The sequence below is a fragment of the Acinetobacter sp. DL27 genome (assembly GCF_055810995.1).
Genome location: NZ_CM147947.1, coordinates 807,402 through 1,038,087 on the forward strand (window position 1 = coordinate 807,402; position 230,686 = coordinate 1,038,087).

At 41.5% G+C, this 230,686-nt stretch carries 211 protein-coding genes, 14 tRNA genes, 1 other RNA gene, 4 pseudogenes and 1 riboswitch (2 of these 231 only partly in view); of the genes and pseudogenes, 117 read left to right on the forward strand and 113 right to left on the reverse strand.

The features are described from left to right. A protein-coding gene (locus AC0KVP_RS03865) for a cold shock domain-containing protein (protein ID WP_094148760.1) crosses the window boundary here: on the forward strand, nucleotides 1–516 show its 3' portion. Its footprint begins 216 nt before the window's first position; the window shows 516 of its 732 coding nt (coding positions 217–732); its start codon lies off the left edge, out of view; the stop codon is at nucleotides 514–516. A 30-nt stretch (nucleotides 517–546) separates the two neighbouring features. Here the strand turns inward: AC0KVP_RS03865 and gigC are convergent, their stop codons facing one another. Beyond that, entirely contained in the window at nucleotides 547–1,425 is an 879-nt protein-coding gene (gigC, locus tag AC0KVP_RS03870; protein ID WP_094148759.1) for a LysR family transcriptional regulator GigC, read from the reverse strand. 85 nt (nucleotides 1,426–1,510) lie between these two features. Here gigC and AC0KVP_RS03875 point away from each other — a divergent pair, with 85 nt between their 5' ends. The 4 genes from AC0KVP_RS03875 to AC0KVP_RS03890 all read left to right on the forward strand — a co-directional run bounded on the left by AC0KVP_RS03875 (nucleotide 1,511) and on the right by AC0KVP_RS03890 (nucleotide 5,685). Further along, a complete protein-coding gene (locus AC0KVP_RS03875) occupies nucleotides 1,511–2,272 on the forward strand; it encodes a ferredoxin--NADP reductase (RefSeq protein ID WP_094148758.1) in 762 nt (253 codons plus the stop codon). Nucleotides 2,273–2,404: 132 nt separating this feature from the next. Then, nucleotides 2,405–4,072, forward strand: a complete 1,668-nt coding sequence (locus AC0KVP_RS03880) for a sensor domain-containing diguanylate cyclase (protein ID WP_473339114.1) — start codon at nucleotides 2,405–2,407, stop codon at nucleotides 4,070–4,072. Between the two features lie 77 nt (nucleotides 4,073–4,149). Continuing rightward, complete coding sequence (locus tag AC0KVP_RS03885; protein WP_473339117.1) at nucleotides 4,150–5,172, forward strand: molecular chaperone DnaJ; 1,023 nt, start codon at nucleotides 4,150–4,152, stop codon at nucleotides 5,170–5,172. A 144-nt stretch (nucleotides 5,173–5,316) separates the two neighbouring features. After that, complete coding sequence (locus tag AC0KVP_RS03890; RefSeq protein WP_473339119.1) at nucleotides 5,317–5,685, forward strand: endonuclease domain-containing protein; 369 nt, start codon at nucleotides 5,317–5,319, stop codon at nucleotides 5,683–5,685. A gap of 99 nt (nucleotides 5,686–5,784) precedes the next feature. On the opposite strand, the gene AC0KVP_RS03895 is transcribed toward AC0KVP_RS03890, so the two are convergent. From AC0KVP_RS03895 to AC0KVP_RS03905, 3 genes are all read right to left on the reverse strand, one after another. Beyond that, a complete protein-coding gene (locus AC0KVP_RS03895; RefSeq protein ID WP_473339121.1) occupies nucleotides 5,785–6,780 on the reverse strand; it encodes a 5'-nucleotidase in 996 nt (331 codons plus the stop codon). Nucleotides 6,781–6,783: 3 nt separating this feature from the next. Beyond that, nucleotides 6,784–7,635, reverse strand: a complete 852-nt coding sequence (locus AC0KVP_RS03900) for a RipA family octameric membrane protein (protein ID WP_473339123.1) — start codon at nucleotides 7,633–7,635, stop codon at nucleotides 6,784–6,786. A gap of 64 nt (nucleotides 7,636–7,699) precedes the next feature. Continuing rightward, a complete protein-coding gene (locus AC0KVP_RS03905) occupies nucleotides 7,700–10,594 on the reverse strand; it encodes a valine--tRNA ligase (protein WP_473339126.1) in 2,895 nt (964 codons plus the stop codon). A gap of 183 nt (nucleotides 10,595–10,777) precedes the next feature. Between AC0KVP_RS03905 and AC0KVP_RS03910 the strand changes: the two genes are divergently transcribed. Together AC0KVP_RS03910 and AC0KVP_RS03915 are read left to right on the forward strand one after the other, a co-directional pair. Further along, the gene (locus AC0KVP_RS03910) at nucleotides 10,778–11,452 is read left to right on the forward strand and encodes a hypothetical protein (protein ID WP_473339128.1); all 675 of its coding nucleotides are present in this window, start codon (nucleotides 10,778–10,780) and stop codon (nucleotides 11,450–11,452) included. A gap of 12 nt (nucleotides 11,453–11,464) precedes the next feature. Further along, nucleotides 11,465–12,271: an SDR family NAD(P)-dependent oxidoreductase gene (locus tag AC0KVP_RS03915; protein ID WP_148825618.1), complete on the forward strand. Its 807-nt coding sequence runs from the start codon at nucleotides 11,465–11,467 to the stop codon at nucleotides 12,269–12,271. Nucleotides 12,272–12,366: 95 nt separating this feature from the next. Here the strand turns inward: AC0KVP_RS03915 and AC0KVP_RS03920 are convergent. The 9 genes and pseudogenes from AC0KVP_RS03920 to sdsA form a co-directional block, all read right to left on the reverse strand. Beyond that, nucleotides 12,367–13,402, reverse strand: a pseudogene (locus tag AC0KVP_RS03920) (agmatine deiminase family protein). Between the two features lie 180 nt (nucleotides 13,403–13,582). Then, the gene (locus AC0KVP_RS03925) at nucleotides 13,583–14,020 is read right to left on the reverse strand and encodes a YbjQ family protein (protein WP_473339131.1); all 438 of its coding nucleotides are present in this window, start codon (nucleotides 14,018–14,020) and stop codon (nucleotides 13,583–13,585) included. Between the two features lie 3 nt (nucleotides 14,021–14,023). After that, a complete protein-coding gene (locus AC0KVP_RS03930) occupies nucleotides 14,024–14,380 on the reverse strand; it encodes a YbjQ family protein (protein ID WP_094148967.1) in 357 nt (118 codons plus the stop codon). A 103-nt stretch (nucleotides 14,381–14,483) separates the two neighbouring features. Then, the gene (gene adeK / locus AC0KVP_RS03935; protein ID WP_004695429.1) at nucleotides 14,484–15,941 is read right to left on the reverse strand and encodes a multidrug efflux RND transporter AdeIJK outer membrane channel subunit AdeK; all 1,458 of its coding nucleotides are present in this window, start codon (nucleotides 15,939–15,941) and stop codon (nucleotides 14,484–14,486) included. Next, the gene (locus AC0KVP_RS03940) at nucleotides 15,941–19,120 is read right to left on the reverse strand and encodes an efflux RND transporter permease subunit (protein WP_473339133.1); all 3,180 of its coding nucleotides are present in this window, start codon (nucleotides 19,118–19,120) and stop codon (nucleotides 15,941–15,943) included. Before AC0KVP_RS03940 ends, adeK begins: the two co-directional genes overlap by 1 nt. 13 nt (nucleotides 19,121–19,133) lie before the next feature. Next, complete coding sequence (locus AC0KVP_RS03945) at nucleotides 19,134–20,378, reverse strand: efflux RND transporter periplasmic adaptor subunit (RefSeq protein ID WP_005400363.1); 1,245 nt, start codon at nucleotides 20,376–20,378, stop codon at nucleotides 19,134–19,136. Between the two features lie 25 nt (nucleotides 20,379–20,403). After that, nucleotides 20,404–21,015, reverse strand: coding sequence for a phosphatase PAP2 family protein (locus AC0KVP_RS03950; protein ID WP_005400364.1), 612 nt, complete (start codon nucleotides 21,013–21,015; stop codon nucleotides 20,404–20,406). 146 nt (nucleotides 21,016–21,161) lie between these two features. Beyond that, nucleotides 21,162–23,216, reverse strand: coding sequence for a site-specific recombinase (locus AC0KVP_RS03955; RefSeq protein WP_029575090.1), 2,055 nt, complete (start codon nucleotides 23,214–23,216; stop codon nucleotides 21,162–21,164). A gap of 33 nt (nucleotides 23,217–23,249) precedes the next feature. Next, nucleotides 23,250–24,227: an All-trans-nonaprenyl-diphosphate synthase gene (gene sdsA / locus AC0KVP_RS03960; RefSeq protein ID WP_473339136.1), complete on the reverse strand. Its 978-nt coding sequence runs from the start codon at nucleotides 24,225–24,227 to the stop codon at nucleotides 23,250–23,252. Between the two features lie 467 nt (nucleotides 24,228–24,694). Between sdsA and rplU the strand changes: the two genes are divergently transcribed. The 9 genes from rplU (at nucleotide 24,695) to AC0KVP_RS04005 (ending at nucleotide 31,985) form a co-directional block, all read left to right on the forward strand. Then, complete coding sequence (gene rplU / locus AC0KVP_RS03965) at nucleotides 24,695–25,006, forward strand: 50S ribosomal protein L21 (protein WP_004695441.1); 312 nt, start codon at nucleotides 24,695–24,697, stop codon at nucleotides 25,004–25,006. Between the two features lie 19 nt (nucleotides 25,007–25,025). Next, a complete protein-coding gene (gene rpmA, locus AC0KVP_RS03970) occupies nucleotides 25,026–25,280 on the forward strand; it encodes a 50S ribosomal protein L27 (protein ID WP_004695443.1) in 255 nt (84 codons plus the stop codon). Nucleotides 25,281–25,547: 267 nt separating this feature from the next. Next, on the forward strand, nucleotides 25,548–26,261 hold the full coding sequence (locus AC0KVP_RS03975; RefSeq protein WP_473339138.1) for a hypothetical protein: 714 nt from the start codon (nucleotides 25,548–25,550) through the stop codon (nucleotides 26,259–26,261). Between the two features lie 8 nt (nucleotides 26,262–26,269). Beyond that, nucleotides 26,270–26,785, forward strand: coding sequence for a YadA C-terminal domain-containing protein (locus tag AC0KVP_RS03980; protein ID WP_473339140.1), 516 nt, complete (start codon nucleotides 26,270–26,272; stop codon nucleotides 26,783–26,785). 220 nt (nucleotides 26,786–27,005) lie between these two features. Then, entirely contained in the window at nucleotides 27,006–27,704 is a 699-nt protein-coding gene (gene lolA, locus AC0KVP_RS03985; protein WP_325086322.1) for an outer membrane lipoprotein periplasmic chaperone LolA, read from the forward strand. 131 nt (nucleotides 27,705–27,835) lie between these two features. After that, complete coding sequence (locus tag AC0KVP_RS03990; RefSeq protein ID WP_473339143.1) at nucleotides 27,836–28,648, forward strand: RsiV family protein; 813 nt, start codon at nucleotides 27,836–27,838, stop codon at nucleotides 28,646–28,648. A gap of 100 nt (nucleotides 28,649–28,748) precedes the next feature. Continuing rightward, nucleotides 28,749–30,020, forward strand: a complete 1,272-nt coding sequence (serS, locus tag AC0KVP_RS03995; protein ID WP_004695457.1) for a serine--tRNA ligase — start codon at nucleotides 28,749–28,751, stop codon at nucleotides 30,018–30,020. Nucleotides 30,021–30,096: 76 nt separating this feature from the next. Beyond that, entirely contained in the window at nucleotides 30,097–31,473 is a 1,377-nt protein-coding gene (gene cysG, locus AC0KVP_RS04000; RefSeq protein WP_234964733.1) for a siroheme synthase CysG, read from the forward strand. A gap of 32 nt (nucleotides 31,474–31,505) precedes the next feature. Next, nucleotides 31,506–31,985: a tRNA (cytidine(34)-2'-O)-methyltransferase gene (locus AC0KVP_RS04005; RefSeq protein WP_005400372.1), complete on the forward strand. Its 480-nt coding sequence runs from the start codon at nucleotides 31,506–31,508 to the stop codon at nucleotides 31,983–31,985. Nucleotides 31,986–32,009: 24 nt separating this feature from the next. Here AC0KVP_RS04005 and AC0KVP_RS04010 read toward each other — a convergent pair whose 3' ends face one another. Beyond that, nucleotides 32,010–32,396, reverse strand: a complete 387-nt coding sequence (locus AC0KVP_RS04010; protein ID WP_004695464.1) for a winged helix-turn-helix transcriptional regulator — start codon at nucleotides 32,394–32,396, stop codon at nucleotides 32,010–32,012. Nucleotides 32,397–32,510: 114 nt separating this feature from the next. Here AC0KVP_RS04010 and AC0KVP_RS04015 point away from each other — a divergent pair. Together AC0KVP_RS04015 and AC0KVP_RS04020 are read left to right on the forward strand one after the other, a co-directional pair. Next, nucleotides 32,511–33,292 (forward strand): annotated as a pseudogene (locus AC0KVP_RS04015) (SDR family NAD(P)-dependent oxidoreductase). Nucleotides 33,293–33,382: 90 nt separating this feature from the next. Next, the gene (locus tag AC0KVP_RS04020) at nucleotides 33,383–33,937 is read left to right on the forward strand and encodes a flavodoxin family protein (RefSeq protein ID WP_005400374.1); all 555 of its coding nucleotides are present in this window, start codon (nucleotides 33,383–33,385) and stop codon (nucleotides 33,935–33,937) included. 65 nt (nucleotides 33,938–34,002) lie between these two features. On the opposite strand, the gene AC0KVP_RS04025 is transcribed toward AC0KVP_RS04020, so the two are convergent. The 6 genes from AC0KVP_RS04025 to rpoD form a co-directional block, all read right to left on the reverse strand. Next, on the reverse strand, nucleotides 34,003–35,397 hold the full coding sequence (locus AC0KVP_RS04025; protein WP_005400375.1) for an APC family permease: 1,395 nt from the start codon (nucleotides 35,395–35,397) through the stop codon (nucleotides 34,003–34,005). Between the two features lie 265 nt (nucleotides 35,398–35,662). Further along, entirely contained in the window at nucleotides 35,663–36,847 is a 1,185-nt protein-coding gene (locus AC0KVP_RS04030) for an iron-containing alcohol dehydrogenase (protein WP_087526362.1), read from the reverse strand. Between the two features lies 1 nt (nucleotide 36,848). Continuing rightward, the gene (locus tag AC0KVP_RS04035) at nucleotides 36,849–37,328 is read right to left on the reverse strand and encodes a hypothetical protein (RefSeq protein ID WP_216076700.1); all 480 of its coding nucleotides are present in this window, start codon (nucleotides 37,326–37,328) and stop codon (nucleotides 36,849–36,851) included. Nucleotides 37,329–37,460: 132 nt separating this feature from the next. Beyond that, nucleotides 37,461–38,120, reverse strand: coding sequence for a lipoyl(octanoyl) transferase LipB (gene lipB / locus AC0KVP_RS04040; RefSeq protein WP_411370424.1), 660 nt, complete (start codon nucleotides 38,118–38,120; stop codon nucleotides 37,461–37,463). Nucleotides 38,121–38,283: 163 nt separating this feature from the next. Beyond that, the gene (locus AC0KVP_RS04045; RefSeq protein WP_010327321.1) at nucleotides 38,284–38,571 is read right to left on the reverse strand and encodes a YbeD family protein; all 288 of its coding nucleotides are present in this window, start codon (nucleotides 38,569–38,571) and stop codon (nucleotides 38,284–38,286) included. Between the two features lie 122 nt (nucleotides 38,572–38,693). After that, a complete protein-coding gene (gene rpoD, locus AC0KVP_RS04050) occupies nucleotides 38,694–40,580 on the reverse strand; it encodes an RNA polymerase sigma factor RpoD (RefSeq protein WP_004695479.1) in 1,887 nt (628 codons plus the stop codon). Between the two features lie 433 nt (nucleotides 40,581–41,013). Between rpoD and AC0KVP_RS04055 the strand changes: the two genes are divergently transcribed. After that, on the forward strand, nucleotides 41,014–41,223 hold the full coding sequence (locus AC0KVP_RS04055; protein ID WP_004982817.1) for a PA3496 family putative envelope integrity protein: 210 nt from the start codon (nucleotides 41,014–41,016) through the stop codon (nucleotides 41,221–41,223). A 70-nt stretch (nucleotides 41,224–41,293) separates the two neighbouring features. Beyond that, nucleotides 41,294–41,818, forward strand: a complete 525-nt coding sequence (locus AC0KVP_RS04060) for a YecA/YgfB family protein (RefSeq protein ID WP_062033954.1) — start codon at nucleotides 41,294–41,296, stop codon at nucleotides 41,816–41,818. Nucleotides 41,819–41,935: 117 nt separating this feature from the next. Here the strand turns inward: AC0KVP_RS04060 and AC0KVP_RS04065 are convergent, their stop codons facing one another. Beyond that, nucleotides 41,936–42,538, reverse strand: coding sequence for a LysE family translocator (locus tag AC0KVP_RS04065; RefSeq protein WP_125273201.1), 603 nt, complete (start codon nucleotides 42,536–42,538; stop codon nucleotides 41,936–41,938). Nucleotides 42,539–42,642: 104 nt separating this feature from the next. On the opposite strand from AC0KVP_RS04065, the gene AC0KVP_RS04070 reads away from it, so the two are divergent. Then, a complete protein-coding gene (locus AC0KVP_RS04070; RefSeq protein ID WP_279663810.1) occupies nucleotides 42,643–43,536 on the forward strand; it encodes a LysR family transcriptional regulator in 894 nt (297 codons plus the stop codon). 65 nt (nucleotides 43,537–43,601) lie between these two features. Here the strand turns inward: AC0KVP_RS04070 and AC0KVP_RS04075 are convergent, their stop codons facing one another. The 4 genes from AC0KVP_RS04075 to trhO all read right to left on the reverse strand — a co-directional run bounded on the left by AC0KVP_RS04075 (nucleotide 43,602) and on the right by trhO (nucleotide 46,177). Beyond that, complete coding sequence (locus AC0KVP_RS04075) at nucleotides 43,602–44,015, reverse strand: ABZJ_00895 family protein (protein ID WP_473339160.1); 414 nt, start codon at nucleotides 44,013–44,015, stop codon at nucleotides 43,602–43,604. Between the two features lie 22 nt (nucleotides 44,016–44,037). Further along, nucleotides 44,038–44,652: a DedA family protein gene (locus tag AC0KVP_RS04080; RefSeq protein ID WP_473340413.1), complete on the reverse strand. Its 615-nt coding sequence runs from the start codon at nucleotides 44,650–44,652 to the stop codon at nucleotides 44,038–44,040. 78 nt (nucleotides 44,653–44,730) lie between these two features. After that, the gene (locus tag AC0KVP_RS04085; protein WP_039890017.1) at nucleotides 44,731–45,030 is read right to left on the reverse strand and encodes a hypothetical protein; all 300 of its coding nucleotides are present in this window, start codon (nucleotides 45,028–45,030) and stop codon (nucleotides 44,731–44,733) included. 214 nt (nucleotides 45,031–45,244) lie between these two features. After that, complete coding sequence (trhO, locus tag AC0KVP_RS04090; RefSeq protein WP_062033958.1) at nucleotides 45,245–46,177, reverse strand: oxygen-dependent tRNA uridine(34) hydroxylase TrhO; 933 nt, start codon at nucleotides 46,175–46,177, stop codon at nucleotides 45,245–45,247. Nucleotides 46,178–46,357: 180 nt separating this feature from the next. Between trhO and AC0KVP_RS04095 the strand changes: the two genes are divergently transcribed. Together AC0KVP_RS04095 and AC0KVP_RS04100 are read left to right on the forward strand one after the other, a co-directional pair. Further along, complete coding sequence (locus tag AC0KVP_RS04095; RefSeq protein ID WP_473339165.1) at nucleotides 46,358–46,843, forward strand: DUF1289 domain-containing protein; 486 nt, start codon at nucleotides 46,358–46,360, stop codon at nucleotides 46,841–46,843. A gap of 82 nt (nucleotides 46,844–46,925) precedes the next feature. Next, nucleotides 46,926–47,540: a LysE family translocator gene (locus AC0KVP_RS04100; protein ID WP_428854099.1), complete on the forward strand. Its 615-nt coding sequence runs from the start codon at nucleotides 46,926–46,928 to the stop codon at nucleotides 47,538–47,540. Nucleotides 47,541–47,602: 62 nt separating this feature from the next. Here AC0KVP_RS04100 and ribB read toward each other — a convergent pair whose 3' ends face one another. After that, nucleotides 47,603–48,262 (reverse strand): 3,4-dihydroxy-2-butanone-4-phosphate synthase, encoded by a 660-nt coding sequence (ribB, locus tag AC0KVP_RS04105; RefSeq protein ID WP_473339168.1) that lies wholly within the window; start codon nucleotides 48,260–48,262, stop codon nucleotides 47,603–47,605. A gap of 105 nt (nucleotides 48,263–48,367) precedes the next feature. Next, nucleotides 48,368–48,530: riboswitch (FMN riboswitch) on the reverse strand. Between the two features lie 264 nt (nucleotides 48,531–48,794). Here ribB and AC0KVP_RS04110 point away from each other — a divergent pair. Together AC0KVP_RS04110 and AC0KVP_RS04115 are read left to right on the forward strand one after the other, a co-directional pair. Further along, a complete protein-coding gene (locus AC0KVP_RS04110; protein ID WP_473339170.1) occupies nucleotides 48,795–50,579 on the forward strand; it encodes a DUF2157 domain-containing protein in 1,785 nt (594 codons plus the stop codon). Further along, entirely contained in the window at nucleotides 50,576–51,178 is a 603-nt protein-coding gene (locus AC0KVP_RS04115) for a GDYXXLXY domain-containing protein (protein WP_473339172.1), read from the forward strand. Before AC0KVP_RS04110 ends, AC0KVP_RS04115 begins: the two co-directional genes overlap by 4 nt. 64 nt (nucleotides 51,179–51,242) lie before the next feature. Here AC0KVP_RS04115 and panD read toward each other — a convergent pair whose 3' ends face one another. The 11 genes from panD to AC0KVP_RS04170 all read right to left on the reverse strand — a co-directional run bounded on the left by panD (nucleotide 51,243) and on the right by AC0KVP_RS04170 (nucleotide 57,331). Beyond that, nucleotides 51,243–51,623, reverse strand: coding sequence for an aspartate 1-decarboxylase (gene panD, locus AC0KVP_RS04120; RefSeq protein ID WP_004695506.1), 381 nt, complete (start codon nucleotides 51,621–51,623; stop codon nucleotides 51,243–51,245). A gap of 143 nt (nucleotides 51,624–51,766) precedes the next feature. Then, complete coding sequence (pth, locus tag AC0KVP_RS04125) at nucleotides 51,767–52,348, reverse strand: aminoacyl-tRNA hydrolase (RefSeq protein ID WP_004695508.1); 582 nt, start codon at nucleotides 52,346–52,348, stop codon at nucleotides 51,767–51,769. A gap of 18 nt (nucleotides 52,349–52,366) precedes the next feature. Continuing rightward, nucleotides 52,367–52,663 (reverse strand): 50S ribosomal protein L25, encoded by a 297-nt coding sequence (rplY, locus tag AC0KVP_RS04130; RefSeq protein ID WP_004695511.1) that lies wholly within the window; start codon nucleotides 52,661–52,663, stop codon nucleotides 52,367–52,369. A 101-nt stretch (nucleotides 52,664–52,764) separates the two neighbouring features. Beyond that, nucleotides 52,765–53,718 (reverse strand): ribose-phosphate pyrophosphokinase, encoded by a 954-nt coding sequence (locus tag AC0KVP_RS04135; RefSeq protein WP_004695513.1) that lies wholly within the window; start codon nucleotides 53,716–53,718, stop codon nucleotides 52,765–52,767. A gap of 36 nt (nucleotides 53,719–53,754) precedes the next feature. After that, nucleotides 53,755–53,829: transfer RNA gene (locus AC0KVP_RS04140), tRNA-Gln, on the reverse strand. 90 nt (nucleotides 53,830–53,919) lie between these two features. Continuing rightward, nucleotides 53,920–53,994 (reverse strand) — tRNA-Gln (locus AC0KVP_RS04145). Between the two features lie 19 nt (nucleotides 53,995–54,013). Next, nucleotides 54,014–54,088, reverse strand: a tRNA-Gln gene (locus tag AC0KVP_RS04150). A gap of 28 nt (nucleotides 54,089–54,116) precedes the next feature. Further along, nucleotides 54,117–54,191 (reverse strand) — tRNA-Gln (locus AC0KVP_RS04155). A 1-nt stretch (nucleotide 54,192) separates the two neighbouring features. Then, the gene (ispE, locus tag AC0KVP_RS04160; RefSeq protein WP_473339179.1) at nucleotides 54,193–55,023 is read right to left on the reverse strand and encodes a 4-(cytidine 5'-diphospho)-2-C-methyl-D-erythritol kinase; all 831 of its coding nucleotides are present in this window, start codon (nucleotides 55,021–55,023) and stop codon (nucleotides 54,193–54,195) included. Nucleotides 55,024–55,034: 11 nt separating this feature from the next. Next, nucleotides 55,035–55,616 carry a lipoprotein insertase outer membrane protein LolB gene (lolB, locus tag AC0KVP_RS04165; RefSeq protein ID WP_473339181.1) on the reverse strand — a complete coding sequence of 194 codons (582 nt, stop codon included), beginning with the start codon at nucleotides 55,614–55,616 and terminating at the stop codon, nucleotides 55,035–55,037. A gap of 5 nt (nucleotides 55,617–55,621) precedes the next feature. Then, nucleotides 55,622–57,331, reverse strand: coding sequence for a tetratricopeptide repeat protein (locus AC0KVP_RS04170; protein ID WP_473339183.1), 1,710 nt, complete (start codon nucleotides 57,329–57,331; stop codon nucleotides 55,622–55,624). A gap of 78 nt (nucleotides 57,332–57,409) precedes the next feature. Here AC0KVP_RS04170 and hemA point away from each other — a divergent pair, with 78 nt between their 5' ends. After that, nucleotides 57,410–58,693, forward strand: a complete 1,284-nt coding sequence (hemA, locus tag AC0KVP_RS04175) for a glutamyl-tRNA reductase (RefSeq protein WP_473339185.1) — start codon at nucleotides 57,410–57,412, stop codon at nucleotides 58,691–58,693. A 26-nt stretch (nucleotides 58,694–58,719) separates the two neighbouring features. Here hemA and AC0KVP_RS04180 read toward each other — a convergent pair whose 3' ends face one another. Together AC0KVP_RS04180 and AC0KVP_RS04185 are read right to left on the reverse strand one after the other, a co-directional pair. Beyond that, the gene (locus AC0KVP_RS04180; protein ID WP_473339188.1) at nucleotides 58,720–60,615 is read right to left on the reverse strand and encodes a DNA primase; all 1,896 of its coding nucleotides are present in this window, start codon (nucleotides 60,613–60,615) and stop codon (nucleotides 58,720–58,722) included. Between the two features lie 194 nt (nucleotides 60,616–60,809). Beyond that, nucleotides 60,810–61,793 (reverse strand): outer membrane protein assembly factor BamD, encoded by a 984-nt coding sequence (locus tag AC0KVP_RS04185; RefSeq protein ID WP_473339190.1) that lies wholly within the window; start codon nucleotides 61,791–61,793, stop codon nucleotides 60,810–60,812. 71 nt (nucleotides 61,794–61,864) lie between these two features. Between AC0KVP_RS04185 and rluD the strand changes: the two genes are divergently transcribed. The 3 genes from rluD (at nucleotide 61,865) to AC0KVP_RS04200 (ending at nucleotide 64,361) form a co-directional block, all read left to right on the forward strand. Then, on the forward strand, nucleotides 61,865–62,917 hold the full coding sequence (gene rluD, locus AC0KVP_RS04190; RefSeq protein ID WP_087012731.1) for a 23S rRNA pseudouridine(1911/1915/1917) synthase RluD: 1,053 nt from the start codon (nucleotides 61,865–61,867) through the stop codon (nucleotides 62,915–62,917). Nucleotides 62,918–62,947: 30 nt separating this feature from the next. Beyond that, nucleotides 62,948–63,688: a peptidoglycan editing factor PgeF gene (pgeF, locus tag AC0KVP_RS04195; RefSeq protein ID WP_218289311.1), complete on the forward strand. Its 741-nt coding sequence runs from the start codon at nucleotides 62,948–62,950 to the stop codon at nucleotides 63,686–63,688. 106 nt (nucleotides 63,689–63,794) lie between these two features. Further along, nucleotides 63,795–64,361 (forward strand): flavodoxin family protein, encoded by a 567-nt coding sequence (locus tag AC0KVP_RS04200; protein ID WP_004695530.1) that lies wholly within the window; start codon nucleotides 63,795–63,797, stop codon nucleotides 64,359–64,361. A 41-nt stretch (nucleotides 64,362–64,402) separates the two neighbouring features. On the opposite strand, the gene smpB is transcribed toward AC0KVP_RS04200, so the two are convergent. Further along, nucleotides 64,403–64,879, reverse strand: coding sequence for an SsrA-binding protein SmpB (gene smpB / locus AC0KVP_RS04205; RefSeq protein ID WP_004695532.1), 477 nt, complete (start codon nucleotides 64,877–64,879; stop codon nucleotides 64,403–64,405). Nucleotides 64,880–65,020: 141 nt separating this feature from the next. On the opposite strand from smpB, the gene coaD reads away from it, so the two are divergent. The 4 genes from coaD to AC0KVP_RS04225 all read left to right on the forward strand — a co-directional run bounded on the left by coaD (nucleotide 65,021) and on the right by AC0KVP_RS04225 (nucleotide 66,331). Next, the gene (gene coaD / locus AC0KVP_RS04210) at nucleotides 65,021–65,512 is read left to right on the forward strand and encodes a pantetheine-phosphate adenylyltransferase (RefSeq protein ID WP_004695534.1); all 492 of its coding nucleotides are present in this window, start codon (nucleotides 65,021–65,023) and stop codon (nucleotides 65,510–65,512) included. 1 nt (nucleotide 65,513) lies between these two features. Next, nucleotides 65,514–65,777 (forward strand): YfhL family 4Fe-4S dicluster ferredoxin, encoded by a 264-nt coding sequence (locus AC0KVP_RS04215; RefSeq protein ID WP_004695536.1) that lies wholly within the window; start codon nucleotides 65,514–65,516, stop codon nucleotides 65,775–65,777. A gap of 26 nt (nucleotides 65,778–65,803) precedes the next feature. Continuing rightward, nucleotides 65,804–66,181: RNase P RNA component class A (gene rnpB, locus AC0KVP_RS04220), an RNA gene on the forward strand. 73 nt (nucleotides 66,182–66,254) lie between these two features. Next, nucleotides 66,255–66,331: transfer RNA gene (locus tag AC0KVP_RS04225), tRNA-Met, on the forward strand. A gap of 52 nt (nucleotides 66,332–66,383) precedes the next feature. On the opposite strand, the gene AC0KVP_RS04230 is transcribed toward AC0KVP_RS04225, so the two are convergent. Beyond that, nucleotides 66,384–67,376 (reverse strand): RDD family protein, encoded by a 993-nt coding sequence (locus AC0KVP_RS04230; protein WP_010327298.1) that lies wholly within the window; start codon nucleotides 67,374–67,376, stop codon nucleotides 66,384–66,386. An 826-nt stretch (nucleotides 67,377–68,202) separates the two neighbouring features. Between AC0KVP_RS04230 and AC0KVP_RS04235 the strand changes: the two genes are divergently transcribed. Next, nucleotides 68,203–68,279, forward strand: a tRNA-Met gene (locus tag AC0KVP_RS04235). A gap of 117 nt (nucleotides 68,280–68,396) precedes the next feature. Here AC0KVP_RS04235 and AC0KVP_RS04240 read toward each other — a convergent pair. Further along, nucleotides 68,397–70,022, reverse strand: coding sequence for an NAD+ synthase (locus AC0KVP_RS04240; RefSeq protein ID WP_010327297.1), 1,626 nt, complete (start codon nucleotides 70,020–70,022; stop codon nucleotides 68,397–68,399). 219 nt (nucleotides 70,023–70,241) lie between these two features. On the opposite strand from AC0KVP_RS04240, the gene AC0KVP_RS04245 reads away from it, so the two are divergent. The 4 genes and pseudogenes from AC0KVP_RS04245 (at nucleotide 70,242) to AC0KVP_RS04260 (ending at nucleotide 74,350) form a co-directional block, all read left to right on the forward strand. Next, complete coding sequence (locus AC0KVP_RS04245; protein ID WP_125280003.1) at nucleotides 70,242–70,733, forward strand: type IV secretion protein Rhs; 492 nt, start codon at nucleotides 70,242–70,244, stop codon at nucleotides 70,731–70,733. Nucleotides 70,734–70,916: 183 nt separating this feature from the next. Further along, nucleotides 70,917–71,872, forward strand: a pseudogene (locus AC0KVP_RS04250) (metal-dependent hydrolase). Between the two features lie 15 nt (nucleotides 71,873–71,887). Next, complete coding sequence (locus AC0KVP_RS04255; RefSeq protein ID WP_473339202.1) at nucleotides 71,888–72,733, forward strand: SDR family NAD(P)-dependent oxidoreductase; 846 nt, start codon at nucleotides 71,888–71,890, stop codon at nucleotides 72,731–72,733. A gap of 18 nt (nucleotides 72,734–72,751) precedes the next feature. After that, the gene (locus AC0KVP_RS04260; RefSeq protein ID WP_473339204.1) at nucleotides 72,752–74,350 is read left to right on the forward strand and encodes a flavin-containing monooxygenase; all 1,599 of its coding nucleotides are present in this window, start codon (nucleotides 72,752–72,754) and stop codon (nucleotides 74,348–74,350) included. 148 nt (nucleotides 74,351–74,498) lie between these two features. Here the strand turns inward: AC0KVP_RS04260 and gltA are convergent, their stop codons facing one another. Beyond that, nucleotides 74,499–75,773 carry a citrate synthase gene (gene gltA / locus AC0KVP_RS04265; protein ID WP_004695551.1) on the reverse strand — a complete coding sequence of 425 codons (1,275 nt, stop codon included), beginning with the start codon at nucleotides 75,771–75,773 and terminating at the stop codon, nucleotides 74,499–74,501. A 1,027-nt stretch (nucleotides 75,774–76,800) separates the two neighbouring features. Here gltA and sdhC point away from each other — a divergent pair. From sdhC to pgaD, 13 genes are all read left to right on the forward strand, one after another. Then, on the forward strand, nucleotides 76,801–77,199 hold the full coding sequence (gene sdhC, locus AC0KVP_RS04270; RefSeq protein ID WP_005400408.1) for a succinate dehydrogenase, cytochrome b556 subunit: 399 nt from the start codon (nucleotides 76,801–76,803) through the stop codon (nucleotides 77,197–77,199). Next, complete coding sequence (gene sdhD, locus AC0KVP_RS04275) at nucleotides 77,199–77,564, forward strand: succinate dehydrogenase, hydrophobic membrane anchor protein (protein WP_004695554.1); 366 nt, start codon at nucleotides 77,199–77,201, stop codon at nucleotides 77,562–77,564. The genes sdhC and sdhD overlap by 1 nt, the downstream gene beginning before the upstream one ends. Before the next feature lie 12 nt (nucleotides 77,565–77,576). After that, on the forward strand, nucleotides 77,577–79,475 hold the full coding sequence (locus AC0KVP_RS04280; RefSeq protein ID WP_004695556.1) for an FAD-binding protein: 1,899 nt from the start codon (nucleotides 77,577–77,579) through the stop codon (nucleotides 79,473–79,475). Between the two features lie 14 nt (nucleotides 79,476–79,489). Next, a complete protein-coding gene (locus AC0KVP_RS04285) occupies nucleotides 79,490–80,200 on the forward strand; it encodes a succinate dehydrogenase iron-sulfur subunit (protein ID WP_004982744.1) in 711 nt (236 codons plus the stop codon). An 804-nt stretch (nucleotides 80,201–81,004) separates the two neighbouring features. Next, nucleotides 81,005–83,827 carry a 2-oxoglutarate dehydrogenase E1 component gene (locus tag AC0KVP_RS04290; RefSeq protein WP_126039290.1) on the forward strand — a complete coding sequence of 941 codons (2,823 nt, stop codon included), beginning with the start codon at nucleotides 81,005–81,007 and terminating at the stop codon, nucleotides 83,825–83,827. A 16-nt stretch (nucleotides 83,828–83,843) separates the two neighbouring features. After that, nucleotides 83,844–85,058 (forward strand): 2-oxoglutarate dehydrogenase complex dihydrolipoyllysine-residue succinyltransferase, encoded by a 1,215-nt coding sequence (gene odhB, locus AC0KVP_RS04295; RefSeq protein WP_062033969.1) that lies wholly within the window; start codon nucleotides 83,844–83,846, stop codon nucleotides 85,056–85,058. 59 nt (nucleotides 85,059–85,117) lie between these two features. Continuing rightward, nucleotides 85,118–86,551 carry a dihydrolipoyl dehydrogenase gene (gene lpdA, locus AC0KVP_RS04300; RefSeq protein WP_473339209.1) on the forward strand — a complete coding sequence of 478 codons (1,434 nt, stop codon included), beginning with the start codon at nucleotides 85,118–85,120 and terminating at the stop codon, nucleotides 86,549–86,551. Nucleotides 86,552–86,723: 172 nt separating this feature from the next. Beyond that, on the forward strand, nucleotides 86,724–87,890 hold the full coding sequence (gene sucC, locus AC0KVP_RS04305; protein WP_005400414.1) for an ADP-forming succinate--CoA ligase subunit beta: 1,167 nt from the start codon (nucleotides 86,724–86,726) through the stop codon (nucleotides 87,888–87,890). A gap of 11 nt (nucleotides 87,891–87,901) precedes the next feature. After that, complete coding sequence (sucD, locus tag AC0KVP_RS04310; protein WP_473339211.1) at nucleotides 87,902–88,792, forward strand: succinate--CoA ligase subunit alpha; 891 nt, start codon at nucleotides 87,902–87,904, stop codon at nucleotides 88,790–88,792. Between the two features lie 215 nt (nucleotides 88,793–89,007). Next, on the forward strand, nucleotides 89,008–91,464 hold the full coding sequence (gene pgaA / locus AC0KVP_RS04315) for a poly-beta-1,6 N-acetyl-D-glucosamine export porin PgaA (protein WP_473339212.1): 2,457 nt from the start codon (nucleotides 89,008–89,010) through the stop codon (nucleotides 91,462–91,464). Next, complete coding sequence (gene pgaB / locus AC0KVP_RS04320) at nucleotides 91,464–93,299, forward strand: poly-beta-1,6-N-acetyl-D-glucosamine N-deacetylase PgaB (protein ID WP_473339214.1); 1,836 nt, start codon at nucleotides 91,464–91,466, stop codon at nucleotides 93,297–93,299. The genes pgaA and pgaB (AC0KVP_RS04320) overlap by 1 nt, the downstream gene beginning before the upstream one ends. Next, nucleotides 93,299–94,573 carry a poly-beta-1,6-N-acetyl-D-glucosamine synthase gene (gene pgaC, locus AC0KVP_RS04325; protein WP_473339216.1) on the forward strand — a complete coding sequence of 425 codons (1,275 nt, stop codon included), beginning with the start codon at nucleotides 93,299–93,301 and terminating at the stop codon, nucleotides 94,571–94,573. The genes pgaB (AC0KVP_RS04320) and pgaC overlap by 1 nt, the downstream gene beginning before the upstream one ends. Continuing rightward, the gene (pgaD, locus tag AC0KVP_RS04330; RefSeq protein ID WP_473339218.1) at nucleotides 94,560–95,120 is read left to right on the forward strand and encodes a poly-beta-1,6-N-acetyl-D-glucosamine biosynthesis protein PgaD; all 561 of its coding nucleotides are present in this window, start codon (nucleotides 94,560–94,562) and stop codon (nucleotides 95,118–95,120) included. Before pgaC ends, pgaD begins: the two co-directional genes overlap by 14 nt. Here pgaD and pgaB (AC0KVP_RS04335) read toward each other — a convergent pair. Beyond that, complete coding sequence (gene pgaB / locus AC0KVP_RS04335; RefSeq protein WP_473339220.1) at nucleotides 95,017–96,177, reverse strand: poly-beta-1,6-N-acetyl-D-glucosamine N-deacetylase PgaB; 1,161 nt, start codon at nucleotides 96,175–96,177, stop codon at nucleotides 95,017–95,019. The genes pgaD and pgaB (AC0KVP_RS04335) overlap by 104 nt on opposite strands. Before the next feature lie 434 nt (nucleotides 96,178–96,611). Here pgaB (AC0KVP_RS04335) and AC0KVP_RS04340 point away from each other — a divergent pair, with 434 nt between their 5' ends. Further along, nucleotides 96,612–96,986 carry a hypothetical protein gene (locus tag AC0KVP_RS04340; protein WP_473339223.1) on the forward strand — a complete coding sequence of 125 codons (375 nt, stop codon included), beginning with the start codon at nucleotides 96,612–96,614 and terminating at the stop codon, nucleotides 96,984–96,986. A 296-nt stretch (nucleotides 96,987–97,282) separates the two neighbouring features. On the opposite strand, the gene AC0KVP_RS04345 is transcribed toward AC0KVP_RS04340, so the two are convergent. The 3 genes from AC0KVP_RS04345 to trpS form a co-directional block, all read right to left on the reverse strand. Beyond that, the gene (locus tag AC0KVP_RS04345; protein WP_473339226.1) at nucleotides 97,283–98,998 is read right to left on the reverse strand and encodes a flotillin family protein; all 1,716 of its coding nucleotides are present in this window, start codon (nucleotides 98,996–98,998) and stop codon (nucleotides 97,283–97,285) included. 45 nt (nucleotides 98,999–99,043) lie between these two features. Beyond that, nucleotides 99,044–99,691: a YqiJ family protein gene (locus tag AC0KVP_RS04350; RefSeq protein ID WP_473339229.1), complete on the reverse strand. Its 648-nt coding sequence runs from the start codon at nucleotides 99,689–99,691 to the stop codon at nucleotides 99,044–99,046. Nucleotides 99,692–100,150: 459 nt separating this feature from the next. Beyond that, nucleotides 100,151–101,164: a tryptophan--tRNA ligase gene (gene trpS, locus AC0KVP_RS04355; RefSeq protein ID WP_473339231.1), complete on the reverse strand. Its 1,014-nt coding sequence runs from the start codon at nucleotides 101,162–101,164 to the stop codon at nucleotides 100,151–100,153. Between the two features lie 197 nt (nucleotides 101,165–101,361). On the opposite strand from trpS, the gene AC0KVP_RS04360 reads away from it, so the two are divergent. Together AC0KVP_RS04360 and ypfJ are read left to right on the forward strand one after the other, a co-directional pair. Then, nucleotides 101,362–102,288: a DUF808 domain-containing protein gene (locus AC0KVP_RS04360; RefSeq protein WP_473339234.1), complete on the forward strand. Its 927-nt coding sequence runs from the start codon at nucleotides 101,362–101,364 to the stop codon at nucleotides 102,286–102,288. A gap of 41 nt (nucleotides 102,289–102,329) precedes the next feature. Then, the gene (gene ypfJ, locus AC0KVP_RS04365; RefSeq protein WP_004695581.1) at nucleotides 102,330–103,235 is read left to right on the forward strand and encodes a KPN_02809 family neutral zinc metallopeptidase; all 906 of its coding nucleotides are present in this window, start codon (nucleotides 102,330–102,332) and stop codon (nucleotides 103,233–103,235) included. 51 nt (nucleotides 103,236–103,286) lie between these two features. Here the strand turns inward: ypfJ and AC0KVP_RS04370 are convergent, their stop codons facing one another. Continuing rightward, the gene (locus AC0KVP_RS04370) at nucleotides 103,287–103,844 is read right to left on the reverse strand and encodes a hypothetical protein (protein ID WP_473339236.1); all 558 of its coding nucleotides are present in this window, start codon (nucleotides 103,842–103,844) and stop codon (nucleotides 103,287–103,289) included. A 223-nt stretch (nucleotides 103,845–104,067) separates the two neighbouring features. On the opposite strand from AC0KVP_RS04370, the gene AC0KVP_RS04375 reads away from it, so the two are divergent. Further along, nucleotides 104,068–105,567, forward strand: coding sequence for a cation:proton antiporter (locus AC0KVP_RS04375; RefSeq protein ID WP_004695584.1), 1,500 nt, complete (start codon nucleotides 104,068–104,070; stop codon nucleotides 105,565–105,567). A 114-nt stretch (nucleotides 105,568–105,681) separates the two neighbouring features. Continuing rightward, on the forward strand, nucleotides 105,682–106,005 hold the full coding sequence (locus AC0KVP_RS04380) for an MGMT family protein (protein WP_473339240.1): 324 nt from the start codon (nucleotides 105,682–105,684) through the stop codon (nucleotides 106,003–106,005). Nucleotides 106,006–106,048: 43 nt separating this feature from the next. Here AC0KVP_RS04380 and AC0KVP_RS04385 read toward each other — a convergent pair whose 3' ends face one another. Beyond that, a complete protein-coding gene (locus AC0KVP_RS04385) occupies nucleotides 106,049–106,489 on the reverse strand; it encodes a universal stress protein (protein WP_473339242.1) in 441 nt (146 codons plus the stop codon). 347 nt (nucleotides 106,490–106,836) lie between these two features. Here AC0KVP_RS04385 and AC0KVP_RS04390 point away from each other — a divergent pair, with 347 nt between their 5' ends. Then, a complete protein-coding gene (locus AC0KVP_RS04390) occupies nucleotides 106,837–107,769 on the forward strand; it encodes an IS5 family transposase (RefSeq protein ID WP_473339245.1) in 933 nt (310 codons plus the stop codon). A gap of 248 nt (nucleotides 107,770–108,017) precedes the next feature. On the opposite strand, the gene AC0KVP_RS04395 is transcribed toward AC0KVP_RS04390, so the two are convergent. From AC0KVP_RS04395 to carA, 4 genes are all read right to left on the reverse strand, one after another. Continuing rightward, nucleotides 108,018–108,638, reverse strand: coding sequence for a CatB-related O-acetyltransferase (locus AC0KVP_RS04395; protein WP_473339246.1), 621 nt, complete (start codon nucleotides 108,636–108,638; stop codon nucleotides 108,018–108,020). A 214-nt stretch (nucleotides 108,639–108,852) separates the two neighbouring features. Continuing rightward, nucleotides 108,853–109,329, reverse strand: coding sequence for a transcription elongation factor GreA (greA, locus tag AC0KVP_RS04400; RefSeq protein ID WP_005400425.1), 477 nt, complete (start codon nucleotides 109,327–109,329; stop codon nucleotides 108,853–108,855). A 93-nt stretch (nucleotides 109,330–109,422) separates the two neighbouring features. Continuing rightward, the gene (gene carB, locus AC0KVP_RS04405; protein WP_473339248.1) at nucleotides 109,423–112,656 is read right to left on the reverse strand and encodes a carbamoyl-phosphate synthase large subunit; all 3,234 of its coding nucleotides are present in this window, start codon (nucleotides 112,654–112,656) and stop codon (nucleotides 109,423–109,425) included. Between the two features lie 14 nt (nucleotides 112,657–112,670). Beyond that, nucleotides 112,671–113,813, reverse strand: a complete 1,143-nt coding sequence (carA, locus tag AC0KVP_RS04410) for a glutamine-hydrolyzing carbamoyl-phosphate synthase small subunit (RefSeq protein ID WP_473339250.1) — start codon at nucleotides 113,811–113,813, stop codon at nucleotides 112,671–112,673. Nucleotides 113,814–114,121: 308 nt separating this feature from the next. Here carA and AC0KVP_RS04415 point away from each other — a divergent pair, with 308 nt between their 5' ends. Then, nucleotides 114,122–114,568 carry a hypothetical protein gene (locus AC0KVP_RS04415; protein ID WP_010327273.1) on the forward strand — a complete coding sequence of 149 codons (447 nt, stop codon included), beginning with the start codon at nucleotides 114,122–114,124 and terminating at the stop codon, nucleotides 114,566–114,568. Between the two features lie 86 nt (nucleotides 114,569–114,654). Here the strand turns inward: AC0KVP_RS04415 and AC0KVP_RS04420 are convergent, their stop codons facing one another. Next, nucleotides 114,655–115,194, reverse strand: coding sequence for a DOMON-like domain-containing protein (locus AC0KVP_RS04420; protein ID WP_005400429.1), 540 nt, complete (start codon nucleotides 115,192–115,194; stop codon nucleotides 114,655–114,657). Between the two features lie 13 nt (nucleotides 115,195–115,207). Next, entirely contained in the window at nucleotides 115,208–115,531 is a 324-nt protein-coding gene (gene yhbY / locus AC0KVP_RS04425) for a ribosome assembly RNA-binding protein YhbY (RefSeq protein WP_004982701.1), read from the reverse strand. 194 nt (nucleotides 115,532–115,725) lie between these two features. Here yhbY and rlmE point away from each other — a divergent pair, with 194 nt between their 5' ends. From rlmE to AC0KVP_RS04445, 4 genes are all read left to right on the forward strand, one after another. Continuing rightward, nucleotides 115,726–116,376 (forward strand): 23S rRNA (uridine(2552)-2'-O)-methyltransferase RlmE, encoded by a 651-nt coding sequence (gene rlmE, locus AC0KVP_RS04430; RefSeq protein WP_004695608.1) that lies wholly within the window; start codon nucleotides 115,726–115,728, stop codon nucleotides 116,374–116,376. Between the two features lie 132 nt (nucleotides 116,377–116,508). Beyond that, nucleotides 116,509–118,401 (forward strand): ATP-dependent zinc metalloprotease FtsH, encoded by a 1,893-nt coding sequence (gene ftsH, locus AC0KVP_RS04435; RefSeq protein WP_004695609.1) that lies wholly within the window; start codon nucleotides 116,509–116,511, stop codon nucleotides 118,399–118,401. A 134-nt stretch (nucleotides 118,402–118,535) separates the two neighbouring features. Further along, nucleotides 118,536–119,387, forward strand: a complete 852-nt coding sequence (gene folP, locus AC0KVP_RS04440; RefSeq protein WP_473339257.1) for a dihydropteroate synthase — start codon at nucleotides 118,536–118,538, stop codon at nucleotides 119,385–119,387. 160 nt (nucleotides 119,388–119,547) lie between these two features. Continuing rightward, nucleotides 119,548–119,859, forward strand: coding sequence for a DUF5713 family protein (locus tag AC0KVP_RS04445; RefSeq protein WP_004982696.1), 312 nt, complete (start codon nucleotides 119,548–119,550; stop codon nucleotides 119,857–119,859). A 54-nt stretch (nucleotides 119,860–119,913) separates the two neighbouring features. Here AC0KVP_RS04445 and AC0KVP_RS04450 read toward each other — a convergent pair whose 3' ends face one another. Together AC0KVP_RS04450 and AC0KVP_RS04455 are read right to left on the reverse strand one after the other, a co-directional pair. Further along, nucleotides 119,914–120,282, reverse strand: a complete 369-nt coding sequence (locus AC0KVP_RS04450; RefSeq protein ID WP_473339258.1) for a hypothetical protein — start codon at nucleotides 120,280–120,282, stop codon at nucleotides 119,914–119,916. Between the two features lie 97 nt (nucleotides 120,283–120,379). Next, a tRNA-Leu gene (locus AC0KVP_RS04455) sits at nucleotides 120,380–120,465 on the reverse strand. A gap of 213 nt (nucleotides 120,466–120,678) precedes the next feature. Here AC0KVP_RS04455 and AC0KVP_RS04460 point away from each other — a divergent pair. After that, nucleotides 120,679–122,445, forward strand: a pseudogene (locus AC0KVP_RS04460) (alkaline phosphatase D family protein). A 40-nt stretch (nucleotides 122,446–122,485) separates the two neighbouring features. Here AC0KVP_RS04460 and AC0KVP_RS04465 read toward each other — a convergent pair. Beyond that, on the reverse strand, nucleotides 122,486–123,214 hold the full coding sequence (locus AC0KVP_RS04465) for a hypothetical protein (protein WP_473339260.1): 729 nt from the start codon (nucleotides 123,212–123,214) through the stop codon (nucleotides 122,486–122,488). A gap of 173 nt (nucleotides 123,215–123,387) precedes the next feature. On the opposite strand from AC0KVP_RS04465, the gene AC0KVP_RS04470 reads away from it, so the two are divergent. Further along, a complete protein-coding gene (locus tag AC0KVP_RS04470; protein ID WP_004982687.1) occupies nucleotides 123,388–123,900 on the forward strand; it encodes a hypothetical protein in 513 nt (170 codons plus the stop codon). 47 nt (nucleotides 123,901–123,947) lie between these two features. Here the strand turns inward: AC0KVP_RS04470 and AC0KVP_RS04475 are convergent, their stop codons facing one another. The 4 genes from AC0KVP_RS04475 to AC0KVP_RS04490 all read right to left on the reverse strand — a co-directional run bounded on the left by AC0KVP_RS04475 (nucleotide 123,948) and on the right by AC0KVP_RS04490 (nucleotide 128,378). Then, the gene (locus AC0KVP_RS04475) at nucleotides 123,948–124,232 is read right to left on the reverse strand and encodes a hypothetical protein (protein ID WP_473339262.1); all 285 of its coding nucleotides are present in this window, start codon (nucleotides 124,230–124,232) and stop codon (nucleotides 123,948–123,950) included. Nucleotides 124,233–124,353: 121 nt separating this feature from the next. Continuing rightward, nucleotides 124,354–125,694: a CitMHS family transporter gene (locus AC0KVP_RS04480; protein ID WP_473339264.1), complete on the reverse strand. Its 1,341-nt coding sequence runs from the start codon at nucleotides 125,692–125,694 to the stop codon at nucleotides 124,354–124,356. Nucleotides 125,695–125,930: 236 nt separating this feature from the next. Then, entirely contained in the window at nucleotides 125,931–127,259 is a 1,329-nt protein-coding gene (paeA, locus tag AC0KVP_RS04485; RefSeq protein ID WP_058870077.1) for a polyamine export protein PaeA, read from the reverse strand. Nucleotides 127,260–127,388: 129 nt separating this feature from the next. Further along, nucleotides 127,389–128,378, reverse strand: coding sequence for a LysR family transcriptional regulator (locus AC0KVP_RS04490; RefSeq protein ID WP_004982677.1), 990 nt, complete (start codon nucleotides 128,376–128,378; stop codon nucleotides 127,389–127,391). 646 nt (nucleotides 128,379–129,024) lie between these two features. Here AC0KVP_RS04490 and AC0KVP_RS04495 point away from each other — a divergent pair. Then, entirely contained in the window at nucleotides 129,025–130,629 is a 1,605-nt protein-coding gene (locus tag AC0KVP_RS04495; RefSeq protein WP_473339267.1) for an isocitrate lyase, read from the forward strand. A 102-nt stretch (nucleotides 130,630–130,731) separates the two neighbouring features. On the opposite strand, the gene AC0KVP_RS04500 is transcribed toward AC0KVP_RS04495, so the two are convergent. Both AC0KVP_RS04500 and AC0KVP_RS04505 read right to left on the reverse strand, forming a co-directional pair. Next, a complete protein-coding gene (locus AC0KVP_RS04500) occupies nucleotides 130,732–131,106 on the reverse strand; it encodes a diacylglycerol kinase (protein ID WP_125273237.1) in 375 nt (124 codons plus the stop codon). Between the two features lie 215 nt (nucleotides 131,107–131,321). After that, nucleotides 131,322–132,461 (reverse strand): glycerophosphodiester phosphodiesterase, encoded by a 1,140-nt coding sequence (locus AC0KVP_RS04505; protein ID WP_473339268.1) that lies wholly within the window; start codon nucleotides 132,459–132,461, stop codon nucleotides 131,322–131,324. Between the two features lie 256 nt (nucleotides 132,462–132,717). Between AC0KVP_RS04505 and AC0KVP_RS04510 the strand changes: the two genes are divergently transcribed. The 4 genes from AC0KVP_RS04510 (at nucleotide 132,718) to AC0KVP_RS04525 (ending at nucleotide 138,383) form a co-directional block, all read left to right on the forward strand. Then, nucleotides 132,718–135,822 (forward strand): multidrug efflux RND transporter permease subunit, encoded by a 3,105-nt coding sequence (locus AC0KVP_RS04510; protein ID WP_473339269.1) that lies wholly within the window; start codon nucleotides 132,718–132,720, stop codon nucleotides 135,820–135,822. 133 nt (nucleotides 135,823–135,955) lie between these two features. Beyond that, nucleotides 135,956–137,302, forward strand: coding sequence for a magnesium transporter (gene mgtE / locus AC0KVP_RS04515; protein ID WP_473339271.1), 1,347 nt, complete (start codon nucleotides 135,956–135,958; stop codon nucleotides 137,300–137,302). Nucleotides 137,303–137,417: 115 nt separating this feature from the next. Continuing rightward, a complete protein-coding gene (locus AC0KVP_RS04520; protein WP_473340415.1) occupies nucleotides 137,418–138,011 on the forward strand; it encodes a DUF4112 domain-containing protein in 594 nt (197 codons plus the stop codon). 6 nt (nucleotides 138,012–138,017) lie between these two features. Continuing rightward, the gene (locus AC0KVP_RS04525) at nucleotides 138,018–138,383 is read left to right on the forward strand and encodes a bleomycin resistance protein (protein ID WP_473339272.1); all 366 of its coding nucleotides are present in this window, start codon (nucleotides 138,018–138,020) and stop codon (nucleotides 138,381–138,383) included. A 71-nt stretch (nucleotides 138,384–138,454) separates the two neighbouring features. Here the strand turns inward: AC0KVP_RS04525 and htpX are convergent, their stop codons facing one another. Together htpX and AC0KVP_RS04535 are read right to left on the reverse strand one after the other, a co-directional pair. Beyond that, on the reverse strand, nucleotides 138,455–139,360 hold the full coding sequence (gene htpX, locus AC0KVP_RS04530) for a protease HtpX (RefSeq protein WP_004695643.1): 906 nt from the start codon (nucleotides 139,358–139,360) through the stop codon (nucleotides 138,455–138,457). Nucleotides 139,361–139,477: 117 nt separating this feature from the next. Next, the gene (locus tag AC0KVP_RS04535) at nucleotides 139,478–140,350 is read right to left on the reverse strand and encodes a lytic transglycosylase domain-containing protein (protein WP_062033993.1); all 873 of its coding nucleotides are present in this window, start codon (nucleotides 140,348–140,350) and stop codon (nucleotides 139,478–139,480) included. Nucleotides 140,351–140,852: 502 nt separating this feature from the next. Here AC0KVP_RS04535 and ttcA point away from each other — a divergent pair. Next, nucleotides 140,853–141,776 carry a tRNA 2-thiocytidine(32) synthetase TtcA gene (ttcA, locus tag AC0KVP_RS04540; protein ID WP_004695645.1) on the forward strand — a complete coding sequence of 308 codons (924 nt, stop codon included), beginning with the start codon at nucleotides 140,853–140,855 and terminating at the stop codon, nucleotides 141,774–141,776. A 227-nt stretch (nucleotides 141,777–142,003) separates the two neighbouring features. Then, nucleotides 142,004–142,387: an SCP2 sterol-binding domain-containing protein gene (locus AC0KVP_RS04545; protein WP_004695646.1), complete on the forward strand. Its 384-nt coding sequence runs from the start codon at nucleotides 142,004–142,006 to the stop codon at nucleotides 142,385–142,387. Between the two features lie 67 nt (nucleotides 142,388–142,454). Here AC0KVP_RS04545 and AC0KVP_RS04550 read toward each other — a convergent pair whose 3' ends face one another. Continuing rightward, a complete protein-coding gene (locus AC0KVP_RS04550) occupies nucleotides 142,455–143,567 on the reverse strand; it encodes an MltF family protein (RefSeq protein ID WP_339422351.1) in 1,113 nt (370 codons plus the stop codon). A gap of 365 nt (nucleotides 143,568–143,932) precedes the next feature. On the opposite strand from AC0KVP_RS04550, the gene greB reads away from it, so the two are divergent. From greB to AC0KVP_RS04580, 6 genes are all read left to right on the forward strand, one after another. Then, entirely contained in the window at nucleotides 143,933–144,427 is a 495-nt protein-coding gene (gene greB / locus AC0KVP_RS04555) for a transcription elongation factor GreB (protein WP_078425340.1), read from the forward strand. Between the two features lie 89 nt (nucleotides 144,428–144,516). Further along, nucleotides 144,517–144,606 (forward strand) — tRNA-Ser (locus tag AC0KVP_RS04560). Between the two features lie 220 nt (nucleotides 144,607–144,826). After that, nucleotides 144,827–144,916: transfer RNA gene (locus AC0KVP_RS04565), tRNA-Ser, on the forward strand. 584 nt (nucleotides 144,917–145,500) lie between these two features. Then, nucleotides 145,501–146,079, forward strand: coding sequence for a TetR/AcrR family transcriptional regulator (locus AC0KVP_RS04570; protein ID WP_473339275.1), 579 nt, complete (start codon nucleotides 145,501–145,503; stop codon nucleotides 146,077–146,079). After that, on the forward strand, nucleotides 146,076–146,981 hold the full coding sequence (locus AC0KVP_RS04575) for a DMT family transporter (protein WP_473339276.1): 906 nt from the start codon (nucleotides 146,076–146,078) through the stop codon (nucleotides 146,979–146,981). Before AC0KVP_RS04570 ends, AC0KVP_RS04575 begins: the two co-directional genes overlap by 4 nt. 25 nt (nucleotides 146,982–147,006) lie before the next feature. After that, nucleotides 147,007–147,879 carry an EamA family transporter gene (locus AC0KVP_RS04580; RefSeq protein WP_473339277.1) on the forward strand — a complete coding sequence of 291 codons (873 nt, stop codon included), beginning with the start codon at nucleotides 147,007–147,009 and terminating at the stop codon, nucleotides 147,877–147,879. A gap of 139 nt (nucleotides 147,880–148,018) precedes the next feature. Here the strand turns inward: AC0KVP_RS04580 and AC0KVP_RS04585 are convergent, their stop codons facing one another. After that, complete coding sequence (locus tag AC0KVP_RS04585; RefSeq protein ID WP_473339279.1) at nucleotides 148,019–149,167, reverse strand: acetyltransferase domain-containing protein; 1,149 nt, start codon at nucleotides 149,165–149,167, stop codon at nucleotides 148,019–148,021. A gap of 169 nt (nucleotides 149,168–149,336) precedes the next feature. Between AC0KVP_RS04585 and AC0KVP_RS04590 the strand changes: the two genes are divergently transcribed. The 3 genes from AC0KVP_RS04590 to AC0KVP_RS04600 all read left to right on the forward strand — a co-directional run bounded on the left by AC0KVP_RS04590 (nucleotide 149,337) and on the right by AC0KVP_RS04600 (nucleotide 151,370). After that, a complete protein-coding gene (locus AC0KVP_RS04590) occupies nucleotides 149,337–149,969 on the forward strand; it encodes a TetR/AcrR family transcriptional regulator (RefSeq protein ID WP_473339281.1) in 633 nt (210 codons plus the stop codon). Nucleotides 149,970–149,972: 3 nt separating this feature from the next. Further along, nucleotides 149,973–150,950, forward strand: coding sequence for a zinc-binding dehydrogenase (locus tag AC0KVP_RS04595; protein ID WP_125279968.1), 978 nt, complete (start codon nucleotides 149,973–149,975; stop codon nucleotides 150,948–150,950). 66 nt (nucleotides 150,951–151,016) lie between these two features. Then, nucleotides 151,017–151,370, forward strand: coding sequence for a DUF1304 domain-containing protein (locus tag AC0KVP_RS04600; protein WP_473339286.1), 354 nt, complete (start codon nucleotides 151,017–151,019; stop codon nucleotides 151,368–151,370). Nucleotides 151,371–151,449: 79 nt separating this feature from the next. On the opposite strand, the gene AC0KVP_RS04605 is transcribed toward AC0KVP_RS04600, so the two are convergent. The 4 genes from AC0KVP_RS04605 to AC0KVP_RS04620 form a co-directional block, all read right to left on the reverse strand. Further along, a complete protein-coding gene (locus AC0KVP_RS04605) occupies nucleotides 151,450–152,145 on the reverse strand; it encodes a pirin family protein (protein ID WP_473339289.1) in 696 nt (231 codons plus the stop codon). 122 nt (nucleotides 152,146–152,267) lie between these two features. Continuing rightward, the gene (locus tag AC0KVP_RS04610) at nucleotides 152,268–152,912 is read right to left on the reverse strand and encodes a hypothetical protein (RefSeq protein ID WP_473339292.1); all 645 of its coding nucleotides are present in this window, start codon (nucleotides 152,910–152,912) and stop codon (nucleotides 152,268–152,270) included. Nucleotides 152,913–153,042: 130 nt separating this feature from the next. Beyond that, nucleotides 153,043–153,336, reverse strand: a complete 294-nt coding sequence (locus tag AC0KVP_RS04615) for a hypothetical protein (protein ID WP_473339294.1) — start codon at nucleotides 153,334–153,336, stop codon at nucleotides 153,043–153,045. Between the two features lie 77 nt (nucleotides 153,337–153,413). Then, the gene (locus AC0KVP_RS04620) at nucleotides 153,414–154,655 is read right to left on the reverse strand and encodes a L,D-transpeptidase family protein (protein WP_087013235.1); all 1,242 of its coding nucleotides are present in this window, start codon (nucleotides 154,653–154,655) and stop codon (nucleotides 153,414–153,416) included. Nucleotides 154,656–154,857: 202 nt separating this feature from the next. Here AC0KVP_RS04620 and hemE point away from each other — a divergent pair, with 202 nt between their 5' ends. From hemE to AC0KVP_RS04645, 5 genes are all read left to right on the forward strand, one after another. Further along, nucleotides 154,858–155,928 carry a uroporphyrinogen decarboxylase gene (hemE, locus tag AC0KVP_RS04625; RefSeq protein ID WP_473339298.1) on the forward strand — a complete coding sequence of 357 codons (1,071 nt, stop codon included), beginning with the start codon at nucleotides 154,858–154,860 and terminating at the stop codon, nucleotides 155,926–155,928. Nucleotides 155,929–155,964: 36 nt separating this feature from the next. Beyond that, the gene (locus AC0KVP_RS04630; RefSeq protein ID WP_473340419.1) at nucleotides 155,965–156,762 is read left to right on the forward strand and encodes a DUF817 family protein; all 798 of its coding nucleotides are present in this window, start codon (nucleotides 155,965–155,967) and stop codon (nucleotides 156,760–156,762) included. A gap of 146 nt (nucleotides 156,763–156,908) precedes the next feature. Continuing rightward, nucleotides 156,909–157,379, forward strand: coding sequence for a DUF3015 domain-containing protein (locus tag AC0KVP_RS04635; RefSeq protein WP_259233069.1), 471 nt, complete (start codon nucleotides 156,909–156,911; stop codon nucleotides 157,377–157,379). 69 nt (nucleotides 157,380–157,448) lie between these two features. Continuing rightward, entirely contained in the window at nucleotides 157,449–159,332 is a 1,884-nt protein-coding gene (locus AC0KVP_RS04640) for an Lnb N-terminal periplasmic domain-containing protein (RefSeq protein WP_473339304.1), read from the forward strand. Between the two features lie 196 nt (nucleotides 159,333–159,528). Further along, the gene (locus AC0KVP_RS04645) at nucleotides 159,529–160,905 is read left to right on the forward strand and encodes a diguanylate cyclase (RefSeq protein WP_348922574.1); all 1,377 of its coding nucleotides are present in this window, start codon (nucleotides 159,529–159,531) and stop codon (nucleotides 160,903–160,905) included. Between the two features lie 56 nt (nucleotides 160,906–160,961). Here AC0KVP_RS04645 and AC0KVP_RS04650 read toward each other — a convergent pair whose 3' ends face one another. The 6 genes from AC0KVP_RS04650 to AC0KVP_RS04675 form a co-directional block, all read right to left on the reverse strand. Continuing rightward, nucleotides 160,962–161,321: a cupin domain-containing protein gene (locus AC0KVP_RS04650; RefSeq protein ID WP_010327244.1), complete on the reverse strand. Its 360-nt coding sequence runs from the start codon at nucleotides 161,319–161,321 to the stop codon at nucleotides 160,962–160,964. 86 nt (nucleotides 161,322–161,407) lie between these two features. Beyond that, nucleotides 161,408–161,956 carry a GTP cyclohydrolase I FolE gene (gene folE, locus AC0KVP_RS04655; protein WP_171054237.1) on the reverse strand — a complete coding sequence of 183 codons (549 nt, stop codon included), beginning with the start codon at nucleotides 161,954–161,956 and terminating at the stop codon, nucleotides 161,408–161,410. Between the two features lie 93 nt (nucleotides 161,957–162,049). Further along, on the reverse strand, nucleotides 162,050–162,736 hold the full coding sequence (locus AC0KVP_RS04660; protein ID WP_062034007.1) for a Smr/MutS family protein: 687 nt from the start codon (nucleotides 162,734–162,736) through the stop codon (nucleotides 162,050–162,052). 252 nt (nucleotides 162,737–162,988) lie between these two features. After that, on the reverse strand, nucleotides 162,989–163,810 hold the full coding sequence (locus AC0KVP_RS04665; RefSeq protein ID WP_473339308.1) for an SDR family NAD(P)-dependent oxidoreductase: 822 nt from the start codon (nucleotides 163,808–163,810) through the stop codon (nucleotides 162,989–162,991). Nucleotides 163,811–163,842: 32 nt separating this feature from the next. Beyond that, the gene (locus AC0KVP_RS04670; RefSeq protein WP_473339311.1) at nucleotides 163,843–165,477 is read right to left on the reverse strand and encodes a long-chain fatty acid--CoA ligase; all 1,635 of its coding nucleotides are present in this window, start codon (nucleotides 165,475–165,477) and stop codon (nucleotides 163,843–163,845) included. A 74-nt stretch (nucleotides 165,478–165,551) separates the two neighbouring features. After that, nucleotides 165,552–166,046, reverse strand: coding sequence for a 2,4'-dihydroxyacetophenone dioxygenase family protein (locus tag AC0KVP_RS04675; RefSeq protein ID WP_473339314.1), 495 nt, complete (start codon nucleotides 166,044–166,046; stop codon nucleotides 165,552–165,554). Between the two features lie 345 nt (nucleotides 166,047–166,391). On the opposite strand from AC0KVP_RS04675, the gene AC0KVP_RS04680 reads away from it, so the two are divergent. Beyond that, nucleotides 166,392–166,703 (forward strand): P-loop domain-containing protein, encoded by a 312-nt coding sequence (locus AC0KVP_RS04680; RefSeq protein ID WP_227509220.1) that lies wholly within the window; start codon nucleotides 166,392–166,394, stop codon nucleotides 166,701–166,703. A gap of 147 nt (nucleotides 166,704–166,850) precedes the next feature. Continuing rightward, a complete protein-coding gene (locus tag AC0KVP_RS04685; RefSeq protein ID WP_473339317.1) occupies nucleotides 166,851–169,046 on the forward strand; it encodes a winged helix-turn-helix domain-containing protein in 2,196 nt (731 codons plus the stop codon). A gap of 115 nt (nucleotides 169,047–169,161) precedes the next feature. Here AC0KVP_RS04685 and trpC read toward each other — a convergent pair whose 3' ends face one another. Genes trpC through AC0KVP_RS04700 form a run of 3 tightly spaced genes read right to left on the reverse strand, consistent with a single transcriptional unit; the run spans nucleotide 169,162 to nucleotide 171,632 of the window. After that, on the reverse strand, nucleotides 169,162–169,968 hold the full coding sequence (trpC, locus tag AC0KVP_RS04690; protein WP_473339321.1) for an indole-3-glycerol phosphate synthase TrpC: 807 nt from the start codon (nucleotides 169,966–169,968) through the stop codon (nucleotides 169,162–169,164). 16 nt (nucleotides 169,969–169,984) lie between these two features. After that, nucleotides 169,985–171,031: an anthranilate phosphoribosyltransferase gene (gene trpD, locus AC0KVP_RS04695; RefSeq protein ID WP_005400478.1), complete on the reverse strand. Its 1,047-nt coding sequence runs from the start codon at nucleotides 171,029–171,031 to the stop codon at nucleotides 169,985–169,987. Nucleotides 171,032–171,047: 16 nt separating this feature from the next. Beyond that, nucleotides 171,048–171,632 carry an anthranilate synthase component II gene (locus AC0KVP_RS04700; protein WP_004695699.1) on the reverse strand — a complete coding sequence of 195 codons (585 nt, stop codon included), beginning with the start codon at nucleotides 171,630–171,632 and terminating at the stop codon, nucleotides 171,048–171,050. A gap of 842 nt (nucleotides 171,633–172,474) precedes the next feature. On the opposite strand from AC0KVP_RS04700, the gene glnA reads away from it, so the two are divergent. The 6 genes from glnA (at nucleotide 172,475) to AC0KVP_RS04730 (ending at nucleotide 177,480) form a co-directional block, all read left to right on the forward strand. Next, on the forward strand, nucleotides 172,475–173,890 hold the full coding sequence (gene glnA / locus AC0KVP_RS04705; protein ID WP_005400480.1) for a type I glutamate--ammonia ligase: 1,416 nt from the start codon (nucleotides 172,475–172,477) through the stop codon (nucleotides 173,888–173,890). 90 nt (nucleotides 173,891–173,980) lie between these two features. After that, nucleotides 173,981–174,256 carry a hypothetical protein gene (locus AC0KVP_RS04710; protein ID WP_201953687.1) on the forward strand — a complete coding sequence of 92 codons (276 nt, stop codon included), beginning with the start codon at nucleotides 173,981–173,983 and terminating at the stop codon, nucleotides 174,254–174,256. An 82-nt stretch (nucleotides 174,257–174,338) separates the two neighbouring features. After that, on the forward strand, nucleotides 174,339–174,824 hold the full coding sequence (locus AC0KVP_RS04715; protein WP_473339326.1) for a chorismate--pyruvate lyase family protein: 486 nt from the start codon (nucleotides 174,339–174,341) through the stop codon (nucleotides 174,822–174,824). After that, on the forward strand, nucleotides 174,821–175,702 hold the full coding sequence (ubiA, locus tag AC0KVP_RS04720) for a 4-hydroxybenzoate octaprenyltransferase (protein WP_473339328.1): 882 nt from the start codon (nucleotides 174,821–174,823) through the stop codon (nucleotides 175,700–175,702). Before AC0KVP_RS04715 ends, ubiA begins: the two co-directional genes overlap by 4 nt. Nucleotides 175,703–175,809: 107 nt before the next feature. Next, complete coding sequence (locus AC0KVP_RS04725) at nucleotides 175,810–177,150, forward strand: alpha/beta hydrolase family protein (RefSeq protein ID WP_224468630.1); 1,341 nt, start codon at nucleotides 175,810–175,812, stop codon at nucleotides 177,148–177,150. A 99-nt stretch (nucleotides 177,151–177,249) separates the two neighbouring features. After that, nucleotides 177,250–177,480: a hypothetical protein gene (locus tag AC0KVP_RS04730; protein ID WP_473339332.1), complete on the forward strand. Its 231-nt coding sequence runs from the start codon at nucleotides 177,250–177,252 to the stop codon at nucleotides 177,478–177,480. Nucleotide 177,481: 1 nt separating this feature from the next. On the opposite strand, the gene AC0KVP_RS04735 is transcribed toward AC0KVP_RS04730, so the two are convergent. The 8 genes from AC0KVP_RS04735 to AC0KVP_RS04770 form a co-directional block, all read right to left on the reverse strand. Then, nucleotides 177,482–177,961: a DUF2726 domain-containing protein gene (locus AC0KVP_RS04735; RefSeq protein WP_473339335.1), complete on the reverse strand. Its 480-nt coding sequence runs from the start codon at nucleotides 177,959–177,961 to the stop codon at nucleotides 177,482–177,484. A gap of 41 nt (nucleotides 177,962–178,002) precedes the next feature. Then, nucleotides 178,003–178,078 (reverse strand) — tRNA-Asn (locus AC0KVP_RS04740). Nucleotides 178,079–178,366: 288 nt separating this feature from the next. Then, nucleotides 178,367–178,442 (reverse strand) — tRNA-Asn (locus AC0KVP_RS04745). A 194-nt stretch (nucleotides 178,443–178,636) separates the two neighbouring features. Further along, nucleotides 178,637–178,712: transfer RNA gene (locus AC0KVP_RS04750), tRNA-Asn, on the reverse strand. Between the two features lie 4 nt (nucleotides 178,713–178,716). Next, nucleotides 178,717–178,792: transfer RNA gene (locus AC0KVP_RS04755), tRNA-Asn, on the reverse strand. Between the two features lie 144 nt (nucleotides 178,793–178,936). After that, the gene (locus AC0KVP_RS04760; protein WP_010327236.1) at nucleotides 178,937–179,563 is read right to left on the reverse strand and encodes a superoxide dismutase; all 627 of its coding nucleotides are present in this window, start codon (nucleotides 179,561–179,563) and stop codon (nucleotides 178,937–178,939) included. A 209-nt stretch (nucleotides 179,564–179,772) separates the two neighbouring features. Next, a complete protein-coding gene (locus AC0KVP_RS04765; protein WP_473339338.1) occupies nucleotides 179,773–180,393 on the reverse strand; it encodes a superoxide dismutase in 621 nt (206 codons plus the stop codon). A 345-nt stretch (nucleotides 180,394–180,738) separates the two neighbouring features. Next, complete coding sequence (locus AC0KVP_RS04770) at nucleotides 180,739–181,497, reverse strand: Nif3-like dinuclear metal center hexameric protein (RefSeq protein WP_473339341.1); 759 nt, start codon at nucleotides 181,495–181,497, stop codon at nucleotides 180,739–180,741. A 168-nt stretch (nucleotides 181,498–181,665) separates the two neighbouring features. On the opposite strand from AC0KVP_RS04770, the gene AC0KVP_RS04775 reads away from it, so the two are divergent. After that, complete coding sequence (locus AC0KVP_RS04775; protein ID WP_473339342.1) at nucleotides 181,666–182,844, forward strand: S1C family serine protease; 1,179 nt, start codon at nucleotides 181,666–181,668, stop codon at nucleotides 182,842–182,844. Between the two features lie 491 nt (nucleotides 182,845–183,335). Here AC0KVP_RS04775 and AC0KVP_RS04780 read toward each other — a convergent pair whose 3' ends face one another. The 3 genes from AC0KVP_RS04780 to AC0KVP_RS04790 form a co-directional block, all read right to left on the reverse strand. Next, nucleotides 183,336–184,298, reverse strand: coding sequence for a Tim44 domain-containing protein (locus AC0KVP_RS04780; protein ID WP_004982589.1), 963 nt, complete (start codon nucleotides 184,296–184,298; stop codon nucleotides 183,336–183,338). A 118-nt stretch (nucleotides 184,299–184,416) separates the two neighbouring features. Next, nucleotides 184,417–185,808, reverse strand: a complete 1,392-nt coding sequence (radA, locus tag AC0KVP_RS04785) for a DNA repair protein RadA (RefSeq protein ID WP_195728162.1) — start codon at nucleotides 185,806–185,808, stop codon at nucleotides 184,417–184,419. A gap of 144 nt (nucleotides 185,809–185,952) precedes the next feature. Continuing rightward, nucleotides 185,953–187,314 (reverse strand): alanine/glycine:cation symporter family protein, encoded by a 1,362-nt coding sequence (locus AC0KVP_RS04790; protein ID WP_178928171.1) that lies wholly within the window; start codon nucleotides 187,312–187,314, stop codon nucleotides 185,953–185,955. Between the two features lie 331 nt (nucleotides 187,315–187,645). On the opposite strand from AC0KVP_RS04790, the gene AC0KVP_RS04795 reads away from it, so the two are divergent. From AC0KVP_RS04795 to AC0KVP_RS04820, 6 genes are all read left to right on the forward strand, one after another. Next, on the forward strand, nucleotides 187,646–189,049 hold the full coding sequence (locus AC0KVP_RS04795) for an amino acid permease (protein ID WP_004695775.1): 1,404 nt from the start codon (nucleotides 187,646–187,648) through the stop codon (nucleotides 189,047–189,049). 133 nt (nucleotides 189,050–189,182) lie between these two features. Beyond that, nucleotides 189,183–189,407 (forward strand): hypothetical protein, encoded by a 225-nt coding sequence (locus AC0KVP_RS04800; protein ID WP_004982578.1) that lies wholly within the window; start codon nucleotides 189,183–189,185, stop codon nucleotides 189,405–189,407. Nucleotides 189,408–189,439: 32 nt separating this feature from the next. Next, nucleotides 189,440–190,690: a diaminopimelate decarboxylase gene (lysA, locus tag AC0KVP_RS04805; protein WP_473339346.1), complete on the forward strand. Its 1,251-nt coding sequence runs from the start codon at nucleotides 189,440–189,442 to the stop codon at nucleotides 190,688–190,690. Between the two features lie 6 nt (nucleotides 190,691–190,696). Further along, nucleotides 190,697–191,542 carry a diaminopimelate epimerase gene (gene dapF / locus AC0KVP_RS04810; protein WP_148825688.1) on the forward strand — a complete coding sequence of 282 codons (846 nt, stop codon included), beginning with the start codon at nucleotides 190,697–190,699 and terminating at the stop codon, nucleotides 191,540–191,542. A gap of 153 nt (nucleotides 191,543–191,695) precedes the next feature. Beyond that, nucleotides 191,696–192,607, forward strand: a complete 912-nt coding sequence (locus tag AC0KVP_RS04815) for a tyrosine recombinase XerC (protein WP_473340421.1) — start codon at nucleotides 191,696–191,698, stop codon at nucleotides 192,605–192,607. 339 nt (nucleotides 192,608–192,946) lie between these two features. Then, nucleotides 192,947–193,345 carry a hypothetical protein gene (locus AC0KVP_RS04820; RefSeq protein ID WP_017397046.1) on the forward strand — a complete coding sequence of 133 codons (399 nt, stop codon included), beginning with the start codon at nucleotides 192,947–192,949 and terminating at the stop codon, nucleotides 193,343–193,345. Here AC0KVP_RS04820 and AC0KVP_RS04825 read toward each other — a convergent pair. Next, nucleotides 193,272–193,877, reverse strand: coding sequence for a GNAT family N-acetyltransferase (locus AC0KVP_RS04825; RefSeq protein WP_473339348.1), 606 nt, complete (start codon nucleotides 193,875–193,877; stop codon nucleotides 193,272–193,274). The two genes, AC0KVP_RS04820 and AC0KVP_RS04825, sit on opposite strands and share 74 nt — an antisense overlap. After that, on the reverse strand, nucleotides 193,877–194,371 hold the full coding sequence (locus AC0KVP_RS04830) for an Lrp/AsnC family transcriptional regulator (RefSeq protein ID WP_004695793.1): 495 nt from the start codon (nucleotides 194,369–194,371) through the stop codon (nucleotides 193,877–193,879). Before AC0KVP_RS04830 ends, AC0KVP_RS04825 begins: the two co-directional genes overlap by 1 nt. Before the next feature lie 114 nt (nucleotides 194,372–194,485). On the opposite strand from AC0KVP_RS04830, the gene AC0KVP_RS04835 reads away from it, so the two are divergent. The 6 genes from AC0KVP_RS04835 to AC0KVP_RS04860 all read left to right on the forward strand — a co-directional run bounded on the left by AC0KVP_RS04835 (nucleotide 194,486) and on the right by AC0KVP_RS04860 (nucleotide 201,889). Then, complete coding sequence (locus AC0KVP_RS04835; RefSeq protein WP_234964680.1) at nucleotides 194,486–195,091, forward strand: LysE family translocator; 606 nt, start codon at nucleotides 194,486–194,488, stop codon at nucleotides 195,089–195,091. Between the two features lie 482 nt (nucleotides 195,092–195,573). Then, nucleotides 195,574–196,326 (forward strand): electron transfer flavoprotein subunit beta/FixA family protein, encoded by a 753-nt coding sequence (locus AC0KVP_RS04840; protein WP_005400499.1) that lies wholly within the window; start codon nucleotides 195,574–195,576, stop codon nucleotides 196,324–196,326. A gap of 17 nt (nucleotides 196,327–196,343) precedes the next feature. Beyond that, nucleotides 196,344–197,279 carry an FAD-binding protein gene (locus AC0KVP_RS04845; RefSeq protein ID WP_473339350.1) on the forward strand — a complete coding sequence of 312 codons (936 nt, stop codon included), beginning with the start codon at nucleotides 196,344–196,346 and terminating at the stop codon, nucleotides 197,277–197,279. A 442-nt stretch (nucleotides 197,280–197,721) separates the two neighbouring features. Further along, nucleotides 197,722–198,084 carry a hypothetical protein gene (locus tag AC0KVP_RS04850; protein WP_473339351.1) on the forward strand — a complete coding sequence of 121 codons (363 nt, stop codon included), beginning with the start codon at nucleotides 197,722–197,724 and terminating at the stop codon, nucleotides 198,082–198,084. A 306-nt stretch (nucleotides 198,085–198,390) separates the two neighbouring features. Next, nucleotides 198,391–201,372, forward strand: a complete 2,982-nt coding sequence (gene gyrA / locus AC0KVP_RS04855; protein WP_473339353.1) for a DNA gyrase subunit A — start codon at nucleotides 198,391–198,393, stop codon at nucleotides 201,370–201,372. Nucleotides 201,373–201,445: 73 nt separating this feature from the next. Next, entirely contained in the window at nucleotides 201,446–201,889 is a 444-nt protein-coding gene (locus tag AC0KVP_RS04860; RefSeq protein WP_184118058.1) for a DUF3887 domain-containing protein, read from the forward strand. A 33-nt stretch (nucleotides 201,890–201,922) separates the two neighbouring features. Here the strand turns inward: AC0KVP_RS04860 and AC0KVP_RS04865 are convergent, their stop codons facing one another. From AC0KVP_RS04865 to AC0KVP_RS04880, 4 genes are read right to left on the reverse strand one after another with little or no spacing between them, the layout of a single operon-like run. Next, complete coding sequence (locus AC0KVP_RS04865; RefSeq protein WP_279669805.1) at nucleotides 201,923–203,011, reverse strand: ABC transporter permease; 1,089 nt, start codon at nucleotides 203,009–203,011, stop codon at nucleotides 201,923–201,925. Next, on the reverse strand, nucleotides 203,008–204,138 hold the full coding sequence (locus AC0KVP_RS04870; protein WP_473339355.1) for an ABC transporter permease: 1,131 nt from the start codon (nucleotides 204,136–204,138) through the stop codon (nucleotides 203,008–203,010). Before AC0KVP_RS04870 ends, AC0KVP_RS04865 begins: the two co-directional genes overlap by 4 nt. Continuing rightward, the gene (locus AC0KVP_RS04875) at nucleotides 204,138–205,286 is read right to left on the reverse strand and encodes an HlyD family secretion protein (protein WP_473339357.1); all 1,149 of its coding nucleotides are present in this window, start codon (nucleotides 205,284–205,286) and stop codon (nucleotides 204,138–204,140) included. The genes AC0KVP_RS04870 and AC0KVP_RS04875 overlap by 1 nt, the downstream gene beginning before the upstream one ends. 21 nt (nucleotides 205,287–205,307) lie before the next feature. Then, a complete protein-coding gene (locus AC0KVP_RS04880; RefSeq protein ID WP_428840979.1) occupies nucleotides 205,308–206,816 on the reverse strand; it encodes a TolC family protein in 1,509 nt (502 codons plus the stop codon). A gap of 341 nt (nucleotides 206,817–207,157) precedes the next feature. Between AC0KVP_RS04880 and serC the strand changes: the two genes are divergently transcribed. Further along, the gene (gene serC, locus AC0KVP_RS04885; RefSeq protein WP_325086462.1) at nucleotides 207,158–208,237 is read left to right on the forward strand and encodes a 3-phosphoserine/phosphohydroxythreonine transaminase; all 1,080 of its coding nucleotides are present in this window, start codon (nucleotides 207,158–207,160) and stop codon (nucleotides 208,235–208,237) included. A 120-nt stretch (nucleotides 208,238–208,357) separates the two neighbouring features. Here the strand turns inward: serC and AC0KVP_RS04890 are convergent, their stop codons facing one another. The 5 genes from AC0KVP_RS04890 to map form a co-directional block, all read right to left on the reverse strand. Further along, entirely contained in the window at nucleotides 208,358–209,314 is a 957-nt protein-coding gene (locus AC0KVP_RS04890) for a TauD/TfdA dioxygenase family protein (RefSeq protein ID WP_473339363.1), read from the reverse strand. Nucleotides 209,315–209,481: 167 nt separating this feature from the next. After that, nucleotides 209,482–209,616 (reverse strand): hypothetical protein, encoded by a 135-nt coding sequence (locus AC0KVP_RS04895; protein WP_004982541.1) that lies wholly within the window; start codon nucleotides 209,614–209,616, stop codon nucleotides 209,482–209,484. Beyond that, complete coding sequence (locus tag AC0KVP_RS04900; RefSeq protein WP_473339366.1) at nucleotides 209,609–210,817, reverse strand: MFS transporter; 1,209 nt, start codon at nucleotides 210,815–210,817, stop codon at nucleotides 209,609–209,611. The genes AC0KVP_RS04895 and AC0KVP_RS04900 overlap by 8 nt, the downstream gene beginning before the upstream one ends. A 152-nt stretch (nucleotides 210,818–210,969) precedes the next feature. Continuing rightward, nucleotides 210,970–212,040 (reverse strand): OmpW/AlkL family protein, encoded by a 1,071-nt coding sequence (locus AC0KVP_RS04905; protein WP_473339369.1) that lies wholly within the window; start codon nucleotides 212,038–212,040, stop codon nucleotides 210,970–210,972. A gap of 329 nt (nucleotides 212,041–212,369) precedes the next feature. Continuing rightward, on the reverse strand, nucleotides 212,370–213,197 hold the full coding sequence (gene map / locus AC0KVP_RS04910; RefSeq protein WP_004695821.1) for a type I methionyl aminopeptidase: 828 nt from the start codon (nucleotides 213,195–213,197) through the stop codon (nucleotides 212,370–212,372). Nucleotides 213,198–213,404: 207 nt separating this feature from the next. Here map and rpsB point away from each other — a divergent pair, with 207 nt between their 5' ends. The 6 genes from rpsB (at nucleotide 213,405) to AC0KVP_RS04940 (ending at nucleotide 217,741) form a co-directional block, all read left to right on the forward strand. Then, nucleotides 213,405–214,154 carry a 30S ribosomal protein S2 gene (gene rpsB / locus AC0KVP_RS04915; RefSeq protein WP_004982536.1) on the forward strand — a complete coding sequence of 250 codons (750 nt, stop codon included), beginning with the start codon at nucleotides 213,405–213,407 and terminating at the stop codon, nucleotides 214,152–214,154. Nucleotides 214,155–214,295: 141 nt separating this feature from the next. Continuing rightward, entirely contained in the window at nucleotides 214,296–215,171 is an 876-nt protein-coding gene (tsf, locus tag AC0KVP_RS04920) for a translation elongation factor Ts (RefSeq protein WP_004695824.1), read from the forward strand. A gap of 82 nt (nucleotides 215,172–215,253) precedes the next feature. Beyond that, a complete protein-coding gene (locus tag AC0KVP_RS04925; RefSeq protein WP_473339373.1) occupies nucleotides 215,254–215,748 on the forward strand; it encodes a DUF3465 domain-containing protein in 495 nt (164 codons plus the stop codon). Nucleotides 215,749–215,815: 67 nt separating this feature from the next. Further along, nucleotides 215,816–216,649 carry an AraC family transcriptional regulator gene (locus tag AC0KVP_RS04930; protein ID WP_473339375.1) on the forward strand — a complete coding sequence of 278 codons (834 nt, stop codon included), beginning with the start codon at nucleotides 215,816–215,818 and terminating at the stop codon, nucleotides 216,647–216,649. A gap of 138 nt (nucleotides 216,650–216,787) precedes the next feature. Further along, entirely contained in the window at nucleotides 216,788–217,420 is a 633-nt protein-coding gene (locus AC0KVP_RS04935; RefSeq protein ID WP_473340423.1) for an AzlC family ABC transporter permease, read from the forward strand. Between the two features lie 3 nt (nucleotides 217,421–217,423). After that, nucleotides 217,424–217,741, forward strand: a complete 318-nt coding sequence (locus AC0KVP_RS04940; protein ID WP_473339376.1) for an AzlD domain-containing protein — start codon at nucleotides 217,424–217,426, stop codon at nucleotides 217,739–217,741. Nucleotides 217,742–218,376: 635 nt separating this feature from the next. On the opposite strand, the gene AC0KVP_RS04945 is transcribed toward AC0KVP_RS04940, so the two are convergent. The 6 genes from AC0KVP_RS04945 to AC0KVP_RS04970 form a co-directional block, all read right to left on the reverse strand. Then, nucleotides 218,377–218,985, reverse strand: coding sequence for a septal ring lytic transglycosylase RlpA family protein (locus AC0KVP_RS04945; RefSeq protein WP_004695839.1), 609 nt, complete (start codon nucleotides 218,983–218,985; stop codon nucleotides 218,377–218,379). A gap of 287 nt (nucleotides 218,986–219,272) precedes the next feature. Then, nucleotides 219,273–220,274 carry a lytic murein transglycosylase B gene (gene mltB, locus AC0KVP_RS04950; RefSeq protein ID WP_348922552.1) on the reverse strand — a complete coding sequence of 334 codons (1,002 nt, stop codon included), beginning with the start codon at nucleotides 220,272–220,274 and terminating at the stop codon, nucleotides 219,273–219,275. A gap of 458 nt (nucleotides 220,275–220,732) precedes the next feature. Beyond that, entirely contained in the window at nucleotides 220,733–221,383 is a 651-nt protein-coding gene (locus AC0KVP_RS04955) for a hypothetical protein (RefSeq protein ID WP_004695843.1), read from the reverse strand. Between the two features lie 27 nt (nucleotides 221,384–221,410). Further along, nucleotides 221,411–222,223, reverse strand: a complete 813-nt coding sequence (gene queF / locus AC0KVP_RS04960) for an NADPH-dependent 7-cyano-7-deazaguanine reductase QueF (protein ID WP_473339378.1) — start codon at nucleotides 222,221–222,223, stop codon at nucleotides 221,411–221,413. Continuing rightward, nucleotides 222,223–222,996 carry an ABC transporter permease gene (locus AC0KVP_RS04965; protein WP_004982514.1) on the reverse strand — a complete coding sequence of 258 codons (774 nt, stop codon included), beginning with the start codon at nucleotides 222,994–222,996 and terminating at the stop codon, nucleotides 222,223–222,225. The genes queF and AC0KVP_RS04965 overlap by 1 nt, the downstream gene beginning before the upstream one ends. Further along, the gene (locus AC0KVP_RS04970) at nucleotides 222,993–223,928 is read right to left on the reverse strand and encodes an ABC transporter ATP-binding protein (protein WP_473339381.1); all 936 of its coding nucleotides are present in this window, start codon (nucleotides 223,926–223,928) and stop codon (nucleotides 222,993–222,995) included. The genes AC0KVP_RS04965 and AC0KVP_RS04970 overlap by 4 nt, the downstream gene beginning before the upstream one ends. A gap of 178 nt (nucleotides 223,929–224,106) precedes the next feature. On the opposite strand from AC0KVP_RS04970, the gene AC0KVP_RS04975 reads away from it, so the two are divergent. Then, nucleotides 224,107–224,182, forward strand: a tRNA-Arg gene (locus AC0KVP_RS04975). Nucleotides 224,183–224,450: 268 nt separating this feature from the next. Here AC0KVP_RS04975 and AC0KVP_RS04980 read toward each other — a convergent pair. Continuing rightward, nucleotides 224,451–226,028, reverse strand: coding sequence for a sensor domain-containing diguanylate cyclase (locus AC0KVP_RS04980; protein ID WP_473339383.1), 1,578 nt, complete (start codon nucleotides 226,026–226,028; stop codon nucleotides 224,451–224,453). A 290-nt stretch (nucleotides 226,029–226,318) separates the two neighbouring features. Here AC0KVP_RS04980 and AC0KVP_RS04985 point away from each other — a divergent pair, with 290 nt between their 5' ends. Both AC0KVP_RS04985 and AC0KVP_RS04990 read left to right on the forward strand, forming a co-directional pair. Continuing rightward, entirely contained in the window at nucleotides 226,319–227,344 is a 1,026-nt protein-coding gene (locus AC0KVP_RS04985) for an IS30-like element ISAba125 family transposase (RefSeq protein ID WP_004994718.1), read from the forward strand. Nucleotides 227,345–227,441: 97 nt separating this feature from the next. Beyond that, nucleotides 227,442–227,621 carry a hypothetical protein gene (locus AC0KVP_RS04990; RefSeq protein ID WP_473339386.1) on the forward strand — a complete coding sequence of 60 codons (180 nt, stop codon included), beginning with the start codon at nucleotides 227,442–227,444 and terminating at the stop codon, nucleotides 227,619–227,621. Nucleotides 227,622–227,776: 155 nt separating this feature from the next. Here the strand turns inward: AC0KVP_RS04990 and AC0KVP_RS04995 are convergent, their stop codons facing one another. Both AC0KVP_RS04995 and AC0KVP_RS05000 read right to left on the reverse strand, forming a co-directional pair. Beyond that, a complete protein-coding gene (locus AC0KVP_RS04995; protein WP_473339388.1) occupies nucleotides 227,777–228,007 on the reverse strand; it encodes a DUF2171 domain-containing protein in 231 nt (76 codons plus the stop codon). A gap of 183 nt (nucleotides 228,008–228,190) precedes the next feature. Continuing rightward, on the reverse strand, nucleotides 228,191–228,733 hold the full coding sequence (locus AC0KVP_RS05000) for a serine O-acetyltransferase (RefSeq protein WP_473339390.1): 543 nt from the start codon (nucleotides 228,731–228,733) through the stop codon (nucleotides 228,191–228,193). 515 nt (nucleotides 228,734–229,248) lie between these two features. Between AC0KVP_RS05000 and AC0KVP_RS05005 the strand changes: the two genes are divergently transcribed. Then, nucleotides 229,249–229,467: a hypothetical protein gene (locus tag AC0KVP_RS05005; protein ID WP_004696033.1), complete on the forward strand. Its 219-nt coding sequence runs from the start codon at nucleotides 229,249–229,251 to the stop codon at nucleotides 229,465–229,467. 349 nt (nucleotides 229,468–229,816) lie between these two features. Here AC0KVP_RS05005 and AC0KVP_RS05010 read toward each other — a convergent pair whose 3' ends face one another. Further along, a protein-coding gene (locus AC0KVP_RS05010) for an IS5 family transposase (RefSeq protein WP_473336427.1) crosses the window boundary here: on the reverse strand, nucleotides 229,817–230,686 show its 3' portion. 63 nt of this gene lie beyond the right edge of the window; the window shows 870 of its 933 coding nt (coding positions 64–933); its start codon lies off the right edge, out of view; the stop codon is at nucleotides 229,817–229,819.

Consider the following 230,686-nt stretch of genomic DNA (forward strand, 5'->3'; position numbering starts at 1 on the left):
AGTAAAGCAACGACATCATCAAATAAGAAAAAAGCGCGTACCCAAACTTCACCACGTTACCATGAGGCGGGGCATAAAAGTACCATCATCACCGTGATTGGCATCATTATCGTCGCGGTACTGGGCTTTTTGACCTATGGGAAATATCAAAGTTATAGTGCAGAAAAACAGCGTAAAGCTGAACAGTTGATGCTCGAGCAGCAACAGATTGTAGAAGAACAGCGTAAAGCTTTAGGAAAGTTGCCCGATCAAATCTTATCTGAGCAAGGTAAGCGTAATTTAGAGACAGGTCTGCATCAGACCAATCAACCACGCTCTGAACGTGTAACGGAAAGTATTGATAAACAAAATGGTCGTTTACCTGTCAGCACTGGACAGTTTAAATGCGATGGACGAACCCATTGCTCCCAAATGCGTTCTTATGAAGAAGCGGTTTACTTCTTAAGGAATTGTCCAAATACCCAAATGGATGGGAACAATGATGGTGAGCCTTGTGAGCGCCAATTTGGGAAATAAAAAAAGCACCCTTGGGTGCTTTTTACTTACTTATTTTTCGCAGAATTTCATAAAGGCTTTGAGTCCTGGGCCTTGGTACTTCTGACGATGCACCAACATGAACAGTGGACGCGTGAGAGACCAAAACGGAGTATCAAGCACCACTAACTGGCCTTTTTCGCGCAAAGGTTCTGTTGCCAGTTTTGAAATACATGACATCCCTAAACCACCCGCCACGATTTTTAAAATCGCTTCATTATGACCCAAGGTTAGACGGATATTGGCATCAGGCAAGTCTTTTAAAATAGCGTTATCAAACACTTCACGCGTACCTGAACCTTCTTCGCGCAAGATCCACTCGACAGATTTAAAGTCATCAGGCGTTAATGTGCGATTTAACTGCGCCAAAGGATGGTCTGGTGCACAGCAGACGGCCAATTCATCGTCACGCCAGTGAATACATTGTAGCTGTGGTAAGTGACAAGAGCCTTCAATCAAAGCCAAATCTAGTTGGAACTGATTCACCGCCTCAATCATTTGACGGGTGTTACCAACTTGCAGTTGTAAATGGGCTTGAGGCTGAATTTGTAAGAAATCAGCCATTAGGTCAGGCATGAGGTAGTCACTGATGGTCAGGGTTGCACCCAAACGCAAATCAATGCTTTGTAACTCACCTTTAGCGGCTTGCTCGAAAGCATCACAGCGACCCAAAATTTCTAAAGCTTGTGGCAGCAGGAAACGACCCAGATCATTGAGCTGAAGACGCTTACCTAGACGGTCAAACAGAGGAGCCCCCAAACCGTCTTCTAGATCTGCTAAAGCCATACTCGCAGCACTCTGGGTGAGTCGAACCGCATCACTGGCTTTGGTTACTGTGCCTTCTTGAGCAACTGCTACAAAAACCGCCAACTGGCGTAAAGTCATGCGCATGAATATAGCCTTAACATTTAAAAAATATTAACAAATTATGTGGTCATGCTAACATGAGCAACGTCTTTGATGCCACGCTGAAATCATGTCAATTGAAAAATTTAGCCTAGAAAAGGTTTTATCCGTACACCGTTGGACCAATACACTTTTTAGCTTCACTATGACGCGACCTGCACATTTTAAGTTTACCGCAGGACAATTTGCCCGTATTGGCATCAAAGTGGGTGATGAATTGGTGGTTCGAGCGTATTCGGTGGTGTCCTCTCCCTTTGATGAAACTTTAGAGTTTTTCTCGATTGTGGTGCCTGAAGGTGCATTTACCTCGAATTTACAACACTTAAAAGTCGATGATGAGATCTACCTCGAAAAGATTCCGTACGGCTTTTTGACTTTGGCGCGTTATCAGTTGCCGTTACCAAAAGACTTATGGCTACTTGGCACAGGGACAGGGCTGGCACCTTTTATTTCGATGTTACAAGACTTTGAAACGTGGTCGAAGTACGAGAGCATTACACTGGTCTATAGTGTACGTACAGCCTCTGAACTGGCCTATGCAACACGTATTCAGGAAATTGCAGAGACCTTTGGTGAAGGCCATACAGGCTTTAAATTTGTGCCAATTGTTACCCGTGATCCGCATGCGCCACTGCATGACCGCTTACCTGTACTGATTGAAAATGGTGAGCTTGAAAAAGCAGTCGGTTTGAGCCTAAACCCAGAAACCAGCCATGTGATGCTGTGTGGTAACCCGCAAATGGTTGAAGACACCAAAGAAGCCCTGAAAGCACGTGGTCTGACCATGAACCGCCGTGGTGAAGGAAATATCGCGGTCGAAAACTATTGGTAAGCTTCAAAAGCTCACATGGATAGCGATAGCAAAGTATTGCTTAAACACTGCTTTAGCACAGAGAAAGAGACGAAATATCGCGCAGGTTTTGTTGTTGACTGAAACACTTTAAACTGAGGAGCAGTGGGGTAAATGCTAAAAATGGATTCATTTCGTAATCGGTTGATGGTGTTATTTGCTGGTTTGGCGTTTACTTTGGGGCTCTGTATTACCTTATATATCGGTAAAACTGCTTCGGCTCAAATGAGTAAATCCAGCGGTCAAACCTTATATATTGCTGCGAAGAGTATCAGTAATACTTTGGCAAATTCGTTGACAGAACGTGAACGGGAAATGGTGCTTTTGAGTCAATCGCCGTTTATTGCTGAGGCAGACTTTAATAATCCACGTGTTCAACAGCAACTCGACCAAGTTAAAAAATCATATCAATATTATGCATGGCTTGGGATTGCGAACCCCGAAGGTAAAGTCGAAGTTGCAGCAAATCATTTATTGCAAGGTGCAGATGTATCTGAGCGAGATTGGTTTATTCACGGTTCCAAGCGAGTATATTTGGGCGATGTACACAAGGCTGTTCTACTCGCCAAAAAAATCAAGGCCATTAACCCGAATGAACCGATGCGTTTTATTGATTTTGCGACTCCCATTTATGACCCTACGACGCATAAAATAAAAGGCGTTTTGGCTGCGCATGCAGACTGGAGCTGGGCAAGCCATGTGCTGAAAAGTTCATTATCTGAAAATGCTGCACAACGTGGAATTGAAGTGTTTATTGTGAACCAAGCGGGTGAAATTCTATATCCGTTTAAAAGTATTGGTCAGGTGAACCCTCCGAGTTTTAGCAAACAACATGGCAATTACTTTGTGCATGACTGGGGAGAGGGACAAAACTACCTCACCACGGATGTTCCTGTGTTTTCACAGACACAGATGAACTTGGGTTGGCATGTCATGATTCGCCAGCCAGTTTCGATAGCCTTGGTAGAAGTTCGGTCACTGCAACATCAAATCTTAGCTATTGGTTTTGTGATTTCATTACTGCTACTTTTTGTGACTTATCACTTAGCGAATCGTTTTAGCCGTCCAATTGAAAACTTGGCAAAAAGTGCGCATGCAGTCGAGCAGGGACGTGAAGATGTTTACTTTGAGGCGAATACCAGTATTCGAGAAATCAAAGGCTTGTTACAGTCATTAAATCGTATGACCGACACACTGTTGACCCAAAAACATCAGCTAATGGATGCCAATACAACGCTTGAACAAAAGGTTCAGGAGCGCACACAGGAACTAAAAACGGCCAATATAGAGTTGGAAAAGTTGGCACGGCATGATGCACTGACAGGACTATATAACCGCCGTGCATTGACCGATTATCTGGACTATTTATACGCTCAGTTTACACGTAGTCATGTGGGCTATGCGGTGCTGTTGTTGGATGTAGATTACTTTAAAAAAGTGAATGATCAGTATGGGCATGAGGTGGGTGATCGAGTCTTAAAAGGAGTGGCGCAGGTGTTGTCCTCGAACATCCGTGAGTCGGACTTTGTTGCTCGTTATGGTGGTGAAGAGTTTGTGGTGCTGTTACCCACGACCACGCTTGAAGGTGCAATGATTTTGGCTGAAAATCTACGCCAAACTGTCGAACAAGCGCAGATTTTGGATCAGCATCCCATCAGTATTAGTATTGGGGTGAGTGTGGTTCAGGTTACTGATAGCGATGCACAGACTGCCATGCGCCGTGCCGACCAGCATTTGTACCAAGCCAAAGCGCAAGGGCGTAACCGTGTGGTTGCACTTTAACATTTAGGCTTTGACTGTGGCAGATTGGGGTGATCTGCTACACTGAAGTATCTTCTGCTTTACTGTGCATTATTGTGATGTCTTACGATATAAAAATGAGCCAACTGCCTAAGGTTGAGCGCTCCCCGCAGCAGAAAAAATTAAATCGTTTGATTGAGCGTATTGAACAGCAAAAAAAAGAATTGGCAGCATGGCAAAATGCGCAAGCCGATATTCAAAACTATACGCGCAGCAAGCTTTTACTTGTTTATAGCGAGTTACACACGGTTTTATTTACGCAGCTCGAGACCCTGTGGAATCATTTGGCCGGCGATGCCTTTAGCAAAGCAGATTTGGTGCAGATTGACACCAAAATAGCCGCTTTAGCCAAGATGCTGAAAAAATCACAGATGCTAACTTCCGAGCAAAAAGAACAGGTAGAGAAAGTGGATACTTTCTATATGCAGCATGCAGAGCATATACGCGCGAAGAAAACCAAAGCAAACTCAATACAAAGTCATGACCTCGCAGAAACTGTAGAACAAAACGTGGATGTGGACTGGGAAAATTATGAATACGATTCTGCCCAATATAAAGCAGAACGAGAACGTGCCAAGCTGTTAAAACAACAAGAAAAACGTGAGCAAGCAGCCAAAATGGCAGAGCAGTCACTGAAAACCGTGTATTTAAAAATTACTGCGATGATTCACCCTGACCGTGAGCCTGATGAAGCGAAGAAGTTAGATAAGACTGAACTTTTGCAGAAGGTAAATGATGCTTATGCAGAGCAGGATTTATTTTATTTACTGAAACTCCAGTTACAGCTAGAGACCAATAAAGGCCTAAGCTCAAAAGCTTTAAGTTCGGAACAAGTGAAGTTTTATCAGTTGTCTTTAGAAGCACAGAGTCAGAATTTGCAAAGCCAGTTAGAGGAGATCTTTGCATCTTTTCACTTGAGTAGTCATGTTAATACCAAGCAACTTAAAATGAATGATGTGTATAAGGTGATAGATAAGGATGCTGCTGAGTTAAAGCAGCAGTTGAAGTGGGAAAAAGAGCGGTTAAAGCATATGAAAAAGGTGAGTGGGGTAGAAATGTTGTTGGGGCATGGGGTACTGTAACTCCCCTTGCGCAGCAGTGCTGCTCATCTCCTAGAAGGAGAGGGAACTTCATTGCGTATCGAATAACTATTAAATTAATAAAGAATGCTCCCTCTCCCTCAGGGAGAGGGCTGGGGTGAGGGTAATTAAAATGGAAAATAAAAAATGAAACTAGACCTACAATTATTAGAATTCGCCAAAACCATGCGAAGCAATGCTACTGATGCAGAAAACCTCATGTGGCAATTAATTCGTGCTAAACGATTTATGAATTTGAAATTTCGCAGACAGCATGTGATTGCTCCCTATATTGTGGATTTTTACTGTCATGAGTTGGGTTTGGTCATTGAGTTAGATGGAAGTCAGCATGGCACAAACGATGCGATTAAGTATGATGCTGAACGAACTAAGTTTTTAGAGGCTTTGGATTTGAAAGTTGTACGATATTGGAATGATGATGTGTTAAGTCGGACGGATATCGTGTTGAAGGATTTGTGGTGGAAATGTTCTGAATTAAAACAGACCTCTCCCTAACCCTCTCCTAAAAGGAGAGGGAACATCCATTGTTAAATTCATGCGTAATCTTTAGGTCAGATGATGCTCCCTCCCCCTATGGGATAGGGGGTGTAAAAATTAGCCACCTTCTGTAGCTGCTTTTTTCTGGTTAGTTGATGCAGTAGATTGTTGAAGTTCAGCTTTTTTATTAGCGATCCCAAATGGGATGTGTACTGATGCAATACTTTCAGCAGTTTTTTCGACATGAGTTACTTGGTCATCGAAGAAAATGTGTGGTTTTAGAATTTCTAAAACTTTACGTTTTTCGATACCTCCCAAGAAAAAAGCTTCATTGATAGTATCAATTCCCCAAGCACGTAAACTTGTAATTACACGCTTATGAGCTGGAGCATTACGAGCAGTTACAATAGAAACTCTTAAACGGCTCTCATATGTAGGATTATCTTCCAAATACTTTAATTCAGCTGTTTGAAGTGTAGATAATTGTTGAAGTAGTTTATGTAAAGGCCCTGTATTTGCTGGCTGATCAGCAAGTTTAGATTCATTTTCAATAAATGCATTTAAGTCTTTTTCTTTAAATATTTTTTCAGATGAGTCATCTGCTATTACTCCATCAAAGTCAAATGCAATGCGTAGTTCTTCATCATTTTCAATATCAAATATATTGCCCTTGAGAATTAGCCCTGCAGGATAGCCAGCTGTGATTGCTTGGTTTACATCAATTTCATTTGCTGATAAAAATAGACTTATATTTAAAGCATTAATATATTTATGAGGAGTGCGTCCTTGTAAAAATATTGCTCGCTTAATGTTTAGTTTGTGATACTCAATAGAGTTCATTACACGTAGCCCCGTATTTGGGTCATTGCGTGATAATAAAATTACTTCAACAAAAGGTTTATCTGTCGGGAAAATATTATTAAGACTTAATAACCTTTGGATAAATGGAAAGGCGACACCTTGTTCAAGAGGGATATTTTCATGATCTTGCTGATATTTTCTATAGGCTAACTCACCTTCGGTTCTAAAGACTGTGTCAGATTCTTCTAAGTTGAATAAAGCACTAGATGCTAAACCAATTACTAATTTTTGATCTAAGTTGTATCCACTCATAACTTATTGGCTCACTTTATTCAAATTTTTAATTTCATTGGAATCATCAAAACCATCTTGACGATCAGGGATTTTTTGATTCCGAATGTCTATATTGGTAATAGATTTACCTGGTAGCCCATTAATTAGCCCCAATTCTTTTAAATAATTATAGCTGATAGCTCCCCAATTTGTTGTTGAGAAAATGGTTAAGAGCCAAATGCAAAGAAGGAACCTTCCAACTTGAATTGGAATTTTACTCACAGAAGGTTTTGATAAAATACGAGTTTTTGTTGGTGTAAATGGGAAGTATTTAATTAGGCTATCATAGTAAAAATCTTTAGCCCAAAACTTAGAGTCAGCTTTAAATGTATTATTCTCCCAAAAATGAGGATTGAGTTTATTTTTATCATTTTTATAAAATTTTGTATAAATATTATTCTTAACTTCTTCGATATTTTTATTAAAAAGCTTATGAAAATCATTAACACCTTTTGCTTTGTAAAAAAACTCTAATCTATTTTCTGCTTCGCCTACCTCTGTTTCCCAATGTTCTTGCCAGAATTTTGCACCAGAAGCAGCTTGCATTTGATAAAAAGAAACTCCTATTCCTACTAGACAAATAATAGTATGAATTAATGGAACAGTATTGTTAGAGTTAATAATACAAGCTATTAATACACCTTGAAAAATCATAAAGAAGTTATTACGTTGAACAAGTTGAGTAATTTCAAAATTACGAGTTTTTACAGCAATATAATAGAGCTTTTTAAGGCGTTCTTCCTCTTCTTCTTTGCGGATTTCTATCGTAGGGGCAGGAGTAGATATTTTCTCAAATAAATTTCTAATTTGGATTTTTAAATTAAATAATTTCACTAGAGCTATAAAGGGCCGAATAATCAGCCCTTTATACAATATATTAGATTAAATTACCAACACCTTAAAGCGCTGCAATCTGCTCCATATTCGCTTGAATCTTCACTAACTGATCAGCAAACTCAGCCAATTTCACTTTTTCGCCTTCAACTACAGCCGCAGGTGCTTTTGCCACAAAACCTTCATTCGAAAGTTTGCCTGCAATGACGTCATGCTGCTTTTGCACTTTGTCTAAGTCTTTCTGTAAACGACCAAGTTCCGCTTTCGGGTCAATCAAGCCCTTCATAGGAACAAAGACAGACACGTGACCCACAACAGAAGAAGAAGACAATGGTGGTTGTTCAGCATCCGCCAAGAACGTAATGCTTTCTACTTTCGCCAATGCTTTAAACAACGCTTCAATACGTGTGATCTGTGCTTTCTCAGCTTCCGTCGTGTTTTGAAGCAACACTGGTAATAAACGCGCATTACCTAAGCCCATTTCACCACGGATGTTACGTACTGCACCAATCAAACCTTGGAGCCATTGCATATCGGCTTCAGCCTGTTCGTTTACACGCTCAGGGTTGGCAACAGGGTACTGCGCCAACATAATGGTTTCACCAGAAATACCGAGTTTCGGTGCAAGTGTCTGCCAAATTTCTTCAGTCAAATACGGCATGATTGGGTGTGCAAGACGTAAAGATGCTTCCATTACCGCTAGGAGTACACGACGAACTTCAGCTTTACGCTCAACCGATACATTTTCATCATTCAGAACAGGTTTGGTCAGTTCGACATACCAGTCACAGTATTCATTCCAAATGAACTCATAAATCGCTTGTGCAGCCAAGTCTAAACGGTAAGTTGCAAAGGCTTGTTGTACCGCAGCTTCTGCTTTTTGCAGACGGCTTACGATCCACTGTTCAGGCAATTCCCACAGGTCCTGACGAACTTCAGTACCAATCACTTGCTCTTCACAGTTCATCATCACGAAACGGGTTGCGTTCCAGATTTTGTTGGCAAAGTTACGGTAGCCTTCAACACGCTTCATGTCGAACTTAATGTCACGACCTGTGTTGGCAAGCGCACAGAAGGTGAAACGAACTGCATCTGTACCATAGGCTTGAATGCCTTCTGGGAATTCTTTACGGGTTGATTTTTCAATCTTCGCCGCTTGTTTCGGGTTCATTAGACCCGTGGTACGTTTTTGTACCAAGGTCTCAAGGTCAACACCGTCAATGAGGTCTAAAGGATCAAGTACGTTGCCCTTAGACTTCGACATTTTTTGACCTTCGCCATCACGGACTAAACCGTGAACGTATACCGTTTTAAACGGTACTTGTGGCGTACCATCTTCATTCTTCATGAAGTGCATCGTAAACATAATCATACGAGCAACCCAGAAGAAGATGATGTCAAAACCTGTCACCAATACATCCGTTGGGTGGAAGGTGTTGAGGAAATAGTTTTCCGCATCTTTCTTGGCATCGCCAGTCCAACCCAAAGTTGAGAACGTCCACAGCGCAGAAGAGAACCATGTGTCGAGTACGTCTTCGTCTTGGCTAAGCGCAACATCGGCAGGGATGTTGTTTTTGGCACGGACTTCAGCTTCGTCACGACCCACATAGATGTTGCCTTCAGCATCGTACCAAGCTGGGATACGGTGACCCCACCAAAGTTGACGAGAGATACACCAGTCTTGAATGTTGTTCATCCACGCCATGTACATGTTGCTGTACTGTTCAGGAACAAATTTGATACGACCATCTTGAACCGCTTCAATGGCAGGTTGCGCCAATGGTGCAATTTTCACATACCATTGGTCGGTCAAAAGTGGTTCAACGATCACACCTGAACGGTCACCGCGAGGTGGTTTCAAGGTATAAGGTTGGATTTGATCTAACCAACCTTCAGCCTCTGCTTGTTCAACCAGTTTTTTACGTGCTTCAAAACGCTCTAAACCAATATAGTCCGCAGGGGCAGCAATGGTTTTCGAGATTTGTTCGCCCGCTTTTGAAATGTATTCAAACTCAGCCAATACTTCTGCATTTTTATTGAAGATATTGATGATAGGCAGTTCACAACGCTTACCAACTTCATAGTCGTTAAAGTCGTGCGCAGGGGTGATTTTTACACAGCCTGTACCGAATTCTTTATCGACATATTCATCTTTAACGATTGGAACAGCACGACCTGTAATTGGCAGGATAATGTTCTGACCAACGAGGTGTGTATAGCGTTCATCATCCAGTGCGACTGCAACAGCGGTATCACCTAACAATGTTTCAGGACGTGTGGTCGCGACAACGATGTGGTCTTTACCATCATGCGTACGTAGGTTTTTATCTTCAAAGAAATATTTGAAGTGCCACAATGAACCTGCTTCTTCTTTATCCGACTCAACTTCGAGGTCAGAAAGCGCAGTTTGCAGTTTTGGATCCCAGTTCACCAAACGTTTGCCACGGTAAATCAAGCCATCTTCGTGCAGTTTAACGAACACTTCTTTTACGGCATTGGATAGACCTTCATCCATCGTAAAGCGTTCACGCGACCAATCGACTGATGAACCTAAACGACGGATTTGACGGGTGATGGTGTCGCCTGATTGCTCTTTCCATTCCCAGATTTTTTCGATGAATTTTTCACGACCAAGGTCATGACGACTGACACCTTGAGCACCCAACTGACGCTCAACCACCATTTGCGTGGCAATACCCGCATGGTCTGTACCCGGTTGCCATAAGGTGTTTTTACCTGACATACGGTTGTAGCGTGTTAAGGCATCCATAATGGCATTGTTAAAACCATGACCCATGTGCAAGCTACCGGTGACGTTTGGCGGCGGAATCATGATACAAAATGACTCACCTTTTTCAGAGGGCTTGAAATAGCCACGTTCTTCCCAAGTTTGGTACCATTTTTTCTCGATCTCGGTCGGATCGTAAGTTGTAGCGATATTTTGCGCTGAATCAGTCATAGTTCAAACAGTTCAAAAGTAGATAAAAAATTGCATCTATTGTAGCAAAGAAATCGCAAATGGGGGCATGTAAAGCAAATGCGTTGATCTAGCAATTGCGACATGATGCAGAGCGCTTTATGATGTGTCTAAACCTAGAGTGCGCTTTGTTCGCAGTAAAAATCAAAAAAAGGGGGGATCATTATGACTTATCAAATATCATTAAAATTAAAACCTGAAACTCACAAACGCTTTGCCCACATTCATCAACAGCTTAATGCCGGCGAAAGCCAAAGCCTTGCCAAACCTTTGGGTGAGGTTTTAGCGGATATTTCATGTGAAGTGATTGATCAAGTCTTTGGTGATCTTGCACGCTTGTCTACCTCAGGCGATGGGGAGTCTGAAAAAATTATTCAGCACATTGTGGACACTATGCGTAAGTACATGCCGTGGTCCGTGTCGTTTTTTTCAAATGACCGTCTAATTCCAATGGTGAATTATCTAGAGCAAATGATGTATGACACCGAGAGCATGCATTTTTTAAGCTACCCAGTCGAAAAAACTTTAGTCACCGAACTTTTGGGATGTGCGGAACAGATGGAAAAGGGCAATAACAGCTATGTTGCTCCAGCTTTGAAGGTGTTTACGCAAATTGTCGATCAAGGGGTGACCAGTCTGGTTCGTGAACCCAAAAAAATGCTTAAATTTAATCTGGTGGTCGATAAAACACTGAATGGGGTGATTAACTTGACGACCCAGTTGGGCTATAAACGTTTTGATAAATTAGGGCGTATCTATGATGCGCAGATGATGAGTCAATATTTCGATCATTTCCTGACTTTTTTAAATGATCAATCCGCAAATAAAACTTCGGTATGAGGCAATAAGGACATGGCACAGTTAAACAGTTTAGACGCTAAGGTGGTGTGGATTACGGGGGCATCTTCAGGGTTAGGTGAAGCACTAGCCAAAGAGTGTGCTTTACAAGGGGCAGAGGTCGTACTCACGGCAAGACGTTTTGACGAACTCGAAAAAGTTCGTGTCGGACTGCTCAATCCGGATCAACACATTTCCATTTGTGCCGACATTACCGACGAAGCTCAAGTTCGTCATGCCTATGAGCAAGTACTACAGAAAAAAGGTCGGATTGACTGGTTAATTAATAATGCGGGTTTAAGCCAACGTGCCTTGATTGCTGACACCAGCATGCAGACTGAACGTGCGATTATGGAAGTGGATTATTTCTCACAAGTGTTTTTAACCAAAACTGTTCTACCAACATTTTTAGCGCAAAAATCAGGTCGTATTGCCTTTGTTTCGAGTGTTGCGGGGCTATTGGGGACGCAGTACCGTGCCAGCTATTCAGCAGCCAAGGCTGCCATTCATATGTGGGCAAATAGCCTGCGTGCCGAAGTGGCCAATGAGGGCGTGGATGTATCGGTGATTTTCCCGGGCTTTGTTAAAACCAATGTTTCGTTTAATGCTTTAAATGGCGCGGGCAAACCGCAAGGTCATCAAGACGAAGCGATTGAAAATGGTTTAGAACCCGATATTTTTGCGCAAACGGTGGTGAGTGCATTGCTTAAAGGTGAAGAGTACATCGTAGTGGGTGGACGGAAGGAGAAAATGGGGGTTCTGGTGTCTCGTTTATCGCCTACAACGTTGTATAAAATGATTCGTAAGATGAAAGTGAAGTAAATTTAAAAAGGCAGGAGGAAACTAACTTCCACCTGCCTTTTAGGATCATATTGTTTCCATATCCCCCTATGCTTTGATAAGGGGACAGAGTTGCACTACTTACTGATTTTATTTAAATAATTTAAGAACAATTCCGCATTTTTCCCACGCACTTGCCAAGACATACAACGCACACCACCGCCCATATGACAGACATTAGAAGACTGTACTGGAACAACAGTACGTTTGGTTATGCTACGAATTTGCTGTAAAGCGACAGCATCCTCTTTAATCCCAAATTGCGGGAAGTAAATCCGTTCAGGCGTGACCAGCATATTGGTGTATAGGCCACATGCAGAACCAAATTTTTCATCGTAGATTTCGCTGCCATCATAAGGGGTGATGATTTCACGAATTTTAACATTGGGAATGCCGCGCTTTAAATCTGCTTTGAGTTGCTTGGCATAGTCGGGATCTTCAGGGTAAGAGTTAATCACTAAGGTATTTTGGTCGACAAAGCTGACTACGCCATCGGCATGCTCCAAGCCCCCTTGTTCATCGGCTTCAATGAACGCAATCTGCTTTGCACCTGTTAAAGCGATGAGTTTCTTGCGGGCTTCGCTTTCGGTGAGCTTGTTATCCGCTAGAAATTTAGTGCTGAGGACGACATTGCCATAACCATCTTCAACCCAGTTTCCGCCATCATTCAATAGTTTGCTTTGAGTAAACTGTAAGCCTGCTTTTTGACTATAGTATTTAAACTCGTCTTGCACTTCATCTGAAATGGCCTGACCTTTTTTAGCGCCACCTTGTCCTGCCGCCGTGTAGCGGAACATGACGGGTTGAGCAGGATTGGCGCTGGTGAAGTCGCGCATCCAAATGTCATGCATCGGTGCGATTGCCACATGCTTTTTGCCCAAGGCTTTGACATAGTCGGGGTAGAGGCCCTTGTCCGTCAGAACAACGACATTGTCTCCATTTTTAATAATTTTTTTTTGCATAATCGACGTGAAAATCAAAAATATCATCAATCATTTTTGCATAGTACGCATCATTACTTTGAGGGGATGCCAGTACAATTAATTCAGCTTTGGCTACAAGTGGAATCATGCTGAGTACAGCCATACTTATTTTTAGTGCTAAAGATTTCATTATCTGTGACCTATTTACAGTGTAGGTAATGTCCATTTTTATTGTGTTCAGTGTAGAGAATTATGCTCTAGTGAGCAATCTACCATCCGAATGTACGATAGAAGGTGAGCGAGCATGAGCTATTTTGAACGCTCATGCTATTTGAGTTTAGTGAATGGATGATTGGTCAATAGTCGCTGTTTAAGGACTTTGAATGGCAGTCCCATAAGCAAAGACTTCGACCATACCGCCTTGCATGCCCATTTCTGTGGTCGCCAGTCGCATACAAGCAATATGCGTTGCGCCGTGCTTTTCCGCTTCAAGTTTGAGTCGAACGATGGCTTCACGACGGGCGCGATCGATAACACTTTCATAGCTGGTGAGTCTACCCCCCAAAAAGTTTTGCACGGTCGCCAGTACATATTTGAAATAATCATGAGAAATCACAACATTGCTACTGATCATGTGCCCAGACTGCTCGAAGCTTACTTTGCGTAAATTACCCACAGTAATGTAAGCAAGACGCTTCTCATTTTGTTCAAGCTCCGCCAAATGTTTGCGTTCGTTATAACGACCAAAGCCAAAACCGACGCTAAAGAGCACGGCAAAGATCAGCAGTTGGAAAACTAAACTTTCCATGGCTTAGGCCTGTGTTGGAAATGGATCGGGGAGATGGTTGTCTAACGGTGTGACACGGACTGCAGTGCCATAAACAAATAACTCAGATGCACCTTGGGCAATATTTGAGGTTGAAAAACGAATACCTACAATGGCATTGGCCCCTAGGCCTTGTGCTTTCGCAATCATACGATTCATGGCTTCTTGGCGTGATTCTTCTAAAAGCTCGGTATAGGCAGTGAGTTCACCACCGACAATATTTTTTAACCCTGCCAAAAAGTCGCGCCCGACATGTTTACTTCGAACCGTACTGCCATAGACCACATCCAGTTGTTGGGAAATGCGATGTCCAGGAACAGACTCAAGGTTACTTAAAAGCATAATGTTCAATATTCAAATGATTTGATTATCTTTGAAGATAGGAAAAAGCCCAGCAAAAAGCAATAAAAAAGCCCACCGAAGTGAGCTTTTGATGTTGCAAACCTTAGTTTGCTGTTTTGTTGTATTTCACATCTGAAGATGAAGGTTGTTTCACCACTTGATCCGTCGTGTTGGCTTTTACACCGCCACCGAGGGTTTTATACACTTCAACTTGGTTGTTTAAGTTTGCTTGTTCAAGCAATAACAACCCTTGTTCCGCTGAGTACGATGTACGCTGTGCATCAAGTACAGTCAGGTAGTTATCGATACCTGCACGGAAGCGAGCAGTTGAAAGTTTATAAGTGGTGTTGGTTGCATCTACCAGACGACGTTGCGCTGCTAGACGGTCACCAATATTTTCACGTACTGCCAAGGCATCATTCACTTCACGGAAAGCGGTTTGAATGGTTTTTTCATAATCTGACAACGCAATTTTTTGGTCAGTTTCTGAAATCTTCACATTGGCACGACGTGTGCCCCAGTCAAAGATTGGAATATCCAAGCTTGGGCCAAGTGACCATACAAAGGCACCTGATTTAAACAAATCGCTTAAATCTGTCGATGCATAACCCGCTGTGCCTGTTAAGCTGATGGTTGGGTATAACTGTGCTTTTGCCGCACCAATGTTGGCACCCGCAGCAGACAATTGATATTCCGCAGCACGGACATCAGGACGATTATTTAACAAGTCGCTTGGCAAGCCCGCTGTCAACGCCGTACTTTGGGTAATACGTTTCACAGGTTGAGGAGACAATAAGTTTGCAGGAACAGGCTGACCCACCAACAGGTTGAGTAAGTTCTGTGCTTGTGCAAGTTGAGTCTTGTAGTTCGCAACGTCATTACGTGCAGTTTCAACCGAAATTTGCGCTTGACGCACAGGGACTTCGCTATCGATACCTACATCAAAACGTTTTTTGTTTAGATTGTACGACTCAAGCTGTGCTTTTAAGGTTTGGTCTGCCAGTTTTAAGTTGGCATTAGCAAACGAATAGCTCAGCCATGCTTGTGCAACCTGACCAATCAACGAAATTTGTGTTGCATCACGTGCACTTTGAGTCGCCAAATAGCTGTCTAAAGCATTGTCTTTTAAGCTACGAACACGCCCCCAAAAGTCTAACTCATACGCAGTTACGCCAAGGCCAACATTATAGGTTGTCATGGGTTTGTTGCTGCTGAGTGTATCTTGGCGAAGCACACTACCACTTGCACCAATGGTTGGCAGTTGGTTGTTTTCGCTAATTTGATACGCTTGCTGAGCACGTTGAATATTTAAAGTCGCCGTACGGAGGTCACGGTTATTGGCTAGTGCTAACTCGATGACTTGGACTAAACGCTGATCAGCAAAAAAGTCTTTATAGCCTTGTTCTGCAACAGATGGACCTGTCGTTGAACCAATATATCCTGTTGGGATATCCGCTTGAGCGACGGGTTCTGGACCACGCATGCTTTGACATGCAGTCAAAGCAAGCGCAAGTGCAGATACCGCAATGCTACGACCTGAAATAGACCATACTTTTTGCATCACGATGTTTGCTCCTGATTATTTTGTTTCTTAGGTTTGTATTTGAAAATACTACGAATCCAAACAAAGAATACTGGAATGAAGAAAATACCCAACAGTGTAGAACTAATTACACCACCAAGGACACCAAAGCCTACCGAGTGTTGACTACCTGCACCAGCACCTGTTGAAAGGGCAAGCGGAAGGACACCAAAACCGAAAGCAAGGGTGGTCATGATAATTGGGCGTAAACGCATTTTTGCAGCATGAAGGGTTGCATCAAACAAGTCTTCACCTTGTTCTTGCAACTCTTTTGCAAACTCTACGATCAAGATTGCATTTTTCGCAGAAAGACCAATCACGGCAACAATTGCGACTTGGAAGTAGATGTTAAATGACAGATTTGGATCGCCTTTGATGATCATACCTAACCACGTTAAAGTAAATGCACCAATAATACCAAGTGGTACAACCAGCAATACTGAAACAGGGATAGACCAACTTTCATACAATGCGGCAAGACATAAGAAGACGATAAGCATTGAAAGAACAAGCAGCGGAGCTGTTTGATTGCCCGAATCACGTTCTTCTAAAGATAAACCCGTCCATTCATAGTCGAAACCATCTAAGCCCATAGATGGTAACTTGCCAATGATTTCTTCCATCGCGAGCATTGCATCACCCGAACTAACGCCTGGTGCTGGAGTACCTTGGATGTTAGCCGAAGCAATACCGTTATAGCGCTCTAGACGAGGTGAACCATAAGTCCATTCACCCGATGCAAATGCAGAGAAAGGAACCATCGTACCTACGTTGTTACGTACATACCATTTGTTTAGGTCTTCCGGCATCATACGTGTATTTGAGTCGCCTTGAACATAAACTTTTTTCACACGACCACGGTCAACGAAGTCATTGATATAAGAACCGCCCCACGCCATGTTCATGGTTGAATTAATATCGGCAATACTTACACCCATTGCTCCTGCTTGCGCTTGATCAATGTTGATTTGATATTGCGGAGTATCTTCTTGACCATTTGGACGAACACCAGCAAGACGTTTGTCTTGTGCAGCCATGCCTAACACAGCATTACGTGCTGCAATCAGTTTATCGTGACCTTGACCACTAGCATCTTTTAACTGGATGTCAAAACCTGAAGAAACACCTAATTCTGGCATTGCAGGTAATTGCAATGGCATGATGTAAGAGGCGTCTTTCACAATCATATTCAATGCCATACCACGTTGGATGATGGCACCAATTTGCGACTCAGGTGTCGTACGCTCACTCCAGTCCTTCAATTTGATAAATGCAAGACCAGCATTTTGGCCAACCCCTGTGAATGAGAAACCAGAAACAGTAAAGATCGACTCTACATTTTCTTTTTCCTTGTTCAAGAAGTAATCAGTCATAGTTGTGATGACTTTATCCGTTCGTTCAAGGCTCGCACTTGGTGGAAGCTGAACTAAAGTCATGACGACGCCTTGGTCTTCATCTGGTAAGAATGAAGAAGGTAAGGCTTTATACAGACCGAATAAACCTGCAAGCACCAGTAGATAAACCACACCAGAGAATATTTTATGGTGCGTCATGCGGTTGACACCGCCTTGGTATTTCACGGCAACTTTTTCAAAGCTACTGTTAAACCAACGGAAGAAACGCGCAAAAATATTATTACTTTCTGGCTTGTTTGCATCATGTTGTTTTAACAAGGTTGCACACAGGGCAGGGGTGAAGGTTAATGCCACGATCAGTGACAAAATCATTGCGGTAACAAGCGTAATCGAGAACTGACGGTAAATAACACCTGTTGTCCCCGCAAAGAATGCCATCGGTACGAATACTGCGGTTAACACGCTCGTAATACCGACCAAGGCACCAGAAATCTGTTTCATGGACTTTTCAGTTGCCGCTACAGGGTCAAGATGTTCTTCGACCATGACACGTTCTACGTTTTCCACCACGACAATTGCGTCATCAACCAATAAACCAATCGCTAAGACCATCGCAAACATGGTGAGCGTGTTGATTGAGAAACCGAAGATGTTAATGACAGCAAATGTGCCCAATACAACCACTGGAACAGCCAATGTTGGAATAATTGTGGCACGCCAATTCTGTAAGAACAGGAACATCACAATAAAGACCAAAATGATCGCTTCAATTAAGGTTTTAACAACACTCTTAATCGAAAGTTCAATAAACGGTGTGGTGTCATAAGCCAGTTGATCTTTTAAACCATTTGGGTAGTTTTTACGAAGTTCACTGAGGCGCTTTTCTACAGCCGCTGCTGTATCTAGTGCATTTGCACCAGTTGCCAGTTTAATCGCAACACCGCCAGCAGCCTTACCATTAAATTTAGAGTCGAACTGATAGTTATCTGACCCGAGTTCAACACGCGCAACATCACTCAAACGGACTTGAGCACCAGAAGATGTATTTTTTAGAAATATATTCTTAAATTGTTCAGGTGTTTGCAACATACTTTGCGCATTGACAGTCGCATTCAGCACTTGACCTTGTACAGAAGGTGCACCGCCTAACTGACCTACAGCCACTTGAGCGTTTTGAGCACGAATTGCAGCAGCAATGTCACTTGGTGTCACTTGCAAACTGTTCATTTTCGCTGGATCTAGCCAAATACGCATCGCATATTGACCACCAAAGACTTGAATTTCACCTACACCAGCAACACGGCTCAGTGGTTCAGAAATATTTGAGTTTACATAGTCTTTAATGTCCGCCCCAGAAAGACTTCCATCTGGAGAGTAAAATGCAAGTACTTGCATAAAACTCGCACCAGACTTGGTCACTTTCACACCTTGACGTTGTACATCTTCAGGTAAAAGCGCTGTTGCAGATTGTAATTTGTTCTGAACTTGAACCTGTGCAATGTCTGGATCAACCCCTTGTTCAAAGTTCAAGTTGATTGACGCTTGACCATTACCCGCACTGTTAGATGAAATGTAACGTAAACCATCTAAACCATTCATTTGTTGTTCAATGATTTGCGTTACAGTATTTTCAACAGTTTGTGCAGAAGCACCTGGATAAGTTGCAGCAATTGTCACCACTGGTGGTGCAATTGTTGGATATTGAGCAACAGGCATTGTAGTTAGCGAAAGAACCCCCGCCAACATAACCACCAGTGCAATCACCCAAGCAAAAATAGGGCGATGAATGAAAAATTGAGCCATATTCGTCTACCCCTTATGTATTTGAAGTAGCTTTTTGTTCAGTTTTTGCACCAGCTTCTGTCTTTTTAGCATCCGTTGTTGGAGCTTGAGGTGCTGCTGCTTTAGGTTGATACGGTTTCGCAACAACTTTCTGTTCAGCTTTAACTTTTGCTATTCCGTCAACAATAACTTTTTCACCTGTTTTAAGGCCTTCAGTCACAATCCAGTCTTGGCCTTGAATACCAACTGTGGTGATTTGACGAGGCTCTACTACGCCTTTGTCATTCACAATCATTGCCATCGCTTGACCTGTTGGTGTGCGAGTCACTGCAATTTGCGGCACTAACATCGCATTCGGGATTACGCCTTGAACGATTTGTGCATTGGCAAACATACCTGGAAGCAGCAAGTGATTCGGGTTCGGGAACACCGCACGAATCGTCACAGTCCCTGTATCTGGATTGACACTGGCATCAGAGAACGCTAAGCGGCCTTCGATTGGATAGTCACTACCATCTTCAAGTTTCAGCTTCACACGCGTGTTGTTACTGCTGTCTAAGCTACCTTTACTCAATTGTTGACGTAAACGAAGAAGTTCAGAGCTTGATTGGTTGATATCAACATAGATCGGGTCTAAACGTTGAATCGTCACCAATGGCTCTGTTTGGTTTGCAGTCACCAAAGCACCAGCAGTAACTGTAGAGCGGTTGGTTTGACCTGAAATTGGAGAGCGGATGGTTGAGTAACCTAAGTCCACTTCAGCATTTTTAACTTGAGCACGTGCTGCTGCCACTTGTGCTTCAGCGACATTTACTTGACCCACTAAGTCGTCATAGTCTTGCTTCGCAACAGCGTTGCTTGAAACCAGTTGCTGATAACGATTCAATTTGGTTCTGAGTGTGCTTAAATTCGCTTCTTGTTGTAATAATGCTGCTTTGGCATTATCAAATGTTGCGCGGTTAGTACGAGAGTCAAGTTCATAAAGTGCCTGGCCTTCACGTACATAACTGCCTTCCGCAAACAAACGTTTTAGAATGATTCCACTCGTTTGTGGGCGAACTTCAGAGATTTCAAATGCCGTGGTTCTGCCAGATAACTCTACAGATTGTTCTACATTTTGCGGTTGTGCAACAATGACACCGACTTCAGTAGGTGGCATTTGTTGAGAAGCGCCAGCTTGCTGCGCATCCTTTGGATCTTTGCTACAACCAACAAGTGCAATACTCGTTGCTAATGCGCAAGCGGTAAGGGCTGGGGCCCAAAGCTTTGCCGATATCATTGTTCCACCTCGATTAGATTCTTATCTAAAAATAATGTGTATTTAATTGGGTATATCTGCCACACAAGATGTAAAGCAGTGAAATCCAGATAATACTAATGCTCCAACCTGCGAGAACGTCGGATGGGAAGTGTACTCCAAGATAGACTCTTGAAATTCCCATCATCAGCATCCATAAAATAGCAATGCATACAACATAACGATGTGCAGGAAATGGTCGACTTAAGAAAATGGCAAGACACGCCAAAGTGGCAGCATACATACTGTGCGCACTCGGAAAGGAAGCACCATAGCTCGTCACTAGGTGAAACATTTCTGGTGGGCGTGGTCTTGAAATTAGAAATTTAAGTAGCCAAGCAGAAGCAATACTTCCAACAACGCCTAAACCAATAAAAACAACATCTCTATACTTTTTATACCATGCACGATGGAAACACCATAGAGTGGTTAGAAATAATACAAACGGCATGCCACCGAGTGCCGATAAAAGTATTGCAAGTTTATCTATAGGCTCAGTTCTTAATGTGCTGAAACATTCGACCATCGCCAGATCTAAAGCGGTGAGTGGTTGAATGCTTAGAGCTAATACACTGATTATAAATAAAATAATACCGATAAAAAGCAACAAGTAAGGCATGCTGGAACTCGTGTCATTTCAACCGATTTAAGCGCGGTTATTTACTGGGTTAAAGTGTACTCATCAGTACACTTTAATTCAAGTGTTGATTAATCATGTATAAAATTTTGTTTACAGTGTAACAAGAGCTCAAAATGGGTACAAAATCATTTTGTATGGTGTTTTGTATTGTTCGAACTTTCATCAACTTCAAGAGGTACTTTGGGTGGCCAAAAGAAGTCACTTGGTCGCGTTAGAAAATGGGTTAAAACCAATTTTGCTAACGGTTTCCACTGTTCAAAACGGACCCGACGTGCACGTAAAGCCACAATAATCGTGAGAGTAAAACTAACAAATAAGTTCGTCAGACCAATAGCGAGTACTCCGAGGAAAGATACAATAATCAAGCCAATCTCAGGACTACCATTAATATTCATCAGGCCTTGAATGAAGTTTGCTGAAGCAAAGGCAATATGGCGAATATCTAGGGGTAAACCCAAAATATAACCAATGGTTCCCATACTTCCTAACATAATCCCGAACAGAAAATTACCCGCCAACGCACCTAAGTTACGTTCTATATAACCTGCAAATTTATCGAGCCGTTCTTGTCCCATGATGGTTTTGAGACGAGGGTGTGCTTTTAAACGAGGGCCAACTTTGCGATAAACCGCCATATTGTCAAAATAACCCGCCAAAAGTCCCGATAAAAACAAACAGACACCCGCAATCGCGGCGTGCGGAATGGCCAAAGAGGTAAAAGGGTTTAAGTCATGTAAGACTTTCGCCGCTTTTGCATGGTTGAGTAGCGGTTCATGCATGCCAGTTGCCCATGCCCACGTAATAAACGCGGCAACAGGAATGGCAATTGAGATATTGCCCAAAATAGCAATAAATTGGGTGCGAATAATATTAATAATCAGCGCTGCTAATTCAGCAATTTGCGCTGTTTTTGAACCTTTGCGCTGTTGTACTGTTGCCGCGAGTGCCGCCGCTGTCATTGCTGGTTGTTTGGTTGCCACGGTAAAGTGCAACACATGAATCAACATAAACCCCAATGAGTAATTCATGCTGTAAACAAAGGCTTGCATGAGCGGTGCCATGATCATCCGTGCAGACAATATTTTCAGGGTGGCCATGGTTGCAATGATGACACCGGCACCGGCTGCGGACTTATACATGGCTAAAAAGCCTTGTTTGTCTGTACTTACATAGTGTTCGCCCGTTTTACTGGCATTTTCAGTCACCTGTAAAGCAATCAATTCACTATTGGTCGTCAGTAAAGAGCGTACACTCCGTTCACTATAAATCGCAGCGGTAATGTCGACCAAGAGCAGGCTCACCGCTTCATAGTGTGCTTCGCCTTCTTCTACAATTAAATTGAGCAACAGTTCGACGCGGTCTAAGCATTGCTCAAGTAAGGAAATCAGATAGGTTAAACTGACACTGACCCCAATACGTTTGGTCGCACGGCGAATTTTCAATACCACATCACGACACTGCTCAATCATGACCAGTGCTTGAGAGGCGTCGGGTGGGGCAACCACACTCGAGGTTTCAGCTTCTTGATGTGCCTTTTTATACTGTTGAATGAATTCGACAATTTCGCGGTTCTGCACTAAAAAAGGCGATTCATATTCGGTCAGCTCAGGATGCGCATTAATAAACTCTGGATATAAACCAATACCACTAATCCGATAAGACAACACCGTAATGGCTTTAATCACTTCACTGCGAATTTTGACTTTTTCTTTTTGATTGGCATGCCCGTGATTGAGCAGGTTCAGCAGTTGTAGCCAGTCACTGTCTCGGATGTTATCGAGCCAATATTTATCACTTCGGTTGGGGAAAACGCGACGGACTAAATCTTGCAGTTGAGTTTCATCATTAATCAGTGGGAGAAAATGTGCCCCTAAACGCTGTGACAATTGGTTCCAAAACCCATCTAAAGACAAGATGCCTGTATCGGCATAAAGACTGGTTTGTTTATATTGGGAAATAAGCCGCAGAACAAAGCTTTGTAAGGTCGATGCGGCATCGGGAGTGATGAGTAATGCTTGAATGAGCGCTTGAAATTTTTGATGGATTTCATCGGTTTGATACGCATCTATTGGACGAATACGCTCCACCAACTCAATTAAAAGTTGATCATTTAAAACAGCTTGAGGTTGTTCAAGCTGTTGCTGCATTTGAGAGAAAAGATCATTAAATTTTATATGCATAGGCAAGTTAAAAACATTTTAAAGCATCATTTGTTATTGAATTCGATGTAAAGCCAGTTTGGTTAAATTGACCAGTGCTTGACGATATTGGCTGTCAGGTAAAGCCTGTAATGCTTGAAGTGCGGCTTCGGTTTCTTCATGCGCCCGTTGTCGGCAGTAATCTAGTGCGCCAGAACTGTTTACGATAGCAATGACTTGATCAAGATCTGTTGTTCCACCTGTCGCAATACTTCGACGAACAATGTCATGTTCTTCACCCGTTGTATTTTTCAATGCTGAGATTAACGGTAAAGTCGGTTTACCTTCCATTAAATCATCGCCAATATTTTTACCTAATGTTTCCGCATCTGAGGTGTAATCCAAAATATCATCAATGATTTGAAAGGCATTGCCAAAGTGGCCTGCAAATAAACGCAGCGGTTCACGGTACTGCGGTGCCCCAGAAAGAATGGCAGCCCCTTCAGTTGCCAGTTCAAATAAACGTGACGTTTTACCGTGAATAATATCTAAATAAGTTTGTTCTGTGGTTTCAGGCTGGTGCTGTGCTTGAAGTTGTAGCACTTCACCTTCGGCAATTTCACAAGTCCCTGTCGAAAAATCTTTGAGTAAGGTCATATCACCGAGATCGACCAATAAATCAAAGGCACGTGAAATTAGAAAGTCACCCACCAGTACTGCGGTCTGATTGTTCCAAGTCGCGTTGGCCGTTGGGCGACCACGACGTAAGCCAGATTCATCAACCACATCATCATGGACTAAGGTTGCGGTATGCAGCATTTCAATGATTGCAGCAAGTTTACGTTGGCGTTCCAAGTCTTCTGCACCACAGGCTTTGGCAGCCAATAAACACATAATGGGACGCATGCGTTTGCCACCTGCTTCAACCACATGTTTACTCACCGCCATGACTAATGCCACTTTAGAGGTAATGCCTTCATTAATAAATGTGTCCATCGTGGCAAAGTCTTGAGCTACAGGGGCGAGAATATCTTGCTTAAAGTCGATGGTCATTTGAAGAGCGGCCTCATCTATATAAAGTGATAAAAATCAGCATTACCAGTATTGTGTAAATAGGGATACATGTCTAAATGATTCATTTCAATCATAAATAAGACTCGCTAGCGTGCGAGGCTATATTTTACGAAAGACAGTTCCTTATTTCCCCAATGTATAAGCGTACTGCATTTGTAGGCTTATTTACATTTTAAAAATCAATTCATCCATACTATAGCGGATTGATTTTAAAAATCTATTTCATTGTAAGCAAAGTCAAGCAAGAGTTGAACTGTAATTTGTTGATTGAGTTTTTCTCGATTATTAAATAATCGTTAATTTAGTCTAATAAGTTCGGCAAATCTCTTGTTGTTTGAGTCAATATCACTTAAAATCCTTGCCCTTGATTAACCCCAGTGGCGTTCGTATTAAGATCGATATATTCCTTTATCGGCACGACGACACGGGCATGTTTGGAGTACATTATGTACGCAGTAATCCAAAGCGGTGGTAAACAGCACCGTGTTGTAGAGGGTGAAACCCTTAAAGTTGAATTGTTGAAAGCTGAAACTGGCGCAACTATTACGTTTGATGACGTATTAATGCTAGTAAATGGTGACAGCATTCAAATCGGTGCTCCAGTTGTTGCTGGTGCTACTGTAACTGCTGAAGTAGTTAGCCATGGTCGTCACGACAAAATCCGTATTGTAAAAATGCGTCGTCGTAAACACTACCGTAAACAACAAGGTCACCGTCAATGGTTCACTGAGTTGAAAATTACAGCTATTTCAGGCTAATCACGAGGAGTAATGAGACATGGCAACTAAAAAAGCCGGTGGTTCGACTAAGAACGGTCGTGATTCGAACCCTAAAATGCTTGGTGTTAAAATTTACGGTGGTCAATCTGTGACTGCTGGTAACATCATCGTTCGTCAACGTGGTACAGAATTCCACGCAGGTCAAAACGTTGGTATGGGCCGTGACCATACTTTGTTTGCAACCGCTGACGGCGTAGTAAAATTCGAAGTGAAAGGTCAGTTTGGCCGTCGCTACGTAACTGTTGAAGCGTAAGTTTTAATAGTAAAAAAACCCACAGTTTTGTGGGTTTTTTTTCGTCTATTCATATTGTTAGCTTATTTTTCTTGTGTTTTTATATTTTGATTAAAGCACTAAATACCAATAAATAGTGATATACATCACAAAAAATAGGAGTGTAGTAAAAAAACAAAACTAAAAGAAAGGTAGACAGATATGAACAGAATATTCACAAAAGTCTTGGAAAAATCCTGCTGCTATATGGTTGTTACAAAACAAAACAGTCAAATTGAAAAAAACCATATGATGAAAGAGACAGCGTTGCGTATTTCTTATAGATCAAACACTGAGAATAGCGGCGTTGTTACGAATCTAAGACTTACTCCGAAATTATTGTTGTTGAGTATTTTATTGGCCATGGGGAATGCAGCATGGGCAACTCAGGGAGATAATCATCAAGGGCAGGGACAAGGACACGAGTCACATGGGAACGGAAATGGGTATGGTCATGGTTCGCATGGAAATGGTAACGGACATGGAAATGGTAACGGACATGGACACGGTTCTGGAACTTCAGGTTCTATGGGACCACAAGGACCAATAGTTCCAGAGGAACCACAGGGCATCCCAGGAGAAAAAGGCGACACAGGAGCCAAGGGCGATAAGGGTGAGCAAGGTATCCAAGGTGTGAAAGGCGATACTGGAGCAACTGGCGCCAAAGGAGATAAGGGCGACAAAGGCGATAAAGGAGACAGGGGTTATACTGGTGCAACAGGTGCAACAGGTGCAACAGGTGCAACAGGTGCTACAGGAGCCAAAGGTGATAAAGGAGACAGAGGCGATACTGGAGCAACGGGTGCACAAGGTATCCAAGGTGCCACAGGTGAGACAGGGGCAACTGGAGCACAAGGCGAACAAGGTATCCAAGGTGAAACGGGAGCGACAGGATATAATGCTTATCAAGTTGCGCAAGTTAATGTTTTGACGGTACTATCACCGAATGGCTCGCTAGCTTAAAAGGCGATATGGGTAACACAGGGATGACTGGTGCAACAGGTTTTAGTGCTTATGATGTTGCAGTTGGTAATGGTTTTGAGGGCAGCATTACTCAATGGTTAGCAAGTCTTAAAGGTACAAACGGTACCAATGGGATCTCTAAAGAAGTGATGGATGCTGCTGACACCTACATCCTGAATGAAGCAAAAACTTATGTGAACCAAGTTGGGCAACAAACCCTCAATCAAGCAAATGCTTATACGGATAGTCGTGTAAATGCCTTGAACCGAGACATGCGAAAACTCGAAGATCGAACCTATGCAGCAGTTGCATCAAGTATTGCGATAGCATCTTTACCGCAACCGACAGATGCTGGCTACACTATGTTTAGTGCCGGTGTGGGTACATGGGAAGGTGAGCAAGGTTATGTTTTTGGTCTCAGTGGTGTGACTGAAAGTAACAAATATGTATACAAAGTAGCTGTGACAACCAATAGCGAAGGTGATTTCGGTGCAGGTGCAGCAATTGGTTGGCAATGGAAATGACAGTGATAATTCTTAACCTCAGTTAGAAAAGCCTCTATTGATTTAGGGGCTTTTCTATGTATAAAGGACACATCTCATCTTCATCATGATGGATATTTCACAACATTAAGCACCAATAAATATACAAATCTTCTTATATTCTCAATTATTAGCCATAAAATTTGATTTAAGATAGCTCATCTAACAAATTGCGACTGCGCAAATTATAAAAGGTGAGATTATGAAAATGCTTCGTAAGACTTTATGTGCAATGACAGTAGGTGTAGTAACACTTGGCCCTGTTATGAGCAGTACAGTATTTGCAGCTCCGGTTGCAGCATCGGAGCAACAAGCCACGACGAGTTTAGTGAAACAGTTGAGTGGTATTCAAAGTATCAGTTCTAACTTTGAGCAAACCACCAAAGTCACAAATTCATCTAAAGCACCGAAGAAACAAGGTTTATCTGCTCAGCACATGAATCAGACCTTTAAAGGGGTGATGAAAGTTGAGCGTCCAGGGAAATTCTATTGGGAAACCACAAGCCCTGCAAAACAAACCATTGTGACTTCGGGCAAAACGGTTTGGATTTATGATCCAGACTTACAGCAAGCAGTTCGTCAGACTTTAGATGAACAGGTGGCGAATACCCCTGCACTATTATTGTCAGGGAATACGGAACAGATTCGTAAGTCATACCGTATTACGCAACCAAATCAGAGCAAAACTTACTATACCCTGTACCCAAAAAGCGATGATGGTGCGTTTCAAAGTTTAACGATCAGTTTTGGTGCGAAAAATGCGCCGACGTTAATGATCTTAGAAGATTCTTTGGGACAAACCACCTATGTGCGTTTTAATAACACCAAGGTAAATACCAATATTCCACCTTCAACCTTTAATTTTACTCCGCCTAAAGGCACAGATATTATTGACCAATAAAATGAGTCTGTTGTTTAAAACCACCTTCGGGTGGTTTTTTATTGGGTCACGTTCAGTTACATAACGTGGTGGGAAGTTATGGCTGTGCTTTGTATAGTCTGAGCTATTGAATACGTAACTGCGGGTAAATCATGATATTACTTCATAACAATAAAATTGGATCTGTCTTCGCAATGATGTTGTGCGCGGGATTGCTCAGCGCATGCCAGCCACAAAATGACAGTAACGCTGCAAAAAGTGAAGAGACAACTAAACCAGCTCATGTCGCGCAGACCTTGCCATTGATAGAGGCAAAAGTTCGACCATTACAATTGGCGCGTTCTATTGCTTGTGATGAAGAAGGGTGCACCAAATACCAGCTGTACAGCGTGGAAACTAATGTTCCATGGATCAATCAATATTTTGATGAGCGGATGAAAAAAGCCAATCCTGTGGCGTTTGAAAGCTCAAAGCAGGCTAAGCCACAGATTGATGAAAACATGCTCAGTGAAACTTTGTCTGATGTCCGTTATGTGGCGCAGCGTGGTAAATATGCTGATTTTGTTTTGATGTATTATCACTACCCAGCGCGTGCCGCACATGGCATGTATCACAACGAATACATCACCTTAGATTTGGCAAAGAAAAAACGTGTTGCACTGAGTGAGATCGTGGTAGACAAGACTGAATCGCAATTATTAGATGCATTATATAGTGCCAATAGTATGTGGCTGTCCGATCATAATATTTCACGAGAGCAATTGAAGCTGACAGATAATTATTATATGAGTGCCAAAGGTGTGGTGTTTGTCTATCCATTATATGAATTAGCATCTTATGCAGAAGGGATGTCTGAATTGGTTTTACCGTATCAACAAGCCAGCGGCTTAATTAAGGCGGAATATTTGCCAAGTTTTGTCGATTATGCAGCTGAACGAGAAAAAGCGAGCAAAGAAAAGCCATGAAAATTGCTGTAATAAGCCACAGCTAGTGATCGCGTGACTGTATTTTTCGGCCTGAAGCGCTTACACTATAGCCAGTTTTTTTCTTTGCAAAAGATTGGCTATGATCGACCCGAAATTACTCAGAAATAATATTGAGGCTGTAAATTTAGCCTTAGCAAAACGTGGTGTACAACTGAATGTTGAAGAATGGGCATCACTAGAAGCTCGCCGTAAAGAGATTCAATCCAAAACTGAATCTCTTCAGGCTGAACGTAATTCGGGTGCAAAACAAGTTGGCCAAATTAAAAAAGCTGGTGGTGATGCATCTGAAATTATGACGCGCATGTCAGCGATTGGTGATGAAATCAAAGCCGCAGAAGTCGCTTTGTCTGAATTACAAGCTGAACTTGAAGCAAAATCACTCAGCATTCCAAACTTGCCAGATGAGTCTGTTCCTGAAGGAAAAGACGAAAGCGATAACGTGGAAATCCTCACATGGGGTACCCCGCGTACGTTTGACTTCGAAATTAAAGATCACACTGACTTAGGTGAGTGGATGGGTGGTCTTGAGTTTGAAACTGCGACCAAATTGACAGGTTCTCGTTTCAGCGTGCTCAAAGGGCCACTTGCTCGTTTACAACGTGCGATTACCCAGTTCATGTTGAATACGCATACCTTAGAAAATGGTTATACCGAAGCTTATGTGCCGTATTTAGTCAATGCTGACTCACTCCGTGGTACAGGCCAATTGCCTAAATTTGAAGAAGATTTATTCAAATTACAAGGTGAAAAAGAGTATTACCTCATTCCAACTGCGGAAGTGCCTGTAACCAACTTTGTGCGTGATGAAATCATTGATGCAGACCGTTTACCATTGAAATATGCAGCGCATACGCCATGTTTCCGTAGTGAAGCAGGTTCATACGGTCGTGATACGCGTGGTTTGATTCGTCAACACCAATTCGACAAAGTTGAAATGGTGCAAATTGTTAAACCTGAAGACTCAATGCAAGCGCTTGAAGAGCTTACAGGTCATGCTGAAGGGATCTTGAAAGCACTTGGTTTGCCGTACCGTAAGATCATTCTTTGTGGTGGTGATATGGGCTTCGGTGCAACTAAAACTTATGATCTTGAAGTTTGGGTACCAAGTCAAAATACATACCGCGAAATATCTTCATGTTCAAACATGGGTGACTTCCAAGCGCGTCGTATGAAAGCACGCTACCGTGCAGACCAAAAGAAAACTGAATTTGTGCATACGCTGAATGGTTCAGGTTTGGCTGTGGGCCGTACTTTACTTGCGGTCATGGAAAACTACCAACGTGCTGATGGTTCGATAGAAATTCCAACTGTGCTTCGTCCTTATATGGGCGGTGCTGAGTACATCGACTAATAAAGTCGATGTATGGCACAATTTTGTGCACAATAATTGCTTTAAGACAGTCAGATAAAACTCATTGAGGTCGTGTGTGGATATTTTTCCAATCTCTTTAAAGTTGCAACAGCAACCTTGTCTGATTGTCGGTGGTGGGCATATTGCTTACCGTAAGGCAGTGTTGTTACATAAAGCAGGGGCAGTGATTCATATCATTGCTCCTGATATTGATGCAAATTTATTGCAACTGGTTGAAGAAAGCCAAGGGCAATATATCCAAGCGCTATATCCTGCGCAGATTCAACTCAATGACTATCGTTTAGTGATTGCTGCGACAGATGATTATGCGGTGAATACCCAAGTCTTTGAGGACTGTGAAGCGCTGAAAATACTGGTCAACAGTGTTGATGATCCACCACATTGCCGTTTTATGGTTCCTGCTATTGTCGATCGTTCACCTTTGGTGATTTCAGTGGCCAGCAATGGTACATCCCCCGTTTTATCTCGCCAAATTCGTACCCAGCTTGAAACCAGCATTCCACATGGGATGGGTAAGCTGGCTGAGTTTTCAGGAAAATGGCGTGCAGCGGTGAAAGCGAAGATTTCCAATCCTGACGAGCGCCGTGTTTTTTGGGAAGACTTATATGCAAGCCCCCTGAAAGAACAGGTTTTTCATGACAATCTTGCAGAAGCAGATCGTTTAATCGAGCAAGCGCTGTTGGAGTGGAAAACGCCGAAAGGTGAGGTATATTTGGTTGGTGCAGGTCCAGGTGATCCTGAGTTGCTGACCCTCAAAGCATTGCGTTTGATGCAACAAGCCGATGTGGTGATTTATGATCGTTTGGTTTCTCCTGCGATTATGGAACTCTGCCGTCGCGATGCAACAAAAATTTATGTGGGTAAAGCCCGTTCTAACCATGCTGTACCGCAAGAAGGCATCAATGCCTTACTGGTGGAATATGCCTCAAAAGGTCAACGTGTTTGCCGTTTAAAAGGTGGTGATCCTTTCATCTTTGGTCGTGGTGGTGAAGAAATTCAAGAGCTTTTTGCAGCAGGTGTACCATTTCAAGTAGTGCCAGGAATTACGGCAGCTTCGGGTTGTTCGGCTTATGCAGGCATTCCGTTGACACATCGCGATTATGCGCAAAGTGTGCGTTTCCTTACGGGCCATTTAAAAGAAGGTTCGCCTGAGTTACCGTGGGATGAGTTGGTTTATCAGAATCAAACGCTTGTGCTGTACATGGGCTTAGTTGGTTTAGAGAAAATTTGTGAAAAGTTAATTGAGCATGGCCAGCGCCCAGACATGCCTGTTGCTTTGATCTCGAAAGGTACTACGCCAGAACAAAAAGTGCTGGTCGGGACCTTAGCGGATATCGCATCAAAAGTTGAAGAAAATCATATTCAAGCGCCTACATTGACCATCATTGGTGATGTAGTAAGCTTGCGTGAACAATTACAGTGGCAAGATTAATTATTGCCATATTGAAAGAGTAGAGAAAAGCTGTGATCCATGTTGTTTTATACGAGCCCGAAATTCCTGCAAACACAGGCAATATCATTCGTTTATGTGCCAATACTGGAGCGCAGCTGCATTTGGTTAAGCCTCTCGGCTTTGAACTGGATGATAAAAAACTTAAACGTGCAGGTTTGGACTACCATGAGTGGGCGCGCATGCAAATTTGGGAAACATTCGATGAGTGTTTAGCAAATTTAGCCCTAAAAGGTGTCGATATAAATGCGATTTATCCTTTAACCACCAAAGGAACGGAAACGCCGCATACTTCGGATTTGAATCGTCCCGTGGCTTTACTCATGGGACCTGAGACGCGTGGTCTGCCTGAACAGGTTCGTATGTTATTTCCAAAAGAGCATTGGATTCGTTTGCCAATGGCTGAAAACTCGCGCAGTTTGAACTTATCCAATGCGACAGCCGTGATTGTTTATGAAGCATGGCGTCAGCAGGGTTTTAAGCCTTTAGCCTAATCAAATTACTGTGACAGAGCCCGCTTAAGCGGGCTCTGTTTTTTCTAGCTTTTGATCGAATCCAGCTCTGGATTTTAAAACTTTAAGCATATTGGCTTCGACCCAATCTTTCATTTGATAGGCATTTTGAGCAAAGTCTTTGCCAATCTCGGTTAACGCATATTCCACTCGAATCACGTTGTCTTCATGAATGGTTCGCGTCAAAAAACCATCGCGCTCTAAGATCTTTAATTTTTGTGACAGCACTTTAGGTGAAATACCTAAAACATTTTTCTTGAGCTCATTAAAGTGTTGCGACTCTTGATCCAGCGTATACACAATCAATAAAATCCACTTGTCTGCAAATTTTTCAAAAAAAAGACGAGCAGGACAATCTGGATGAAAAATATTAAATTTCATTGGCTTATTCATTTTACAAAGATCCTCAAGCTGTCTTTTTTGCTTTTCATACCTTGTATTTGACCAGTTACCAAGTGGTAACTAATTGATACTAGGTTTCATAAGTGTATCATGAATACAGACTTAATGCAGCGCTGTCATCAGACTACGCTTTCGCAAAATACTGGCAATTGGATGTATCACATAATGAAAGTTTCTGAGGCTGTTGTTTTTATTACGGGTGCGAATCGTGGCTTAGGACTTGCCATCGCTCGGGAGGCACGTCGTCAGGGCGCTAAAAAGATCTATGCGGGTATGCGCCAGATTGGGAGTTTTCAGGAAAAGGGGCTTACCCCGATTCAACTGGATGTAAATGACGAAGCATCTATTCAGCAGGCAGCAGAACAATGCGCAGATACCACGATTCTTGTGAATAATGCGGGCATTGCGCTTTTGAATGAGCATCCTGTCAAGCCAATATCATTACGACTACGCAAAAGATTTTGGAAACTAATTTATTGGGTTTGATGCGGGTGACGCAAATTTTTGCTCCGATCTTGCAAAAGAGCCAACAGGCTTATGTGGTCAATATTCTCTCGGATGTATCTTGGGAGCCAAGCACTGTTTTGACCAGTTATGCCATTTCTAAGGCAGCAGCATGGTCCTATACCAACTCAAGTCGTCAGTGGTTGTCTCAATTTAATATTCAGATCATGGGGGTGCATGTGGGTTTTATTGACACCGATCTGACTCGTTCATTACCCATTCCGAAGATTGCGCCAGAAACAGCAGCTCAAGAAATATTTCAAGGCATCGAGCAAAATGCTTATGAAGTTTTGATCGGTGAAAAGACCCAGCAGTTGAAGCAGGGCCTAAGCGCTGAAGTTGCAAGTTATGTGAAGCTCAAGCCCGATCAGGCAAGTGTTTAAGATATTTCATACTATTTATTTTTAATGGTTTACGCAGCGTCATGCTTGACGAAGCAATGCCAATCAAGTGATTCAAAAGAGGAAACTAAAATGTCGAATATTTCAGTGGTTTTTTATTCAGGCTATGGACATACCAAAGTGATTGCACAAACTTTTGCGCAAGAAATTGGTGCAAATTTGGTGGAGATTGACCCAAATGGCGACATTTCAGAGCAAGATTGGCAGACATTGGATCAATCTGATGCAATTGTATTTGGTGCACCAACTTATATGGGTACTGCACCGTGGCAATTTAAAAAGTTTGCCGATGCATCTTCAAAAAAATGGTTTACTCGTGCATGGCAAGATAAAATTTTCGGTGGCTTTACCAATAGTGCAAGCTTAAATGGTGATAAGCAAGTGACCTTAATTCAACTACAAACACTTGCATCGCAGCATGGCGGTATTTGGGTAAGCTTGGGCTTATTGCCTGCCAATAGTAAAACGGCAACCCGTCAAGATGTAAATAATTTGGGTGGTTCTGTAGGCTTGTTGGTGCAATCACCATCCGATGCAAGTACGGATGAAATTCCAACTGGGGATCTCGAAACCACAAAAGTCTATGCACAACGTATTGCTAAAATGACTAAACAATTTAAGGGCTAGTTTTTTAACTCTAGTTTAAAAAAGAAAAAGACGCACTTGGCGTCTTTTTCTTTTTGAATGAAAGATTAGAGCGGATCGTCAAATTCATTATGTTGTGGTGCAGGTTGCTTAAAGCCTTTGGTTTTATAACCTAAGTATAAAATACCAAACATTGCCCACCATAAACCGAATTTCAACGCGGTTTCTTCAATTTCTAGCCACATAGCAAAGATACTGAGGAATCCACACATTGGAATCACCACAAAGCTAAAGATATCTTTAATATTCTTTGTGCGGCCATCACGTAGTGCATATCGTGAAATCACCGATAAGTTTACAAAGGTAAATGCAGTTAACGCACCGAAGCTGATCATCGAAATGACGATGTCTAAGTCCATGAAGCCAGCGGTTAATGCCACAGCACCTACAATGAGAATGTTATAAGACGGTGTAAAGCTTTTCGGGCTAATGTGACCAAAAATCTTCTTGTTAATCACGCCATCGCGGCCCATTACATACATTAAGCGTGAAACGCCTGCATGTGCCGAAATACCCGATGCCATAACAGTCACAATCGCGAAGTACAACACCACCGTTTTAAACGCAACGCCACCGACGGCTTGTAAAATGTCAGGCTGTGTTGCAGCAACATCTTCAAAGTAAGTCTTTGGATCGTTCGGGAAGTAAATCTGCATGAAGTAGGTGCTGATAATAAAGATCACACCGGCCAAGAGTGCCGTTAAGAAAATCGCTTTAGGGAGTGTTTTCTCGGTATCTTTTGTTTCTTCTGCCAGCGAGCTGAGCGAGTCAAAACCTGTGAATGAGAAGCACAGCAAAGTCGCACCTGTAATCAGGGCACCCAGTGAAGTAAGCTCATTCCAAAATGGCTCTAAACTCCATAACTGATATTTAGCATTGACCAAAGTACCATCTGCGTTGACGCCACCAGCAAGTAAGCTGTAAACCATCCACGTGAAGTAAGCAATCACACCTAACTGTACAAAAACGATCAAACCATTAAAGTTTGCAACGAAGCGTGCACCACGTAAGTTGACCGCGGTCATAAATGCAGTTAAACCTACCACCCAGACCCAATGGTTTACATCAGGGAATAAGGCTTCAAGGTAAATCACGGCAAGAATGATGTTGACCATTGGAGACAATAAATAGTCTAACCATGATGACCAACCGACCATAAATCCGACATTCGGATGGATGGATTTTTGCGCATAGGTATAGGCTGAACCCGAGGAAGGGTAGCGACGAATCATGTGACCATAACTGATTGACGTGAATAAAATTGCAATTAAAGCAATGATATATGACGTTGGCACATGATAATGACTTTCTTCTGATACTAAACCGAAAGTATCAAATAATGTCATTGGTTGAATATAAGCTAAACCAATAATAATGATGTGCCAGAGACCTAGCGTTTTTTGCAGTTTAGCTGCCGATTGAGTCCCAGAAATATTAGTCAACGGCGTTATCCTCTTAATCGTTGATCAAGGATCAGTCATGTTTAATAAGGATCGTTTGAGACGAACGATCCCCCCTGTATTTAATTTCAAAAGTGCGCCAATCTACATTAATTTGGCCGCTTTTGTCAGTAACTTTTTCAGATTTTTTAGCAGTTTTTATGCCAATAGTTATAAGGAAAGCATTATTCCTTATGGCAAATAAAAGCCCGATGTTTAAAAAAACATCAGGCTAAGATTGTCGCTATATTGGCTGATTTTTTATGAATTACCAAGCTTTTTCTAAAATTGCTTTTAAATCTTTTAAGCTTGCTTCTTTCGGGTTGTAAATGATTGAACCATCGTTGAGGGCCTTTTCTGCCACCTCATCGAGTTGTTCTAAGGTCACTTTTCCTGTTTCACTCAAGGTACGGGGTAACTTGGTTAGGGTAAATAAGCGATCACGCATCGTGAGTAATGTACTGATGGCTTTGTCTGCACGTAAGTGAGCAGGAGTCTGCGCATAAATGTCTGGCCCTGCAAGCGGTAACAAGAGATCTGCAATTTTGTCGCCATTCACTTCCTTGTTAAATTCAAGGACATAAGGGAGGAACAGGTTCATGCATAGTCCATGCGGCAAGTGTGCAACTGCACCTAAGGCATGTCCAAGTGAGTGTACAAGGCCCACCATCGAGTTTGAAAATGCAATGCCAGCCATGGTTGAAGCTTGAGCCAATTCTAAGCGGCCGTTGGCATCGCTTGGATTATCCAGCACATTAAACAAATGATTGCTGACTTTTTTAATTGCTGCCGTAGCATAGGCATCTGAAATCGGATTGTGTGCCATGCATGTATAGGCTTCGACGGCATGGGTCATGGCATCCATTGCGGTCATCGCAGTTAAGTGCGGTGGCAGGGTTTGGGTCATACGTGGATCGAGAATCGCAGCATGCGGCATTAAATAGTACGATGCGAATGGCAGTTTGACATTTTTCTCTGGATCAGACACCACCGCAACCATGGTGACTTCAGACCCTGTACCTGATGTGGTTGGGATCACAAAAAAGGGTTTGAGTGGTTTAGGTAGGTTGTGTGCCCCAGAGTATTTCAGTAAGTCATCACCACCTTCAGACACCAAAATATTGGTGGCTTTTGAGGTATCAATCACCGATCCGCCACCGACCGCGATAATGGCATCGCACTGGTGTTCACGATATAAATTGGCCGCTTTACGCACCGTCTCTAAGCTTGAATCGGGTGGAACATCATCAAAAATTGCGCCAATCACCGCATCGGTAGACTCAAAAGCCGCTTCAATGGGTGCAAGTAAGTTATTGGCACGTACACCTTTGTCGGTAATGATTAAAGGTCGGGTTGCGCCTAATGTTGCCAGTTCAAACGGAATGTGTTCTAAAGCAGCATGACCAGCGATCACTTTTACAGGACAGAAAAATTCGTAATAAGGCTTCGCCATGTTATGCACTCCGTTTTAAATATGATTGGGCTACTTTGAGATAAATATTTGCAGCACCAGTGAGTTTTTCTTTTAAGCCCAATTCAGTTGGGTATTCTTTGACGGCAAGTTCAGCGACCATTTTCGGTAAAATCAACGATTCCATTTTATTCAGACAGCGGACGAGGCGAATCGCATACGAAATATCGCCATCTGCAATCATACGGTCGTGTGCAAAAGCTTGTGCTGTACTTTCTTGAAATGAAAACACCAAAAAGGCATGGCTTAAATGTTTAAAAGTGATGGTTAAATCTGCCTTTAAACTTCCCGGAGTAAGTAATTCGAGTTGATGGTTTTCGGTCACTTTGGCTAAAAAAGCCGGGCCGTTTGGAAAGACATTCATCGATAAGGTGAAATTGGCTGGAAATTTGGCAACTTCTTGCTGAATTTCACTATCGACTTGGCTGGCCATGACCAATCCTCGGCCAATCACATCCATCATAAGTTTGACATAGGTCAATTGCAGAGCGGGTTTCACTGAATTTACGTTAATCACTCGCTGTTGTCCTTTCTAAAAATAATTATTAGTTTAGAGTAAATACTCTAATTTATTTTTCCATGAAAAGCAAAGCCTTTATATATGCTGTACTTGAACTTCTTTAAAGTAACCGCTGTGCTGTAAAGTTTCAATAATATCGGCACATAAGTTTTCAAAGCGCGGGTAGTCTGGTCTGAGGTCTGAGATTCGCACCATTTCTAAGCCCGCATAGCCACATGGATTAATGGTGTGAAACCCAAATAAGTCACAGTCAATATTTAAGGATAAACCATGATAACTGCGGCCTTTACGAATTTTAAAACCCAATGAGCCAATCTTGCGTCCATCGACATATACGCCGGGTGCATCAGGTTTGGCATAGGCTTCAATCTCATATTTTTTGAGTAACTCAATCATCAGATTTTCAGCATAAGACACCAAGGTGCGGACGTTCCAGCCAAGACGGTTGAGGTCAAACATAAAATAGGCAACCAACTGCCCGGGACCATGCCAAGTGACTTGCCCTCCGCGATCCGTTTGTACCACAGGAATATTGCTGCTCATGAGGATGTGTTCAGGTTTTCCAGCTTGACCTTGGGTGAGCACGTCATGATGTTGCAAAATCCAAAGTTCATCTGGTGTGTCTGCATCTCGTTGTTCAGTCAGTGCTTTCATTTCTACAAAGCGGTCAGCATATGAAGTTAAGCTATCAAACTGGCGAATAATGAGTTGTGGTTTGAGAACGGCATCTGACACGGCACTTGCGTCCTTATAAAACAAAAAGTATGTCTGAAATTATAAAGAAAAGATCTATAGCGTAGGGGGATTTCTTCAGTGAATAAGCTGAATTCAATAGATTAAGAATCTAGGCACAAAAAAAACACGCTCGTAAGCGTGTCTCATTGATACATCATTTGAATTACAGCGCCGTTTTAATTAACGGACAAGCCGCAAGGTCTGCATACAGTTGATGAACTTGTTCTAATTCTTCAAAACGCAATTGAGCAGTTAAAGAATGGTATTTACCTGTGCGTGATGGCTGGACTTGGATAGATTCACCATCAAACTCTGGAAAATGTTTGACTAGAATTTCAACCACTGCAACATGTAACTCAGTGCTGGCAAAGCCAATGAGTTTGATCGGGTAGTCCATAGGAAATACCCAAAGATGTTCTTGTAATTCACGTGATGGTGTACGGTCTAACATAGTCATGAGCGTCAGTCCCCCTTATTTCAAACGCCTGCGAAACTGCAGGCGTTAGGTGTTGCTCTTAAATACTTAATGGAGACTCGAGATTAAATTTCAAGTCTCCAGTGTATCGGTATCAATTAGTCGTTTTCTAGGAATGAACGTAAGTGTTCAGAACGAGAAGGGTGACGTAATTTACGCAGTGCTTTCGCTTCGATCTGACGAATACGTTCGCGCGTCACGTCAAACTGTTTACCTACTTCTTCTAAAGTATGGTCCGTTGGCATGTCGATACCAAAACGCATTTTCAAGACTTTCGCTTCACGTTCAGTCAAGTTTTCAAGCACTTCACGCGTTGCTTCTTTTAAGCCTTCAGACGTTGCAGCATCGACAGGTGACGTGATGTTGCTGTCTTCAATGAAGTCACCCAAATGCGAATCTTCATCATCACCAATCGGTGTTTCCATCGAAATTGGTTCTTTGGCGATTTTCAGCACTTTACGTACTTTAACTTCATCCATTTCCAAACGTTCGCCGAGTTCTTCAGGTGTTGGTTCACGGCCCATTTCTTGAAGAAGTTGACGAGATACACGGTTGATCTTGTTAATGGTTTCGATCATGTGTACTGGAATACGAATGGTACGTGCTTGGTCGGCAATCGAACGAGTAATGGCCTGACGAATCCACCACGTTGCATAAGTTGAGAACTTATAACCACGACGGTATTCAAACTTGTCTACCGCTTTCATCAAACCAATGTTACCTTCTTGGATCAAGTCCAAGAATTGTAAGCCACGGTTGGTGTATTTTTTCGCAATCGAAATGACCAAACGTAAGTTCGCTTCAACCATTTCTTTTTTCGCGCGGCGTGCTTTCGCTTCGCCTACAGCCATACGTTTTGAAATCTCTTTGATGCCTTTAACATCAAGGTCCAAATCTTTTTCAATGTCTGCAATTTTTTGTTGGAACGCTAAAACGTCAGGGCGTACTTTTTCAAGATAGCCTTTTTGGTCTGGCGAAGCTTTCGCAATTTGTTCATCTAACCAAGCAAAGTTGGACTCTTGACCTGGGAAAGAGGTACGGAATTGAGTACGATCCATACGACCACGACGTACTGCATAGCGCATTACTTCACGTTCAGAGGTACGGATTTGTTCATGTGTACCACGAATCATTTCTGAAATGATGTCAAATAAACGTGGTGTAAATTTGAACATCATAAACACAGTTGCAAGTGACTCTAAAGCGTCTTCTGCTTCTTTGCTTGAACGACCATGTTTCTCGATGATGGTTCGGGTGTTTTTCCAAGCCGCAGTCAGTTCGTCAAAACGCGCTTTGGCAATTTCAGGATCTGGGCCAGATTCACCTTCAGAATCATCATCACTTTCAGACTCTTCTTCTTCCTCGTCATCATCCAATTTCACATCTTTGGTAGACTTGGTTGAAGAATCATCTTCTTCATCAATTTCAGCCTCTTCTTCAAGGACTTCGGGAATCGCTTCATCAGTTTCAGGGTCTAAATAACCTGAAAGGATGTCCGCAAGGCGACGTTCGCCTGCTTCATAATCTTTGTATTCTTGTAATACCACTTCAACCGCATTTGGCCAGTAAGCAATCGAGTGAAGAACGTCACGAATCCCTTCTTCAATACGTTTTGCAATACTGATTTCGCCTTCGCGCGTCAACAGTTCAACAGTACCCATTTCACGCATATACATGCGGACAGGGTCAGTGGTACGACCAGGCTCATTTTCTACAGAGGCAAGAACAGCAGCGGCTTCTTCTTCAGCAACTTCATCGGCAGCTTCATTACCACCTTCAAACATTGCATCATCAGATTCAGGCGCACGTTCGTGCACAGGAATACCGACATCTTGAAGCATTTGAATAATGTCTTCAATCTGTTCGCTTTCAGTGATCGAGTCTGGGAGATGATCGTTAACCTCAGCGTAAGTTAGGTAACCTTGCTCTTTGCCTCGGCTAATCAGAGCCGCTACTTGTGAAGTAGGGGAAGTCATATCGCTCATCTTTGCTTACTCTTCGTTGAATCTGTGGCAGTGGAAAACTGTGCGTCTAGGCACAATTCGCTTCATAAACTTATTTGTAAATAACTGCGTATTCCATCAGGGATAGTCAGCCAAAAGCTGCCTGATAAAATATTAAAAATATAAATTCAGTGATTTAGATGGGGGTGAATTTGTTGTTTTCAAGTTCATCCCGAGCGTGCTCAAGTTCAAAACCCAAATTTGAAATCTGAACAATTTGGATTTTATGTGACCATTTAAAGTCGTAAACTACAAAGACGCAGGGTGGATTATATCATGCCATAAAAATTGGTTAGAAATAAAGACTAAAAATCAAATTAATTGCTCTAAATGCAAATAAAACTTGACAAGGTTCTGGAACCCATATAAATAGCGGCTAAGACCCTTCACATTTTTTCACTATGAGGTAGTTTTAGTGTCTTCTACAGATTTTGAACTAGATGATAACTACGCTGATGATGATGTTAATTTTGATGAGTCATCAAGTAAAATTAGTGCGAAAGAATCATTAGAAAAACGTCGCCTGATTGATGACCTTCTTGCACAGCGCCGTTTGGAACGTGAGCTTAAAGATTTTGATTACGACATCGACGATGACGACGATTTTGACGACGAAGAAGACTAAAATCAGATGTAGCATCGTGTCTGAAAATGCTATGCTAATGCCCTAATCAGTTTCTGAATTTGGATTTGAAATGAGTGCTTTAGATTTAGACTTATTGAGTGAATATCTAGATGGTGACCAAAATGAGTATGGTCTAGATTTTGCAGCGACTCATGGTTTTTTGTGTGCAATTGCAGTTGGTCCTACTTTTGCAAAATGGTTGGATGAACTTTTTGATAATAATCAAAAGAAAGTGCCTGCCGAGATCATCTTACAAGTGAAAGCTTGGCTTGAGTCTATTCGTCAAAACCTTGCCAATGAAGAAGGGATTGAATTTCCTTTTGAAATTGAAGAGGCCGATGTTGAGTCAAGTCTGGGGGATTGGAGCGTTGGTTTTGTGGATGCAATGTTCCTCAATGAAGATGCATGGTTCACGCCTGAGTTTGAAGAGCAACTGGTCGATCTTACTTTACCAATTATGGTATTTAGTGGGATTGATGAAGAAGATCCGCAAATGGAGACTTTCCGTCGTAACGGTCAGTTAATGGATGAGCTTGCAGAAGAAATTCCAGAGAACTTAAACGAACTTTATCTCATGTATCATACGCCAGCATAATTGTTCTTGCGTCGTGACATCAGCAATGCAGGCATTAGCAAGCAAATAAAAAAACGTCCCTAGAGGACGTTTTTTTATGCCCAAATTTTAGTGTTTAAACACAGGTATCACTCATGCTTAGTTTGTGAGAAATAAGCAAAGTCCTAAAGTTGCGAGTACGGTACCGATGACACGGTTAATGCTCACTTGTTTGCGTAAAATTTTATTTCGGATCACTGGGGTAGAGCAGAATAGTGAAATGAGCAAAAACCACAGCAGATGACTGGCCGAGATAAACATGCCATAACCGATTAAATGCATCAGACCATGATTGCCTCGCAACAACTGTGCAAAGATGCTCATCACAAATAGCGTAGTTTTGGGATTTAAGCTGTTGCCTAGAAAGCCTTGTATAAATGCTTGCCGTGGATGCAGTAAAGTATGAGTGGCATGGTCACTAATTTGCTGTTGGGTAAATGTTTTGTACCCGATATACATCAGGTACAGCGCGCCAATATATTGAATGATATGCAATAGGTTCGGAATGTAGTGCTTTAAGAAACTGAGCCCCAGTACGCTATAGCTGATATGTATCCATACAGCACAAGCAATACCATATGCGGTATAGATCCCTTGTTTACGCCCATATAGATAACTATTTCGGCTGACCAAAGCGAAGTCAGCACCAGGACTGATGACTGCAAGTAGGATGATGATTGCAATCGCTATAATTTCATTCACTCATTGATCCTTGTTCAGGTTGAATTAAAAGGATTTATATATTTTTCATATATTTGCTATAGTGAAAATCGATTTTAATTCTTTCCTATCGATGAGTTTTTGGAATGATTGAGCGCTTATCACTGAATTCTCTTAAGTTTTTTTATTATGTCGCCCTCTATGACAGTGTCACCATCGCTGCTGAAAAACTTTTTGTGACTCAAGGTGCGGTCAGTAAGCAGTTAAAAAACTTAGAAGAGGCACTGGGGCATCGTTTATTTATTCGTGACGGCAAAAAGTTACAACTGACGGGGGATGGTCTAACACTGTTTGATTGTTGTGAGCAGGTGTTTCCTCAGATTGACCAGTGTCTCGTACAGATGGCAAAAGAAAAGAAGAATGAGAAGAAGACCTTAATCTTATCCTGTGAGCCGACCATCGCCATGAAATGGCTGATTCCGCGCTTGGTTCAATTTAAGCTACGTTATCCTGAGATTGATATCAGTTTGTTAACAGCGGGTGGAGAAGCGGATTTTAAAGCGCAAAACATCGACTTGGCCTTAAGGCGTAATGATTTTGAGTGGGGCAAGGCCATTTATAGTGAAAAAATGGCGGATGAGTATATGGTTGGTGTGTCGCGTCATAATCATTTAGCCCCGATGTCTCAGCTGTATATTTCCAGTTCGAGACCTAAAATTTGGACACAATTTAAGGATGCATATAAAACGCAGTTTAAGCACTTTCAAAAAGTAGCATTGGAACATTTTTATTTGTGTATAGAGGCATCTTTAGCAGGGTTGGGGGCAACAGTGGTGTCAGCCTATATGGTTGAAAAAGAGCTCGATTTTCAAATGTTAGATATGCTTACCCCGATTGTGCAAGACGGCTCCACTTATTATTTACTTTCCGCATCTCCTTTTGAGGATGATCAGCATAAAGTCATTTTTAAAGGTTGGTTGATTGAAGAAATGAGAGCCAGCCAAACAAAGTTAATGGCACTTTCCGCTCAAAAGCACTAATGACGTGCGGCATTTGATTGTTATCTATCAAGCATAAAAAAAACACCTCAAACGAGGTGCTTTTTTTATGGCAACTTTTTAAAACAATAGTCTGCGTACCAACCATAGGCAATATGAAAAATAGCACCATGAATCGCGACCATACACAGCATAACGACAGCGGTGAGTCCAATGCCGGCATTATCGACGGATTTCATAATCGCTTCAGCATTGGGATTCATCAGTACTAAAAACAGCACAAAGAAACTACCAACGATAATTGCGACTGCACTTGAACCCCAAACCAGTTGAATTTTTTCATGATTGCTTGGAACACGCTGTTCCTTCTTCACAAAGTGTCCGACACTAATTAGTGCACAAGCCACTAAGGTCGGAATTAAGGCTAAACCGCTAAGGTTTAAACCAAAGACCAGTACGGTGATTAACAGCACCAAAGCAATGCTATATACCGCAGCAAAATGCAGTAAATAGTGTTTCATGTATTTCCCCAAAATAAATAAATTAGCCGCGTGTTTTACGCAAATGTCTGCGATATAAAAACCAAAAGATAATCACAGCGACAATGGCAATAATGACATAACCGACTTTGCTAAAAATTTGATGCATCAGTGCTTGGTTTTCACCAAAGTAATAGCCGACTGTTGCTAAAAATGTTGTCCAGATAATTGTACCGAGTCCACTATAAAACATGAACTTCCAAAAGGGCATACGGCTCATCCCCGCAGGGATGCTAATCAGTGAACGCACTGCAGGAATCATACGACCAAAAAATACAATACGGTGACCATACTGCTCAAACCAATCTAAGGATTTTTTCACATCGGCGGATTTGATAAACAGATATTTACCATAGCGGTCGACCCATCTGAAAATATGTTCTTGTTTAAATTGATAGCCGATCCAATACAGCACTGCCGCGGCAAAGAGTGAACCAATACATCCTGCAATAATGACCCCAATTAAAACCAACTCGCCTTGTGATGCGGCATAACCTGCCGAAGGCATGATAATTTCAGAAGGAATGGGCGGAAAAACATTATCAAGAAACATGAGTAAGGCTATTCCCCAATAACCCAGTTGTTCCATGACGGAGATGATCCATGCAGTGAGGTTCATATAGACCATAAAAATAAATGCGATAAGTTATCTTAAGGACTTATCGCATGTGGGTAAAGAATTGAAATGTATTGTTTTCTATTCGTCGAAACGAGTGTGGGTCAGCGTGTGAATATAGACTTTACGTAAGCTATAGGCCAGCGCAATCGGGATTAAACTAAGCAACGTATAATTTAAAAGATTTGAGCTTAAATGGTAACCAATGCCGAGCGCGATACTTGAACCGATCAACATGCCTAAAACCACGATAAACAAATGCGTGCGTTGTTCAAGCTTGGCTTTGATTTGGTTGAAGCTGGTATTGTGATATTGCTCGATCCGGTTTGCTGCGGCATTGCGAATCAGTGTGCGATGGCGTGGCATGATTATTTTATGCATGGCAATCATCCTATTTTCGTCGTTTAGGCATGTCATTTTTATTGTTATGTGGAGACCTTTAGGACACCACTTTAGCTTATTATTTATACAGTATGACTCAGATTGAGTTCAATGTTGTGACAAAATTGTTAAATTTTTTTAAAAAATGCGAACTGCATAAAAGAATAAGCCCTCATTTGAGGGCTTATTCTTGACTTAAATAATCTGAATGATTTTAAAGGCGTTTACGTTTAGCCGCAGCAATCTGTGACTGGCGCATACGGAAGCCTTCTTTTTGTTTTTCTGAGGTGTTGTCGATACAGTATTTGCATGACACACCATGTTCGTAGCTCGGTTCTTCTGCTTCAGCTGGAAGAAGTGGCCAACCACAAGCATGACACTTAATGTTAAGGCCTTCTTCAACACCATGAGTGACCGCAGTACGGCCATCAAAAACGAAACATTCACCTTCCCACATACTTTGTTCAGCAGGAGTTTCTTCCAAGTACTTTAAGATGCCGCCTTTTAAGTGATAAACCTCGTTGAAACCTTCTTGAAGGAGAAGAGAAGTCGATTTTTCACAGCGGATACCGCCTGTACAGAACATCGCAATTTTTTTATCTTTGTGCTGTTCGAGGTTTTGTTTAACGTATTCTGGAAATTCGCGGAAACTTTCTGTTTTTGGGTCAATAGCACCCTTAAATGTTCCAGCTTTGTATTCATAGTCATTACGGGTATCAATCAAAATGACATCGTCACGAGCAATCAGGTCATTCCATTCTTTTGGATCAAGATAGTGACCGACTAAATCACGTGGCTTTACTTCAACGCCTAAAGTCACGATCTCTTTTTTAAGTTTGATCTTCATTTTACGAAATGGTTTGTCTGCACTGTCAGACTCTTTATATTCCATTTCGTTAAAACCTTCATTCAGAAGGAATTGATGAATCATATCGATCGCGGCACGGTCTCCTGCAACTGTACCATTAATGCCTTCGCCCGCTACAATCAGAGTACCACACAGGTTGATGGTTTTTACCAAGTCTAAAAGACGTTGTTGAAGATCAGCAGGATCTTGAACTTCTTTGAATTGATAAAGTGCGGCAACAACCCAACCAGTCGTCGCTTGCTGTTCTACAGGTGCAAGCTGTTCTACAGTAGCGTTCATGGAGTACTCCAATGTATTTTGATAGATAATTTTAAGGCGCACATTTTACATGGAATTGAATCAATATGCGAGATAAGTAAACATTTTAAATGGCTTCTCAAGTGGTAGGTGAGCGTGTATATTCAGTTGCCAAAGACAAAATCCGTTTTGTTTTGGTGCGTTTATTAACAGGAGTATGTTTTGAGTACAGATCGTCGAATTGCCTCTTTGACCCCATGTGCAGGGCGTTGTTCAACGGTATTTGGTGATTCTGTGTGTCGTGGTTGTCGTCGTTTTAATCATGAAGTGATTCAGTGGAACACCTACACTTCGGAGCAGCATCGTTCAGTGTGGCAACGCTTAGATGCACAACTAGATCAAATTTTAGTGCCTATGTTGCCTTTTGCTGATGTGCAGCAGGTAGAAGCTTTTGTTTTATCTAAACGCGTTCGTTTGCGTCCCGATGCATCCAAAGGGCGGAAGCTTTATCATGCGTTAAAAATCTGTGAAAAAAATAAGAACTTTACCGAAGAAAGTGGTTTAGGTATTCAAGCGCAGCAAGTGAAACCGATTTGGCAAGAGTTTGAACGCCGTGTTTTGGCACTTGCTACCGCCAGTTATGATTTGGCATTTTTACGTGCTGACGCAATTCGACAACATCTCATCCATATGGAAGAGGACGAATAAGTCCTCTTGGTTTGATATAGAAAAAGAATACTTCGCATACCTAAGCTATTTGCGAGAGTGACTGGGGAAAAGGGTTTTTTTGATGGTGAATGTATTTGAGCTGGTGTTGTACTGTACGGCTGTGGTGGTCATGATTGCAACACCTGGCCCTGTGATGTTGTTGGTTGCCAGTGCAGGTCTAAAAGGTGGGTATAAACAAGCCTTAAAAACCATTTTTGGGACGAATTTAGCCTCTTTGGTTCTTATTGTACTATCTGTGCTCATCTTAAAAGGATTTTTAAACATTGCAGAGCATTGGTTAAATGCGATTAAGATTTTAGGCTGCGTATATATTGCTTATCTTGGCTTTCAAATTTTAAAAGAAGCCATTGCACAAGAAACAGAAACATCACCTGTGCAACTAAAGGCGGTGCAGGGAGGCTTTAAGCAAGGTTTCTTGGTGGGTATTTCAAATCCGAAGGATATTATTTTCTTTGCTTCATTTTTCCCACAGTTCATTGGGGTAACCAGTGATGTCGATGTCAGCCTTGTACTGTTGACCATTCTCTGGATTATTCTAGACTTCAGCACGTTGTCTTTGGTTTATTTGGGTTTTAATAAACTATCGCAGTCCGCTTTGTACAATAAGCTGTTAGGCGTTTGTGGTGCGATATTGGTCACAATTGCGCTCTATGGTATTTATACTGTCTTTGCTTGATGCTGATGGTATTGCATCAAAAAGCCTCCAACATGGAGGCTTTTTGATTAGGAGCTTAAAAATTAGACTCCGTGTTTAATGCGATACTGCACCAATTCTTCAATGGTAATCACAGTCAACTGATGCGTTTGCGCATATGCCAACACTTGAATGCCAGAGGCCATAGTTCCATCGGCATTGGTCAGTTCACACAAGACACCTGCCGGCTTCAAGCCTGCTAAACGAGCTAAATCGATGGTACCTTCGGTATGACCGCGACGGGTGAGCACACCGCCTTGGCGTGCACGAAGAGGGAATACATGACCAGGGCGGTTTAAGTCGCTGGGGACAGCCCCATCTTTAATTGCTGCTTTGACTGTGGTGGTACGATCTTGCGCAGACACACCTGTGGTCACGCCAGTTGCCGCTTCAATGGTCACCGTGAATGCGGTTTTAAACTGACTTGAGTTATCTGACACCATAGGCATAAGGTCTAAGTGATCAGCCAGTTCATCGGTCAGACATAAACAGACAATGCCAGAACCATCACGAATCATGCGTGCCATCGTTTCGACTGTGAGTGTTTCGGCAGCCACAATGAGGTCGGCTTCGTTTTCACGGTCAAAGTCATCCATCACCAAAACAGGTTTGCCTTGGCGGATATCTTCTAAAGCTTGTTGGATACGTTGTTCAGCTGGAGAAAGAGCTGAAAAGAAAATTTCGGGTTGAATCAAACTAGACATTGAAACGCTCGCGTAAAATTGAAGTACGGTTGAACATTTCAGGACTTTGAAAAATTGGCGTAGCAATAAATCCTCACAGGTTTGCACCTGAGATTCTATTGGTCACGTCGTCTTCTTTCATCCGGACTATACCGTCGGCTTTGGAATTAAACCAAATCTGCGAGCTAAATAGATGATTTCTGCTTGGCTGGCTCGTGGGCTGATTCAGTTTTAATAATTCAACTGAACTTACCACCGGTGGGGAATTACACCCCGCCCTGAAGCGATGTAACTCCATTATAGTGCTAAACATTTAGAAAAACAGGGGGAGTTTTAGAATGATCAGTTTTATACATAGAACAAATTTTGCTATAGGGGTGTTTATGTTATTGGTTTGCTAAAGACCAACACTCTCTGTGTATGATTTCACTTAGTATGAGTTTAATGTTCAAAAATGAATATCTGAGAAAAACCATAAATATGAATAAGAAGTTTTTCTATAGTTTGAATGGTTTGAAATGATCAAGATAAAAATAAGAGTGAGGAGTTAGAATTGATCAAAATTCAACAATATGATTACCCTTGGAGTGCTGAATCCTTTATAAAGCATCTTCAAGTTTTTGGTTTTACACTCATTGCGGTCAGTATGTTGTATTTGGTTGCCGCCAATTGGTTTATGTTGCCACACAATATTCAGCTGGCTATTCCCCAGTTGTTATTATTCCTCAGTGCAGTTTGCAGTTTGTGGCTGACAAAACATGATTTTCTAGTGCAGTGTTTACATAGTATCTGTGGTTTGATGATTGGTTTAAGTCTGGCTGTGATTGGTCAAATTTATCAAACGGGTGCTGACAGCTATTTATTATTTCTACTTTGGTCTGTGCTACTTTTACCGTGGTTATATCGTCCAAATATCGGTGTATTTTTCCTTTTATGTATTATCAGCCAATTGGCGCTGTTTCTGTTTTTTATCCAAACCTTTTGGGGGGATCAATATCCGGATCTCTTTTTAATCAGTATTCATTTATTTGCATTGATTCAATTCTATTTCTGCAATAAATATTATTCGAAACTCCGTTATTTATTCTTGCTGTGGTTTGCCATTCTCTCGATTTGGCATATGGCGATGTATCTCTATGCGGATAAAAGCATTCTTTATTTCATCGTGTCTTTTATCTTGTTGGGCATTTCACTGGCTTACTATTATCAAAATAAAGATCAGTTGTGTAGTGTACTTTCAGCCGTTGGCTTAGGTATTAGCTTTACCTTGATCATTGTGAAGGCGGTAACGGAGTGGTTTGGTCAGAATGAAATTTTTGAATTATTTTTTATCGCACTGATTATTTTTGCGTGGTTTGCTTTCATCACTTACACGTTGATTAAATTTATTCCGCATAGTCGGTTCAATGCTATTCCCCTTGCTGTGGGAGCTTGGATTGCGGGCATCGTCTTTGCTATGTTGATGCTGACCTTTTGGGGAAATTTCTCTTTGCTTATGGGCCTTGTTTTTGTGGCTTTGGCGGCTTACTTGTTGAAAGCCAAACAAAGTTTATTTTTAAGACAATTTGCTTATTGTCTCTGGGTTGCAGGACAAATTGCGGTGATTTTTCACACCGTTGATTTAATGAATTACATTCTTCCTATTCTATTTTTACAATTGGCGATGCTAGCACTCGCTTATTTCATGCGAACACATTGGTTCTTTGTCTTTATTCAAATTTGGAGTTTATATGCAGCAGGTGTGGCGTGTATTTGGGATATCAATGCACATCTCAGTTGGCGTAATATTGTTGAGAATTTTGTTTATCTAGCACTTTGGAATTATGTTTTTTATTTGGGAATTTTGGCCATAAAATTCATACAGCCAACTGAATATCAACGCAGTTTATTGCTTTCGGCACTTGGAATTATTTTATTTTCCATGGGTTTTTATACTTTATTTGGGAAATACGAATTAGCGAAAATTGAGCACATTCCGATATTGGCTTTTGGCTTACCGATTTTATGGTTTGTACTTTTTGTCTTTTTACATATTCAAAAGCAGTTTCATTTATTTGCGCATTTTATTTTGACTACTTTTGCAGTAGGGCTGATTTTTTATGGTTATTTCGATATTTTTATTTGTTTGGCCATCATTTCATGGGCATTAAAAACACAAGATAAAGTGATCTATGGATTTGCGCTGGCAACTTTCGCTTTAATTTTAGGGTTTTTATATTATTCCCTTGACGTGACCTTTCTAATTAAAAGTTTAAGCATGTTCTTGTCAGGTCTGATATTGCTCTTGCTGACATTGAGCTTGATGCTATTTAAGCAAAAAGAGGAGTTCGGCATATGAAGAAAATGATTCCTCTTGTTTTGGCATTACTCAGCATCGCGGTATTTTTAGGCTTAATTTTTAAAAATGAATGGCACTTAAACAATAGTCAAACCATGTATGTGCGTTTGCAACCTGTAGACCCGCGTTCGATTATTCAGGGTGATTATATGGCGCTGAATTATCAACTTTATTTTGCGCCTCAGCATTTGAGTCCAGAAAGCACCAGCCAAGCCAACAGCAATCAAGAAGATCAGATTTTTTCAGGTCATTATTTGGATGAAATGATTAAGAACAAATCTTCGGTGCTCACTTATGTTGAACTCGATTCACAGAGGCGCGTGATACATAGCTATTTTGAGTTGCCGAAAAATGTTCGTACAGCTCGACTGATTTTACAAAACCCGAATAATCGCTATAACGGACTTTATCCTGCGTCGAGAAGTTTTTTATTTGCAGAAGGTTTAGCGGATTGTTATCAGCAGGCAGAATATGCTGAGTTTAAAGTCGATGAGCAGGGCAATGCGATACTCATGGCATTGAAAGGTGATCAGCTACAAGATTTAGGCTGTGAGAGCAAACGAGATTGGTTGAGCGGGTTTCGCGCTGCTCAGAATTGATACAATTGCATTATTCTGCTCATAAAAAAATCCGCACGCAGCGGATTTTTTTAATCTATTGGGCTTAAGCCACTTGTACTGGAATGCAGTTTGCCATGTGACTTACAGTGTTATCTGGATTTGCATAAACTAAACGTGGTTTATGTGCATTTGCTTCAGCTTCTGTGAAATCACCAAAGGTAGCAATAATCATTAAATCACCTACATCGGCCTGATGTGCTGCACCACCATTGACTGAAATGATGCCAGAACCTTCTTCACCACGAATTGCATAGGTACTGAAACGCTTACCATTAGTCACGTTCCACATGTGAATTTCTTCATATTCGCGGATACCGGCTAAATCCAATAAAAGACCATCGATTGCACATGAACCTTCATAATGGAGTTCAGCTTGGGTAACAACACAACGGTGGATTTTTGCTTTTAATAAACGAGATAGCATGGCTAGCGTCTCCTGAGTGGACCTAAGATCGTTATCTTATGGTTGAATCAATCTGAACTTGCTGGATAAGCAATCAGGCAAGCGCATTTTGCCTTTAAAATGACAGTATGGCAAGCAGCATGGTTCAACATTTTTTTGACTTATCAGTTTGGTTTGTAAGCATTGATTTGATTCATGGCAGGCTGAATCTCACCATTCACCAGCATTTTAGTGCGAGCCAATGCGTGATGGATTGCGTCATCCATTAAATTTTGTTCATTGCTTGGTGCTTTGCTTAAGACATGTCCTGAAACACGTTCTTTTGAACCGGGGTGACCAATACCAATGCGTAAGCGATGGAAATTTGGACCGATATGAGGAACTATGTCACGTAAACCATTATGACCACCATGACCACCACCTGTTTTTAGGCGAATGACACCAGGGTTCATATCCAGTTCATCGTGAGCAATCAGTATTGCTTCTGGAGCAATATTGTAGAATTTTGCGAAGGGAACAACACTTTTACCAACAAGGTTCATAAAGGTTGTGGGTAATAGCAGACGGACGTCTTGACCTTCGATATTACCACGCCCACTCATTCCATTGAATTTTGGGTCTTTTTTAAGCGTAATGCCATATTGTTCTGCAAGGCGTTCAACAAACCAAAAGCCTGCATTATGGCGGGTTTGGGCATACTCAGAACCTGGGTTGCCCAAACCAACAATCAGTGAAATATTTGACACTAATTACACCAATAACACTTATGCGCGAACGAAGTCAGCGTGCATAGGCGTGTTTTTAGCTGGGTGACGTTGTAACGCTTTGATTTTAACGCTTTCAACTTTGTCGCCAACTTTGATTTCAACAACTTCTTCGAAGAAAGCGTTGTTTTCTAAAGCTTTAACAAGCTCACGAAGTTCTAAAGTAACAGCTACAGGTTCAGCAGCACCACCGTAGATGATAGCTGGAACTTGAGCAGCGTGACGAAGGCGGCGGCTCGCACCTTTCCCTTGGTTAGCTGCTTCACGCGCTTGAGCGTTTAATACGAAGTTTGCCATGATAGACATCCTTAATTTAAGTTTTAAATAAACTAGATCTGCGACCGACCTAGTGAGACAAAGCCCTGCACTGGGCAGGGCTTTTAAAATTCAGCGCTATATTATAGATAAGAATCAAACATTGCGCTAATAGATTCTTCGTTGTTAATACGACGAATTGTTTCAGCAACCATACTCGCAACTGAAACTTGGCGAATCTTACCAAGAGCTTGAGCTTCTTCAGAAAGAGGAATGGTGTCTGTAACAACCAATTCATCAATCACAGAGTTTTTCAAGTTTTCGATAGCTTTACCTGATAAAACAGGGTGAGTTGCATAAGCAACTACTTTGCGCGCACCAAATGTTTTCAATGCATCAGCAGCTTTACATAAAGTACCTGCAGTATCCACCATGTCATCTACGATGACGCAGTCACGGCCTTTAACATCACCAATCAAGTGCATGACTTGTGATTCGTTTGCCTTTTGACGACGTTTGTCGATGATAGCAAGGTCAATATCGCCCATTTGTTTAGCAACAGCACGTGCACGAACAACACCGCCAACGTCAGGAGAAACCACCATGAGGTTATCATGTGATTGTTGACGAAGGTCAGCTAAAAGCGCTGGTGTACCGTAGATGTTGTCTACAGGGATATCGAAGAAACCTTGGATTTGGTCAGCGTGAAGGTCGATCATTACCACACGGTCAATTCCTACAGTTGTCAGCATATCTGCGACAACTTTTGCAGTAATTGGAACACGTGATGAACGAGGACGACGGTCTTGACGCGCATAACCGAAATAAGGAATCACTGCGGTAATACGACCAGCACTTGCACGACGCAAAGCATCAGCCATAACGAGGATTTCCATCAGGTTATCATTCGTTGGGGCGCAAGTAGGTTGTACGATAAATACGTCTTTACCACGAACATTTTCAGTAATTTCGACAGCAATTTCACCGTCAGAAAATTGACCAATAGATGCAGCACCTAAAGGGATGTGCAAGTGGCTTACGACTTTTTGGGCGAATTGTGGATGTGCAGATCCACTAAAAACGACAAGATTGGGCATGAAGCACCCTTGGCGGTTGGCAATTTAGGAATTAGATGGCAGGGGTAGCTGGATTCGAACCAACGGATGCCGATATCAAAAACCGGTGCCTTACCACTTGGCGATACCCCTAATGCGGCAGAACTTTAATATTTTTGCGTCTTTCTGTCAAGGTAAATTAACAGTAGAACAGCAAAGTGTTGTTCTGTCTTTTTTGGAAAATGGCAGGGGTAGCTGGATTCGAACCAACGGATGCCGATATCAAAAACCGGTGCCTTACCACTTGGCGATACCCCTAAATTTGATTACTGTAAAATGGCAGGGGTAGCTGGATTCGAACCAACGGATGCCGATATCAAAAACCGGTGCCTTACCACTTGGCGATACCCCTAGTACAGTCATCTACAGGTGAAATAAAATGGCAGGGGTAGCTGGATTCGAACCAACGGATGCCGATATCAAAAACCGGTGCCTTACCACTTGGCGATACCCCTATCAGGTAACGTTGAAATGTCTTATTGGTGATTCATTCAAGCTGTTGACCAAGTAAGCTTTACATGGTGCATTTGCAAGAACATCATCAATGTTCATATCACTCGTTACTTCAGCAAAAACACAAGCACCTGTACCTGTAAGTTTTGCAACACCGAACTGGTCGAGATATTGCATCGCTTCATCTACCTCTGGATATAAACTTCTTGCCAAAGGCTCAAAATTATTTCCAAAATCAGATGACTTTAACTGATAGGCGCAAAATTTAGAGCTCTTCGTGTTTCTTGTCAATGTTTTTTGTGAAAAAAGCAATTGAGTGCTGATAAAACAATCAGGTTTTAACACAATGTATTGTTTTTGATCTAAGTCTATGAATGTTAAGTGCTCACCTATGCCTTCAGCCCATGCATTGCGACCATGGATAAAGATGGGAACGTCTGCGCCTAACTGAACACCTAAGTCTGCTAGTTGCTCAGTATTTAGCCCGCATTGCCAAAGTTGATTGACCACGATTAATGTCGTTGCGGCATCCGATGAACCGCCACCTAAGCCTGCACCCATCGGAATATTTTTTTCAAGACGAATGGATAAACCGGTGGCTGTTTGTGCATACGGCTTAAGTATCTGTGTCGCTTTATAAATCAGATTTTGACTCAAATCGACACTGTTTAAGCCTTCAATATGAATCTCTTGATCTGTACGAGGCTCAAATTCCAACCAATCACACAGATCGATCAACTGGAAAATACTTTGCAGTTCGTGATAGCCGTTTTCACGACGACCCGTAATGTGTAAAAACAAATTCAGCTTTGATGGGGCAGGGACACGGATCATAACAAGATAAACTAGCGGTTTTGAATGACCATTGTAATACGGTTTTCTGCACCATTTTCAAGTGCTTGTTTTAAAATTAACCGATTTGGCATATGGGCTTGCTCGTTATAGCTCAGCTCAACGCTCCAACCATCTTCAATGATCTGTACTGCTCGTTTGGCACTGTCACGTTGGATTTGTGCTTGAACTGTTGCGGGTTTAGCCTGAACCCAATTGACTAAATGGGTGATGGGCGCCTGCCAACCAGTTGCTGTTTTTAAAAGTTCTTCAGGGGTTTCAGCTTGGATGAGGCCAGTTTTAGCACTATTCAGGCTAACTTCACCTGGACGACCAGTAATTTGCGTCTTACCAACGCCTAAAATTCCACTGAGCTCGATATCAAACTCTTGTTGCTGTTGTACCCATGTGAAAAAAGCACTGCCTGTCTGTTCAGGCGTACGCACCCCAATTTTACCCTGTAAGCTAAATTGTTGATCAGATTCGGTTTGTATGGTGTTTGGGTCAAGCTGTGGTTTGGTAAACTGTTGACAGCCTGTTAGTGCCAAGCTACTTGCAGCAAGTAAGCTTAAGCTCAGATTTAAGAAAATACGCATAAAAACTATGAGCTCTTTTTCAGTTGTTGGGGTAACAATAAAGTATTGAGTTGATCCAATTGAGGATCATTTGGATGTTTTTGTTTGAGTTGTTGTAACACAGTGGAGAATTTTTGCAGATCACCGAGCATATAGACTGAACGCGCATAACGCACGCCAATATTGACACTACCACTGATAAGGTAGGCTTTTTCTAAGACTTTGGCTGAAGTGCTAAAGTCATTTTGTAAGTAACAAATAAAGCCTAAGGTATCTAAGATGGAGGCTTGTTCGGGGGCATATTCTAAAGCATGTTCAACAAATCTACGTGCATCATCTAAGCGTCTGTTTTGCAAGGCTAAAGTGTATGCATAAGCATTGAGATAGGTTGGGCTATTAGGCTCGATACTTAACAGTTGATTCAGCAACTTTTCAAGTTTGTCTTTATCTGTATGTGCATCCAACATTAGCACTTCAGAATAGATCAGTTCAGGATCATCTGGTAAGTTCTTAATCGCCTCATCTAACAGTCGCATGGCTGCGGCTTTATTATTCATGCGCTTTAAAATATCGGCTTGCGCCTGATACAAAAAGCTTGCATGTTGTGGATAGTTCACCCGTTCTTGGGTTAAAAAGCGTAAAGCATCATTGGGTTTGTTTTGCTGGGTATAGATACTGATGAGGCTGCGACGTGATACGGTATACAGGCTACCATCGACCAGACGATAGTAGGCCTTGGCTGTTTCAAAATGCTGTTTTCGTTCAGCATTCACCGCAAGATAGTAATAGGCTTCATTTTGATATTTGGCCGAATTACGTAGTTCAACCAGATATTTTTCCGCTTTTTCGTACTTCTTTAAGTCAATACTGGTTAATCCCGCAATAAACAAGGCTTCTTCTTGGTCAGGCCATTTTTTAATCAGGCTCTCAAGCTTGGTTAAGGCCTCATTTGACGCATTGATTTTAATCAGATATTTGGCTTCGGCTAAACGGACATCGACATTGTCACGGTGTTTACGACTCGATTTTGCATACCAATTACGGGTTTCTTCTTCTTGACCGAGTGCGCTAAGTAAGTTGGCTTTCATCAGGATGTAGCCTGTGACTTTTCCGCGCTTTTTTAGGGCTTTATTGATGGTGGTTAGGGCTTGGTCAAGCTGGCCATTTTGCGCCTCTAAACCTGCAATCAATGCCAAAATAGAGGGATTGTTCCGCTCTTTACTTGAACGTAGTGCTTGGATGAGAATTTCTTGATCTTCAGGTTCTTCAGGGGCAATCCCCGCAAGGATTTGCTCTAAATCAGCATTGGCATCAATGTTGAGAATTTTATCGAGTGTTTCAGCTGCAAGTTCATATTCATGTGCTTTGAGTGCAATGTGAGATAAATAAAATAAGGCTGGAACATCGGTAGGCTCTTGCACCACCCAATGCGTTGCAATGTCGAGTGCGGCATGCAAGTCATTTTGTTCAAGGGCAATATTTAAAGCGCGCTGTTTAATGGTGGTGGAATTACTTTTAATCGCCAACACAGTATAGTTATGCAGGGCAGTCGCGCTGTCTTGATAAGCCAGTGCAAATTCGGCAATCATACTTTGTTGAATTGCATCATAATTAGATAGCGAAAAATCTCCAGCTGCTCTAAGATGAGCACTAGATGCCATGCTACCGACGAGTAAGAATGTGGTAGAATATTGCTTAATTCTCGCGCCGCTCAGTCGGCAATGTGTTTGACGCAATTTTTCTTGATCCAAGTAATGCTTTTTATGACACCGTTATTGCACAATAGCATAAATTTAGCGAAATGATGATCTGATATGTCTTTCTTTGCATTGGGTGTCAACCATCAAACCGCCTCCGTAGAATTGCGTGAGCAAATTGCATTTAACCCTGAAAAGTTAACGCAACTGCTTGAGCAACAAGGCCAAAACCAAGACTTAAATGAAATGGTAGTGGTCTCTACGTGTAACAGAACAGAAGTGTATGCCATGTCTGAAAACTCAGATATGGTATTAAACTGGCTCGCCCAAGCAAATGGCATAGATGTTAAACAATTGTTGAATCATGTATACCGTTATGAAAATGCGCAGGCTGTCACTCACTTAATGCGTGTTGCAAGCGGTTTAGATTCACTCATGCTTGGTGAACCGCAAATTTTGGGGCAGGTTAAATCAGCACTATCTCTAGCGAAGACGGCTCATACTGTTTCTCCTCATTTAAACCGAATTTTTGAATATGCTTTCTATGCGGCGAAACGCGTCCGCTCTGAAACGGCTGTGGGTAGTCATGCTGTATCGATGGGTTACGCGGTGGCTCAGCTTGCATTACAAGTGTTTAGTAAGCCTGAAAAGTTGACAGTCATGGTGGTCGCTGCGGGCGAAATGAATAGCTTGGTGGCGAAGCATTTGGCTGAAATGGGAGTCGCAAAAATCCTCATTTGTAACCGTACCTGTGAACGGGCTGAAGCTTTGGCTCAAGAAATAGCCCATCGTGTAGATGTTGAAATTATTGAGTTTGATCAGTTGGCCAATAACTTAGCGCGTGCAGATGTCATTTCCAGTTGTACGGGAAGTTTACATCAGGTGATTCATTATCCAGATGTCAAAGCTGCCTTAAAAAAGCGTCGTTATCAACAAATGTTGATGGTGGATTTGGCTGTTCCGCGTGATATCGACCCGAAAGTGGAAAGTTTGGATGGCGTCTATTTATATGGCGTAGATGACTTACAGTCGGTGATTGATGAAAACCTTGCTCAGCGTCGTCAGGCGGCGGTTGAAGCAGAGGTGATGGTTAACCAACTAGCAACGGAGTTAGTGACCCAGCAAAAGGTCAATCTGGCGGGTGAAACCATCCATGCTTACCGTCAGCAAGGTGAACAGTTAAGACAAGAAGAACTAGAGCTAGCATTAGCACGAATTGCAAAAGGAGAACAGGCCGAGCAGGTGATGCAAGAATTTGCACATCGTTTGACGCAGAAGTTGCTACATCCGACCTCGATTATGCTGCGTGAAGCAGCCAAATCAGAAGATCCAAGTCATTTTGAACAAATGCAAACGTGTTTAAATGAGACTTTTGCTAAACGTCGTAAAACTAAAAAGTAAATCCAAATACAAAAAATGTAATAGGTTTAAGTAATCAGTCTTAAGCCTATTTTTTTGGTCAGTTCAAAGAGTTTATGTTTTAAATTTCGTGTCTCAATTAATGAATTTGGGGCTTTAAGTTTAAGTTTTAAATATTTTTCTTCAAGCGAGAGAGCATATTCACTGGCCAGTTTATCCGCCAGTTCTGGTGTTTTAGTTAGTTCTTCAATATTTGTGCGCTGCATAATATCAGCAATCGCGTTGGCATAACGGCTACATGCACCCAAAACATAATAGGTTGCCAGTTCTTGGTCATCAGGTAAATCATCAAAGATGCCATCTAAAACTTGTAGCACATGCGCTAAAAGTTCATCTTCAGGTAAATAGGCGCGTAGAGTTTCAAAGTGAATATACAAAAACGGATGATGGATCAGAACGGCGAGGGCGAAGTCTTCATCTTTGGTGCGAATATTAAAAGACAACGAGGCATCGTTGCTGACTTGAGGTGTCCAGCGACGACCAAAACCAAGTTTTTCTTTGAAGGATTGATTTAGCAAATAACGGAAAGAGCCTGTTTTTGGCAATAAGTCCGTCAGTTGACGTAACTCACTCATGACCTGACTTTTACCTTCAGGGCTGCTGATGTCATGGTTCTGCGTCAGATGTGCAAAAACAAAGTCTGACAACAGTGGAGCTTGTTGGAGCAGTTTATTAAAGTTTTCAATACCTTCACGACGAATCAGTGAGTCAGGGTCATGATCATTCGGTAAAACAAAGAACTTCAGCTCGCGACCATCATTGAGCAAAGGTAATGCAATTTCTAAAGTACGGCGAGCCGCTTTTTGTCCAGCCACGTCACCATCAAAGGCAATGGTAATACGGTTGTTTTGTTTAAACAGAATATTTAAGTGTTCGGTGTTACTGGCAGTTCCTAAGGTCGCCACGGCACCTGCAATGCCATACTGCTGTAGCGCAATCACATCCATATAGCCTTCGACCATCAGCCAGTCTTGGGCTTTTTGCTTACGGCCTTCATATAAACCATAAAGCAATTGGTTTTTATGAAATACCTCAGAGTCTGGCGAGTTGATGTATTTGGGCTTAATTTCGTCATTTAGAGCACGTCCACCGAAGCCCACGACACGACCTTTGGCATCACGAATCGGAAATATGACACGATCCCGTAACAAGTCAAAGTCACGACCGTTATCGCTGGTACGAATCAATCCGAGTAGCTTTAAGCCTTCGATATCTTGCGGAAAGGCTTTCTCTAAGTGTTGCCAGTCCTCAGGTGCATAGCCTAAACGCCAATATGCAATGGTATCTCGGCTGAGACCACGCTGTTTAAAGTACTGCTGAGCAGAGCGACTATGCGGTAGTTGTTGCTCATAGTATTGCGCAATATTTTCTAACAGGTCGTATAAGTTGCCTTCCTGAACGGGTGTGGTGTTGAAGCCCTCGAACGTATCAAAATCAGCGTAACCCTCTTGGTAGTCCATGGAATGAAATTCAGCAAAAGGATCATGCTCAATCTGAAACTCAGGTTGTGCTGGAGCTGGCTCGGTTTTCTTGGCTTCTGCGACATCGACCTGTGGTTTTTGGGCAGGTTTAGCTTCGCGCTTATACACCAGTTTTTTCGAGTCACGGTTGTCTTTTGGAAGTTCGATGCCTGTTTGGCTCGACAAATCCTTCATCACATCAATAAAGCTACGACTGTCGATGTCCATTAAAAAACGAATGGCATTCCCATTGGCCTGACAACCAAAACAGTGAAAATATTGTTTGTCACGATACACGTGAAAAGATGGTGATTTTTCTTGATGGAACGGACAACAGCCTGAATAGGTGCGACCTGACTTTTTAAGTTTCACACGTTGACCAATCAGGTCGACAATGTCGGTCCGATCTAAAATTTGGTCAATGGTGTGTTGAGGAATAGCCATGTCGAATCGTCAGTCGCTGATGTTTTGAAAACCGTGAAAAATAAGCAGAGATGGAGGTTGTAAAATGCAAAAAACCATCGAATCTAGATTGTTTTGTATACCTTTTAGGCGTTTTGATCAAGCGGAAATCGCACAAAACAAAAGGGCAAGTATGATAACTTGCCCTTTCTAAAATAGCGAATATTTCAGAGGAATTATTCGGTTTCAGTATTGATGTTTTGCTGTGTATCAGGGCGATCGAGTAAACCGAAACTAATACGGTTGGTAAAGCTGCGCTCTGTTGTTTGTTTGGGTTGCTCGATTTTTTCTTCAGAACTGTTTTGTTCTTCACGACCAAACACACCTAAAGTCGCACGGTTGACCCAACTTGCTTCTTTACGGGCAGCACGTAAGTTCACTTCACCATTCGATTTCACTAAATTTGGATAATTTAGTTTCAAGACATCGGTATATTGTTGCGCAGTTTGCTTATCACCCAATTGGTCATACGAATAAGCAACAGTTGCTAAAGCTTCAGGCACTTGAGGGCTTTGCGGATAATGTTCAATCACCCATTGAGCACGCTCTAGTGCTGCGACCCATGCTTTACGTTTGATATTAAAACGTGCGGCATTCATTTCGCTTTCAGCCAACTCATTGCTGATAAACTTCATGCGTTGTGCAGCATCTACAGCATAAGTGCTTGAAGGGTAACGACGAATAAAGTCTACGAAGTTTTGATACGCCACTTTAAGATAGCTCACATCGCGATGTGCTTGCTTTAAAGAAGTATAACGAATCAAACCATCATAGTTTTGTTCCATATTGGCTACACCACGGACATAGTAGGCATAGTCCACGTTTGGATGCTGAGGGTTCAAACGAATGAAACGATCAGCCAGTGCAATCGCACCTTCATAATCTTTCTGCTGAAACTTCACATAGAGCAGCTCTAGTTGAGCTTGTTGCGCATATTCACCTGTAGGGTAATAGGTATCTAATGCTTCTAAGTGTTTTGCAGCGTCGGTATATTGACCACTTTGCAGTGCTTTTTCTGCTTTTTGAATATAAACCTGTTCACTCGATTGTGGACCGGTATCTACCACTTCTTTCTTGGGATTGCTGCTACAGCCTACCATTGCAGATGCAATGCCAATCGTTAGAGCAAGCATTGTCATTTTATAATGTGGTAGCGACATAAAAATTCCTCTGTTAATACGGGCAATGAGCTACAATTGCGCTATTAAATCACTTTTATTTGAATGATCAAATGGCTCAAGCACAATCTTCCGATCCAAATTTCCCTGAAACCGATTTCAATTTACTTGAAGATTCTGAGGATGCAGATAACCATACTTCAAGCTCTACTGCAACACGTTTATCGTTGCAATTTCAATTGGATGAAACTTATCTCGGACAACGTATAGACCAAGTTGCAGCAACGATTTGGAGCGACTTTTCGCGTGAAAAACTCAAACAGTGGCTAAAAGAAGGCCATTTGTTGGTAAATGGTAACAGTGTTAAACCGAAATATAAATGTGAAGGATTTGAACTGTTAACCCTTGAAGTTGAGCTAGAAGCGCAAACTCGTAGCCTGCCTGAAGACATTCCGCTGGATATTGTCTATGAAGATGACGACATTATTGTTGTTAATAAACCTGTTGGGATGGTGGTTCACCCAGGTGCGGGCAACTCATCAGGTACGTTGGTAAATGCATTATTGCATCACTATCCAAAATCGGCAGAACTGACTCGTGCGGGTTTGGTACATCGTATTGATAAAGATACTTCTGGTTTGTTGGTCGTTGCGAAAAACTTAGAAGCACAATTTTCACTCAGCAAGCAATTGGCGAAAAAAACGGTTTATCGTGTTTATGACCTAATTGTGTATGGCAATGTGATTGCTGGTGGCACGGTGGATGAACCGATTAAACGTCACCCTGTCGATCGTGTCAAAATGGCGGTATTGCCAGGCGGTAAAGATGCTGTAACACACTACAACGTGAAAGAGCGCTTCCAACATTTCACCCGCATCCAAGCTCGTCTTGAAACTGGACGTACGCATCAGATTCGTGTGCATTTTAGTTATATTGGTTTTGGTTTAGTTGGCGATCCTGTGTATATGCCGCGTGTGCGCGTGCCCGCAGGTGCAACAGAACTTCTAGATGAGACCTTGCGCAGTTTTAGACGTCAAGCCTTGCATGCAGCAGAGCTCGGCTTGAAACACCCACGTACAGGTGAAGAAATGTTGTTTAAAGCGCCGTGGCCTGCAGACTTGGCGACCTTGGTCGATGTACTCCGTACGGAAAACAAAGCCTACTAAGTTATAGATGAATCATCATAAGGACAGTATATGCAATTTGTTCAAGGACTTCCGGCAGGTGTTTTTGTGGGGCAAACCCGTGTGCATCATGATCGTGCTTTAGAGACTACTCAAACTGAACTACAAGGCTTTAATTTGGCTTTGCATGTACAGGATGATGCTGCACGTGTGCAACAGCATCGCATGATCTTGCTCGAAGAGTTTGCAGGCTATGGGGTCGATAAAATCACATGGATGACGCAAACTCACAGCACTATATGTCGTGTAGTGAATGAGCAAATTGACTTTGATGCTCAAGAAGGGGATGGTTTGGTGACGCAGCGTACAAACCATGCCCTGATGATGATGACAGCCGATTGTTTGCCAGTGGTTTTAGGCAATGCAGATGGAACTGAAGTGGCCAATTTGCATGCAGGTTGGCGTGGGTTGGCGCATGGCATTATTGAAAATACCATTGCCAGTATGAACACTCAGCCGACATGGGCTTGGTTGGGTGCGGCTATTAGCCAACCTTGTTTTGAAATTGGGGCGGAAGTAAAAGAAGCCTTTTGTTCAAAGTATGCTGAGCTTGAGTCTGCATTTCAAACAGGTGAGCAAGCTGGAAAGTATTATGCTGACTTATATGCAATCGCAAAATTCATTCTAAAACAGCACGGGGTTGAAGTGGTCTCTGGCGGTGATCAGTGTTCCTTTAGCCAGTCGAATGAGTACTTTTCTTATCGACGTCATGCCAAAACTGGGCGTATGGCGACCTTTGTGTTTATGCAATAGTTTGGGTTTCTGATCAAGTGCTTGGCTGTTTTAATCCTTACACTTACTCCCCCTCAGCGAGTGGAAGTGTTAAACTTAACTCAATTCTTTGGTCTTAAAAGTTTTCATGTCTGTACCTGATCTTGTTTCTGCTACACCTGTTCATGTGTGTGTGGTTTATCATAGCGCCTATGGTCATACGGCGAAAGTCGCTCAGTATATTGCACAAGGTGCAGAGCAGGCGGGTGCTGATGTGCATTTAATTTCTGTTGCTGCAGTGCAGTGGGACTTGTTAGATCAGGCCGATATTATTGTGATGGGTTGCCCAACGTATATGGGCAGTCTTACAGCAGCGCTTAAGCAGTTTATGGAAGATTCCTCTAAGCGCTGGTTAGCACGGGCTTGGCAAGGAAAACTGGCTGCAGGCTTTACCAATGGTGGGGGCTTAAGTGGCGATAAACTGGCGGTATTACAGCAGATTAATTTATTTGCTATGCAGCATGGTATGTTGTGGGCTGGTTTACCGTTTATGCCGACGGGACGTAGCCAACACGATATTAATCGGATGTCGAGCTTTTTAGGTTTGATGACTCAGTCAGACAACGCTAGTATTGAAATAACCCCACCTGAAGGTGACTTGGAAACTGCTCGAAAGTTTGGAAAATATTTGGTTGAGCTAAAAGCTGACTATTAACAGTTCTGATAATAAAAAACCTCCACATGGGAGGTTTTTTATTATTTATGCATAATACGGGCTTTATCACGTTGCCAGTCACGGTCTTTTTCCGTGGCACGTTTGTCATGCAGCTGTTTGCCTTTCACTAAAGCGATTTCTAATTTCGCACGTGGTCCTTTCCAATAAGCAACAAGTGGAACACACGAATAACCTTTTTGATTCACTGCGCCGAGTAGCTTATCCAGTTCACGACGGTTCAACAGTAACTTACGGGTACGGGTCGCTTCAGGAACAATGTGCGTAGATGCACTGAGTAAAGGCTGAATTTGAGCACCGAACAGGAAAGCTTCACCATTTTTAAAGGTGATATAACTCTCAGACAGCGTCATACGACCTGCACGTAATGATTTCACTTCCCAGCCTTGCAGTGACAGGCCAGCTTCAAATTTTTCTTCAATAAAATAGTCGTGACGTGCACGTTTATTCTGTGCAATCGTCCCGCTGGTATTTTTTTTAACTACAGTTGCTTTCGCCATAATCAATTACTTCCAACAATGTACCTATTGTGCCTTAAAGCATGGTTAAGGTGAAGTTTTTTCAAATTTATAGAGTTTCTTCACCTATAAAACAAGTTTTTGCTAAAATATGGCTCTACAAAATCAACAGAGTAAAAATGGATGTCTAAAACTCGCGTCATTTACCCGGGGACTTTTGATCCAATTACCAATGGTCATATTGATTTGGTTACACGTGCATCACGTATGTTTGATGAAGTGGTGGTAGCCATTGCCATTGGTCATCATAAAAACCCTCTCTTTAGTTTAGAAGAGCGTGTGAGCTTGGCCAAAGCATCATTAAGCCATCTTGATAATGTTGAGTTTGTAGGTTTTGATGGTTTGTTGGTGAACTTCTTCCGTGAACAAAAAGCAACGGCTGTACTGCGAGGATTGCGTGCAGTGTCTGACTTTGAATACGAGTTCCAGTTAGCCAATATGAACCGTCAACTTGATTCACACTTTGAGGCAGTATTTTTAACGCCGTCAGAGCAGTATTCATTTATTTCATCGACGTTGATTCGTGAAATAGCACGTTTAAAAGGTGATGTGACCAAGTTTGTACCGCAAGCTGTAGTCGCTGCTTTTGAACGTAAACATCAACAAGGTTGGTAGCGTGTCTTTATATATAACCGATGAATGCATCAATTGTGATGTTTGTGAACCTGTGTGCCCCAACGAAGCCATTTTCATGGGGGAATTGATTTATGAAATCAATCCAGATTTATGCACAGAGTGTATCGGACATTATGATAAACCCCAGTGTCAATTGTTCTGTCCAGTGGACTGTATTCCGCTGGATCCTAATCATGCGGAAACTGAGGATGAGCTCATGGATAAATATAAAAAGCTGATTGCTCAAAAAAGCGCAAGCAATTAAGTCTAAGATTTGATACTATGCGCCTCGAAGTGAGCCAGACGATCGCTGCTGTGGAGATCTCCGTGATTGAAGCAGGGGAGGAAAGTCCGGGCTTCATAGGGCAAGGTGCCAGGTAACGCCTGGGCGGCGTGAGCCGACGGAAAGTGCAGCAGAGAGTAGACCGCCTTCATTGTGGTTTCGAGCAATCGAAATCGGAGGTAAGGGTGAAAGGGTGCGGTAAGAGCGCACCGCATGGCTGGTAACAGTTCATGGCATGGTAAACCCCACCGGAAGCAAGACCAAATAGGGATCCTTTAGGCATGGCCCATGCTGGATCCGGGTAGGTCGCTTGAGCGTATGAGTGATTGTACGCCTAGAGGAATGATCGTTCTCGACAGAACCCGGCTTATCGGCTCACTTCAACAAATTTTGATCAATTAAGCGCGCAAGGTACTTGACGTACTGGTGAGAAAACCACATAATGCGCGCACAGTTTACGGCTATGTAGCTCAGTTGGTTAGAGCACCGCACTCATAATGCGGGGGTCACAAGTTCAAGTCTCGTCATAGCCACCATTTTTATAGACCACGTTCCAAAACGTGGTCTTTTTTTGTCCTTATTTTGGGCTTAATACCCACCTCCAATTTGCGTTTGTTGTTGTGAAGAAACTTCCTGAGCAGTAATTTTCTGCTGATCATCTGTTTCAATTAAATAGGTGGAAGAACGTTTTTTTGAAATTAACCCAAATTGATAGCGAGCGGTGAGTTGAACATAATTTTCTAGATATTTTGCACGATGACGTGGTTCTAATTTGAAAATATATTGTGCAAATTCTTCAGCATAACTTGGATTATTGAGTAAATTAGGATCGGTAATCGTGGCTAAATAATAATGTTGAGTTGGATTTATACCTTCCTCATTTTTAGGAAGGATGAGATAACCATAATCAAATTGGCTTAATTCCTTAAATTTTAGATTTTGTAAAGAAATAGGAATATAGTCTTGGTCACTTGTAATACTGTTCCAAACTTGTAACCCTGAAAAAATGAAAACTAAAATAGTTACGATGTAAAAATGTACATTCCATGTTGTAGAAATAGTCTTAGGTTCAACCCCATTTTTTATGACAATTGTGTGTGCTAGATAGTCGTGAATAGAGCGGCGATTTTTCCGATTAAAAATATATAAATAAATTATAGAAATCAGTAAGCTACCTAAAAGTATCGTAAAGATGCTATTCAATACTGGGTGAAAAAGTAGCGTAAAAGACATTAAGCAGAAAGGGGCATATAAAATTGCCGAGCGTAGAAATGAGGCGGATAGGCTGAGATACTGCTGATCTAGTTTGACGACTTTAATGGATTGAAGAATTTTGCCGATTGTTTGTCCATTATTGTTAACGCTGTTGCAATAAGTAAAGTATAGAATAACGAAAAGATAACCAATTAATGTTATGAGTATAGGGTATTCATAAGGAAATTTACCTAATAGGCTAGAGATAATGTTACAGAAAGCACCGATGAGCAAAGCATCAATGATAAATGCGAAGCTCCTACGCCAAAAGCCTGCAATATAAGGTTGTGTATCAGGTGATACATCATTTTCAATTGTATTATCCAAAATAATGACTCATGCTGTTATAAAATTATTGGTTTTGATGTTAAAAGTAATCAGTGATTAAAGTTTTAAGCACTTTATTAAATAGTGAGCTGTTTTACAGAATTGTAGAGATGAAATCAATAATTCGAAGAGATTCTTTTTATTTATATTGAGTTGATACTTCTGTGATTTTAATCCTTGGAAGCTATTTTGGATCTGCATATAGGCAGTACATTATTCTGCAAAAATTTATTTTTTTAGCCTGTAATTTTATTCTTTGTTCAGTTTAGTTGCGCATAGCATTTAGCATTTAGCATTTAGCATTTAGCATTTAGCATTTAGCATTTAGCATTTAGCATTTAGCATTTAGCATTTAGCATTTAGCATTTAGCATTTAGCATTTAGCATTTAGCATTTAGCATTTAGCATTTAGCATTTAGCATTTAGCATTGCAATTTCAAGTTGCTTATATGGTGATCTTTTTGAACATGATATAAGCGTTGTTGGGCTTTGCTGAGCTGTGCCATGCATCGTTTTTTGTTACATGTTCTATAAGTGTTGATTGATGATTCATTTGGCAACATTCATGTAAGCGTGATTATAATTGACCAAGGCTGGACTCACGAGCTGGCATGCACTTAGTGCTGTTAAGAGTGTAGTAATAAGCAAGGATTTGATCTGCTTAAGGATAGTTTCCTTTATATATTTAGCTATTGTGCCCGATGTTTTTTACTAAATATGTATTAATTTTAAACATTTAATTATCAGTTGTTTAAATGCTGATCATTGGGATGGGGTAGGGCTTGACGGGTGTTTAATATGTATAGATAATGCCCCCACAGTTTACGGCTATGTAGCTCAGTTGGTTAGAGCACCGCACTCATAATGCGGGGGTCACAAGTTCAAGTCTCGTCATAGCCACCATTTTTAAAGACCAAGCTCTCAGCTTGGTCTCTTTTTTTGTGCGTAAAAAATAGATTTGAATATGTCGATATAAAAAAGCCCAAACATCTGTTTGGGCTTTTTTATTGGAACAGCAGCTTATATGCCAGCTTTCCAGCCATTCATGATTGGGTAACGACGTTCACGGCTAAATGCGCGTGAGCTGATACGCGGACCAATTGCACCTTGGCGACGTTTGTATTCATTGAAATCGACCAAACGAATCACTTTTGCAACCACTTCAGCATCAAAGCCTTTGGCAATGATGTCATCTTGGCTCATATCTTCTTCAATATAAGCATACAAAATGGCATCCAGTACATCATATGGTGGTAAAGAGTCTTGGTCCTTTTGATCTGGACGTAACTCTGCTGAAGGTGGGCGAGTAATCACACGCTCAGGAATCACAGGCTTGTCTGAAATGCTGTTTCGGTATTTCGCAAGTTCAAACACAATGGTTTTATACACATCTTTTAGTACGGAAAAACCACCCACCATGTCACCATAGAGCGTGCAGTAGCCCACAGCCAATTCTGATTTGTTGCCTGTAGACAGGACTAAATTACCAAATTTGTTTGATAAACCCATCAGCAGTGTACCGCGGGCACGCGCTTGTAAGTTTTCTTCAGTTGCATCCGCAGGGCTGTTGCCAAAGAACGGATAAAGCGTTTGCATAAAGCTGTTCACAATCGGGTTGATTTCAGCAATCCCAAAAGTCACCCCCATACTCTTCGCTTGTTCAGCAGCATCTTCTACACTGATTTGGGCGGTATAGGTATATGGCATCATTACGGCTTGGACTTTGTCGGCGCCAATCGCGTCGGCTGCAATGGCAAGGGTTAAAGCAGAGTCGATCCCGCCTGATAAACCCAAAATCACCCCAGGGAAACCTGAGCGCTGTACATAGTCGCGAGTCGCCATCACTAAGCTTTGATAAATCTCTGCCATAGTGTCTAAAGCAGGCGGCAGCGCATTGGCCTTAAAGGCTTGTTGTTCTGCTTCGTATTCAGCGAAATACAGGGATTCTTTAAAGCTTTCAGCTTGAAGTACAACCGAACCATTTTTGGCGATCACGAAGCTTGTACCATCAAAAATCAGGTCGTCTTGACCGCCGACTTGGTTGGCATAAACCAAGTTGAGGTTCATTTGTTTCGCCAGTGCAGACATGGTTTCAACACGGTGCTGCGGCTTACCGACTTCATATGGTGAAGCATTTAAGACCAAAGCCGTTTCTACATTGAGCTGTGCCAGTTGTTGTACTGTTGAAAGTGACCAAACATCTTCACAAATCAACACACCAAACTTATGCCCTAAATATTCAAAAACAAGGTGTTGATGCCCTTCGGTGAAGTAGCGCTTTTCATCAAATACGCTATAGTTTGGCAAGTTTTGTTTGTTATACACACCCAAAACTTGTCCATCTTTCATGACCGCAGCGGCGTTGTAGCGTTGACCATCTTCGGTTTGGTTGACAAAACCAAAGACCATCACAATATCTTTTACTGTTTTAAGTTGTTCAAAAACTTGTTGCGTGCGTTTGGTTAGGCTAGGACGTAGAAGTAAATCTTCTGCTGGGTAACCAATGCTCGAAAGTTCTGGAAAAATAATTAAATCAGCATTTTGTTTTTTTGCTTCATTGGCCTGCTCCAACATTTTTTGGGCATTTGCTTCAAGGTTGCCAATGTGCGGAGAGAACTGTGCAAGTGCAATTTTAAAACTTTTCATTTCCAACTAAATCCTATACCTATAGGGATATACACGACGATTGAGTTTGTTATAGCTATAAGTTCTACGTGGTGTAAGTGACGATAAACAAATAGAAGTATTAATCAATAATAAGTGCGAATACTATATACGAAATGCGATTTTTTTTAAGGGATATTCTAAAAAAAATCCGTAAATGTCCTTAAAAAGAACAAATTATTCTAATGCCTTTAATGGAGTGTGATTGTGTGGTTTCAACCGCTTTTACAAAAAATACAGCAAAAGTTTGAACTTAAAAATCGGCCCTTGACTGAAGGGGAGAAAAAGTTTGCCAGCAGTATTTTTGGGAACAGTCTGAACATGGATTCGGTTCGAATTATCGCGCATCGGGCAGTGCTGCCTCATTATGCGATTAGCCCCAATGGACATGTCTATTTTAATATCAAAGACTGGTGCGAAAACTTTGCCGACCAACCGATTCATCAACAAGCTTGGTTGATTCATGAGCTAACGCATGTTTGGCAAATTCAGCAGGGACTCGCTGTAGTGCGTAAGGCGCTTTTTAACCGTCAATATCGTTATGCATTAAAACAAGGCAAGCAGTTTTTAAGCTATGGCATTGAACAACAGGCGCAAATGGTGCAAGACTATTTTCTCAAAAAACACTATGGCGAAGAGTGCTCAGCCTATGAGCAGTGTATTCCCTTTGTGGCACACAAAGCCTCTTTCTGACCCCGATAGATAAATCTATGGAGTAATTGTTAGACAACAGATTTTAAAGTCATAAATTGCAAATTATTTGAAGAAAAATGCCAGTGGCATAGGGGAAGCGGACTCTTATTTTGAATGCAAAGCACAGGTAAAAATCGTGAGATTGAGCCTGAAAAATGAGCTAAAAATAAGAAGGAATGTCCTATGCGTATCGCTCTTCCATTGAAAGGCAAAGCCAGCCAAATTTTTGCAGGACCCGTATTCGATGCTGAAAAACAGTCTGCGATTATTCCAATTCGGCATATGAAATTTGACTTTGAAGCGGAGAAAATTGATCCCAAATTCTACATAAATGCGGAGTTGGCCAGTGCTTACTTTGCATCACTCTCGATCTTTCTGACCTATGGTGAAGACTTGGTGATTGACACTGCGCGTTATCACCGTGATTTCCTCACTGACCCTGTATTAAAAAACGTGTGACGTCTTTGATTGGTCAGGAGGCACTGCATTCAAAGCTACATGAAGAATTGAACGATACTTTTAAACAGGTTGATTTACCCGTTGGCATTTTTCGTTATTTAGCCGAAATCGTTTTTGACTACGGTTTTAACCGTTTACCACAACCGATGAAATTGTCTTTGATGGCAGGCATTGAACATTTTACCGCAGTGCTGTCTGAATACATGATGAACCATGAAGAGATTTTCTTTGATTCTCAAGATGAAAAGCAACGGGCGATTTGGATGTGGCACATGCTAGAGGAATCTGAGCACAAAGACATTGCGTATGATGTGTTTCAATCACTTTCCAATAACTATGCCTTACGTATTGCAGGCTTTTTTCCAGCCCTTATCACCATTTTACTGCTGATTTCTGTGGCATCGGTTTTTGTCCCATTTTATCGCAAACCGTCTAATTTGGTGAGCCTTAGTTACTGGAAGGATATACCGCGCAGTTTCAGTCTCTTGTTTGGATTAAAACGAGGTGTTTATGGCAGTAGTTGGAAGCATATTTTTGACTATTTGCGTCCAAGCTTTCACCCGAATGATTATGACACCTCTGCATTTTTAGATTATTACAAAGAGCGTTTACTACATCCTGAAACAGGAGTGTTAACCCCCTATTTCACCAAAGAATTTACTCCAGTACTTAAATCATAAAAAGGAGGTTATGACATGGGACTGTTGAGTAAAAAAAATAAACCAAGTCAAAATGCCTACGCAGTTGTGACTGGTGCAGGCAGTGGAATTGGCAGTAGCTTTGCACTGGAAGTGGCAAAGCGCGGTGGTGATGTCGTCTGTGCAGATATTGACTTAAGCTCGGCACAGGAGACGGTAGATTTGATTCAGTCGATGACATCTTCGTCAGCCTATGCGGTGCATTGTGATGTTGGATTAAAAGAATCTGTACACACTTTGGCGGAGCAAGCGGAACAGCTTTTGGGATATCCTGTTACTTTGCTCATCAATAATGCGGGAGTTGGGTTAGGTGTTAAGTTTGATGAGGTGTCGCTGGAGGATTGGCAGTGGTGTATGCACGTCAACCTTTGGGGGGTAATTCATGGTTGCCACTACTTTGTACCTAAATTTAAACAGCAAGGTTTTGGTGCCATTATCAATGTGGCATCAGCTGCGAGCTATACTGCAGCTCCTGAGATGACAGCGTATAACGTGACCAAGTCTAGTGTTTTGGCACTATCAGAAACACTAGCTTCAGAACTTCATGCTTATAACATTGCAGTCAATGTGCTGTGCCCGACCTTGGTACCGACCAATATTATGAAGAATGGGCGCTTGCCGAGCCGCTATTCTGGACTAGCTGACAAACTGCTGATGAACCATGCGTTTACCACCAGTGATGCTGTGGTTAAGAAAACATTAAATCGCTTAGATGCAGGCAAGCTTTATACCATTCCACAACCCGATGCCAAATTTTTTTGGTGGATGAAGCGCGCATCACCAAGCTTATACGTCAAGCTTTTAGGTTTGGGTTATCCACTGTTTAATCAAATCACAAAATAAGAATAGAGAAAAATGAATATGGAAACGCAATTAGAGATAGAACAAGCAGATGTGCAAGCGCCGTCTGATCAAATGCGAGATCAAACTACGACGTCAAAAAGTACGGAAGCTCAACCTAGGCAGACCCGTAAAAAGGCTGTGCTTCGTCCTAAAGCTGTACATACTTACGATACCATTGTTGTAGGTGCTGGGATTTCGGGCATTGCTGCGGCTTATAAAATGAAACAAGTCGGCTATCAGGACTATCTGGTTTTAGAAAAAGCGCAGAGGGTCGGCGGTACGTGGCGTGATAATAATTACCCTGGCTGTGGCTGTGGCTGTGATGTACCTTCGGCGTTGTATTCATTTTCCTTTGCACCTAGTCATCAATGGAGCCATTTATTTGCGAAACAACCTGAAATTTTACGTTACTTGGAACAGGTGGTTGAGCAGTTTGAACTGCAAGATAAAATTCGTTTTCAGCATGAGTTGCTCAGTGCAAAGTGGAATGAAGAGGCGAGTATTTGGCAGCTTGAAACTTCTCAAGGGGCATATCAAGCACGAACCGTGATCTTCAGCACAGGGCCGATTACAGAACCGTCTTTACCTAACATTAAAGGGATAGAGGGGTTTAAAGGAGAAATGTTCCATTCAGCCCGTTGGAAACATGATTATGATTTAACAGGAAAGCGGGTTGCAGTGATTGGAACAGGCGCATCTGCCATTCAGTTTATTCCACAAATTCAGCCGTTGGCGAAAGAGTTGGTCGTATTTCAGCGTACTGCACCGTGGGTTTTGCCCAAAGCGGATATGCAGCTCAATGCTACAGTAAAGTCGCTGGTGGCCAAATTCCCGATGATTCAGCAAGGCTGGAGGAAGAGTGTTTCCAATATTTTAAATGGAATCAACTTTGGGCTACGTCATCCGTCACTGCTTGAGCCAGTCAATGTTTTAAGCCGTCAATTATTGAAATTGCAAATACAGGATGACGCCCTACGTAAAGCCGTAACGCCTAACTTTTCGATCGGCTGTAAGCGACTTTTATTTGCCAACAATTATTATCCTGCACTGCAACAAGATAATGTCACCTTGTTGCCACAAGGTTTGGTCGAGATTGATGGGCAGAGTGTCATTGCGGCAAATGGGGAGCGATTTGAGGTCGATGTCATTATCTGGGGAACTGGTTTTGAAGTGGCACATCCTCCAATTGGACAACGCGTATGGAATGCCCAAGGTGAGCGATTGGCTGACCTTTGGAAGGATAGTTCTCCAGAAGCATACTTAGGTACAAGTTTGGAAAATGTACCGAACGCGTTTTTAGTATTGGGGCCAAATATCTTGGTTTATGACTCTTTTATTGGCATTGCTGAAGCGCAGATTCAGTATATTGTTGACGGTCTACTAAAAATGAAGCAGCAAGGCTTTAAACGTATGATGGTCAAGCGAGATGTTCTACGTTATCACAATGCCAAGGTGCAAACCCATTTGAAAACCACAGTATTTAACCGAGGTGGCTGTTCAAGCTATTATTTAGATCAAAATGGGCGGAACTTCGCGGCTTGGCCGTGGTCCTTGGCCGAGTTAAAGCAACGTTTATCTGTGCTTGAGCTAAAACACTACGATGTTGTTGAAGCTTAAAGTAGCTACATTAAGTATTAAAAACAGCCTGAGTCTGTTCAGGTCTTTTAATACTTAAACTGTGTCACTTGTGAATTGTTGATTTAAAATTCAACATATAAAAAAACCACCCATGCGGGTGGTTTTTTGTCTATCAACGCAGACCGAATTAACGGTTGATGTCGCGTTGAACTTCGCCAGTGTAAAGCTGACGAGGACGACCGATCTTGTATGGACCGCTGTGCATTTCTAACCAGTGGCTGATCCAACCAACAGTACGTGCAAGCGCGAAGATCACTGTAAACATTTCTGTCGGGATACCAATCGCTTTAAGAATGATACCTGAGTAGAAGTCTACGTTCGGGTATAAGTTACGTTTGATGAAGTATTCATCAGAAAGCGCGATACGTTCAAGTTCCATAGCAAGAGCAAGCTGTGGATCGTTGATGCCAAGCGCACCAAGAACTTCGTCGCAAGTTTCTTTCATTACTTTCGCACGTGGATCGAAGTTTTTGTACACACGGTGACCGAAGCCCATGAGTTTAACTTCTTTAGTTTTCACTTTTTCCATGAAGTCAGCAACGTTCTCTACAGTGCCGATTTCATCAAGCATCTTAAGAACAGCTTCGTTCGCGCCGCCGTGAGCAGGACCCCAAAGTGCAGAGATACCCGCAGCGATACATGCATATGGGTTCGCACCAGTAGAACCAGCTAAACGTACTGTAGACGTAGAAGCATTTTGTTCGTGGTCAGCGTGAAGCGTGAAGATACGGTCCATTGCTTTAGCAAGGATCGGATCTACTTTGTAATCACGGTCTGCTGGAGTAGCAAACATCATGTACAAGAAGTTTTCAGCGTAGCTTAAGTCGTTACGTGGGTAAACGAATGGTTGACCAACAGTATACTTGTAGCTCCACGCAGCCAAAGTAGGTACTTTAGCAATTAAGCGGATCGCTGTAATTTCACGGTGATCAACATTTTCGATGTCTAAGTTGTTGTGATAGAACGCAGAAAGCGCACCAACTACACCAACCATGATCGCCATAGGGTGAGCATCGCGACGGAAACCATTGAAGAAGCGGCTAACTTGATCGTGAACCATAGTGTGGTTACGAACTTTAGCATCAAATACTTCTTTTTGTTCAGCTGTTGGAAGCTCGCCATTGAGAAGTAAGTAGCAAGTTTCTAAGTAGTCAGCTTTAGTTGCTAACTGGTCGATTGGGTAGCCACGGTGTAAAAGCACACCTTTGTTACCGTCGATGAAAGTGATTTTAGACTCGCATGCAGCAGTAGCCATAAAACCAGGATCAAAAGTGAAGTGACCTGCGGCCAATACATCCTTAACGTCGATTACATCTGGGCCCAATGTGCCGCTGTAAATTGGTAATTCAATTTCTTTGCCATCAAGCTGTAAAACGGCTTTTTTGCCAGTTGCTTCAGACATTCAATAGATCTCCTGTCCTGGTGAATGATTTATCTGACTCGAAATACTCATCTTTTAATGCACGAATCAGACGGATTAAAAATTTGCTCTAAGAGTAGAGAGTGCTGAAATTTTGTCAATTATACTTATGGATAAAATGATGACTTCCGAAGTTATAGTTAAGATTTAATCCATTAAAATTTGCATAAAATCACAGCACCGACACACTATAATAAGTTAATTCAAGGAGCAAGTGCATAAATAAAAAATGTTGCTGGCGCAATTGTAAGCAGTTTTATATTGAAAAAAGCGCTTGAAAAGAAACAGAATTCAAGTCGTCGTATATTTACATTTATTATGATTCTCGTAACTTACGCATCATTTTAAAAAGAAAATGCTGTTTTCATAGTCATTGTTAAAAACAATAAGTGACTCAAAAAAAATGATTTAATTGTATAAAAAATAGCTTATTTGGTATTTCGAAAACGATATATAAGTCACTTTTTTTATTTATACGGATGTGAAAAAATTGTTTTAATTAAAATTTATTACGAGATATTTCAATCTTGTAGGGGATTAATCAGTTGCACCAACATCATGCATATTTATGCCACTATATTAAAATAAAATAATGAACATTTTATATATAAATAAAAAATGATTAAAATAAAGCAGTGAAATTAGCCAGTTTTAAAAACAAGACTTTTTTGTGCATCTTTAGTCTAAAGTCGAATTTTACCGTTTTTGTATAAATTTTAGCGCTTGAATTTGGTGTTTATTTTATAAAAACCAACCATATAGCTGAGGTTTGAAGCTAAAGTATTGTAGCGCAAGGTATTTATCTATGTGTTAATGATTCTTATTTAAAGAATTTTTATGCAAAAAGGCCAAGGGCATTGTTTGTATTTTGATAGTTCACGTCTTATAATTCAGTGTCGTTTTAAGTTCAAACGCTATTTAATTTAGAGTTTTAAAGTAGCTGCTGAACAATGCCAGCTTTCCTTCGAATTAATTCCAACAAACTCCGGATGGAGTTTTTACTTACAGGATGCCCGCTGTGAAAAGCAACAGACCTGTCAATTTGTCCATGGGTCAAGTTTTAGAAGTAAACTTAAAATCCCCTGTGGCTATTGCATCAATCTTACACCGTCTATCAGGTGTCATCGTATTTTTACTCGTACCGGTACTTCTATGGATCTTAGACAAGTCATTGTCTTCGCCTGAAGGATTTGCTCAAGTTCAGGCTATTTTTAATAGCTTCATTGTGCGTTTTGTCGTATGGGTATTTGTAGCCGGCTTAATTTTCCACTTTATTGCGGGCGTTAAGCACTTACTTGCAGATATCGGTATTGCTGAAGAACTGCAAAGTGGTCGTATCGCAGCTACTATTTCATTGATCTTGTCTGCAATCGGTATCGTTGCGGCATTTGTATGGATTGTTATCTAATGAAAAGTGCTACTGGTTTAACGGGTTCAGGTTCTCGCGATTGGTTTATCCAACGTGTAAGTGCTGTCGTATTAGCGGTTTATACAGTTGTTGTTTTAGGTTGGATCCTATGCAATGGCGGTTTTAGCTATGAACAGTGGTACGGCTTTATGATGACAGCTCCAATGAAGATTTTATCTTTATTGGCCGTCTTATCTCTTGTTGCACATGCTTGGATTGGTATGTGGCAGGTATTCACGGATTATGTGACTACTCGTCAAATGGGTCCTTCAGCTTCAGGTTTACGCCTTGTACTGACTTCAGCAGTAATTATTGCTGTATTTGCATATGCGATCTGGGCAATCCAGATTTTTTGGGCGAATTGATAGGAATAGATCATGGGCGCTATAACCCCTAAAGAAGATTACACAAATATTCCACACGAAACTTTCGATGCTGTCATCGTTGGTGGTGGTGGTTCAGGTATGCGCGCGTCTTACCAACTTGCTCAAGCTGGTTTGAAAGTTGCTGTTTTAACTAAAGTATTCCCAACTCGTTCGCACACAGTTGCAGCGCAGGGTGGTATTGGTGCATCTCTTGGTAATATGCAAGAAGATAACTGGCACTACCACTTCTACGACACTGTTAAAGGTTCTGACTGGTTAGGCGACCAAGACGCGATCGAATTTATGACGCGTGAAGCGCCACAAGTGGTTTATGAGTTAGAACACTTGGGTATGCCATTTGACCGTAACGCAGACGGTACGATTTACCAACGTCCATTTGGTGGTCACTCTGCAAACTACGGTGAAAAAGCGGTTCCACGTGCATGTGCTGCTGCTGACCGTACAGGTCACGCACTTCTTCACACGCTTTATCAAAGCAACGTGAAAATGGGTACACAATTCTTTGTTGAATGGATCGCACTTGACCTGATTCGTAACGAAGCAGGTGATGTTCTTGGTGTAACAGCAATTGACCAAGAAACAGGTAAAATTGCTGTATTCCAAGCCAAAGCGACATTGTTTGCTACAGGCGGTGCGGGTCGTGTTTACCGTGCATCAACCAATGCTTACATCAACACTGGTGACGGCCTTGGTATGGCGGCTCGTGCAGGTATTCCATTGCAAGATATGGAATTCTGGCAGTTCCACCCAACGGGTGTTGCTGGTGCAGGCGTATTGTTAACTGAAGGTTGTCGTGGTGAAGGTGCAATCCTTCGTAACGATGCTGGTGAGCCGTTCATGGAACGCTATGCACCAACTTTAAAAGACTTGGCGCCACGTGATTTCGTATCACGTTCTATGGACCAAGAAATTAAAGAAGGTCGTGGTTGTGGTCCGAAGAAAGACTACATCTTGCTTGATATGACGCACTTGGGTGCTGAAACGATCATGAAGCGTCTTCCATCTGTATTTGAGATTGGTAAGAAATTCGCGAACGTTGACATCACGAAAGAGCCGATTCCAGTAGTACCAACAATTCACTACCAAATGGGTGGTATTCCAACGAATATCCACGGTCAAGTGGTTGTGCCTGAAGGTTCTGAAACTGAAGCATTTGCAGCACATTATGACAAAGATAGCGATATCTATTCGACTAATGCGGGCGATCGTAACTTTACGAAACCAGTTAAAGGCTTCTATGCAATTGGTGAATGTTCTTGCGTGTCTGTACATGGTGCAAACCGTTTAGGTACGAACTCGCTACTAGACTTGGTTGTATTTGGTAAAGCTGCGGGTGAGCACATCATTGACTATGTGACTAAACATCACGGTGATGAATACCAACCGCTTCCTACGACTGTACTTGAGCAAACTGTTGCACGTATCCGTAAGTTAGATGACTCATCTACAGGTGAAAATGCTCAAGAAGTTGCAGATGCAATTCGTGACATCGTTCAAGACCATGCTGGTGTATTCCGTACAACTGCACTTCTTGAAGAAGGTGTGAAGCAGATTCTTGCGATTGAACCACGTGTACGTAACATTCACTTGAAAGACAAATCTAAAGTATTTAACACTGCGCGTGTAGAAGCTTTAGAAGTTGAAAACTTGTATGAAGTGGCTAAAGCGACATTGATTTCAGCAGCAGCTCGTAAAGAGTGCCGTGGTGCGCATACGGTTGTAGACTTTGAAGAGTCGCCGGATCACCCAGCTTACCCATATGGTCGTCGTGATGATGAGTGGATGAAGCACACATTATGGTTCTCTAGCGATAACCGTCTTGAGTACAAGCCAGTGCGTTACAAGCCATTGTCAGTTGCTGCAATTCCACCTAAACCACGTACATTCTAATTGGGAGAAGTAAGATGAGTAGAGGTACTCGTACATTTAATATCTACCGCTACGATCCTGATAAGGATGCAGCGCCGTACATGCAAACTTTCAAATTAGAATTGACTGATAAGCACCGTATGTTGCTTGATGCGCTTCTTGCATTGAAAGTACAGGATGAATCATTAACATTCCGTCGCTCATGCCGTGAAGGTATTTGTGGTTCGGATGGTGTGAACATCAATGGTAAAAATGGTTTAGCGTGTCTTTGGAACCTAAACGACTTACCGGAAGTGATTACAGTTCGTCCTTTACCTGGTTTGCCAGTGGTTAAAGATTTAGTTGTGGATATGAATCAGTTCTACGATCAGTACAACAAAATTCATCCATTCTTGATCAACAACCAACCTGCGCCGCCAAAAGAGCGTTTACAGTCTCCTGAAGAGCGTGAACACTTAGATGGTTTATACGAATGTATTCTTTGTGCATGTTGTTCAACTTCATGCCCATCATTCTGGTGGAACCCAGACAAATTCTTGGGTCCTTCAGCATTGTTGAATGCATACCGTTTTATCATCGACTCTCGTGATACAGCAACTCAAGAGCGTCTGGCTCGTCTTGACGACCCATTCTCGCTATTCCGTTGTAAAGGCATCATGAACTGTGTATCAGTATGTCCTAAAGGTTTGAACCCAACTAAAGCAATCGGTCACATCCGTAACATGCTTTTAGATGCTGCGGGTTAATCTGTAGGCTGATTTATCAGTTAGAAAAAGCACACCTTTAGGGTGTGCTTTTTTATTTTATAGCTAGGTTTTTGCTGTAAAAAATAAAGTTGCGTGAAAGCGTGGGGTTGGCACTATTTTTGTTTGTGATAGGTGGCTTTTGTGGAAATTGCACCAGATTGGTGAAAAGCGCGGCGATTTAAAACAAATGTCATAAATAAGTGCAAGTATGAGTCTGCAAAAAAAGTTATGAAGATGTTAAGATGGATGTGGTTGATGGGGAGGGCATATTGAAAGATGATGCTCTCTTTTCGTATGTGTTTTTTGGAGTAGACTTTGGTCTACGTTGAAACTCGGTTTTATTTAAAGCACCATATATTAGATGAAATTTTGATATGTGTATTTCGCCAATTTATGAAAGGTATGTGTCAAAAAAATCAATTGAAATATGGGGAGTATGTTAAAATTTTTGCACATTTATATTTAAAAAGTGTGCGCTAAATATGTACATTAATTCAACATTTAAGCCGCATTAGAGCGAGTATAAATGAAGGGTTAGTCGCTTTAGAAAAAATAATGCATCGCCTTATTTTTTCTAAGTCGATTTGCAAAAAATTGCTCGGTTTTGGCCGGGTATGAATGAGTGATGATGCCGCTGAGGGCGTTATGATTCATTGTCACATTGGGTAATTCTAATGTAGTGATAACGCCTCATGGCATCCGCCTTATGGGGACTAATGTCATGTTACCAATTTGACATTACTAATCATGGGTTCGCTTAAAAAGCATCCTGAAATGTTTTTGCAATAGGAAATGGGTCCACAAATGCAAGAAGTTGCTGACGCATTGCGTCTTGACACTGAACTTTCCGCTGATAGTGCAGCGTATATTGAAGAACTTTATGAGCAGTACTTGGCTGCACCAGACTCAGTAGAAGCTGACTGGCGTGCATACTTCGATAAATACCCGAAAGGTGATCAACCACACAGCAATGTACGTGAGCAATTCTTATTACTAGGTCGTAATTCAAGTCGTGTTCAAGCAGTGGTACAAAGTTCTGTTAGTACAGAACATGAACGTCGTCAAATTGGCGTACTACAACTGATTGCAGCGTACCGTAACCGCGGTCACCAAAAAGCGAAGCTTGATCCTTTAGGTTTGGCAAAACGTGAAATCGTGCCAGATCTTGACCTTGCTGCACATGGCTTAACCCAATCTGATTTCGACACTGTATTCAATACAGGTAATCTTTTGATTGGTAAAGACGAAGCAACTCTAGGTGAAATGGTTCAAGCCATGGAAGCAACGTACTGTGCTTCAATTGGTGCAGAATACATGCACATTGTTGATACCAAAGAAAAACGTTGGATTCAACAACGCCTTGAAGGTGCACGTGGTCAATTCAACTTCACTGCAGAACAGAAAAAACACGTATTAGAGCGTTTAACTGCGGCTGAAGGCCTAGAAAAATTCCTAGGGAATAAATACGTTGGTGCAAAACGTTTCGGCGTGGAAGGTGGTGAATCTTTCATTCCAATGGTTGATGCTTTAATTCAGCGTGCAGGTTCTGTAGGTTGTAAAGAAGTGGTCATTGGTATGCCACACCGTGGTCGTTTGAACCTTCTTGTAAACATCATGGGTAAAAACCCAGCAGACCTATTTGGTGAGTTCGAAGGTAAGAGCTTACATAAAAAAGGTTCTGGTGATGTTAAGTACCACCAAGGTTTCTCTTCAAACGTAATGACTCAAGGTGGCGAAGTTCACTTGGCATTGGCGTTTAACCCATCACACTTAGAAATCGTCGGCCCTGTGGTTGAAGGTTCAGTACGTGCACGTCAAGTACGTCGTAAAGATATTGGTGGTGATGACGTATTGCCAGTAATTGTTCACGGTGATGCTGCATTTGCAGGTCAAGGTGTTAACCAAGAAACCTTCCAAATGTCACAAACACGTGGCTATACAGTGGGTGGTACGGTTCACATTGTGGTGAATAACCAAGTAGGTTTCACAACATCTGATCCACGTGATGCGCGTTCTACAGAATACTGTACGGACATCGCGAAAATGATCCAAGCACCGATTTTCCATGTGAACGGTGATGATCCTGAATCAGTATTGTTTGTTGCGCAATTGGCACATGACTTCCGTCATACTTTCCGTAAAGACGTTGTCATTGACATGTTCTGTTACCGCCGTCGTGGTCACAACGAAGCGGACGAGCCAGCTGCAACTCAGCCAATGATGTATCAAGTCATCAACAAGAAAACGACAACGCGTGCGCTGTATGCAGACCAATTGGTTCAAGAAAGCGTTTTAGACCGTGCTAAAGCGGATCAAATGGTTGAAGACTACCGTTCGGATCTAGAAGCAGGTAAGCACGTTGCAAATGCATTGGTACTTGAACCAAATACAAAAATGTTTGTAGATTGGGCACCATACTTAGGGCATGACTATACAGACGTATGGGATACCACATGTTCTGAAGATCGTCTAAAAGAACTTGGTCGCAAAATGCGTGAGCTTCCTGAAGGCTTCGTGATGCAGCGTCAAGTTGCAAAAGTGATTGATGATCGCTTAAAAATGCAAACTGGCGAAATGCCATTAAACTGGGGTGCTGCAGAAACTTTAGCTTATGCATCTATTTTAGATGATGGCTATTTGGTTCGTTTAACTGGTGAAGACGTAGGTCGTGGTACCTTCTCACACCGTCATGCAAAATTGCATAACCAAGTGGATGGTTCAACCTATATTCCGCTTTGCCATATCAAAGAAAATCAACCACGTACTGCTATTTATGACTCATTATTGTCTGAAATGGCGGTGTTAGGTTTTGAGTATGGTTATGCAACGACTCTGCCTAAGAGCTTGATCATTTGGGAAGCACAATTTGGTGACTTCGCCAACTGTGCGCAGGTGGTGATTGATCAGTTTATCGCATCAGGTGAAACCAAGTGGGAGCGTGTGTGTGGTTTAACCTTACTTCTTCCTCACGGTTTTGAAGGTCAAGGTCCAGAGCACTCATCTGCACGTTTAGAGCGTTTCTTACAGCTATGTGCTGAAGACAACATGCAAGTGATGACACCGACTACACCTGCACAGATTTTCCATGCTTTACGTCGTCAAGCGATTCGCCCAATTCGTAAGCCAATGATCATCATGTCGCCGAAGTCTTTACTTCGTCACAAACTTGCAACGTCTACTTTAAGTGAACTTGCAAACGGTACATTCCAAACTGTGATTGATGAAATCGATAACATCAACAAAGCAGACGTAACACGTTTAGTGCTTTGTGGTGGTAAGGTTTACTACGACTTGCTTGAGAAACGTCGTGAGCAAGAGTTGAATAACACTGCAATCGTTCGTATTGAACAATTGTATCCATACCCTGAACAACGTATTGCTGAAGTTCTTGCTCAATATCCAAATGTGAAAGACATTGTTTGGACGCAAGAAGAGCCGAAGAACCAAGGCGCTTGGTTATTTATTGCTCCTCGTCTATATGATGATGTAATGAAGTCGGCTAAACCAGTACGTATCAGTTATGCAGGTCGTGAAGCTTCTGCTGCACCGGCTTGTGGTTCACCATATTTGCATGCAAAACAACAAGCTCAGCTCGTAAATGACGCTTTAGCGATCGTAGCTGAATAACAGGAGATTCTTAGTAATGGCAACCGAAATTAAAGCACCGGTATTCCCTGAGTCAGTTGCGGATGGAACAATCGCAACTTGGCACAAACAACCAGGTGAAGCAGTATCACGTGATGAAGTGATCTGTGATATTGAAACAGATAAAGTTGTTTTAGAAGTTGTTGCTCCTGCTGACGGTACAATTGCATCGATCATTAAAGGTGAAGGTGACACTGTTCTTTCAAATGAAGTGATTGCACAGTTTGAAGAAGGTGCTGTATCTGGCGCTGCGCAAACTGAAGCAGTTCAGTCTGAAGCGAAAGTAGAACAAGCAGTTACTCAAACTGAAGCGGGTGCTGCACCAGTCGTTGAACGTGCTCAAGTTGCTGATCAAGCGCCTGCTGTGCGTAAAGCATTGACTGAGTCTGGCATTCCAGCTGCTGATGTTGCGGGTACAGGCCGTGGTGGCCGTATTACGAAAGAAGATGTAGCAAATCACCAAACTAAACCAGCAGCTCCAGCTGCAGCACCATTAAGTGTTGCTGTGGGTGAGCGTGTTGAGAAGCGTGTTCCAATGACACGTCTTCGTAAGCGTGTTGCTGAGCGTCTGCTTGCTGCAACTCAAGAAACTGCAATGTTGACGACGTTTAACGAAGTAAACATGAAGCCAATCATGGAAATGCGTGCACAATACAAAGACGCATTTGAGAAGCGTCACGGTGCGCGTCTAGGCTTTATGTCTTTCTTTGTTAAAGCTGCAACTGAAGCGCTTAAACGCTACCCAGCGGTTAATGCTTCAATTGACGGTGATGACATTGTTTACCACGGTTACTATGACATCGGTGTAGCGGTATCTTCTGAGCGTGGTCTAGTTGTACCTGTGCTTCGTGATACAGACCGCATGAACTATGCTGAAGTTGAAAATGGTATCCGTGACTTTGCTTACAAAGCACGTGATGGTAAGCTTGGCATTGAAGACATGACTGGCGGTACGTTCACAATCACGAACGGTGGTACTTTCGGTTCATTGTTATCGACTCCGATCTTGAATACACCACAAACTGCGATTTTGGGTATGCATAAAATCCAAGAGCGTCCAATGGCTGTAAACGGTCAAGTAGAAATCTTACCGATGATGTATTTAGCGCTTTCTTATGACCACCGTCTAATTGATGGTAAAGAAGCAGTTGGTTTCTTGGTAACAATCAAAGAATTGTTAGAAGAACCAGCTAAATTGATCCTTGACCTTTAATTCTAAAGAATAAAACATGGGCTTAGAGCGATCCTCTAAGCCCATTTTTGGAGATAAAAATGTCTCAACAATTTGATCTTGTTGTAATTGGCGGTGGCCCAGGTGGTTACGAAGCAGCAATTCGTGCAGCGCAGCTTGGTTTTAAAGTTGCTTGTATTGAAAAACGTATTCACAAAGGTAAACCATCTTTGGGTGGTACTTGCTTAAACGTAGGTTGTATTCCGTCTAAAGCATTACTTGACTCTTCACATCGTTATGAAGATACAGTGCATCACTTAGCTGATCACGGTATTACAACAGGTGATGTGAACTTTGATTTGTCTAAACTCCTTGCTCGTAAAGACAAAATTGTTGACCAACTTACCATGGGTATTGATGGCCTTCTAAAAGGTAACGGTATCGAGTGGTTAAAAGGTACAGGTAAATTACTTGCAGGTAAAAAAGTAGAATTTGTATCTCACGAAGGTGAAACTCAAGTTTTAGAGCCTAAGTATGTGATTCTTGCGACAGGTTCTGTGCCAATTAACATTCCATCAGCACCAGTGGATCAGAACATCATTGTTGACTCAACTGGCGCACTAGAATTCCAAGAAGTACCTAAGCGTTTAGGTGTGATTGGTGCAGGCGTAATAGGTCTTGAGCTTGGTTCAGTATGGCGTCGTCTAGGTGCGGAAGTTGTTGTATTTGAAGCGATGGATGCATTCTTACCAATGGCCGATAAAGCATTGGCAAAAGACTACCAAAAACTTTTGACGAAACAAGGTCTTGATATTCGTGTTGGCGCTAAAGTTGCTGGCACAGAAGTTAACGGTTCTGAAGTGACTGTTAAATATACTCAAGGCGGCGAAGACAAAACTCAAACTTTCGACAAGTTGATCGTTTGTGTAGGTCGTCGTGCATACGCTGAAGGTCTATTGGCTGATGATTGCGGCATCAAACTCACCGAACGTGGTTTAGTTGAAGTGAACGATTGGTGTGCAACGTCTGTTGAAGGCGTATATGCAATTGGTGACTTAGTTCGTGGTCCAATGCTTGCGCATAAAGCAATGGAAGAAGGCGTAATGGCTGTTGAACGTATTCACGGTCATGCAGCTCAAGTCAACTATGACACCATCATTTCTGTGATTTACACACACCCAGAAGCGGCGTGGGTCGGTTTAACAGAACAGCAAGCGATCGAGAAAGGCCACGAAGTGAAAACGGGTCAATTCGGTTTCGCTGCAAACGGCCGTGCAATGGCTGCTGGTGAAAATGCTGGTTTCGTGAAGTTTGTTGCTGATGCAAAAACAGATCGTTTACTGGGTATGCACGTGATTGGACCTGCTGCGTCTGATATCGTACACCAAGGTATGATTGCGCTTGAGTTTGTATCTTCGGTTGAAGATCTACAGTTGATGACTTTTGGTCACCCAACATTCTCAGAAGTGGTTCATGAGGCTGCACTTGCAGTGGATGGTCGAGCGATTCACGCAATTCAGCGTAAACGCAAATAAGACAACGAAAAGAGCGACTACGGTCGCTCTTTTTTGTTTCAGGTGTTGTCTTCTCATGAAGAATCATCTAAAAATAAAGACAAGAAGTTTTAAAAATCCAAAATGTTGACTGTGATAGTAAACAGCTTCGGTTCAACAAAAAGTAAATAAGCAGTAATAAAAAGGTTAGTCGATGAATTTACATGAATATCAAGCTAAAGCGCTATTAAAAAAATATGGTATGCCTGTCCAAGAGGGCGTACTTGCCACCACTCCAGAAGAAGCAGTAAAAGCCTTTGAACAAATAGGCGGAAAATTTGCTGTCATGAAAGCCCAAGTACATGCGGGTGGTCGTGGTAAGGCAGGTGGCGTAAAAGTTGTAAAGTCAGCAACGGAAGCTGCTGAATATGCAAAAAGCATCATCGGAACCAACCTCGTTACCTATCAAACCGATAGTCATGGCCAACCTGTCAACAGCGTACTTGTCGCGGAAGATGTTTATCCTGTAGAGCGTGAACTGTATTTAGGTGCAGTGGTTGATCGCTCAAGCCGTCGTGTGACCTTTATGGCTTCAACCGAAGGTGGCGTCGAAATTGAAAAGGTTGCTGAAGAAACCCCGGAAAAAATTATCAAAGTTGAAGTCGATCCTTTGGTTGGCTTATTGCCATTTCAAGCGCGTGAAGTTGCATTTAAGTTGAATCTTAAAGATGGTCAAGTGAATCAATTTGTGAAAGTCATGTCTGCTGCGTATCAGGCGTTCATTGAAAATGACTTTGCTTTATTTGAGATTAACCCGCTATCTGTGCGTGAAAATGGTGACATCCTATGTGTCGATGCCAAAGTAGGAATCGACTCAAACGCGCTGTATCGTTTACCTGAAATTGCTGCGCTGCGTGATAAGTCACAGGAAAACGAACGTGAGCTAAAAGCATCTGAATTTGACCTTAACTATGTCGCGCTTGAAGGCAACATTGGCTGTATGGTTAATGGAGCAGGTCTTGCAATGGCAACCATGGATATTATTAAACTCTATGGCGGCCAACCTGCGAACTTCCTTGATGTCGGCGGTGGTGCAACCAAAGACCGTGTGATTGAAGCGTTTAAAATTATTCTGGCAGATACCTCTGTACAAGGGGTATTGATTAATATCTTCGGTGGAATTGTACGTTGTGACATGATTGCTGAAGCAATTATTGCAGCGGTTCAAGAAGTAAATGTGACCGTACCTGTGGTTGTTCGTTTAGAAGGGAACAATGCTGAATTGGGTGCCAAATTACTTGATGAATCAGGTTTAAAACTTATTTCTGCAAATGGCTTGTCGGATGCCGCAGAAAAAATTGTTGCTGCAGTAAAAGCGTAAGGAGTATCAATATGAGCGTATTAATTAATAAAGACACCAAAGTATTGGTACAAGGTTTTACAGGTAAAAACGGCACATTCCACTCAGCACAAGCACTAGATTATGGAACTAAAGTCGTTGGCGGGGTAACTCCTGGTAAAGGTGGCACAACCCACTTAGATTTACCTGTATTTAACACGATGAAAGATGCAGTCACAGGTACAGGCGCAGATGCGACTGTGATTTATGTACCAGCTCCGTTTGTATTAGATTCAATTATTGAAGCAGTTGACTCAGGTGTTGGACTGATTGTGGTCATCACAGAAGGCGTGCCAACTTTAGACATGCTCAAAGCTAAGCGTTATCTTGAAACCAATGGTGATGGTACGCGTCTGATTGGTCCAAACTGTCCGGGTATTATTACTCCGGGTGAATGTAAGATCGGGATTATGCCTGGTCATATTCACCAACCGGGTAAAATTGGTATTATCTCGCGTTCAGGCACGTTGACTTATGAGGCTGTTGCTCAAACGACGAAACTGGGCTTAGGACAATCGACCTGTATTGGTATTGGTGGTGATCCAATACCGGGCATGAACCAAATTGATTGCTTGAAACTGTTCCAAGAAGATCCGCAAACTGAAGCGATTATCATGATTGGTGAGATTGGTGGTACTGCTGAAGAAGAAGCAGCTGAATATATTCAATCGCATGTGACTAAACCTGTGGTGGGTTATATTGCCGGTGTAACAGCACCGAAAGGCAAGCGTATGGGGCATGCGGGAGCAATTATTTCTGGTGGTAAAGGGACTGCGGAAGAAAAGTTTGCAGCATTTGAAAAGGCGGGGATGGCGTACACGCGTAGCCCAGCAGAACTCGGTTCAACGATGTTCCAACTTTTAAAGGATAAAGGTCTCGCTTAAATTTTAACATTTGGAAAAATCCCCTATTTAGGGGATTTTTTTTAAACTTAAAATACGGCATAACACCATGTAAAAATTGAGCTTTATATCACAATTTGTTTACAAAACAGTTTACATTTTATTCATTTGATAAAATATACTGGATCTAAAGACACATAATTAATAAGCATAATTAAATTGTGTGGTGATATTTACCAGCATAGTGTGAAATGAATATGAATTATAAAAAATCCATTTGGGCGATTTGTATTTTAGCCAGTACTTCACCCATGACGCATTTACAAGCTTCAGACAATATTGATCAACTCAGGGAGCAAGGGGTTGTTCTGATTCGATCGGGGCAGGTTGAACAAGGCCTAGAACAATTACGGACTCTTTTAAATCAACAACCACAAAATCAAAAGCTTATCGCTGATTACATCGTAAGTACACAAGCACATCAAAAGCTAACGCTCGCTGATTTGGGCTATTTACAGAATATTCAAGTTCAGGATTTCCCCAACTACGCATGGCTAAGTGTTGTAAAGGGACAGCGGGACTTAAAGCAGTTTCAATCTGCTGCAAAGTGGGCAGAAACTTTTTATCAACAGAGCCAACAGCAGGAATGGTTGGTATGGGATGGGGTGTTAAGTGCGGAGGCAGGTCAATCTGCTCAGGCAAAGCAGAAACTGGCACAAGTTAACAAGGAGCAGCTCAGTCCAGACTACATAGCACAAATGTCGTATGCCTACCGTGTTTTGAATATGCCTGTGGAAGCACTGGAAACGGCTAAATATGCATTAAGCAAGCAAGAAACCAACCCTGACATACAAGAGCAATATGTTTTAGCGTTGATGGTCAATAGTGACTATGCAGAAGCAGAGCAATATATTCAAACACATCGACTCAATAAGTCACGCCCTAATCTACAGCATAGTATAAAACTCAATGAGTTTTCTCAGCGTATACAAAATGCGATTCAGTCGCAGCGTATGTTGACCTATCGTGATCAAGGTATGCTGGCCTATAACAAGCTCGATCAAGTCATTGCAGATATGCAGCGTTATGAGGCTGAACTTCCAGAGGATCAAGCAATTCGTCGCAAGTTTTTTTATGACTATAGTTATGCGCTAAATGCACGCCAAGCATCCAAACAAACCTTGGCGACATTACAGAAAGTGAATATCCCTATTTTAGAGATGCCTGCCTATGTCCGTCATGCTGCGGCAGACAGTTATCTGCGTTTACGTCAACCGCAGCAAGCCGAAATTTATTATCGAAGCTTATTGTTGGAAAAAAATTATCCTAATTATGATGTTTATGCAGGCTTGTATTATTCACTTGTTGAACAGGAAAAATTTAAGCAAGCAGACCAGTTGATTGTGCAGATGGATCATTTATTGCCGACTTTTATTTATAGTCAGGCAAAAGGGGTAAATAAAGCAACGCACGATGATCGCTTTGAATATTTGGCATTAAAAGGATTGAATTATGCTTATCGCAATGAACATGCGAAAGCTGAACAATACTTTGAGCAATTGCTTGCACAGGCTCCGAACAATCCTAGTTATCAAAATAATTTAGCCCTGATTCAGCGTTGGCGTGAAAAACCAGAGCTGTCGGAGAGCAATTTATCTCAACTTAATGGGGTAGAGCCAATAGATCAGGCAACGCGTATTAACCATATGCAAAATAGCCAAGCTCTAGGCAATATCCAAGCATGGAAAGCGCAAACTGCAGATTTGCAACAACGAGCACCGTTGGATACTGGTGTAAAGCTCAGTCAGAAGGAGTTAAATGACCGTAATCGAGCGACGATTCAACACCAAAGTACCATTTCAAGAAGTAAATCGGATAGTCGTGATTTGCTGGGACAGTTAAAAGGTTCTCGTGAGCGCGACCATGAAACACGTCTAAACAGTCCATGGTTTTACGACAATTACCGTGCTTATGCTACACATGATTACCGTTGGTCAGATTTTGATGATGGTGAAGTGGACGATAGCCGTATTGGGCTAGGTCTTGAGTGGGCGTCGAATCGCAAACATGCCAGTATTGCATTATCTCAAGCCACAGATGGTGACCGTTTTGGCGCTGAATTGGAGTGGTCACACTGGCTTAATGATCACTGGAACTATCATTTAGGTTATAACAGTCAAGCAGATATTCCATTACAAGCACTTGATCGTGGTTTTGAAGGTGAATCTTATGCTGTTGGTGTGGATTGGCAACAAAATGAGTCGCGAAAAGCAGGAGCAACTTATCAGCTGACCGATATCGATGATGGTAATACGCGTCAAGAAGCTGCCGCGTATTTTATGCAGCAGATTTTCCAAGCGCCGCATCATATTACGCAAGCCACCTTACGTGGTTACTACGGAAAAAATGATGATATCGAAGCGGATTATTTTAACCCTGAATCCAACTATAGTTTAGAAGTAGCTTTAGCTCATGATTGGATGACATGGCGTAATTATGATCGTCATTTTAGCCAGCACTTTGAAGCCAGTGTGGGGACATATAAACAGACGGATTTTTCAGCAAAAGCGATTTATAACTTCTATTACCAACATGACTGGCAACTCTCGAGAACATGGAAGTTGAACTACGGCATTGGTTGGGGTGTACATCCATATGATGGCGACTCGGAGGAACGAACTTACGGTGTCATCGGTTTTGAGGGGCGCTTCTAATGAAAACATTGACTCATATTTTAATGGCGTTGAGTTTAGTCGGTACAGTAAGCGTACCACTGCTTTCTCATGCGGAATTACCAAAACCAAGACAAATTAAATTACAAGATAATCAATTTGTGACCTTAACTTTCCATGATGTACGGGATGATGTTGCAAAACAAGGAGACCGCGATCTCTATGCGATTAGCACCAAAAATCTGGCGCAGTATTTGGAGTGGATTCAGCGCGAAGGATGGCATCCGATTCGTTTAGAAGATGTTTGGTTGGCACGTCAAGGTAAAAAAACATTACCAAACAAAGCACTGCTTTTAACGTTTGATGATGGTGCATTGAGTAGCTATAACCGTGTTTTTCCACTGTTAAAGCAATATAAAATCCCAGCAGTTTTTGCGATCCCAACCAGCTGGATTAATGGCAATACCAAAGATGCCTATGAAGCGTACGGTAAAGGTAACTTAATGACATGGCCGCAGATGCGTGAAATGGTGGCATCGGGTTATGCTGAATTTGTCTCTCACTCTGACAATATGCATCGCGGGATTTTGGCCAATCCACAACAAAATATGCAACCTGCTGCAATTACCCGTGAATATCTTGAGAAGCAGAAACGCTATGAAACAGAGGCAGAATATCAAAATCGGGTGATTGGAGATTTAAAAAAATCGAAGCAAATCTTAGACACTGAGTTAGGTATTAATAGTAAAGCCATCTTTTGGCCTTATGGTGCGGTGACGACTGAAAGTGAAGAATTGGCTGCCAAAGCTGGTTTTCCAATGTCTTTTAGTTTGGGTAGTACGGCGCCGTTAGCTGATTCGGTGAAAACTTATCAACGTGCCTTGATTATGGATAATCCAACTCCTGAAATGATTAATCAGGAAATGTTGGAATTTTTAAATGATGTACGTGCACCCTATAAACAGCGTAAGAGTTTGTTACGCTTTGATTTGGCTGAAATGCAATCAGTTAATAATGAGCAATTTAATCAGAAGCTTGGGCAATTTCTTGACGCTGTTGATGGGCTAAAAACGAGCACGCTGATTCTTAAAGCAGTGTCGGATAGTGATGGGGATGGAAAAATCGATGTCGCCTATTTCCCAAATCGTCAGCTCAAAATGCAGCAAGATATGTTGAACCGAGTGAGTTGGCAGTCTCGTACTCGAATTAATAATCGTATTTATGCAGAACTTCCATTGAGTTTAGAGACCGAGCAAAATCTAGACTTGACTGCTTTAACTGCTGATTTGGTGAAAAGCAACACTTCTATAGAAGGTTTAATGCTGGATACTGGGTCAATGTTAGATTGTGCGGTACAGCAACAGAAATGGGATGCCGCGTGCGAAGCTCAAGTGGAACGCATTTTTAAAATTAAAGAGCGGCTCAAAGCTCAGGCTGAATATTACGCTAACATCAGTATTAACAACCAGACGGCATTAAAGCTTAAGTTAAATCAAACTCAACTTTCAGGTTTAAAACCGTTACTTGACTATACTCTAGACTATGCAGATTTTCTTTATGTGGAATTAGATCCTCTTCAGCAACCCGAGGTCTTTAAAGCCTTCGTTGAGCAACTTAAAACCTTTAATGATAAAGAACAGCAGTACTTAATTGCCAGCTTTAATGTGCCAGCACAATTAACAAAACAACAAGTAAAACAACTGAAAAAGGATTATCAACAACTAAGAAGTTTAGCGATTCAAAAAGTAGGTGTGAATAATTACAGTTTTAACCAAGCAAAGGTGATTCATCAGAATCTCTACCCAGAGCTGAGCCTAAATAGTGGCCCATTGAATTACCGCGATCCATTTGCTCAAAAAGTTTTGGAGAATAAATAATGCAATGGTTATCTAATTTAAGTTTCAATGATTATTTTTTTGGTTTTGCATTCTTATATCCACTCTTTATGGCTTGGTTATGGATTGCAGGTGGAATATGGTTTTATCTAAAACGTGAATATAAACACAACGAGATTCCTCAGCCGAGTGAGCATGCGTGTAGTATTTTGATTCCCTGTTTTAATGAAGAGGAGCAGGTACGTGAAACCATCAAATATGCGATGCAAACGCAATACCCCGACTTTGAAGTGATTGCGATTAATGATGGAAGTAGTGATAAAACGGCTCAAATACTCGATGAATTACAACAAGTGTATCCACGTTTACGTGTGGTACATCTGGCTGAAAATCAAGGCAAGGCTTATGCATTAAGAGCAGGAGCTATGGTCAGCCAACATGAATATTTGGTGTGTATTGATGGAGATGCATTACTCCATCCGCATGCTGTGCTGTGGATGATGCATCATTTAACACGCTTTCCACGGGTGGGTGCAGTAACAGGGAACCCAAGAATTATTAACCGTTCCAGTATTTTAGGCAAAATTCAGGTGGGTGAGTTTTCATCTATTATTGGCTTAATTAAACGTGCGCAGCGCACCTATGGGCGTATTTTTACCGTTTCAGGAGTACTGGTTGCCTTTCGTAAAACCGCTTTAGACCGCATTGGTTATTGGCGTGACGATATGATTACTGAAGATATTGATGTGTCATGGCGTTTGCAATTTGACCATTGGGATCTGCACTATGTACCGAATGCTTTAGGCTATATCTATATGCCAGAAACCTTCAAGGGTTTGTGGAAACAGCGTTTGCGTTGGGCGCAAGGTGGGATCGAAGTGTTATTGGCCTATATCCCACAAATGTTCAAGTGGCATTTAAGACGTATGTGGCCTGTCGTAATTGAGTCTATAATCAGTGTAATGTGGGCTTATGTGATGTTTACTATTATTCTCCTTTACCTCTATGGATTGTTCTTTCCGCTTCCTGGTGAATGGGCGATTCAGTCCTTTGTCCCACAGTGGTATGGAGTGATCTTAGGTCTAACGTGTTTAATCCAGTTTTTTGTTAGTCTGATGATCGATAGTCGCTATGATCGCGGACGAATGTTAAGAAATTATTTTTGGGTCATCTGGTATCCATTATTCTTTTGGCTATTAACCATGATGACGACCGTTGTTTCAGTTCCTAAAACCTTATTGAAAACGCAAAAGCGTGCTCGTTGGGTGAGTCCAGACCGTGGCTTTAGAGGGGAGATAAACGATGCAAAAGAATGAAGCATTTAAAATCATTACGGATGATACAAAGCTGGATATTCCGACCTATATTGATCGGCCTGAATATGTTCGAAATAAAACGGCAGGTTATAGCTTATTGGCATTGGGTTGGATGATGTGGATGTGGCTGTTTCTGCCGCTGCTCACGCTCCTGTTTTGGTGGTTTGAAGGAAACTTGGCCTATGAGCAATTGGTTGTAGCAGCTGCGCCTAAAAAGCCTTTGAATTTGATCCATTTGGCTGGGCTTATTAGTATTCTGATTTTGTGTTTGTTTCTTTGGGCAAGTTATAATTGGTATCGTTTCCATAATAACGAAAAGCGCTTGTTTCCAAGCAATGTCATGGCTGCAGACCTTGCGAACAGTTTTAAAGTCAGTGAACTGGACATTAAGCGCTTGCAACAAGCCGAGCACATTACTTTGCACTATAGTGAAGAGGGTGACCTTAAGGCGTATGATCTGAATGATCCAGTGAAAACACCGACTTCAAAGTCGATGCATGTGGATGTTGCTGCACAAAATCATCTGGATAATAGCCAAAATGCTTGACGCCGTGTTGCTTTAATAACTGCATGGTTTCTGCCAGTTCTTGGCTGGAAATTTTACGATTGTTTTTCCAGTTGACGGCTTGAAGTTCAAAAATAGTACGATCCAAATTTGGGTCGTATTTTTTTGCCTGAGCAATCAGGTCTAAATAAAACTGACGATGGTTGGAACTTTCTTCCATATAGGGCATTGCCATGATGGCATTGTAGTCATAGTGATGCAGGGTACTGACTTGAGACTGGCTAAACCATTGTTCACTTTTCGGATTGAGTACCACTGGCGCATACATATTGCGTGCTGTCAGTAAATTTGGCTTTTGTTTTTTTAAAATCTGACTGATTCCTGCTGCAAACTGATCGAGATAAGCGGTTTTATACTGGGCAAATTTAAATTGTTGGGGATGATTTGGATTACGTAGTACTGAGAGGTCTTTGAAGCCCCATGCAGTATATATTTTTTGTGCAGTGGCAGAATTATCTTCATAGTCACTGAGGGTAATATCATCATGATAGAGAATGCCATCGACTGGATTTTTTTGAAGAAAATCACTAAAAATCTCTGCAACCAAACTTATATTTTTCGGATCAAAGGGACTAACACGAATATAGCCATGTGAGGATTTTTGGCTATTCTCTACATATTGTAAGTGCTGCTGTTTGGGAAACTCCCACGCAATCAGCGGAAGCCATGCATAGACGTGTCGAACTTGTGTTTGCTCTCGGATTGCACTGAGAACTTGGGGGAATAAATTATCACGAGTTGTGATATGGCGATTTTCAAAATAAACTTGGTCTGCCGAACCATTAGCATCAGGGTCAGCAAAGGCTTGTAAAAAAATAGTATTCGGTTGGATTTGTTGTATACGTGCAATTAATGCTTGGATGTTTTGCTGTTGTTGGGTTTTATCTGGATCGAAGACATAGTCTAAATCAATATGCATGATACGCATCTGATCAATTTTGGTTGCCATAGACGGTAGTGTAGTTTCAGCTTGATATTGAGTGACAAGCGCGTCGATCGGATGATTTTTTATTTTAATGAGAGGCGCTGACTGAGACACTGCACTGCACGCAAATAAAGCGAAGCTTGAAATGCAAATGAATAGTTTGCTCAGTTTTTTATTGTTCAAAAAATAAGCCATAGTGCTTAAGAGAATAATAAAGTATGGATGAATACTGTAATCGAAATTGTTCGCGGGCTGGATTTTTTTATGTATTGTTCTGTGTTGAGTTAAGTCAAAATTAACGTTGCCACTTTCAATGCCTCATTCAGTTATTTAAGTATTAAGTAGCAGTTTCAAGGTAAGGACAAGTTTTTATTCAGCAATGAGGTTTAGCACAGCTATTGCTATTCGTCTGCTTGAGGAGCACGTTCTTTAATAGGTGACTATGCTATATTCATAATTAAAATAATTCTTTTGAAGACATAGTATTGCAGATGTTGAAGCTTAGTCATTTATTGTTTTGTCGCTGCTTATTCTTGTTCGGGCTAGCGATGAATAGCGCTTATGCTGAAAATAAAGACGTCTACTTGGCTGAGTCTTTGAGTGATGATATTTTCCACTATTATCAACAGTTAGCCGCACAACATGATGAAGAGGAAAACGATTATACCTTGATCAATAACGATTTTTATGAGAATGAATATATTCGTGTATTTAACTACTCGGCCTACAACTCGGATGGTTTGAGCCATAAATTGGGGACAGGGGAGTTTCATAGTTCAGACTTGGATGCACTCAGTATTTCATTTGGGTATGGTATTGAAATTAAAATCAACAAACGAAATAAAGTTGGATATGAGTACCTTTCAAATTTTCCTTATGATCGTGGGCAATTGATCCGTTTCTTTTGGGTACGTTTGCACTAAATGGCTTAATTCTGTTTATTCATAAAAAAAAATTTCCATTGCAGTTTAGAATATTTTCACTGAATTATAGAGTCTAGGATGTTTACATTATTGCTTTGCATTTCTGATGGTCGACGAATGGCTTACCAAGCTAAAATAACTTAAATTTTTATAATAGATGATAGGCTTGCTGTGCTGAGTAAATTCTTAGGTTTATCGTTTTAACAGCTTAAATGTGTATTTTATTGAAAGTTGAATATTAAAGTTGATGATAAAAAACGCGACAGATCGTCGCGTTTTGTTGATTGTAGGTCTAACTAATATTGAGTTTTGCTTTGCGGTTTTAAGCTTTGGGTTAAACCATTGATGTCGCCGCCTTGAATTCCCAGTTCATTCATCAAGCTATCAATTAGTGGTGCTTGAGTACGATAGCGTAGCGCACTATTCACCACTTGATCAGACAAAGCAACTTGAGAAGATTCCGCACCATCAACTCCTGATGCTACTGAACCGACATTGCCTAAACCATTGACCTGTAGAATTTTGATGTCATCAATGTTTTCCATCGGTTTAACACTTTCACGAATGATTTCAGGTAAGTATTTTAACAATGCTAGACGAATTTGCATTTCGACTTGCTCTGGAGATAAGACGTTGTTGGCTTCATTCACAGCACGTGTACCATCCGCGTCGACTTGGTATTGTTTTTCCATTGCTTGAGCCAACAGTATTTTGGCATCCGCTTCACCTTTGGCTTTTAAGCGAGCTTGTTCGGCTTGAGCTTCCGCTGCAATACGAACTGCTTCGGCATCATCGGCAGCAGCTTGTTTGCCTGCTTCAGCTGCAACGGTAATCGCAATCGCATCTTTTTCTGCAGCTTGTTTCGCCGCAACCAACTCAACTGCTTTTTGACGCTCAGCACGCTGGGTTTCACGTACGGTAATCACTTCTTCTTCAGCTTTAACGGCTTCAGCACGGGCACGGTCTGCAGAAGCTTTGGCTTCAGACTCTTCACGCGACTTTTCAGCAATCGCAATGGCACGTGATTGTTCTGCCAGTTCGATGGTTTTCTTTTGCTCAACCTGCGCTTGTTCAATAATTTGTGATTTTTGAATATTTTGGCTTTCTACATCACGTGCTGCACCAATACGCTTTAACTCGACTTCACGCTCAGCTGCAATACGTGCTTCTTCTGCTTCACGTTTTTTCTCAGCTTCTTGTGAGGCAATTTCAGCCAATTGTTCTGCACGGCGAATTGCAATTTCACGCTCTTGCTGTAGTTTGGCGTATTCTTCTTCGCGGATGATTTGTAGACGTGCTTGTTCTGCTTCTAAGTTTTTGGTCTTAATGGCAAGGTCAGCATCTTGTTCAATGTGATTACGTTTACGACGGCGGTCTTCAATTGTTTCAGTCAGCTTAGTTAAACCTTCGGCATCGAATGCATTTTGAGGGTTAAAGTATTTGAAACCTGTTTGGTCTAAACCTGTTAAAGACACAGTTTCAAGTTCTAGACCATTTTTATGTAAGTCTTCGGAAACCACTTGTTGTACTTTTTGCACGAAGTCCACACGTTTTTCATGCAACTCTTCCATTGCCATTTCAGCAGCGACTGCACGCAAGGAATCGACAAATTTACCTTCCACAAGGTTCTTCAACTCATTTGGAGACATGGTTTTTTGTCCCAAAGTCTGCGCGGCCACTGCAATTGATTCTGCTAGTGGCTTCACACGGACATAGAACTCCGCCATGACATCGACGCGCATACGGTCACGGGTAATGAGCGCTTGATCATCAGCACGGCGAACCTCTAAACGTAGTGTGTTCATGTTGACAGGAATAATTTCATGTAACACAGGCAGTACAATTGCACCGCCGCCTAAAATGACTTTTTCGCCACCAAAACCTGTACGTACGAAAGAGATTTCTTTGCTGGAGCGACGGTACAGACGAGCAATAATAATGCCGATAATTACGAGAGCTGCAAAGATAATCCCTGCAAGAATAAGAATGTTATAGAAATTGTTGCTGAGCATAAGGGTCCCGATTTTATTTAAAGTTATAAGTACAAAATGAAAGAATTAAAGTGAAATGGCTTTAAAGCCAATCTTGGTTTTTTGAGTCAAGATGACTTCTTGACCTTGAGAAAAATGAAGGTCTGTTTCAGGTTCAACTAGTACATAATGTGTTTGCCCAAACTGATCTTGAACCCGTGCTTGAGCAGGTGAGTTGACTTTAGCTTCACCTAAAATAATCAGTGCTGTTCGTCCAATCAGCTCTTCACTGTAAATTGCTGTGGTTTCATCTTGCGGTAAAATTTTAGCAATCAGCATGGCACTATAACGAATCATAGGCATCGAAAGTACGAGGCAAAGAGGTGCCATGATCCATGCACTCCAATAGCTCCCGGTCCAAGTTTGAAGAATGGACTGTAGAATAAAGCCACTTAAGCTATACAAGGTGAGGAAGATAATCAGCCAAACTAAAAGAGGGACACGGCCGATAAACAACCAATCCAGCAGGGCATTGAGCCAACTTTGATCGGCATCTAGTGCAATGTCGACGTCTTTAGTACTACTGCCAAGGTCATTGGGTAGGAATTGGTCGAGTAGGCCTTGTGAGCCGCCGCCGAACACCAATAAAATCAATTCAAGTAGTCCCAATAAAAACATGAGACTGAGACAAATACTAAAAATTAAATTGGATGGGTGAGTAAATAATTCCCACATTCTAAGGGTTCTCTATTTTTATGCTGTTATCAGTTAAGTGTAAATTTTTAAAAGGATTTGTATTGAAATTGAGCTTTAGCATAACATTCAAAAAATAGAATGTCTAAGTTTGTTGGCACATAAAGTGAGTGCAGCTTAATGATCATTTGATAAATTTTAGGCAAAAAAATACGCAATGATTGGGGTATTCATTGCGTAGAACACGAATCTGTTGTTACACAGTTTCGGTAAAAAGGAGAAATGTTATATCTCAGGGGTTAATCTAAGCTATGAACTCATCATAAGGGTTGAGCACTCTTATTTCATGAGTATTCACGTTAATTACTGTAAATTTAGGTTAACAAACGACACTAAATGTCAGTTTTTGAGATACATGTGGCTTATTTGTGTTTGTTTCACGATTAAAAAAGCCTTTCTCAGTGAGAAAGGCTTAAATATGCGCTTTAGTTTAAGAACGGATTAGAAATGAAACACCCCTAAACCCGATTTAACTTCATCTAGAGTCTGTTGCGTGATGTTACGACATTTGTCAGTACCTGTCTTCAAGATATCCATGATGTAATCAGGATCTTTCGCAAGTTCCATACGACGTTCACGAATTGGCGTGATCAGCTCTTTCAATACACCTTCAAGACGTTTTTTCACTGTACCATCGCCCAAACCGCCACGGCGGTAATGCGCTTTCAGTTCTTCAACTTCTTCTTTGTTTGGATCAAACGCATCTAAATACGTAAATACGATATTACCTTCAACCTGACCTGGGTCTTCAACACGCAAGTGGTTCGGGTCGGTGTACATCGCATTAACAGCTTTTTTAATGTCTTTATCTGTTGCATCCAACACAATAGTATTGCCCAAAGATTTTGACATTTTGGCTTTACCATCAAAGCCGGGTAAACGGCTCATATTGGAAAGCAGAGCTTTACATTCAGGCAGTAATTCCTGACCAATCTGACGGTTTATGCGGCGTACGATTTCATTGGTCTGTTCGATCATTGGAATCTGGTCTTCACCCACAGGTACAACCGTTGCTTTAAATGCGGTGATATCTGCGGCTTGTGCAACTGGGTAGCATAAGAAACCAGCTGGAATATCACGTTCAAAACCACGCATCTGAATTTCAGACTTGATGGTTGGGTTACGTTCTAAACGAGATACGGTCACAAAGTTGAGATACAACATGGTGAGTTCATTCAGCGCCGGTAAGCTCGACTGCACGCAAATGGTGGTTTTGGTTGGGTCGATCCCGACAGCTAAGTAATCTGTGGCAACTTCAAGAATATTGCGGCGAACTTTTTCAAAGTTATCGGCATTGTCAGTAAAGGCTTGCGCATCGGCCAATAGTAAATGCTGATGGTGTGAATCCTGCAAACCCACACGTGAACGTAAAGATCCGACAAAGTGCCCTAAATGAAGTTGTCCCGTTGGACGGTCGCCTGTCAAAATAACAGGACGGTTGTCTTGATTACTCATTATCTATTTCCAAAGTCGTCGTAGCGACATGCTATTTTCAAAGAATGCAGACATTGTACGGCATAATCTTTTTCAATGTCAGTCTTAAAAAAACTGCAGTGAAAAAATTATAAAATCAGTTAAATTTCAAAAAACAAATATTCAAAAGCTTAGATCACAGATTAAAATGTCAAAATTCTCAAGATGGATAAAAATAAATGGCGAGTAGCTTATTAATATTACTAGATGATATTGCCACGATATTAGATGACGTTGCGGTCATGAGTAAAATGGCGGCAAAAAAAACGGCGGGTGTTTTGGGGGATGACTTAGCACTCAATGCACAACAGGTGAGTGGGGTTCGTACTGACCGTGAGCTGCCTGTGGTTTGGGCTGTGGCCAAAGGCTCTTTTGTTAATAAATTGATTTTAGTCCCTGCAGCGCTGTTGATTAGTGTGGTTGCGCCGTGGCTGATCACGCCACTGCTGATGATTGGTGGTTTATTTCTATGCTATGAAGGGGTAGAAAAAGTCCTGCATAGTTTGCATCACAAAAAAGCCAAAACCGAAGAGGAAGCCAGCCAAGAATTAGCTGCGATTGAAACGGATATGGCGACTTTTGAGAAGGATAAGGTCAAAGGCGCGATTCGTACCGACTTTATTTTGTCGGCAGAAATTGTGGTGATTTCACTGGGGACTGTAGCGGCAGCAACTTTTTCAACCAAAGTTATGGTGTTGTCTGTAATTGCTATTTTAATGACTGTCGGTGTGTATGGTTTTGTGGCGATGATTGTCAAAATTGATGATTTAGGGCTGTATCTGACTCAGCAAGCCTCTTCATTTAAGCAAAGTATTGGGCGTGGTTTATTGGCTTTTGCACCAAAGCTGATGAAGACCTTAACCATCGTGGGTACTATCGCGATGTTTTTAGTGGGTGGTGGCATTATTTCTCACGGCGTGCCTTTATTTCATCATTTCACTGAAGGTTCAGTGGATTATGCTGAACATATTCCAACCGTGGGCAGCATCATTGGAGCATTAACCCCAACACTGATTAATTTAGTAATCGGTTTTGTGGCTGGTTTGATTGTATTGGCTATCGTGAGCTTGATTAAAAAAGTTTGGCCGAGCTCAAAAAAGGCATAAACTGGATTGGGTAAGCATGAATTAGAAGAAGGAAGAGTGCTATGCGTTGGAAGGGACGTCGTGTCAGTAGCAATGTCGAGGATCGTCGCGGTGGCGGCGGTGTCAAGGCAGGTGGCATCAGTATTTTAGGGCTGATCGTGGCCTTTGTGGCATGGAAATTTCTAGGAGTCGATCCGCAGCAAGCCTACCAAGCCACTAAACAAGTGACCGCACAAACTGGAGCGGCAGAAACCCAAGGTTTGGATAACCCAACGCCTGATCAGCAGGAAGCGATGGACTTTGTCGGTACGGTACTGGCCGATACTGAAGACACATGGAGTCAAATTTTCCAACAGCAATTGGGACAACAATATGTTCCACCGAAGTTGGTGATGTTTTCAGGGGTGATCAATTCGGGTTGTGGTACTGCTCAGTCTGCAATGGGGCCGTTTTACTGTCCAGCAGATCAGAAGGTGTATATCGACACCGCTTTCTTTAAAGACATGCGGACTCAAATGGGGATTGGTGGTGAACAAAACCAAACGGAGTTGGCGCGCCAAGATCAAGCGGGTGATTTTGCGCAGGCTTATGTGGTGGCACATGAGGTTGGACATCATATTCAGACCATTTTAGGTATTTCTGAACAAGTGCAAAAGGCTCGTGCACAGGGCTCAAAAGCTCAAGGTAATGCTTTATCGGTGCGCCAAGAGTTACAGGCTGATTGTTTAGCGGGGGTATGGGCGCATCATAACAATCAACGGACTCAGTTCTTAGAGCAAGGCGATGTTGAAGAAGCGATGGATGCGGCACATAAGATTGGTGATGATTACCTACAAAAGCGGGCAACAGGGCAGGTGGTCCCTGATAGCTTTACCCATGGAACCAGCCAACAGCGTATGACATGGTTTGGCACGGGCTTTAAATCGGGTCAAGTTGAAAGTTGCGATACTTTTAATCAAGCCATTTAAGCTATAAAAAAGAGGCGATTGATCGCCTCTTTTTATTTCAAGCATTTCATTCTAGCGGTTTAAGAACTGCTTAAAGTTTCGAGCAATACGGACACTCACATATAAAGCAATACAGGCAAATAACAACACCCCAAACACCACATACTTTAAGTTGCTCATATCCGCACGGTAAAACTGCTGAATTTGCTCAGGCGTATAACGTAATGTTTTAACATCTTGTGTGCGTGTATCGAGATAACTGACTTGCTGAATATAGTTAAACTGCCCCGCTTTGAGTAGTTCAATCGACTGAATTTGGCGGGTATGTTGTCCGTTGTAGTCATCCACACAAATGTCGGTTAAATAATGATTACAGCTGAGTTTGGCGATATAACCCTGATTGGCCACATGCAAATAAATATGATCATCGGGTGCTTTATTGTTTGAAAGTAGAACCAGTATTTGATCGGGGCGAGAGTTCATTTTAAAACTTTGTGCTGAGGCAAAAGTTTGCTCGGCCTGTAAAATTTCTTTGGTTTTTGCAAAGCAGGTCAGAAACAACGCAAAGGTGGTCAGGAAAATAATCAGTGCGAAGAACATCCGAAAGATGGTTTTAAAAGTGAATTGCATAGGAGATCAAACTTGGCCAAAGGGAAAGTTCACGCATAAAAAACATGCATATGCGCTATGTTAATTCATCATCAGGAGAAATGTTAAAAAAATTATTTTTTTCGGGCGTTGATGTGAAAAATGATTAAAATATTTCAAGCATCAACGTGTATGAAATGAACTTTTATTCCATACATCAGCACTGAAAGCCGCCGTCTCTCCAACCGCCCAATTTGGAAGTTCAATGGGAAATTATTTTTTTCTACAAGTTTTTACCGTTATTTTTGCATTATCCATTGCAACGACTATTTTCAATAAACGTATTTTAGGTTTTCCTCAAGCCATTGGCGTACCCATCGTTTCCGCCATTTTTGTCTTTATTTTACAGTGGGGCGCGAGCCTGCTGAGTGGTAATCAGTTTATTACCATCAATATTCATAACATTGAAGAAGCTGTTCGTCACATTGATTTTTATGACTTTTTAATCAATGGCGTGATTTGCTTCATTTTGACCTCATCGGCACTGAAGTTCAAAGTCTCAGATTTACGTAGTTATTGGAAGCCAATCAGCATTTTAGCCAGTATTGCGCTGGTGCTGTGCGCCGTGTTCTTTGGGGTGGTGCTCTATGGTTATCAGTTCATCATTGGACAGCATGTCGATTTATTGGTGCTTTTGCTGTTGGGGGCGGCATTGGGTGCAACGGACCCGATTGGGATCAAAGGCGTGCTCAGTTCGGTACGCGCACCGCATCATTTAATGGTCAAGCTCGAAGGTGAATCACTGTTTAATGATGCTATGTGTATTGCCTTGTTTATGACGCTTTTAAATGTCTTACAGGGTGAAAACTTTACCGTCATGGGTGTGTTGCAGACCTTACTCTATGAAATTTTTGTCGCAGTCATTATTGGTTGGGCCTTTGGTTTAGGGATCTTGCGACTACTACGTGGTAAGCACGAAATGGAGTCTCTCATTTTAACCACAGCACTTTTGGCCTGCGGTTCGTACTTGGTTGCACTGTTTGCCCATGCTTCAGCACCGATTGCATGCGTCATCGGTGGTTTGATTGTAGGGAACAAATGGAAAGAAATTTTACAAGAACGCGAAATACGTGAAGTAAACCATTTTTGGCATACGGTTGAAGGGATTATTAACTCGTTCTTATTCACCTTAATTGGTTTGGAGCTGTTTATTTTAGATCTCAGCTTTAGTCTAATTTTTGGCGGCATCGTCGCGTTTATTATTCTGCATGCTTCACGTTTTGCAGCGAACTATTTATCTTTTGCCTTTTTTCCCTCTTTCCGTAAGAAAAGTTATAACGGAAGTTTGGCGATTTTGTCATGGGGGGGAGTGCGTGGAGGGATCTCCTTAGCACTGATCTTAGCGGTAGCTAACGTACCTGAGCTGAGCGAATACAGCAGTATTCTGATTGGTTATACTTTTATTGCCGTGCTGCTTTCAGGTATGGTCTGTGGCCTAGGATTACCTGCTGTAATGAATGCGTTCTACTACAACCCGAATGAAGAAAAGACAGGTTTTAAAGGTTGGTATCAACGTCTGTGTAATAAAATGAACCGTAAAGGCTTTAAGTACATTATTGGTGAAGATGCACAGGGCTATGAAACCATTATAGTCTATCAACCTGAAGCATTGATTGATGTTAAAGCAGATGATGGCATTGCTGCGGTGCATAACCCTGAGCGAGTTCAGGAAGTGAAACGTCTGGAAAGTCCTGATAACTTTTAATGATTTGCTCAATCAAGAAGCCCCTGTATTGGGGCTTTTTAGAATGAATGATAGGGTTTATTTGAATCAAATAATGATGCCATTATGGAGTGATTAAAACAGGACACATTTGAAATGGCAGAATCGATAGTCAAAGAACTAGCCCCGATGATTTTTCAGGTGATCGCTCAGATTCCTTATGGGCGGGTAGCCAGTTATGGACAAATTGCCCGTTTAGCAGGTATTCCCAAACATTCGCGTTTAGTAGGCTACGTGCTAAAACATATGGATGCAGACAGTAGTTTGCCTTGGTATCGGGTAATCAACTCACAAGGGAAAATTAGCCTAAGTAGACTGAATGATCAGGGACAGAACATTCAAGCACAGTTACTTCTGGCGGAAGGTATTTTAGTGGTTGGGGGAAAAGTAAAAATGAAAGAGTTTCAGTGGGATATTTAAAATAGAAATGCTCTACCTCCGTGGAAGTAGAGCATTTGATGTATTACTGACGCACAACTAAAACAGGAATGTGCGCTTCACCTAAAACACTTTGTGCAACACTGCCTAGGAATAAACGTTTTAAACCTGTACGACCATGAGAGCCGATCACAATCAGGTCTGCTTTAGATGTTTCAGCTTCTCTGATAACTTCACGGTGTACCACCTGACCTTCCAGTAGTTTTGCCTCAACAGGAATGCCCAGATCGCTAAATTTAGCCGCTGCTTCCTCAAGTGTTTTCAAAACTGAAGCACGCGCACGTTCAATTAAGTCATTGGTTTGAGTTGCAGAAATGTATTCAGCAGCAATGTAAGGGTCAAGTGCAAGTACTTGAACGACTGTAATTTTTCCGCCAAATGCTTTAGCAAGTTCAGCCGCTTGCGTAACTGCTGCATATGAAGTTTCTGAACCGTCTACAGGGACTAAAATGTTTTGGTATGCCATGGTTGTTTCTCCTTATTATCAACTGATTATACGTGCAGATTTCTGTTCTAATGTATCACGGGTTAAATACAGCTTATACCTAGATATTAGCTGTGTTTTTTAAAGAATAAAACCTAGTAAATTCATATGGATATTTGCATATGAAATGCTAATTTCTCACTTCTAAATTAGCACAAAAGCGTGTGAATAATAATCAATTTAACACTAAAGTTGAATGTAAATGTAGCGTTTAAGAAACATAGGCTTTGTATAAAAAATAGCTTATATTTATGAATGGCTTACTACTTTATAAAGGCTTTGTTGCACAAACCTATCGTTAAAGGCTTATTCCACAATATAATTTTCAAATGAATAAGCCTACACCTAAAATTTATCGTACAACCAATTGGTCTTCATATAACCGAGCACTCATTAATCGTGGAAATATTACCATTTGGTTTGATCCTACTACGCAATGGTATGCCCCATCAAAAGGCAAACAAGGACGAAATCAAACTTACTCCGACGCAGCTATCCAATGCTGCCTAATGATTAAATCTCTCTTTCGATTGTCTTTACGTATGGTCACTGGCTTTGTTCAAAGTCTCATCCATCTTTGTGGGTTAAATTGGATAGCTCCAGATTACACTACAATTTGTAGACGACAACAACGTATTGATATTACGATTAACTATCAAAAAAGTAGTGATGGACTACATCTACTTGTCGACTCTACTGGCTTAAAGTTTCTAGGTGAAGGTGAATGGAAACGAAAGAAACACCAACCTGAATATCGTCGCCAATGGCGCAAACTTCATATTGGTATCGATGCTGAAACCCTGCAAATATGGGCAGTTCAGCTCACAACCAACAATGTGAGTGATTCACAGGTGCTTGGTCATTTACTCGATCAGATTCCCCAAGATGAGCAGATAGATTCCGTATATACCGATGGAGCTTATGACACCAAGCAATGCCGTCAGGTCATTGCAGACCGGCAAGCGCATGCGGTGATTCCACCAAGAAAAAATGCGAAGCCATGGAAAGATACAAAGACCAGCTCGCTAGAGCGAAATGAATTACTTCGTACTGTTAAATGCTTAGGCAGGATACTATGGAAAAAATGGTCAGGCTATCATCGGCGAAGTTTGGTTGAAACCAAGATGCATTGCATCAAATTATTGGGGGATAAACTCAGTGCGAGAAATTTTCAAAGCCAAGTCAATGAGATTCATGCACGTGTGGCAGTATTAAATAAATTTACAGACTTAGGCAGACCACATACCCGAGTTGTCACTTAAATTTGAGTAGATATGAGAAATCTTAATTTTTAAATCTTTGTGCAACAAATCCATTTTGAACTATAATCTGAATATTAAGGATACATTTATAAATCAGTTGCTTACAGGCTACGAGAAGGCTAAAAGTAGTACGGAGCCTGAATTTCATTTAAGTTCAATTTTAAGAAAAGTTTCTATTTACGAATTCGATCATTCCAATAATTTCATCAGTAATTGGCAATCTTATATAAGCAGGGGACTTTAGTTCATTAAGAATTAAAATAATCTAAAAGTTGATCAACATCATCCGTCTGTAACTGCTCACGCATCTTTAAAAACTGCTTTTCATCTAAGTCATAAAGTTTAAGGGCAAGCAGTTTTTGAATATCATCTTCTGGAAATCGGTATTTAATAATTTTTGCAGGTATACCACCTACAACCGCATAAGGTGGTACATTTTTAGTGACTACAGCACCCGTCGCAACCACAGCACCTTCACCGAGTGTTACACCCTGCATAATCATGGCACGAGAGCCAATCCAGCAGCCATCGCCAATGATGGTATTACCTGCGGGAACAAAACTACGCGTATCAAAAGGAAAAGCTGAAATCCAGTCAGTACGATGCAGTTGGTTACCACCCATCATAATGATGCATTCTGCCCCAAAACAAACGAAGTTACCGATATAGAGCTGATCAATCGGTTTATCTACGGTCGAGAGCTTATCATGCAAATAACGCACCACACAACGTTCAAAACCTTGATCCCAATACGCTGAATAGTAGGAGTAATTCCCTTTAATGTGAATATTCGGATTCTTCACCGTTTTAGAGATGAACTCAAACTCACACCAGTGTTTGACAGGAGAATTAATCAGGGGCTCAGACATAAAAAGACAGCATTGAAGAGTGTGAGAAATTATAACAAATAAAAGTCTTGCTTTGAAAAAGAGAGGGGAAAATGGATTCCTTAAATCTATCTCATTCTTGTAGTGAAATTTCCCACGTGCATAAGAAGAGGGCTAGGGAGAGGTATTTGGGAAAATACAAAAACAAAAAACCCCTCAATCGAGGGGTTTCTACAGCCGTAAATATCAAAGAAACTTAGATATATGCAACTTTTACAATTTCGTATTCAACTTCACCCTGAGGGGTTTGAATTTTTGCTTCGTCACCTTCACTTTTACCCAAAAGGCCACGTGCGATAGGAGAGTTCACTGAAATTTTATTGATTTTAAAATCAGCTTCGTCGTCACCAACGATCATATAGGTCTTTTGTTCTTCGGTGTCTAAGTTTTCGATAGTGACTGTCACCCCAAAAACCACACGACCGTTTTGTTCAAGTTCTTTTACATCGATAACTTGAGCCGCACCCAATTTACCTTCGATGTCTTGAACACGACCTTCACAGAAACCTTGTTGCTCACGCGCAGCATGGTATTCCGCATTTTCTTTTAAATCCCCGTGCTCACGTGCTTCAGCAATTGCCGCAATAATACGTGGACGTTCAATACTTTTTAATTGATGTAATTCTTTCTCTAAGGCTAATTTGCCTTGGGGAGTCATAGGATAACGTTGCATTGTTGTCCCTCAAGTCTGTGAGTGTAAAAAATATAGGTTTATAAATGAAAAAAGCCCGCCACCGAGAGGTGACGGGACTTCTCGGTAAACGAATTAACCTACAGTTTGTAAATCTTGCAAACGGTATACATCCATTGGCAATTGAATCGCAAAAGCTTGGCATACAGCATCAGCACCGTTCAAGGTCGTAGTGTTATACACTTTCGCTTGAAGCGCTGAACGACGAATCGAGAACGAATCTTGTTGAGCTTGTTTGCCTTCAGTTGTATTGATAATGAGGTGAACTTCGCCATTTTTCAAGCGGTCCACGATATTAGGACGGCCTTCAGTGACTTTATTTACACGTTCACACTCAATACCTGCAGCTTTAATGAACTCATAAGTACCGCCAGTCGCAAGTACTTTGAAGCCAAAGCTTACCAGTTGCTTCGCAATACCAACAGCACGAGGCTTGTCTGAATCACGCACAGAGATAAATGCATGCTTCACTTCGCCTTCTGTAGGAAGACCTGGTACGCGTTCATTCGAGCCTAACACAGCTTTGTAGAATGCTTCACCAAATGTTTTACCTACACCCATTACTTCGCCTGTAGATTTCATTTCAGGGCCAAGAATAGGGTCAACACCCGGGAACTTGTTGAATGGGAACACCGCTTCTTTTACAGAGAAGTGAGTCGGGATGATTTCTTTAGTGAATCCTTGAGATTCTAAAGACTGACCCGCCATACAACGCGCAGCAACTTTCGCTAAAGACTCACCGATACATTTAGAAACGAATGGCACAGTACGAGACGCACGTGGGTTCACTTCTAGGATGTAAACGTCTTCGCCTTTCACAGCAAACTGTACGTTCATCAAACCAACAACGCCAAGCTCTTTCGCCATAGCAACAGTTTGACGACGCATTTCGTCTTGGATTTCAACTGAGAGTGAGTATGGAGGAATCGAACATGCTGAGTCACCTGAGTGAATCCCTGCTTGTTCAATATGCTGCATAATACCGCCAATCACAACGTCTTTACCGTCAGATACACAGTCTACGTCAACTTCGATCGCATCATCTAAGAAACGGTCAAGAAGAACAGGCGCTTCATTTGATGCTTGTACCGCATCACGTAAGTAGCGTTTAAGTTCGTCGTCGTTGTATACGATTTCCATCGCACGACCACCGAGTACATAAGAAGGACGTACCACAAGTGGGTAGCCTACTTTAGATGCTTCAGCCATACCTTCTTCAGCAGATTTTACAATGCTGTTGTTGGGTTGGCGAAGTTGAAGACGTTGAATCATCTGTTGGAAACGTTCACGGTCTTCTGCGCGGTCAATCGCATCTGGTGATGTACCGATAATTGGCGCACCCGCTTCTTCTAAAGCACGAGCTAATTTAAGCGGAGTCTGACCACCGTACTGAACGATAATGCCTTTTGGCTTTTCAGTACGAACGATTTCAAGTACATCTTCCAAAGTGATTGGTTCGAAGTACAAACGATCAGAAGTGTCGTAATCCGTTGAAACTGTTTCTGGATTACAGTTCACCATGATGGTTTCGTAGCCATCTTCACGCATTGCAAGCGCCGCGTGTACACAGCAGTAATCGAATTCGATACCTTGACCAATACGGTTAGGACCACCACCGATCACCATGATCTTATCTTTATCAGATGGATTTGATTCACACTCATCATCGTAAGTTGAATACATGTATGCAGTGTCAGATTCGAATTCTGCTGCACAGGTATCCACACGTTTGTAAACTGGAGTCACGCCCAAGTTCCAACGGTGCTTACGGAATTGCTTTTGCGAAATACCCATCAAGTTCGCGATGCGAAGGTCAGATAAACCTTTACGTTTGAACGAACGAATGTTGTCTGCGTTTAGATCACCAAAACCTAACGTTTTGATTTCATTTTCAGTTTTGATGATGTCTTCGATTTGGATCAAGAACCATTTATCGATTTTTGTCGCTTGGAACACGTCTTCTAACGTGAAACCATGACGGAATGCATCAGCTACATACCAAATACGCTCTGGACCCGGAACTTTAAGTTCAACCAAGATCTTTTCTTTCGCGCCTTCAGTACCTACTGCGATTTTTTCATCAAAACCACACGCACCCACTTCAAGACCACGAAGTGCTTTGTTTACAGACTCTTGGAAGTTACGACCAATCGCCATCACTTCACCCACAGACTTCATCTGTGTGGTCAGTGTTGCGTCTGCTTGTGGGAATTTTTCGAAGTTGAAACGTGGAATTTTTGTTACCACGTAGTCAATCGCAGGTTCGAACGAAGCAGGAGTCGTTCCGCCCGTGATGTCATTTTTTAATTCATCAAGGGTATAACCAACTGCTAGTTTCGCTGCAATTTTTGCAATCGGGAAACCAGTTGCTTTTGATGCAAGGGCAGATGAACGCGATACACGCGGGTTCATCTCGATGATTACCATACGACCAGTATCTGGACAGATACCGAACTGAACGTTAGAACCACCTGTTTCCACACCAATTTCACGAAGAACTGCTAAAGATGCATTACGCATCAATTGATATTCTTTGTCTGTCAATGTTTGCGCAGGCGCAACAGTGATTGAGTCACCTGTGTGCACGCCCATTGGGTCAAAGTTTTCGATCGCACAAACGATAATACAGTTGTCGTTTTTGTCACGAACAACTTCCATTTCGTATTCTTTCCAGCCAATTAAAGATTCATCAATCAATAATTGTTTGGTTGGAGAAAGATCGAAACCGCGTTCACAGATTTCAAGGAATTCTTCTTTGTTATAAGCGATACCGCCACCTGAACCACCCATCGTGAATGACGGACGGATAATCACAGGGAAGCCGAAGCGCGCTTGAATCTCTAAAGCTTCTTCCATGTTTTCAGCAATCGCAGCTTTTGGACATTCAAGACCAATTTTACGCATTGCTTCATCAAACAGTTTACGGTCTTCAGCTTTTTCAATCGCTTCTTTGGTGGCACCGATCAATTCAACATTGTATTTTTCTAAAATACCGTTGGCATCCAGTGCAAGCGCACAGTTCAATGCTGTTTGACCACCCATTGTAGGAAGGACAGCATCTGGACGCTCTTTTTCAATGATTTGTGCAACAGTCTGCCAAGTGATTGGCTCGATATAAGTTGCGTCTGCCATCGCAGGGTCGGTCATAATGGTTGCTGGGTTAGAGTTCACCAAAATAACACGGTAGCCTTCTTCACGAAGAGCCTTACACGCTTGCGCACCTGAGTAGTCAAACTCACATGCCTGTCCGATGACAATCGGACCTGCACCAATAATTAAGATACTTTTAATGTCTGTACGTTTAGCCATGATCGCTTCCTTAATTACTTCTTAGATGCTTCGATAAGTTCGATGAAATGATCGAACAATGGTGCGCAGTCATGCGGACCAGGGCTTGCTTCAGGGTGACCTTGGAAGCTGAACGCTGGTTTGTCTGTACGATGAATCCCTTGAAGAGTTTGATCGAACAAAGACTTGTGCGTAGCTTTCAAGTTTGCAGGAAGAGTTTCTGCATCCACTGCGAAGCCGTGGTTTTGAGAAGTAATCATCACTGTGCCTGTTTCCATGTTTTGAACAGGGTGGTTAGCACCGTGGTGGCCATGCGGCATTTTCACCGTTTTTGCACCTGAGGCAAGTGCAAGAATTTGGTGACCCAAGCAAATACCAAAGACAGGTAGGTTGCGAGCGTGTTCTACAATTGTTTTTACAGCTTCAATTGCGTAGTCACATGCAGCTGGATCGCCAGGGCCGTTCGATAAGAACACGCCATCTGGATTCAATGCAAGCACGTCAGCAGCAGGAGTTTGTGCAGGCACGACAGTGAGTTTACAACCGCGGTCTGCAAGCATACGTAAGATGTTGGTTTTGACACCGTAGTCGTATGCAACAACATGGAATTTAAGTTCAGGTTGTGTGAAGCCTTTGCCTAATACCCAAGAACCTTCTGTCCATTCGAAACCAGTTGGGTCACAGCATTCTTTCGCTAGGTCTAAACCATTTAAACCACCAAATGAGCGTGCTTTTTCTAAAGCCTGCTCTTCAGTAATATTTTCACCAGCAAGGATGCAACCATTTTGCGCACCTTTGTCACGCAAAATACGGGTTAATTTACGCGTATCAATATCTGCAATTGCGACAACATTATGTTCTTTTAAGTATTCGCCTAAAGATTGCGTTGATCGGAAGTTGCTATGCAATAAAGGTAGGTCACGAATGATTAATCCGTTGGCCCATACTTTATGAATTCGACCTGACTCAGCGTCTTCATCATTACAACCTGTGTTACCGATATGAGGGTAAGTTAAAGTCACAAGTTGCTGTGCATAACTCGGGTCAGTCAAAATTTCTTGATAGCCAGTCATGGCAGTGTTGAAAACGACTTCACCAGTCGTACTACCCGATGCACCAATAGACGTTCCTTTAAAGATCGTACCATCGGCAAGGGCTAAAATTGCTGGGGTGCTCAAACCAAAGCTCCTGAAATTTAGGCTGTAAAAAAGCGAGTAGACGAAAAAAAAGGAAGGCTATCTAAAAACCTACCCTCCCTATGTCTGCTCGCTTGAACTTAACATGGCACTATACGCAACTTCACTAACAAAGTCCATGCCAATAAGATGGAATTAACAAGATAAAGTGCTTTTATTTTGTAGCGGATACTGTTTCTAAGTTTTGTAAAGAAAAATGTAACAACAAATAATTGTCTAACAAATCAAAATCTAAATTTTATCGAATCACGCTAAGCTGTCGCTGTGTATATAACAACAGGAATAACATCATGACTGAACAAGACAAAGTGACCAAACCAAAGCCAGCGTTGAAAGAAGTTGTTGCAGAAAGCACTGAAAAGCTTGAGCAAGTGGCGAAAGAAGCAACAGAGCAGGTCACTGAAGCGGTAGTTGAAAGTAAAGAAAAGCTTGAAGCTGAAGCGAAGCAGTTGAATGCCAGCGTGCAAGAGCAACTCCGCCAGTTTAAACAAGATCTTTTACTGCGCTTAGAAACCATTAAAGGGCAGTTATCGAACTCTCAAAAAGACTTAACTGAACTAAAAGAGTTTGTTAAAACTGAGTTTACTGCTGTTTTAGATGACTTGACCAAACTAGGTAAAGAATTAAAAGGTGATGTCAGCGAAATTTCAGTAAAACATAAAGATCAGTTAACTGAAACTTTCAAACGTTCAAAAGAACACACCTTAGATGCGTGGAATAAAGTTTCAAGCAAATAATTTCGCTATACGAAACTCAAGATTAAGTGCATAAAAAAGTGAGGTCATGGCCTCACTTTTTTATTGCTCTGGTTTATTTGTCTGGATTAAAACTGATGTAGCCAATCACGTTTATTGTGAAAGTCAGCTTGCTGGCCACTATGCTGCATGGCATAGAACTGTTGACCTTGTGACGTATTCAACACCGCGGATAAACCTAGATATAGGTCAGCCCATTTGAGTTTGTGTTGAAGCATAAATTCAGTCAGATCAATGCTGACATTTAAACCATAGTGGGTACGCTTCAATTGATTGAGTTCAATATCGTAAGCGATCTGTGGCGGCATATCTTCAGGATAACGATATTCCTCAAACTGATAGGCCTGCCAAGCTTGCGAAGGGGAGAGATTGATCTCGCGATAATAATCTTCGCCTTTTACCCCGATAAAGACTTCAAAACAGGTGTTTTCCCATAAAAAGTCTTGACGAGGATTTGCATTCACGACTTCGGGCCAGTGCATGTACAAATTGGGATCGCGTAACCAAAAGCCGATATTGAGAGCATATGGGCTTTGTTGTTCAATCGCACCAACAAGCGAAATAGCTTGAAAGCGACGATCAAATGCACTGAGTTCGTAACTTGCCATAAAAAAACTACAATTATTTTGCTGCGTGAGCGAAACGAACTAAATTAGACAATTTGGCATTTTGTTTCGCCGCTTTTTTGTAAAGCAGTGCAATTTTACCAATGGTCTGTACAATTTCTGCACCTGTAGTTGAGGCAATTTCTGCAATGATTGCAGCGCGCTCTTCACGGTCTTCACCTGCGATTTTGACTTTAATCAATTCGTGGTCGTTTAAAGCACGTAAAATTTCTTCAACGACATTTTCAGTCAGACCTGAACCGCCAAGCATTACCACAGGGTTTAAAGCATGACCGATTTGACGCAAACGCTTGCGTTCCTGAATGGATAAAGTCGCCATAAAGATAACCTAATTTTAAAAACGGCTTAGTATAACAAACTGCGAAATTAAACGCTTTATATTCTGTGGAAATAATCGATTTAGATAATAGAAAAAAACAACTAAAACCCAAGATTTGGATACAGATGTATACTGCAAGCCTAGAGAAATTAACGTACAATTAAGTTTAAGAAATTTTAATGTTTTAGAGAGATATGGCAACACGCATTACCAACCAGAAGTTATCCAAAAGTAGCCGTGCGTGGATGAGAGAGCACCTTGATGATCATTTTGTGAAAAAAGCACAAAAAGAAGGTTATCGAGCACGTGCAGCTTATAAGTTACTTGAAATTCAAGAAAAATATAACATCATCCGTCCAGGCATGACCGTGGTTGACTTGGGTGCTGCACCTGGAAGTTGGTCACAAATTGCAGGAAAGCTGGTCGGTGATCGAGGATTGGTGGTTGCATCTGATATTTTGGAAATGGATGCACTTCCAGATGTGACCTTCTTGCAAGGTGACTTTCGTGAGCAAGAAGTATTCGATAAATTGTTAAATATTTTAGATGGACGTAAAGTAGACGTTGTAATTTCAGATATGGCCCCCAATACTTCAGGTAACAAGGCTGTAGATCAACCTCGCCAGATTTACCTCTGTGAATTGGCCATCGATTTTGCTACGAAAGTGCTCGGTCCAAATGGTCAATTTGTTGTAAAGGTATTCCAAGGTACAGGCTTTGACGAGTTCCGTAAGCAAGTAGTCGACAACTTTGATGTGTTAAAGACAGTAAAACCTGCTGCATCACGTGCCCGATCTAAGGAAGTATTCTTAGTTGGGCAAGGCCGTAAGAAGGCTTTCAAATAAAGTTTACTTGCCAAGTCGTTAAAAATTGTGCATTTTGTACCTTTTTATTATTTTGCGAAGCTGATCTTCAGCAGAAACTTTAAGGTCACCCGATAGGGCATGATCAAATTAGATTGATATGGGAATAAAGCTTTGAGCGATCTCTTCAAGAATGCCATATTGTGGCTAGTGATACTGGGCGTACTGATCCTTATTTTCAGTAATGTCAGTAGCAATGAAAAGCCGACAGCGATGAATTATTCAGAGTTTGTTGCTGCGGTGAATGCTGGTCAAATTAAGCAAGTGACAATTGATGGCGAACGAATTCATGGCCAAAAATCAAACGGTTCAGAGTTTGAAAGTATTCGTCCTGCGGTTCAAGACCCAGAGCTTATGCCTAATCTGATTAAAAATAACGTTGTCGTTGAAGGTACTGCACCTGCACGTCAAGGTTTATTGATGCAACTTTTGATCGCAAGCTTCCCTGTACTTTTAATCATTTTGTTATTCATGTTCTTTATGCGCAACATGGGTGGCGGAGCAGGTGGTAAAAACGGTCCAATGAGTTTTGGTAAGTCAAAAGCAAAAATGTTGGCAGAAGACCAAATTAAAGTGACTTTTACCGACGTCGCTGGCTGTGATGAAGCAAAGCAAGAAGTTGTAGAAATTGTTGATTTCTTAAAAGACCCTTCAAAATTTAAACGTTTAGGTGCAACGATTCCTAAAGGCGTGTTAATGGTGGGTCCACCGGGTACAGGTAAAACTTTACTTGCAAAAGCAATTGCAGGTGAAGCGAAAGTACCATTCTTTAGTATTTCTGGTTCTGACTTTGTTGAAATGTTCGTGGGTGTGGGTGCGTCTCGTGTCCGCGACATGTTTGAACAAGCGAAACGTCATGCACCATGTATCATCTTTATTGATGAGATTGATGCTGTGGGTCGTCATCGTGGTTCAGGTACGGGTGGTGGTCACGATGAGCGTGAGCAAACCTTGAACCAAATGTTGGTGGAAATGGATGGTTTTGAAGGCAATGAAGGTATTATCGTCATTGCTGCTACAAACCGTGCAGATGTACTGGATAAAGCTTTACTCCGTCCGGGTCGTTTTGACCGTCAAGTAATGGTTGGTCTGCCAGACATTAAAGGTCGTGAGCAAATCTTAAATGTTCACATGAAGAAATTACCTTCAGTGACAGGTGTCGATGTACAAGTGCTTGCACGTGGTACGCCGGGCTTCTCGGGTGCACAATTGGCGAACCTTGTCAACGAAGCTGCATTATTTGCTGCACGTCGTAACAAGAATACTGTCGATATGCATGATTTTGAAGATGCAAAAGACAAGTTGTACATGGGCCCTGAACGTAAGTCGATGGTGATTCGTGAAGAAGAACGTCGTGCAACCGCGTACCATGAAGCTGGTCATGCGATTGTGGCTGAAATTCTTCCGGGTACAGACCCTGTACATAAAGTGACCATTATGCCACGTGGTTGGGCGTTGGGTGTAACTTGGCAGTTGCCTGAACATGACCAAACCAGCCACTATAAAGACAAAATGTTGAATGAACTTTCAATTTTGTTTGGTGGTCGTATTGCTGAAGAAATCTTTATCAACCAAATGTCGACAGGTGCTTCAAACGACTTTGAACGTGCAACTAAAATGGCACGTGCGATGGTGACCAAGTACGGTATGTCTGACAAACTGGGTGTAATGGTGTATGAAGATGATTCTCAGCAATCATTCATGGGCAGCATTGGTAGTCGTACGATTTCTGAAGCAACACAGCAACAAGTAGATGCTGAAGTTCGTCGTATCATCGATGAGCAATACCATGTAGCACGCAATATCTTAGAAAACAATAAAGATATTGCTCATGCGATGGTGAAAGCTTTGATGGAATGGGAAACGATTGATCGCGAGCAAATTCGTGACATTATGGAAGGTCGTGAGCCACAACCACCAAAAGTATATGTTGCAGAAAATCCTGTGATGGATGTAACTCCAACGGATGGTCCAAGCACACCACCACCATTACCATCGGCAACTTAATTTTAAAAGTTAAAATAAAAAACCACCTTCGGGTGGTTTTTTATTGCGCGATTTTCCACTTCCGATGAAGAAAAATAAGCACTTAAAAGTGGGCAAAGCGTTATGATAACGCAAGTTAAACTGGAGAATATCACATGCAATTGATGGCTTTGCCGAAGAAAATCTTACGTTGTGGTGAGTTATCACTGGATCTGTCTGTACCGCATGTGATGGGGATTTTAAATGTGACGCCAGACTCGTTTAGTGATGGCGGTAAACATAATGGCAAAGCACAAGCGATTGCACATGCTCAGCAAATGATTGCGGATGGGGCGACAGTCATCGATGTTGGGGGTGAATCGACGCGTCCAGGTGCATCTGTGGTTGAGGTTGAGGAAGAGATTCGTCGTGTCGTTCCAGTGGTGGAAGCTTTGGCTGAACTTGATGTGGTCATTTCGATTGATACCTCTCAACCTGAAGTAATTCAAGCTGCAGTCGCAGCAGGCGCACATATCTGGAATGATGTGAGAGCATTAACACGCCCGAATGCTTTAGAGATGGCAGCTGAACTGAATATTCCAGTGATCATCATGCATATGCGTGGTGAACCAACCACCATGAATAGTTTAGATCAATATGATAATGTCACTTTAGATGTGATGGCTGAGCTTTCCCAGCGTGTGGCGGATGCACTCAAGGCAGGTGTCAAAGCTGAAAATATCATTATTGATCCGGGTTTTGGCTTTGCTAAAAATGCAAAGCAGAACCTTAAGCTTTTAAACGAATTCCATCAGCTGAATCAGCTCGGGTATCCCATCTTGTCCGCATTGTCACGGAAGCGCTTTATCGGCGAAGCCTTAGGTGGGGCGGATGCAGGCCAGCGGGCCGTGGGTTCTGTAGCGGGACATTTGCTGAGTATTCAACAAGGCGCGTGTATGGTGCGCGCTCATGATGTCAAAGCCATGAGTGATGCGATCAAGGTTTGGCAAGCGATGAATATGGCTTAATGGGGCGGCGGAATGTTGGGCTAATGATTTAATTTGAAAATTTGATCTATATCAGATTGTTAAACTGGCAGCATCTTCAGATGCTGCTTTTTTATTTGGTGATTTGTTTGGTTTATGTTATACAGACTCGTTTTTTAAGTTTCTCGTTTTGAGTGCCTGTATGTTTGCAGATTTACTTCTCCCTATGTTTGATGATGAATATTATCCCGATATTCTTGTTGCTGAAGTGAAGCAGCATGTTGAGACTTTTGCTAAAAAAATTGTAAAAGCAAAATCTGAGGGTGATATTTATCAATATGCCAATGCCACAGTGGCTGAAATTAATGAAATGAAGCCGCATTTTGAAGATCTAGACTCATCATTAGATGATTCTGCTGCCGATTTTATTGCTGAAGCGATGATGATGGTGGTGCAAGATGCTGGGTTTATGGATATTGAAATGGAAGAATTGGTGGTGAACAGAGAGTGGTGAGTCACTCTCTCATTTCAAGTTTTGTTGGTTTTGCTTTAGAAACAGAGTTTGCTGTTACAACTCATCTAAAAGATCGGTGAGATGACAGCTTTGATTTAAATGTTCATCTTGAATCGTATCGACCGTCATCAGGTATTCGCCTTCGACCATTTCAGCATTTGCACTGAGATTCAGCCAAAATTTTGGATACTTTTTTATGAGCTCACGAATATGTTGCTCGTCTTTAGTGTGATTAAAGCTTAATTTAAAATGAGCATCTACTGATTTACACGCATGTAAATAGAGTTGACGGTCTTTTTCAATAATCGTGCCTGCAAACAAGTCATAAAACGTATTGCTTTCCGTTTGTTGAGAGAGTGCTTCTGCATGGCTGACGCTTGAAAAAACTAGGCTCAGGATGATAATGAGGGTATTCTTTTTCATATTGTGATTGTTATGTGCTTCGAGGCGTAAATTATAGACATAAAAAAACCAGCATATTGCTGGATTTTTTATTGCACCATCTTAATTAGCTTAAGAATGGTGCCCGAGGCCAGACTCGAACTGGCACGCTTTGTGGGCGGGGGATTTTAAATCCCCTGTGTCTACCGATTTCACCACTCGGGCATGAGCGCAATAATAGAGGACGAAATAAAAGTTGGCAAGTCTATTTGTGATTATTTGCTTTCTTTTCAATCAATTCAGCGGTTTATGTTTAAAAAATAGCAAAATTATCTGTGCTGCACTTGTTCAGGCTTCATAAAAATGTCATCGACTTGAGATATGGATGTCATCTTTTTCGCATAAATTTCAAGTCCATATCGTCTTTAGGTAATCCACATGACAAAAAAAATGAACCGCCGAGAACTTATTCAAAAAACTTTGGCAGGATTTGGTGCTTTATCTTTACCTATTTCACTGACTGCTTGTGGTGATGACACCGACTAAAACACACAGCCCAATACGCAAGTGCAATTTTTGCATGGGGTTGCCAGTGGTGATCCTTTACAAACTCAAGTCATCATTTGGACACGCGTAACACCGGCGGATAGCTCTGCACGTTTAGAAGTGCAGTGGGAGGTGGCAAAAGATGCAGACTTTAAACACATTACAGCAACAGGAAAGGTGCTGACTACAGCTGCACAAGATTTTACTGTGAAAGTGGATGTGACGGGACTTGCTGCTGGGCAAGTTTATTTCTAACGTTTTAAATCGGCGTCGACGTATTCAATCACAGGGCAAACCAAAACCTTGGCAACGCAAGTACAGTCGGTACAGTTTGCCGTATGCTCATGTTCTAATTATCCAGCGGGCTATTTCCATGTTTATAAAGAAATGGCCAAACAGGATGTGGATGTTGTGATTCATTTGGGGGATTACATTTACGAATATGGCATGGGCGGATATGCAACGGAAGAGGCGGTGGCGATGGGACGCACACTGGCGGATGATAATAATACAGAAATTATTCGCTTAGATGACTATCGCAAACGTTATGCTTTATACCGACTAGATCCAGATTTGCAGGCCGCGCATCAACGTCATCCTTTTATTGTGATTTGGGATGACCATGAACTCGCAAATGATGCCTGGGAAAAGGGTGCTGAAAATCATCAGTCAGATACTGAAGGCGATTTCCTTGAACGTAAACTTGCGGCACTGGCGGCCTATTTTGAGTGGATGCCAATCCGTCCAATTGATGATCAGCATATCAAGATTTATCGTCAATTTGATTTTGGTACGCTTGTTCAACTGACGATGCTCGATACACGGATTATTGCGCGGAATGTGCAATTAGATTATGCAAACTATATGACTGCTACAGGTTTAGATATTGCAAAATTCCAAGCCGATTTAATCAATCCTGCGCGTACCTTGATGGGGGGGGAGCAGCGAAATTGGTTATTGCAGAAACTTCAGCAATCTACGTCAACATGGCATGTACTCGGCCAGCAGATTCTGATGAGCAAAATGTTTGTTCCAGCAGAATTGTTAATGTCGCTGGCAGAAATTACAGCAGGTAATCCTAGTCCTGAGACCTTAAGTAAAATCACCACACAAATCACTGAACTATTAAAAATTAAAGCTCGAATGGATGCAGGTGATCCAACAGTAAGTCCAGAGGAGAAAGCACGTCTTGCGGTTACTGCACCTTATAACTTAGATGCGTGGGATGGCTATTTTGCTGAGCGTGAAATTTTGTACGGCACTTTGGCACAACTTAAGAAAAAAGTTGTGGTCCTTGCTGGAGATACCCACAATGCTTGGGCTTCGGATTTATCGAGTAAAGATGGGGTATTGGTTGGCGTGGAGTTGGCAACCAGTTCAGTCTCTTCCCCTGGGTTGGAGAAATATTTGTCCATTCCGATGCAGCAACTACAAGCATTTGAATTTGCATTTACCAGCTTGATTGATGAGTTAAATTATTGCAATTTGAATCAACGCGGTTATTTGAAAGTCCGTTTTACCGCAGAGCAGGTGCAAGCAGATTGGATTTTTGTAGATAGCATTAAGCATAAAGAATACATCGTTGACGAAACTCGCTCGCATCAAGTGATATTAGACCCGACATTATTGCCAGTCAGCGCGTTAAAGCAAACGGCATAAAATGACCTTAGAAAAAACCGAGCAGTAATGCTCGGTTTTTTTATAATTTTTCATCGATATAACTGTCGAGGTCGATGTGTTTAATTTGCTTACAGTAAGCATGCTCATATTTCAGCAGTTGCACATACAAATCGGCTTCATGCCCCAGCTGGTTTTTCCGTGCCTGATAATCTTCAGATTGATGGGAACTAAAGCGTAATTGGAGTCGAGATTTGACCGTTTGTTTATAGGCCCAAAAACAGACACGTCTGAGTTGTTGTAACTGGTGATGTTCAACCGACTGGCTGTGGTCTCGAAATAAATTTTCTTTATAGAAGCGAACAAAACCAAAGTTCACACCAAAATAAAACAAGATCCACATCAGCAAACTGCTTTCAAGGAACATTAGATTTAGTCCACTTAAAAGAATCACCGCAGCGAGTTTGATGGGCGCATGGCGTTGCAATTGATATAAGGAGTTTGATGAATGTTTAATTTGCTTAATAACTAAAGGTAAGACCCACATCAGCACCAATAAAATACTGATAATGGCATAACTGTGACTTTGGAGAGGATCGAGATTCTCCAAGTGAGTTAAGTAAAAATCTTTCAGAATTAAGCTGATTGGAATAAAAATCATCACCGCCAAAACCCACGGAATAACTTCACGTTGGTCATCTAAAATACCGCGTGTTTTGATTTGACTATAAAGCAAGTAATTGCGTTTAAAAGCAGCAGGGTAGCGGGTCTCTAATTGTTGCAGTAACAGTTGAACTTGTTTGGAATGCATCGTCAAAAAAGAGCGTATGAGAAAAATAGCCTTTACTATAGTAGATTTGGAAGGGGATGACTCAAAAAAATAAGCAAAACAGAATATTCACATAGAAAAGCACAACAATTTCGCTTTTTCACTCTGAATTATGCGAAAATGTCGGATTCAATTTTTTTGTCTAAGGGCAGTTCATGACTGATCATTCTCCTGAATCTTTAAGTGATATCGAAATTTTAGACATCTTGCAGTCTATGAAAGACGATGAGCTTGATACAGAGGCAAAAGAAGAGATTCGTAAAGGAGGTAAAGCGGGTCGTCAAGAAGCACATAAACTTGCGATTGTGGCTTTAAACCAATCTTTTGAAAGTAAATTTGTTGAAGCTGTAGCTTTGGCATTAGGCCTGAACGAAGGTCAAGCCAAAAAAATTCGCTATAAAAAAGACCGCATCCGTATTTTAAAAGTACGTGGGATTGACTACATGGCGATTGATGGTGCGGAAACAGCACAGGTCTTGTCACAAGTTGCACAAGCCATTGTACGTGAAGATGCGACCGTGACCCATGATTTGCATAACATCTTCCCATTTTGGAAAGAAGGCTGGCCAATGGTTCAGTTTGACAGCGCATATAAAATTTTATCTGAAGATATTAGTATTCACTATCAAGCGACTTTAGATAAATTGCTTGAATTGTATGGTCGTTAAGATCGCAGTCTCAAAAGCACCTTCGGGTGCTTTTTTATGGCTTCTATTTAACTATGGAAAATCCAAGACAGTAATAAGCTGATGGGCCAAATAAACAGTCGCCACCATGTAATGAGTGGATTCCAGAAATACTGCCCAAAAGACAGAGTCTCGTTAAAGCTTCGTTGCCCACGTTCATAAGCATAAGGTGTAATCCGCCATGCCAAAATCAGCAAAACAATCGCACTTACGATCAGCAGCGTGTGGCTGTATTGGGCGAAATAATAGTAAATCAGATAGAGCGCAGAATAAAAGAAAGTACACGCCAAAATAGCAGGCAATGAAAAAGACATAAGCTTGACTCTATTGTATTTTTATATCAAGGCATTATAAATTAAAATACCCGATGTGATACATCGGGTATTTATCGGTTGTTGAACCTAATGTTCGTTATAACTCAGCATGAGTATTTGATTAACCCAGTGTTGAGTAAAGTGGGAAAATACCAAAGATCATTGCTGTAACCAGCATGACTAAACAAGTAATCACCGCCCACTTGATGGTAAATTCTTGGTGTTCACCGAAGTTAATTCCTGCCAACCCACAGAGTAAGTAAGTCGATGGAACTAATGGGGACAGTAAGTGTACAGGTTGACCAACAATCGATGCACGAGCCATTTCCACAGGAGTGATACCATAGTGTCCGGCGGCTTCAGAGAGTACAGGCAGTACGCCAAAGTAGAAGGCATCATTCGACATAAAGAAGGTCAGTGGCATACTAATCACAGCCGTGATTGGTGCTAAATATGGCCCCAGACTTTCTGGAATAATGGCAACCAATTCTTGAGACATGGCTTCAACCATACCTGTACCTGACAAAATACCAGTAAATATACCTGCCGCGAAGATAATCCCGACTACAGCTAGGGCACTGGCAGAGTGGTTACCAACCAAACGCTTTTGCATGTCTAAATCTGGATAGTTCACCACCAAGGCAATACACAGCGCCACCATGAACAGAATGGCCGCAGGTAAAACACCCATTACTAAGCAGACCATCAAGACCAAAGTCAGTATTGCATTAAACCATCTTAAGTGGGCACGGTTAGCTTCTGGTTCTTGCGAAATCTGAATACTGTCACCATGGCTAATATCTAATTCCACAATACCAATGCGCTTACGCTCCATACGGCCATACATAAAGCCGAGGAAGTATAACCAACCAATTGCAACAAGCATTGGTAAAATCATCGGAACAAAAACATCGTTTGGATCGACATGCAATGCCGTTGCAGCACGTGCTGTTGGTCCACCCCATGGAGTTAAGTTCATGATTCCGCTCGCAAGCATCATCAGACAAGCCATAATTAAAGGGCTCATACCAATACGCTTATACAGCGGGAGCATTGCGGCAACACAGATCATGTATGTGGTTGAACCGTCACCATCTAAAGAAACAATTAAAGTCAGTGTAATGGTGCCTAGGGTCACTTTTAAAGGATCGCCTTTAACCTGCTTTAAAATCCATTTTACTGAAGGGTCGAATAAACCCGTGTCGATCATAATTGCAAAATAAAGGATTGCGAAAAGGAGCATTACGCCCGTAGGAGCGAGCTTTTTAATGCCCTCCATCATCATATTGCCAAGTTCAGCAATATCAAATCCAGCAAGGTTGTCAACAAAGAGACTTAAAACATAAGTAAGTAATGCAAAAATGATAGGGATTAAAGTTAAAGCAACAAGAGCGCTCAGTCGTTTGGACATGATTAAGTACATGAAGCACATAATCATGCCTAAACCTAAAATGGTCAGCATGGATCAATCCTTTGAACGTGTTAAGTCTGTTTATTCATCAAGTGACAGCGATAGTATGCAATTCGGCATGATTTTTAAATGCTCTTAAACATATGTGATTTTTCGTTCTATTTTTCTAATAAATAATATATATCTATAAAGTATGATTAAGATACTTATTTTGTATAACTCCATATAGTTAAATCTGAAGCCAAAAAAACCTTGCAGTTGCAAGGTTTTGATTCAAGGCGATGTTTCTATTCTTCAACTGTTTTGGTTTCAGGCTGTAGTGTTTCTTCAAGTAGGCGCGTCACTAAAAGTTGGTCAATCTTAAAATGATCGACATCGACTACTTCAAATTTAAAGCCTGCGTATTCTACGGTATCGGCAGGGCGTGGAATTTTGCGTAGACGGTACATCATAAAACCAGCCAAAGTTTCATAATTTTCTTCATCTGGCATTTCATCAATGGCCAGTGCATGCTTCATGTCTTCAATCGGCGTGCTACCATCAATTAGCCATGAATTATTATCACGTTTAATGATCTGTTGTTCGGCTTCAATTGGAGTAACCCAATCGCCCATGACCGTAATCATAATGTCTGACAGGGTGATGACACCCACGACCAACGCATATTCGTTAATCACCACGGCAAATTTTTCTTTGGTGGAGCGGAAACGGTCTAATAACTCAGACAAGGTTAATGTGTCTGGAATAGTGAGAACATTACGAATGGTGCTTTCATTGAGTTGCAGTAAAGATTGATTATTCAGGATACGGACCAGAATGTCTTTGGCATCGACATAGCCAATTACATCGTCAATATTTTCACTACAGACTAAAAACTTAGAATAAGGATATTCCGCCAATTTTTGACGAATACTGGCTTCGGATTCATTTAAAGTAAAATACACCACGTTTTCACGTGTGGTCATACTTGAAGGAACGTTCCGCTCTTCAAGTTCAAATACGTTTTCAATGAAATGGTGTTCTTGCTTTTGCAGCACCCCAGCTTGCGCACCAGCATCCATCACCGCAGAAATATCATCAAAGGTAATGTTGTCGTCACGGGTGGTATTCACTTTAAACAGGCGGAATAACAAGTTGGCAAGAGCATTAATAATCCAAGCCAAAGGTTTGCAGACCTTAATAAACACCTGAATGGGATTAATCACCGCAATAGAGATTTTTTCAGGGGCAATCATGGCCAAACGTTTTGGCATGAGGTCAGCAAACAAAATAAACAAGGAGGTGACTAAAGTGAAAGATAGAGCAAAGCTAATGGTTTCAGACCAAGGGCCAGTATAAAAACGAGAAACAAAGCTCATGAAGTAAGGACGAAAAGCCCCTTCACCTAAGATACCGCCCAAGATTGCCACTGCGTTTAAGCCAATTTGTGAAGCGGCAAAGAAGTCAGCAGAATTTTCTTGTAAATTCAAAACTTTCTGTGCGCGATCATCGCCCGACTCAGCCAAGATTTTTAGCTTGACCTTACGTGCTCCTGCCAGTGCAATTTCTGTCAGAGACAAGAAACCCGCCCCAGCAATCAGGACTAGAATGATAACTATGTTTTGAAAAAGGCTCACGGAATCCACCTGTGATTCATCGTTATTATGAATATTTTTAACACAAAAAAATAAAGACAGTAATCACTTACTGTCTTCTATCATACCTGAGTTATTGGTATGAAAATGAATTATTTAGAGCTTGAATGCTTAATAATGTGAGAATTGCGAGTTATTGCCTAAAAACTCACGATTTTCTTCCTCAATCATTTGACGTGCCACATACAAAATCAGCTGTCTAAGCCAGCGATGTGCAGGATGGTGATGCAACAGTGGGCACCATGCCATTTTCAACTCAAATTCTGGAATATAAAAAGGTGGATCTTTAATCAGGAGATTTTGACTTTTGGCTTGTAAGCGTGCAATACGGGTAGGTAAAGTCGCGATCAAGTCTACATTTGAAGCCAATAGTGCAGGCATTTGATAATGTCGAGTGAAGACCGAAATTTTACGTTTTTGGCCAATACGCTCCAAAGCTTGATCAATCCAACCTAGACCTGCTTGTTTTTCAGGGTTAACGCCGAAACCAACGCCCATACCTGTTTTAGAGACCCAAATATGCTGCGCATCAAGATAACTTTTTAGGTTTAAGTTGCTGGCAGCAGGGTGTTTACCATTGAGCAAACATGAAAAACTGTCACGCCAAACCAAAACTTGGTGGAAGCTTTGTGGAATTTCATTGAATCGGTTAATGGCTAGATCAACTTTACCTTGTTCCATATCACGATATGACACATCACTTGGAGTTAAGAAGTCTAAGACCACATTTGGTGCTTCTGAACGTAATGCTTTAACGAGGCGGGGAACTAAGGTTGCTTCGGCATAGTCCGAAGTCATAATGCGGAAAACACGATTTGAGGTATAAGGACGGAACTCGGTACGAGGTTCCAAAATCATGGAGAGATCAGAAAGAGCGTCACGTATGCGGGGTTGTAATTCTAAAGCCCGTTCGGTCGGTGTCATACCTTCAGAAGAACGAATGAGCAGGGGATCATTAAATAAGTTACGAAGACGACGTAGAATATTACTCATTGCTGGTTGGGTGACACCCAATTGTTCAGCTGCTCGGGTTACATTTTTTTCGCGTAAAAGTACGTCCAAGTAAATTAAGAGGTTTAGATCAACCCGCTCCAGATTCATAAAATAAATACCGAGAATAAAATCATGAAATTATTTGCATTATGCCATAAGCCATCGGGCTTGTGTAATAAACTGACGAAAAAAAAAGCATCGGGTTGTATAAAGAATACCCCCTTCATTTTCTCAGAAAATGGGTTTTTATGCTTAAAAACGGAGAGCATATTAGTCCTAAGCAATGTCTCAATATGCGTAAATTGAGGCTCAGATTATCGCCTAGAAAATGGCTTGAGATGGCTTATTGTTGGTTGAATAAAAGCGTGATAAATACTCTTTTTGCTAAATTTTGAACTTTTGTCATTTGGGTCACATTAAGTATTGATTTTCGGTTTGAACTCTTTTTTCAACGGCCGAGACTTAAGTCTAATGAAGAAATATTCGACAAAGTGTGTATTTTTTAGGTTCATTCTATTTTATTTAAATTTAATAATAACAAATACTTGTTTTGGATATGTCGAAATATAATTAGACTTTTATCTATATATTTTTTAAATAAATACTGAAAATTAATGCAGAATATTGGATTAATTTTTTCTGTCAATCTAATCTGTATTCATCGCAACGAAGCGCTCTAAATCTAAGCAAAAGCTTGAGGGTCTGATTTTAGCTTTTCGTTGAAGAAAATCCTAATATTATTACAGGAAATATCATGACTACATATCAAACAGCGATTGATGCAATCCGCGAATTAAAAGCAAAATTCGGTAGCACTTGGGCAGACATCAGTCCTGAAGATGCTGCGCGTATGCAAATCCAAAACCGTTTCAAAACTGGTTTAGATATCGCTAAATACACAGCTGCAATTATGCGTCGTGATATGGCTGCTTATGATGCTGACTCTAGCAAATACACTCAGTCTTTGGGTTGCTGGCACGGTTTCATCGCACAACAAAAAATGATTGCGAATAAAAAATACTTCGGTACGACTGAACGTCGTTACATCTACCTTTCTGGTTGGATGGTTGCTGCACTTCGTTCAGAATTCGGTCCACTTCCTGACCAATCTATGCATGAAAAAACTTCAGTACCTGCGTTGATCGAAGAAATCTACACGTTCTTACGCCAAGCTGATGCGAAAGAATTAAACGACCTTTTCCGTGCGCTTAAAAAAGCAAACGAAGCAGGCGATACTGCAAAAGCTGCTGAAATCACTGCGCAAATCGACGGTTTCCAAACTCACGTTGTGCCAATTATTGCGGATATTGATGCTGGTTTCGGTAACGAAGAAGCGACTTACTTACTTGCTAAGAAAATGATCGAAGCGGGTGCTTGTGCACTACAAATCGAAAACCAAGTATCTGACGCGAAACAATGTGGTCACCAAGCTGGTAAAGTAACTGTTCCGCACGAAGACTTCATCTCTAAAATCCATGCATTACGTTATGCATTCTTAGAAATGGGTCTTGACGATGGTATCATTGTTGCGCGTACTGACTCTGAAGGCGCTGACTTGACTCAAAAAATCCCAGTGGTTAAAGAGCCAGGCGACATCGCTTCTCAATACATCGGTTTCCTAGACACTGTTGAAATTGACATTGCTGATGCTCAAGAAGATGAAATCTTGATCAAACGTAATGGTAAATTACACCGTCCTAAGCGTTTAGCTTCTGGCTTGTACCAGTTCCGTGCTGACACTCAAATTGACCGTGTTGTACTTGACTGTGTATCTAGCCTTCAAAATGGTGCTGACCTTCTTTGGATCGAAACTGCGACTCCAAACGTTGACGAAATCGCGCACATGGTTAACCGTGTACGTGAAACTGTTCCAAATGCGAAGCTTGTTTATAACAACAGCCCATCGTTCAACTGGACTTTAAACTTCCGTCAACAAGCTTACGACCGTTGGGTTGCTGAAGGTAAAGACGTTTCTGCTTACGACCGTGCTAAATTAATGAGCGCTGAGTACGATGCTACTGAATTAGCTGCTGATGCAGACGCTAAGATCCGTACATTCCAAGCAGATGCTGCTCGTGAAGCGGGTGTGTTCCATCACTTGATCACACTTCCGACTTACCACACTGCTGCGCTTTCTACTCATGAGCTTGCACAAGGTTACTTCGGTTCTGAAGGTATGTTGGCTTATGTTGCTGGCGTACAACGTAAAGAAATCCGTGGTGGTATCGCTTGTGTTAAACACCAAGCAATGGCGGGTTCTGACATCGGTGATGATCACAAAGAAATCTTCTCTGGTGACAACGCTCTTAAAGCGCACGATGATGCTAAAAACACAATGAACCAATTCGCTGCTCACTAAGCACTGAACTGATTCAAAAGAAAACCCTGCGAAAGCAGGGTTTTTTATGAGTTAATTTTAAGCTTGTTGAATAGACTGAACGTGAAATATGGAACAAAAACATTAAGGCATCAAAATCAGCAGCCAAACAATAAAGATAATACCTAAAGAAACAAACTGTGCTGCACTGCCCATGTCTTTGGCATTTTTTGAAAGCTCATGCCGCTCCAGTGAAATACGATCCACAATTGCCTCAATGGCTGAATTGAACAATTCAACAATAATTGCAAGTAAACAGACTGCTACCATGAGGGCTTGTTCTAAGCGACTGACATCACAGAAAAAGCTTGTTGGAATCAGAATCAGGTTAATCAACAGGACTTGGCGAAAAGCAGCTTCGTGCGCAAATGCGGCCTTAAAACCTGAAATAGAATAATGAGTTGCATTAAAAATACGTTTAAAACCTGACTTTCCTTTGAGTGGGGAATATTGGCTCATACCATCAACCATTTTAAAATTTCAGCCACAATACATGATCTATATTAAAAGTCACTTAATTATAGTATTCAAAAGGTGCTTAATCTATGTACACCTAAAATAAGGAGAAAGAGATTAAAAAAGCCTGCTTTTTAATCTCTATAGTTAAAGGATGGATATGGGTTGGAAGTAAACGAGATGCTCAGATGTTTAGTTTACTATGTGTGTGACTTATTCTATTTTTTCAAAAAAGCATCGGCGGCTTGACGTCCCAAAGCAGGATCATCGGTAAAGACACCATCCACTCCCGCTTTAAAGAAAATGTCAAACTCTGCCAGTGCACCTTTTTCGCACTTTTCAGCGGCGATGGCGCTACAGTCTAAATAATCTGGTAAGAAATTGTTTTCAGGGCGTAGGGTATAAGGATGTACTTTTAAGCCCACAGTGTGTGCATCGTTCACAAAACTGGTCGGGGTCGCTGGCTGAGTATTCGGCACGATATAGGTTTTACTTGGCCCAACACCATGCGCATAACTTGCGACGTCTTTTAGGCCTTGAGGTGTTGCCATATCACTATAGCGGAGTGTTGATTTGGCAAGCACAGCATCGGCAGGTTGTTCGGACTTGCCGCCATAGAGTTGAATAATTTTGACATGTCGAATCGATTTTAATTGATCCAACTGCTGACGCATCTGTTTTAAGTTGCTGACTTCAAACGACTGAATATAGACTGGTGCAATGTCACGACTATAGGTGTGTTTGGCCAGCGTGGTTAGTAGGCGTTGCTCCATGGCTAAATTGAGACCTTGGAAATAGCTGGGATGTTTGGTTTCGATATACAGGCCCACAATTTTTCCTGTCTTTTTATAGTGCGCATCCACCAGCTCAATAATTTCATCTAAAGTGGGAAGATCAAATTGATCATTATATTGGGCATTTGCTGGACGAATCTCTGGAATACGTTCTCGTGCCTTCAGTTGCTTCAGCTCGTTTAAAGTAAAGTCTTCAGTAAACCAACCTGTGTAAGTCACGTCATCAATGACTTTACTTGTCTTGCGTTCTGCAAACTGCGGTAAGCTGCTGACATTGGTGGTTCCTCCGATTTCATTTTCATGGCGAGCGACTAAATTACCGTCTAGAGTTGGCACCAAATCAGGCTCAATAAAATCTGCACCATCATCAATCGCTTTTTGATAAGCGGCTAAGGTGTGTTCAGGGCGTAGCGTGCTGGCGCCGCGATGTCCAATAATAAGCAATGTAGGCTCAATGTAGTTGGCGTTGTTTGGCGGTGCTTGGGACGCTGCATTATCCTTCTCATCATGATGACAGCCCAATAAGCCTAAAAAAATAAAGCTCAATAATGTTCTTTTTAACATGTGTTCCTCAACATTTTATTGTGGTGTTGCGGACTCAGTGTTCAATTTTAATATCTCAGATCAATGACAAATTGCGAAAAATTACAGGATGTCATGAATTGGTCAAAAAGCTTTCTTCATAGTTTCTTCATATTTAGCTCTAATGTTCTATTTCATGTTGTTAAGTCTTGTTTTTTAATGATTCGTCATAGAAGATCAAGCATGAAGTGATACCAGTTTCTAGATCTAGCCTCAGACCCAAGAGTACCGCAGTCCCATGCTGTCTAAATTTTTTATTCATCGTCCAATTTTTGCTGGTGTGCTGGCGATTATCGTGATGGCATTTGGTTTATTTGCCACCTTCCAGTTGCCTGTAGAGCGCTACCCCGATATTGCACCTCCGCGAATTACGGTGAGTGCAACATATACGGGTGCGTCGGCAGAGACGGTGGAGGAGAGCGTTACTCAGGTTTTAGAGCAGCAAATTAAAGGGATTGATCATTTACTGTATTTTAGTTCGAGCAGTGACTCGAATGGTCGTAGTCGAATCAGCATTAGTTTTGAAAATGGAACCGACCCAGATACCGCTCAGGTTCAAGTACAAAATGCCATCAATGGGGTGATTAACCGCTTACCAGAAGATGTGCAGCGTCAAGGGGTCAATGTCTATAAGTCGCTTGGCGATACGCATATGGTGATAGGGCTTTATGACCAAACAGGCAAAAGCAGCAATATTGCACTGTCAGATTATATGATGACGCATTTGGAGCAAGATTTAGCCCGTATTGATGGAGTTGGTGAGGTTGATGTTTTTGGTGCGCAGTATGCCATGCGTTTATGGCTGAATCCGCATAAACTGCGCCAATATGGACTGATGCCGAGTGATATTCGTGCAGCGGTTGAAGCGCAAAATACTCAAGTGGCCGCAGGGGCAATTGGCGAGTTACCCAGCCTGTCAGATCAATATTTAAATGCCAAAGTTACCTCAGGTACACGTTTAAAAACCGTTGAAGAATTTGAGAACATCATTGTCAAATCGACCCGCAATGGCAGTTTTATTTATTTAAAAGACGTCGCACGGGTGGAACTAGGCGCGGAAAATTACCAGTCGTTTAATACCATCAATGGTTTTCCTTCAGCGGGGATGGGCATTTCACTGTCTTCAGGTGCCAATGCCTTAGCGACGTCTGCATTGATTAAGCAAGAGGTTGCCCGTTTATCTTCTAAACTGCCTGAAGGCTATCAAATTGTTTATCCACGTGATAATACGCCTTTTGTGCAAGAGTCGATTAAGGAAGTGGTCAAAACACTGTTTGAAGCAGTGCTTTTGGTGATTGTGGTTATGTTTGTATTTTTGCAAAACTGGCGCGCAACGTTGATTCCGACCATCACTGTGCCTGTTGTAATTTTAGGCACGCTTGCCATTCTGTATGTGCTCGGGATGAGTATCAACACCTTAACCTTATTTGCATTGGTCTTAGCCATCGGGCTTTTGGTGGATGATGCGATTGTGGTGGTGGAAAACGTTGAACGGTTGATGCATGAACAGCAGATGAGTGCACAACAAGCCTCGATTGCATCGATGCAGGAAATCAGTGGGGCATTGATTGGGATTACCTTGGTGTTAACCGCAGTGTTTATTCCCATGGCTTTTTTCGGTGGCTCGACAGGAGTGATCTACCGTCAGTTTTCAATGACCTTAGTTGCTGCCATGGCGCTATCGCTGCTGGTCGCATTGATTCTGACGCCAGCGTTGTGTGCCTTAATTTTAAAACCCAATGATAAATCGGCACGATGGACAACTTGGTTTAATCTGAAATTGGATCAGCTAAAACAGCGTTATTTAAAGTTGAGTACTCAGACCATTCAGCACAGTAAAATCATGCTGGTGGTTTTTGTGGCGCTCATTGCCGTCTTTGCGCTGTTTTATCGTGCTTTGCCGACCAGTTTTATTCCCAGTGAAGATCAGGGTATTTTAAGTGTGCAGTTTAAACTGGCCGATGGCGCACCGCTGAGTCAAAGCCGTGTGGTGGGAGAAGAAATTCGCCAATACTTTTTAGACCAAGAACAGGCCAATATCAATTTAGTGATGATCCGCTATGGGCGTAATTTCTCAGGAACAGGACAAAATTTAGGTCAGGGTTTTATTGCGTTGAAACATTGGGATGAACGTAAGGGGAAAGAGAACTCCGCACAAGCGATTCGAGAACGGGCGATTGCTCATTTTAGGTCGCATCGAAATGCACAAATTAATGTAAATATGCCGTCTTCAGTCAGTGGCTTAGGGCAAACCGATGGCATGGAGTTTTGGATACGTGATATCAATGGCGAAGGTCGTGCTTATTTAGAAGCACAGTTCAAAGCTTTGCAGGAAGCATCCAAGCAGTACTCTAGTTTTAGCAATTTAGATAAACGTTCTAATCCTGATAAAGCCGAGCTCAAAGTGGATGTAAACCAAAAGCAAGCTTTGGCCAATGGACTCAGTCAGACCGCCATTAATAGCACCTTATCCAGTGCTTGGGGTGGAAGTTATATCAATGACTTTATTGACCGTGGTCGGATTAAACGGGTAATTATGCAAGGGGATGCCGAGTTTCGTTCAAAACCTGATGATCTTCAAGCGTGGACCGTACGTAATGATCTGAACCAAATGATTCCTTTTACAAATTTTGCCCAAGTATCTTGGAGCGGAGGCCCTGAGGTGGTGAATCGCTTTATGGGCTATACCGCACTAGAAATGGAAGCGGATACAGCACAAAATGTGAGTTCGGGACAAGCCATGCAAGACGTACAAAGCATGGTGCGAGAACATGACGGTATTGATCTGGCATGGAGCGGATTATCTTTCGAGGAAAACCAGTCCAATAACCAAGCATTGCTGCTGTATTTGGTCTCCATAGGCTTTATCTTTTTATGCCTTGCTGCTCTTTATGAAAGTTGGAGTATTCCAACAGCTGTCATGAGTGCGATTCCATTAGGTATCGGTGGCAATATTCTGTTCAGTTATCTGACGGGTTTTCCGAATGATATTTACTTCCAAATTGCCTTGCTGACCACGATTGGTTTATCTTGTAAAAATGCGATTTTAATTGTGGAATTTGCTTCATTGGCACAGCAAAAAGGCCAAACCGCAATTGAAGCAGCGTTGGAAGGAGCAAGCTTACGGTTACGCCCGATTTTAATGACGTCTTTGGCTTTTGGCGCGGGTGTCACACCTCTGGTCTTTGCCTTTGGTGCAGGGGCAGCAAGTCGTCAGGAAATTGGGGTGAGTGTACTCGGTGGCGTGATTTTTGGCACGGTATTAGTGTTGCTATTTATTCCTTTAATGTATGTCTTGGTTCGCCGTGTGTTTCATGGACGAACACCTCAGGACGAAGGTTAAGCTTGAATCCGAAACATTCGTATGCAGCGAATCGGCAAAGCGAACCTTTAACCCAATCAGGCCGAAAGACCTGACATTTAAAGATCCTTTGCTATACTCGCACAGATAAAGAAAAACAATATTTGAGTGGTGTATGCCAAATCCGTCATTTTCACAGCAAGATTTCCAAGAGCAATTAAATCAGCCCGATAACCATGCTTTTATCCAAAGTCTGAAACAGTACAGCACTGCGGATTTGGCTGATATTTTAATGGGCCTGCCTATAAATGACCAAATTCGGCTATTGGAACAATTACCACAAGCCAGTTATGTCTTTGAGTTTTTAGCATTAACCGAGCAGCAGCAGCTAGCAGCGCAATTGCCTCAGGCTTTGCTGGTGAAGTTATTGGCTCATATGCATTCGGATGACCGTACCGATTTATTTCAAAGCTTGGCACAAGAGGTTCAAGGTCAGATTTTTCTGCAGCTAGATGCGCATGTTCAAGCCCAGCTGAAGACCTTGATGGATTATCCTGCCGAGTCTGCGGGTGCAATTATGAGCACTGAGGTCATTACGGTACATGCCGAAATGACCATGCAACAGGCGATTCAACATATACGACAGCATGCAGCGGAAAGTGAAACTTTATATCTCATTTATGTGACCGATGCCTCGCGCTATTTACACGGTGTGATTTCGCTGCGGCAAATTATCCAGTCTCCGCCTGAACAATCGATTGGACAGGTTATGACCAGTCATGTCATCACGGGTTTAGTCAGTGAGGATCAGGAAAGTATTGCACAGAAACTGGCTCATTATGATTTTATGGCTTTGCCCATTGTCGATGAGCAGCAGCTTCTATTGGGGATTGTGACTTATGATGATGCAATGGATGTGGTACAACAAGAAACCACAGAAGATATTCTAAAAAGTAGTGCGGTTGCGGCCAGTCCGCAGATGAGTATTAAAACGGCTCCAATCCTCTTGCTGTATAAGAAGCGGGTGTTTTGGCTGGTGTTTCTGGTTTTTGGCAGTTTACTCTCAGGGCTGGGAATTGCACACTTTGAAGACTTGATTGCGGCGCATATTGTTTTAGTATTTTTCCTACCTTTACTGGTGGGAAGTGGGGGAAATGCCGGGTCTCAGTCTGCAACCTTAATGGTACGTGCACTGGCAACGGGCGATGTACATTTTAAAGACTGGTTTTATTTGCTAGGACGGGAAAGTCTGGTTGCGCTGTGCTTAGGTGGAACTATGGCAACGGCAGTCTCCATCTTGGGCTATTTCCGTGGGGACATTCTGGTCGCCGTAGTATTGGCACTGAGTATGATGGGTATTGTGTTGATGGGTTGTCTGATTGGTATGAGCCTGCCATTTATCTTAAACCGCATGAAACTCGACCCAGCCAGTGCATCTGCACCTTTGGTCACCTCAATTTGTGATGCGTCAGGCGTGGTGGTATATCTGCTGATTGCCTCGCAAATTCTGACCTTGTCTTAAGCTAATAAGTAATTGTTTTAACACAAAGTTAGCACAGAAAAAAGTCATAAAAACCAGCATAATTCAGTGGTTTTATGATGTTAATGTGGTTGAAATGATGGAGATCAGTAACAACATGCCTGAACCCTTAGAACAAAAAAAAATGAGCCAGCAAGATGTCATTCGTTTAGAGCGTGATTTGGCCAAATATGCCAATATTATGGATTCTGTGGTGCGTATCCCGTTCACCAAGCAGGGTGTCGGTGCCGATGCTGCGTTGAGTACTGTTCCGATTGCTGGTGATATCGCTGGTTTTGCCCTAACTTGTTATGCCATTTATAAAGCCAAGCAAATTGGCGTACCGCAAGAGAAATTGAGTCCAGTATTGAAGCTGGCTATGATTGATGCTGTGGTCGGTTTTATCCCTGTGTTAGGGACATTGTTTGATATTTTTATACGTCCGAGTCGTAAAGCACTGGATGTGGTTCATGACCATATTCGGGAAGAATACCAAATCCATTCAGAGCATCATGTGACTCATCCTTTTCTTCATGAAAAATTGGAAAAGAAACAGCAGCAATCCGCATTTTGGCGAAATCCAGTAGTGGCATGGCTTTGGCTACACATCCCTGATTTGCTAGGGCTGATCTTTTTGGTGTGTTTTATTGGCTTATTGTGGTGGGGTGGCAGTGTGATGTGGCATTGGTTACAGGGATTAAACGTAGGATAGCCGCTGATGAAATTTGAAGGTCAGATTACGGCAAATTTGCCAGCGATTGATTTGGCGTGCGCTGCTTCATTTTATCAAAGCTTGGGCTTTGATCTGGTTTATCAGTCCGCAGAGTGGATGATTCTGCGTTTGGGCGAAATGACACTGGAATTTTTCCATCATCCGCATTTAGACCCAAATAGTTCATGGCATAGTGCCTGTATTCGCGTAGCAGAGATTCAACCCTATTATGAATACTGGTCTAAAGTGAATTGGTCATTGTGGGAAAGGGCTCGTCTGACCGATATTCAGGATTTTGACGAGATCCGCCAGTTTTGCATCATTGACCCAAATGGCAGTTTATTACGCTGTATCGAAGTGACGATTGAATAAAAATGTCCTGTTATGCAGTGTCACAAAAAGCCTCCAATTGGAGGCTTTTTAAAATCTTGTGAACGAATTGTTTATGGACAATCGAGCTGTTGTAAAGCAGCAACACGTTGTTCAATCGTTGGGTGGGTTTGGAACAACGCGGCTAAACTAAAGCCTTGTTCTTGACCTGCCGCGATCGCAAACGCTTTCATTTCTTTAGGCATCGCATCTGGAAGTTGTGACTCCGCTTGTAAACGTAACAAGGCTGAAATCATCGCTTGTTTGCCTGCAAGACGTGCACCTGCTTCATCTGCACGGTATTCGCGGTAGCGGGAGAACCACATTACGATTGCAGAAGCTAAAATACCAAAGACAATATCAAGCACGATGGTAATGGCAAAATAAGCTAAACCTGGAGCTTCTCCGTCTTCACGGCCAAAGACATTACGGTCAATGAAATCACCTGCGACACGTGCAAAGAACATCACAAAGGCGTTCACGACACCTTGAACGAGCGCCAAAGTCACCATGTCACCATTGGCCACGTGACCAATTTCGTGAGCCAAGACTGCACGAAGCTCGTCTTTATTCATACGCTCAAGTAAGCCGGTAGAAACTGCGACTAATGCATCGTTCTTGTTCCAACCTGTAGCAAAAGCATTAGATTGGTAAGACGGGAAAATACCGACTTCTGGCATTTTAATACCAGAACGTTGCGCTAATTGAGCGACTTCTTGTAACAACCATGCTTCAGCTTGGTTGCGCGGGGCATTTGGGTCAATTAACTCTGTACCAGTTGTTTTTTTCGCCATCCATTTTGACATGAATAGAGAAATCATTGAGCCAACCATACCAAAGACAAAACAGATAACCAGTAGGTTACCTAGATTTAAGCCACCCGCGCCATGGTAACTACCGACACCGAAGAGTGACAAGATAATGCCAGCTACAACCAGTACCGCGAGGTTGGTTAGCAAGAACAAACCAATCCGCATCATTGAGAAAATCCTCTTATAATAAAAAAATAATCTGATTTATAAATCGAAAATCATTGATCTCAATATGAGGTGAAACTCTTCAAAATTCAAGAAAAAATAATAAAACTGCTATAAAAATTATTCTGAAATTTGGATGCGGGCAGAGGCGGTTGCATTGGCGGTGGCGTAGGAACCCGGCGCATCAGTAAAACTGCCATCGGCTGCGAGGATAATTTGACGTGAAGGTGCGCTACGACTCACACTGAGTTGCGTGCTTGGGGAAGAGTCTGCATCGTAATGTGCAGATTGGGCAATGACTTGAGCATTGGCTGGTGTGTTATTCGAGCCTGAAGAGATGTTGATCCCGCCTGCATATAAATTGCTATAACGGCTACTCACGCGGCGAACATAGTCTTGAGTTTCACGGAAGGGTGGAATACCACCGTACTTTTGTACATTGCCTTCGCCAGCATTGTAACCTGCAAGCGCAAGACTGGTATTGCCGTTAAAGCGTTTCATTAGCCATGCCAAATACTTGGCACCTGCATTTATGTTCTGCTGTGGATCATACGCATTAGAGACATTAAATCGCCGTGCTGTCGCAGGCATGAGTTGCATAAGACCCTGAGCCCCAACAGGTGAGCGTGCATTGACATTAAAGCCTGATTCGGTATGCATGACCGCTTTAATTAAGCCTTCAGAAACGCCGTGGGTTTGAGCTGCTTGGCGAATAATGTGGTCAAAAGCATTTTTGTTGCGACTATAACTGGGCAACACGGAAGACTCAGAAGCCCCCCAATTACTATAACTGTGGATATTGCTGTCTGGATAATAGGTTTTCTTTTCGACTTTTAAGTTGCTATAACGACTTTGTTTATTGGTTAACAAGGTCGTGCCGTTGGAATCTCTCAATTGGTAGATGGTTTGACCCGCGTGACAATCCAGTGCCATGAACGAAATCGTCATACACCCCAAAACGTAAAAACGACTCAAAAGCAGCTTATTTTTCATTATCTATTATTAATCGTAAAAAAATCGATTTCAGTGACTAGAAATGAGTTTAGCAAAAAAAGAACCGTCTGAAACTATTTTAAGTTCAAAAAATCCATGACTTTGTAAAAATCAAGTCAAATTGTTGAGCAAGTAATCAAAAAAAATAATTAATTTATTTTTAATGAGGATTGCTTGACTGGGTTAAGTTGTTGAAATTTAATGGTAAATAAATTGATCAAAAAATGATCAATTTAAATAGAAGCCTTAAAGAGTAGGGGGGACACCCTGTCAAGTCGATTAGAATCCACAAAGTTATCCCCAGCTTTTGTGGAAAAATGTGGAAAAGTCCAAAACATAAGCAGTTCAGCTAAAATATGAACGCAATCGTTCAAAGTTAAACCGATTTCAATACATGAATATGACAGCAATGACAATTCATGAGAATTTACATTCTTTAGGTGCGAGATGGCTGTGAATCGGATAAAATTGCGCGGTATTTTTTTTAAGGTTTAACTCGTCTATGTTCTCGCCAGTTGAGTCCAATCAGGGATTTAATTTTAAACCAGAACTACCCACTAGCTCTGCGTATTATCGTCTGTTGAAAAAGTTACGCCGTCAGGTGGGTCATGCCATTCGCGATTTTAAAATGATCGAAGAAGGCGATAAAGTGATGGTCTGCATCTCCGGTGGTAAGGACAGTTATACCTTGCTCGATATTATGTTGCAGTTTAAACGCATTGCACCGATCAATTTTGATGTGGTGGCTGTGAATTTGGACCAGAAGCAACCCGGTTTCCCTGAGGACGTGTTACCACGTTATTTAGAAGAGAATAATATTCCCTACTATATCTTAGAAAAAGACACCTACAGCATCACCAAACGTTTAACGCCTGAAGGCAAAACCTACTGTGCAGTTTGTTCACGCTTACGCCGTGGCTCTTTATACGGCTTTGCGCAAGAAATTGGCGCAACCAAAGTGGCGTTGGGGCATCACCGTGATGATATCTTGGCGACCTTCTTCTTGAACTTGTTCCATGGCGGTAGCTTAAAGGCGATGCCTCCTAAATTGCTATCGTCAGATAAAAAGAACATCTTGATTCGCCCACTGGCTTATGTGGAAGAAAAAGACATCATTAAATATGCTGAAATGCGTCAGTTCCCGATTATTCCGTGTAACTTGTGTGGTTCTCAGGAAAATCTGCAACGTGCCATGTTAAATGACATGTTGCGTGAGTGGGATAAAGCGCATCCAAAGCGTCTACACAGTATTTTTGGTGCTTTACAAAACGTCTCGCCATCGCAGCTGGCGGATCGTGAGTTATTCGACTTTGAAGCGTTAGATAGCGAACGTGAATTCGACTTTAAAGGTGAAAGTTGTTCAACGGAAGATGAGCCAGAGAACAAACGTATTAACATGGTTAATCTTGGCTTTGCAGCAGACTAATTTTGTCAGTTAGGCCAATGCAAAACACCAATCATTGATTGGTGTTTTTTTTATGTGGATGATTTTGATAAACTTTGTATAAGAAATATAAAATATGAACGGTACGTACAAAAAACTTTAGGCACATGTAGGATATACATGCTATAACAATCTCCGAGCATATTTAGCTTCACAATGATGCCGTCTGGATAGGCAGCACACAACGAACAAAGAATTGAGGAAACATCATGCCTGCTTTTTTAACTGATGATTGGTTTTCAACTGTAGAAACATTAACTGCTCAAGCGGGGAATTTGAACCTGCCGCCAGCACTTGCGAATCTTGCAATTAACTTAGTTGTTGCTGACAATGCGGGTAATACCGAATTATCTTTAGATGGTGGCGCAATTAAAAAAGGCTTGTCTTCAAACGCGAAAACAACCTTGAACATGGATGCTGAAACACTGCGTAAAGTGTTCCTTGAATTTGATATGGCTGCAGCAATGCAAGCGTTCATGACGGGTAAAATAAAAGTTCAAGGTGATATGTCACAGTTGATGGCATTGCAAACAGCGAAGCCAAGCCAAGAGCAAAAAGATTTATTTAAGAAAGTGCTTGAGCAAACGGCTTAAGCGTTCTGAAATAAAAAAAAGCTTACCTATAAAGGTAAGCTTTTTTTATGCTACTAGAGATGATCTTTTAGATATTGACCAGCTGCGGTGTGGTTTTAATGTGTTCAAGATAAGCACGGATACGCGTCACATACTGAAGCGCTTGGCGGTAGCGACCATTTTTAGCTTGGTTGTGCTCTAAGTAAGCATACAAATTGAGCCAGTTATTGGGATCTTTACCTTGAGCCTGAATCCGTTTTTGAATCTGATTCACCGCACCTGGTCCCATATTGTACGCAACCAATGCATACCAGTTACGGTCAGGGAAGGGGATATCCTCATAGCGACTCAGCATTTGGTCGTAGTACTTGGCACCACCTTGGATGCTTTGCGCTGGATCGGTACGGTTACTCACACCCATGGCTTTGGCTGTGCTGTTGGTCAACATCATCAAACCGCGAACACCCGTGGGAGAAACGGAGTTCGGCTTAAGGTAAGACTCTTGATAACCAATCGCTGCTAATAAGTGCCAATCTAAATCGTACTTTTGTGCTGTGCTTTTAAAACTGGCCTTATAGATTGGCATACGCTGACGCAAATCGCGTTGAATCGTATTCCAGTTTTCAGGCTTCACGACATTACGGTTGTAAAAAGAGGCCAATTGACCAATTGAACCAGATTGTTTACCACGGCAGACAAATCCACTCGCCGTTTGCGTCAATGGATCATTCGCATGTTTAAACACCCAGTTCAGTTCAGTATTGAGGCCATTTTTACGTAAAACGTTTAAATCACCACAAGTTGCAGAAAAGGTTGCGAGACTTTTTTGTTCAATCGTTTGAACACTTGCCGTCGTCATTGCAAAATTTGCTTTGCCCTGTGCTACCCATTTCAGTGCTGTAGCATTATCGGGGACGGTTTTGAAGTCTAGCTTTACATTTAAGCTGTCTGCATAGTTACGTGCAAGGTCATAACCAAAACCATGCAAATGCTGACCATCTTTAAAAACGGTCGTTGGGTTTTCCACTGAAACGACAGTCAATTTATTATGATTGACGACGTTATCATATTGGTAGGTCTTACTTGCATTAATACTATGAAATGGAATTAACAAAGTACTTAAAGCAAGGGCTTTCAACGGGAGAGAGAAAGTTAATGAATTAAGGCAAAGCCTCGATCCAGAAGTTGAACTACTGTGCATGTTGTCTCCGCTACAAGTAATTTATGCCCTAGAACGCAAAGGCAAAAACATGCCTTAAAACGAGTTCAAGTTGTCTAAATTCAATAAGAGGTTGGGCATTCATGACGTCATTCAAAATGACATGGGATTAAGAAGATTATGTAGAAAAACTACATAGATTAAAAAATAGGCAACTAATTTAAGATGTGCGCATAATATATATCAATTTTAAAAGTGTCAAATTTTGTGCAATATTTTTTTGAAAAATGTAACATAACAATTTAATTTAATTCAGGAATTTATTTTATAAACTTCTGTTGTGGAGAAATAAGGGATAAAATAATCCTTTGTTGTAAATCAATAAGCAGATTTAGACGGCATTCATCATGAAATCAAACTTAATTACACGTGCAGGTCACGACAAATTGGTGGCGGAATTAAAGCAGCTTTGGCATGAAGAACGCCCTGAAATTACCAAGAAAGTAAACTGGGCGGCAAGCCTTGGCGACCGTAGTGAAAACGCGGATTATCAGTACAACAAACAGATCTTACGTAAGATTGATCGACGAGTTCGCTACTTGGGAAAACGCCTCGAAGAACTTCGTATTATCGACTTTTCTGAAGAGCAGGCTGGCAAGATTTATTTTGGCGCTTGGGTCGAAATTGAAAATGATGCAGGGGAACAAAAAACCTTACGCATCGTCGGGGTGGATGAAATTTACGATCATCACCCGCAGCACATCTCCATCGACTCGCCGATGGCACGTGCTTTACTCTCCAAACAAGTCGATGATGAAATTGAAGTGTTGACGCCAACTGGAAAAAAACACTGGTACGTCAATTCAATTCGTTATGACATACCTGAAAGTTCAGAGAACTAAAAGATTTTGTTTTAATTTTAGCCACTTGGTGTGATTTTTGAAGAAAAGTATTTGCCAAGTAGATTGAATGTTTATATGATGTCGCCCATGGAAGCGTGGCAGAGCGGTTTAATGCACCGGTCTTGAAAACCGACGAGGGTGTGAGTCCTCCGTGAGTTCGAATCTCACCGCTTCCGCCAAATTCAAAAACCCTGACTGAGCCAGGGTTTTTTTTATGCCTTTTTTAAAGTTAATTTTTAAAAGATGCCAGAGTTATTGATCAATTTTCCATCCTATAGAGGCTGTAAATTTAATATCTTATTGAGATTGAACATTTTTTAGCTGAATAGTGGCTTTTTGAAGGCCGTGAGATGAAAAATATTTGCCAAAAAATATTTTTATTTATATGATAGCGCCCATGGAAGCGTGGCAGAGCGGTTTAATGCACCGGTCTTGAAAACCGACGAGGGTGTGAGTCCTCCGTGAGTTCGAATCTCACCGCTTCCGCCAAATTATTTTTAAATACAAATTATTAAAACTGGTAATTAATCAATAACCCAAATTTAAGTTGGGCCATTACGTCAAGTAGTGTGGGGAACACCACATAGATCGGCAGTGATCAAATTCTAAAAAAAGCAGTCAGACCTTCTCTTGCTGCTTTTTTTATTTAAGGTATTGAAGTCTTCTTTTATAGTATTCAGCTATAGCTTGAGCTGTCCAACTCGATCCTTTTCTAGATCCACTATTCGTTTCATACAAGCAGTTATAGAGACTATGCAGTTGCACTGTGTAACAGTCATTTCTGTAGATCAGTTTTTCGAAAGTTTCTCAATTTCATCTGTGTGGTTTTTAGCATCCTTCGTTCGGCCTATCTAGCAACTCATTACCTATAGGTTGGAACTACATATGCCGTGTAAAAGTATAGAGCGATTGTTCAGTTTCGCTTTTTATCACCTCCATTGCAATGGGTCCATTGAAGGGTATTCTCCCGTATTTGATTCATCTGATATTTCCTTCATTAAATAAGCAATGGTGACTTGCATATTTTTACGGATTCTATAAATTAGGTAGATCGGTCTACTTAGTTGAGTGTGATGAATACGAAAACCGCAAAACAGAAAATTTTAGATGCAGCCGCGATTTTGTTTTATAACGATGGCATCACCAGTACTGGGATTAACAGCATTACCGATAAGGCCAAAGTTGCCAAAATGTCCTTATATAATAATTTCCCGACCAAGGCTGACTTGATTACCTCTTATATAGAAGCACGGCATCAAGAGTGGTTAGATTTGTATGCGCTTCGAAACCAAAAAGCCCATACCCCTATTGATAAAATTGTCGCGGTTTTTGAAGCCTATCAAGACCATGCTGGGTTTGCCTATGAAAAAGGCTTTCGGGGCTGTGGTTTGTTGAATGCTGCTGCTGAGTTCCCAGCGCACAGCGCCGAGCGCTTGGCTGTAAAACGGCATAAGGATGAAATTGAAAACATTATCTCTACACAGCTTGCCCTTATCATTTTGGACGCAGAGAAGGTCAAACAAATGGCTTTGTTGTTGTCTTTTGTTTTAGAGGGATCGATTGCGCGAGCAGGCTTGGAAAGCTCGAGTGAAAAAGTACAAGCTGCAACAGCGATGGTGAAAACACTTTTAGCACAGGAAACCAGTACGTGAATCAGTCTGTTTCTGCGGTACCGAATTATGGTTTTATCGCGGTGCTGTTCGCTGCTTTTCTATGGGGAACGACGGGCACAGTCGCATCTTTTGCACCTAATTTGAGTCCTTTGGCTGTTGGCGCTGCCGCCATGGGCGGTGGAGGACTGTTACAGGCACTTTTGGCGCGAAAAAGTATTATCTACCATCTGGTACATGTCAAAGCCAATGCTGTGATGCTCGGTGTAGGTGTAATTGCGGTTTTTATTTATCCGTTGGCCTTTTATTCATCTATGCACTATGCAGGCATCACCATTGGAACAGTCGTTTCGATTGGTACGGCGCCTTTATTTACTGCACTTTTAGAAAGGGTGTTTGACCGAAAAGCACTTTCGATGACATGGCTGATGAGTTTTATCTTGGGAGTGACGGGCGTTGTGTTACTTTCACTCGAGGAATCACATGCTGTAACAACCACGGAGCATTTGTCCCAAAATCGACCAATGTTGGGTATTGCTTTAGGGGCGGTTGCTGGATTGACCTATGCTTTATATTCTTGGGCGGCAAAACGAATGATTGACCAAGGAATGGATGCAAAAGCGTCTATGGGGCTCATCTTCGGACTTGGTTCTTTATTATTACTTCCGACTTTATGGATAACAGGTTCAAACTTGTTTGAAGAAAACACCAACCTTTATGTCGTGGGTTATATGATGTTGATCCCAATGTTTTTGGGCTATGTTTTATTTGGATATGGCTTAAAAACCGTGCCTGCCAGTAAGGCCATTACCTTGACCTTGTTTGAACCTTTGGTTGCTGCTGTTTTTGCAATCCTGTTGGTGGGAGAACAACTTGCACCAATCGGTTGGATTGGGATGGTTTTAATTTCAATCTGCTTAGCATTACTCACCAAAGCAAAGTAAATTTTCTGATTGGGTCGTTTCATAAATGATGATACATAAACAAGAAACAGCACTTTTCGCAGCAATATTGTCTTTAATTTCAGTACAAGTGGGTGCTGCGTTTGCAAAAATGCTTTTTCCCATCCTCGGAGCTGAAACGGTCGCTTTGGTGCGTTTAGGTTTATCCGCAGTTTTTTTATGGATTGTATTTCAGCCATGGAAAACTTTTCGTCAAAACAGCATGGAATGGAAAGATCTCTTTTGTTATGGCGTGATTTTAAGCTTGATGAATTTACTCATTTATAAAGCCTTTTCCTATATGTCGGTCGGGATCGCGATTTCAATTGAGGTCTTAGGGCCTTTGGCTGTGGCTATTTTTATGTCACGAAATAAATCTGACCTTGTCTGGGGTGGCTTATCGCTGATTGGTTTGATCTTATTTCCCTTAGGGAGGGCGGATAATAACTTTAGCTATATTGGCATGTTATATGCGCTTGGTGCAGCCATCTGCTGGGGACTGTATATTATTTATGGCACCAAAGTGGCCAAAGGCGGCAGTAACACGGTAGCAATCGGCATGATGATTGCGACGCTATGTATTGTTCCTTTTGGAATATCTAATGTTGGACAGGCTTTCAGTACATATGGGGTAGTCGGTCTATGCATCGTGGTGTCATTGCTGTCGAGTTGTATTCCATTTTTACTGGATATTTTTGCAATGAAGCGTTTGTCACCCAAAATATTTGGGGTGTTGTTAAGTGCTTCACCAATCGTCAGTGCATTGGCGGGGTGGCTTATTTTAGGTGAAAATTTAAACCTTTATCAAATGACAGGGGTGTCAATTATCATGGCATCGTGTGCAGGATTCTTCTATTGTTCTTATCAAAAGACAGGCGTTGCTCAAACATGTTTAGACTAAGTTTGTTTATTGAAACTGAAGTAGGGTAGTACTGCATATAAGTGTCATGATTTATAACCTGATATAAGGTAAAGATTGATGCCTAGTGGGACTAAGCATCAATCTTGTTTCAGTGAAATTGGCTATACAGCTTAAATCCTTAGAGGTATTTAAGAATGTGAATGTGCTTGTTTTTATGTTTAAAGGCTGAAAATTTCAACATCAAGGGATAGAGAGCCACAGTTAAAATAATCGAAATGAGCCAGAGAGTGGAGACATGATCGACGCCGAAGTATTCGCCATGGGTCGTGCCAAACAGTGCGACCGCAATGAGATAGAGGGCTTTCAGCACATATAAGTGCACGATATAGAAGAACATCGGCACGGAACCAAAGACAATCAAGGGTTTGATCCAAGGTTTACTTTCAACCTTTTGAAGTAACACTAACAGGACTAAGCCTAGCCCGACATTCCACAAAATAAACAGCAGCGATGGCGGATACTTGGTCAGATTTAAAAAACTCATAATGGTTTCAATACTGGTCGGCATGACTGACCATGCTTGATCGCCATAAATATTGATCATTCTTAAAAAGATAAATAAGCTGATACTGGCAAGCCCGAAAGCTAACAAGATTTGATTTCTTTTCGCGACATCGTATGTACTGTTAAATATGGTATGGCCGATGCAATAGCCAAGGGTAATCACCCCAATCCAAGGCAGTACTGGATAAGAGGTTCTAAAACGAATCAGATCTCCAAATTCGATCCAACCACGTTCATGCAAAATAAACCACAGATTTTGCAGGATCGGTATTTGTGAGAATGACACTTGATCCAGCGTATTATGTCCAAAAATAATGCTGAGACTGATCACCCAGAGCCATTTTTGCGATAGCCCAATCAAGCCTGCTAAAACCACCATACTGAGACCAATGGCCCAAATCACTTGTAAATAGATGACATCGGGCGGGAACTGTCCAGTCCAAGCGAAGTTGATGATGATCAGTTCGAGAAAAATCAGAAATAGACCGCGTTTGAGTAAAAATTCACGGGTCATTTGAATACTGTTGTTTTTTGCTTGGTAAAGATAAGCCGATAAGCCTGTTAAAATCACAAAAACAGGGGCACATAAGTGAGCCAAGATTCGGCTAAAGAAAAGGGATTCTTCTGTTCCTGGAATCAGCATCGGGTCGGGGACTTGCTGGTGCAGATAAAAAGTTTCTCTGACATGGTCGACCATCATAATCAGAATAACCAGTCCTCTGAGTGCATCAATCGCTTGTAAACGTTGTGAAGGTATAGACATAAGATGAATTGAAAATTAGTGTTATGGTATAATGTAACATTTATTTCGATCATTTATATCTAGGATTTAATCAGTAAAATTTATATGCAATCCAATGGTTCGAGATGAAGTATCGAAAAGATGCATTATTTTATAGACGACTGGTCTATTATTAATTTATAGTGTGGATATGAAACGATCAGATAAAAGTGAAGCAACACGACTACACATTTTAAATAGCAGTTTTCAACTGGTGTTACATAAAGGTTTTGTCGGAGTGGGCTTACAGGAAATTCTAAAGAATTGTGATGTGCCGAAAGGTTCATTCTATTATTACTTTGCTTCGAAAGAGGCTTTCGGTTGTGCGCTACTCCAGCAGTATCTGGCCGATTATAAAGTCAAAATCGATCAGCTGATACAGCAAGAACAGCGAAACGCCTATGCAAGTCTCGTGGCACTTTGGCAAGCATGGATTGATAACCCATCACATATTGAAAGTGGAGTTGAACATCATAGCGATGGGGGGTGGGCGGAGAATTGTTTGATCGTCAAATTGGCAGCAGAAGTCTCAGATTTATCTGAAGATATGCGTCAGATTTTGAACTTCGGGGTGCGTAAGTTAACAGAACGTATTTCGGGCCTAATCCAAGCAGGGCAGCAAGACGGTTCAATTCCAGCGCATATTGACGCTGAAAAAATGGCACAGACGATGTATCAACTGTGGTTGGGAGCAGCTTTATTGGCAAGACTGGCCCAAGATAAGCAGCCCCTTTACCTCGCTTTGGAAACCACCCAACAACTATTACAACCGATAAAGGAATAGCAAATGCAAAGTATTATTCATCACCATTTTGGTGAACCTGTTGACGTCTTGGAAGCTGCGGATATGCCGCAACCTGAGCCGAAAGCGGGTGAAGTACGTATTAAAATGATTCTATCGCCAATGCATAACCATGACGTGTGGACAGTGCGTGGTAGTTATGGTTATAAACCGACGCTTCCTGCAATTGGTGGCAGTGAAGCTGTGGGTGTGATTGATGCGCTTGGTGAGGGTGTACAAGGCATATCGGTAGGTCAGCGTGTAGCAGTTGCAGGAATTCATGGCAGTTGGGCTGAATATTTTATTGCGCCAGCGCATGGCGTCGTGCCTTTAACTGATGCGATTGATGATGAAACGGCAGCTCAGTTGATTGGGATGCCGATCAGTGCACTGATGCTCTTAGATTTTATCGACTTACCAGCAGATTCGTGGTTGATTCAGAACACCGCCAATGGTGCGGTGGGTAAAACCGTAGCAATGATTGCAAAAGCGCGTGGTCAAAAGGTGATTCATTTGGTTCGCCGTACTGAGGCTGTAGCTGAAATGCAGGCCTTAGGTATTCAAAATGTGGTAGCAACAGACCAAGCCGATTGGAAAGAACAAGTCAAAGCGATTCATGCAGATCAGCCACTGATTGCGGGTGTAGACTCCATTGGTGGTCAGGCCAGTGGTGAAATGTTGGCTTTACTGAGCGAAAATAGTCTATTGGTTTCATTTGGTAGCATGACGGGTGAGACCATGCAGATTTCTTCGGGAGATCTGATTTTTAAACAAGCCACAGTCAAAGGTTTTTGGGCGAGTGTGGTGAATAAGCAATTGTCTGCTGAACGCAAAAAAGCGTTAATTGTGGAGTTATTGACGCTTGCTGCACAGAAAAAATTACTGCTGCCTGTTGAAGGTATCTTCAGCTTTGCACAAATTAAAGATGCTGCACTGAAAGCGACGCAAGGCGCACGTCAGGGTAAAGTACTTTTGAAGCCCTAAGAGTTTCGACCTAGATCAGCTGTAAAGCTGATCTAGCATCATTCATCAAAAATAAGGATAAAGCGTATGATGGGAAAAATTTTAATTGCTTTAATTGCACTGTTGCATGTGTATATTTTAGTTTTAGAGATGTTTTTATGGGATAAGCCCTATGGTTTAAAAGCCTTTGGCAATACGCCTGAAAAAGCACAGCTGACCAAAGTCATGGCGCAAAATCAGGGCCTATATAATGGTTTCTTGGCTGCAGGTCTATTTTGGGCGCTATGTGCACCCGAAACTTATGCACTGCCACTGGCCAATTTCTTTTTAGGCTGCGTTTTGGTTGCTGGGATTTATGGTGGGTTGACCGCCAGTAAGAAAATTATCTACATTCAAGCCTTACCTGCGGCTGTGGCGTTACTTGCGGTGAATTTTCTCTAAGCCAAGAGAAAAAACTGCTTGAGTTCTGCATTAAAAAAAGCCAACGTCGAGACGTTGGCTTTTTATTGTGAGTGATGACTTATTTGACTTCAGGCAAATCAAACCAAATCACTTGTGCATCTTCCAAGGCTTTAACATCGCTTGCTTCTAAGAAAGCAATTGCGTCACCTGCATGAAGAGTATGTTCTGCAATTTGGATTGAGCCTGAAATTACATGCACATAGTTAATATGCTGTGTAGCTTTAACTTCTAGCATTTGATCTTTTTCAATCACAGCTGTTTTGACTTCGGCATTTTGACGAATATGCATTGCAGCATTGTCATTTGGACCACAAATCACATGCCATTGATTTGGCTGCTCATGTGGATCAAGACGAATCTGCTGATAGGTTGGCGCTGCATCTCTTTGATTTGGGGTAATCCAAATTTGTAGTAAATGTACCGGCTCATCACCCTGATTCATTTCACTGTGCTGTACACCCGTACCTGCACTCATCAGTTGCCATTCACCTGCAGAAATACCACCATGGTTACCCATGCTATCTTTATGGGTGATGGTACCTTTGAGTACACAGGTTAAGATTTCCATATTGTCATGGGGGTGTTGCCCGAAACCTTGATGACCCGCGACCAAGTCATCATTGATAACACGTAAAGCACTTACACCCATATATTTAGGGTTATACCAACTGCCAAAAGAAAAGCTGTGTTTAGACTCTAGCCAGCCGATATTGACATGACCACGGTCTTGACTGCGATGAATGAATGCATCCATTTTGAACTCCAATCTTATTTTTAATCTATGGAGTAATTTTAGCGTTTTATATTTGTCGCTAAAATAGTGAATTTGCAATGTTGCGTTTCAATATTGAAATGATTAAACACAACATTACAGCCTTAGTTTAAATCACAATACCGTACGCGGAAATCTTTCCAGACGTAGTTTTTGCCTTGCGCATATTCAGTTAAAAATTGTTGATGCAGCTTCGGCTGCTGTTGCATCCAGTCATTGCCCCATTTCACTCTGAGCGGAGCCGCTTTGTCTTTAAAAACAAAATAGTCATCTAGGCAAGTACTGCCTTCAACGGAGAGCGGTGCATTTTGATCATCGAGATAATTTTCATAATTAATCGAGTTGGGTGGATTCTTCAAAAATACTTTGTCACTGGCGGTGAGCAGAATTTTCTGTTCAAAGTGTTTCAATTGACCTTGTCTGTACTCATAGCGGGTTTCAAGGTTATAAGGGTGCACGGTTTGGTAGTCCCCCGGGGACTTGGTGCTGTATTCCAGTATTGCATGATTATAATCCGATGAGTCCTCGTCCCATTTGGGGCCAAAACTCATCCCATCTTCAATGGCAGGAGCCACAAATTGTACGCGGTGAAGCTGTTTGCCATTCGTGTCGATTTCAATAATTTCATAGCTGTATCTGTAGCGATTTTTGGCATAGATGGAGCTCATTGTCACATTGGCTTTTAACTCTGTAGGGGTATAGGCATAGCGAGTACGAAAAATCAGTGCGAGATGCTGAGCGACGGGCATAATCGAAAACAGTTCATGATCTTTGACGGTGTTGTTGAGTTGGAGCTGTAGGGTGATTTTTTCTCGATTTTCAGCATAAGCCTCGCCTATTGAAAAAACTGCCGAGTGGGGCGAGTTTAAATAAAGCAGTTTAGGCTTTTGCCCCCGTTCGAATCGCGTAATAGTGAATCGGAGATTTACCTGCGATGACGTAATAGCGTGCATTCAAAAGTGGCTCTCTGAGACTGTCTTGCTCTGGAATGTATAAGGGATGGCAGATTTTTTCATGATCATCCAGACTGTCAAATGGATTGTCAGATTCCACCGTATAAGCTGAAGCATCCACGCTGGTCACAATTTTTTCATCTAATTCAGCAAAGCTATAAGTTGAGAAAGATAGTAAGCCGGCTACGGGCAGTATTATTTTTAAAGCGTTCATCGTCATTTTTATGTTGTTGTAATTGAAAAAAAAGGTGCTCTCAAGAGAACACCTTTTATAGCGTAAATGCCTTAGAAAACCAATTATTCTAAGAATTTAACCGTTACACCTGACTTCACTTTTTTGCCAAGATCATTGGCATCCCAGTTGGTCAAACGGATACAACCGTGTGATGCTGTTTTAGAAATAGCAGAAGGGTTTGGTGTCCCGTGGATACCAAAAGACTTTTTGCTTAAACCAATCCAGATATTCCCTACAGGACCGTTTGGACCCGGTGGTAGAGAAAGTGGTTTTAAGTTTTTGCCCTGTACAAAGTTACTTGGTGAGTAGCTATACCATGGATTTGGCGCAACACCAGTGACTTTATAGGTACCCGCTGGCGATGGAGTGTCCGAGCTACCAATGGTTGCAGGGAAAGAACCGATCATTTGGTTGCGGCTGTTAAATAAATACAGCTGTTTTGCACCTTTATGTGCAACGATCAAATGAATGTCTTCTGGCACTTCATTACGGATATTGGCCACAATAATTTTTTCGCCCGCTTTTTTGAAGGTTGCTTTTGGATTTAACTTCTGCAAGAAGTCTTCATCCATATGGAACTTTTCACCTAACATTTCAGTCACACGGGTGTAATACAAACCTTTCATTTTGGCTTGTAGTGCATAATCGCGTGGAATTGATGCGGCATAAGGACCTTTTAGGTCTGCTTCGGTAATGGTGTATTCAATAAATGCAGGCTTAGAACCTTGGCTTGCCAGTAGGGCATCCCAAGTTTCTTTGGTTAAAGTGCCTGTTGCTTTTAAACCGCTCATTTGCTGGAACGAGGCAATGGCTTTGAGGGTGTTTTTACCGCTCATGCCATCGATTGCACCTGGAGACGCATGCGCATTATTCAACATCACATGAGCACGTGCATAGACAGGAAATTGTCCTTTACCAATGTTGTCAAACCATTCTGCACTGTTTAGACCATTTAATGTCCACGATGCTTTTGCTGCAGCAGGATTGGTCGTCGTGGTGGTCGGTGCAGTGGTGGTTTTGCTTGGTGCAGCACCAACGTCAGCTGTTTTATCTTCAGATTGTTCAAGTTGATCTAAAGTTTGTGAAGCTTGGTTTAAGTCTGCTTGTTCTTTTGCTGTAATTTGGCTGTTTGCAACCGCAGTAGAAGCTGAAGCGACATCTGTTGCTAAAGGATCAATAGGATCTTGAACTGAAGTATCAATGATCTTTTTTGGCGTCAAGGGTTGTTCAGTAGTAGATGCAGCAAACGCTGTACCAGCAAGAATGCAACTTAAACTCATCGCGAGTATTGTGCGAACGAACATGTAATTCAACCTTAAGAATTATTCATTTACAAAGTAAAAACTAGTGAAGTATTACAGAAAAAAGATGGAGATGCAGTATTTGTTTTGTGTAAATATTCGTTTGTATCTTTGTCCTGATCGAATTTTAGTGTTATGAGAAGTTATTAAAAATTCGACCTTTTTGTTATGATAGTGGGCAAATTTAATTGAGATGGGAAAGTAAATGACGACGCTTAAAAATGATCGTTTTCTACGTGCTTTATTACGTGAACCTGTAGATACCACACCCGTCTGGATGATGCGTCAAGCAGGGCGTTATTTACCTGAATATCGTGCAACCCGTGCTCAAGCGGGTGATTTCCTTTCGCTGTGTAAAAATAACGAATTTGCTTGTGAAGTGACTTTACAGCCTTTACGTCGTTATGAGCTCGACGCTGCCATTTTATTTTCAGATATTTTAACTGTACCCGATGCTTTGGGTTTAGGGCTTTATTTTGAAGCTGGGGAAGGGCCTAAATTTCATAAAACGGTTCGTACTGAACAAGATGTGGCGAATTTACCTAAGTTTAATGCTGCATCTGATCTCGACTATGTGATGAATGCGGTCAAGACGATTCGTTCAGCCTTAGGTGGACAAGTGCCTTTAATTGGCTTTTCGGGCAGCCCTTGGACGCTGGCAACTTATATGGTTGAAGGTGGTTCGAGCAAAGATTTCCGTTTCACCAAGCAAATGATGTATGCGCAACCCGAAGTTTTACATGCGCTACTCGATCGTTTGGCTGATGCGGTAATTGACTATCTAAATGCGCAAATTGATGCAGGTGCTCAAGCCGTACAGATTTTTGACAGCTGGGGCGGGGCATTGGCGCACCGTGAATATTTAGAATTTTCTTTAAAATACATGCAAAAAATTGTTGCAGGTTTAAAACGTGAAAATGAAGGACGTAAAGTTCCAGTCATTTTATTCACCAAAGGTGGCGGTCAGTGGCTAGAGCCGATGGTGGCAACAGGGGCGGATGCTTTCGGTCTAGATTGGACGACACCATTAAATGTAGCTCGTCAAACGGTGGCTGGCCGTGCGGCACTGCAAGGCAACTTAGACCCTGCAACATTATATGGTTCGCATGACACCATTGTGAAAGCCACCAAAGCCATGCTAGATGACGCTTATGCAGGCGGTGAGAAAACGGGTTATGTTGCAAACTTAGGTCACGGTATTACCCAGTGGGTTGATCCTGAAAATCCGAAAGCCTTTATTGATACTGTGCATGAATACAGTGCCAAATATCTCTAAGTTTCACAGCTTCAATTCAATTAGGGTTCATGCGTGATCACGATTTTAAAATCATGTTTTGAGTTCTCATCTAAGGCAGCTTCGGCTGCCTTATTTGGGATATTACTGTTATTGGCTTTTGCGTTCACAGCCAGTATGGGGAGTCAGGAATATTTCGGTTTTTTCCGTTATGACTATCTACTGTTTTATGCCGTACTGATTCAAGTTTGTCTGCTCTATTTAAAACTTGAGTCTTGGGCAGAAGCTAAAGTGATTGCGCTATTTCACGTGATGGCAATGGTGATGGAAATCTTTTTGACCCATCCGCAAATTGCATCTTGGCAGTATCCGCATCCCGCCGTGTTTAAAATTTTAACAGTGCCGTTGTTTGCAGGTTTTATGTATTCGGCTGTGGGCAGTTTTTTTGCGCGCTCATTGCGTCTTTATCAGGTTTCTTTTGAGCACTTGCCCCGTTTCTCCGCCATGCTGACATTGGCGGTGTTGTCTTATATCAACTTTATGTCCAAATTTTTTGTTCCCGATATTCGCTATCTTTTGTTTGCATGGAGTGTAGTGCTGTTTTGGAAAACCAAGATTGGCTTTGAATTGCAGCAGCATCGTTTTCAACTACCGATGTTACCCGTACTTTTACTGTTGGCTTTTATTATTTGGATTGCGGAAAATATCAGTACATTTTACCAAATCTGGTTGTACCCAAGTCAAGTCGATGCATGGCATATGGTCGGTTGGGGTAAGTTAGGTTCTTGGTATTTATTGCTACTGCTCAGTCTGGTGTTGGTGCTAAAAATTTTAGGGAAACGAGACCTACGTGGCAGTTGGTCCTTATACCGCTAAAGCACATTTTTAAATATTCACTTCACTTTAGTATAAATTGTTTTGCGTTATGCGCTTGTTACCGCTATCTTACAAGGGTGTAGCTCAAAATACACACAATAGGAACAATAAAAATACTCGGAGATAATCGAGTCTGGAGAAACCTTATGTTGAAAAAAATAGCATTGGCTGCGGTTTTGGCTGTTGGTTCTACCGCTACATTTGCAGATAATGACGTCGGTTGTGGTATTGGTTCACAAATCTGGGCTGGCCAGTCTGGTAAAGTCGCTAAAATTTTAGCGGGTACAACAAACGGTATTTTTGCTAACCAACTTTTCGGTATTACCTTTGGTACCTTAGGTTGTAGTGGTACAGGTACAGTGACTGCTCAGGCAGTAACATTTACCAACGAAAATGCGGAAGCATTGGCGCGTGATATGGCAGTCGGTGAGGGCGAAAGTCTAAATGTACTGGCTGAATTACTGAACATCCAGTCTGAAGATAAAGCACGTTTCTTTGAAGTGTCTAAACAAAACTTCGCAAAAATCTATTCAGCTGAAAACCAAGATGCGCTTCAAGTATTAGCATCTTTACAAGCAGTCATGGCAACGGATAGCGTATTAAAAGCATACGTTTAATTGCACCATAAAACCCTGCCATTCAGGCAGGGTTTTTCATATCTAAAAAAGAAGAATAGCTAACACTGCATGAAATCTGTTGTCCTCCTCTTTAGTGTGCTATTCAGCACCAGCATCTTTGCTCAAGCACCTAGCTCAGCAGAGTTTTATATTGAAAAAGCACAGCAGCTGAAGCTAGCCTCAAATGTGACTTGGCAACGTTTGATGTATGCCAATGCTTCAGGACAAAGTGAAGTCACCTACCGTCCGTTTTTTTATAGTGAACACGGAAAAACCCAGCTCAAACAAGAGCTTGATGCCAATATTGCTGCACTTTTTACCCCAGCCGCAGCCAATCAATCGATTCAGTGCCGCTTTCCAGCACGTTCAAAATGGCTTATAGAACAACTGAATATTGCATCGACTCAATTGCCTAAAGCCTCATGTCCTGAGCTGGATGAGTGGCTTGGGCAAATTAAGCCGTATAAGGCGACTTTAATTTACGCCACGGACTTTATGGGTAACCCGAGTTCGATGTTTGGCCATACCCTGTTAAGGCTTGATCCTAAAGACCAAAAACAGCTGAACTTGGTCTCTTATGCCGTGAATTATGCAGCGACAGTGGCCAATAGCGACAGCTTTTCTTTTGCATGGAAGGGCTTAACTGGGCAGTACCAAGGTGAGTACTCACTCATGCCGTACTACCGCAAAGTGAAAGAATATGGTGATTTGGAAAGCCGCGATTTGTGGGAGTACGAGTTAGCCCTGACGCCAGAAGAAACCAAGACCATGGTTGAGCATATTTGGGAACTCAAGCATGTGCAATTTCCTTACTATTTTATCAGTGATAACTGTGCCTATCGGTTACTGGGTTTAATTGATTTGGTACGGCCAGAGGTCAACCTACAAAAACAATTTAAAACCGCTGCGATTCCTGTTGAGACTATTAAGGCGGTCGATGAAAATAATTTAATTGCAGAAAGTATTTACCGTCCTGCTTTAGAAACCCAATTATTGGCACAAGCCAAACAACATGGTCAAGCCTTGGCGGCTGCGGCGCATCAGGTTGCGCAACTTGAACCTGCTCAAATGCAAGACTATTTGGATCGCTATGCTTTGGTGGATCAGGCGCGTATTTTAGAAATGGCCTATGACCATGTGTATTTACAGTTAATTGCACAAAAGATTGCGGCAGAAGACGCCCAGCCGCGCATTCGACAACTGCTGGGTTTGCGGAGTCAGATTGACTTGGAAAAGCAACGTCAAGTGGTTGAAGCACCAAAAGTAGATCCAGTAAAAGGTCATCAGGCACGAACTGTTCAGCTTGAAGCGGGTGAGGTACAAGGTGACTCTTATTTCCGACTGAGCCATCGTCAGGCCTATCATGACTTGATTGACCCGCAAGGCGGTTTCCGTTTGGGTACACAGCTTAAGTTTCTAGAAGGCAGTCTTGAATATCGCGATGATCGACTAAAACTGCAAGAACTAAATGTGCTGGAGGTCAATGCCTACAGTCCACTGACTGCCTTTAAAACTCCCTTAAGTTGGGGCTTCAATATGGGCTGGCAACAAGAAGCACTAGATCGAGATGGTGCATTTAGTGAACAGGATCAACACGGTGTATTCAATCTATCCAGTCAGTTTGGTTATAGTGTGGCAAATCAAGAGCGTCAACATTTATGCTATGCACAATTGCAAAATCATGTTCAAGCAGGCAACGCTTTAGACCGAGGTTGGCGCGTGGGACTTGGGCCAACGGTAGGCTGCCAGAACATCTGGAGCGAACATATCAATAGTTTGGTACAGGTCGAGCTGCCATATTGGGAAGATAGCCATCAATGGCAAGTCAGACTGAATACTCAGTTGCAATATTTATTCAATCAGCAAAATGCGTTGAGGCTTCATTGGCAGTATCAACAGCAAAAAGGCAAAGATTGGGATCAGACGGGTTTGAGTTATATCCATTTCTTTTAGTTCGATCCTCTTTTCAAAGCTCCAATAAAGGGGCTTTTTTTATGAAAGTCATTGCTGTTAAAACAACCAAACGTGAGCCTTACTTTTTATAAAGTGCTGAAAATGAAAGCTGATGGTGAAAATAAGTATTGAAATTTGTTATATTAATCACATAAATGTCTAGTAAGTCTCAAAAATATATAAATAGGTAAGTTTTATGAATGATGAATGCATGGCTAAATTGGCCGAGCAATGGGGGAAAATTTGCCAACATTATTCAGTGAATGATCACGTTAAAGCGCAAAATTTTATTCAGCAGCATTCGTCTGTATTGGTCAATGAATTTTATAGCAATATTGTCTTGGAGCCTGAAGCTGCAGATTTTTTTAAAGATGACATCATTCAACAACGTTTAAAAAACAGTTTAAACCAATGGCTCATTGAAAGTTTCGATGTGGCTGTGAATGAAGCTTATTATGCAGCAGTTGAAAAACAACAAAAAGTTGGGCAGGTACATGCGCGGGTGGGCATTCCTTCTTGGTTGATCATGCGCGGTATTCGTGAGATTGAAAACAAAATCTTGGAACTCTTGGCTGAACTTCCGCTAGAAAATAACCACCACATGCTGAGTTATATGCTGCAAATTATGGGTTTTGCGACAGAAATTATGTGCAGATCCTATGAAGCCAATACTGAGCGAAGTCATGAAGTTAAGCATAGCTATCGTTTATTTTCTGCAATGCAAGATGTCGCAGTACAAAAAGATAAGCAGCGCAGCATTTTGCTCGACTGGGAAAATGAGTTGATGTTCAAAGTCTTCTCTGAGCATCCACAGTTGCAACACATTGCCTTGTCTAAGTCAGAATTTGGTCTATGGTTTGTGCATAAAGCGGCGTATGCCTTTACAGGCGCAGAGCAAGTGGAGACCATTATCAGGCTGATTCAACAGGTCGATACCCTCAATTTTGACGTGCTCGACTGTCAGGATCAGGCTCAGAAGGTAGAACGTATTCAGGAAATTCGTGACGTGAATCGACAGATTCAGCATTTGGTCGATCAACTGTTTCAAGTGACCGAATATATAGACTCAGGCAATGACTCTCTGACTCAACTTTTAAACCGTCGTTATTTAAGTACGATTGTGTCTCGTGAAATTAATTTTGCTCGTAAAAATGATGCTGCGTTGAGCCTACTGGCAATTGATGCGGATTATTTCAAACGTATCAACGATAAATATGGGCATACGGCAGGGGACTTGGCACTGCGTTTTATTGCTGAAGTCTTGTTAGATGTAGCGAAGGGCAGTGACTATGCCTTCCGTGTGGGTGGCGAAGAGTTCTTATTGCTGTTGGTCGACAGTGATCTCACACGTGCTTTACAAATCGCTGAAACGATTCGCATGCGGATACAGGAAACCCCAATTCGTACCGCTCATGGGCAAAGTTTTAGTTTTACCGTCAGTATTGGCTGTACGGTTTATAATGGTCATCCTGACTATCAACGCTTTTTAGACACTGCCGATTCGGCACTCTATGCAGCCAAAAATAAAGGGCGTAACTGTATTCATGTGACTGAAAAAGTCCTGAGTGTTTAAATCTCAGACTTAAATACGAACTGTTCTTAGTCGTTTCAAATCGGTTGTTGAGGTGTTTATACCTCAACAATCACATAGTATTTTTTTACAGCTTCAACCACTTCAAATGTGCCGATAAAACTTGGTGGAATAATTCCTGCCTGACCTGCTTTGACTTCAATGAAGTCTTGAGTATGGGCATCATGAATACGGATGCTGCCTTCCATCACTTGAAAGAATTCTTGTTTGTTGTCAGCAAATTGAATATTCCATGAGCCAACTTCACAGTGCCAAATCCCGCAGCCCATGTGTGGGTGTTCATATAGACTATAGGTCTGGCGCTGTGGGTTGCCTTGGACCAAACGGTCTGGACGTGGAAAATCAATACTCTGTTCGCCTTGGGTCAAACCATGACCTGCTAACCAAATTGCTGACATTGCGTATTCCTCTAAACAAAAAATGAATCGTTCAATGATATATGCATAAAAAAAGCCCCAACAGCGGTTGAGGCTTTATGTTTCAATTAATAGCTTTCAGGGACTGCACTTAAAAACTCGCGGCGCTCTTCTTTATTGGTTTTAAAGTCACCAATAAAGGAAACGGTACGTGTAGTCGATTCTTGTTTGCCGACGCCGCGCATCATCATACACATATGTGCAGAATCAATCATAACCGCCACGCCACGTGCACCCGTCACTTCTGCAACCGCTTCTGCGATCTGCTGCGTCAGGTTTTCTTGAATCTGTAGACGACGTGCAAACATTTCGGTGATGCGTGCAAATTTAGAGAGTCCAAGGACATTACCTTCAGGTAAATACGCAATATGTACGCGACCATAGAAAGGCAATAAATGGTGTTCACAGAGTGAATAAAATTCGATATTTTTAACCAGCACCATTTCACGGTTGTCCGATGGGAACACCGCATTATTGGTCACTTCTTCTAAGCTTTTGCTATAACCAGACGTTAAATACGAAAAAGCTTTAGCAGCACGCATAGGCGTATCGAGGAGACCTGGACGGGTTAGGTCTTCACCAACGGCAGTTAAGATGTTAGCGTAGGATTGCTGCATAGACATAAGACGTGTTCACTTACACTGATATTGAACAAGGACGGCATTGTAGCAGAAAACTATTCCAATGCCTTATTTTGGACAAAAATCCGATTACTGTTTAAACTTTGGATTCTTTTCAGCACGTTTTAGCAACACTAAAACTGCACCTGTGCCACCTTGCTTCTCTGGTGCACTTACAAAAGCCAGCACATCGCGGTGTTGACGCAGCCAACCATTCACATAGGTTTTTAAAATGGCTTCTGGACCTTTGCCGTGCACAATTTTAATAACATTTTGATTTTCATCTTTGGCCATTTGAATGACTTGTAAAACTGCGACACGGGCTTCTTCAACGGTGCAACCATGCAAGTCGACTGCTTCAAACCAACGGATGTTACCCGCTTTTAAATCTTCAAATACTTTGTGCTGTAGTGTAGCAATGCGATAACTGAGCGCGGCTTGGCTCGCAACAGGATTGAGCATCGCTTGAGTATCGGACAGCTCAGTTGCATCGGTATGCATTGGGCCTTCAGCCGCTGCACGTTTTGCTAAAGTTTGTGCATCGATTTTTTTCTTTGGATTTTTTTCTATTTTGGCAATGTTCGCGGCCTCCATCTTTTGGACACCTTGCATTTGTTTTTGAAACAACGCGAAATCATCTTCTGGCTCGGGCGGAGCAACTTGAGCTTGGGCCTCAGACTGTTTGATGGCAGTCGAATGCGGATTGGTGATTTGCTTTTTAAAGTCTTTCAGTAAATTAAACTGTTCTTTAGAAAGCGATGAATCATGTTTGCTCATAGTGTCAGAAAAATACGCAAAATAAGAAATTAGGCGATAATTATAGTCTGATTTTCCCTATATTTGAACTGAATTGCATTCATAGAGATTTGCAAAAAATTGCATATCAAATGGCTAAGAGTATTCTGTGGGGTGCTCAAGAGCACTGCTGTTCTGTAAGAACTTAAAATGATTGAACCCGAGCAACCATTCTATCTAGAGAGACAAATGATGTACTCGGGTTCAGGTTTGGCGTGCTAAGTCAGTCGTGACTTAACTTGCACGTAAAGTACGGATGATTTTATCTAGTTTTTTATCGATCTGGTTACGATAAAGGTCAGGCAAGACACGTGAAAGTTTGGCAAGAATACGTGCTTGAGTACTTGGAATAATGATAAATTGAGAAGAAAAAATGTCGTTGTAAATTTCCTGACAGGCCTTTTCTAGTGGGAGGCTGCCGCCCAATTGCTTTAATGCCGCTGTAACTGGTAAACCGTTTTTACGTTCTTCCGTTACAAGTGGTGTGTCCACTTCAGGTGGGCAAACCACAGCAACGTCAATTTTTTGACTGCGCAGTTCCATACGCAGCACTTCAGCCAAACCGACCACGCCAAATTTAGATGAGCAGTAACCTGTATAGCCATAACAACCGACTAAGCCCGCTGCAGAGGCAATAAATACCAATTTTGGACGTTTACCCTGTTGAACGGCTTGTTTGAGATGCGGTAAGGCAGCATGCGCAACATTACGACTGCCAACAAGATTAATATTGATTTGTCTTTCGAATTCTTGAGAAGTCATTTCATCGAAATTCTTAGCAATACTGATCCCTGCTGAGTTTATCAACAAATCTGGTGTGCCAAATGCAGCCACTGCTTCTGCAAATTTCGCCTCCATAGTGCTTTCATTTTGTACATCGACTTCAAAACCACAGACCGCAGGGGAGCACTTTTGCAAGTCAATCACCGCTTGTTCAATCCCCGCATGGGCGAAAATACACACTTGGTAGTTATCTTTGAGTAAACGTTTAGTCAACTCAAGGCCAATACCGCTGCTGCCACCTGTAACCCATGCTGTTTTCATATTTTTTTTCATCACAATATCCTTTTGAATGTTTCGAATGAGCCTTAAACGACTTCGTTTTGAAGTAAAACATCACCAAATTGTTTACGGAGTTCTGCCTTCACAATTTTACCTGTACCGTTGATTGGCAGTGCATCTACAAAAATCACCACGTCAGGAATCTGCCAGCGGGCAATCTTATTATCAAAGTAAGCCAGCACTTCTTCTTCAGTCAGTGTTGAGTTTTCTTGTTTTACGGCAATCAAAATTGGGCGCTCATCCCATTTCGGATGACGTGCTGCAATAGCAGCTGCCATACGAATTTCAGGGTGACCTACGGCAATATTTTCAAGTTCAACCGAAGAAATCCATTCACCGCCTGATTTGATTAAGTCTTTAGCGCGATCACAGATGGTCATATAACCGTCCGCATCTAGAGTCGCAATATCCCCCGTGTCGAACCAGCCATCGGTTGTAGTGGCGCTTTGCTCTTGGTTGAAATAATGATCGACAATCCAAGGGCCACGAATTTGTAAATTCCCTTGAGTATGACCATCATTGGCTAAGACTTGATTGGTATTTTCATCAACGATACGTAATTCAACACCAAAAGGTGGACGACCTTGGGTTAAGCGTAGCTTTTCAAAGTCTTCAGCACTTAAAGTGGCATGTTTGGCTTTTGGTTGGTTCGCTGTGCCCAGAGGGCTGGTTTCAGACATTCCCCATGCATGAATGGTGTCGCAAGCATAGTTGTTTTTGAAATCACGAATAATCGATGGCGGGCATGCAGCACCACCCACGACATTACGGGTCATGCTTTCTGAAGTTGTACCGCTTTTTTTCGCAGCAGCTAATAATCCTTGCCAGATGGTAGGTACACCTAAAGCCAGAGAGACTTTATAGGTGTCAATCAGATTAACAAGGCTGTCACCATCTAGATTGGGGCCAGGTAAAACGATACTTGTACCCACCATGGCTGCTGCATATGGCACACCCCATGCATTGACATGGAACATTGGAACGACAGGCATGACCACATCACTTGCAGACAGATTTAACGAGTCTGGCAAGCTGATCGCCATAGTGTGTAGTAGGGTAGAGCGGTGGCTATACAGTACGCCTTTCGGGTTACCTGTTGTGCCTGAGGTATAACATAAAGAACTTGGGGTTTCTTCGCCGAATTGTGGCCAGTTAAATTCAGCAGATTGGTTTTGAATCAAATCATCATAGAAAATAACATCTGGCAGTGCTGCAACGACTTTTTCATCATGCGCACCGTAACAGATAAATTTTTCAACCGTTGGCACTTTGCCTTGGATTGCAACAATTAATGGTAGAAAAGTTGAATCAAAGAAAATCGCTTTATCTTGTGCATCATTAATAATGAAGACCAGTTGTTCTGGGAACAAGCGAGGGTTGATGGTGTGGCAAACATAACCACTCCCTGAAATAGCATACCAAGATTCTAAATGACGGTGGTTGTTCCACGCGATCGTTGCAAGACGATCACCTTGGTTAAGATTAAATGACGTGAAAGCATTCGCTAAACGTTTACTATTTTGTTGGACCTGTAACCAATTGGTAGTGGTCATTTGACCAGATACTTCACGTGAAAAAATAGAAGTATCTGAGTGGTACTTTGCTGCATGCTCAATTAAATTACTAATCAACAAAGATTGGTGCATCATTTTGCCAAACATTTCATTCATCCTTGGGGTTACTATTTTTTTAATTGAAAAAAGACTCTTAGCTAAAGCTAAAAGTCCTTATGTCTTTATTTATCGTTAAAATCAACACCAGAGCCTGGCTTGATATAACGTGGCATTTTTTGACCTGTTTGCTGTGCAACAGCATGTAGGGTGCGCTCAATCCAACCCGAGTCCATAATAAACATCAGTGAGTCATCATCATTTAAGTTGACGTTCGCCCCTTCAACCATCATGAAACCTTCAGCACCTTCTGGGGTTGCTAAGGTATGGATGGAACCTGCTGGTTCAAATAAATAGCTGCCAGCCGTTTGAACATCTTCAGGATATTCGACATAATGCCATGAACCTGCTGTTGTATAGAAATGGACAACACCAGTATGGAAGTGGCGAGGAAGAATAGTGCCTGGTTCAAAACGGGCATGAATGACCCAGACGCCATTATCGGGGTCTAAAAAGCAAGGTGTGACATGTACACCCGGTAATGCATTTTTGATTTCGCCATCTTTGATGTTAATCGTTAATAATCGATCCTGATGTTTAACTGATTGTGCGATGCTCATGATAAAATCCTTATATGCCTTTGATTTAGAATATGATATGAGATATCAATACCTAAGATTTCCTTAAGCTTGAGCATAACAAGGTTTCAGAAAATGCAAACCACTCGAAAGAATGGAATTTACATTGTTTGATAAATGCGCGAATGAACAGTTTAAAATAGGGATTGGAATGGTTTTTGATGCTATTTCATATTGCTTAACTGCGGTGCCCCTACTAATTTATAAGTGTTTTAGACTGATGAATGGCATAACATGATTCGTAGAGGATGATGTTTTGCCAAATGCAAAATTCAGGGAAATGAATGTTGCAGATGACGTTGAATAAAAAAGATTGGATGAATATACATGCAAGTGTTGAAGACTAAACTCAGTCGTCCGAGCATGCTGAATGGCAGGGCAATGCAACGTCCCCAACTGTTAAGTCAGATCGTGGGCTATTGTCAGTCTTCTTTGGTTTTTATTCACGCCGCGGCGGGTTATGGAAAAACCACGCTGATGCATCAACTTTCAGAGTCTCTTTTAGCAAAGGGAAAGAAAGTCTGTTGGTTAACTTTGGATGATGATGACAATGATCCAATTCGACTCTATCAATACTTGCGTTTGGCGCTTTTGGATTTAGAACCACCGCATTCGATCTCTTATGGACAGATCCATTAACAACACATCATTGAGCTGACACAAAAAGTTGCAGCAGAGGATGCTGACACAGTTTTATTTATCGATGAGTTTGAAGCATTAACAAACCCAGAATGTTTAAATATCTTTTGGTGGTTGTACCAGTCCTTACCTGAAAATTGTCATTTGGTGATCGCTTCAAGGGTCAAACCCAATTGGAGTTTCGCGAAAGAATATCTATTAGGTCGTTTAAAGTGGGTCACAGAGACTCAGCTCAGTATCAAACAGCAAGAAAGCAGTGCGCTTATTCAGTTTTTACAACAACAAAACTTTGACCAGCTTGCTTTAAGCACAGAGCTTGCAGAACAATTGATTGATAAAACTGAAGGCTGGTTTACAGGCATTCAATTCACCAATTTATATTTGAAAGAACATCAAGATATTCATGGTTTTATTCAAAATTTAACTGGTGCGCATCATCAGATTGTGAATTACCTCAGTGAGCAGGTTTTTTTACAACAAGACCCTGAAATCCAGCAATTCTTAATGCAAATTAGTGTACTGAGAAAAATTAATCCAGCTTTGGTCATTGCCTTAACGGGTAATCCTGCTGCACAGCAGATTCTCGATGCCATTAGCCAAAAAGGCTTGTTCATTCAAGCGATAGATGAACAACGTACATGGTATCGCGTGCATCATTTATTTCGAGACTTTTTACAATCGAAGTTTAAGCTTTTACAACCTGATGCATATCAGCACATGCATAGTAAAGCGGCAGAATGGTTCAAACAACAGCGTTATCTGATGGAAGCGATTTATCACGCCCAACAAGTAGAAGATCAGCAATTGATTTTGGCACTGCTCAACTCGGTATGTCGTGAACTGATTTTAGAAGGTCGACACTATACTTTCTTGGAGTTGGTCAAGCAGATACCGGATTCTGTTTTGGTACAAAACCCCAATTTGCTTTATGACATTATTTGGACTTTGGTGCTGACTCATCAAGTGACCTTGGCCAATCATTACCTACAGCTCTGGCATAGCGTGGATCAACATGAAACCTTATTACAACATGAGGACCAATTAGGTTTAGCTCCTCTCATTGCAGTTTTAGAAGACAAGTTAGATGTGGCTTATACCTTAGCGCAACAAAACTTAGCACAACTGGCAAGTACGGCCTATTTTGCGCGTGCTCCACTCATCGGGATTGTCGCTTTGTATCACATTTGTTTGGGGCAAATGAGTGAAGCACGAAAGCTATTACTACAAACGCGCATTATCTATTTGCAAGGACATAACCTATATGGTTTGGCGATAGTCGATTGTGTTGATGCGCTGTGTGATTATTTATTAGGAGATTTGACTCTCGCAGTAGAGAAATTTGCTCAAGTTGGGCAAAGTGCAGAATATCGTAAATTAGGCTTAGATGAAGACAACAAAGCGGTCATCATGAATATTCTGAGTAGCTTTAAAGCAGATGTGTATTATGAGATGAACCAAATATCGCAAGTCGAAACGGCATTAATGGACTTTAAGGGTGGCGATCATTTGGTACTCACAGATATGGTGGTGGTGGGCTACATTTTACAAATGCGTTTAGCTACATTGCATCAAGATCAAGCCGCGATACAAGTGTGTTTGCATCAAGCCCATACCCGCAGTAGTCAATGGTCATTACCTCGGCTCGCACAAACCATACAAGCCTATGCGCAGCAATCAAGCCCGCTTTCAGCATTAGCTGATACTGAACAGGTGGCATTTCAGCCGTATTTAAACTTTACCCATTTACTGCGTGGCGATGATTTAATGGTGGTGCGTCAGCAAATTTTCATGGGGCAAGCTGAGCAAGCCAAAGAATATTTAAGCCAGCAGTTAGCATTTTTTAAGATTTATCCGATACGTTTTGCGCGTGTTCAAATCTTGTTTGCACTGGCCCTATATCAGTTGAAACAGCATGAACAGGCTTTTGAAGCGCTACAACAAGCACTTGAAACCCTCATGCCGACTCAAGCGGTGCGGGTGATTCTAGATGAAGACCCTTTAATTTGGGATATATTAAGTGGCTTAAGTCAGCACATAAGTCGACAGAAGCAAAAGCATACAGTTGTGTTATTGGAATATATTCAGCAACTGCAAAAGCTCAATCATGCTGAAAGCAGTGCTGAAGCTTTGATCGGAAGTTCTGGCCTTGAGGCTTTATCAAAACGTGAAATCCAAATTTTAGAAAAATTAAGCCGTGGCTGTACTGATGCTGAAATATCCGAGTCGATCTTTTTGTCCATCAATACGGTGAAATGGCATCTGCGTAAAATCTATAACAAGTTGCAGGTCCGCTCTCGAATGGAAGCGGTAAATGAAGCTAAGAAGCAGGGTTTAATTGAGTAATTTAAGATTGAATAATTTTTTATGTGTTGCTGTTTAACGAGATCTTCAACAGCTTTTTGAAAGAATATATCACAAAGTATTCAGGGCAAGGGTATGCCTTACCCTGAATATGCCATTAAAGTGATTTAGGTGTTCCAAACAGCTCAGTAAAGGCGTGATCTGGGCGCGGCTGTTTCATAAAACTTTCACCGACCAAGAAAGCATGAATGTCATGCTCTTGCATCATTGCCACATCTGCTGGGGTCGCAATCCCACTTTCAGTCACCAGTAGACGAGATGGTTCAAGCAGTTTTTTCAAACGAATCGAAGTGTTTAAGTCCACATCAAAGGTTTTTAAATTGCGGTTATTGACACCCAATACGCAACGCTCAGATAGACGTAAAGCACGTTCAAGTTCTGCTTCATCGTGTACTTCAACCAAGACATCTAAATTCTGTTCAAAAGCCGTTTTAGACATTTCTTCGAGTTGTTGATCGGACAAGCATGCCACAATCAGAAGAATACAGTCCGCATGTAAAGCTCGTGCTTCAATCACCCCATAAGGGTCAATCAGAAAGTCTTTACGTAATGCAGGCAGGGCACAGTGAGAACGTGCAATTTGAATATTTTCATCGGCACCTTGGAAAAAATCGACATCGGTTAAAACCGATAAACATGCTGCACCCGCGGCTTCGTATTGCTGTGCGATTTCAGCAGGATCAAAGTTTTCACGAATGATACCTTTAGATGGTGATGCTTTCTTAATTTCAGCGATCACACCCGGTTGTTTGCTCAGTAAAGACTTTGCAAAACTACGCACAGGAGTTGCTTCAAATGCCCATTCTTCAACATCTTTATAGCTACGTTGTTTGAGGCGTGCAGCAAACTCTTCCTGCTTGCGATCCACAATTTTGCCTAAAATCGTATTTGCGATATCTACCATGACAAAATCCTGTCTATCAAGCGTCGTATTGTTTAAGGGTTTTGCTGAATTCAGCAAGGATGCTCATCTTTTCTAAAGCTTGTCCGCCGTAGATGATGTCATGTGCTAAAGCCACGCCTTGTTTATAGCTGGTACAAAGTCCAGAGACATACAGACCGGCACCTGCATTTAAAGCAATCATGTTGGCTGCTTTTTCACCTTTATCGGATTTGTTTTTACCTAAGGCATCTTTGATTAGGCTTAAACTTTCAGCAGAATCTTGAATGATTAAACCTGTTAAAGTTTGTGATTCGATTCCAACATCTTCAGGTTGAATCTCCCATTCGGTGACTTCGCCATTTTTGAGTTCAGCCACATAGGTGCTTGATGCAAGGCTAATTTCATCTAAACCATCTTTAGAATGAACCACCATGACATGTTCAGCCCCCAGTTGTTTCATCACTTCTGCAATAGGACGGCATAATTCAGTCGAAAACACCCCAATCACTAGACGTTTTACTCCAGCCGGATTCGTAAGCGGGCCAAGTAAATTGAAAATACTGCGGATGCCTAATTCACGACGTGGGCCAACCGCATATTTCATCGCTTTGTGATGATTCGGGGCAAACAAGAAACCTACGCCCATTTCACGGATACAGCGTTCAGTTTGTTGCATGTTTAAGTCAAGTTGGATGCCTGCTTGTTCTAACAAGTCTGAGGAACCTGATTTGGTTGAAACACCACGGTTACCATGTTTAGCAATGGTTGCACCTGCCGCTGCAATCACAAAAGCAGATGCAGTCGAGACGTTGAATAAGTTCTGACCGTCACCACCTGTACCGACGATATCGACTAAATAAGGCACATCACTGACATCAATTTTGATGGCAAACTCGCGCATGACACGAGCCGCTGCGGTAATTTCATCAATACTTTCACCTTTTAAGCGAAGACCCATCATCAGTGCACCAATTTGGGCATCTGTTGCTTCACCATTCATGATGGTGCGCATGACGTCTTCCATTTGCGGCTGCGTCAACTCAATATTTTTAGTGATGTTATTTAAAGCTTGCTGCATATTCATTTTTCACTGCACTCATTTATGCGTAAATTTCTAAAAAGTTCTTAAAGATTTGATGGCCATGCTGACTCAAGATTGATTCAGGGTGAAATTGCACGCCTTCAACGGCAAGCGTCTTATGCTTTACACCCATGATTTCTTCAATTGAGCCGTCGGCTTCATTGGTCCAGCAAGTCACTTCTAAGCATTCAGGCAAGCTTTCTTGATCAATCACCAGTGAGTGATAACGCGTTGCTGAAAAAGGAGAAGGGAGGTCGCTAAAAATGCCTTTATTGGAATGGTGCATGTCAGACAAACGCCCATGCATCACTTTTTTGGCACGAATGATTTCACCGCCAAATGCTTGACCAATGGCCTGATGTCCTAAGCACACCCCTAATAATGGAATTTTTCCAGCAAAATGCTGAATGGCTGGAATGGAAATTCCTGCTTCCGAAGGTGAGCATGGACCAGGGCCAATCACAAGATACTTAGGTTGCCATCGCTCAATATCTTCCAATGTCACGGCATCATTACGCACTACTTTTACTTCTTGATTTAACTCGCCAAAATATTGGACGATGTTGTATGTAAAAGAGTCATAGTTGTCGATCATTAAAAGCATGAGCTTAACCTATTGAAATTTATGCACATAAATGTGCGTGAAGAGTCCTATGGTATTCGTGCGTTTACATTATAAAGCTATAAGTAAATTATTTTTCTCATTCAATGACTTGAATGGAGGCACAAAACCGAAATTATCATAGCAAAAAATACACAGCTAGGGCGCGACATTTTTTTGTGGGTCTAAAAATTACAATGGGTTTTGTTACTAACTGATATAGAGTTTATGAATATCTCAGATTCAAATCCTAACGAGAAACCTCGTGGACTATGTGTAAATGTCATGAAGCATGCATATTTAATGAATATAAAAAGAATATCTTCTGATGTTGTGAGCCAAAAACTCACCAAATATCACCAAAACAGAGCATCTTTATTTGCTTAGTCACATCTGAGATTTCGGCTTTATATAGGTTTGAATGACGAGGTTTTAACTTCTAATAAAGTCAAATAAAAACAATTAATTATGTTCTTTATATTTGATTTTAGGTGTATCGCACGCCGTAATATGAGGTGTTGAAGTCAAATCAAGGCGAAAATAACAGCTTAAACAGCACTCTAATTTATAAAAAATGGGTGTAAATCGACCAGTGAAATTTAAAAATGCACCATTATGATCCACACTCAAAATCTTTTAGATTAAATGTGAAGAAGCATGCTTGAATATGGTGCATTTACTTTTTAGCTCAGTATAATAGAGCCAAAGCAAACAGCTTAAAACTGTTATTCTGATAATGAATTCAACATTTTAGCTAAGCTTTTTAAAGTTGGTACGGTAATTGCTTTAGAACAACCAACTACTAACACGCACTAAAGAGTGCAACAAAAATTCATCGGAGCAAAATGAGCATGGCGAACAAGGTCCTACAACTCATCCAAGAAAGTGGCGCAAAATGGGTCGATTTCCGTTTTACGGATACTAAGGGTAAAGAACAACACGTAACTTACCCAGCAGATACTATCGACGAAGATACTTTTGAAGACGGTAAAATGTTTGATGGTTCTTCTATTGCTGGTTGGAAAGGCATTGAAGCATCTGACATGATCTTACGCCCAGATGCTGCAACTGGTTTTATCGACCCGTTCTTCGCTGAGCCGACAGTAGTTGTTACTTGTGACGTTATTGAGCCATCAACTGGTCAAGGTTATGACCGTGACCCGCGTTCGATTGCTCGCCGTGCTGAAGAATACCTAAAATCGACAGGTATTGGTGATACTGCATTCTTTGGTCCAGAACCAGAATTCTTCGTATTTGACGAAGTAAAATGGGAAATTGATATGTCTGGCGCGCGCCATACATTGATTGCTGAAGAAGCTGCTTGGTCAACAAACAAAGACTACGAAGGCGGAAACTCTGGTCACCGTCCACGTGTTAAAGGTGGTTACTTCCCAGTTCCTCCAGTTGATTCTTCACATGACATGCGTGCTGATATGTGTGCGCGTATTGAAGACATCATGGGCCCAGGTCGTGTAGAAGTACATCACCATGAAGTTGCTTCTTGCCAATTAGAAATTGGTGTAAGCTTCAACACAATGGTTCGTAAAGCAGACGAAGTACAACAGTTCAAATATGCGGTTTGGAACGTTGCGCACCAATATGCAAAAACTGCGACTTTCATGCCTAAGCCAATGGTTGGTGATAACGGTTCTGGTATGCACGTTCACATGTCGATCTCTAAAGATGGCAAGAACTTGTTTGCTGGTGATGAATACGCTGGTCTTTCAGAAATGGCGCTTTACTTCATCGGTGGTGTAATTAAACACGCTCGTGCATTGAACGCAATTACGAACCCATCTACAAACTCGTACAAGCGTTTAGTTCCACACTTCGAAGCGCCGATTATGTTGGCTTACTCAGCACGTAACCGTTCTGCTTCTATCCGTATTCCTTACGTTTCTAGCCCGAAAGGCAAACGTATCGAAGCTCGTTTCCCAGATCCAATGATGAACCCGTACTTAGGTTTCGCTGCATTGTTAATGGCGGGTCTTGATGGTATCCAAAACAAGATTCACCCAGGTGAAGCAGCTGATAAAAACTTATACGACCTTCCTCCTGAAGAAGAAGCGAAAATCCCTACAGTTGCGCACAGCCTAGATATGGCTCTTGAAGCGCTTCAAGCGGATCACGAGTTCCTTCTTAAAGGTGGTGTATTCACTAAAGAAATGCTTGATGCATATATCGAACTTAAAACTGAAGAAGTGCGTCGTTTGAACACGACAACTCACCCAGTTGAATTTGATATGTACTATAGCTTGTAATTCTGAACTGAATTTCACTGTAAAAAACCCGCGCTAGTCGCGGGTTTTTTTGTATCATCTGTTTAACTTGAAAAAAAATTGATGAGAGCAATGGCACAGCGTAAAAAGCACACCAGTTTTTATCCTTGGATTGACCCTAAAGATCACGACAAAGGCTTTAAGCTAAATTTTTCGATGGTGACTTATATCGAAGTTGGTCGCACCTCTGAAGGCTACAAGCAGGCAGAATTTGTTGCATTGAAAAGCCCAGAATTAGCACTGGATTATGATTATCCTCAAAGTTTTTACTTGAGTGCTGAAGGTTTTATTTTGGTAAAAACTCCGCAAGGTAAATTTGAAACCATTGCAAAAACAGATAATTGCTAAAGATTGATCTTGCAATTGAATACATTCTTCATAACTCAAAAAGCGTTTAAGCGCACAGTAAATCAATGGTACAGGTAGGCTTATGCAGCAGATTCCAGCTGAACTGAAAACATGGCTATATGCTTCAGGTTCACTTACTCAGCAACTGACTGATTTGGCTGATGGAGCGTTTAGGGTTCAACCGACCAAAGAGCATTTTCAGCGTCTTCAGTTTATCGATGCAAAATGGATGGGTATGCCGTTTCAGCATACGTCATGGGTGCGAGAAAGTTTTTTATATGGCAGTGATGCAGAGCCTTGGGTCAAAGCCAAAAGCATTTTCCCGATCTTAAGTTTGCAAGGCCGTGCACGGCTTTTTAAACATATTGGTAAAAAACCGATTGGTTGGTTCTTGTTTCAGCGCACCAATCCAGCATGTGAACGTCGTGTGATTTGGCTAGAAGATGGCTGGACTAGACAGAGCTGTTATACTTGGCACGGCTGCAAGTTTATTGTTCAAGAAACCTTTTTAGCGAGTTTTGAGCAATTTTTGCAAAAGCAGAATTCAGCATTTGAAGGACAGTCATGACAACTGCGCATCAAATTACTTGGCGTGAACGTTTAGAAGCCTATTATTACTTATGTCGTTTTGATAAGCCTGTTGGTACAGAATTGGTGTTCTGGCCTACCATGTGGGCACTGTGGATTGCCGCAGAGGGCATACCGCCAATGGGTATTTTGATTCCGATGGTACTTGGCACGATATTTATGCGTGCGGCTGGGTGTGCAATTAATGATTTTGCTGATCGTAAGGTCGATGCGCATGTAGAGCGCACGAAAACGCGGCCTTTAGCAACAGGAATTATCACAGCCAAAGAAGCCATTTATGTGTTTCTAGCTTTAGTCTTTGCTAGTGCTTGTATGTTGTTATTTCTACCGATTGAAACGTTTTATTGTGCTTTAGGCGGGCTTTTTCTCGCTTTTATATATCCTTTTATGAAGCGCTATACCCATTTACCTCAGGTTGTTTTGGGCATGGCCTTTTCGTGGGGAATTCCTATGTCCTTTACGGCCATGGGCAAACCATTAGATTTAACTTGTTGGTTGCTGTATTTTGGCAATCTGGCTTGGACAGTGGCGTACGATACTCAATATGCGATTACCGACCGTGAGTATGATTTAAAAATTGGGGTGAAGTCGACAGCCATTTTGTTCGGTCGTTTTGATATTCAAATCATTGCACTTTTACAGGCGATGAGTGTGATTTTGATCGGTACGGCGCTTTACCTTGAAAATTTATTGATGCCATTGGGTTTAATCGCATTGCTTGTAGTCGTGGCTGATTTTATTTATCAATGGTCAAAAACCAAAAACAGAGATCCACAGCATTGTTTTTGGGCATTCCGTCACAATCGTTGGGTGGGATTTATTATTTTTTCTGGAATCTTTTTAGAATTAATTATTTAAAGTGATTGTTTGGTTGAAAAGCGTCCTATACAGGGCGCTTTTTTTATGTCTTAATAAAATGGCATGTAGTTTCATGCTTAAAAAAACAACGAATAAAAGGATATTTTATGAAACGCTCGAAAATAGCATTAGCCCTTACAGTTGCCGTTTCAATGCTGTCTTTAACTGCTTGTAATGACGATGATGATTCGCCCGCTTCAAATCAAAAACAGACCTATGTTTCTGAAAGTACCTATTCAGAAGACACATTAAGCACCGCAGCTTCTATTAAGGTAATGACATATAACATGGAAAATGTTCAAGGTCAGACCGCAAAAGCAACGGCGCTGGTGATGTTCCCTAAAGTAGCACCGCCTACAGATGGTTATCGCGTAGTGGTTTGGGAGCACGGCACGGTTGGGGTTGGTGATAGTTGTGCACCAAGTAATAATATGATTCACCCGCGTTTTAAAATTTTAGCAGACAGTCTACTAGCTGCTGGCTACGTGGTTGTGGCGCCAGATTATGAGGGTTTGGGCACACCAGGGATTCATCCATATTTAAACTTATCTAGTGCTGCGAAGTCAGCGCTTTCTGCTGTGCAAGCGGCAAAAGATCATTATGGTAAGCAGTTGAATGGTGCGTGGATGTCTGTGGGGCAATCTCAAGGAGGGCATGCCTCATTAGCGACCGCAGAATACGCAAATACAGATGCAACCTATAAAGGTGCTGTGGCAGGCGCACCAGCTTCGAGTTTGGGTAAAATTATTCTTGAGGTTGCGCCTGCTGCATTGGCAGACATCGAAGCTCGTGAAACAGCAGCTAATGTCCCTTTAGCATATCGAACATCAGTGGATACTTATGCAACCTTATTGGCTTATGCAGCGTTAACAGGGGTGGGTATTAAAGCTTATGAGCCGCGATTTAATTATCAAGATATTTTCCAATCACGTGCCAAATCTTTGGCTGAGTTTGCAGAAGGTTCAACAGGGGATAATGGTCTGTGTTTAGACAATGATAATGACCCAAGTCTAAGTCTAATTAATAAATTTAAAGACGATATTATTCAGTTTATGACAGCAAATTCTGATAAAAAAGTCATGGATTATCCTGGTTTAGATACTAGTGTGTTTGCGACCAATGAAACCGTAAAAAACTTCTTAATCAGTAGTCAGCCAGGTACTAAACGAATTGATAAACCAGTTTATGTAATACAAGGCACAGCAGATACAAATGTACCCTATCCAATTACCCAAGCTTTGGTTGCAAACTTGAAAACATTGGGTTCACCAGATGTGACACTTGATCCAGTTATGGGTGCATCTCATACCCAAGCCATAGTTTGTCGGAATGCGGAGGCTGTAGACTTTATTCAGACCCATATGGCTGCAGGTACGGGTATTGTACTAACTGATGCACAAAAAGATGCCAGCACCAATGAAAATTGTACAGGTATAGCACCGACATAAAATTAACCATTTAAACTGAAGACAGAGCCTCATGATTGAGGCTCTTTTTTTGTTATAGTATTGGCCCATCAAAATCTAGATATTGGAAATAGGCTGGCTATGACGAAATCAACTCAAAAACTAACGCCGAAAGTGATGTTTTTGGCGAGTCTTGGTATTGTGATTCCATTGCTTATTTTAGGGATTGCTTTTTTAGCGGTAAAAAGTGATGCAAAAAACCAAGCGGAATATCAGCGTATTAAAGAAGAACAACAGCAGCATATTCAAGAAAAATTGGCTGCCGAAAAGCAATTCACACAGCAGGAAGCGAGCAGGGCGGTCTCAAAATAATTCAAGCACGCATTGCAGGCGTGATACCAATGTGTTTATGCAGTTGGCGAATGCTTGGAATTTCAGTAAAACGCAGAACGATGTAACCTGCTTCATTCAGCATGGCATCACGTTCTGCATCTTCTTGTTCCTTGCCGATATGGGACGGATCATCGAGTTCAATAATCACCACGACTGCTAATTGTTCATCTAATAAAACGAAATCGGTGACTTTACGGTTAAATTTGGCTCGTATTTTATAGTGGTTACTGGTAATCAGTGAACTAAATGAAACTTGAGCTAGAACATGATGGCGTGGAAAGGCTTCTTTTAAGCGAATAAACATTTTACGTTCAAATGGCGTAATGACGTGTTTGGCATAAAACTTTTGTTTACGGCGAAACAGGTCAGGGTAGAGCATCATCACTAACGTAATAGTGGCGAAGCAGCCGATGATAAAAAAGATGATTTGACTTAGATCGAACACAATATTTTCTAGCACAAAGAAAAAACCCACTCGCATGGAGTGGGTTTTTAGAATTTTGGCTCTCCAACCTGGGCTCGAACCAGGGACCTGCGGATTAACAGTCCGTCGCTCTACCGACTGAGCTATTGGAGAATCTGCACGCATTCTATGTGGCAAAGCTCAAAGGGTCAAGTCCTTGGTCTGATATTTTTATATAATCTGCTTTAAATGATTTAAAAATAAACGGTTTAGCTTTTATTGATGCGATTTGATTCAGTCTTTTGGGTTTTCCATGGAAAGATTTGGGAGATTCAAGCTGAGAAGAGCCTGTATGGAAAGCTGCTTTGGAGTGATTTTGAGAGATTGGTTTTACGTATGGGTGAATGTCGTTTTTATAGATAGAAAAAAGCCCAAGTCATAATGCTTGGGCTTTTTAAAATTTGGCTCTCCAACCTGGGCTCGAACCAGGGACCTGCGGATTAACAGTCCGTCGCTCTACCGACTGAGCTATTGGAGAATCTGAAATGCAGTATAGAGAAAATTACACATCGGTCAAGTTACAATGCTAAAAAAAGTCGAATTTTAGATTAAATGTTTTTTTTATAAACAATTTGATATGTCATGGCTGTATACCAGAAGGGTATAGGGTGTGAATCAAAACAATGAGCGATAAAAAAGCCCAAGTCATGATGCTTGGGCTTTTTAGAATCTTGGCTCTTCCACCTGGGCTCGAACCAGGGACCTGCGGATTAACAGTCCGTCGCTCTACCGACTGAGCTATGGAAGAATAGTGGCTCTCCAACCTGGGCTCGAACCAGGGACCTGCGGATTAACAGTCCGTCGCTCTACCGACTGAGCTATTGGAGAATCTGATGCGCATTTTAGGGAGGAAAGGAAAATGGGTCAAGCAAAAAATATTGAGAAATGAATTGTTTGCTTTATAAATATGCGTTTAGGCAGCAAAAACAAAAAAACCGCTCAAAAAGAGCGGTTTTTTAAACAAGGCGAATCTTATTTTTCAACGCCAGCAGCTTGACCTGCATATTTCGCGTTTGCATAATCCCAGTTTACAAGGCTTTCAAGGAAAGTTTTGATGTAAACAGGACGCGCATTACGGAAGTCGATGTAGTAAGCATGTTCCCAAACGTCAATGGTTAACACTGCAACTTTACCGTGTGCAAGTGGAGTGTCTGCATTTGAAGTTTTAAGGATAGAAAGGTTGCCATTTACTTCGTCAGCAACTAACCAAGCCCAACCTGAACCGAATTGAGTTGTAGCCGCAGCAGCAAATTCTTCAGCGAATTTTTCGTAAGAACCGAATGCTTCATCAATTTTAGCAGCTAAAGCACCTGTTGCTTTACCACCACCGTTTTTAGCCATACAGTTCCAATAGAATGTGTGGTTCCAAACTTGTGCTGCGTTATTGAAGATACCTGCTTTAGATGCATCACCAGCAGAAGCTGTGATGATTTCTTCTAAAGTTTTGCCTTCAAGGTCAGTACCCTTGATTAGGTTGTTTAGGTTAACAACATAAGTATTGTGGTGTTTGTCGTGGTGGAATTCTAAAGTTTCTTTGCTGATGTGCGGAGCAAGATCTTCGTAGCCATATGGAAGTGCAGGTAAAGTAATGGTTGTCATGTTTCATTCCTTGCAGATTTGCTGGGTTTTACTTTAAGTGCATTTATTGTAAATGATTCTATAGACAATAGGGCAGTCTTTTAATACACAAAATATGCAAAAAATTTCGCAAGGAGACATATACGATACACAAGATATCGTTAGAGTCTTTCGTACAGAATATGTTCATTTTAAAAGACTCTAAGCTCTAGATGGATTGAGGTGTGTAATTAATTTTTAGTCTGTAATGCAGCATGGTAACGGCGATTTACTTCATCCCAATCGACCACATTATAAAAGGCATTGATATATTCAGGACGGCGGTTTTGGTATTTTAGATAATACGCATGTTCCCATACATCTAAACCGAGAATAGGGGTATGACCGTGCATCAGTGGGGAATCCTGATTTGCACTGCTTTCAACAATTAGGTTGTGTTCAGGTGTCACGCTCAGCCATGCCCAACCACTGCCAAAGCGGCTAATCGCGGCTTTGGTAAATGCCTCTTTAAAAGCATCAAAACCACCAAGTTGCTCATCAAGAGCCTTTGCCACAGCTCCAGTCGGTTGCCCACCACCTTGTGGACTCATGACCGTCCAAAACAGTGAGTGGTTGGCATGACCGCCTGCATTATTGATCACCATATTTTTAAGATCAGTAGGGACTTCATTGACTTTGGCAACCAAATCTTCCACAGACAGTTTCTCCCATTCTGTGCCTGCAATCGCGCCATTAATGTTGTTGATGTAGGTTTGGTGGTGTTTACTGTGGTGAATTTCCATCGTTTTCGCATCAATATTAGGTTCGAGTGCGTCATAGGCATAAGGAAGAGCGGGTAAAGAATAAGCCATGTGTTTGATTCCTTTAATCATCAAAATTGTTTTATTGGGATTTTTTAAAGCAGTTTCATTATCCACCTAAAAGTTAATGAGAATCAATATTCTTATTATTAGCAATTTTGAGATGAAAGGTAGCAAGTTTTATTGTTCATATTGGGTTGGAAGTTCAGTATGTATAACAAGAATGAGATGCAAAGCGTTTTTGAACTGATGCTATATTTTGAGTTAAAAATACGAAAGGCTAGGAATAATATTTTAAAAATTAATAAGTTGCTTAAATGGACGTGATGTTGGATGCCATGCGATATAAGCGCATTGAAAGAACGGGGATGAAAGCAGTTTCATCCCCGTGATTGCTTAGATCGGGTTGTTTAACTCGAAATATACATACTCAATATCAAATTGTTCTGAAATGGCTTGACCTAATCGCTGCACGCCATAGCGTTCAGTCGCATGATGCCCACAAGCAAAATAATGTACGCCTAATTCTTTGGCTTCATAGAAGGTACGTTCACTGACTTCACCTGAAATATAGGCATCACAGCTTTGTTCAGCGGCTTTTACAATAAAATCTTGTGCACCACCGGTACAAAAACCGACTTTTTCAATCATGGTCCTGTCCGCAGGAAGATGGATGGCATCGAATTTTAATTTCTCAGATACAAACTTTTTAAACTCTTCCACAGGCATGGGCTGGTTTAAATAACCAATATTGCCAATAGGATGACGCTCAGATGGGTCAAGCGCTTCAATACGTTCCAGTTCGAGCAAATCTGCAATCGCTGCATTATTTCCAAGACTCGGATGGCTGTCGAGGGGGAGGTGATATGCCAACAAAGAAATGTCATGTTGAATCAGACTCTTGATCCGTTTACCGCGCATACCTGTGATGGGATAGGCTTCACCTTTCCAAAAATAACCATGATGCACCAGTAAAAGATCCGCATTTTCTCGGATCGCGGCATCTATGGCATCTTGCGATGCAGTCACAGCAGCTAAAATTTTACGCACTTCGGTCTTTCCTTCAATTTGAAGGCCATTCGGTGCATAGTCCTTAAACTCAGATGATTTAAGGGTTTGATCACACCACTGAATAATGTCTTGTAATTTTGCCATATCGACTCAAAAACTCTTTTAAATTGATTACATCGGAACCTATTGTTTATTGTAACTAAAGCATGACAAAACTCTTGCTTATTTTTGTGCTTCGGTTTGAATTTCGCTTTACAATAGGCATAAATTACTTAGTCATCAATGAATTAAAACATTTTAGAGGGTGAAATCGTGCGCAGGACCTTTTCCTGGTTACCTTGGGTATTACTCATTTTAGTCATTGCTGGATTTTTTGCTTGGCAGCAGTACCAAAAGCCAAAAGCGCCTGTGGCGTCCGATGGGATTAAGATGCCTGCTGAAAAGGTGGAGCCTTTAATTAACACCACGCGTACCGGTGGGGTGGTTTCTTATAGTGCCGCCGTGAAAGTGGCTGCACCAGCAGTAGTGAATATTTTTACCACGCAAAAAGTCAAACAACTTGACCATCCATTACTCAATGATCCTGCGTTCCGTGAATTTTTTGGCAATCAAATTCCAGATCAGTTTAGCCAAAATAAAAATGAAAACAGTTTGGGTTCAGGTGTGATTGTTCGCCCTGATGGTTATATTTTGACGAATAATCATGTGATTGCTCAAGCCGATCAAATTGTTGTGGCATTACAAGATGGCCGTCGTGCAGTGGCAAAAGTGATTGGTACCGACCCCGATACTGATTTGGCTGTGATTAAAATTGAGCTGGCGAGCCTGCCTGTTTTACCTTTTAAGTTAAGTGGCAACGAAGTGGGTGATGTGGTCTTGGCCATTGGTAACCCATTTGGTGTGGGGCAAACGGTTACGCAAGGTATTGTCTCTGCTACAGGACGCTCTGACCTAGGTATTAACACTTATGAAGACTTCATTCAAACCGATGCTGCAATTAATCCCGGTAATTCTGGCGGTGCTTTGATTGATGTGGCGGGTAATTTGATTGGTGTTAATACAGCAATTTTCTCTCAGTCAGGTGGATCTTTAGGTATTGGCTTTGCCATTCCTGCAAGAATTTGCCAGCAAGTACTGAACTCCATTCTTAAAGATGGTCGTGTGGTACGTGGTTGGCTAGGTATCAGTTTATTGCCTGTTGAACAAGTCAATATCTTAGAGCCTAAAGGGCCAGGTGTGGTTGTCGCGGACGTGTTAAAAACGGGACCTGCTGCAAAAGCTGGTTTAAAGAAAGGCGACAAGATTGTGAAAGTGAATGATGAAGTGATTACTTCAACCTCACATTTGATTAATTTTGTGGCTCTACAACCGCCGAATAGCACCATTCAGATTTCACTTGAGCGCGATGGCAAACCTTTAGATGTTGCTGTGGTTGTTGGGGAAAGAAAAGAGCAAAATCAGGACTCTCAATTTATTCCATTACCTGAATAAGACTAAAAAACGTAAATAAAAAATGCCTCTTTATAGAGGTATTTTTTATGAGTAGATGATTTACAGTGTGAATATTAAATGCAGAGCATGATCAGTAGGAAACCTTGTGCATTTTAAATGCCTAAGATTGGTAAATGATGATCTCAGTTTTAATTGAAAATCAAAGCTCACTTATTTTTAAATATCGCCCATTCGCATCAAGCATTCATAACGCGATGAACTTATTTGTGTGGAGGTATAGGTCGAAGCTAAAAGAAGGTGTATGACTGAGGATGCCTTGTGTAGTCTCTTTGTGTGATTCTTATTTAACATAGATGATAAGTTTTCCTTCTAGGAAATGTTGAGCGTAACTTTTAGGAAAACCATTGCTGTTATCGTTTTGAATGGTTTTTTATATATGCGAGTCGCTGATGACTCGGTTGAATCGACAGGCGGATTGATCAGGCACAAAAAAACAGCAACCGAAGTCGCTGTTTTTATATATCTGGAAATTACGCTTCTTGTTGGATACCCGCAACGAGCCAGTCTTGGGTAGAACCCGCTGGTTTTACAAAGTGCCAAACTTCAGCAAAAGGTTGCGGTAAGCTGTTGAGATCTTCACTTACTGTACCAGTAAAACGTACGCTAACCACGTATTGGCCATTTTCTGTCGCAGAGTCCGCAACCATCGCATTAAGGTTTGAAAACTCAGCTACATCTTGATCTTGATTCGCCATAATGTCTTGATACATAGACTGGTAAAGATCAGGTGTTAAGTAACGCTGAATTTCAGAAATGTTACTTGCCGTGTTCATTGACTGAATATGATTGAAACGTTGACGAGCAATACGTAAGAAAGCCGCAGGTTCTGTACCGTCTGGCAGCTGACTACCACTATTGGTATAGGCAGCGCCAAAAGGTGCATTGTTTTGTGGTGCCGCAGCTGAACCACCTACAGACTGACCAAAAATATTGCTGTTGTCATTTGATGTACGTGGTGCAGCTTGTTGGCCAAACGGTGCTTGAGTTGAACCATTGTTTGGCGCGTATGGATTAGGAGCTACTTTTTTTTTTGCGCCCATTTTACGGAAAATGAAGAAGGCAACAGCAGCGGCAAGAAGAATCCAAATCCAGCTCGGAATACCACCTTTTTCTTCCTGTGCTTGCGCTTGAGAAGCAGAGTTATCATCTGCCAATGCATTTGCAGCTACAGCACCAATTGCAGCACCCGCTACACCAGCCGCAACCATACCACCGACGCCTGGACCAGATTTAGCTGGAGCTGTAGCGGGCGCGGTCGGTTGTTGAGCTGGAGTTGCTTGACGAGGTTGTTGATAAGACTGAGTTGGTGCAGCTTGACGGCTCATGCCGTGGCTTTTACCACCACCTGCACGTTTAGCTTCTGCGGCTAAGGGTGCAACTAAAAGAGCCGCTGTTAAAAAACCAGCAATCAAACCACGCTGTCGAACTTCCATCAAATTTTCCTACTCTATAAAAAATAAATTTTAACTCTACCTTTATGCAGTCTTTCAGCCTAAATTTCAATAAAAAACGTGTTTATTTTATGAGAAATCCAAATGAATGGAATTTAGCTTAGTTGAGTTCATCACTTAAGCTCATGGCTTCAGTGAGTGCCTCATGTAAGCGCGCCACAGCGATGACCTTCACCCCAGCAATGTCTTTTTGCGGTGCGTTGCCTCGCGGTAGAATAATGTACTTAAAGCCATGTTTAATGGCTTCTTTTAAGCGTTCCTGTCCATTGGGGACTGGGCGAATTTCCCCGGAGAGCCCTACTTCACCAAAAACAGCCAGTTGTTGTGGCAGCGCTTTACCTCGCAGGCTAGAGGCACAGGCCAATAAGACGGCCAAGTCAGAGCCTGTTTCCGTGATTTTTAAACCACCGACAACGTTGACATAGACATCTTGTCCAGATGTTTGCACGCCACCATGGCGATGCATTACCGCCAAGAGCATATTTAAACGGTTTTGTTCTAAACCTAAGGCGACTCGGCGCGGTTGACCATGTGCATCATCAACCAAAGCTTGAACCTCAACCAACAGAGGACGTGTGCCTTCACGGCTGATCATCACGATTGAGCCCGCAATGGCTTCATCATAACGACTTAAGAAAATGGCTGAAGGATTCGCCACTTCTCTTAATCCTTTATCGGTCATGCCAAAAACCCCGAGTTCATTGACTGCACCAAAACGGTTTTTAACAGCTCGAATCATCCGATAACGTGAGTCGGACTGACCTTCAAAGTACAGAACACAGTCGACCATATGTTCAAGCACACGTGGACCAGCCAGTGCACCTTCTTTGGTGACGTGTCCGACGATGAACAAGGCTGTGCCACTATTTTTAGCAAAACGTGTTAGTAAAGCAGCAGATTCGCGAATTTGAGAAACGCCGCCCGGCGCTGACTGGAGTGTTTCGGTATATAGGGTTTGAATGGAATCTAAAATTGCCACAGCTGGACGCTCATGGGCAAGCATTTCACATATCCGCTCGACACAGGTTTCTGCCATGACTTTGAGTTTATCTGTAGGCAGATCAAGACGATTTGCACGCAAAGCCACTTGAGAGAGTGATTCTTCACCTGTGACATACAATGCCGCACTGTTGGCCGCGGCCATATGCGTTGCCGTTTGCAATAAAATGGTCGATTTTCCGATGCCCGGATCACCGCCAATCAGCACCACGGAACCCGTGACGAGACCACCGCCAAGCACACGATCAAACTCACCAATTCCTGTAGCCAATCGAGTCTCATGTGAAACTGAAATTTGATTTAAGGTGGTAATAGCAGCAGCTTGACCTGCATAGCCGCCCCCCATTTTGGGCTGCGCACGATGTGTGACTGCAGGTGCAATATTGACTTCAACCAGACTATTCCATTCTCCACATTCAGAACATTGGCCCGCCCATTTTGAATGGTCAGCGCCACATTGTTCACAGCGGTAAACACTTTTTGCTTTTGCCATGCTTTATTTGATGCACTATTTGGAGTATTCGATGGTTCAACAGCATACAGAGGATTGGATTTGAAATGAATGCTCTGAATCAAAAAGCCACCCGAAGGTGGCTTAACTATTGAAGATTTTAAAAAATATGCTTTGAAAATAGCCTTAGTACAACTCACCTGATTTACGTTTTTCGACAAAATCACGCGACTCTTTCACAATCACCGTCGACAGCAATAACAAGGCAATTAAGTTTGGAACCGCCATTAAACCATTAAAGGTATCGGCAAATAGCCAGACTAAATCAAGTGATGCTACGCAACCAATAAAGACTGATGCGATGTAAATGAGACGGTACAGCAGAACATACTTTTCACCGAGTAAATAAGTACAGCATTTTTCGCCGTAATAGCACCAACCTAAAATGGTGGAGTAAGCGAAGAATACAATACCAAAAGTCACGATCCAGCCTCCGACACCCGGCAGTAATTGGTTAAAAGTATGGGTAGTTAATACCGCGCCTGTTTCGCCACCAAAACTATTGCCCGCCATAATAAAGCCCATAACCAAAACGATCCCTGTAATACTACAGACGATAATGGTATCGATAAACGTACCTGTCATTGAGACTAAGCCTTGACGTGCAGGGTGGTCGGTTTTTGCAGCAGCGGCAGCAATGGGTGCTGAACCCATGCCTGCTTCATTTGAGAAGACGCCACGAGCGACACCGTAACGAATGACGGCACCAATTGCACCACCTGCTACAGCTTCACCCGTAAAGGCATCACGGAAGATCAGTTCAAGTGCAGGCATGACGAGTTCAAGATGGTTGAAGATAATAATGAGGCCACCGAGGACATAGCCAATCGCCATAATCGGTACGATGAAAGAAGCGGCTTTAGAAATAGATTTAATCCCGCCTAAAATAACCAAAGCGGAGAATACCGTAATGACGATACCTGTGATCCATGTCGCAACTCCCGTACTGTTTTCAACAGCGAGCGCAACTGTGTTGGATTGTACTGAACTGCCAATCCCAAAAGACGCCAAGGTGCCAAATAGTGCAAAAATCAGGGCTAACCATTTCCATTTTAGGCCGCGTTCAATGTAGTACATTGGACCGCCAGACATTTCACCTTTTTCATTTTTGATTCGGTATTTAACTGCCAGTACGCCTTCACCATATTTGGTTGCCATACCGAATAGTGCTGTCATCCACATCCAAAACACCGCACCTGGGCCACCAAGGACACAAGCGGTTGCAACACCGGCGATATTACCCGTACCAATGGTGGCAGAGAGTGCCGTCATGAGGGATGCAAAGTGCGAGATATCTCCAGTATGAGAATGTGCTTGGTCATGTTTGCCAAATACTTGTTTAAAGGCCAGAGGCAACATGCGGATTTGCCAGAAGAACAAGCGTAATGTGAGGAATACCCCTGTTCCGACAATGAGGACCAACATATAGGGTCCCCAGACCCAACCACTGATGGTTTCCATAAAAGTTTGTAAACTTTGTGTATTCATTTTTCTTTTAGTCCTCTATGTTTTAAAACTTGAAATTTCTAGAAAAATTTTGAGTTTTATTAAGCAATTGATATGCCACAGTCATGCTTCCTGCACGATTTTTTATTGATTTTTAGTCTTATTGTATTTGTTACACGGAAATTTATTTTTGACAAGTGTTTTGCTGATTTTTTCAACAGGAACTTTTACGTGTCCTTTGTCGTGTTAAATATAAGAAAAATTAATTAACTTTTCAAAAGATGTTGAAAATATAGATTAATACAATTTTATTTTTATTTTTTTGTTCTTTTCGGGTAATTTTGGCGACTGGAAATAAAAGACGACATCAAGAATGAGTTTAGAAAATACAGAATCGACCTCTGAACAAGGTGATTTAAAACGGAGTTTATCCAACCGCCATTTACAACTCATTGCGATTGGCGGTGCGATTGGTACAGGTTTATTTATGGGGTCGGGGAAGACGATTAGTCTCGCTGGGCCATCTATTTTAATCATTTACATGATTATTGGTTTTATGGTGTTTTTGGTCATGCGCGCGCTTGGCGAATTACTGCTGTCTAACTTGAAGTACAAATCGTTTATCGATTTCTCTACCGATTTGATTGGGCCGTGGGCAGGCTATTTCGTTGGCTGGACCTATTGGTTATGTTGGATCACGATTGGTATTGCGGACTTATCAGCTATTATTTATTACCTTCAGTTCTTTAATGGAGGGATGCCGTTCACACCTGGGGAAGGGGTGATGATCAGTGTTGCGGCCATTGTGTTCATCATGGGCTTGAACTTGGTCACGGTGAAACTGTTTGGTGAGCTAGAGTTCTGGTTTGCACTAATTAAGATTATTGCCATTGTGGTGTTGATTGCCGTTGGTTTATGGATGATCTTTACAGGGTTCACTTCAACGACGGGTGAAATTGCATCATTTAGTCATCTTTGGTCACATGGCGGAATGTTCCCAACAGGCGTGACAGGCTTCCTTGCTGGTTTCCAAATTGCGATCTTTGCCTTTGTAGGTGTAGAGCTGGTCGGTACCACGGCTGCTGAAACCAAAGACCCAGAAAAGAATTTGCCTAAAGCGGTGAACTCGATTCCAATTCGTATCATTGTTTTCTATGTATTGTCTTTAGTGATTGTAATGTCTGTGACTCCATGGAACGTGATTGATCCTGCGGTTTCGCCTTTTGTGAACTTGTTTAGTCAAGCGGGTATTGCAGCAGCAGCAATCATCATGAACTTGGTGGTATTGTCTTCTGTGATGTCATCAATGAACAGTGGCGTGTTTTCAACGTCGCGTATGTTGTTTGGTTTGTCTCGTGAAGATCAAGGGCCAAAAGCATTTGGGCATTTAAACAAGCGCGCTGTTCCTGCAAATGCATTGTACTTTTCAGCAATTTGTTTACTGTTAGGTGCTGCACTGCAGTACTTTGTACCAAATACTGTTGAAGCCTTTACTTTGGCAACTACACTGTCGACGATTTTGTTTATCTGCGTCTGGATTATGATTATCTGGAGCTACATTGTGTATTACAAAACACGTCCAGAGTTACATGCAAAATCGACCTTTAAATTACCGGGTGGTCTGTTTACCTGTTGGTTTGTGATTGTTTTCTTCATTGGCGTGATCTATGTGTTATCACTAGAAGCAGATACCATGAAAGCTTTAATGGTGAGTCCAATTTGGTTCATCATTTTGATTATTGGTTATTTTGGTTTCTACAAACCGAAACATAAATAATCGATGCGATTGAGAAAAACGCCAGTCTTTAACTGGCGTTTTTTTTTAACTCACTATAATCTTTAGCGCTTAGTGGTTTGGTCATGTATGTTGATCAGGTTATACTTCTTCAAAATATCAAATAGGTGATCAGATGCGTTCTGTCATTTGCTGCATCAGTGTCTTGGTGATGAGTACTGCATTCGTCGGTTGTGGTCAGTCTGGTACATTACATATGCCAAATGATCCAAACTACGACAAGCGAGCGAAATATTTGCTTTATAAAGACGCAGCATCTAAGCCGTCTGCACAAAAGGAAGATACAGCGCCCGTGAAGCAAGAGTTTGCTGCACCTTCAGTTGAAACCAATCAACCTTAATACCTTAAACGCTTCATAGAAAGGATACATTCATGAGTTTTACCCGCAATCATGGGGTTTTGCACGCTGAGCAATGCTCGCTGCAACAGCTTGCGCAGCAATTTGGTACACCACTGTATGTTTATTCAAAAGCGACTTTTGAAAAACACTTTACAGAGATGGATCGTGCTTTTGACTTTATCGATCATCAAATTTGTTTTGCGGTCAAGTCGAACTCAAACATTGCGGTATTGAATGTCCTTGCGAAGCTCGGTGCGGGTTTTGATATTGTGACCGGTGGAGAACTGGCTCGTGTACTAAAGGCGGGTGGTGATGCTTCTAAAATTGTCTTTTCGGGTTTAGGTAAAACTGAGGTTGATGTTCAAAAAGCATTAGAAGTGGGTATTGCATGCTTCAATGTAGAGTCTCACGCAGAACTGGATCGTATTCAAAAAGTTGCAGCGAAGCTCGGCAAAAAAGCACCCATTTCATTGCGCGTCAATCCAGATGTAGATGCGAAAACGCATCCTTATATTTCAACAGGCTTGAAAGAAAATAAATTTGGGATTCCGTCTGATACGGTGTTTGAAACCTATAAATATGCTGCAACGCTGCCGAATTTAGACATTATTGGGATTGACTGCCATATTGGTTCCCAGTTGACCGAAACACAGCCTTTTGTGGATGCGCTAGATCGCGTGATTGTGATGATCGATCAGCTTAAAACCATGGGTATTCAGCTGAAACACATCGATATTGGTGGTGGTTTAGGCGTGACCTATAAAGATGAAGTGCCGCCTACCGTTTTTGAATATGCCAATGCAATGAAGCCCGCTTTAGAAAAATTGGGCTTGAAAGTGTATATGGAACCAGGACGCAGTATTTCGGCAAATGCAGGGGTACTACTGACCAAAGTAGATTTACTCAAACCGACTATTCACCGTAACTTTGCGATTATTGATGCAGCCATGAACGACTTGATTCGTCCTGCACTGTATGAAGCATGGATGGATATTCAGCCCGTTACACCGCGTTCAGATGTCGAGGAAAAAGAGTGGGATGTGGTTGGTGCGATTTGTGAAACAGGTGATTTCTTAGGGAAAGAGCGTGTGCTTGCACTCAAAGAAAATGACGTACTGGCTGTATTGGGTGCTGGCGCTTATGGTTTTGTCATGAGTTCAAATTACAACAGTCGCGGTCGTGCCGCTGAAGTGATGGTGGATGGTGAAAACGCACATTTGATTCGTGAGCGTGAAACCATTGAATCGCTTTGGGACAAAGAACGTTTATTGCCTGAAGGATAATTCAAGATGTTATTAGAATTTACCAAAATGCATGGCCTAGGCAATGACTTTATGGTGGTTGATTTAATCAGCCAAAGAGCATTCCTTGATACTGTCACGATTCAGCGCTTGGCGGATCGTCATTTCGGCATCGGTTTTGATCAGTTGTTGATTGTTGAGCCACCTGATTTACCCAATGTCGACTTCAAATACCGTATTTTCAATGCTGATGGTTCTGAAGTTGAACAATGTGGTAATGGCGTGCGCTGCTTTGCACGTTTTGTACATGAGCGCCAACTCACTACAAAGACCAAGATTAAAGTACAAACCAAGGCTGGAATTGTAGAACCCGAACTCGGTCAAAATGGTTGGGTACGTGTGAATATGGGCTATCCAAAGTTCTTGCCGCAGGAAATTCCATTTATTGCGGATGCACCAGAAACTTTGTATGACATTGCTTTGGCGAACAATGAGCAATTGACCATTGATGTGGTTAATATGGGTAACCCTCATGCAGTTACTATCGTTCCCGACGTGATTACAGCTGATGTTGCGCGTTTAGGCCCTCAGGTTGAATCGCATGAGCGTTTTCCACAGCGTGTGAATGCTGGGTTTATGCAAATTATTGATGAAAAGCATGCGCGTTTACGTGTGTTTGAACGGGGTGTGGGCGAAACCTTGGCCTGTGGAACAGGAGCTTGTGCAGCTGCGATTTCAGGTATGCGCCGTGGTTTACTCGATTCGTCTGTTGAAATTGAATTGGCAGGTGGTAAGTTGCATATCGAATGGCGTGAAGGTGATGTCGTTTGGATGACGGGTCCAACCTCAAATGTCTATGAAGGACGTATTGATCTGAGTTACTATCAAAACTAAGTTTAGCCTTACATAAGAAGCACTGATTCGTCAGTGCTTTTTTTATGAAAAATGAAATAGACATATAACGAGCTGAGACAGTGCTACTATGCAAAAGCCAATCAATCTTTCACCTAATAGAACTATAGAGGCTGACTTGTGACTTTTGAGCCCATGCAACTGCTCGCGATGTGGTTAAAACAACGAGAAATACAAAATCAGTCTGCCCATACTTTGCAGGCTTATGAACGAGATGTGTCTGATTTTCTGTTGTTTTGCGAACAGAAAAAGCTTGAGTTGGGCGATGTTGAAGCCACAGATTTACGTGAATTTATTGCGCAAAAAGTTGAACATCAACAGTTGAGCTCCAGTAGTTTACAGCGGATGTTGTCCTCTATTCGTCAGTTTATGAAATGGGCTGAGCAGGGGCAACATTTGGCATTTAATCCTGCCGATGACTTTCAACTTAAACGTAAACCTCGCCCTTTACCAGGGCTAGTGGATATTGAAACCATCAATCAAATTTTGGATCAGGCCTTGCCTGAGAAAGAAGTCGAACAGCAAATGTGGTATCGAGACAAAGCTTTGCTTGAGCTGCTTTATTCCAGTGGATTACGCTTAGCGGAAGTGCAAGGCTTAAGAATTAAAGATATCGACTTTAACCGACAGTTACTGCGTATTACAGGTAAGGGTAATAAAACTCGGGTTGTGCCTTTTGGTTCTAAAGCCAAAGATGCAGTAATGAAATGGCTGAGCATTTATCCGCTGTGGAATGGTGATTTTGTGCCCGATGCACAAGTTTTTATTACTCAAAAGGGCAATCCTTTGGGGATGCGCCAGATTGAAAATCGGGTCAAGTTTCAGGCACAGCGTGCAGGCGTAAATATCGATCTGCATCCGCATTTACTCCGTCATTGTTTTGCTAGTCACATGCTGTCAAACAGTGGTGATTTGCGCGCAGTGCAGGAAATGTTAGGCCACAGTAACTTAAGTACCACCCAAATTTATACCCATGTCGATTTTGACAGACTGGCTCAAGTGTATGATCAGACACATCCACGAGCACAGCAAAAGGTGAAAAATTAGTTCATTCATACTTTAAAAATAGTGTCACAGAATGCATGCACTATAGCACTGTGTTTTAGGTTATATGCCAAAGGTCAGAACAAACGGCGTAAACACATCCGTAGATAACTATTGTACGCACTAGGGCATCTGTGAGATTCGGCATTATTCTTGCTTTACTTACTCTTGCTTGAATCAACTTGATCAATAAATAGCAATGATCGCTCACTTTTGTTGGAAAAAGTGTGATTATGAACTTTTGTAGAATAATAAATCGGCAAAAAATAGAGTATAAACTTAAAAGAGGATGGGCTTAATGTTCCAGTTTAATGAAACGGTAGATTTAAGCTTATATTGAAGATGACAAATGTGAAAATAGGTCAGTATATGATTTCAGATATACAAGCAAAGTATGATCAACTCAGCTCCGCGCAAAAAGAAATTTTTGCGGGCTATGGTTTGCGTCAGGTCAAACACTTTGTTGAAATTAGTTTAGCCAATATTGAACCTGTACTGCCTGAAAATGCATTTGTTCAAGGCGTCAATGCAGCAGGTAAAGTTCAGGCTTTTAATGCAGAGACTGGGCAATACTATTTATGGATTTCCGATTTACAGTGGCAAGCGACTGCACAGCCCTCAAATAGCATTGATTTAAAAGACGACTTTCTTGAAGTCTGGAAAATTTTTAATCTTGGACAATATGAATTGATTGATTTAAGTCATATTCATCGTGATTTTTTAGAAAGTCAGTTGGCTTAATGGCATAGAGTGTATGTCGAAGCAGTGGGCTATTTTGATCGAGTTTAGGATGATTAAAATAGCCACGATGTTGCATGCCGAGACGTTTCATTACCGCTTCAGAATCCCTATTTTGAACTGCGGTAAAAGCAACAACTTCATCCAGTTTTAAAACCGAAAAAGCAAAATATAGGCAAGCCTGTGCAGCTTCTGTGGCATAACCCTGATGCCAAAACTTCGAGTCCAATCGCCAACCAATTTCGACACAGGGTGAAAAATCAAAGCACTCAGGTTGAGCATGTAAGCCTGTAAATCCAATGAACTCCTGACTATGCTTCAGTTCGACTGCCCAAAAGCCCCAACCATTTTGATTGATGAATTGCTGAAACTTTTGCGCAAGATTATCGCTTTCGGTTTGCGTGAGTGGATGAGGAAAATAACGCATCACTTGAGCATCGGCATTTAACTGTGCAAATGCAGGAAAGTCATCTGCGCGCCAAGCTCTTAGACGTAAACGCACTGTTTCTATCGCAAAATTTAAATGTGCTGACATTAGATTTCATCAAGCGGGAGTTGGAAACTTTGTTTAATGATTTGACTTGGTAAGTCTGTTTTGACACTGGTAATGCCATTCTTTTTGGTCAAATGTGTGGATTGGAACTCACGATAGCTTTCTAAATCAGGTACTACAACTTTCAGCATTGCATCGCATTCCCCTAAAATAATGTAGCATTCCATGACTTGAGGGAGCTCTTTCATGGCTTCAATAAAGGTGTCGATGGTTTCGGCATCTTGACCGACCAGCCAAATACGCGAGAACAGAATCAGTTGAAGGCCAATTTTTTGTGGATCGACCACTGTAGTATAATTTTGAATAACACCTGCTTCTTCTAATAGTTTGACGCGTCTTAGGCATGAAGACGGTGATAGACCGATTTCTCGTGCTAAGTCATTATTTTGAATACGGCCATTGTCTTGTAAGTGGCGAATGATATTTTTATCAATACGGTCAAGTTTTATGCGCACAGACTTTGGTGATTGTTTCATATCTTAGAATATAATTTGAAAAATACGTTTTATTATAGAATAAATTGAAAGCCAATTTTGTATTATTTCGCACATACTAATTTTCACTTTCTAATGAATGAAAGGGGAAAGGAAATGTCTGTATATGTACTCTTTGCACTGACCGTGCTGCCGCTGATTTTTACACCTGGGCCAGATATGTTATTTATTTTGTCTCAAGTTATGGGCAAAGATGCAAAAGCAGGCATGATGGCGACTGTCGGCGTATGTACAGGCTATTTACTACATTCAATTTTAGTGGCTTTGGGTATTGCTGCCATTATTGTGTCTTTCCCGCTTTTATTTGAAACCATCCGCTGGTTAGGCATTGCATATTTGTTGTATTTGGCCTTTGGTTTATTAAAGTCGGTTTTTAGTACTAAAAAATTGCAACTAGACCGAAAAACGGAAAATAACCCGATCAAAAAAGGCTTTTTTACCGCACTATTAAATCCCAAAGGTATGCTTATTTATTTTGCGATCTTGCCGCAATTTATCGACAAATCTGCCAACACTGTCAGTCAAGGTTTGATTTTATCTTTACTTTTTATCGCGATGATTTTTGTGGTCTACTGTAGTTTGAGTCTGGTTTTTGCAAAACTGACACAGAAGTCCCCAATAGATGAACGTAAACAAAAATGGATTGATGGTACTTCAGGTGGTTTGCTGGCATTGGCCGCGACATGGCTGATTGCCAATTAAACTCAGAGAAGCATGTCAAAATGGCATGCTTTTTTTTTGAGGAAGTTTTTTAGAATGGTTAATAAAGCAGCAATATTGTGTCATCGTATATCTAGAATAATGAGTATTTGAATCTAAGGCTGTGTGATCTATCTTAAATGACAGATTTGTGAAGCCTGATAAAGATGTGAACAGACAGTCAATAATCTATTTGATGGTGAATATTAGAGAAAAGAAATCAAATCTTTGAATAATGTAAATCAGATAAAAATATAATAAAAATCATAACTTAATCTGAGTGCGATTTTGTGCAAATATAGTGCGTACAAAAAAGTATGAACGCGTCGTTCAGCTAAATTTACGCATTTTTACAGCTCTTTGGTGAATTGTGACTTGACCGAAATGCCGTACACATTGCAAGATAGGGCACCTAAAAAAATTTAAGTGAAGAGTTAAACTAACTTTTCTCAACATTTACATTTGCTAAAACAGCCGAGGATTACATGAAGGCTCTTGTTGCTGTAAAACGTGTGGTTGATGCCAACGTTAAAGTTCGCGTTAAGCCGGACAACAGTGGTGTTGACTTAACCAACGTTAAAATGTCAATTAACCCATTCTGTGAAATCGCAGTGGAAGAAGCGGTTCGCTTAAAAGAAAAAGGAACTGTTTCAGAAATCATCGTTGTTTCTATTGGTCCTAAAGAAGCGCAAGAGCAAATCCGTTCTGCAATGGCGCTTGGTGCTGACCGCGGTATTTTAGTTGAAGCTGATGACAGCCAACTGGGTGCTTTAGAAATTGCGAAAGTGTTGAAAGGCGTTGTTGACGCTGAACAACCTCAGTTGATTCTTCTTGGTAAGCAAGCAATTGATGATGACTCTAACCAAGTCGGCCAGATGCTTGGTGCGCTTTTAGGTGCAGGTCAAGGTACTTTTGCTTCTGAAGTTAAAGTTGATGGCGACAAAGTACAAGTAACTCGTGAAATCGACGGTGGTTTACAAACTGTTGAACTTGCACTTCCAGCGATCATCACCACTGACTTACGTTTGAACGAGCCACGTTATGCTGCTCTTCCAAACATCATGAAAGCGCGTAAAAAACCGCTGGATACGAAGTCTCCTGCTGATTTTGGTGTTTCTACAACAACTAAACTTAAAACAGTTAAAGTTGAAGCGCCTGCTGAACGTAAAGCTGGCGTACAAGTGAAGTCTGTAGACGAACTTGTAGAAAAACTAAAAAATGAAGCGAAAGTGATCTAATACAGAAGGATAAAATCATGAGTATTTTAGTTATCGCTGAGCACGACAACAAAGCACTAAATGGTGCAACTTTAAACGTTGTTGCTGCAGCTCAAAAAATCGGTGGTGATATCACTGTATTAGTTGCTGGTTCTGGCGCTCAAGCTGTTGCTGATGCTGCTGCAAAAGTTGCGGGTGTAAGCAAAGTATTGCTTGCTGACAATGCAGTTTACGCAAATCAATTGGCTGAAAACGTTGCAGCTTTGGTTGCAGATATTGCTAAAAGTGGTTTCAAACACGTATTGGCTGCATCAACTACAACGGGTAAGAATATTCTTCCACGTGTGGCTGCACTTCTTGATGTCAGCATGATCACAGACATCATTGCTGTTGAATCTGCAAATACGTTCAAGCGTCCAATCTATGCAGGTAACGCGATTGCAACAGTTCAGTCTGATGAAGCAATCATTGTTGGTACTGTACGTGGTACAGCATTTGACCCTGTAGCTGCTGAAGGTGGTTCTGCTGCGGTTGAAGCTGTAAGCGAAGCAAAAGATGCTGGTATCTCTAAGTTTGTTGCTGAAGAGATCGTAAAATCTGAACGCCCAGAATTAACTGCTGCGCGTATCGTGGTTTCAGGTGGTCGTGGTGTGGGTTCAGGTGAGAACTACCATACTGTTCTTGATCCATTGGCTGACAAATTGGGCGCTGCTCAAGGTGCATCACGTGCTGCGGTTGACGCTGGTTTCGTTCCAAACGACATGCAAGTAGGTCAAACAGGTAAAATTGTTGCGCCTGATCTGTATATCGCTGTAGGTATCTCTGGTGCGATCCAGCATTTGGCAGGTATGAAAGACTCTAAAGTGATCGTTGCGATCAACAAAGACGAAGAAGCACCGATCAATGCAGTAGCAGATTACTGGTTAGTAGGTGATTTGAATACCGTTGTTCCAGAGTTAGTATCTAAAATCTAATTCCTGACAACGTTTCAAAAAAACGCTTTTGTGCAAGCAGTTTAAGCAATGCTTAACTGCTATGTGCAGGAGCGTTTTTTTATGCGCGTAAATCATTCTTCGGCATTATAAAAAATCATTGTATTCTGCAAATAATAATGAAAATTAAGCATTTCATAAGATGAGTGTGCATCTGAATATTTAGATTTATTTGCCATCCATTTTTAAGCTTAACTTACACAAAACTCGCGTATCTTGGTCTGTTCTGTGTTTATCTTTCCATTCTTAGCTGAACTACAGTTCCCTCTTTTAGGAGGTGCTGTTGTATGTGGCGTGGAAAATATTCAAGCGTTACTTTTATTGATATTTGCTGTATTTAGCTGTTTTTACATGCAACCGATGCGTCTGCCTGAGGGTAAAAAGTATTTTTGGATCTGGGCTGTACTGTGGTGGTTGCTTCTATTTGGGCGTAGCACCAGTTGGGGCAGAGAAAATTTTTCCCGAAGTCCCAAAAGTATATTTTCGCAGCATCTCGGTGGTTTTGATTGGTTCAGTCGTATTTATGTTGTTGGTTAAACCATTGCGCGATGAGATTGCGAAAAAAATGAAGAGCATGACGATTCCTGCTTGGGCAATGCTGCTCACGGTGTTGCGTTTGATTATTTCTGACGGCATTGAGCACAGCCGCATTTATGGTAGAATTTTCTTACATCAGATTGCTTATAAAGACCTTATGGAGGAGCTATATGAGTTTCCTTTAATATTGGGCTTGTTTATGGTGACATTTCATATTATGCGGCGCGATAAGCAAGAGATCGATCAGTAAGTCCAAAGATAGGCAAGACATGGCTTAAAGCTCTCAAAAATGAGGGCTTTTTTGCATTTTACGCAACGTTAATAGGGAATGTGATGGAGCTGTAAATGTTCATCCTATACATGTGTAAAAAATAACCCCTAAATTAAAGAAAATTAACGAGATTAACTGTGGTGACGTGGCACAAAAATCAGAGTGTTTATGCTATAATTTGCGGCTATATTTCAGTTTTTAGTTCAGTATTTTGAACTAATAATTTTGCAAGTTTTACGACATATAAATGCAAGCGGTTTTACGTTTGTAGAATAAGGAGTATGCATGAGCGTATCGGAAATCAGACCGATTGCGATTGAGGATGAACTCAAGAACTCGTATCTTGACTATGCAATGAGCGTGATTGTTTCTCGTGCTTTGCCAGATGTTCGAGATGGTCTAAAACCTGTTCATCGTCGTGTGCTTTATGCAATGCACGAATTGGGTAATGACTACAACAAAGCTTATAAAAAGTCTGCCCGCGTGGTTGGTGATGTGATCGGTAAATATCACCCACACGGTGATTCTGCTGTTTATGAAACCATTGTTCGTATGGCTCAAGACTTTAGCTTGCGTTATCAATTGGTTGATGGTCAGGGGAACTTTGGTTCGGTCGATGGCGATAGCGCAGCTGCGATGCGTTATACCGAAGTTCGTATGCGTAAGTTGACTCATGAAATTCTTGCCGATCTTGAAAAAGATACGGTGGATTGGGAAGACAACTACGACGGCTCTGAACGTATTCCGCAAGTGATGCCAACGCGTATTCCTAACTTACTGATTAACGGTACTACAGGTATTGCTGTGGGTATGGCGACCAATATGGCGCCGCACAACATGACTGAAGTAGTGAACGCTTGTTTGGCCTATGCTGAAAACCCAAATATTTCAATTGAAGGATTGATGGAATATATTTCGGGTCCAGACTTTCCTACAGGTGGCATTATTTACGGTAAAGCGGGCATTGTTGATGCTTACCGTACGGGTAAAGGTCGTTTGCATATTCGTGGTAAATACCACTTTGAAGAAGACCAAAAAACAGGTCGTACCACGATCGTTTTCACAGAAATTCCATATCAAGTCAACAAAGCGAAAACCATTGAACGTATCGCTGAGTTGGTGAAAGAGAAAAAACTGGAAGGTATTTCTGAGCTACGTGACGAATCTGACAAAGACGGGATGCGTATTGCCATCGATTTAAAGCGTGGTGAAAACGCTGAAGTTGTGGTAAATAACTTATTCCAAAACACGCAGTTGGAAAACTCTTTCAGCATTAACATGGTGTGCTTAGACAACGGCCAGCCAAAGTTAATGAACTTGAAAGACATTGTTGCTGCATTTATTCGTCACCGCCAAGAAGTGGTGACGCGTCGTACGATGTTTGAGTTGCGTAAAGCACGTGAACGTGGTCATATTTTAGAAGGTTTGACGGTAGCATTAGCAAATATTGATGCGATCATTGAAACCATTAAAACTTCTGCAAATCCGGCTGAGGCGCGTGAGCGTTTACAAGCAGGTGAGTGGGCAGCAGGAAATGTAATTGCATTGCTTGAAAAAGCAGGTTCTGTTTCTGTACGTCCAGACGAAATTGAAGGTGAAGATCCAAGCCGTCCATTTGGTTTAGATGGTCAGATTTATCGTTTATCGCCTGCGCAAGTTGGTGCGATTCTTGAGCTTCGTTTACATCGTTTAACGGGTCTTGAACAAGACAAGTTACAAGCTGAATATACTGAAATTTTAGGTCAAATTGCTGAACTCACAGCGATTTTAAATGACTTCAATTTATTGATGGCCGTGATTAAAGAAGAATTAGCTTTAATTTTGCAACAATACGGTGATGCTCGTCGTACCGCAATTGTTGAGTCTCGTATTGACTTCTCTCGTGAAGATTTAATTCCTGAAGAGCAAGTGGTACTGACTGTTTCAAAAACAGGTTATGCGAAAACTCAACCACTTTCAGACTATGCTGCGCAGCGTCGTGGTGGGCGTGGTAAATCTGCGACATCGATGAAAGAAGATGATTACATCCAGCATCTGATTGTGACCTCTAACCATGCCACAGTGTTGTGCTTTACCAATGTTGGTAAAGTCTATCGCCTGAGAGTGTTTGAAGTGCCTCAAGCATCGCGTGGTTCAAAAGGTCGCCCAATGGTGAACTTATTGCCACTGGATGCCGATGAGACCATCACAGCAATTCTTCCTGTGATTGATGCGCCGAAGAAATTTAAAGAACGCTTAGCTGAGTTCAAAAACTTTGTGCGTAGCAATGTCGCGACATTACGTGAAAATAGTATTATCGACGCGCATTATGAAGCATTAAAAGCTTCATTCGATGAGTTGGCTGAAGATGCTGATGAACTCTCTGATGCATTACGTAAGCAATTGAAAGAGTTGGGTGTTGAGCTTTCAACAACTGATTTAGATAATGAAACGGTTATTGAATTTGCTGATCTTGCAGAGAAAATGCGTAAGAATTTCTTTGTATTTATGGCAACAGCATCTGGTACAGTCAAGCGTGTTGAATTAGAGCAATTTAGTAATGTTCGTTCAAACGGTTTACGTGCAATTGAGCTGAAAGAAGAAGATACCTTGATTGGTGTTGCAATCACCGATGGCGAACAGCAAATCATGTTGTTCTCAAATGAAGGTAAAGCAATTCGCTTCTCTGAAACTGATGCACGTGTGATGGGACGTACTGCAAAAGGGGTGCGTGGTATGCGTGTCACTTTAGCTGCAGCCCAGACCGAAGATGATGTTGAAACCGACACAGATTCAGATGATGAAGAATCTTCTGATTTAAATGTGGCGAGCCGTATTGTTTCATTAGTTGTTGTACCTGAAACAGGCGAAGTACTGTGTGCTTCTGCAAATGGTTATGGGAAACGTACGCCAGTTGATGACTTCCCAACCAAGAAACGTGGTGGTAAAGGCGTTATTGCCATCAAAACATCTGAACGTAACGGTGAGTTGGTCGGTGCGGTTGCAATTGATGAATCTAAAGAGTTGATGTTGATTTCTGATGGCGGTACTTTAGTTCGTACTCGTGCCTCTGAAGTTGCTAGAACGGGTCGTAATGCACAAGGTGTACGTCTGATTCGTTTAGGTAATGAAGAAATCTTGGTCGGTGTCGTTGCTGTTGAAGCAGTTGAAGTCGAAGATGATATTTTAGATGCTTCTATTGAAACAACTGAAGAAACTGTGGTTGACGAAGTAAATGTAGATGCATCTGAAAATACTACAGATACCAATACATCGAACGAAGACTAACTGAATGAAAAAGAAAAGGGCGCTTCGGCGTCCTTTTTCATATTAGCGATGACCTAGTGGTGGATAAGATTTTATGAAAGCAAAATTACTGGTTTTGAGTTGTGCGTTGGCTTTAACAGCGTGTGATAAATTGGGACAACAGGCATTGGATTCGATCCCAAATCCGAGTCCTGCTCAAGAGCAAGTGGCTCAGCAAGCTTATCAAGCCTTTACTCAGGGTGATTTTCCGCAGCTCTATACTTATTTTGAGCCAGAGTTACAGCGTGAATTTAAAACTCATGAAAAAGACATGCGCAAATTTGCAAAATCGATTCCTAAACAAGCCATTACGACTCAAAAAATTGTATCGAAACACATTGAAAAATCGACAGAAAAGCCAAGTTTGTACGCAGTTACCTATGAGTATGCTTATAGCAATAAAAACCTAGTTCAATACGATGTTGGTTTTGACAAAGCCGGCGGAAGCACAAAAATTCGCAGCTTTGATGTCAAACTTTATGGGGCTTCAACGGATTAAATGGGTAGGATTGCTATCAATACGTTCTAAAATTTAGCGACGCTTGAGACGCCAATAAGCAAATGCTGCGCAAGCTATACCAAATACAAAGAGATACAGTAGTTTCGGCAGAATAAGTGCAGTTGGTACACCCATTTGGTTCAGTTGAATAAACATTTGAATCCCTTGGGTCGATGGCAAAACATTGCCCAAGTATTGCATCCAAGCGGGCATTGCGGCGTGTGGCCATGCTGTTCCTGAAAGTAGAAATAGCGGAATAGAGGTAAATACAATGACATGTCCTGCGCGCTCAGGCATATCGAAAAATGTTGAAATCAACATGCCTAAAGCCACGATACAGCCTATAAAAATCGGCACGGCCAGTAACATGCCACTAAAATTTCCCCCATGTGGGTAGTCATTTAGCCAATAAATAAAGCCAAATAAATATAAACAACCGAGCATACCAATGGTCAGAATGGCGCAAAAAATCGCAAAAAATTCCGTCGTCGTTGGTCGCCATTTCTGTTCGCGGTATCCGGCCAATAACATCCCTAAACCGAGAACGATGGTTTGATGAATAATCAGCGGAGCAATGGCGGGGAAAATATAACTGCCATAACCCGACATGGTGTTAAAAAGCGGCGTTTGATGAATAGAAATGGCTGGTGAAAAGTGCGAAATATTGCCAAATTTTTCCATGTGTTCGCGTACAGCATTTTCAATTGAGGTGGCCAGACCTAGTCCAATTTGCTTGGTTTTTAAAAAGTTTGCCGCGCTGAGATAGAGCCCAATCCCCCCGACTTCGCCATGCCGAAGACTATTGGAAAGATTTTCGGGTAAGAGCAAAATACCATCGGCTTGCTGTTGTTTAATCATATTTTCAGCATCGAGGAAATTGCCTGTCACAGCTTTCACTTCAACATTTGGACTGAGCGAAACTTGCTGAATGATGTTATTGGTCACGATACTTTGTTCTTCATCCACAATTACAATCGGCAAAGCTTCTGCTTGCTGTGCTTTGTAGGCAGTCGGATAGAAAACACTATAGAAAATCACCGAGAGGATGAGCGTGGTTAAAATCGACTGATTGGCGATAATGTCTTTAAATGTCTTGAGGTAATAGTGCAAAAATGACTTCATGATACTGCTCCTTTGATTCTTTTTTTGAGCAGCAGGACAGAGGTCACAGCGTAAAAGACCACATAGAGGATAAGTATGAGTAAAGGCAACAGCGATGAACTGATTGGGCTACCAATGACCCATTGTTCGGTTTGTAGTTTGGCATAAGGTGTGTAAGGGATAATATTGGCCCAAAATTTGGTAAATAGTGGTGCGTTATTTAAGGGGAGGGTCACTCCTGAAAAACTGAGTGATGAGCCGCCATACACAGCAATTAACCCAAAGGTTTTGGATAAATTATTGGTGGCTAAAACAATGGTACTACTGATCAAAGCATAGGCGCTATAAAATAAAAGCTGTGCCAACATGATCAACCAAAGCTGACCTGCAACAAACCAACCGCGAATCTCAATCAGCCAAAACATCCACGCCCATGTCCATAAGCTAAAAATAAGTACATAGGTCAGGTTTTTAGTGAGGATGGCTTTAAAAGCAGATTGCTTGTTTAGCCAGTTTTGTGTTGTATGAAACTTAAATTCCTGACCGACTGAAAATGCGACACAACAGCAGAGCAATAAATGTAAAATCGCAGGAATCATAAAGGGTTCTAAATAGAACTCATAACTCAAGTTTGGGTTATATAAGGTCGAAATTTTAACGTGTGGTGTAGGTACATCTAAATAAGGGATCGTATTTTCTAAATAGCTTTCACCAGCATAGTCTGCCATGGCTTCAACTGTGCTGAGTAACATGGCTGATGAAATGGTGTTACCCACACTAAAGTAACTTTGGTTATAGGCAATGCTGATTTCAGCATCTTTAGCTTGAACAAAACGTTGTTCGGCGCCATGGGGAATACTGACGTAACCCCAAACTTTGGTTTGGTTTAGCAGCTTTTCAACTTCGGTGTTTTGATCACTGACAATGGCGACATCTAAAGTATGGTTGAGTCTCAAGTAGCGCTGTATATTTTGGCTTAGTTCACTTTGGTCTTGGTCAATAATCGCAACAGGCAAATGTTCGGGTTTACCTTGGGCAAACATGCTGGAAAACAGCACGATAATAAACAGTGGGGCAAGCGTGACTAAACATAGATCCCACTTATGTTTCAGTAAATAGTTCAGTTCCCGCAGTAGCCCGCTTAGCATTATTTGCTCTCTTTGACTTTAAACAACACACTCATGCCAACTTTTAGGTCTGGAATGGCTTGCGCAGGCGTCAAATGAACTTTAAAGCTACGAATGTCATAGCCTCCTGTTTGGCGTGTGGTCTTAATGGTGGCAAATTCGCCTTCGGCATCAATATTCCTAATATTAAAGTTGGTATTCAGGTTTAAGGCTGGAATAAAGCCTTCAATTTGTTTTGCCTGATAGATGTTGGCGTATTGGTCTTCACGAATATTCAGTGATACCCAAAGCTCGCGATCTTGAATAATACTCACAATCGGTACCCCCATTGCTACCAATTCAGAGGGTTTGCCATAGGTTTTAGACACGGTACCGTCAATGGGCGAGAGTAGTTTGGTTTCAGCTTCAAGTGCATTGACTTCAGCAACAGCTGCTTTTGCAATTTGCACTTGCGCATCTGCTGAACTTTTTTGCTGTGGAGTGCTGCCACGTTCAGCCCGAGCATATTGTTGGTATGCGGCTTCTGTCATTTGGGCAGCTGATTGCGCCGCAGCATGCATTTCATCGCGACGTTGGCGTGAGATGACACCTTGTTGGTACAAGTTTGCACCACGTTGATAGGTGGTTTGTGCCAAAGTTTGCTGTGCTTTCAGTGCTTGCCAGTTGGCGTATAAACTCGCAATATTTTCTTCCTGAGAGCCACGGTCAGCGGTGGACTGGAGTGCTAAAGCAGCCTGTAAGCTGGCCAATGCTTGCTGTTTTTTGGCATCGACTTCTGGGCTATACAGTCGAACGAGTTCTTGGTTTTTGCTGATCTTCTGTCCGTCATGTACATAAATCTCATCAATTCGACTCGGCACTTTGGTGCTAACATGGATCGTTTCTGCCTCAACCCGACCTTGGATTTCAACCGTTTTCGGTTGATAGGCCTTCCACAGTCCAAAAGCAATCACGATGAATAGAATAATAAGAGAAAGCCCCCCAATTAGCTTGATCGCTTTGGACTTTTGCTCGGTGTTCGTATTGACTGATGCTGGCTCAATCTGTTCGCTCTCAGTCTGTACCTGCTCTTGAGTATCATTTGTGGTTAATTCCTCTGTTGATGGCACCGCTTGATCTTCTTGTTTTTCAGTTTCTTGCGGATCAGATTGGGTTTGATCTTGATTCATTAAATGGCTCTCATCAAAGAATTAACGAATAAATCGTGTATTGGGTTGCAGAAGATAGGTTTGGAACTGATGGATCGAACCATGACTTTGTAGAAGCGTCGCCAGTGACATGACATATTTATAGGCATTCAGCGCGGTTTCTGCTTTTAAAGCACTGAGCATATTTTGTGCATCGATCACTTGTGTCGCCGTTCCCATATCTTCTTTAAAGGACAGTTCTTGTATACGTAAATTTTCTTGCGCTGCTTTTATATTTTGCTGTAATAACTGATCACTTTGCTGCGCTGTGGTGGCTTCGCTATACGATTTATAAATCACATTTTCAATTTCTTGTTTAGTCCGTGCTGTCATCAGTTCAGAAGCGTAGCGTTGTAATTCTGCTGCTTGGACATTTTTGTTTTTATCAATGCCTGAGAACAGATTGTACTGTGCGGCTAAGCCAACGATCCAGTTGTTTTTATCGTCCAGACTGTATTCACCAAAGGCAAAAATATGTGGTTTCTTAGCGGCATTTTGTGCTGTGACATTGGCTTGTGCCAGTTGAGTGTCCATTTGCAGTTTTTGTACTAAAGCCGATTGATCTGCATATGACCTGAGTAGGGTATTCAGATCTTGGTTTTGGGTACTGTTAATAAAGAGTGGTGTGGTGAGCTCAGTAATTTGGCTGCTTTGCAAAAGGTTATTCAGCTGAAATAAACTGGCTTTTAAATTGGCCTGACTGGCTTGCTCACTGCGTTGTGCATTGTTTTTTGCCACTTCAAATTGCATGCGCTGGCCTTTACTAATAAAGCCCTGTTGTTCAAGTTTAAGTGCATTGTCATAGTGTTTTTGCATTGCATGCCAATTATATTGGCTAGACGCGAGTAACTGTTTTTGCAGTTGGACATTGAAATAAGCTTGAATCAGCTCAAAGCGTTGTAGGTCTTGCTGTTGTTTTGTATTGAGTTCGCTACGTTTGGCTTTGATATTGGCGACTTGTTTCGCACTTGAGGTTAATCCGCCTGTATAAAGCGGCATCATTGCAGAAATGGTTGGGCGTATGACTTGATCTTCTAAGGTAATTTGAGAGTTGTCTGGAATAAGCCCGACACCATTATGGATGGTTTGATTAATACCTTCTTTTAAAGGGTCAGAAATATTAGGTGGTAAATTTTGTTGATTTATACGGTCATTAATGTTTTGAGAAAGTGTGTGTTCTAAATTATTTTTGAGTGCACCAAGTGGGACATCCAGCTCATTATGAAAAGCATAGGCACGTACGTTCAGATCAATACGGGGGAGCCCCAAACCCTTGACCGCTTCAGCTTCTAGTTTTGAGGCTTGTTGTAAGGCTTGGGTGGCCTGTGTGCTATACGAGTCTTGTAATACACTTTGCTCAGCTTGTTGATAGCTGATGGATGCGGCAAAAGTTGTCGAGCTGATTCCGAGACTGAGACCGAACATGCTTAATGACAAGATTGATGGCAGTGATGTACGCAATAAGTATTTGTTGGCTGGTGTATTAAGCATGTTGAATAGTCTTTGTGGCATGAGCACGACTCTTTTCTATGTTTTTGCACATTATACGCATAATCTAACTGTTCTGAATGCTGACTCAGTTACTGAATTGTTTAATTTGCAAATGTATATCAATAGATTAGCGACATTTTTAAGCAAAGGAAATACTTTCGTTTGAGCTTAGGTGAATGGGAAAGCGCTGCTGTAATTGATTGAGCAGTGCTGAGTTAAAACTGAATCGTTGATCTTGATTGAGTTTTTGACTGTAAAGGTGAGATTACATTGAAATATTTTCAGTTGAATTTACTGCAAGCACTGGCTATCTGTGGTTAAATGCCATCATTTTATTGTGTTTCACTTTGAAAGGAAAAATCATGCGCGCGTACAACTTCTGTGCTGGTCCTGCTGCATTACCTACTGCCGTTTTAGAAAAAGCACAAGCTGAAATGCTTGATTGGCAAGGCAAGGGTCTTTCCATCATGGAAATGAGTCACCGTAGTAAAGACTATGTTGCTGTGGCTGAAAAAGCAGAAGCAGATTTACGTAAACTCATGAACATTCCAGAGAACTATAAAGTCTTGTTCCTTCAAGGTGGTGCTTCACTTCAGTTCTCCGCGATTCCTTTAAATTTGTTGGGTAAAAACAGCAAAGCGGACTATATCCATACTGGAATTTGGTCTGAGAAAGCACTGAAAGAAGCGCAGCGTTATGGTGATATCAACGTCATTGAAGCGGGTACGCAAATTGATGGAAAACTTGCCATTACAGACTCAAGCACTTGGAACTTATCTCAAGATGCGGCTTATGTGCATTATGTAGACAATGAAACGATTGGTGGTCTTCAGTTTGCGGCTATTCCAGAAACCAATGCGCCATTGGTTGCAGACCTGTCTTCAAGTATTTTGTCTGCACCTGTTGATGTCACTAAATTCGGTATCATCTATGCAGGCGCGCAAAAGAACATTGGCCCAGCGGGTTTAACCTTGGTTATTGTTCGTGAAGATCTGCTAGATCAAGCCAAACCTGAAATTCCAAGCATTTTGAAATACGCTTCGCAAGCGAAGAATGATTCCATGGTCAATACACCGTCGACCTATGCTTGGTACTTATCAGGTTTAGTGTTTGAATGGTTGCTTGAACAAGGTGGTGTTGAGGCGATCCATAAAGTGAACCTTGAAAAGGCAAAACTGCTTTATGGTTATATCGATGCAAGCGATTTTTATGCAAACCCAATTGCTGTGCAAAACCGTTCAATTATGAATGTGCCGTTTACTTTGGCGAATCCAGATTTAGAGAAACTTTTCCTCAAAGAAGCTGAAGAAAACCATTTGTTGAATCTTGCAGGTCACCGCTCAGTTGGTGGGATGCGCGCAAGTATTTATAACGCAGTTCCACTAGAAGGCGTTCAAGCGCTAGTGAATTTTATGGATGATTTTGCGAAACGCAATGCTTAAGTCATAGAAATAAAAAAGCCCATCAAACGATGGGCTTTTTTATTGGTTTTTTAACAGATTATCTAAAACAATCGTGACATTTTGGTGTCATACCAATCAATTATTCATTTTATTTATCGCTTAGTAAGGACGTCCACCTGCAAGACTAATACGTTTGAGTAAGCGACGTTGATCGACAGGAAAGGGACGACGTGAATGTAGTGTCACCTGATTATCCCAAAAGACAATATCTCCAGTTTCCCAGTGATGTTCATAACGAAACTCAGGTTTGAGGATGTGCGCACGGAGGGCAGCAATCAGTTCACTGCCTTCGCTATCATCGACATTGAGTAATTCAACTTCCGAACGGGTATTGAGCCAAAGCGCTTTACGCCCAGATTCTGGATGTGTGCGGACTAAGGGATGAGGATAGGCATGACCTAAAATGGGTTGATCTTTAAAGCGATAATAAGGGCTGTCTCCATAACCCGTATTGCCTATATTACTTTGCGCACGGACGAATGGGTTATAAGTAATCAGCTGTAGCTGGTCGATCTGCTTTTTGACGTCATCGGGAAGTGCATCATAAGCTTTGATGGTATTGAACCAAGAGGTTTGTCCGCCGTCTTGAGGAAGCTCAAGGGCATAGAGCAGAGAGCCAAAAGAGGGAAGCGGTGTCCACTGCTGATCGGCATGTGGGGTGAGTTCGCCATGGCCGGTGTAGTTGCCTTGACCGACCGCATTGGAAACAGGAACCACATCGGGTGGAACACCAGTGTCAGTCTGGCTAGCCAGCACAGGATTGTCTGCACTTGGGCGGAAAATAGAACCAAAATAGCTGGCAAAGGCTAAATATTGCAGATCATCCAAAGTTTGGTTTTTAAAAATTAAAATCAGATGTTCAGCCAAAGCTTGTTTTAAGCGATAGATGGTCTCTCCTGCTTGGGCTTTACGGGCATCTAAACCAAAAACCACAGCACCTAAGGCTTCTTCCGCCAGTGGGATAATTTGTATTTCTTCTGGATTTTGAAATTGTTCAGGTTGATGCCAACGCGGGGCATCATGAATCGCTTGTGAAAGTTGAGTTAATGCGGTCATTTTGATTATTTTCTCTAGATATAGGGTCTAGAGAAAATGTAATCAAAATATGTGTAATCTTAAAATTAAAAGAAGTTCTAAACTTATGAAAAAATTTAAAAAATACTAAGCTGATGATTATATTGCTTTTCTTTTATAATGAAATATTGAGCTCAAAATATGCAGATTTAATGTGCGCAAAATGCCTGATTAAAATACTCAAACAGGTCAGGCGTATTCAGCCAAAGGCTAATCGCCAGAGCAAACAACGCAATAATACTAATGCCGATACCGCATTTGAGCCATAAAAATGAATTAGTCATGGACAACCGCCTTTTCATCGACAAAGAAATGTACCAGTACGCCAAAAACACTCAGAATAATAGAGAACAGCCAAATCAAGTCATAATTACCTGTCACGTCATGGTTCACACCACCTAGCCATCCACCGAAAAATGAACCGACTTGATGAGTAAAGAACACGATGCCGCTCAGCATGCTCAGATATTTAATACCAAACATATTGGCCACAATACCGTTGGTCAAAGGCACTGTAGATAACCATAATAAACCCATCACTACACCAAAGCTATAGATGGTGAATGTGCTGAGCGGGAGCATCAAAAAGGCAATAATGGCAATGCCTCTGAGTCCATATAAGCCCATCAGTAACTTTGGTTTAGAATATTTCCCACCTAGCCAGCCCGCAGTGTAAGTACCAACGATATTAAATAAACCGACCAGTGCTAAGAAAACAGTTCCTGTGGTTGCATTAAAACCATGGTCAATCAAATAGCCAGGTAAATGGATACCTATAAAGACCACTTGAAAGCCACAGACCAAAAAACCAAGTGATAGGAACCAAAATGGTTTATGGTTTTTCGCAATGACTAAAATATCTTTAAAACTGAGCTGAACTTGATTGATTGACGCATTCAGTACAACAAAGGCCGGAGCTTTGAGCATCCAGGCCAGTGGAACAATCATCGCAATTAAAAGTGCACTAACGACCAACGCCGCAGACCAGCCAAAGTTTTGTAACAGCAGTAAGGTGGATGGCAGCATAATGAACTGCCCAAAAGAACCCGCTGCACTGGCAATACCCATAGCAAGGCTACGTTTTTCAGGCGGTGCAGCACGACCCACTGCAGATAATAATACAGAGAAAGAGGTGGCAGATAATGCTAGGCCCAAAATAAGACCGACACTTAAGTTGAGTAACCAACCCGTAGAGCTGATTGCCATGAGCAGCAAACCAATGGTATACAACACACCACCGACGGCAACCACGATTTTAGAGCCATATTTATCTGCTAATGCACCTGTAAAGGGTTGCGCAGCGCCCCAAATCAGGTTTTGCATCGCAATCGCTAGACTAAAAACATTATGTCCCCAGCCAAACTCATCACTCATAGGAACAAGGTAGAGTCCAAAGCCATGTCGGACACCCAGTGATAATGCCAGAATTATTGCACTTCCAATGAGCATATAAATCAGCGGTTTGGAAAAACGAGTTTCTGACATATTTCAACCAAAAAATGAGCTTAGAGTTCGCTATATTAAGTGAATTATTTGCTGAAAGCGATGATAAAAAATTGACTATTTGATCAATAAAAACAATGAATATTCATGAAAAAAGACGACTTGGTGTCGTCTTTTTGGTAGTTGTTTGAAGCTTAGAACCGGTAGCCCACCCCTGCATACGCCAGAATGGGGTTAATTTCAATGTCGGCTGTAGATTTGATTAGTTCACCGTGCGTAGCATCTTTGACGGTAATCGTGGTTTCATTTTTAAGATGAGCATAGGACACCGAGCCGACAGCAAACCATTTATCGTTAAAGTCATAGGTGAAACCGACAGTTGCAATAGGCGCGAAGGCATCGGTTGCTTCTAGCTTAACTTTGGGATTGGCTGAACTCTTTTTCCCTTCAAGTGATGCACCAGCATTTCCTTCTTTAATATTGGCAATCATATGACCTGCTGCAATCAAGTCTTTTTCAGTTTGTGGGTTAATTTCCAGCTCATTAAAGTAGGCATACATCATTCCAACACCGACATAGGGGCGGAATTTATTCACCCCTGTTTTACCAAAGTGATATTGGAACTCGAAAGCAGGTGTCCACGCACGTGCAGATGCCGCAGGGCCGTGTGCTTCCAAATCGGTAATGAAAATATCATTTTCAAGTTCTAAATTTCCTAAAGCTCCGCCCATAGGTGTTGCAGTTGCTGAAAAAGGCGCATAAATTTTTCCTTTACCTTGTAAATCGACTTTCGGTGGAATCCCTGCTTTCATTTCAAAAGAAATATTGTCGGTAAAAAAGTAATTGGTCATGATGCCCAATGTGGTGACATCATCGGCTTCTAAACCCGTACCTGGGTTGTCCCATTGACTGAGTCCACGGATTTCAGCAGTTCCACTTAGTGCTGAGGGGACATCAGCATTAATTAAAGCTAGCCCATCAAGAGTGGCCTTTAATAGAGGATTGACGCTACTTCCTGGCTTGATATTGTCGAGCACCGTTTGTGCTTCGATATCTCCAACTTTTGCAGTTTCACCTTCTTTAACCGATGTGTTAACTCGGAAAGGTTGAGCTTTACCTTGTGGCATGACATGTAAAGCACCTACCGATACAGAAAAGCGTTTAAATCCATCACCATCTTGTAGACTAAAATAAGGTGAATCTGCATGTGTGAGCATAGGTAAAGCAGCAATAGACGTTGCTACACAAAGCAATGTTTTTTTCATTCTGGGACTCCATGTCCAAATTAACTATTCGTTTTTATAGAGCGTATTATTAAGGTTGCTGCTACGATAAAGCTGTTGTTTTTAAAGGAGATGTGTTTTTGACATTTGTGAATGTCAAAACCTATTTTGTGTGATCGTGTTACTAGCTTGCAATCTTTGTTACAGATGAATGCATGTAATAGAAAGCTACTGCTGAATATTTTTTGATTCTAGCTGTTTGTAAAATAAAGAATAAATTTCACATCCAATATTTGCTTAGTCATAAAAAAGACCACCAGTAGGTGGTCTTTTTGACAGATGGCATCATATTTCATGCCAATGACAGCATTTTAAGACTGAAAGCGTGATAAATCTTCTTCAGGACGTGCAGTTAACACTTCAACCCCGTTTTTAGTGACTAATAATGTATGTTCATACTGTGCAGACAAGCTATGGTCTTTGGTCACTACCGTCCATTTATCCCCCAGTAATTTAGTTTTCCAATCACCACCATTGACCATTGGCTCAATGGTAAAGGTCATGCCTTCTTCTAAAATCATGCCTGAGTTTGGCTGACCATAGTGTAAGACTTGAGGTTCGTCATGGAACACAGTTCCAATACCGTGACCACAGTATTCACGTACGACACCAAAACGTTCCGATTCGACATATTGTTGAATGGCATGACCAATGTCGCCAATGGTTGAACCCGGCTTCACTGTTGCTATTCCACGGTACATCGCTTCTTGTGCCACTTTACATAAACGATTCGCGAGAATAGAAGTTTCGCCACCCACGATGTACATCATGTTGGTATCGCCGTGGAAACCATCTTTAATCACCGTCACATCAATATTTAAAATATCGCCTTTTTTCAACACTTTTGCATCTGAAGGAATGCCGTGACAGACCACATGGTTTACAGAAGTACAAATCACATGTTGGAAAGCAGGGCGACCCGGTGCTGCACCGTAACCTAAACATGCTGGAATCGCGTCTTGTTTATTGACAATATAATCGTGACAAATCGTATCTAACTCAAGTGTAGTCACACCTGGTTTAATATGTGGCTTGATCATATCCAAGACTTCAGCCGCCAGTCGTCCAGCCACACGCATCTTTTCGATGTCTTCAGCGCTTTTGATGAGTCGACGGGGTGCTTCGTAAGTACTGTTCATGATCTCTAAAAACTTTTGGAAATTTGTGTGTGACTATGGTATAAATAGCCGCCCATTTTATCAAATGCTTTTTCGTGAATAAATTTCACGGGCTTTGTGCGATGGGGCAATAAAATCCGCACATATATCGACACATTTCTCTGGGTGCCCGTTAGGGTGGAGGATGCGGATATATGGAGGCCTAACCCAAACTTTAAGGTAAAGAAAATGGCAGATTACAACGTAAGCATGCGCGACCTTCTTCAAGCAGGCGCACACTTCGGTCACCAAACACGTTTCTGGAACCCAAAGATGCGTCAATACATCTTTGGTGCGCGTAACAAAATTCACATCATCAACCTTGAGCACACTGTTCCTGCGTTAAATGATGCTTTGAACTTTGTTAACAACCTTGCTAGCAAAAAGAATAAAGTATTGTTTGTTGGTACGAAACGTGCTGCTTCTAACATCATCCGTGAACAAGCACAACGTGCTGGTCAACCATATGTTGATCACCGTTGGTTAGGTGGTATGTTGACGAACTGGAAAACACTTCGCCAATCTATCAACCGTCTTAAAGACCTTCAAACTCAATCTCAAGATGGTACTTTCGCTAAGCTTACTAAACGTGAAGCTTTAGAGCGTACTCGTGAGATGGAAAAACTTGAACGCGCTTTAGGCGGCGTTAAGAACATGGGTGGTTTACCTGACGCATTATTCGTAATCGACGTTGATCACGAAGCAATTGCAATTAAAGAAGCTAAAAACCTTGGTATTCCTGTAATCGGTATCGTTGATACAAACTCTAACCCAGACAACGTAGACTACGTTATTCCGGGTAATGACGATGCGATCCGTGCAGTTACTTTGTATGCTTCTGCTATGGCTGATGCGATTCTTGCTGGTAAAGAATATGCTCAATCACAAGCAAATGCACAAGCTAAAGTTGAAGAAGCTAAAGAAGCTCCTGAGGCTTAATGCGTTTGACGTAAGCTTGTCATTTTTGCGACATGTGATGGTGGCAAAGTAAGCGTCATGTATGCAGACGGCCCAAGAGACAGCTCTGGGCCGTTTCTGTTCTAAAAAGAATTCATTTTCTACCGTATTTAGGAGATTGACATGACTGCAGTTACAGCAAGCATGGTTAAAGAATTGCGCGATCGTACTGGTCTTGCAATGATGGAATGTAAAAAAGCATTAACAGAAGCGAATGGTGACATCGAATTAGCGATTGATAACCTTCGTAAATCTGGTCAAGCTAAAGCGGCTAAAAAAGCGGGTAACATTGCAGCTGATGGCGCAATCACTATCGCTCAAGACGGTAACAAAGCGCTTCTTTTAGAAGTAAACTGCCAAACTGACTTCGTTGCTAAAGACGAAAACTTTGCTGGTTTCTCTGCTCAAGTTGCTGCTGCTGCGTTAGCTGCTGGCGAAACTGATGCTGCTAAAATTGCTGAATTGAAACTTGAAGATGGTGCAACTGTAGAAGAAGCGCGTATTGCTCTTGTTCAAAAAATCGGTGAAAACATCCAAGTTCGTCGTGCTCAAATCATTGAAGGCGAAAACCTTGCAGTTTACAAACACGGTTTAAAAATCGGTGTTGTTGTATCTTACACAGGTGATGCAGCGACTGGTAAAGGTATTGCAATGCACGTTGCTGCATTCAACCCAGTTGCTATCTCTGCTGAAGGTGTATCTGCTGAACTTATCGCTAAAGAGAAAGAAATTGCTGAAGCTAAAGCAATCGAATCTGGTAAGCCTGCAAACATCGTTGAGAAAATGGTAACTGGTTCAGTTGAGAAATACTTGAACGAAGTTGCTCTTGATCGTCAAATGTACGTAATCGACAACGACAAGAAAGTTGCTGACGTTCTTAAAGCAACTGGTACTACAGTTGTTCAATTCGCTCGCTTTGAAGTGGGTGAAGGTATTGAGAAAAAAGCTGAACTTTCTTTCGCTGAAGAAGTTGCTGCTGCTCAAGCTGCTGCAAAATAATTGAAAAATTATTTTGAGTAAAAAAAGCCCCTTTGGGGCTTTTTTTATACAATAAATAAAAATAAAACGGGGAAGTAGATAAGTGGCCAACAAAACCAACCTGAGTATTGGTGCGGTGATCGTACTATTGATTGCTGTGTATTTCGGAATCGATCTTCAAGTAAAGCAATTACAAACATCGACACCATCAGTCGCGGTAGAACCCTCTACACAGACCAGTAAACCGCAAAATCAAGTGCTTGATGGCACAACAAAAATTGCCCAAGCGTTTCAAAGCCGGAAAAGTAATATTCAAGTTCAATCACAAGGGCGTGTTGTGGCTGTGCTTAAGGATGATAATGACGGTTCTCGTCATCAAAAATTTATTGTAGAACTCCCTAATGCAATGACGGTTTTGGTTGCACATAATATTGATTTGGCACCACGCATTGAGCGCTTACAAAAAGGCGATATCGTTGGTTTCAATGGTGAATACGAATATAGTGAAAAAGGCGGGGTGATCCACTGGACACATCACGATCCACAACAGCGCCATGAAGGTGGTTGGTTAAAACACCAGGGGAAAACCTATCAGTAGTAGAGCAATTTTGTTCTATACGTTTTGCTGAATCGCAGTATGCTGAGTGTTCAGGAGAGGCCAACTCATGCACGAAATCAGAACCAGTGAATTTGTAAATTACCATCATGTTCAAGAACTTGATGGTCTTGAAATGTTAAAAGCCTCCTATCAACATACGCAGTTTTCAAAACATACCCATGAAGGCTATTGTATTGGTTTAATTGATGAAGGTGCGCAGTCTTTTTTACGCACCGGAAATCAGCATATTGCACCGCAAGGCGACATTATTTTAGTGAATGCTGATGAGGTACATACGGGTTCTTCTGCTGTTGAAACTGGTTGGTGTTATCGGGCAATTTATCCGACTCCTGAAATGATCCAAGAGGTGAGTCAAGATTTTTTTCATGAAGCAGGTACTATGCCGTGGTTTCCGCAAGCTGTAGTTCATGATGAAGGATTAGCGGAACAATTGAATTTGCTGTTCGATTTGTTATTACAGCCGAAAAATACACTGTTTAAGCAGAGCTTATATATTTCAACTTTGGCTTATTTATTAAGCCGTTATAATCAATCTAAGAAAATATTAAAAGACTTACCCGAAGCGCAGCGTAAAGTGGTCTTGGTACAAGAACTACTTGCTGCGGAACCTGAAAGAGAGCATCAATTGGCCGAACTTGCCGCTGTCGTTGGGATGAGCCCATGGCATTTACTGCGTCAATTTAAAAAGTTTACTGGACTTCCACCTCATGCATGGTTGGTACAGTTTCGTTTACGTAAATCTTTATATTTACTCAAACAAGGCTGTGAGATTGCGACAGTCGCACAACTCTGTGGTTTCTCCGATCAAAGCCATTACACTCGTCATTTTAAAAAGTCTTTAGGCTGTACGCCTGCACAATATCTGGCACATAAAATTTAAAATAACAGCAATTTCATTCAAGAAAGCCATCTAAGCCATGCCGCATATTGACTCCAATGAATTGAAAAATGGAGTGCTGCTGTGCAGTTGCAATTGATCCAACAGAAAAGTTTAGGTTTTTTCCGTGGCGTGCAAGATATGTTGCCGCTTTCAGTCGCGGTTATTCCATGGGGAATATTGGCAGGCTCAGCAGCGATTAATGCGGGCCTAAGTGTCATACAAGCTGTAGGCATGTCGGCGTTAGTGTTTGCAGGTGCAGCACAATTAGTCAGTTTGAGCATGCTCATGACGGGTGCATCTTTACTGAGTATTCTGATCACCGTGTTTTTCCTAACCAGCCAGCACTTTATTTATGCACTGAGTCTAAGAGAAGAGGTGAAGCCTTGGTCACTCAAAAGAAGATTGAGCATCGGTTTTTTGCTGACCGATGAACTCTACGCTACCGCGATGCTGAAGGAAAAGCCGTCTTATGCCTATATGTTGGGTGCGGGATTCAGCTTTTATGTCAGTTGGGTGCTGTTTAGTTTAATGGGTATTTTGCTTGCAAATAAAGTACCTGATCTTTCGAATCTCCACTTAGAGTTTTCAATTGTGGTGGTTTTTTTAGTTATGGCAGTGATGCTGATTCAAAATAAAGCCGCAATTTATGGCGTGGTGTGTTCGTCGATCATGGTGCTGATTTTGAGTTGGTTAGAACTCGGATCAGCTATTTTGCTGGCTGGGTTTAGTGGGATGTGGGTTGCTGCGCTCTTTGATCAAGCAGAGGACTAAAACATGACCTGGTTATTTGTTCTGAGTTTGACCTGTGTGACCTTTTTTAATCGGTATTTATTTTTAGAGCCTAAAACTCAAATTCGCCTGCCTAAATTTGCGACACGCATGCTGAAATATGCGGCGCCTTGTCTGATGGTTTCGATTTGTTTGCCACTGGTTTTTTTTGAAGGTGAGCACTGGAAAGGGATACTTCAAAATAGTTATTTTTATGGGGCAATTTTTACGCTGTTCATCACTCTTTTGACGAGAAAATTATTACTCAGTATTTTGCTGAGTTTAGGATTTTTTTACAGTCTGAATCTGTTATTCGATTTCTAGCATTTCGTCAGCAAATAGGCCCATAAAATACCGAAAAAAGCATGAAAAAGTGTGAGAGCCCAATCTTTTTCATTGCTTTTAAATTTGTGTTGCTCTAAATGCTCACCATTTGCGATTTTTTCTATGTCTATCAAATTAGCGTAGCTTTGATTGGGGAACTAAAAAAGTTGAAAATAGAGCAAATGGGGCGGGTTTTGAGAACTTTGAAGAAATAAGAAGGTTTTCTTTTACATTTTGATCCATACAATTGACTCAATTATATAAAACAAGCAGGGCAATAGTGAATCTAATATCGCAAAAATGGCGCTTAATTTACTAGGTAATTCATAAAATCATTTTAATTTGAAGAATGGATAAAAACTACAATTTAGGGTGGGTAGAAGAACTGGTTTTGAACAGATAAAAATGAGCCAAGAAAACACTTAACTCAACTAGTCTTTCAATGTTGCAAAAAATTGTGAGCGCGATCATCTCAAAAAATCGGATCAATGGGATTTTTTCATCTTATTCAAGCTGAACATTTGGAAGGGGGCAAATGCTGGAGATGGATCTATTGGGTGTTATGTAAATATGAGGCATTAAAAAAGCCACATTACTGTGGCTTTGCTGTCAAATGCGTGTTGTAGGGACGAGTCTTAAGAGTTTGGTCCATCAATACGTTCAATGCTGACTTTCGCAGTACCTGCATTGGTAATACCCAGTTGCTTAGCAGCACCATAAGAAAGATCGAGTACACGGTTACCGTGGAATGGGCCGCGGTCATTTACTTTAACCACAACACTTTTACCATTGGTTTTATTCGTTACACGAATAAAGCAGTTTAGCGGCAAGCTACGGTGAGCTGCAGTTAATGCATTCATATCGAATGTTTCACCGCTTGCTGTTTTACGACCGTGGAACTGACGACCATACCAAGACGCCATGCCCGTTTGACTAAACTTACGTACTGTATTTGATGCAACAGTATTTAACTTTTCAATCACTGAAGGCTCTTCTTCAGGGATCTCAATTTTTGCAGCGATTGTTTCGCGACGAATTTTATCGCCTGAACGTTCAGTGATTGAAAGGCTATTTAAATTTGAGAAGTGTGAGTTGAAGCCTTGAGCATCTTTATTCAAGACACGCGCAGCTAGGCGAGAGTTATCGTTATCATTGGTAAATGATGACTGAACCATCTCTGCTTGCGATTGGCTCAGCGCGATGGTCGAGGCAATGGCCAGTATATATTTAAGTGAAGACTGCATTTATAAACTCCAAAAGACAATACTTTTTTCTTTAAACTAAGTGGTTGAAAGATAAAAAAACTTGCCTGTTAATTCACTTTTGCAACAACATTTGACGAAATGGATAATATTCATGCAGTCATAAGCATGTCTAGTGTTTAATTAAAATAATGATAAAAACTACATAAACCGAACATTTTTTGATTAAAAAATAATCAATATTGTAACAAGGTATGAAAAATGCCGAAATTTACATCATTTTTAAATATTTTTTTATTGACATCTCAAGCTTGAGTAAAAAGCTAGCCCTATCGGCTAGCAATTTCAGCCCCTAATTGCCACACTGCAGTCGCATACATACGGCTCTTGTTATAGGTTGTAATCACTTGAAAGTTAGGGTAAGTGATGTAATAACTTTGCCCATAATTTTCCTGTAGTTGGATCACATTCACCATATCTAAATCATCGATTTTGACAATCGGATTGGTCGGTTGAATGCCCTGATTTTTTAAAACGCCATAAGGTGTCGGTAAAGTTAAATCTTTGGCAATGACCGCTTCAGGATTCGAGCCACTATAGCGTGCTGCGAATCCAATTGGCTGATTACGTTGCCAGCCATGATTTGCTAAATAGTTGGCAATTGAACCAATCGCATCGACTGCTGAATTTCGTAAATCGACATGACCATTGCCGTCATAATCGACACCAAACTTTGGAATGTTGCTTGGCATAAATTGTGGGTAGCCCACAGCGCCTGCATACGAACCTACAACCGAGTTGGTTGGCACGCCATCTTTATAGCTCCATGCAATTAAAGCACTGAGTTCATCTTGGAAATATTGCTTACGACGTTCGTAACCAAAACCTAAAGTGGCTAAAGCATCACGGGTGACAAAATTACCTTTATTGCTCCCAAAGCCTGTTTCTACCCCTAAAATGCCGAGAATGACTGATTGCGGTACACCAAATTGTTGTTCGGCACGGTTTAAAGTATCTGCATATTGGGCTTTGAAACGGACACCTCGTTGAATGGTGCTCTCTGCCATAAAGTTGGTTTTATACTCGTACCACGGTTTACTTTCACCTGGGCGGTTCATAATGTTGATGATGTTGGGTACATTTTTAGAACCACTCATCGCCCAATCGACTTGCTCAGCAGATAGACCATAATTCTGCATGGTTTTTTGTTTAAAGCTGTAATAGTCAGGATGAGAAGCGAAATCGTTGGCTTGGCAAAAACTGGTGATCGACAAAGCGCCAATCAATAAAGGTAAACGTTTAACTTTGTTATAAAAGTTTAAATTTAACATAGAAGTCTAATTTCCAGAGTCGTTATTGGCAGTGGAGCAAAGCGAATAGGGTAAAGCCCATAGTTCGCATTTCTGTTATGTCGAAATTCTTGTGAACGGAGTCTAGCGTGAATAGGCTTTAAGATAACATTGTCTGTACTGAAGCGGGCAAATAGGTATACAAAAAAAGACAAACTCAGCCTATATAAAGGACAGATTATTCAAAATGGTGCTGATTTTCAGGCAGATTATTTGCGTGACTATATAAGTCAAGTTTTACTGACTGATATAAAAAGTCTTCCTTATATAGAGGCAATTAAAATTGTAGTGTTTAGGGTCTAGTGACAATGACAAAAAGGTCTAGCCTCAGCTTATATATGGACTTTATATAAAGAGCAAAAAATTACAGCTTAGAAACCAAAATGACCTTACACAAGTAGAGTCATTTTGATCTGAAAAGTCTCGAAGACTTTTAGTACTTAAGCATGAAATAAGGTGTCGTGATATTCAGCTAAAGCTAAAAGTTCATCTTTGGTTAAATTTGGGATGATTTTATTGGCAGCAATATGCACTGCTTTAATGACAGCTGCAGAACCGATATCGGCCGCTTTACGCTTAATCATGCCCAAATCGAGGGTTTTATTAAAGTCATTCATGAAGTGGCGTACAGTCGCTTCAGCAAACTGTTTATACAGTTCGGTTAACGCGGCTTTATCTACTTCATTGCCTGCTTTAATTTCAGCATAGTTATATTTGAGGCTGGTCACTAAGCTTGCATCTAACGCTTCACCCACACGGAACTGACCTTCAGCATCTTTAAACAAGCTTTTTTCAGAAAACTGAATCGATGCTTGAACCACATCATTCGATGATTTGCCTAAAAGCTGCTTCAACAAAACCGCAACTGTTGACTTAATATAGCCAGCCAGTTTCTCGGCTGTGTCACGTTTATCACTCGGTGGAAAACGGCGAACTAACTCAGTCAAAATGGCATCAATAATTTCATCATTGATGAGTAGTGCTGTTTTATCTCGAAGTGGATATAAAGGCTCACTTGAGTCTTTCTTCTGCTGAGCAGTTTGAATAGTCTGTAAAAGTTCAGTCGATGGAATAAAACCAAAAAATGGCATCGTGTATTAACCTCAATGTTCTTTATTTTATTGTCGCGCCAATCGAATTGGGCGGGGCATCCATGACACATCTGACACACGACAAGGGTTAATGTCTAAACCACCACGGCGTGTATAAGCTGCGTACACCATCAGCTTTTCAGGTTTCAAATTTTGCCAAATATCGGCAAATATTTGTTCCACACATTGTTCGTGAAAACCGTTGTGCTGACGATAAGAGATAATATAAGCCAGTATGCTGTTATAACAAGGCTTTTTACCTTTATATCGGATAAATACCGTGCCCCAATCAGGTTGTCCAGTGACTGGACAGTTACTTCTGAGTAAATGTGAGTAAATCTGTACTTCAACATCTTCCGCAGCGTCATCTAATGCCAACAGATGTGCATTGGGATGATTTTCCAATTGGGTCGGAGTCAGTTCATCTATACAGATACCTTCAGGTTGACTAATTTCCACATCATCGACATGAAAAAGATCAATATTCACATCTGCGCCAGCCGCCGCCGATAAATCCTGTTCAACCGTTGCTTTAAATGCAGCTTTAGACTCAAACTGAGTAAAGTTCATGCTATTAAAGTAAAGTTTTAATGACTTTGACTCAATGAGGTTGGGCGAGGTGGCAGGCAGACTGATGCGACCAATGGCAACTTGCGGAACACCATGGTGATTTAACCAAGAAATTTCAAAAACATGCCACCAGTCTTTACCTTGTTGAATACCTTCAACATGCGCATATTGCTCACGTGCTGTGGCACGGGCGATAGGAAAAAGAATATCGGGTTGATAAGTTGTAGGGTAATTGGTGTCTTTACCCAAAAGAGAATGTTCTACACTCATTATTCACGCATTCCTGAACCACGAGAAAGTAAATAGTAAGCAATGCCATAAAGCACTGCACAGCATATGGTCATAACAGATAGGGAGACGACGACGTTAACATCGCTATGACCTAAGATACCGAAACGAAAAGCATTGACCATATATACAATCGGATTGATCAACGATAAATTTTGCCAAAAAGGGCTGAGTGCTGAAATGGCATAAAATACGCCACCTAAATAAGTTAAAGGTGTCAGCACAAATGTTGGGATGATGGAGATGTCATCAAAAGATTTCGCATACACCGCATTGATAAAACCACCTAGTGAAAATAAGAACGAGGTGACCAAGACGGTGTAAATGGTAACAAACCAATTGGTAATATAAAGGTCAGTAAAAAATAAACTCATGGCTGTCACAATGATACCGACCAAGACCCCACGACAGACACCGCCTAAGACAAAGCCCCATAAAATGGCATGCAAAGGTACAGGACTCATGATCAGCTCTTCAATACTTTTTTGAAATTTGGCACTAAAAAAGCTCGAAGAAACGTTAGCATAACTGTTGGTAATCACCGCCATCATAATCAGTCCAGGCACGATGAACTGCATATAGCTAAAACCACCCATCTCACCAATACGAGAACCGACCAAATTACCAAAAATCACAAAGTACAAACTCATGGTAATGGCAGGTGGAAGTAAAGTTTGCGGCCAGATGCGCATAAAGCGGCGAATTTCTTTATGCACCAAAGTATATAAAGCTACGCTAAGTTGATTTAAGTTCATGGCGTAGTTCCTTCGAGATTTTTTTCGACCATCTTCACAAACAGTTCTTCTAAACGGTTAGATTTGTTCCGCATACTACGAACTTGGATTCCTTGCGCTTCGAGTAATTGAAATAAGTCATTGAGAGTATGTGCTCTATCCAGAGTCACTTCTAAAGTCACGGCATCGACTAAATGGAAACGAACCCCAATGATGTCGATATGAATCGGTTCAATCGGCGCGGCCAAATCAAAAATAAAGGTTTCCTCATTGAGTTGATTGAGGAAATTTTTCATGCTGGTGTCTTCTTTAATGACACCACGGTCAATAATGGCAATTCGACGACACAGCATTTCCGCTTCTTCTAAATAGTGTGTGGTTAAAATGATCGATGTGCCTTTATTGTTCATTTCTGTGAGGAAGTCCCACATCGAACGACGTAGCTCAATATCAACCCCTGCTGTGGGTTCATCTAAAATAAGTAGTTTCGGTTCATGCATCATGGCACGGGCAATCATCAGGCGACGTTTCATACCACCTGAAAGCATACGGGCTTGAACACCGCGTTTTTCCCATAAGCCGAGTTTTTCTAAATATTCTTCGGCTCGAACTTCCGCAATTTTTTTAGGAATACCATAATAGCCTGCTTGTGTGACTAAAATATCGAAGGTTTTTTCAAACTGACCGAAGTTAAACTCTTGAGGTACAACCCCTAAGCACTGTTTGGCTTGAGAGGGGTGCGTATCGAGATTATGTTCAAAGATTTCGACAGTGCCTGAGGTTTTCTTGGTCAATGAGCTGATAATACCAATCGTTGTAGATTTGCCTGCACCATTTGGTCCAAGAAGGGCATAGAACTCGCCTTCAGGAACAGTTAAATCGATGCCTTTTAAAGCCTGAAACCCATTTTTATAGGTTTTGGACAAATCTCTTAACGTCAATGCATCAGTCATGAAATTCTCGAATGATTAATAGTGGCACTATTGTGAGCGATTATGCCTAATAAACCAAGTAATCTACTCGCAATTCTGTGTTGCAGATATGGAACATTGTATAAAGCATAAGCAGGAAAATCACTCTAAGCTATATAGATGCTTTACCTTGTGATTTTTTTTGATATGATGTGCTCGCGCGCTCATAGCTCAACTGGATAGAGTACAGGTCTCCGAAGCCTGTGGCGTGGGTTCGAGTCCCGCTGAGCGCACCATTTTCTTGTTTTATCCTTTTTGGCGTTATCCAAAATATATTAAAAATACAGTTTTAAGCTCTATTTCTCTTTCATTTCGTTCGAAGCTACCTTCGTTGTATTTCCTGCAACAATTTAAAAAATAAATTCAGTACAGAAAAAGCTAAAGATATTCATCGAAATATAATAGTCGTGGAAAATAGAATGTAGAAACAGCTTATTTTTTTGAAAAGCTTATCCTTTTGATGATTGTAATTTCAATATGAAGTTGATTCTTAATGAAATTTTTTCAGTCCGATGATGTCGAACGGATACAATTTCGACCATCATTCTTGGCTTGATAGAGTTTTTGATCCGCCTGTTTAATCACTTCTTGGATATTTTCTGAGTCTTGAGGCCAAGAGGCGATACCAATTGAAACCGTGATCGTTCCAATTGGGTCAATGTAGCTTTGTGCTACTGTTTTACGAAGTCGTTCAGCTGCTATATAGGCAATCTTTGGATCTTCGTGCACCACAAAGACAATAAATTCTTCTCCACCGACACGGCAGCAAACATCATGTTGACGAAAGTTACTTTTCATATGAGAAGCCAACTTTTTCAACACGTGATCACCTTGATCATGCCCATAGCTATCATTAACCGCTTTAAAGTGATCGATGTCCAATGTCAGTACCGAAAAAGGTGTATTGGTTGCTTCTAATTCATTTAAAAACAGTTTCATACCGCGGCGGTTATAAAGTCCTGTCAGCGGATCGGTGTTCACGTGTTGTTTAAGTTCTGCAATTTCATCTTTAAAATGTTTGGAGCTAAGCAAGAGAGCGGTGCGAAAGCGTAAAGCCTCAAAATACCAAGGATCGATGTTTTTAATGTCTTGATCAATATTTGGGCGAGTTAACATGCTGGCCATTTGTGCAAGCTTATTGAGTGGAGACGAAATCCAGTAAGAAAGCTTCCATACAAAAATGAACAAAAGCAAATAGAAGCCGAGCATAGCCAGTGTTACTTTAACGATGATCGAGTTGGCTTGGCTTAATAATTCTAAGGTCGGTTGTTGTGACACCACAATCCAATTCACGCTTGGAATTGCCGCAAATCCTGCTAGGTTTTCGATCCCTTTGCTATTGACCAGTGCAATCTTGCCTGTGGGGTGGGAGGTAATATATTGCATTCCGGTATTATTTTTTAATGAATCTCCAAGGCGGGTTTTATCTGGATGGAAGATGATCTTATTTTTATTATCAACAACATAAGTATAGCTTTTCTTATAAGAATATGTGGTGGCTAACAGTTCACTCACCAAGTTTTCTTTATTTAAATAAATCGAACCCGTCACGATACCGAGGAATTCATTTTTACGATTAAAAATAGGCTGGGCAATCAGCACAATTAAATTGTTTGACAAGCCTTTGTATGGAGAGGAAATATAAGTTTTCTTGAGTCTTAATGCTTCGGTAATACCTGGAGTTTTATATTGTTTTTCTTGATTAACTTGTAAGGTTTCTGGTGAGTACTCCAAAATAAAAGCATTTTTATCGATAATCGTGATTGAGTTAAATTTTTGTGATTGACCTTTAAGACGTGTAACTTCAGCTTTTAAAACCTGTTGATTTGAGAAATCTTGACCAACAATTTGAGCACTATAGCGTAGCTCACTCAACATACTTTCAAAATATTTATCGGTACTAAATGCAATTTTTGAGGCATAGCGCTGATTGGCGGCTAAAGAGTTTTCAGTTAACTGCTCTTTGATGACATAGTTCAGCACAAAAATTGAAACTAAAAATAAGCTTGAGACACAGCCAATAATTAAAATCAAAATAAGTTTTTGTAAATCTAAGCTATAAAAAACAGATTTTTTGATCACTCATGCCCCCAAGACAAGAACAGATTTTTTAAAGTTTTGTTGTGACGCCTGTAGAAGCTCAATTCTCATGATTGAAATCAATCTGGGTGAAAATTGCTTGAATTTGCTTACTGGTATTTTTCTAAGTATAGAGAAACTTCATATTAATATATATGTAGTTTTTCTATAAAAAGTACATTAGTTTTCATTAAGATAATATGAATAGCACACAATAGCGCATAATTAATCAAAAGCACGGCAGAGTAAAACTTGAAGTGCGACATAAACCACCTAATTAATTTAAAGGGTTTATGGAGTATATAAAATTGTCATACCATCATCTTAACTTTGAAGATCGTACTGCATTAATGCTTGAGTCAAGAAAAGAAGGCTTTTCAGCCAGAAAATTTGCTGAACTCATTAAAAGACATCCTAGTACGATCTATCGTGAGCTTAAAAGAAATAGCATCAATGACGTTTATCAAGCTCGATATGCTTCTGATAACACCTTCGCTAGACGTAGACGTGGTCACAGAAAACTCAAAATCGATTCAATCCTCTGGAAATTTATTGTTGAAGCGATCCGTTGTTTATGGTCTCCTCAGCAAATAGCAAAGCGTTTAAAGACATTTCCTGATTTGGATCAAACAATGAATGTAAGCCATACAACGATTTATTCAACGATACGAGCATTACCAAAGGGTGAGTTGAAAAAAGACTTATTATCCTGTCTGCGTCATGAAAATAAAAAGCGAAAAGCTAACGGTGAACCTAAAAAAGATTCTATATTACAGGATATTAAAACTATTCATGAGCGCCCAGCCGAAGTTCAAGAAAGAAAAATACCGGGTCATTGGGAAGCTGATTTAATTAAAGGTAAAGACAATAAAAGTTCGATAGCAACACTTATTGAACGAAATACACGGCTCTGTATCTTGGCAACATTACCTGATGCAAAGGCAGAATCAGTGCGCAAGGCTTTAACTGAAGCTCTGAAATATTTACCTGCAGAACTGCGTAAAACGTTGACCTATGACCGTGGACGCGAGATGTCAGAACATAAAATACTCGAAGAAGATTTAGGCATAGATGTATATTTCTGTGACCCACATTCACCTTGGCAAAAAGGCACATGCGAAAATATGAATGGTTTAATTAGGCAATATTTACCTAAAGGGATTGATTTAAATCAGGCAGATCAGCATTATTTAAATCAAGTTGCCATGTCACTGAATACTCGTCCTAGAAAGGCGTTAGATTGGCTTACACCATTAGAGAAATTTGCTCAGCTTGTTGATTATCATATGGCTTTTGAAACTGTCGCACCTCATGTTTGAATTCGCCCACTATTAAAGTTTAATGAAAACAACATTAAATTGGCATACCTAAACGTAATAATGAGCTCTTTATTATTTCGATCATTGGAGAACAAACATGAATGTCTTTGGCATCGCATTGATCACCTTATTATCATGCATTGGCTTAGGGGCACTCATTACCGGTTTTGTTGTGGGTGAAACATTCTTTATCGTGATTGGATTACTTTTATTTATTATGGTTTTTTGGGTTTGGTTAAGTCTTAAAGATAAAATTTCAAACCCTTTTAAAGATTAAAAATGTTGTGGTTGAGTGATTTTTATACTTTTACGATAGATCAATATTGATCAAGCTTAGATAGATGGATGTAGATGGCGTGCTTTGCATCTACTTCGTGTGTATATCATATGCAGAACCAGCCCAAAGGCTGGTAGCTTTGCAGTTTTTTGAGTTTATGCTTCAATCCAATTATCTTTAATTTCTTGGGCATCTTTGCTTAACATCACCTGATTTTCTCGAATTTCTCTCACCCATGCACTTGGGATAATATGATGTTTCCCATCGCCATGTTTGGTCAGTTTGATCTCTTGACCTTCTATGTGGTCAACATCTCCGATCTTCGTTCCACATACGGAAATTACACTAGAATGTTCTTTAATGTCTGAAATATTAATCGTGGTCATGATGTACCTCTATCTTATTCATAGAACAAAAACGAAGATTTACCCTAACCTAATTTCTCTTATTCATGGGTTTTTGAAATACAACACCAACATATTATGTCTTAAAATTTACGGAGTATAAAAATTGTCATTCTGTGTTTTATTTATAGAGCGCTAAGTTGATTAAATTATGCTGATGTTGTTTTATTTTTCATTTAGCCAGCGTTTATTTACTGAATTTCCAGCATTATTATAATGAATGACTTTTGCATAATTACCTACAGCTGTTGCATTATCAGGAATATCTTTGGTGACCACACTCCCTGCACCGATGGTGGCATTATTGCCAATTTTAACATGGTCGATAATACAGACATTTGGGCCAATATATACATTGTCGCCAATTACAGCGGCCTGACGACCGCCATTGGCACCAATCGTTGTAAACTGCGATAGGTTGACATTGTTTCCAATCACAGTCGTTGGGTTGACAATCAAAGGTCCCCCATGACCGATGAACAAGCCATAGCCAATTTTTGTGGTGCAGTGGATATCGATACCATATTTTTTCTTCTTATAATAAAAAATAGGGTAGGCCAGTTTGCCGATCCACGATTTTGAAGCCGAAAGACGTAACCAAACGCTAAAGTTAAAACCACGATTAAACAAATAAGTTTTGAGAAATGAACTTAATTTCGTATTGCCACAATACCGATATAAATCACTCAAAATCAATTGAACTAACATGGAAAAGAACTCATAGGTTGAATGCGCGATTTTACTTGATTTGACGCTGAGATGTTATCTCGATTTTGCCTTTCAGTATGGTCTCTTATTTTTAAAAAATATCAATTGGCTTTTATTTGTACAGTTGTTTCGAAATGTCATAGGCTCTTGTCGAGAGTAAAAAATGCTTTTATATTGTACCTAAAGTAGGTCGATAACTAAGACGCTACGATGTAGTTGGACGGATCAATGACAGCTCGTTGAGTTTGGAACGAAATGTTCAAACAATAAATCAGCACTAGCCTTCCAACATAGAAAAGCTCGCAGCAATGCGAGCTTTTTTTATGTAAAAAAAATATGACTATGTATCTCGGTTGTTAAGCATATTTGATTTAAGTTTATGATTTATAGTCCTGATTTTGAAAATATTTATATAAAATAACATTGCGATAAATTCTAACAACTCTTGGGGAGGTGTTGGGAAAAACTTGTGCTATAAGATTAAGCAGAGCTAAAAAAAGAAAAGGAAAATGACCATGACTCAGCTTGTAGATGTAAAGGTAAAAGACCAATACAGCCAAACGTATAATGTAAAGGCCCAGTTAAGGCAAGTACCTGAAAACTCCGAAGCAGAACGTTTGGATTTGTTTAAACGAATTGAACATATCGTTGTCGATGGTGAAGTGATTCTGCCGAGTATTGAACTGTTATTTGAAAGTCGGCAAACGGAAAATATATACCGAGTTGTTGATTAACCCTATTGAAAAAAGCCCATGTTTACATGGGTTTTTTATGGGCGATCTATATCAAGTTAAGTTATCCCATCGCAGAATATAAGGGATAAATTTTTTGAGCGATTATATTGAAGATCATAAAGTGAAATTAGGATATCACTTCACATATAGTCCTTATTTATCAAGCTGTTTGATGAATGGTTTGAGTAACCATTGTGCCAAAGTATTATAAAGTCGACGAAAGACATTAAGATTTATTGTATGAAAAAAATATAAGACAAGAGTTTTTAATAAAACTTGTAGTCTTTAAATCTTAACGGCTTTGTTGCACAAAGATTTAAAAATTAAGATTTCCCATATCTACTCAAATTTAAGTGGCAACTTGGGTGTGAGGTCGGCCTAACTCTGTGAATTTATTTAATACTGCTACACGTGCATGCATCTCATTGACTTGGCTTTGAAAGTTTCTCGAACTGAGTTTATCCCCCAATAATTTGATGCAATGCATCTTAGTTTCGACCAAACTTCGCCGATGATAGCCTGACCATTTTTTCCATAGTGTCCTGCCTAAACGTTTAACTGTTCGAAGTAATTCATTTCGCTCTAGCGAGCTGATCTTTGTATCTTTCCAAGGTTTCGCATTTTTTCTTGGCGGAATCACCGCATGCGCTTGCCGATCTGCAATGACCTGACGGCATTGCTTGGTGTCATAAGCTCCATCGGTATAAACAGAGTCAATCTGATCATCTTGTGGAATCTGATCGAGTAAATCACCAAGCACTTGTGAATCACTCACATTATTTGTAGTGAGTTGAATAGCGCGTATTTGAAGGGTTTCAGCATCTATACCAATATGAAGTTTACGCCATTGGCGACGATATTCAGGTTGGTGTTTCTTACGCTTCCATTCACCTTCGCCTAGAAACTTTAAGCCAGTAGAATCGACGAGTAGCTGGAGACCATTACTGCTTTTTTGATAGTTAATTGCAATATCAATATGCTTTTGTCTTCTGCAGATGGTGGAATAGTCTGGTGCTGTCCAATCTAATCTACAAAGATGAATGAGACTTTGCACAAAGCCAGTGACCATGCGTAAAGACAATCGAAATAGGGATTTGATCATCAGACAGCATTGGATGGCTGTATCTGAATAAGTTTGATTTCGACCATGTTTACCTTTGGGTTGAGCGTACCATTGAGTCTTGGGATCGAACCAAATTGAGAGATTTCCTCGATTTAT

What these genes read in the sequence shown, in the direction of transcription:
- AC0KVP_RS03880 (WP_473339114.1), top strand. Translation starts at nt 2,405, where the DNA reads ATGCTAAAAATGGATTCATTTCGTAATCGGTTGATGGTGTTATTTGCT.
- folE (WP_171054237.1), bottom strand. Translation starts at nt 161,956, where the DNA reads ATGCAGCAATCCTACGCTAACATCTTAACTGCCGTTGGTGAAGACCTA.
- AC0KVP_RS04620 (WP_087013235.1), bottom strand. Translation starts at nt 154,655, where the DNA reads ATGTTCGTTCGCACAATACTCGCGATGAGTTTAAGTTGCATTCTTGCT.
- AC0KVP_RS04035 (WP_216076700.1), bottom strand. Translation starts at nt 37,328, where the DNA reads ATGATGGATGTGATTGGCCGAGGATTGGTCATGGCCAGCCAAGTCGAT.
- AC0KVP_RS04870 (WP_473339355.1), bottom strand. Translation starts at nt 204,138, where the DNA reads ATGCTAAGCGGGCTACTGCGGGAACTGAACTATTTACTGAAACATAAG.
- AC0KVP_RS04475 (WP_473339262.1), bottom strand. Translation starts at nt 124,232, where the DNA reads ATGTCTTTTTCATTGCCTGCTATTTTGGCGTGTACTTTCTTTTATTCT.
- AC0KVP_RS04375 (WP_004695584.1), top strand. Translation starts at nt 104,068, where the DNA reads ATGGGAAATTATTTTTTTCTACAAGTTTTTACCGTTATTTTTGCATTA.
- sucD (WP_473339211.1), top strand. Translation starts at nt 87,902, where the DNA reads ATGAGCGTATTAATTAATAAAGACACCAAAGTATTGGTACAAGGTTTT.
- mltB (WP_348922552.1), bottom strand. Translation starts at nt 220,274, where the DNA reads ATGTTAAATTTAAACTTTTATAACAAAGTTAAACGTTTACCTTTATTG.
- serS (WP_004695457.1), top strand. Translation starts at nt 28,749, where the DNA reads ATGATCGACCCGAAATTACTCAGAAATAATATTGAGGCTGTAAATTTA.
- AC0KVP_RS03895 (WP_473339121.1), bottom strand. Translation starts at nt 6,780, where the DNA reads ATGAGTGGATACAACTTAGATCAAAAATTAGTAATTGGTTTAGCATCT.
- AC0KVP_RS04985 (WP_004994718.1), top strand. Translation starts at nt 226,319, where the DNA reads ATGGAGTATATAAAATTGTCATACCATCATCTTAACTTTGAAGATCGT.
- serC (WP_325086462.1), top strand. Translation starts at nt 207,158, where the DNA reads ATGCGCGCGTACAACTTCTGTGCTGGTCCTGCTGCATTACCTACTGCC.
- gigC (WP_094148759.1), bottom strand. Translation starts at nt 1,425, where the DNA reads ATGCGCATGACTTTACGCCAGTTGGCGGTTTTTGTAGCAGTTGCTCAA.
- AC0KVP_RS03885 (WP_473339117.1), top strand. Translation starts at nt 4,150, where the DNA reads ATGTCTTACGATATAAAAATGAGCCAACTGCCTAAGGTTGAGCGCTCC.
- AC0KVP_RS04965 (WP_004982514.1), bottom strand. Translation starts at nt 222,996, where the DNA reads ATGAACTTAAATCAACTTAGCGTAGCTTTATATACTTTGGTGCATAAA.
- coaD (WP_004695534.1), top strand. Translation starts at nt 65,021, where the DNA reads ATGTCTAAAACTCGCGTCATTTACCCGGGGACTTTTGATCCAATTACC.
- AC0KVP_RS04610 (WP_473339292.1), bottom strand. Translation starts at nt 152,912, where the DNA reads ATGCCCGTCGCTCAGCATCTCGCACTGATTTTTCGTACTCGCTATGCC.
- greA (WP_005400425.1), bottom strand. Translation starts at nt 109,329, where the DNA reads ATGCAACGTTATCCTATGACTCCCCAAGGCAAATTAGCCTTAGAGAAA.
- AC0KVP_RS04605 (WP_473339289.1), bottom strand. Translation starts at nt 152,145, where the DNA reads ATGGATGCATTCATTCATCGCAGTCAAGACCGTGGTCATGTCAATATC.
- AC0KVP_RS04815 (WP_473340421.1), top strand. Translation starts at nt 191,696, where the DNA reads ATGCAACTGCTCGCGATGTGGTTAAAACAACGAGAAATACAAAATCAG.
- AC0KVP_RS04825 (WP_473339348.1), bottom strand. Translation starts at nt 193,877, where the DNA reads ATGTCAGCACATTTAAATTTTGCGATAGAAACAGTGCGTTTACGTCTA.
- AC0KVP_RS04520 (WP_473340415.1), top strand. Translation starts at nt 137,418, where the DNA reads ATGCCTGAACCCTTAGAACAAAAAAAAATGAGCCAGCAAGATGTCATT.
- AC0KVP_RS04240 (WP_010327297.1), bottom strand. Translation starts at nt 70,022, where the DNA reads ATGAAAAGTTTTAAAATTGCACTTGCACAGTTCTCTCCGCACATTGGC.
- AC0KVP_RS03940 (WP_473339133.1), bottom strand. Translation starts at nt 19,120, where the DNA reads ATGGCTCAATTTTTCATTCATCGCCCTATTTTTGCTTGGGTGATTGCA.
- AC0KVP_RS04900 (WP_473339366.1), bottom strand. Translation starts at nt 210,817, where the DNA reads ATGTCAGAAACTCGTTTTTCCAAACCGCTGATTTATATGCTCATTGGA.
- AC0KVP_RS04865 (WP_279669805.1), bottom strand. Translation starts at nt 203,011, where the DNA reads ATGAAGTCATTTTTGCACTATTACCTCAAGACATTTAAAGACATTATC.
- AC0KVP_RS04895 (WP_004982541.1), bottom strand. Translation starts at nt 209,616, where the DNA reads ATGACTAATTCATTTTTATGGCTCAAATGCGGTATCGGCATTAGTATT.
- carB (WP_473339248.1), bottom strand. Translation starts at nt 112,656, where the DNA reads ATGGCTAAACGTACAGACATTAAAAGTATCTTAATTATTGGTGCAGGT.
- AC0KVP_RS05005 (WP_004696033.1), top strand. Translation starts at nt 229,249, where the DNA reads ATGACTCAGCTTGTAGATGTAAAGGTAAAAGACCAATACAGCCAAACG.
- yhbY (WP_004982701.1), bottom strand. Translation starts at nt 115,531, where the DNA reads ATGGCGACTTTATCCATTCAGGAACGCAAGCGTTTGCGTCAAATCGGT.
- AC0KVP_RS04955 (WP_004695843.1), bottom strand. Translation starts at nt 221,383, where the DNA reads ATGCCATTTTTTGGTTTTATTCCATCGACTGAACTTTTACAGACTATT.
- AC0KVP_RS04600 (WP_473339286.1), top strand. Translation starts at nt 151,017, where the DNA reads ATGATGGGAAAAATTTTAATTGCTTTAATTGCACTGTTGCATGTGTAT.
- AC0KVP_RS04020 (WP_005400374.1), top strand. Translation starts at nt 33,383, where the DNA reads ATGTCGAATATTTCAGTGGTTTTTTATTCAGGCTATGGACATACCAAA.
- AC0KVP_RS04830 (WP_004695793.1), bottom strand. Translation starts at nt 194,371, where the DNA reads ATGAAACAATCACCAAAGTCTGTGCGCATAAAACTTGACCGTATTGAT.
- AC0KVP_RS04465 (WP_473339260.1), bottom strand. Translation starts at nt 123,214, where the DNA reads ATGCATTCCAAACAAGTTCAACTGTTACTGCAACAATTAGAGACCCGC.
- AC0KVP_RS04390 (WP_473339245.1), top strand. Translation starts at nt 106,837, where the DNA reads ATGAATAAGCCTACACCTAAAATTTATCGTACAACCAATTGGTCTTCA.
- hemE (WP_473339298.1), top strand. Translation starts at nt 154,858, where the DNA reads ATGACGACGCTTAAAAATGATCGTTTTCTACGTGCTTTATTACGTGAA.
- AC0KVP_RS04340 (WP_473339223.1), top strand. Translation starts at nt 96,612, where the DNA reads ATGAATAGCGCTTATGCTGAAAATAAAGACGTCTACTTGGCTGAGTCT.
- lolA (WP_325086322.1), top strand. Translation starts at nt 27,006, where the DNA reads ATGAAAATGCTTCGTAAGACTTTATGTGCAATGACAGTAGGTGTAGTA.
- htpX (WP_004695643.1), bottom strand. Translation starts at nt 139,360, where the DNA reads ATGATGCGGATTGGTTTGTTCTTGCTAACCAACCTCGCGGTACTGGTT.
- sucC (WP_005400414.1), top strand. Translation starts at nt 86,724, where the DNA reads ATGAATTTACATGAATATCAAGCTAAAGCGCTATTAAAAAAATATGGT.
- AC0KVP_RS04260 (WP_473339204.1), top strand. Translation starts at nt 72,752, where the DNA reads ATGGAAACGCAATTAGAGATAGAACAAGCAGATGTGCAAGCGCCGTCT.
- pgeF (WP_218289311.1), top strand. Translation starts at nt 62,948, where the DNA reads ATGCAATTTGTTCAAGGACTTCCGGCAGGTGTTTTTGTGGGGCAAACC.
- AC0KVP_RS04100 (WP_428854099.1), top strand. Translation starts at nt 46,926, where the DNA reads ATGGTGAATGTATTTGAGCTGGTGTTGTACTGTACGGCTGTGGTGGTC.
- rplY (WP_004695511.1), bottom strand. Translation starts at nt 52,663, where the DNA reads ATGGCAAACTTCGTATTAAACGCTCAAGCGCGTGAAGCAGCTAACCAA.
- ubiA (WP_473339328.1), top strand. Translation starts at nt 174,821, where the DNA reads ATGACAACTGCGCATCAAATTACTTGGCGTGAACGTTTAGAAGCCTAT.
- AC0KVP_RS04010 (WP_004695464.1), bottom strand. Translation starts at nt 32,396, where the DNA reads ATGAATAAGCCAATGAAATTTAATATTTTTCATCCAGATTGTCCTGCT.
- AC0KVP_RS04835 (WP_234964680.1), top strand. Translation starts at nt 194,486, where the DNA reads ATGTCTGTATATGTACTCTTTGCACTGACCGTGCTGCCGCTGATTTTT.
- AC0KVP_RS04905 (WP_473339369.1), bottom strand. Translation starts at nt 212,040, where the DNA reads ATGAAAAAAACATTGCTTTGTGTAGCAACGTCTATTGCTGCTTTACCT.
- pgaD (WP_473339218.1), top strand. Translation starts at nt 94,560, where the DNA reads ATGCAAAAGAATGAAGCATTTAAAATCATTACGGATGATACAAAGCTG.
- AC0KVP_RS04345 (WP_473339226.1), bottom strand. Translation starts at nt 98,998, where the DNA reads ATGCTCAGCAACAATTTCTATAACATTCTTATTCTTGCAGGGATTATC.
- AC0KVP_RS04795 (WP_004695775.1), top strand. Translation starts at nt 187,646, where the DNA reads ATGAGTTTAGAAAATACAGAATCGACCTCTGAACAAGGTGATTTAAAA.
- lolB (WP_473339181.1), bottom strand. Translation starts at nt 55,616, where the DNA reads ATGCGTATTTTCTTAAATCTGAGCTTAAGCTTACTTGCTGCAAGTAGC.
- AC0KVP_RS04045 (WP_010327321.1), bottom strand. Translation starts at nt 38,571, where the DNA reads ATGTTAGACCGTACACCATCACGTGAATTACAAGAACATCTTTGGGTA.
- AC0KVP_RS04370 (WP_473339236.1), bottom strand. Translation starts at nt 103,844, where the DNA reads ATGCAATTCACTTTTAAAACCATCTTTCGGATGTTCTTCGCACTGATT.
- AC0KVP_RS04135 (WP_004695513.1), bottom strand. Translation starts at nt 53,718, where the DNA reads ATGCCCAATCTTGTCGTTTTTAGTGGATCTGCACATCCACAATTCGCC.
- AC0KVP_RS03975 (WP_473339138.1), top strand. Translation starts at nt 25,548, where the DNA reads ATGATGAAAGAGACAGCGTTGCGTATTTCTTATAGATCAAACACTGAG.
- sdhD (WP_004695554.1), top strand. Translation starts at nt 77,199, where the DNA reads ATGAAAAGTGCTACTGGTTTAACGGGTTCAGGTTCTCGCGATTGGTTT.
- AC0KVP_RS03910 (WP_473339128.1), top strand. Translation starts at nt 10,778, where the DNA reads ATGACTTATCAAATATCATTAAAATTAAAACCTGAAACTCACAAACGC.
- gltA (WP_004695551.1), bottom strand. Translation starts at nt 75,773, where the DNA reads ATGTCTGAAGCAACTGGCAAAAAAGCCGTTTTACAGCTTGATGGCAAA.
- AC0KVP_RS04880 (WP_428840979.1), bottom strand. Translation starts at nt 206,816, where the DNA reads ATGCCACAAAGACTATTCAACATGCTTAATACACCAGCCAACAAATAC.
- AC0KVP_RS03945 (WP_005400363.1), bottom strand. Translation starts at nt 20,378, where the DNA reads ATGATATCGGCAAAGCTTTGGGCCCCAGCCCTTACCGCTTGCGCATTA.
- AC0KVP_RS04380 (WP_473339240.1), top strand. Translation starts at nt 105,682, where the DNA reads ATGGCAGAATCGATAGTCAAAGAACTAGCCCCGATGATTTTTCAGGTG.
- AC0KVP_RS04730 (WP_473339332.1), top strand. Translation starts at nt 177,250, where the DNA reads ATGACGAAATCAACTCAAAAACTAACGCCGAAAGTGATGTTTTTGGCG.
- AC0KVP_RS04545 (WP_004695646.1), top strand. Translation starts at nt 142,004, where the DNA reads ATGCCTGCTTTTTTAACTGATGATTGGTTTTCAACTGTAGAAACATTA.
- AC0KVP_RS04930 (WP_473339375.1), top strand. Translation starts at nt 215,816, where the DNA reads ATGCACGAAATCAGAACCAGTGAATTTGTAAATTACCATCATGTTCAA.
- AC0KVP_RS04420 (WP_005400429.1), bottom strand. Translation starts at nt 115,194, where the DNA reads ATGGCAAGTTACGAACTCAGTGCATTTGATCGTCGCTTTCAAGCTATT.
- AC0KVP_RS04535 (WP_062033993.1), bottom strand. Translation starts at nt 140,350, where the DNA reads ATGAAAAATAAGCTGCTTTTGAGTCGTTTTTACGTTTTGGGGTGTATG.
- AC0KVP_RS04585 (WP_473339279.1), bottom strand. Translation starts at nt 149,167, where the DNA reads ATGTCTATACCTTCACAACGTTTACAAGCGATTGATGCACTCAGAGGA.
- AC0KVP_RS04940 (WP_473339376.1), top strand. Translation starts at nt 217,424, where the DNA reads ATGACCTGGTTATTTGTTCTGAGTTTGACCTGTGTGACCTTTTTTAAT.
- AC0KVP_RS04725 (WP_224468630.1), top strand. Translation starts at nt 175,810, where the DNA reads ATGAAACGCTCGAAAATAGCATTAGCCCTTACAGTTGCCGTTTCAATG.
- AC0KVP_RS03890 (WP_473339119.1), top strand. Translation starts at nt 5,317, where the DNA reads ATGAAACTAGACCTACAATTATTAGAATTCGCCAAAACCATGCGAAGC.
- ribB (WP_473339168.1), bottom strand. Translation starts at nt 48,262, where the DNA reads ATGTCTAGTTTGATTCAACCCGAAATTTTCTTTTCAGCTCTTTCTCCA.
- AC0KVP_RS03875 (WP_094148758.1), top strand. Translation starts at nt 1,511, where the DNA reads ATGTCAATTGAAAAATTTAGCCTAGAAAAGGTTTTATCCGTACACCGT.
- AC0KVP_RS04635 (WP_259233069.1), top strand. Translation starts at nt 156,909, where the DNA reads ATGTTGAAAAAAATAGCATTGGCTGCGGTTTTGGCTGTTGGTTCTACC.
- AC0KVP_RS04675 (WP_473339314.1), bottom strand. Translation starts at nt 166,046, where the DNA reads ATGAGCATCGCACAATCAGTTAAACATCAGGATCGATTATTAACGATT.
- AC0KVP_RS04385 (WP_473339242.1), bottom strand. Translation starts at nt 106,489, where the DNA reads ATGGCATACCAAAACATTTTAGTCCCTGTAGACGGTTCAGAAACTTCA.
- AC0KVP_RS04990 (WP_473339386.1), top strand. Translation starts at nt 227,442, where the DNA reads ATGAATGTCTTTGGCATCGCATTGATCACCTTATTATCATGCATTGGC.
- AC0KVP_RS04490 (WP_004982677.1), bottom strand. Translation starts at nt 128,378, where the DNA reads ATGAATCTGGAGCGGGTTGATCTAAACCTCTTAATTTACTTGGACGTA.
- AC0KVP_RS03930 (WP_094148967.1), bottom strand. Translation starts at nt 14,380, where the DNA reads ATGCTTTTAAGTAACCTTGAGTCTGTTCCTGGACATCGCATTTCCCAA.
- AC0KVP_RS04945 (WP_004695839.1), bottom strand. Translation starts at nt 218,985, where the DNA reads ATGCAGTCTTCACTTAAATATATACTGGCCATTGCCTCGACCATCGCG.
- AC0KVP_RS04840 (WP_005400499.1), top strand. Translation starts at nt 195,574, where the DNA reads ATGAAGGCTCTTGTTGCTGTAAAACGTGTGGTTGATGCCAACGTTAAA.
- AC0KVP_RS03990 (WP_473339143.1), top strand. Translation starts at nt 27,836, where the DNA reads ATGATATTACTTCATAACAATAAAATTGGATCTGTCTTCGCAATGATG.
- AC0KVP_RS04665 (WP_473339308.1), bottom strand. Translation starts at nt 163,810, where the DNA reads ATGAAAAAAAATATGAAAACAGCATGGGTTACAGGTGGCAGCAGCGGT.
- rpsB (WP_004982536.1), top strand. Translation starts at nt 213,405, where the DNA reads ATGGCAGATTACAACGTAAGCATGCGCGACCTTCTTCAAGCAGGCGCA.
- AC0KVP_RS04495 (WP_473339267.1), top strand. Translation starts at nt 129,025, where the DNA reads ATGACTACATATCAAACAGCGATTGATGCAATCCGCGAATTAAAAGCA.
- AC0KVP_RS04445 (WP_004982696.1), top strand. Translation starts at nt 119,548, where the DNA reads ATGTTTGCAGATTTACTTCTCCCTATGTTTGATGATGAATATTATCCC.
- queF (WP_473339378.1), bottom strand. Translation starts at nt 222,223, where the DNA reads ATGAGTGTAGAACATTCTCTTTTGGGTAAAGACACCAATTACCCTACA.
- ispE (WP_473339179.1), bottom strand. Translation starts at nt 55,023, where the DNA reads ATGATCCGTGTCCCTGCCCCATCAAAGCTGAATTTGTTTTTACACATT.
- AC0KVP_RS04470 (WP_004982687.1), top strand. Translation starts at nt 123,388, where the DNA reads ATGACTGATCATTCTCCTGAATCTTTAAGTGATATCGAAATTTTAGAC.
- AC0KVP_RS04185 (WP_473339190.1), bottom strand. Translation starts at nt 61,793, where the DNA reads ATGTCGCTACCACATTATAAAATGACAATGCTTGCTCTAACGATTGGC.
- AC0KVP_RS04670 (WP_473339311.1), bottom strand. Translation starts at nt 165,477, where the DNA reads ATGTTTGGCAAAATGATGCACCAATCTTTGTTGATTAGTAATTTAATT.
- AC0KVP_RS04070 (WP_279663810.1), top strand. Translation starts at nt 42,643, where the DNA reads ATGATTGAGCGCTTATCACTGAATTCTCTTAAGTTTTTTTATTATGTC.
- mgtE (WP_473339271.1), top strand. Translation starts at nt 135,956, where the DNA reads ATGCCAAATCCGTCATTTTCACAGCAAGATTTCCAAGAGCAATTAAAT.
- AC0KVP_RS04935 (WP_473340423.1), top strand. Translation starts at nt 216,788, where the DNA reads ATGTTGCCGCTTTCAGTCGCGGTTATTCCATGGGGAATATTGGCAGGC.
- AC0KVP_RS04760 (WP_010327236.1), bottom strand. Translation starts at nt 179,563, where the DNA reads ATGACAACCATTACTTTACCTGCACTTCCATATGGCTACGAAGATCTT.
- AC0KVP_RS04595 (WP_125279968.1), top strand. Translation starts at nt 149,973, where the DNA reads ATGCAAAGTATTATTCATCACCATTTTGGTGAACCTGTTGACGTCTTG.
- rluD (WP_087012731.1), top strand. Translation starts at nt 61,865, where the DNA reads ATGGCTCAAGCACAATCTTCCGATCCAAATTTCCCTGAAACCGATTTC.
- hemA (WP_473339185.1), top strand. Translation starts at nt 57,410, where the DNA reads ATGTCTTTCTTTGCATTGGGTGTCAACCATCAAACCGCCTCCGTAGAA.
- AC0KVP_RS04200 (WP_004695530.1), top strand. Translation starts at nt 63,795, where the DNA reads ATGTCTGTACCTGATCTTGTTTCTGCTACACCTGTTCATGTGTGTGTG.
- AC0KVP_RS04415 (WP_010327273.1), top strand. Translation starts at nt 114,122, where the DNA reads ATGACTGAACAAGACAAAGTGACCAAACCAAAGCCAGCGTTGAAAGAA.
- AC0KVP_RS04660 (WP_062034007.1), bottom strand. Translation starts at nt 162,736, where the DNA reads ATGAGCAAACATGATTCATCGCTTTCTAAAGAACAGTTTAATTTACTG.
- AC0KVP_RS04255 (WP_473339202.1), top strand. Translation starts at nt 71,888, where the DNA reads ATGGGACTGTTGAGTAAAAAAAATAAACCAAGTCAAAATGCCTACGCA.
- AC0KVP_RS04060 (WP_062033954.1), top strand. Translation starts at nt 41,294, where the DNA reads ATGAGTGCTTTAGATTTAGACTTATTGAGTGAATATCTAGATGGTGAC.
- AC0KVP_RS04770 (WP_473339341.1), bottom strand. Translation starts at nt 181,497, where the DNA reads ATGGCAAAATTACAAGACATTATTCAGTGGTGTGATCAAACCCTTAAA.
- AC0KVP_RS03950 (WP_005400364.1), bottom strand. Translation starts at nt 21,015, where the DNA reads ATGCCTTACTTGTTGCTTTTTATCGGTATTATTTTATTTATAATCAGT.
- AC0KVP_RS04285 (WP_004982744.1), top strand. Translation starts at nt 79,490, where the DNA reads ATGAGTAGAGGTACTCGTACATTTAATATCTACCGCTACGATCCTGAT.
- AC0KVP_RS03980 (WP_473339140.1), top strand. Translation starts at nt 26,270, where the DNA reads ATGGGTAACACAGGGATGACTGGTGCAACAGGTTTTAGTGCTTATGAT.
- greB (WP_078425340.1), top strand. Translation starts at nt 143,933, where the DNA reads ATGAAATCAAACTTAATTACACGTGCAGGTCACGACAAATTGGTGGCG.
- AC0KVP_RS04640 (WP_473339304.1), top strand. Translation starts at nt 157,449, where the DNA reads ATGAAATCTGTTGTCCTCCTCTTTAGTGTGCTATTCAGCACCAGCATC.
- folP (WP_473339257.1), top strand. Translation starts at nt 118,536, where the DNA reads ATGCAATTGATGGCTTTGCCGAAGAAAATCTTACGTTGTGGTGAGTTA.
- AC0KVP_RS03905 (WP_473339126.1), bottom strand. Translation starts at nt 10,594, where the DNA reads ATGACTGATTCAGCGCAAAATATCGCTACAACTTACGATCCGACCGAG.
- AC0KVP_RS03915 (WP_148825618.1), top strand. Translation starts at nt 11,465, where the DNA reads ATGGCACAGTTAAACAGTTTAGACGCTAAGGTGGTGTGGATTACGGGG.
- AC0KVP_RS04115 (WP_473339172.1), top strand. Translation starts at nt 50,576, where the DNA reads ATGAAGAAAATGATTCCTCTTGTTTTGGCATTACTCAGCATCGCGGTA.
- AC0KVP_RS04360 (WP_473339234.1), top strand. Translation starts at nt 101,362, where the DNA reads ATGGCGAGTAGCTTATTAATATTACTAGATGATATTGCCACGATATTA.
- AC0KVP_RS04995 (WP_473339388.1), bottom strand. Translation starts at nt 228,007, where the DNA reads ATGACCACGATTAATATTTCAGACATTAAAGAACATTCTAGTGTAATT.
- rlmE (WP_004695608.1), top strand. Translation starts at nt 115,726, where the DNA reads ATGGCAACACGCATTACCAACCAGAAGTTATCCAAAAGTAGCCGTGCG.
- AC0KVP_RS03955 (WP_029575090.1), bottom strand. Translation starts at nt 23,216, where the DNA reads ATGCATATAAAATTTAATGATCTTTTCTCTCAAATGCAGCAACAGCTT.
- ypfJ (WP_004695581.1), top strand. Translation starts at nt 102,330, where the DNA reads ATGCGTTGGAAGGGACGTCGTGTCAGTAGCAATGTCGAGGATCGTCGC.
- AC0KVP_RS04525 (WP_473339272.1), top strand. Translation starts at nt 138,018, where the DNA reads ATGAAATTTGAAGGTCAGATTACGGCAAATTTGCCAGCGATTGATTTG.
- pgaA (WP_473339212.1), top strand. Translation starts at nt 89,008, where the DNA reads ATGAATTATAAAAAATCCATTTGGGCGATTTGTATTTTAGCCAGTACT.
- trpS (WP_473339231.1), bottom strand. Translation starts at nt 101,164, where the DNA reads ATGAGTAATCAAGACAACCGTCCTGTTATTTTGACAGGCGACCGTCCA.
- AC0KVP_RS04590 (WP_473339281.1), top strand. Translation starts at nt 149,337, where the DNA reads ATGAAACGATCAGATAAAAGTGAAGCAACACGACTACACATTTTAAAT.
- sdsA (WP_473339136.1), bottom strand. Translation starts at nt 24,227, where the DNA reads ATGACCATCGACTTTAAGCAAGATATTCTCGCCCCTGTAGCTCAAGAC.
- sdhC (WP_005400408.1), top strand. Translation starts at nt 76,801, where the DNA reads ATGCCCGCTGTGAAAAGCAACAGACCTGTCAATTTGTCCATGGGTCAA.
- AC0KVP_RS04780 (WP_004982589.1), bottom strand. Translation starts at nt 184,298, where the DNA reads ATGGAAGTTCGACAGCGTGGTTTGATTGCTGGTTTTTTAACAGCGGCT.
- AC0KVP_RS04970 (WP_473339381.1), bottom strand. Translation starts at nt 223,928, where the DNA reads ATGACTGATGCATTGACGTTAAGAGATTTGTCCAAAACCTATAAAAAT.
- radA (WP_195728162.1), bottom strand. Translation starts at nt 185,808, where the DNA reads ATGGCAAAAGCAAAAAGTGTTTACCGCTGTGAACAATGTGGCGCTGAC.
- AC0KVP_RS04790 (WP_178928171.1), bottom strand. Translation starts at nt 187,314, where the DNA reads ATGAATACACAAAGTTTACAAACTTTTATGGAAACCATCAGTGGTTGG.
- AC0KVP_RS04505 (WP_473339268.1), bottom strand. Translation starts at nt 132,461, where the DNA reads ATGTTAAAAAGAACATTATTGAGCTTTATTTTTTTAGGCTTATTGGGC.
- AC0KVP_RS05000 (WP_473339390.1), bottom strand. Translation starts at nt 228,733, where the DNA reads ATGTTAGTTCAATTGATTTTGAGTGATTTATATCGGTATTGTGGCAAT.
- AC0KVP_RS04800 (WP_004982578.1), top strand. Translation starts at nt 189,183, where the DNA reads ATGCGTTCTGTCATTTGCTGCATCAGTGTCTTGGTGATGAGTACTGCA.
- rplU (WP_004695441.1), top strand. Translation starts at nt 24,695, where the DNA reads ATGTACGCAGTAATCCAAAGCGGTGGTAAACAGCACCGTGTTGTAGAG.
- smpB (WP_004695532.1), bottom strand. Translation starts at nt 64,879, where the DNA reads ATGGCGAAAGCAACTGTAGTTAAAAAAAATACCAGCGGGACGATTGCA.
- rpoD (WP_004695479.1), bottom strand. Translation starts at nt 40,580, where the DNA reads ATGAGCGATATGACTTCCCCTACTTCACAAGTAGCGGCTCTGATTAGC.
- AC0KVP_RS04395 (WP_473339246.1), bottom strand. Translation starts at nt 108,638, where the DNA reads ATGTCTGAGCCCCTGATTAATTCTCCTGTCAAACACTGGTGTGAGTTT.
- AC0KVP_RS04645 (WP_348922574.1), top strand. Translation starts at nt 159,529, where the DNA reads ATGAATGATGAATGCATGGCTAAATTGGCCGAGCAATGGGGGAAAATT.
- AC0KVP_RS04480 (WP_473339264.1), bottom strand. Translation starts at nt 125,694, where the DNA reads ATGCTGACCATTTTAGGTTTAGGCATGATTATGTGCTTCATGTACTTA.
- AC0KVP_RS04715 (WP_473339326.1), top strand. Translation starts at nt 174,339, where the DNA reads ATGCAGCAGATTCCAGCTGAACTGAAAACATGGCTATATGCTTCAGGT.
- AC0KVP_RS04290 (WP_126039290.1), top strand. Translation starts at nt 81,005, where the DNA reads ATGCAAGAAGTTGCTGACGCATTGCGTCTTGACACTGAACTTTCCGCT.
- AC0KVP_RS04180 (WP_473339188.1), bottom strand. Translation starts at nt 60,615, where the DNA reads ATGGCTATTCCTCAACACACCATTGACCAAATTTTAGATCGGACCGAC.
- AC0KVP_RS04860 (WP_184118058.1), top strand. Translation starts at nt 201,446, where the DNA reads ATGAAAGCAAAATTACTGGTTTTGAGTTGTGCGTTGGCTTTAACAGCG.
- AC0KVP_RS04570 (WP_473339275.1), top strand. Translation starts at nt 145,501, where the DNA reads ATGAATACGAAAACCGCAAAACAGAAAATTTTAGATGCAGCCGCGATT.
- adeK (WP_004695429.1), bottom strand. Translation starts at nt 15,941, where the DNA reads ATGCAAAAAGTATGGTCTATTTCAGGTCGTAGCATTGCGGTATCTGCA.
- AC0KVP_RS04075 (WP_473339160.1), bottom strand. Translation starts at nt 44,015, where the DNA reads ATGAAACACTATTTACTGCATTTTGCTGCGGTATATAGCATTGCTTTG.
- AC0KVP_RS04820 (WP_017397046.1), top strand. Translation starts at nt 192,947, where the DNA reads ATGACAAATGTGAAAATAGGTCAGTATATGATTTCAGATATACAAGCA.
- AC0KVP_RS04845 (WP_473339350.1), top strand. Translation starts at nt 196,344, where the DNA reads ATGAGTATTTTAGTTATCGCTGAGCACGACAACAAAGCACTAAATGGT.
- AC0KVP_RS04710 (WP_201953687.1), top strand. Translation starts at nt 173,981, where the DNA reads ATGGCACAGCGTAAAAAGCACACCAGTTTTTATCCTTGGATTGACCCT.
- AC0KVP_RS04350 (WP_473339229.1), bottom strand. Translation starts at nt 99,691, where the DNA reads ATGTGGGAATTATTTACTCACCCATCCAATTTAATTTTTAGTATTTGT.
- dapF (WP_148825688.1), top strand. Translation starts at nt 190,697, where the DNA reads ATGTTATTAGAATTTACCAAAATGCATGGCCTAGGCAATGACTTTATG.
- tsf (WP_004695824.1), top strand. Translation starts at nt 214,296, where the DNA reads ATGACTGCAGTTACAGCAAGCATGGTTAAAGAATTGCGCGATCGTACT.
- trpD (WP_005400478.1), bottom strand. Translation starts at nt 171,031, where the DNA reads ATGAATATGCAGCAAGCTTTAAATAACATCACTAAAAATATTGAGTTG.
- AC0KVP_RS04085 (WP_039890017.1), bottom strand. Translation starts at nt 45,030, where the DNA reads ATGCATAAAATAATCATGCCACGCCATCGCACACTGATTCGCAATGCC.
- map (WP_004695821.1), bottom strand. Translation starts at nt 213,197, where the DNA reads ATGAACAGTACTTACGAAGCACCCCGTCGACTCATCAAAAGCGCTGAA.
- rpmA (WP_004695443.1), top strand. Translation starts at nt 25,026, where the DNA reads ATGGCAACTAAAAAAGCCGGTGGTTCGACTAAGAACGGTCGTGATTCG.
- AC0KVP_RS04580 (WP_473339277.1), top strand. Translation starts at nt 147,007, where the DNA reads ATGATGATACATAAACAAGAAACAGCACTTTTCGCAGCAATATTGTCT.
- pgaC (WP_473339216.1), top strand. Translation starts at nt 93,299, where the DNA reads ATGCAATGGTTATCTAATTTAAGTTTCAATGATTATTTTTTTGGTTTT.
- AC0KVP_RS04650 (WP_010327244.1), bottom strand. Translation starts at nt 161,321, where the DNA reads ATGTCAGCAATTTGGTTAGCAGGTCATGGTTTGACCCAAGGCGAACAG.
- odhB (WP_062033969.1), top strand. Translation starts at nt 83,844, where the DNA reads ATGGCAACCGAAATTAAAGCACCGGTATTCCCTGAGTCAGTTGCGGAT.
- trhO (WP_062033958.1), bottom strand. Translation starts at nt 46,177, where the DNA reads ATGAACGCTACTGTAGAACAGCTTGCACCTGTAGAACAGCAAGCGACG.
- AC0KVP_RS04765 (WP_473339338.1), bottom strand. Translation starts at nt 180,393, where the DNA reads ATGGCTTATTCTTTACCCGCTCTTCCTTATGCCTATGACGCACTCGAA.
- AC0KVP_RS04615 (WP_473339294.1), bottom strand. Translation starts at nt 153,336, where the DNA reads ATGACGATGAACGCTTTAAAAATAATACTGCCCGTAGCCGGCTTACTA.
- AC0KVP_RS04550 (WP_339422351.1), bottom strand. Translation starts at nt 143,567, where the DNA reads ATGCACAGTAGTTCAACTTCTGGATCGAGGCTTTGCCTTAATTCATTA.
- AC0KVP_RS04875 (WP_473339357.1), bottom strand. Translation starts at nt 205,286, where the DNA reads ATGAATCAAGATCAAACCCAATCTGATCCGCAAGAAACTGAAAAACAA.
- ttcA (WP_004695645.1), top strand. Translation starts at nt 140,853, where the DNA reads ATGTTCTCGCCAGTTGAGTCCAATCAGGGATTTAATTTTAAACCAGAA.
- AC0KVP_RS04700 (WP_004695699.1), bottom strand. Translation starts at nt 171,632, where the DNA reads ATGCTTTTAATGATCGACAACTATGACTCTTTTACATACAACATCGTC.
- lpdA (WP_473339209.1), top strand. Translation starts at nt 85,118, where the DNA reads ATGTCTCAACAATTTGATCTTGTTGTAATTGGCGGTGGCCCAGGTGGT.
- AC0KVP_RS04510 (WP_473339269.1), top strand. Translation starts at nt 132,718, where the DNA reads ATGCTGTCTAAATTTTTTATTCATCGTCCAATTTTTGCTGGTGTGCTG.
- AC0KVP_RS04680 (WP_227509220.1), top strand. Translation starts at nt 166,392, where the DNA reads ATGCAAGTGTTGAAGACTAAACTCAGTCGTCCGAGCATGCTGAATGGC.
- AC0KVP_RS04030 (WP_087526362.1), bottom strand. Translation starts at nt 36,847, where the DNA reads ATGGCGAAGCCTTATTACGAATTTTTCTGTCCTGTAAAAGTGATCGCT.
- pgaB (WP_473339214.1), top strand. Translation starts at nt 91,464, where the DNA reads ATGAAAACATTGACTCATATTTTAATGGCGTTGAGTTTAGTCGGTACA.
- lysA (WP_473339346.1), top strand. Translation starts at nt 189,440, where the DNA reads ATGAGTTTTACCCGCAATCATGGGGTTTTGCACGCTGAGCAATGCTCG.
- glnA (WP_005400480.1), top strand. Translation starts at nt 172,475, where the DNA reads ATGAGCATGGCGAACAAGGTCCTACAACTCATCCAAGAAAGTGGCGCA.
- AC0KVP_RS04500 (WP_125273237.1), bottom strand. Translation starts at nt 131,106, where the DNA reads ATGAGCCAATATTCCCCACTCAAAGGAAAGTCAGGTTTTAAACGTATT.
- panD (WP_004695506.1), bottom strand. Translation starts at nt 51,623, where the DNA reads ATGCTATCTCGTTTATTAAAAGCAAAAATCCACCGTTGTGTTGTTACC.
- gyrA (WP_473339353.1), top strand. Translation starts at nt 198,391, where the DNA reads ATGAGCGTATCGGAAATCAGACCGATTGCGATTGAGGATGAACTCAAG.
- AC0KVP_RS03925 (WP_473339131.1), bottom strand. Translation starts at nt 14,020, where the DNA reads ATGGAAAGTTTAGTTTTCCAACTGCTGATCTTTGCCGTGCTCTTTAGC.
- AC0KVP_RS04280 (WP_004695556.1), top strand. Translation starts at nt 77,577, where the DNA reads ATGGGCGCTATAACCCCTAAAGAAGATTACACAAATATTCCACACGAA.
- trpC (WP_473339321.1), bottom strand. Translation starts at nt 169,968, where the DNA reads ATGGTAGATATCGCAAATACGATTTTAGGCAAAATTGTGGATCGCAAG.
- AC0KVP_RS04890 (WP_473339363.1), bottom strand. Translation starts at nt 209,314, where the DNA reads ATGACCGCATTAACTCAACTTTCACAAGCGATTCATGATGCCCCGCGT.
- AC0KVP_RS04080 (WP_473340413.1), bottom strand. Translation starts at nt 44,652, where the DNA reads ATGAACCTCACTGCATGGATCATCTCCGTCATGGAACAACTGGGTTAT.
- AC0KVP_RS04450 (WP_473339258.1), bottom strand. Translation starts at nt 120,282, where the DNA reads ATGAAAAAGAATACCCTCATTATCATCCTGAGCCTAGTTTTTTCAAGC.